The 230686-nt window shown below is 57.0% G+C and carries 183 protein-coding genes, 1 tRNA gene, 4 pseudogenes and 1 riboswitch (1 of these 189 cut by a window edge); of the genes and pseudogenes, 119 read left to right on the forward strand and 69 right to left on the reverse strand.

Going from position 1 to position 230686, the window contains the following annotated elements; translation table 11 throughout:
* Window positions 1-475: 475 nt before the first annotated feature.
* From KB892_RS06375 to nuoN, 14 genes are all read left to right on the forward strand, one after another.
* Window positions 476-1402 (forward strand): LysR family transcriptional regulator, encoded by a 927-nt coding sequence (locus KB892_RS06375; RefSeq protein ID WP_002913183.1) that lies wholly within the window; start codon window positions 476-478, stop codon window positions 1400-1402.
* Window positions 1403-2053: 651 nt separating this feature from the next.
* Window positions 2054-2500 carry an NADH-quinone oxidoreductase subunit NuoA gene (nuoA, locus tag KB892_RS06380; protein WP_002913181.1) on the forward strand — a complete coding sequence of 149 codons (447 nt, stop codon included), beginning with the start codon at window positions 2054-2056 and terminating at the stop codon, window positions 2498-2500.
* A gap of 15 nt (window positions 2501-2515) precedes the next feature.
* The gene (nuoB, locus tag KB892_RS06385; protein ID WP_002913178.1) at window positions 2516-3190 is read left to right on the forward strand and encodes an NADH-quinone oxidoreductase subunit NuoB; all 675 of its coding nucleotides are present in this window, start codon (window positions 2516-2518) and stop codon (window positions 3188-3190) included.
* A gap of 86 nt (window positions 3191-3276) precedes the next feature.
* The gene (gene nuoC / locus KB892_RS06390; RefSeq protein ID WP_002913162.1) at window positions 3277-5085 is read left to right on the forward strand and encodes an NADH-quinone oxidoreductase subunit C/D; all 1809 of its coding nucleotides are present in this window, start codon (window positions 3277-3279) and stop codon (window positions 5083-5085) included.
* Window positions 5086-5087: 2 nt separating this feature from the next.
* A complete protein-coding gene (gene nuoE / locus KB892_RS06395; RefSeq protein ID WP_002913160.1) occupies window positions 5088-5588 on the forward strand; it encodes an NADH-quinone oxidoreductase subunit NuoE in 501 nt (166 codons plus the stop codon).
* Window positions 5585-6922 (forward strand): NADH-quinone oxidoreductase subunit NuoF, encoded by a 1338-nt coding sequence (gene nuoF, locus KB892_RS06400; RefSeq protein WP_002913158.1) that lies wholly within the window; start codon window positions 5585-5587, stop codon window positions 6920-6922. Before nuoE ends, nuoF begins: the two co-directional genes overlap by 4 nt.
* Before the next feature lie 32 nt (window positions 6923-6954).
* Complete coding sequence (nuoG, locus tag KB892_RS06405) at window positions 6955-9681, forward strand: NADH-quinone oxidoreductase subunit NuoG (RefSeq protein WP_004149179.1); 2727 nt, start codon at window positions 6955-6957, stop codon at window positions 9679-9681.
* Window positions 9678-10655 (forward strand): NADH-quinone oxidoreductase subunit NuoH, encoded by a 978-nt coding sequence (gene nuoH, locus KB892_RS06410; protein ID WP_002913156.1) that lies wholly within the window; start codon window positions 9678-9680, stop codon window positions 10653-10655. The genes nuoG and nuoH overlap by 4 nt, the downstream gene beginning before the upstream one ends.
* 14 nt (window positions 10656-10669) lie before the next feature.
* A complete protein-coding gene (gene nuoI / locus KB892_RS06415; protein WP_002913152.1) occupies window positions 10670-11212 on the forward strand; it encodes an NADH-quinone oxidoreductase subunit NuoI in 543 nt (180 codons plus the stop codon).
* Window positions 11213-11223: 11 nt separating this feature from the next.
* Window positions 11224-11778 (forward strand): NADH-quinone oxidoreductase subunit J, encoded by a 555-nt coding sequence (nuoJ, locus tag KB892_RS06420; protein WP_002913150.1) that lies wholly within the window; start codon window positions 11224-11226, stop codon window positions 11776-11778.
* A complete protein-coding gene (gene nuoK / locus KB892_RS06425; protein ID WP_002913148.1) occupies window positions 11775-12077 on the forward strand; it encodes an NADH-quinone oxidoreductase subunit NuoK in 303 nt (100 codons plus the stop codon). The genes nuoJ and nuoK overlap by 4 nt, the downstream gene beginning before the upstream one ends.
* Window positions 12074-13915: an NADH-quinone oxidoreductase subunit L gene (nuoL, locus tag KB892_RS06430; protein ID WP_004151106.1), complete on the forward strand. Its 1842-nt coding sequence runs from the start codon at window positions 12074-12076 to the stop codon at window positions 13913-13915. The genes nuoK and nuoL overlap by 4 nt, the downstream gene beginning before the upstream one ends.
* Before the next feature lie 169 nt (window positions 13916-14084).
* Window positions 14085-15614, forward strand: coding sequence for an NADH-quinone oxidoreductase subunit M (gene nuoM / locus KB892_RS06435; protein WP_002913146.1), 1530 nt, complete (start codon window positions 14085-14087; stop codon window positions 15612-15614).
* Between the two features lie 6 nt (window positions 15615-15620).
* Complete coding sequence (gene nuoN / locus KB892_RS06440) at window positions 15621-17078, forward strand: NADH-quinone oxidoreductase subunit NuoN (RefSeq protein WP_004151107.1); 1458 nt, start codon at window positions 15621-15623, stop codon at window positions 17076-17078.
* Window positions 17079-17132: 54 nt separating this feature from the next.
* Here nuoN and rnz read toward each other — a convergent pair whose 3' ends face one another.
* A complete protein-coding gene (gene rnz, locus KB892_RS06445) occupies window positions 17133-18053 on the reverse strand; it encodes a ribonuclease Z (RefSeq protein WP_002913144.1) in 921 nt (306 codons plus the stop codon).
* Between the two features lie 57 nt (window positions 18054-18110).
* Here rnz and KB892_RS06450 point away from each other — a divergent pair, with 57 nt between their 5' ends.
* The 7 genes from KB892_RS06450 (at window position 18111) to menE (ending at window position 25715) form a co-directional block, all read left to right on the forward strand.
* Complete coding sequence (locus KB892_RS06450; RefSeq protein ID WP_002913143.1) at window positions 18111-18572, forward strand: GNAT family N-acetyltransferase; 462 nt, start codon at window positions 18111-18113, stop codon at window positions 18570-18572.
* 135 nt (window positions 18573-18707) lie between these two features.
* Window positions 18708-19997 carry an isochorismate synthase MenF gene (menF, locus tag KB892_RS06455; protein WP_004151108.1) on the forward strand — a complete coding sequence of 430 codons (1290 nt, stop codon included), beginning with the start codon at window positions 18708-18710 and terminating at the stop codon, window positions 19995-19997.
* Between the two features lie 82 nt (window positions 19998-20079).
* Window positions 20080-21750: a 2-succinyl-5-enolpyruvyl-6-hydroxy-3-cyclohexene-1-carboxylic-acid synthase gene (gene menD, locus KB892_RS06460; protein WP_002913103.1), complete on the forward strand. Its 1671-nt coding sequence runs from the start codon at window positions 20080-20082 to the stop codon at window positions 21748-21750.
* On the forward strand, window positions 21747-22505 hold the full coding sequence (gene menH, locus KB892_RS06465; RefSeq protein WP_062955005.1) for a 2-succinyl-6-hydroxy-2,4-cyclohexadiene-1-carboxylate synthase: 759 nt from the start codon (window positions 21747-21749) through the stop codon (window positions 22503-22505). Before menD ends, menH begins: the two co-directional genes overlap by 4 nt.
* 14 nt (window positions 22506-22519) lie before the next feature.
* Window positions 22520-23377: a 1,4-dihydroxy-2-naphthoyl-CoA synthase gene (menB, locus tag KB892_RS06470; RefSeq protein WP_002913098.1), complete on the forward strand. Its 858-nt coding sequence runs from the start codon at window positions 22520-22522 to the stop codon at window positions 23375-23377.
* Window positions 23377-24342 (forward strand): o-succinylbenzoate synthase, encoded by a 966-nt coding sequence (gene menC / locus KB892_RS06475; RefSeq protein ID WP_004151109.1) that lies wholly within the window; start codon window positions 23377-23379, stop codon window positions 24340-24342. Before menB ends, menC begins: the two co-directional genes overlap by 1 nt.
* Window positions 24339-25715, forward strand: coding sequence for an o-succinylbenzoate--CoA ligase (menE, locus tag KB892_RS06480; protein ID WP_002913076.1), 1377 nt, complete (start codon window positions 24339-24341; stop codon window positions 25713-25715). Before menC ends, menE begins: the two co-directional genes overlap by 4 nt.
* A gap of 55 nt (window positions 25716-25770) precedes the next feature.
* Here the strand turns inward: menE and nudI are convergent, their stop codons facing one another.
* On the reverse strand, window positions 25771-26193 hold the full coding sequence (gene nudI / locus KB892_RS06485) for a nucleoside triphosphatase NudI (RefSeq protein WP_211778023.1): 423 nt from the start codon (window positions 26191-26193) through the stop codon (window positions 25771-25773).
* Between the two features lie 137 nt (window positions 26194-26330).
* On the opposite strand from nudI, the gene KB892_RS06490 reads away from it, so the two are divergent.
* The 7 genes from KB892_RS06490 (at window position 26331) to yfaU (ending at window position 33756) form a co-directional block, all read left to right on the forward strand.
* On the forward strand, window positions 26331-27284 hold the full coding sequence (locus KB892_RS06490) for an Rpn family recombination-promoting nuclease/putative transposase (RefSeq protein ID WP_002913072.1): 954 nt from the start codon (window positions 26331-26333) through the stop codon (window positions 27282-27284).
* 274 nt (window positions 27285-27558) lie between these two features.
* Entirely contained in the window at window positions 27559-28101 is a 543-nt protein-coding gene (locus tag KB892_RS06495; RefSeq protein WP_002913070.1) for a YfaZ family outer membrane protein, read from the forward strand.
* A gap of 102 nt (window positions 28102-28203) precedes the next feature.
* Entirely contained in the window at window positions 28204-29400 is a 1197-nt protein-coding gene (locus KB892_RS06500) for a nicotinamide mononucleotide deamidase-related protein YfaY (protein ID WP_004151110.1), read from the forward strand.
* Window positions 29401-29604: 204 nt separating this feature from the next.
* Window positions 29605-30390, forward strand: a complete 786-nt coding sequence (locus KB892_RS06505; RefSeq protein ID WP_002913046.1) for an IclR family transcriptional regulator — start codon at window positions 29605-29607, stop codon at window positions 30388-30390.
* A gap of 10 nt (window positions 30391-30400) precedes the next feature.
* Window positions 30401-31606, forward strand: a complete 1206-nt coding sequence (gene rhmD, locus KB892_RS06510; RefSeq protein ID WP_004175029.1) for an L-rhamnonate dehydratase — start codon at window positions 30401-30403, stop codon at window positions 31604-31606.
* 42 nt (window positions 31607-31648) lie between these two features.
* Entirely contained in the window at window positions 31649-32938 is a 1290-nt protein-coding gene (locus KB892_RS06515) for an MFS transporter (protein WP_002913045.1), read from the forward strand.
* Between the two features lie 14 nt (window positions 32939-32952).
* A complete protein-coding gene (gene yfaU, locus KB892_RS06520) occupies window positions 32953-33756 on the forward strand; it encodes a 2-keto-3-deoxy-L-rhamnonate aldolase (RefSeq protein WP_002913043.1) in 804 nt (267 codons plus the stop codon).
* A 21-nt stretch (window positions 33757-33777) separates the two neighbouring features.
* Here yfaU and glpC read toward each other — a convergent pair whose 3' ends face one another.
* The 3 genes from glpC to glpA are packed head-to-tail and all read right to left on the reverse strand — an operon-like array spanning window position 33778 to window position 37824.
* Window positions 33778-34956 carry an anaerobic glycerol-3-phosphate dehydrogenase subunit GlpC gene (glpC, locus tag KB892_RS06525; protein WP_002913041.1) on the reverse strand — a complete coding sequence of 393 codons (1179 nt, stop codon included), beginning with the start codon at window positions 34954-34956 and terminating at the stop codon, window positions 33778-33780.
* A complete protein-coding gene (glpB, locus tag KB892_RS06530; RefSeq protein WP_004151111.1) occupies window positions 34953-36212 on the reverse strand; it encodes a glycerol-3-phosphate dehydrogenase subunit GlpB in 1260 nt (419 codons plus the stop codon). Before glpB ends, glpC begins: the two co-directional genes overlap by 4 nt.
* The gene (gene glpA / locus KB892_RS06535) at window positions 36202-37824 is read right to left on the reverse strand and encodes an anaerobic glycerol-3-phosphate dehydrogenase subunit A (protein ID WP_002913020.1); all 1623 of its coding nucleotides are present in this window, start codon (window positions 37822-37824) and stop codon (window positions 36202-36204) included. The genes glpB and glpA overlap by 11 nt, the downstream gene beginning before the upstream one ends.
* Before the next feature lie 271 nt (window positions 37825-38095).
* Between glpA and glpT the strand changes: the two genes are divergently transcribed.
* Together glpT and glpQ are read left to right on the forward strand one after the other, a co-directional pair.
* The gene (glpT, locus tag KB892_RS06540) at window positions 38096-39442 is read left to right on the forward strand and encodes a glycerol-3-phosphate transporter (protein WP_002913019.1); all 1347 of its coding nucleotides are present in this window, start codon (window positions 38096-38098) and stop codon (window positions 39440-39442) included.
* A gap of 9 nt (window positions 39443-39451) precedes the next feature.
* Window positions 39452-40522, forward strand: coding sequence for a glycerophosphodiester phosphodiesterase (glpQ, locus tag KB892_RS06545; RefSeq protein WP_004214637.1), 1071 nt, complete (start codon window positions 39452-39454; stop codon window positions 40520-40522).
* A gap of 463 nt (window positions 40523-40985) precedes the next feature.
* On the opposite strand, the gene yfaE is transcribed toward glpQ, so the two are convergent.
* The 4 genes from yfaE to ubiG form a co-directional block, all read right to left on the reverse strand.
* A complete protein-coding gene (gene yfaE, locus KB892_RS06550; RefSeq protein WP_002913017.1) occupies window positions 40986-41240 on the reverse strand; it encodes a class I ribonucleotide reductase maintenance protein YfaE in 255 nt (84 codons plus the stop codon).
* Window positions 41240-42370 (reverse strand): class Ia ribonucleoside-diphosphate reductase subunit beta, encoded by a 1131-nt coding sequence (nrdB, locus tag KB892_RS06555; RefSeq protein WP_004140835.1) that lies wholly within the window; start codon window positions 42368-42370, stop codon window positions 41240-41242. Before nrdB ends, yfaE begins: the two co-directional genes overlap by 1 nt.
* Before the next feature lie 101 nt (window positions 42371-42471).
* Window positions 42472-44757, reverse strand: coding sequence for a class 1a ribonucleoside-diphosphate reductase subunit alpha (gene nrdA / locus KB892_RS06560; RefSeq protein ID WP_062955004.1), 2286 nt, complete (start codon window positions 44755-44757; stop codon window positions 42472-42474).
* Window positions 44758-45101: 344 nt separating this feature from the next.
* Entirely contained in the window at window positions 45102-45830 is a 729-nt protein-coding gene (gene ubiG / locus KB892_RS06565; RefSeq protein ID WP_002913014.1) for a bifunctional 2-polyprenyl-6-hydroxyphenol methylase/3-demethylubiquinol 3-O-methyltransferase UbiG, read from the reverse strand.
* A 146-nt stretch (window positions 45831-45976) separates the two neighbouring features.
* Here ubiG and gyrA point away from each other — a divergent pair, with 146 nt between their 5' ends.
* Together gyrA and rcsC are read left to right on the forward strand one after the other, a co-directional pair.
* Window positions 45977-48610, forward strand: a complete 2634-nt coding sequence (gene gyrA, locus KB892_RS06570) for a DNA topoisomerase (ATP-hydrolyzing) subunit A (RefSeq protein ID WP_022644761.1) — start codon at window positions 45977-45979, stop codon at window positions 48608-48610.
* Between the two features lie 131 nt (window positions 48611-48741).
* Window positions 48742-51582 (forward strand): two-component system sensor histidine kinase RcsC, encoded by a 2841-nt coding sequence (gene rcsC, locus KB892_RS06575; RefSeq protein ID WP_002913009.1) that lies wholly within the window; start codon window positions 48742-48744, stop codon window positions 51580-51582.
* A gap of 45 nt (window positions 51583-51627) precedes the next feature.
* On the opposite strand, the gene rcsB is transcribed toward rcsC, so the two are convergent.
* Both rcsB and rcsD read right to left on the reverse strand, forming a co-directional pair.
* Window positions 51628-52278, reverse strand: coding sequence for a response regulator transcription factor RcsB (gene rcsB / locus KB892_RS06580; protein WP_002913007.1), 651 nt, complete (start codon window positions 52276-52278; stop codon window positions 51628-51630).
* A gap of 15 nt (window positions 52279-52293) precedes the next feature.
* Window positions 52294-54951 carry a phosphotransferase RcsD gene (rcsD, locus tag KB892_RS06585; RefSeq protein ID WP_002913006.1) on the reverse strand — a complete coding sequence of 886 codons (2658 nt, stop codon included), beginning with the start codon at window positions 54949-54951 and terminating at the stop codon, window positions 52294-52296.
* A gap of 771 nt (window positions 54952-55722) precedes the next feature.
* Between rcsD and ompK36 the strand changes: the two genes are divergently transcribed.
* The 6 genes from ompK36 (at window position 55723) to mgtE (ending at window position 63099) form a co-directional block, all read left to right on the forward strand.
* Window positions 55723-56847: a porin OmpK36 gene (gene ompK36, locus KB892_RS06590; RefSeq protein ID WP_062955002.1), complete on the forward strand. Its 1125-nt coding sequence runs from the start codon at window positions 55723-55725 to the stop codon at window positions 56845-56847.
* Between the two features lie 103 nt (window positions 56848-56950).
* Window positions 56951-58003: an FAD:protein FMN transferase ApbE gene (apbE, locus tag KB892_RS06595; protein WP_062954994.1), complete on the forward strand. Its 1053-nt coding sequence runs from the start codon at window positions 56951-56953 to the stop codon at window positions 58001-58003.
* Window positions 58004-58076: 73 nt separating this feature from the next.
* Window positions 58077-59141 carry a bifunctional DNA-binding transcriptional regulator/O6-methylguanine-DNA methyltransferase Ada gene (gene ada, locus KB892_RS06600; protein WP_062954992.1) on the forward strand — a complete coding sequence of 355 codons (1065 nt, stop codon included), beginning with the start codon at window positions 58077-58079 and terminating at the stop codon, window positions 59139-59141.
* A complete protein-coding gene (gene alkB / locus KB892_RS06605) occupies window positions 59141-59794 on the forward strand; it encodes a DNA oxidative demethylase AlkB (protein WP_004140817.1) in 654 nt (217 codons plus the stop codon). The genes ada and alkB overlap by 1 nt, the downstream gene beginning before the upstream one ends.
* A 74-nt stretch (window positions 59795-59868) precedes the next feature.
* Complete coding sequence (locus KB892_RS06610; RefSeq protein WP_004175044.1) at window positions 59869-61512, forward strand: multidrug ABC transporter permease/ATP-binding protein; 1644 nt, start codon at window positions 59869-59871, stop codon at window positions 61510-61512.
* 150 nt (window positions 61513-61662) lie between these two features.
* On the forward strand, window positions 61663-63099 hold the full coding sequence (mgtE, locus tag KB892_RS06615) for a magnesium transporter (RefSeq protein ID WP_002912996.1): 1437 nt from the start codon (window positions 61663-61665) through the stop codon (window positions 63097-63099).
* Here mgtE and KB892_RS06620 read toward each other — a convergent pair.
* A complete protein-coding gene (locus KB892_RS06620) occupies window positions 63062-64222 on the reverse strand; it encodes a SulP family inorganic anion transporter (RefSeq protein ID WP_072159513.1) in 1161 nt (386 codons plus the stop codon). The genes mgtE and KB892_RS06620 overlap by 38 nt on opposite strands.
* A 359-nt stretch (window positions 64223-64581) precedes the next feature.
* Here KB892_RS06620 and mqo point away from each other — a divergent pair, with 359 nt between their 5' ends.
* Window positions 64582-66216, forward strand: coding sequence for a malate dehydrogenase (quinone) (gene mqo / locus KB892_RS06625; RefSeq protein WP_002912994.1), 1635 nt, complete (start codon window positions 64582-64584; stop codon window positions 66214-66216).
* A gap of 65 nt (window positions 66217-66281) precedes the next feature.
* On the opposite strand, the gene eco is transcribed toward mqo, so the two are convergent.
* The 5 genes from eco to KB892_RS06650 all read right to left on the reverse strand — a co-directional run bounded on the left by eco (window position 66282) and on the right by KB892_RS06650 (window position 70401).
* Entirely contained in the window at window positions 66282-66773 is a 492-nt protein-coding gene (gene eco / locus KB892_RS06630) for a serine protease inhibitor ecotin (RefSeq protein WP_004175048.1), read from the reverse strand.
* A 174-nt stretch (window positions 66774-66947) separates the two neighbouring features.
* Window positions 66948-68057, reverse strand: a complete 1110-nt coding sequence (locus KB892_RS06635) for an AI-2E family transporter (RefSeq protein WP_002912992.1) — start codon at window positions 68055-68057, stop codon at window positions 66948-66950.
* A 184-nt stretch (window positions 68058-68241) separates the two neighbouring features.
* Window positions 68242-68318: transfer RNA gene (locus KB892_RS06640), tRNA-Pro, on the reverse strand.
* 76 nt (window positions 68319-68394) lie between these two features.
* The gene (yejM, locus tag KB892_RS06645) at window positions 68395-70155 is read right to left on the reverse strand and encodes an LPS biosynthesis-modulating metalloenzyme YejM (protein ID WP_002912990.1); all 1761 of its coding nucleotides are present in this window, start codon (window positions 70153-70155) and stop codon (window positions 68395-68397) included.
* Between the two features lie 18 nt (window positions 70156-70173).
* Complete coding sequence (locus KB892_RS06650) at window positions 70174-70401, reverse strand: YejL family protein (RefSeq protein WP_004195346.1); 228 nt, start codon at window positions 70399-70401, stop codon at window positions 70174-70176.
* A gap of 186 nt (window positions 70402-70587) precedes the next feature.
* Here KB892_RS06650 and yejK point away from each other — a divergent pair, with 186 nt between their 5' ends.
* Complete coding sequence (gene yejK / locus KB892_RS06655; protein WP_004144267.1) at window positions 70588-71595, forward strand: nucleoid-associated protein YejK; 1008 nt, start codon at window positions 70588-70590, stop codon at window positions 71593-71595.
* 19 nt (window positions 71596-71614) lie between these two features.
* Here the strand turns inward: yejK and KB892_RS06660 are convergent, their stop codons facing one another.
* Window positions 71615-72376: a DeoR/GlpR family DNA-binding transcription regulator gene (locus KB892_RS06660; RefSeq protein WP_062954991.1), complete on the reverse strand. Its 762-nt coding sequence runs from the start codon at window positions 72374-72376 to the stop codon at window positions 71615-71617.
* An 82-nt stretch (window positions 72377-72458) separates the two neighbouring features.
* On the opposite strand from KB892_RS06660, the gene KB892_RS06665 reads away from it, so the two are divergent.
* Window positions 72459-73055, forward strand: a complete 597-nt coding sequence (locus KB892_RS06665; protein WP_004144265.1) for an NUDIX domain-containing protein — start codon at window positions 72459-72461, stop codon at window positions 73053-73055.
* Between the two features lie 18 nt (window positions 73056-73073).
* Here KB892_RS06665 and KB892_RS06670 read toward each other — a convergent pair whose 3' ends face one another.
* Window positions 73074-74360 carry a serine hydrolase domain-containing protein gene (locus tag KB892_RS06670; RefSeq protein WP_062954990.1) on the reverse strand — a complete coding sequence of 429 codons (1287 nt, stop codon included), beginning with the start codon at window positions 74358-74360 and terminating at the stop codon, window positions 73074-73076.
* 104 nt (window positions 74361-74464) lie between these two features.
* On the opposite strand from KB892_RS06670, the gene KB892_RS06675 reads away from it, so the two are divergent.
* Window positions 74465-75352 (forward strand): LysR family transcriptional regulator, encoded by an 888-nt coding sequence (locus tag KB892_RS06675; protein ID WP_002912983.1) that lies wholly within the window; start codon window positions 74465-74467, stop codon window positions 75350-75352.
* A gap of 58 nt (window positions 75353-75410) precedes the next feature.
* Here the strand turns inward: KB892_RS06675 and rplY are convergent, their stop codons facing one another.
* Together rplY and KB892_RS06685 are read right to left on the reverse strand one after the other, a co-directional pair.
* Window positions 75411-75695, reverse strand: coding sequence for a 50S ribosomal protein L25 (gene rplY, locus KB892_RS06680; RefSeq protein WP_004189006.1), 285 nt, complete (start codon window positions 75693-75695; stop codon window positions 75411-75413).
* 136 nt (window positions 75696-75831) lie between these two features.
* Complete coding sequence (locus KB892_RS06685) at window positions 75832-77589, reverse strand: DEAD/DEAH box helicase (protein WP_004144263.1); 1758 nt, start codon at window positions 77587-77589, stop codon at window positions 75832-75834.
* A 147-nt stretch (window positions 77590-77736) separates the two neighbouring features.
* On the opposite strand from KB892_RS06685, the gene rsuA reads away from it, so the two are divergent.
* The 3 genes from rsuA (at window position 77737) to KB892_RS06700 (ending at window position 80325) form a co-directional block, all read left to right on the forward strand.
* Window positions 77737-78456, forward strand: coding sequence for a 16S rRNA pseudouridine(516) synthase RsuA (gene rsuA / locus KB892_RS06690; RefSeq protein ID WP_002912977.1), 720 nt, complete (start codon window positions 77737-77739; stop codon window positions 78454-78456).
* The gene (locus KB892_RS06695) at window positions 78453-79649 is read left to right on the forward strand and encodes a Bcr/CflA family multidrug efflux MFS transporter (RefSeq protein WP_002912975.1); all 1197 of its coding nucleotides are present in this window, start codon (window positions 78453-78455) and stop codon (window positions 79647-79649) included. The genes rsuA and KB892_RS06695 overlap by 4 nt, the downstream gene beginning before the upstream one ends.
* A 331-nt stretch (window positions 79650-79980) precedes the next feature.
* Window positions 79981-80325, forward strand: coding sequence for a YejG family protein (locus KB892_RS06700; RefSeq protein WP_002912974.1), 345 nt, complete (start codon window positions 79981-79983; stop codon window positions 80323-80325).
* Between the two features lie 3 nt (window positions 80326-80328).
* On the opposite strand, the gene yejF is transcribed toward KB892_RS06700, so the two are convergent.
* From yejF to KB892_RS06745, 9 genes are all read right to left on the reverse strand, one after another.
* Window positions 80329-81918: a microcin C ABC transporter ATP-binding protein YejF gene (gene yejF / locus KB892_RS06705; protein ID WP_004175056.1), complete on the reverse strand. Its 1590-nt coding sequence runs from the start codon at window positions 81916-81918 to the stop codon at window positions 80329-80331.
* 1 nt (window position 81919) lies between these two features.
* Entirely contained in the window at window positions 81920-82945 is a 1026-nt protein-coding gene (locus KB892_RS06710; protein ID WP_004149131.1) for a microcin C ABC transporter permease, read from the reverse strand.
* Complete coding sequence (locus KB892_RS06715; protein ID WP_004200501.1) at window positions 82945-84039, reverse strand: microcin C ABC transporter permease YejB; 1095 nt, start codon at window positions 84037-84039, stop codon at window positions 82945-82947. The genes KB892_RS06710 and KB892_RS06715 overlap by 1 nt, the downstream gene beginning before the upstream one ends.
* Before the next feature lie 9 nt (window positions 84040-84048).
* A complete protein-coding gene (locus KB892_RS06720; RefSeq protein WP_009307406.1) occupies window positions 84049-85854 on the reverse strand; it encodes an extracellular solute-binding protein in 1806 nt (601 codons plus the stop codon).
* A 68-nt stretch (window positions 85855-85922) separates the two neighbouring features.
* Complete coding sequence (locus KB892_RS06725; RefSeq protein WP_002912968.1) at window positions 85923-87485, reverse strand: cyclic di-GMP phosphodiesterase; 1563 nt, start codon at window positions 87483-87485, stop codon at window positions 85923-85925.
* Between the two features lie 188 nt (window positions 87486-87673).
* Window positions 87674-88243 (reverse strand): bifunctional murein DD-endopeptidase/murein LD-carboxypeptidase, encoded by a 570-nt coding sequence (gene mepS / locus KB892_RS06730; protein ID WP_002912967.1) that lies wholly within the window; start codon window positions 88241-88243, stop codon window positions 87674-87676.
* A gap of 426 nt (window positions 88244-88669) precedes the next feature.
* The gene (locus KB892_RS06735; protein WP_002912965.1) at window positions 88670-89383 is read right to left on the reverse strand and encodes a phosphatase PAP2 family protein; all 714 of its coding nucleotides are present in this window, start codon (window positions 89381-89383) and stop codon (window positions 88670-88672) included.
* A gap of 37 nt (window positions 89384-89420) precedes the next feature.
* On the reverse strand, window positions 89421-90398 hold the full coding sequence (locus tag KB892_RS06740) for a CobW family GTP-binding protein (RefSeq protein WP_032411976.1): 978 nt from the start codon (window positions 90396-90398) through the stop codon (window positions 89421-89423).
* A 121-nt stretch (window positions 90399-90519) separates the two neighbouring features.
* On the reverse strand, window positions 90520-91986 hold the full coding sequence (locus KB892_RS06745) for a mannitol dehydrogenase family protein (RefSeq protein ID WP_032411974.1): 1467 nt from the start codon (window positions 91984-91986) through the stop codon (window positions 90520-90522).
* Between the two features lie 207 nt (window positions 91987-92193).
* Between KB892_RS06745 and uxuA the strand changes: the two genes are divergently transcribed.
* The gene (gene uxuA / locus KB892_RS06750) at window positions 92194-93384 is read left to right on the forward strand and encodes a mannonate dehydratase (RefSeq protein WP_002912952.1); all 1191 of its coding nucleotides are present in this window, start codon (window positions 92194-92196) and stop codon (window positions 93382-93384) included.
* Window positions 93385-93454: 70 nt separating this feature from the next.
* Here uxuA and yeiP read toward each other — a convergent pair whose 3' ends face one another.
* Window positions 93455-94027 carry an elongation factor P-like protein YeiP gene (gene yeiP, locus KB892_RS06755; RefSeq protein ID WP_002912951.1) on the reverse strand — a complete coding sequence of 191 codons (573 nt, stop codon included), beginning with the start codon at window positions 94025-94027 and terminating at the stop codon, window positions 93455-93457.
* Between the two features lie 147 nt (window positions 94028-94174).
* Here yeiP and KB892_RS06760 point away from each other — a divergent pair, with 147 nt between their 5' ends.
* Entirely contained in the window at window positions 94175-94429 is a 255-nt protein-coding gene (locus KB892_RS06760; RefSeq protein WP_004151121.1) for a YkgJ family cysteine cluster protein, read from the forward strand.
* Window positions 94430-94537: 108 nt separating this feature from the next.
* Here KB892_RS06760 and KB892_RS31420 read toward each other — a convergent pair whose 3' ends face one another.
* Window positions 94538-94672: a hypothetical protein gene (locus KB892_RS31420; RefSeq protein ID WP_002912949.1), complete on the reverse strand. Its 135-nt coding sequence runs from the start codon at window positions 94670-94672 to the stop codon at window positions 94538-94540.
* A gap of 288 nt (window positions 94673-94960) precedes the next feature.
* Between KB892_RS31420 and KB892_RS06765 the strand changes: the two genes are divergently transcribed.
* The gene (locus tag KB892_RS06765; RefSeq protein WP_014343350.1) at window positions 94961-95647 is read left to right on the forward strand and encodes an LEM-3-like GIY-YIG domain-containing protein; all 687 of its coding nucleotides are present in this window, start codon (window positions 94961-94963) and stop codon (window positions 95645-95647) included.
* Between the two features lie 359 nt (window positions 95648-96006).
* Here the strand turns inward: KB892_RS06765 and setB are convergent, their stop codons facing one another.
* On the reverse strand, window positions 96007-97188 hold the full coding sequence (gene setB, locus KB892_RS06770) for a sugar efflux transporter SetB (RefSeq protein ID WP_004151122.1): 1182 nt from the start codon (window positions 97186-97188) through the stop codon (window positions 96007-96009).
* 336 nt (window positions 97189-97524) lie between these two features.
* Between setB and fruB the strand changes: the two genes are divergently transcribed.
* Genes fruB through fruA form a run of 3 tightly spaced genes read left to right on the forward strand, consistent with a single transcriptional unit; the run spans window position 97525 to window position 101305 of the window.
* Window positions 97525-98655 carry a fused PTS fructose transporter subunit IIA/HPr protein gene (fruB, locus tag KB892_RS06775; protein ID WP_002912947.1) on the forward strand — a complete coding sequence of 377 codons (1131 nt, stop codon included), beginning with the start codon at window positions 97525-97527 and terminating at the stop codon, window positions 98653-98655.
* Complete coding sequence (gene fruK / locus KB892_RS06780; RefSeq protein ID WP_002912941.1) at window positions 98656-99594, forward strand: 1-phosphofructokinase; 939 nt, start codon at window positions 98656-98658, stop codon at window positions 99592-99594.
* 16 nt (window positions 99595-99610) lie between these two features.
* Window positions 99611-101305, forward strand: coding sequence for a PTS fructose transporter subunit IIBC (gene fruA, locus KB892_RS06785; protein ID WP_002912939.1), 1695 nt, complete (start codon window positions 99611-99613; stop codon window positions 101303-101305).
* Window positions 101306-101356: 51 nt separating this feature from the next.
* Here fruA and nfo read toward each other — a convergent pair whose 3' ends face one another.
* Together nfo and KB892_RS06795 are read right to left on the reverse strand one after the other, a co-directional pair.
* Window positions 101357-102211 (reverse strand): deoxyribonuclease IV, encoded by an 855-nt coding sequence (gene nfo / locus KB892_RS06790; RefSeq protein WP_002912937.1) that lies wholly within the window; start codon window positions 102209-102211, stop codon window positions 101357-101359.
* 71 nt (window positions 102212-102282) lie between these two features.
* On the reverse strand, window positions 102283-103332 hold the full coding sequence (locus KB892_RS06795; RefSeq protein WP_002912935.1) for a YeiH family protein: 1050 nt from the start codon (window positions 103330-103332) through the stop codon (window positions 102283-102285).
* A gap of 265 nt (window positions 103333-103597) precedes the next feature.
* Between KB892_RS06795 and yieE the strand changes: the two genes are divergently transcribed.
* The 4 genes from yieE to cirA all read left to right on the forward strand — a co-directional run bounded on the left by yieE (window position 103598) and on the right by cirA (window position 110032).
* Window positions 103598-104464, forward strand: coding sequence for a DNA-binding transcriptional regulator YeiE (gene yieE, locus KB892_RS06800; RefSeq protein WP_002912932.1), 867 nt, complete (start codon window positions 103598-103600; stop codon window positions 104462-104464).
* Between the two features lie 178 nt (window positions 104465-104642).
* Entirely contained in the window at window positions 104643-106112 is a 1470-nt protein-coding gene (locus KB892_RS06805) for an amino acid permease (protein WP_002912929.1), read from the forward strand.
* Between the two features lie 139 nt (window positions 106113-106251).
* A protein-coding gene (locus tag KB892_RS06810) for an IS3-like element ISKpn1 family transposase (RefSeq protein ID WP_087794312.1) occupies window positions 106252-107615 on the forward strand; the annotation gives its coding sequence in 2 pieces (ribosomal slippage) (window positions 106252-106720 and window positions 106720-107615; 1365 coding nt in all).
* A 443-nt stretch (window positions 107616-108058) separates the two neighbouring features.
* Window positions 108059-110032 carry a catecholate siderophore receptor CirA gene (gene cirA, locus KB892_RS06815; protein WP_021463900.1) on the forward strand — a complete coding sequence of 658 codons (1974 nt, stop codon included), beginning with the start codon at window positions 108059-108061 and terminating at the stop codon, window positions 110030-110032.
* Window positions 110033-110102: 70 nt separating this feature from the next.
* On the opposite strand, the gene fghA is transcribed toward cirA, so the two are convergent.
* Window positions 110103-110936 (reverse strand): S-formylglutathione hydrolase, encoded by an 834-nt coding sequence (fghA, locus tag KB892_RS06820; protein ID WP_004151123.1) that lies wholly within the window; start codon window positions 110934-110936, stop codon window positions 110103-110105.
* A 360-nt stretch (window positions 110937-111296) separates the two neighbouring features.
* On the opposite strand from fghA, the gene folE reads away from it, so the two are divergent.
* The 6 genes from folE (at window position 111297) to mglC (ending at window position 118276) form a co-directional block, all read left to right on the forward strand.
* Window positions 111297-111965 (forward strand): GTP cyclohydrolase I FolE, encoded by a 669-nt coding sequence (gene folE / locus KB892_RS06825; protein WP_004184878.1) that lies wholly within the window; start codon window positions 111297-111299, stop codon window positions 111963-111965.
* A 15-nt stretch (window positions 111966-111980) separates the two neighbouring features.
* On the forward strand, window positions 111981-113138 hold the full coding sequence (gene yeiB, locus KB892_RS06830) for a DUF418 domain-containing protein YeiB (protein ID WP_004149106.1): 1158 nt from the start codon (window positions 111981-111983) through the stop codon (window positions 113136-113138).
* Between the two features lie 155 nt (window positions 113139-113293).
* Window positions 113294-114316, forward strand: a complete 1023-nt coding sequence (gene galS, locus KB892_RS06835; RefSeq protein ID WP_002912919.1) for an HTH-type transcriptional regulator GalS — start codon at window positions 113294-113296, stop codon at window positions 114314-114316.
* Between the two features lie 296 nt (window positions 114317-114612).
* Window positions 114613-115611, forward strand: a complete 999-nt coding sequence (mglB, locus tag KB892_RS06840) for a galactose/glucose ABC transporter substrate-binding protein MglB (RefSeq protein ID WP_002912878.1) — start codon at window positions 114613-114615, stop codon at window positions 115609-115611.
* A 118-nt stretch (window positions 115612-115729) separates the two neighbouring features.
* Window positions 115730-117250: a galactose/methyl galactoside ABC transporter ATP-binding protein MglA gene (gene mglA / locus KB892_RS06845; RefSeq protein WP_004175074.1), complete on the forward strand. Its 1521-nt coding sequence runs from the start codon at window positions 115730-115732 to the stop codon at window positions 117248-117250.
* Window positions 117251-117265: 15 nt separating this feature from the next.
* On the forward strand, window positions 117266-118276 hold the full coding sequence (gene mglC, locus KB892_RS06850; protein WP_002912871.1) for a galactose/methyl galactoside ABC transporter permease MglC: 1011 nt from the start codon (window positions 117266-117268) through the stop codon (window positions 118274-118276).
* A 70-nt stretch (window positions 118277-118346) separates the two neighbouring features.
* On the opposite strand, the gene sanA is transcribed toward mglC, so the two are convergent.
* The 4 genes from sanA to KB892_RS06870 all read right to left on the reverse strand — a co-directional run bounded on the left by sanA (window position 118347) and on the right by KB892_RS06870 (window position 121441).
* Window positions 118347-119063 (reverse strand): outer membrane permeability protein SanA, encoded by a 717-nt coding sequence (sanA, locus tag KB892_RS06855; RefSeq protein WP_004211527.1) that lies wholly within the window; start codon window positions 119061-119063, stop codon window positions 118347-118349.
* A 275-nt stretch (window positions 119064-119338) separates the two neighbouring features.
* On the reverse strand, window positions 119339-120223 hold the full coding sequence (gene cdd / locus KB892_RS06860; protein ID WP_002912869.1) for a cytidine deaminase: 885 nt from the start codon (window positions 120221-120223) through the stop codon (window positions 119339-119341).
* A gap of 127 nt (window positions 120224-120350) precedes the next feature.
* Window positions 120351-121046, reverse strand: coding sequence for a CidB/LrgB family autolysis modulator (locus tag KB892_RS06865; RefSeq protein ID WP_002912867.1), 696 nt, complete (start codon window positions 121044-121046; stop codon window positions 120351-120353).
* A complete protein-coding gene (locus KB892_RS06870; RefSeq protein WP_002912865.1) occupies window positions 121043-121441 on the reverse strand; it encodes a CidA/LrgA family protein in 399 nt (132 codons plus the stop codon). Before KB892_RS06870 ends, KB892_RS06865 begins: the two co-directional genes overlap by 4 nt.
* A 357-nt stretch (window positions 121442-121798) precedes the next feature.
* Here KB892_RS06870 and dusC point away from each other — a divergent pair, with 357 nt between their 5' ends.
* The 6 genes and pseudogenes from dusC (at window position 121799) to mdtQ (ending at window position 130567) form a co-directional block, all read left to right on the forward strand.
* A complete protein-coding gene (dusC, locus tag KB892_RS06875) occupies window positions 121799-122731 on the forward strand; it encodes a tRNA dihydrouridine(16) synthase DusC (RefSeq protein ID WP_002912862.1) in 933 nt (310 codons plus the stop codon).
* Window positions 122732-123087: 356 nt separating this feature from the next.
* Complete coding sequence (locus KB892_RS06880; protein ID WP_004175080.1) at window positions 123088-124452, forward strand: carbohydrate porin; 1365 nt, start codon at window positions 123088-123090, stop codon at window positions 124450-124452.
* A 155-nt stretch (window positions 124453-124607) separates the two neighbouring features.
* Complete coding sequence (bglG, locus tag KB892_RS06885; RefSeq protein ID WP_002912842.1) at window positions 124608-125441, forward strand: transcriptional antiterminator BglG; 834 nt, start codon at window positions 124608-124610, stop codon at window positions 125439-125441.
* Between the two features lie 30 nt (window positions 125442-125471).
* A pseudogene (bglF, locus tag KB892_RS06890) lies at window positions 125472-127446 on the forward strand (PTS beta-glucoside transporter subunit IIABC).
* 15 nt (window positions 127447-127461) lie between these two features.
* Window positions 127462-128856: a glycoside hydrolase family 1 protein gene (locus KB892_RS06895; RefSeq protein ID WP_004149097.1), complete on the forward strand. Its 1395-nt coding sequence runs from the start codon at window positions 127462-127464 to the stop codon at window positions 128854-128856.
* Window positions 128857-129127: 271 nt separating this feature from the next.
* Complete coding sequence (mdtQ, locus tag KB892_RS06900; RefSeq protein ID WP_004149095.1) at window positions 129128-130567, forward strand: multidrug resistance outer membrane protein MdtQ; 1440 nt, start codon at window positions 129128-129130, stop codon at window positions 130565-130567.
* Between the two features lie 33 nt (window positions 130568-130600).
* Here the strand turns inward: mdtQ and KB892_RS06905 are convergent, their stop codons facing one another.
* Window positions 130601-131170, reverse strand: coding sequence for a DedA family protein (locus KB892_RS06905; protein ID WP_002912833.1), 570 nt, complete (start codon window positions 131168-131170; stop codon window positions 130601-130603).
* 154 nt (window positions 131171-131324) lie between these two features.
* On the opposite strand from KB892_RS06905, the gene KB892_RS06910 reads away from it, so the two are divergent.
* The 3 genes from KB892_RS06910 to KB892_RS06920 all read left to right on the forward strand — a co-directional run bounded on the left by KB892_RS06910 (window position 131325) and on the right by KB892_RS06920 (window position 135263).
* Window positions 131325-131912, forward strand: coding sequence for a Yip1 family protein (locus KB892_RS06910; protein ID WP_004144230.1), 588 nt, complete (start codon window positions 131325-131327; stop codon window positions 131910-131912).
* 188 nt (window positions 131913-132100) lie between these two features.
* A complete protein-coding gene (pbpG, locus tag KB892_RS06915) occupies window positions 132101-133051 on the forward strand; it encodes a D-alanyl-D-alanine endopeptidase (protein WP_004180615.1) in 951 nt (316 codons plus the stop codon).
* An 848-nt stretch (window positions 133052-133899) separates the two neighbouring features.
* A protein-coding gene (locus tag KB892_RS06920; protein ID WP_085955203.1) for an IS3-like element ISKpn1 family transposase occupies window positions 133900-135263 on the forward strand; the annotation gives its coding sequence in 2 pieces (ribosomal slippage) (window positions 133900-134368 and window positions 134368-135263; 1365 coding nt in all).
* 164 nt (window positions 135264-135427) lie between these two features.
* On the opposite strand, the gene KB892_RS06925 is transcribed toward KB892_RS06920, so the two are convergent.
* Window positions 135428-135982 (reverse strand): GNAT family N-acetyltransferase, encoded by a 555-nt coding sequence (locus KB892_RS06925; RefSeq protein ID WP_002912829.1) that lies wholly within the window; start codon window positions 135980-135982, stop codon window positions 135428-135430.
* An 85-nt stretch (window positions 135983-136067) separates the two neighbouring features.
* Window positions 136068-137813, reverse strand: a complete 1746-nt coding sequence (dld, locus tag KB892_RS06930; protein ID WP_002912827.1) for a D-lactate dehydrogenase — start codon at window positions 137811-137813, stop codon at window positions 136068-136070.
* A 194-nt stretch (window positions 137814-138007) separates the two neighbouring features.
* On the opposite strand from dld, the gene bglX reads away from it, so the two are divergent.
* From bglX to KB892_RS06955, 5 genes are all read left to right on the forward strand, one after another.
* A complete protein-coding gene (bglX, locus tag KB892_RS06935) occupies window positions 138008-140305 on the forward strand; it encodes a beta-glucosidase BglX (RefSeq protein ID WP_002912825.1) in 2298 nt (765 codons plus the stop codon).
* Between the two features lie 136 nt (window positions 140306-140441).
* A complete protein-coding gene (locus KB892_RS06940) occupies window positions 140442-141359 on the forward strand; it encodes a glycine betaine ABC transporter substrate-binding protein OsmF (protein ID WP_004144225.1) in 918 nt (305 codons plus the stop codon).
* A gap of 7 nt (window positions 141360-141366) precedes the next feature.
* Window positions 141367-142524 carry an ABC transporter permease gene (locus KB892_RS06945; protein WP_004144224.1) on the forward strand — a complete coding sequence of 386 codons (1158 nt, stop codon included), beginning with the start codon at window positions 141367-141369 and terminating at the stop codon, window positions 142522-142524.
* Window positions 142517-143464 (forward strand): ABC transporter ATP-binding protein, encoded by a 948-nt coding sequence (locus KB892_RS06950; RefSeq protein WP_014907199.1) that lies wholly within the window; start codon window positions 142517-142519, stop codon window positions 143462-143464. The genes KB892_RS06945 and KB892_RS06950 overlap by 8 nt, the downstream gene beginning before the upstream one ends.
* Window positions 143448-144185 carry an ABC transporter permease gene (locus KB892_RS06955; protein ID WP_004180609.1) on the forward strand — a complete coding sequence of 246 codons (738 nt, stop codon included), beginning with the start codon at window positions 143448-143450 and terminating at the stop codon, window positions 144183-144185. The genes KB892_RS06950 and KB892_RS06955 overlap by 17 nt, the downstream gene beginning before the upstream one ends.
* Here KB892_RS06955 and KB892_RS06960 read toward each other — a convergent pair.
* Window positions 144160-144273 (reverse strand): protein YohO, encoded by a 114-nt coding sequence (locus KB892_RS06960; RefSeq protein WP_002912762.1) that lies wholly within the window; start codon window positions 144271-144273, stop codon window positions 144160-144162. The two genes, KB892_RS06955 and KB892_RS06960, sit on opposite strands and share 26 nt — an antisense overlap.
* A gap of 229 nt (window positions 144274-144502) precedes the next feature.
* Between KB892_RS06960 and KB892_RS06965 the strand changes: the two genes are divergently transcribed.
* From KB892_RS06965 to KB892_RS06975, 3 genes are read left to right on the forward strand one after another with little or no spacing between them, the layout of a single operon-like run.
* On the forward strand, window positions 144503-146191 hold the full coding sequence (locus tag KB892_RS06965) for a sensor histidine kinase (RefSeq protein WP_002912760.1): 1689 nt from the start codon (window positions 144503-144505) through the stop codon (window positions 146189-146191).
* Window positions 146185-146904 (forward strand): two-component system response regulator BtsR, encoded by a 720-nt coding sequence (gene btsR, locus KB892_RS06970; protein WP_004144215.1) that lies wholly within the window; start codon window positions 146185-146187, stop codon window positions 146902-146904. Before KB892_RS06965 ends, btsR begins: the two co-directional genes overlap by 7 nt.
* A gap of 47 nt (window positions 146905-146951) precedes the next feature.
* Window positions 146952-147422, forward strand: a complete 471-nt coding sequence (locus KB892_RS06975) for a YehS family protein (RefSeq protein WP_002912756.1) — start codon at window positions 146952-146954, stop codon at window positions 147420-147422.
* Between the two features lie 114 nt (window positions 147423-147536).
* Here KB892_RS06975 and metG read toward each other — a convergent pair whose 3' ends face one another.
* Complete coding sequence (metG, locus tag KB892_RS06980) at window positions 147537-149570, reverse strand: methionine--tRNA ligase (protein ID WP_002912753.1); 2034 nt, start codon at window positions 149568-149570, stop codon at window positions 147537-147539.
* Window positions 149571-149723: 153 nt separating this feature from the next.
* On the opposite strand from metG, the gene apbC reads away from it, so the two are divergent.
* A complete protein-coding gene (gene apbC, locus KB892_RS06985; RefSeq protein ID WP_032411958.1) occupies window positions 149724-150833 on the forward strand; it encodes an iron-sulfur cluster carrier protein ApbC in 1110 nt (369 codons plus the stop codon).
* Here the strand turns inward: apbC and KB892_RS06990 are convergent.
* Entirely contained in the window at window positions 150830-151291 is a 462-nt protein-coding gene (locus KB892_RS06990) for a GNAT family N-acetyltransferase (protein WP_004189070.1), read from the reverse strand. The two genes, apbC and KB892_RS06990, sit on opposite strands and share 4 nt — an antisense overlap.
* A complete protein-coding gene (locus KB892_RS06995) occupies window positions 151266-151583 on the reverse strand; it encodes an RcnB family protein (protein ID WP_002912749.1) in 318 nt (105 codons plus the stop codon). The genes KB892_RS06990 and KB892_RS06995 overlap by 26 nt, the downstream gene beginning before the upstream one ends.
* 183 nt (window positions 151584-151766) lie before the next feature.
* Between KB892_RS06995 and KB892_RS07000 the strand changes: the two genes are divergently transcribed.
* Complete coding sequence (locus tag KB892_RS07000; protein WP_004149074.1) at window positions 151767-152666, forward strand: LysR family transcriptional regulator; 900 nt, start codon at window positions 151767-151769, stop codon at window positions 152664-152666.
* On the opposite strand, the gene KB892_RS07005 is transcribed toward KB892_RS07000, so the two are convergent.
* Together KB892_RS07005 and KB892_RS07010 are read right to left on the reverse strand one after the other, a co-directional pair.
* Window positions 152656-153999, reverse strand: a complete 1344-nt coding sequence (locus KB892_RS07005; protein ID WP_002912743.1) for an NCS2 family permease — start codon at window positions 153997-153999, stop codon at window positions 152656-152658. The genes KB892_RS07000 and KB892_RS07005 overlap by 11 nt on opposite strands.
* A 2-nt stretch (window positions 154000-154001) precedes the next feature.
* Window positions 154002-155813 carry an adenine deaminase gene (locus KB892_RS07010; protein ID WP_021467963.1) on the reverse strand — a complete coding sequence of 604 codons (1812 nt, stop codon included), beginning with the start codon at window positions 155811-155813 and terminating at the stop codon, window positions 154002-154004.
* A gap of 120 nt (window positions 155814-155933) precedes the next feature.
* Between KB892_RS07010 and KB892_RS07015 the strand changes: the two genes are divergently transcribed.
* The gene (locus KB892_RS07015) at window positions 155934-156848 is read left to right on the forward strand and encodes a LysR family transcriptional regulator (RefSeq protein WP_004175111.1); all 915 of its coding nucleotides are present in this window, start codon (window positions 155934-155936) and stop codon (window positions 156846-156848) included.
* On the opposite strand, the gene KB892_RS07020 is transcribed toward KB892_RS07015, so the two are convergent.
* Window positions 156845-157267 carry a universal stress protein gene (locus KB892_RS07020; protein WP_004151130.1) on the reverse strand — a complete coding sequence of 141 codons (423 nt, stop codon included), beginning with the start codon at window positions 157265-157267 and terminating at the stop codon, window positions 156845-156847. The genes KB892_RS07015 and KB892_RS07020 overlap by 4 nt on opposite strands.
* Window positions 157268-157452: 185 nt before the next feature.
* A riboswitch (TPP riboswitch) is annotated at window positions 157453-157550 on the forward strand.
* Between the two features lie 34 nt (window positions 157551-157584).
* On the opposite strand from KB892_RS07020, the gene thiM reads away from it, so the two are divergent.
* From thiM to fbaB, 3 genes are all read left to right on the forward strand, one after another.
* The gene (thiM, locus tag KB892_RS07025; protein WP_004175113.1) at window positions 157585-158358 is read left to right on the forward strand and encodes a hydroxyethylthiazole kinase; all 774 of its coding nucleotides are present in this window, start codon (window positions 157585-157587) and stop codon (window positions 158356-158358) included.
* Window positions 158355-159155 carry a bifunctional hydroxymethylpyrimidine kinase/phosphomethylpyrimidine kinase gene (thiD, locus tag KB892_RS07030; RefSeq protein WP_048993340.1) on the forward strand — a complete coding sequence of 267 codons (801 nt, stop codon included), beginning with the start codon at window positions 158355-158357 and terminating at the stop codon, window positions 159153-159155. The genes thiM and thiD overlap by 4 nt, the downstream gene beginning before the upstream one ends.
* A 147-nt stretch (window positions 159156-159302) precedes the next feature.
* Window positions 159303-160355 (forward strand): class I fructose-bisphosphate aldolase, encoded by a 1053-nt coding sequence (fbaB, locus tag KB892_RS07035; protein WP_002912704.1) that lies wholly within the window; start codon window positions 159303-159305, stop codon window positions 160353-160355.
* A gap of 58 nt (window positions 160356-160413) precedes the next feature.
* On the opposite strand, the gene KB892_RS07040 is transcribed toward fbaB, so the two are convergent.
* From KB892_RS07040 to KB892_RS07050, 3 genes are all read right to left on the reverse strand, one after another.
* Entirely contained in the window at window positions 160414-161697 is a 1284-nt protein-coding gene (locus KB892_RS07040; RefSeq protein WP_004175116.1) for an RbtT/DalT/CsbX family MFS transporter, read from the reverse strand.
* A gap of 81 nt (window positions 161698-161778) precedes the next feature.
* Window positions 161779-163386 (reverse strand): FGGY-family carbohydrate kinase, encoded by a 1608-nt coding sequence (locus KB892_RS07045; protein WP_004189090.1) that lies wholly within the window; start codon window positions 163384-163386, stop codon window positions 161779-161781.
* Between the two features lie 26 nt (window positions 163387-163412).
* Complete coding sequence (locus tag KB892_RS07050; RefSeq protein WP_048280500.1) at window positions 163413-164162, reverse strand: SDR family oxidoreductase; 750 nt, start codon at window positions 164160-164162, stop codon at window positions 163413-163415.
* A gap of 254 nt (window positions 164163-164416) precedes the next feature.
* On the opposite strand from KB892_RS07050, the gene KB892_RS07055 reads away from it, so the two are divergent.
* Entirely contained in the window at window positions 164417-165418 is a 1002-nt protein-coding gene (locus KB892_RS07055; protein ID WP_004180590.1) for a LacI family DNA-binding transcriptional regulator, read from the forward strand.
* 22 nt (window positions 165419-165440) lie between these two features.
* On the opposite strand, the gene KB892_RS07060 is transcribed toward KB892_RS07055, so the two are convergent.
* Entirely contained in the window at window positions 165441-166382 is a 942-nt protein-coding gene (locus KB892_RS07060; protein WP_048280498.1) for a sugar-binding transcriptional regulator, read from the reverse strand.
* A 206-nt stretch (window positions 166383-166588) separates the two neighbouring features.
* Here KB892_RS07060 and dalD point away from each other — a divergent pair, with 206 nt between their 5' ends.
* The 10 genes from dalD (at window position 166589) to KB892_RS07110 (ending at window position 178237) form a co-directional block, all read left to right on the forward strand.
* Window positions 166589-167956 carry a D-arabinitol 4-dehydrogenase gene (gene dalD, locus KB892_RS07065; RefSeq protein ID WP_004184846.1) on the forward strand — a complete coding sequence of 456 codons (1368 nt, stop codon included), beginning with the start codon at window positions 166589-166591 and terminating at the stop codon, window positions 167954-167956.
* A 9-nt stretch (window positions 167957-167965) separates the two neighbouring features.
* Entirely contained in the window at window positions 167966-169429 is a 1464-nt protein-coding gene (xylB, locus tag KB892_RS07070) for a xylulokinase (RefSeq protein WP_004149064.1), read from the forward strand.
* 70 nt (window positions 169430-169499) lie between these two features.
* Entirely contained in the window at window positions 169500-170777 is a 1278-nt protein-coding gene (gene dalT / locus KB892_RS07075; RefSeq protein WP_002912654.1) for a D-arabinitol transporter, read from the forward strand.
* A 48-nt stretch (window positions 170778-170825) separates the two neighbouring features.
* Complete coding sequence (locus KB892_RS07080) at window positions 170826-171488, forward strand: HAD family hydrolase (RefSeq protein ID WP_040223982.1); 663 nt, start codon at window positions 170826-170828, stop codon at window positions 171486-171488.
* 297 nt (window positions 171489-171785) lie between these two features.
* Window positions 171786-172940: a mandelate racemase family protein gene (locus tag KB892_RS07085; protein ID WP_002912648.1), complete on the forward strand. Its 1155-nt coding sequence runs from the start codon at window positions 171786-171788 to the stop codon at window positions 172938-172940.
* 119 nt (window positions 172941-173059) lie between these two features.
* Entirely contained in the window at window positions 173060-174682 is a 1623-nt protein-coding gene (locus KB892_RS07090; RefSeq protein ID WP_004899473.1) for an ABC transporter substrate-binding protein, read from the forward strand.
* Window positions 174679-175716 (forward strand): ABC transporter permease, encoded by a 1038-nt coding sequence (locus KB892_RS07095; protein ID WP_048280496.1) that lies wholly within the window; start codon window positions 174679-174681, stop codon window positions 175714-175716. The genes KB892_RS07090 and KB892_RS07095 overlap by 4 nt, the downstream gene beginning before the upstream one ends.
* On the forward strand, window positions 175713-176618 hold the full coding sequence (locus KB892_RS07100; protein WP_004200464.1) for an ABC transporter permease: 906 nt from the start codon (window positions 175713-175715) through the stop codon (window positions 176616-176618). Before KB892_RS07095 ends, KB892_RS07100 begins: the two co-directional genes overlap by 4 nt.
* Window positions 176590-177453, forward strand: a complete 864-nt coding sequence (locus tag KB892_RS07105) for an ABC transporter ATP-binding protein (protein ID WP_072353998.1) — start codon at window positions 176590-176592, stop codon at window positions 177451-177453. The genes KB892_RS07100 and KB892_RS07105 overlap by 29 nt, the downstream gene beginning before the upstream one ends.
* A gap of 10 nt (window positions 177454-177463) precedes the next feature.
* Window positions 177464-178237 (forward strand): ABC transporter ATP-binding protein, encoded by a 774-nt coding sequence (locus KB892_RS07110; protein WP_004180550.1) that lies wholly within the window; start codon window positions 177464-177466, stop codon window positions 178235-178237.
* Window positions 178238-178477: 240 nt separating this feature from the next.
* Here the strand turns inward: KB892_RS07110 and yegS are convergent, their stop codons facing one another.
* From yegS to KB892_RS07150, 8 genes and pseudogenes are all read right to left on the reverse strand, one after another.
* Window positions 178478-179374 carry a lipid kinase YegS gene (gene yegS / locus KB892_RS07115; protein ID WP_004151134.1) on the reverse strand — a complete coding sequence of 299 codons (897 nt, stop codon included), beginning with the start codon at window positions 179372-179374 and terminating at the stop codon, window positions 178478-178480.
* 242 nt (window positions 179375-179616) lie between these two features.
* Window positions 179617-180978 carry a prephenate-dependent tRNA uridine(34) hydroxylase TrhP gene (gene yegQ / locus KB892_RS07120; RefSeq protein WP_004144192.1) on the reverse strand — a complete coding sequence of 454 codons (1362 nt, stop codon included), beginning with the start codon at window positions 180976-180978 and terminating at the stop codon, window positions 179617-179619.
* A gap of 318 nt (window positions 180979-181296) precedes the next feature.
* On the reverse strand, window positions 181297-182019 hold the full coding sequence (gene baeR / locus KB892_RS07125; protein WP_004175198.1) for an envelope stress response regulator BaeR: 723 nt from the start codon (window positions 182017-182019) through the stop codon (window positions 181297-181299).
* Entirely contained in the window at window positions 182016-183494 is a 1479-nt protein-coding gene (baeS, locus tag KB892_RS07130; RefSeq protein WP_072353997.1) for an envelope stress sensor histidine kinase BaeS, read from the reverse strand. The genes baeR and baeS overlap by 4 nt, the downstream gene beginning before the upstream one ends.
* Window positions 183491-184906 (reverse strand): MFS transporter, encoded by a 1416-nt coding sequence (locus tag KB892_RS07135; protein WP_004151136.1) that lies wholly within the window; start codon window positions 184904-184906, stop codon window positions 183491-183493. Before KB892_RS07135 ends, baeS begins: the two co-directional genes overlap by 4 nt.
* A 1-nt stretch (window position 184907) precedes the next feature.
* Window positions 184908-187985: a multidrug efflux RND transporter permease subunit MdtC gene (gene mdtC, locus KB892_RS07140; RefSeq protein ID WP_072353996.1), complete on the reverse strand. Its 3078-nt coding sequence runs from the start codon at window positions 187983-187985 to the stop codon at window positions 184908-184910.
* Window positions 187986-191108 (reverse strand): MdtB/MuxB family multidrug efflux RND transporter permease subunit, encoded by a 3123-nt coding sequence (locus tag KB892_RS07145; RefSeq protein WP_004149055.1) that lies wholly within the window; start codon window positions 191106-191108, stop codon window positions 187986-187988. It lies immediately after the preceding gene.
* A pseudogene (locus KB892_RS07150) lies at window positions 191108-192346 on the reverse strand (MdtA/MuxA family multidrug efflux RND transporter periplasmic adaptor subunit). Before KB892_RS07150 ends, KB892_RS07145 begins: the two are co-directional and overlap by 1 nt.
* A 342-nt stretch (window positions 192347-192688) precedes the next feature.
* On the opposite strand from KB892_RS07150, the gene KB892_RS07155 reads away from it, so the two are divergent.
* On the forward strand, window positions 192689-193921 hold the full coding sequence (locus tag KB892_RS07155) for a dicarboxylate/amino acid:cation symporter (protein ID WP_168895374.1): 1233 nt from the start codon (window positions 192689-192691) through the stop codon (window positions 193919-193921).
* A gap of 272 nt (window positions 193922-194193) precedes the next feature.
* On the opposite strand, the gene KB892_RS07160 is transcribed toward KB892_RS07155, so the two are convergent.
* The 5 genes from KB892_RS07160 to yegD form a co-directional block, all read right to left on the reverse strand.
* The gene (locus KB892_RS07160) at window positions 194194-194805 is read right to left on the reverse strand and encodes a helix-turn-helix transcriptional regulator (protein WP_009483956.1); all 612 of its coding nucleotides are present in this window, start codon (window positions 194803-194805) and stop codon (window positions 194194-194196) included.
* A gap of 115 nt (window positions 194806-194920) precedes the next feature.
* Window positions 194921-195061, reverse strand: coding sequence for a small membrane protein (locus tag KB892_RS31425; protein WP_004180546.1), 141 nt, complete (start codon window positions 195059-195061; stop codon window positions 194921-194923).
* Between the two features lie 237 nt (window positions 195062-195298).
* Entirely contained in the window at window positions 195299-196000 is a 702-nt protein-coding gene (locus KB892_RS07170; RefSeq protein WP_072353995.1) for a response regulator transcription factor, read from the reverse strand.
* Window positions 196001-196014: 14 nt separating this feature from the next.
* Window positions 196015-197871 carry a sensor histidine kinase gene (locus KB892_RS07175; RefSeq protein WP_004175214.1) on the reverse strand — a complete coding sequence of 619 codons (1857 nt, stop codon included), beginning with the start codon at window positions 197869-197871 and terminating at the stop codon, window positions 196015-196017.
* A 289-nt stretch (window positions 197872-198160) separates the two neighbouring features.
* Window positions 198161-199513 carry a molecular chaperone gene (gene yegD / locus KB892_RS07180; protein WP_048290721.1) on the reverse strand — a complete coding sequence of 451 codons (1353 nt, stop codon included), beginning with the start codon at window positions 199511-199513 and terminating at the stop codon, window positions 198161-198163.
* 137 nt (window positions 199514-199650) lie between these two features.
* On the opposite strand from yegD, the gene alkA reads away from it, so the two are divergent.
* The 4 genes from alkA (at window position 199651) to asmA (ending at window position 203805) form a co-directional block, all read left to right on the forward strand.
* Entirely contained in the window at window positions 199651-200499 is an 849-nt protein-coding gene (gene alkA, locus KB892_RS07185; protein ID WP_004213673.1) for a DNA-3-methyladenine glycosylase 2, read from the forward strand.
* Window positions 200500-200613: 114 nt separating this feature from the next.
* Window positions 200614-201255 carry a uridine kinase gene (gene udk, locus KB892_RS07190; RefSeq protein WP_002912442.1) on the forward strand — a complete coding sequence of 214 codons (642 nt, stop codon included), beginning with the start codon at window positions 200614-200616 and terminating at the stop codon, window positions 201253-201255.
* 90 nt (window positions 201256-201345) lie between these two features.
* The gene (gene dcd, locus KB892_RS07195) at window positions 201346-201927 is read left to right on the forward strand and encodes a dCTP deaminase (protein ID WP_004151145.1); all 582 of its coding nucleotides are present in this window, start codon (window positions 201346-201348) and stop codon (window positions 201925-201927) included.
* A gap of 30 nt (window positions 201928-201957) precedes the next feature.
* Window positions 201958-203805 carry an outer membrane assembly protein AsmA gene (gene asmA / locus KB892_RS07200; RefSeq protein ID WP_040148438.1) on the forward strand — a complete coding sequence of 616 codons (1848 nt, stop codon included), beginning with the start codon at window positions 201958-201960 and terminating at the stop codon, window positions 203803-203805.
* A gap of 538 nt (window positions 203806-204343) precedes the next feature.
* On the opposite strand, the gene KB892_RS07205 is transcribed toward asmA, so the two are convergent.
* Window positions 204344-205927 carry a TerC family protein gene (locus KB892_RS07205; RefSeq protein ID WP_004151147.1) on the reverse strand — a complete coding sequence of 528 codons (1584 nt, stop codon included), beginning with the start codon at window positions 205925-205927 and terminating at the stop codon, window positions 204344-204346.
* Between the two features lie 759 nt (window positions 205928-206686).
* On the opposite strand from KB892_RS07205, the pseudogene galF reads away from it, so the two are divergent.
* A pseudogene (gene galF, locus KB892_RS07210) lies at window positions 206687-207660 on the forward strand (GalU regulator GalF).
* 315 nt (window positions 207661-207975) lie between these two features.
* A complete protein-coding gene (locus KB892_RS07215; RefSeq protein WP_072353993.1) occupies window positions 207976-208605 on the forward strand; it encodes a phosphatase PAP2 family protein in 630 nt (209 codons plus the stop codon).
* 540 nt (window positions 208606-209145) lie between these two features.
* On the opposite strand, the pseudogene KB892_RS31630 reads toward KB892_RS07215, so the two are convergent.
* Window positions 209146-209270, reverse strand: a pseudogene (locus tag KB892_RS31630) (hypothetical protein).
* 279 nt (window positions 209271-209549) lie between these two features.
* Here KB892_RS31630 and KB892_RS07220 point away from each other — a divergent pair.
* From KB892_RS07220 to rfbK, 17 genes are all read left to right on the forward strand, one after another.
* Window positions 209550-210983, forward strand: a complete 1434-nt coding sequence (locus KB892_RS07220; protein ID WP_039819880.1) for a capsule assembly Wzi family protein — start codon at window positions 209550-209552, stop codon at window positions 210981-210983.
* A gap of 142 nt (window positions 210984-211125) precedes the next feature.
* On the forward strand, window positions 211126-212262 hold the full coding sequence (locus tag KB892_RS07225; protein ID WP_038435507.1) for a polysaccharide export protein: 1137 nt from the start codon (window positions 211126-211128) through the stop codon (window positions 212260-212262).
* Entirely contained in the window at window positions 212263-212697 is a 435-nt protein-coding gene (locus tag KB892_RS07230) for an arsenate reductase/protein-tyrosine-phosphatase family protein (RefSeq protein ID WP_071557784.1), read from the forward strand. It begins immediately after the preceding gene.
* Between the two features lie 16 nt (window positions 212698-212713).
* On the forward strand, window positions 212714-214888 hold the full coding sequence (locus KB892_RS07235) for a polysaccharide biosynthesis tyrosine autokinase (protein ID WP_039819883.1): 2175 nt from the start codon (window positions 212714-212716) through the stop codon (window positions 214886-214888).
* 102 nt (window positions 214889-214990) lie between these two features.
* Window positions 214991-216514, forward strand: a complete 1524-nt coding sequence (locus KB892_RS07240; protein WP_072353992.1) for a lipopolysaccharide biosynthesis protein — start codon at window positions 214991-214993, stop codon at window positions 216512-216514.
* 4 nt (window positions 216515-216518) lie between these two features.
* Window positions 216519-217391: a polysaccharide pyruvyl transferase family protein gene (locus tag KB892_RS07245; RefSeq protein WP_107317138.1), complete on the forward strand. Its 873-nt coding sequence runs from the start codon at window positions 216519-216521 to the stop codon at window positions 217389-217391.
* 18 nt (window positions 217392-217409) lie between these two features.
* Entirely contained in the window at window positions 217410-218366 is a 957-nt protein-coding gene (locus KB892_RS07250) for a hypothetical protein (RefSeq protein WP_052285805.1), read from the forward strand.
* 55 nt (window positions 218367-218421) lie between these two features.
* Window positions 218422-219633 carry a hypothetical protein gene (locus KB892_RS07255; protein WP_211778024.1) on the forward strand — a complete coding sequence of 404 codons (1212 nt, stop codon included), beginning with the start codon at window positions 218422-218424 and terminating at the stop codon, window positions 219631-219633.
* Window positions 219634-219668: 35 nt separating this feature from the next.
* On the forward strand, window positions 219669-220634 hold the full coding sequence (locus KB892_RS07260) for a glycosyltransferase family 2 protein (protein ID WP_158208766.1): 966 nt from the start codon (window positions 219669-219671) through the stop codon (window positions 220632-220634).
* A 4-nt stretch (window positions 220635-220638) separates the two neighbouring features.
* Window positions 220639-221673, forward strand: a complete 1035-nt coding sequence (locus KB892_RS07265) for a glycosyltransferase family protein (protein WP_123677149.1) — start codon at window positions 220639-220641, stop codon at window positions 221671-221673.
* Between the two features lie 8 nt (window positions 221674-221681).
* Window positions 221682-222806: a glycosyltransferase family 4 protein gene (locus KB892_RS07270; RefSeq protein ID WP_071557782.1), complete on the forward strand. Its 1125-nt coding sequence runs from the start codon at window positions 221682-221684 to the stop codon at window positions 222804-222806.
* A gap of 27 nt (window positions 222807-222833) precedes the next feature.
* Complete coding sequence (locus KB892_RS07275) at window positions 222834-223844, forward strand: cellulase family glycosylhydrolase (RefSeq protein ID WP_123677148.1); 1011 nt, start codon at window positions 222834-222836, stop codon at window positions 223842-223844.
* Window positions 223845-223916: 72 nt separating this feature from the next.
* Window positions 223917-225071, forward strand: a complete 1155-nt coding sequence (locus KB892_RS07280) for a glycosyltransferase family 4 protein (RefSeq protein ID WP_039819503.1) — start codon at window positions 223917-223919, stop codon at window positions 225069-225071.
* 65 nt (window positions 225072-225136) lie between these two features.
* Window positions 225137-226534 (forward strand): undecaprenyl-phosphate glucose phosphotransferase, encoded by a 1398-nt coding sequence (wcaJ, locus tag KB892_RS07285; protein ID WP_039819504.1) that lies wholly within the window; start codon window positions 225137-225139, stop codon window positions 226532-226534.
* Window positions 226535-226839: 305 nt separating this feature from the next.
* Window positions 226840-228246, forward strand: a complete 1407-nt coding sequence (gene gndA / locus KB892_RS07290) for an NADP-dependent phosphogluconate dehydrogenase (RefSeq protein WP_000043543.1) — start codon at window positions 226840-226842, stop codon at window positions 228244-228246.
* A gap of 226 nt (window positions 228247-228472) precedes the next feature.
* Complete coding sequence (locus tag KB892_RS07295; RefSeq protein WP_004180506.1) at window positions 228473-229888, forward strand: mannose-1-phosphate guanylyltransferase/mannose-6-phosphate isomerase; 1416 nt, start codon at window positions 228473-228475, stop codon at window positions 229886-229888.
* A 21-nt stretch (window positions 229889-229909) separates the two neighbouring features.
* Window positions 229910-230686, forward strand: the 5' portion of a protein-coding gene (rfbK, locus tag KB892_RS07300) for an O9 family phosphomannomutase RfbK (RefSeq protein WP_039819506.1). 594 nt of this gene lie beyond the right edge of the window; only the first 777 of its 1371 coding nucleotides appear in the window; the start codon lies at window positions 229910-229912; its stop codon lies off the right edge, out of view.

Genomic DNA, 230686 nt, shown 5'->3' on the forward strand with positions numbered 1-230686 from the left:
GTTTGTTAATTAATATAAAATGTTGAAAAAAATTTAAAATTGTCTCAGTTAATCCTTATTAAGGCTTATAAAAAGGAGGGGGATAGGTTAGAATATCACCGTTAATATCCGTGTTAACCGCCAAGAACTGCGGTTGCATTGAGATTTAATATATTGTTATTACAGGATTTTATTGTTCCTTTTCTGCCGGAAAGTTACGCCAGAAGAGCGATTTTCTCAGCATCACTGACCGGGTTCCCGCGGCGACGTATGGCGCCTGGCTGGTCGTGGTAATAAATAATAATGAGAAATACGAACAATATATTACTCCGCAGTTCTGCGCATTTGCCCAGACGAGTACTTTGGCATGTAATAACGTTCGTCCAGTTGTTTATCCGCCGTTAGACGGTGAGCACGAGGCTCAGGGAATAGCCGGAAACCTGGCGTAAAGCATCAACAAGGCAGGTCAGCGTTAGCCACCTGTAAGTGAAGAAAGATGATTAATACAACTCGTCCCATACTCAACCTCGATCTCGATCTGCTGCGTACCTTTGTCGCGGTCGCTGATTTGAACACTTTTGCCGCCGCCGCCGCCGCAGTGTGTCGTACTCAGTCCGCGGTCAGTCAGCAAATGCAACGCCTGGAACAGCTGGTGGGCAAAGAGCTTTTCGCCCGCCACGGCCGCAATAAGCTGCTGACCGAGCAGGGGATCCAGCTGCTGGGCTATGCCCGCAAAATTCTCCGTTTTAACGATGAAGCCTGTATGTCGCTGATGTATGGCAGCCTGCAGGGGGCTCTGAGCATCGGCGCGTCAGAAGAAACGGCTGACACCATCCTGCCGTTTTTGTTAAACCGCATCGGCTGTTTCTATCCCAGAATGACGTTGGAGATCAAAGTTCACCCCCATGCCGCCATCATGGAGATGTTGGCCGAGGGGCTGGTCGATCTGGCGTTGACCACCCATCAGCCTCCCGGCTTTACCTCTTTTACCCTGAGAACATCACCTACTCTCTGGTATTGTGCAGCGGAATATGTGCTGGCGAAGGGGGAATCTATCCCCCTGATCCTGCTCGAAGAGCCAAGCCCATTCCGCCAGGATATTATCGCCGCGCTGGAAACTGCTCGCGTCAGTTGGCATCTGGCCCACGGAGCTTCCTCGCTATCGGGCGTGAAAGCGGCGGTGAAGGCCGGGCTGGGCGTGACGGCGCGCCCGGTCGAAATGATGAGCCCGGATCTACGCGTGGCTGGCATCAGTGAGGGGTTACCGGCGTTGCCGGACACCCGGTACGTCGTCAGCTGCAATCCGCGGACGGTGAGCGAACTGCCGCAGGCGATTTTTCAGTCTCTGAGTCAGGAGATCCATCCCTGGGAAACGGGCACAGCACTTACTCCGGAAGAGGGAGGGAATACCTTGGTTTTGTAAGGGTATTCTTGCTAACAAAGATCACAAAAACTGGTAACAGAATGTAAGTGCCCAAAAAGAGCCTCAGGAGTTGGTTTCCCGCCTGGCGGCTCTTTTTTTTGCACTCTTATTGATGTTTTGAATCTTTTTTGTATTTCTTTGCAGAAAAATCAGCGTATTGGCGTGACAAGGCGCTCAGCTTGTCGACTTTTCCCTGCACTTTCAACACTTCCTGCTAATGTTAAAAAACCGGATGGATTGTTGCCGATTTCCTGGGGTAATTAACAAAACCGTGTCGCAGATCAAGAAAATACCCCTCTTTGGGGGGAGGAATCGAGGCTAAATCCTGTCAAAATAGAAGGGATTTTTGATTTACGACGGAAACGGACACGATTCAACAACACTAAAACCGAACAGTATGCAAGGTTATTTCGCAGAAAAGGGCATTTAATGTTAATGAAAAGATTCCAATGTAAATTAATGTTATGAAAACTTTTGTTAAAGTTGACAAAAGGTTAAAGAAAGGGGTAAAAAGCCACGGCATCTGGGCTTCTCACATCGACCAGGGACGCTTTTTTGCACGGTTATTTTTTATTCCTCCCGTGAAACGCTGTGGCGTTCATCTGCCAGTAAGAGCAGAGGGTTTTGGCGCTACACTTTTTTGGTTAAGCAATGCGTATGTCAACATCCACTGAAGTCATCGCTCATCATTGGGCATTCGCTATATTTCTCATCATCGCTATCGGCCTGTGCTGCCTCATGCTCGTCGGCGGCTGGTACCTTGGCGGTCGCGCGCGCGCGCGTAGTAAAAACACGCCGTTTGAATCGGGGATCGACTCCGTCGGTTCGGCCCGCTTACGTCTTTCTGCGAAGTTTTATCTGGTTGCCATGTTCTTCGTTATCTTCGACGTGGAAGCCCTGTATCTCTACGCATGGTCGACCTCTATCCGCGAGAGCGGCTGGGTCGGCTTTGTGGAAGCCGCAATTTTCATTTTAGTGCTACTGGCTGGTCTGGTTTATCTCGTTCGCATCGGCGCACTGGACTGGACGCCCGCGCGTTCCCGTCGCACGCTGGTTAACCCGGAAACAGACAGTCCCACTAACCGTCATATGCAGTAAAAGCGAGGCAATAAGATGGATTATACGCTCACCCGCATAGATCCTAACGGTGAGAACGACCGTTACCCCCTGCAGAAACAGGAGATCGTTACCGATCCTCTGGAGCAGGAAGTCAATAAAAGCGTGTATATGGGGAAACTCGAACACGCGCTGCATGACATGGTGAACTGGGGCCGTAAGAACTCAATTTGGCCGTACAACTTCGGCCTTTCTTGCTGTTATGTGGAAATGGTGACGTCATTCACTGCGGTGCATGACGTTGCGCGTTTTGGGGCAGAAGTTCTGCGCGCCTCTCCGCGTCAGGCGGACCTGATGGTGGTCGCGGGAACCTGCTTTACCAAAATGGCGCCGGTTATTCAGCGTCTCTACGATCAGATGCTGGAGCCGAAGTGGGTGATCTCCATGGGCGCCTGCGCCAACTCAGGCGGGATGTACGACATCTATTCCGTCGTCCAGGGCGTGGATAAATTCATTCCGGTCGATGTGTACATCCCGGGCTGCCCGCCGCGTCCGGAGGCCTATATGCAGGCGCTGATGCTGCTGCAGGAGTCCATTGGTAAAGAACGTCGTCCGCTCTCATGGGTGGTTGGCGATCAGGGCGTTTATCGCGCCAATATGCAGTCGGAACGCGAGCGTAAACGCGGCGAACGTATTGCAGTGACCAATCTGCGGACGCCGGACGAGATTTAATTTGCGCCTGCGGGCGGGAGAACCACTTCGCAAATCAATCTACAACAGCGCGAAGTCTCGCCGGCAGTCACCACGGACCTTTTGCAATGGTGAACAATATGACCGATTTAACCGCGCATGACGCCGCACCAGCCTGGCAAACCCGCGATCACCTTGATGACCCGGTGATTGGCGAACTGCGCAACCGCTTTGGGCCGGATGCCTTTACCGTTCAGCCAACCCGTACCGGCGTACCGGTGGTATGGGTGAAGCGTGAACAGCTGCTGGAGGTGGGTGATTTCCTGAAGAAATTGCCGAAGCCTTACGTGATGCTGTTTGACCTGCACGGCATGGACGAACGTCTGCGCACGCACCGCGATGGCCTGCCCGCCGCGGATTTTTCCGTTTTCTATCACCTGATCTCCATCGATCGCAACCGCGACATCATGCTCAAGGTGGCGCTGTCGGAAAACGATCTGCATCTGCCGACCTTCACCAAACTGTTCCCCAACGCCAACTGGTATGAGCGTGAAACCTGGGAAATGTTTGGCATTACCTTCGATGGTCACCCGAACCTGCGTCGCATCATGATGCCGCCGACCTGGGAAGGTCACCCGCTGCGTAAAGATTATCCGGCGCGTGCCACCGAGTTCGACCCGTTTGAGCTGACCAAAGCCAAACAGGATCTGGAGATGGAGGCGCTGACCTTTAAACCGGAAGAGTGGGGCATGAAGCGCGGCACCGACAACGAGGACTTCATGTTCCTCAACCTCGGTCCGAACCACCCATCGGCGCATGGTGCGTTCCGCATTATTCTGCAACTGGACGGCGAAGAGATCGTCGACTGCGTACCGGATATCGGTTATCACCACCGCGGCGCCGAGAAGATGGGCGAGCGTCAGTCCTGGCACAGCTACATCCCGTATACCGACCGTATTGAATATCTCGGCGGCTGCGTCAACGAGATGCCGTACGTGCTGGCGGTGGAAAAACTGGCTGGGATCACCGTACCGGATCGCGTGAACGTGATCCGCGTGATGCTCTCCGAGCTGTTCCGCATCAACAGCCACCTGCTGTATATCTCGACCTTTATTCAGGACGTCGGCGCGATGACGCCGGTCTTCTTCGCCTTTACCGATCGGCAGAAAATTTACGATCTGGTGGAAGCGATTACCGGGTTCCGTATGCACCCGGCGTGGTTCCGCATCGGCGGCGTCGCGCACGATCTGCCGCGTGGCTGGGATCGCCTGCTGCGTGAGTTCCTCGAGTGGATGCCGAAGCGTCTGGACTCCTATGAGAAGGCCGCCCTGCGCAACACCATTCTGAAAGGCCGTTCCGTCGGCGTGGCAGCCTATACCGCCAAAGAGGCGCTGGAGTGGGGCACCACCGGCGCAGGCCTGCGCGCCACCGGTATCGACTTCGACGTGCGTAAATGGCGTCCTTACTCTGGCTATGAAAACTTCGACTTCGAAGTCCCGACCGGGGGGGGCGTCTCAGACTGCTACACCCGCGTGATGCTGAAAGTAGAAGAGCTGCGCCAGAGTCTGCGCATTCTTCAGCAGTGCCTCGATAACATGCCGGAAGGCCCGTTCAAAGCGGATCACCCGCTGACCACGCCGCCGCCGAAAGAGCGCACGCTGCAGCATATCGAAACCCTGATCACCCACTTCCTGCAGGTATCGTGGGGCCCGGTGATGCCGGCCAACGAATCTTTCCAGATGATTGAGGCGACCAAAGGGATCAACAGTTACTACCTGACCAGCGACGGCAGCACCATGAGCTACCGTACCCGCGTGCGTACGCCGAGCTTTGCGCACCTGCAGCAGATCCCGTCGGCGATCCGCGGCAGCCTGGTATCCGACCTGATCGTCTATCTGGGTAGTATCGATTTTGTTATGTCAGACGTGGACCGCTAATTATGCACGAGAATCAACAACCACAAACCGAGGCTTTTGAGCTGAGTGCGGCAGAGCGTGAGGCTATTGAGCACGAGAAGCACCACTACGAAGACCCGCGTGCGGCGTCCATCGAAGCGCTGAAAATCGTTCAGAAACAGCGCGGCTGGGTGCCGGATGGCGCGATCTACGCCATCGCCGATGTGCTGGGGATCCCGGCCAGCGACGTGGAAGGCGTGGCGACGTTCTACAGCCAGATTTTCCGCCAGCCGGTTGGCCGTCACGTGATCCGCTACTGCGACAGCGTGGTATGCCACATCACCGGCTATCAGGGTATTCAGGCCGCCATTGAGAAGAAACTGAATATCAAGCCGGGGCAGACCACCTTTGATGGCCGCTTTACCCTGCTGCCGACCTGCTGCCTGGGTAACTGCGACAAGGGACCGACCATGATGATTGATGAGGATACTCACAGCCATCTGACGCCGGAGGCAATTCCTGACCTGCTGGAGCAGTACAAATGAAAACCGTAATTCGTACTGCGGAAACGCATCCGCTCACCTGGCGCCTGCGCGACGACAAGCAGCCGGTGTGGCTGGACGAGTATCGCAGTAAAAATGGCTATGAAGGGGCGCGTAAAGCCCTGACCGGGATGGCCCCGGATGAGATTGTCACGGCGGTAAAAGACGCTGGCCTGAAAGGGCGCGGCGGCGCGGGCTTCTCCACTGGTCTGAAGTGGAGCCTGATGCCGAAAGACGAATCCATGAACATCCGTTACCTGCTGTGTAACGCCGATGAAATGGAGCCGGGCACCTATAAAGACCGCCTGCTGATGGAGCAGCTGCCGCACCTGCTGGTGGAAGGCATGCTGATCTCCGCGTTTGCGCTGAAAGCGTACCGCGGCTACATCTTCCTGCGCGGGGAATATATTGAAGCGGCCCAGCATCTGCGTCGCGCGATTGCTGAAGCCACCGAAGCGGGTCTGTTGGGGAAAAACATCCTCGGCACCGGGTTTGACTTCGAGCTGTTCGTGCACACCGGGGCAGGGCGCTATATCTGCGGCGAAGAGACGGCGCTGATCAACTCTCTGGAAGGCCGCCGCGCCAACCCGCGATCCAAGCCGCCGTTCCCGGCGAGCTCCGGCGTCTGGGGCAAGCCGACCTGCGTCAACAACGTAGAAACCCTGTGCAACGTGCCAGCGATCCTCGCCAACGGCGTCGAGTGGTACCAGAACATTTCCACCAGCAAAGATGCTGGCACCAAGCTGATGGGCTTCTCCGGCCGGGTGAAGAATCCGGGCGTCTGGGAGCTGCCGTTCGGCACCACTGCCCGCGAGATCCTCGAAGATTACGCCGGCGGTATGCGCGATGGCCTGAAGTTTAAAGCCTGGCAACCGGGCGGAGCAGGGACCGACTTCCTCACCGAAGCGCACCTCGATCTGCCGATGGAATTCGAAAGCATTGGTAAAGCGGGCAGCCGTCTGGGCACCTCGCTGGCGATGGCCGTTGACCACGAGATCAACATGGTCTCGCTGGTGCGTAACCTTGAAGAGTTCTTTGCCCGCGAGTCCTGCGGCTGGTGTACGCCGTGCCGCGATGGTCTGCCGTGGAGCGTGAAGATCCTGCGCGCCCTGGAGCGCGGCGAAGGCCAGCCTGGCGATATCGAAACCCTTGAGCAACTGTGTCGATTCCTGGGCCCGGGTAAAACCTTCTGCGCGCACGCGCCGGGCGCGGTCGAGCCGCTACAGAGCGCGATTAAATATTTCCGCGAAGAATTCGAGGCTGGCATTAAGCAGCAGTTCAGCAATACCCATGCAATCAACGGGATTCAGCCGAACCTGCTTAAGACGCGCTGGTAATCTAAAGGTTTTTTATTTTTGGAAGCACGCAAATGGCTACGATTCATGTAGACGGCAAAGAATACGAGGTCAACGGGGCGGACAACCTGCTAGAGGCTTGTCTCTCTCTTGGTCTTGATATTCCCTACTTTTGCTGGCACCCGGCGCTAGGGAGCGTCGGTGCTTGCCGCCAGTGTGCGGTGAAGCAATATCAGAACGCGGAAGACACGCGTGGTCGCCTGGTGATGTCCTGTATGACTCCGGCATCCGACGGCACCTTTATTTCTATCGACGACAGCGAAGCGAAGCAGTTCCGCGAAAGCGTGGTGGAGTGGTTGATGACTAACCACCCGCACGACTGCCCGGTCTGCGAAGAGGGCGGCAACTGCCACCTGCAGGATATGACGGTGATGACCGGTCATAGCTTCCGCCGCTATCGTTTCACCAAGCGTACCCACCGCAATCAGGATCTGGGGCCGTTTATTTCGCACGAAATGAACCGCTGCATCGCCTGCTACCGCTGCGTGCGCTACTACAAAGATTATGCCGACGGCACCGATCTGGGCGTCTATGGCGCGCACGACAACGTCTACTTCGGCCGCCCGGAAGATGGCACCCTGGAGAGCGAGTTCTCCGGCAACCTGGTGGAAGTCTGCCCGACCGGCGTTTTCACCGACAAAACCCACTCCGAGCGCTATAACCGTAAGTGGGACATGCAGTTTGCGCCGAGCATCTGCCAGCAGTGTTCCATCGGCTGTAACATCAGCCCGGGCGAACGCTATGGCGAGTTGCGTCGTATCGAAAACCGCTATAACGGCACCGTGAACCGCTACTTCCTCTGCGACCGCGGTCGTTTCGGCTATGGCTACGTGAACCTGAAAGACCGTCCGCGTCAGCCGGTGCAGCGCCGCGGCGACGATCTGATCACCCTTAACGCCGAGCAGGCGATGCAGGGGGCGGCGGATATCCTGCGCCAGTCGAAGAAAGTGATCGGCATCGGTTCCCCGCGCGCCAGCATTGAAAGCAACTTCGCGCTGCGCGAGCTGGTGGGCGCCGACAACTTCTATACCGGCATCGCCAAAGGCGAACAAGCGCGCCTGCAGATGATGCTGAAAGTGCTGCGCGAGGGCGGGATCCACACGCCAAGCCTGCGCGATATCGAATCCTACGATGCGGTACTGGTGCTGGGCGAAGACATTACCCAGACCGGCGCGCGCGTGGCCCTGGCGGTACGCCAGGCAGTGAAAGGGAAAGCACGCGAAATGGCGGCGGCGCAGAAAGTGGCCGACTGGCAGATCGCCGCGATCCTCAACATCGGCCAGCGCGCCAAGCACCCGCTATTCGTCACCAACGTCGATGACACCCGCCTGGATGACATCGCGGCGTGGACCTACCGTGCGCCGGTAGAAGATCAGGCGCGTCTCGGCTTTGCTATTGCCCATGCGCTGGACGACAGCGCGCCGGCGGTTGACGGCCTGAGCCAGGACCTGCAGGGTAAAGTCGACGTTATCGTTCAGGCGCTGGCCGGGGCGAAAAAACCGCTGATCATCTCCGGGACCAACGCCGGCAGCATGGAGATCATCCAGGCCGCCGCTAACGTGGCGAAAGCTCTGAAAGGCCGCGGCGCCGATGTCGGGGTGACCATGGTCGCCCGGGCGGTTAACAGCGTCGGACTGGGCATGATCGGCGGCGGCTCGCTTGAAGAGGCGCTGGACGAACTGGAAAGCGGCGCCGCAGACGCGGTTATCGTGCTGGAAAACGACCTTCACCGTCATGCTTCCGCCGCGCGCGTTGACGCTGCGCTGGCGAAAGCGCCGCTGGTGATGGTGGTGGATCATCAGCGCACCGCGATTATGGACAAAGCGCACCTGGTGCTCTCCGCGGCAAGCTTTGCGGAAAGCGACGGTACCGTGGTGAACAACGAAGGTCGCGCCCAGCGTTTCTTCCAGGTTTACGATCCGGCTTACTACGACGCGAAAACCGTAATGCTGGAAAGCTGGCGCTGGCTGCATTCGCTGCACAGCACCGTCAACAACCGTCAGGTTGACTGGACTCAGCTGGACCACGTCATTGATGCGGCGATTGCCGCGCTGCCGCAGCTGGCGGGCATTAAAGACGCCGCGCCGGATGCGACCTTCCGCATCCGCGGCCAGAAGCTGGCGCGTGAACCGCACCGCTACAGCGGCCGCACGGCGATGCGCGCTAACATCAGCGTGCACGAGCCGCGTCAGCCGCAGGATAAAGACACGATGTTCGCCTTCTCCATGGAAGGGAACAACCAGCCGTCCGCCCCGCGTTCGCAGATCCCGTTCGCTTGGGCGCCGGGCTGGAACTCCCCGCAGGCATGGAACAAGTTCCAGGATGAAGTGGGCGGGAAACTGCGCCACGGCGATCCGGGCGTTCGTCTGTTTGAAGCGTCCGCCAGCGGACTGGAGTACTTCACGGCGGTGCCGGCCAGCTTCCAGGCGGAAGAGGGCAAATGGCGAATTGCGCCGTACTACCATCTGTTCGGCAGCGATGAGCTGTCTCAGCGCGCGCCGGTGTTCCAGAGCCGGATGCCTGAGCCGTACATCAAGCTGAACCCGGCGGATGCCGCGAAGCTTGGCGTCAACCCAGGCGCAATGCTCTCCTTTAGCGTGGAAGGCCAGACCCTGCGTCTGCCGCTGGTTATCTCTGAAGGCCTGACCGCGGGACAGGTTGGCTTACCGATGGGCATGCCGGGCATTGCGCCGGTGCTGACCGGATCGCGTATTGATTCACTGCAGGAGGCGAAAGCATGAGCTGGTTAACGCCGGATCTTATCGACATTCTGTTAAGCATCCTGAAGGCCGTGGTCATTCTGCTGGTGGTTGTCACCTGCGGCGCGTTCATGAGCTTCGGCGAGCGTCGTCTGCTCGGCTTGTTCCAGAACCGCTACGGACCTAACCGCGTCGGCTGGGGCGGTTCGCTGCAGCTGGTCGCCGACATGATCAAGATGTTCTTTAAAGAGGACTGGATCCCGCGCTTCTCCGATCGCGTGATCTTTACTCTGGCGCCGGTTATCGCCTTTACCTCGCTGCTGCTGGCCTTCGCTATCGTGCCGGTTAGCCCGACGTGGGTGGTGGCCGACCTGAACATCGGCATCCTCTTCTTCCTGATGATGGCAGGCCTGGCGGTCTACGCGGTGCTGTTCGCCGGTTGGTCGAGCAATAACAAATACTCGCTGCTGGGGGCGATGCGTGCTTCCGCGCAGACCCTGAGCTACGAGGTATTTCTCGGTCTCTCCCTGATGGGCGTGGTGGCGCAGGCGGGGTCATTCAATATGACCGATATCGTCAACAACCAGGCGCATCTGTGGAACGTTATCCCGCAGTTCTTCGGCTTCGTGACTTTCGCCATCGCCGGCGTGGCGGTGTGTCACCGTCACCCGTTCGACCAGCCGGAAGCGGAGCAGGAACTGGCCGATGGTTACCACATTGAATATTCCGGCATGAAATTCGGTCTGTTCTTCGTCGGGGAATACATCGGTATCGTCACCGTTTCAGCGCTGATCGTCACGCTGTTCTTCGGCGGCTGGAATGGCCCGTGGTTACCTCCTTTCATCTGGTTCGCGCTGAAAACCGCGTTCTTCATGATGATGTTCATTTTGATCCGCGCATCATTACCGCGTCCGCGCTATGACCAGGTAATGTCCTTTGGCTGGAAGGTATGCCTGCCGTTAACGCTGGTCAACTTGTTGGTAACGGCGGCTGTCATTCTCTGGCAGGCGCAATAAGGGGTGAATTGAACATGACCTTAAAAGAATTATTGGTGGGGTTCGGCACCCAGGTCCGTAGTATCTGGATGATTGGCCTGCATGCCTTCGCCAAACGTGAAACCCGGATGTATCCGGAAGAGCCGGTCTACCTGCCGCCGCGCTATCGCGGCCGCATCGTGCTGACCCGCGATCCGGACGGTGCAGAGCGCTGCGTCGCCTGTAACCTGTGTGCGGTAGCCTGCCCGGTGGGCTGTATCTCGCTGCAGAAAGCAGAGACGGTAGACGGCCGCTGGTATCCGGAGTTCTTCCGCATCAACTTCTCACGCTGCATCTTCTGCGGCCTGTGCGAAGAAGCGTGCCCGACCACGGCGATCCAGTTGACCCCGGACTTCGAGCTGGGTGAATACAAGCGTCAGGATCTGGTGTACGAAAAAGAGGATCTGCTGATTTCCGGTCCGGGCAAATACCCGGAATATAACTTCTACCGGATGGCGGGTATGGCAATCGACGGCAAAGATAAGGGCGAAGCGGAAAATGAAGCTAAGCCAATCGACGTCAAGAGCCTGTTACCGTAAGGAGAGGGGCAATGGAATTCGCTTTTTATATCTGTGGCCTGATAGCCATCCTCGCAACCTTGCGGGTCGTCACCCACACCAATCCGGTGCATGCGCTGCTGTACCTGATTATTTCGCTGCTGGCGATTGCCGGGGTGTTTTTCTCGCTGGGCGCTTACTTCGCCGGTGCGCTGGAAATCATCGTTTACGCCGGGGCCATTATGGTGCTGTTCGTCTTCGTGGTGATGATGCTCAACCTGGGCGGCACCGAGATCGAACAGGAGCGCAAGTGGCTGCAGCCGGGGATCTGGATTGGCCCGGCCATCCTCTCCGCGGTGCTGCTGGTGGTTATCGTTTACGCCATCCTGGGCATTAACGACCAGGGTATCGACGGTGCGGCGATTAACGCCAAAGAAGTGGGCATTGCGCTGTTTGGGCCGTACGTCCTGGCGGTGGAGCTGGCCTCCATGCTGCTGCTGGCGGGCCTGGTGGTTGCCTTCCACATTGGCCGCGAAGAGCGCGCCGGCGAGGTGCTGAGCAACCGTCTGAACGACAGCGACAAACGAAAAACGGAGGAACACGCATGATCCCCTTAACACATGGACTGATCCTCGCGGCCATCCTGTTTGTGCTTGGTCTGACGGGGCTGGTGATCCGCCGCAATCTGCTGTTTATGTTGATTAGCCTGGAAATCATGATTAACGCCGCCGCGCTGGCCTTTGTGGTGGCGGGTAGCTACTGGGGTCAGGCAGATGGTCAGATAATGTATATCCTCGCCATCAGCCTCGCGGCTGCGGAAGCGAGTATCGGCCTGGCGCTGCTGCTGCAGCTCCATCGTCGCCGCCAGAACCTGAACATCGATTCAGTAAGTGAGTTGCGTGGATGAACATGCTTGCCTTAACCATTCTTTTGCCATTGATTGGCTTTGTGCTGCTGGCCTTCTCCCGCGGGCGCTGGTCGGAAAATCTTTCCGCCGCCGTTGGCATGGGCTCGGTAGGCCTGGCGGCGCTGGTCACCGCGTACGTTGGCGTCGACTTTTTCGCTAACGGCAAACAGGCGGTCAGCGTGCCGCTGTGGACCTGGATGTCGGTCGGTGATTTCAACATCGGCTTCAACCTGGTGTTGGACGGCCTGTCGCTGACCATGCTCTCCGTAGTTACCGGCGTCGGCTTCCTGATCCACATGTTCGCCTCCTGGTACATGCGCGGTGAAGAGGGATATTCCCGCTTCTTCGCCTATACCAACCTGTTTATCGCCAGCATGGTGGTTCTGGTACTGGCCGATAACCTGCTGCTGATGTACCTCGGTTGGGAAGGCGTGGGCCTCTGTTCTTACCTGCTGATCGGTTTCTACTACACCGATCCGAAGAACGGCGCCGCAGCGATGAAAGCGTTTGTGGTGACCCGCGTCGGCGACGTGTTCCTCGCCTTCGCGCTGTTCATTCTTTATAACGAACTGGGCACCCTGAACTTCCGCGAAATGGTGGAGCTGGCGCCGCAGCACTTCGCTAACGGCAGCACCACGCTGCAGTGGGCGACGCTGATGCTGCTTGGCGGCGCGGTCGGTAAATCCGCCCAGCTGCCGCTGCAAACGTGGCTTGCCGATGCGATGGCGGGTCCGACGCCGGTCTCTGCGCTGATCCACGCCGCGACCATGGTCACCGCGGGCGTCTATCTGATCGCCCGTACCCACGGCCTGTTCCTGATGACGCCGGAAGTGCTGCATCTGGTCGGTATCGTCGGGGCGGTCACCCTGGTGTTGGCGGGCTTCGCCGCGCTGGTGCAGACCGATATCAAACGCGTTCTCGCCTACTCTACCATGAGCCAGATTGGCTACATGTTCCTCGCGCTGGGCGTGCAGGCATGGGACGCGGCGATTTTCCACCTGATGACTCACGCGTTCTTTAAAGCGCTGCTGTTCCTGTCGTCTGGTTCGGTCATTCTGGCCTGCCATCACGAACAGAACATCTTCAAGATGGGCGGCCTGCGCAAATCGATTCCGCTGGTATACGTCTGCTTCCTGGTGGGGGGCGCGGCGCTGTCCGCACTGCCGCTTATCACCGCAGGCTTCTTCAGTAAGGATGAGATTCTGGCAGGCGCGATGGCCAATGGCCATATCAATCTGATGGTGGCAGGCCTGGTCGGCGCCTTTATGACCTCGCTGTACACCTTCCGGATGATTTTCATCGTATTCCACGGTAAAGAGCAAATTCACGCGCACGCAGGGAAGGGGATTACCCATCATCTGCCGTTGATTGTGCTGCTGGTACTATCCACCTTCGTTGGCGCGCTGATTGTGCCGCCGCTGGAAGGCGTACTGCCGCAGACCACTGAGCTCGCCCACGGTAGCGTGATGACGCTGGAGATTGCCTCCGGGATCATCGCCATTGCCGGGATTCTGATCGCTGCATGGCTGTGGCTGGGCAAACGCACGCTGGTGACCTCCATCGCCAACAGTGCGCCTGGCCGCTTCTTCGGTACCTGGTGGTTCCATGCCTGGGGCTTCGACTGGTTATACGACAAGGTGTTCGTAAAACCATTCCTCGGTATTGCCTGGCTGCTGAAACGCGATCCGCTGAACTCGTTGATGAATATCCCGGCGATCCTTTCCCGCTTCGCAGGCAAAGGCCTGCTGGTGAGCGAGAACGGTTATCTGCGCTGGTATGTGGCTTCAATGAGCATCGGCGCGGTGGTGGTGCTGGCGCTGCTGATGGTATTGCGTTGATTTGATCGCGCGGTTTTGCCCGGTGGCGCTTCGCTTACCGGGCCTACGAGACCGTAGGTCGGGTAAGCGAAGCGCCACCCGACACAACAAACCGCACTCAAACGTGAATGTAGTCGAATTCGTTGAAAATCGGTCCTGAACGGGACTTTAACAAGGAATAAAAATCGCCATGTTACTACCCTGGCTAATATTAATTCCCTTTATCGGCGGCTTCCTGTGCTGGCAGACCGAACGCTTTGGCGTGAAAGTGCCGCGCTGGATCGCGCTGATTACCATGGGACTGACGCTGGTGCTTGGCCTGCAGCTGTGGATGCAGGGCGGCTATTCTCTGACGCAATCCGCGGGTATTCCGCAATGGCAGTCGGAATTCGTGCTGCCGTGGATCCCACGCTTCGGCATTAGCATCCATCTGGCGATCGACGGCCTGTCGCTGCTGATGGTGGTGCTGACCGGTCTCCTCGGCGTGCTGGCGGTGCTCTGTTCGTGGCGTGAAATCGAAAAATACCAGGGCTTCTTCCACCTCAACCTGATGTGGATCCTGGGCGGCGTTATCGGCGTGTTCCTCGCCATCGACATGTTCCTGTTCTTCTTCTTCTGGGAAATGATGTTGGTGCCGATGTACTTCCTGATCGCGCTGTGGGGCCACAAAGCCTCGGACGGTAAAACGCGTATCACAGCGGCCACCAAGTTCTTCATCTATACCCAGGCGAGCGGTCTGGTGATGCTGATTGCCATTCTGGCGCTGGCCTTCGTCCACTTCAACGCCACCGGCGTGTGGACCTTCAACTATGAAGATCTGCTGAAAACCCCGATGTCTCACGGCGTGGAATACCTGCTGATGCTCGGCTTCTTCATCGCCTTCGCGGTGAAAATGCCGGTGGTGCCGCTGCACGGCTGGCTGCCGGACGCTCACTCCCAGGCGCCGACCGCCGGCTCTGTCGACCTCGCGGGGATCCTGCTGAAAACCGCCGCCTACGGCCTGCTGCGCTTTGCGCTGCCGCTGTTCCCGAATGCCTCCGCCGAGTTTGCGCCCATCGCCATGTGGCTGGGCGTGATCGGTATCTTCTACGGCGCGTGGATGGCCTTCGCCCAGACCGATATTAAACGCCTGATCGCCTACACCTCCGTGTCCCACATGGGCTTCGTGCTGATTGCTATCTACACCGGCAGCCAGCTGGCCTATCAGGGAGCGGTGATCCAGATGATTGCTCACGGTCTGTCCGCGGCGGGTCTGTTTATTCTCTGCGGCCAGCTGTACGAACGTCTGCATACCCGCGATATGCGCCAAATGGGCGGTCTGTGGAGCAAAATTAAATGGCTGCCGGCGATGTCGATGTTCTTCGCGGTCGCCACTCTGGGGATGCCGGGCACCGGTAACTTCGTCGGCGAATTTATGATCCTGTTCGGCAGCTATAAAGTGGTGCCGACGATCACCGTTATCTCCACCTTTGGTCTGGTATTCGCGTCCGTTTACTCGCTGTCGATGTTACATCGCGCTTACTTCGGTAAAGCGAAGAGCGAAGTGGCGGCGAAAGAGTTGCCGGGGATGTCCCTGCGTGAACTGTCTATCATCCTGCTGCTGGTGGTGCTGCTGGTGCTGTTGGGCTTCTTCCCGCAGCCGATCCTCGACACCTCGCATGCTGCGATGAGCAACATTCAGCAGTGGTTTGTTAATTCTGTTTCTACTACAAGGCCGTAATTCGCCATGACAATAACTCCACAACAACTGATCGCACTGCTACCGCTGCTGATCGTCGGCTTGACGGTGGTGGTTGTGATGCTCTCCATTGCGTGGCGACGCAATCATTTTCTCAATGCCACGCTGTCGGTTCTTGGACTTAACGCCGCGCTGGTCTCGCTCTGGTTCGTCGGCCAGAACGGGGCGATGGACGTCACGCCGCTGATCCGCGTTGACGGCTACGCCATGCTTTACACCGGTCTGGTGCTGCTGGCGAGCCTCGCGACCTGTACTTTCGCCTACCCGTGGCTTGAGGGTTACAAGGACAACAAAGAAGAGTTCTACCTGCTGGTGCTGATCGCCGCCCTGGGCGGCATTCTGCTGGCCGGTGCGAATCATCTGGCGGCGCTGTTCCTCGGTATTGAGCTGATTTCGCTGCCGCTGTTCGGCCTGGTTGGTTACGCCTTCCGCCAGAAGCGTTCGCTGGAAGCGAGCATCAAATACACCATCCTCTCCGCGGCAGCTTCGTCCTTCCTGCTGTTCGGTATGGCGCTGGTGTATGCGAACTCCGGCAATCTGTCCTTCCTCGCGCTGGGCAAAAGCCTGGCGGACAACATGCTGCACGAGCCGCTGCTGCTGGCGGGCCTCGGTCTGATGATCGTCGGTCTTGGCTTTAAACTGTCGCTGGTGCCGTTCCACCTGTGGACGCCGGACGTTTACCAGGGGGCGCCTGCGCCGGTCTCCACCTTCCTGGCGACCGCCAGCAAGATCGCTATCTTCGGCGTAGTGATGCGTCTGTTCCTGTACATGCCGGTGGGCAACAGCGAAGCGGTACGTGTGGTGCTGGGCCTGATCGCCTTCGCCTCTATCATCTTCGGTAACCTGATGGCGCTGAGCCAGACCAACATTAAGCGCCTGCTCGGTTACTCTTCCATCTCCCATCTCGGCTATCTGCTGGTGGCGCTGATTGCCCTGCAGAGCGGTGAAATGTCGATGGAAGCCGTTGGCGTCTACCTGGCCGGTTACCTGTTCAGCAGCCTCGGCGCGTTCGGCGTGGTCAGCCTGATGTCCAGCCCGTACCGCGGCCCGGATGCTGACTCGCTGTTCTCCTACCGCGGCCTGTTCTGGCACCGTCCGATCCTGTCGGCTGTGATGACGGTGATGATGCTCTCCCTGGCCGGTATCCCGATGACCCTCGGCTTTATCGGTAAGTTCTACGTGCTGGCCGTCGGTGTGCATGCGCATCTGTGGTGGCTGGTTGCCGCGGTGGTTGTCGGCTCGGCGATCGGTCTCTACTACTACCTGCGCGTGGCCGTCAGCCTGTATCTGAGCGCGCCGGAGCAGCTGAATCGCGATGCGCCGTCAAACTGGCAGTACAGCGCCGGCGGTATCGTGGTGCTGATCTCCGCGCTGCTGGTGCTGGTGCTCGGTATCTGGCCGCAGCCGCTGATTAGCATCGTGCAGCTGGCGACGCCGCTGATGTAAGTTGATTGACTCAATAAAAAACCGCCGGGATGGCGGTTTTTTTATGCCCGGATTTTACGCCATCTTGTAGACCATAAAGTCTTCCGCCAGCAGCGTGTTAGGGAAAATCTCCCGGCATTCCGCCAGCATACGCAGACAGCCTTCGGCATCGTAGCGCGAGCTAAAGTGGGTGGCGATCAGCGTACCGACCCCCGCTTCTTTGGCAAGCGCCGCGGTCTGCTGACTGGAAGAGTGGCCGCGGCTATTGGCTTTCTCCGCCATCGCCTGCTCAAGGGTGGTTTCGTGGACCATCACATCCGCCCCGCGAGCCATCTCCAGCGCCTGCGGGCAGGGGGCGGTATCGCCGAAGATGGCCAGCGTTTTACCCGGGGTCGCTGGCCCCAGATAGCGGCTGCCGTCGATGACCCGGCCATCTGCCAGCGTGACGCGCTGTCCGCGCTTGAGTTGATGGAACAGCGGCCCGGGAGGCACGCCATCGGCAATCAGCTGGGCGGCGTCGAGGGTGCCGGGCTTGTCATGCTGCGCAATGCGATACCCATAGCACTCCACCGGATGGCTGAGCGGATACGCGGTGACCCGATAGCCCTCTTCGTCGAACACCAGACCAGGGCCGACTTCGATGATGGTGAGCGGATAGTCGGTCCACGAACCGCTCAGGCGCAGCGCGGTCTCAACAAACTCTTTGAGTCCTTTTGGCCCGTAGAGGGTGAGGGGCAGGGAGTTTCCCTGCATCGAGCGGCTGCACAGCAGGCCGGGCAGGCCGAACAGGTGGTCGCCGTGCAGATGGGTAATAAAAATCTTATTCAGTTTGCCGGGATGGTAGGGCGTGTGAAGAAACTGATGCTGGGTCCCTTCGCCGCAGTCAAACAACCACATTTCGGCGCGGGTCGGCTGTTGCAAATTGAGTATTATCGACGTCATATTACGCGTGCGGGTCGGCACCCCGGCGGATGTCCCCAAAAAAGTTAATTCCATCGTCCAGTGTCCTCAGGGCGAGTCGCAAAGTATCAGTATATCAATAAGGAGCAGCAGATGATGACCTGGCAGGATCTCCACCATAGTGAACTCACCGTTCCCCAGCTGTATGCGCTGCTGAAATTGCGCAGTGAAGTCTTTGTCGTAGAGCAGCAGTGCGTCTATCAGGATGTCGACGGCGATGATTTGGTTGGTGAAAATCGCCATCTGCTCGGCTGGCGCGATGGCGAACTGGTGGCCTACGCGCGGATCCTCAAAAGCGAAGAGGAGTTTGCGCCGGTGGTGATTGGCCGGGTCATCGTCAGCCCCGCCGCCCGTGGTGCGAAGCTCGGCTATCAGCTGATGGAGCAGGCGCTGGCCAGCTGTCAGCAGCACTGGCCGCAAAAGGCGATTTACCTCGGGGCGCAGGCGCACCTGCAATCCTTTTACGCCCACTTCGGTTTTACGCCGGTGACCGAGGTCTATGATGAGGATGGCATCCCCCACATTGGCATGGCGCGAGAAAAGCGCACTGTCTGACTCCTCTGCACCCTCGTCCACACGCAGCTCTGACCCGGCGAGCGGGTAAGATAAAACCCGCTCCCTCATCATGGGTACTGCTATTCCGCCGTCGAACCCCTTATAATGTGGGGTTTTACTACCGTGGAGGTTTGCGTGCTGTCTGTTTCCACTGCGCTGGCCCGTTTGCAAGACGGCCTGGGCGAGTCTTTTCCAGACTTGCCCGGCACGCGAATTATCGATGTTGCTTTTCCGCTGAATGATGCCTTCGATCCGCTACTATGGTGCGGCCAGCAGGCGCAATGGCCGCAGTTTTACTGGCAGCAGCGCAATGGCGATGAGGAACTGGCGACGCTGGGGGCGGTAAAAACCTTTACCTCGCTCGACGCGGCGAACCGCTTTTTACGCCAGGTCGGCCGGCAGGATCTGCGTATCTGCGGCCTGAATGCGTTTGAACCGCAGCAGGGCAGCCTGGCGCTGCCGCGTCTGGAGTGGCGCCGGTGCGGCGGCAGGGCCGTGCTGCGGCTGGTGCTGCATAGTGATATCTCCCTGCGTGAGGATGCCGCGACGGCCCGCGCGTTTCTCGCCAGCCTGACAACCACTCAGGCGACTCCCGGCGCCATACCGCCGTTGCTGAGCGAGCGCCACTCATCCGACTATCCTCAATGGCAGGCAATGATTGCGCGGGCGACTAAGGCGATCAGCGCCGGTGAAATGGATAAAGTAGTGCTGGCGCGGGCAACCGACCTGCAGTTTGCCGCCCCGCTGGACGCCGTGAGCATCATGGCGGCTAGCCGGCGCAGCAATCTTAACTGTTTTCATTTCCTGATGGCGTTCAATGCCCGGCAGGCATTTTTCGGCTCCACGCCGGAACGGCTGTGGCGCCGGCGCGGCGCGCTGCTGCGCACCGAAGCGCTGGCGGGGACCGTCGCGAACCATCAGGAAGACGCGAAGGCGCAGCAACTGGCCGACTGGTTGATGAAAGACGACAAAAACCAGCGGGAAAACATGCTGGTGGTAGAGGATATCTGCCAGCGCCTGCAGAGTGAGGCCTCGACGCTGGACGTCCTGCCGCCGCAGGTGGTGAGGCTGCGTAAGGTGCAGCATCTCCGACGCTGCATCTGGACCGAGCTGGCGGCGCCTGACGACAGCCGCTGTCTGCTGCAGCTGCAGCCCACCGCCGCGGTGGCCGGCCTGCCGCGCCGGGCGGCGCTGGCGTTCATTCAGCGTCATGAACCGTTTTCCCGCGAATGGTACGCCGGGTCCGCCGGGTATCTGTCACTGGCGCAAAGCGAGTTTTGCGTGGCGCTGCGTTCGGCGAAAGTGAACCACGACACCCTGCGGCTGTATGCCGGGGCGGGGATCGTCAGCGGCTCTGATGCACAGCAGGAGTGGCAGGAGATAGACAACAAAGCGGCCGGGCTGCGCTCGCTGCTGTGTCCATAAAGCTTGAATGACGATGCATATCAAAACGACGTCACTTTGCCTTATCTATACTTAGCATCAATATTTGATACCGGACAATTTCATGTCAGTAAGCGCATTTAACCGACGCTGGGCGGCGGTGATCCTGGAAGCTTTAACGCGCCATGGCGTGCAGCATATCTGCATCGCGCCGGGCTCGCGCTCGACACCCTTAACCCTGGCGGCGGCGGAAAACCGCGCCTTTATCCATCATACCCATTTCGACGAACGCGGCCTCGGCCACCTGGCGCTCGGCCTGGCGAAGGCCAGCCGGCAGCCGGTGGCGGTGATAGTCACCTCCGGGACCGCCACCGCGAACCTCTATCCGGCGCTGATTGAGGCAGGGCTCACCGGTGAAAAGCTGATCCTGTTGACCGCCGACCGTCCGCCGGAGCTGATCGACTGCGGCGCGAACCAGGCTATCCGCCAGCCGGGGATGTTTGCCTCCCATCCTGCGCAGACGATTTCTTTGCCGCGTCCCTCGCAGGATATTCCTGCCCGCTGGCTGGTCTCAACCATCGACCAGGCGCTGGGCGCGCTGCACGCCGGCGGGGTGCATATTAACTGTCCGTTCGCTGAACCGCTGTATGGTGATATGGATGAGACCGGCGTGGAGTGGCAGCAGCAGCTCGGCAACTGGTGGCAGAGCGACAAACCCTGGCTGCGCCAGGCGCTGCAGTTAGAGAGCGAGAAGCAGCGCGACTGGTTCTTCTGGCGACAAAAACGCGGCGTCGTCGTGGCGGGCAGAATGAGCGCCGCGGAAGGGAAAAAGGTCGCTGAGTGGGCGCAGACCCTCGGCTGGCCGCTGATCGGCGATGTCCTGTCGCAGACCGGGCAGCCGCTGCCGTGCGCCGACCTGTGGCTGGGCAACGGCAAAGCGGTCAGCGAGCTGGCGCAGGCGCAGATCGTCGTGCAACTCGGCAGCAGCCTGACCGGCAAACGCGTGCTCCAGTGGCAGGCGACCTGCGAGCCGGATGAATACTGGCTGGTGGATAATCTGCCCGGTCGCCTCGACCCGGCGCAGCACCGCGGTCGCCGTCTGCTCTCAAGCGTTGAGCGCTGGCTCGAATTACATCCGGCGGAGAAACGCCAGCCGTGGGCGACGGTGATCCCACAGCTTGCCGGGCAGGCGTGGCAGGCTGCAGTCGCCAGCAACGAGCCTTTTGGCGAAGCGCAGCTGGCGCAGCGTATTCGGGGCTATCTGCCGGAGCAGGGCCAATTGTTTGTTGGCAACAGCCTGGTGGTGCGCCTGATCGACGCCCTGGCGCAGCTACCGGCCGGGTATCCGGTCTACAGCAACCGCGGCGCCAGCGGCATCGATGGCCTGATCGCCACTGCGGCCGGCGTGCAGCGCGCCAGCGCCCGACCGACGCTGGCCATCGTTGGCGATCTCTCCGCGCTCTACGATCTCAACTCGCTGGCCCTGCTGCGCCAGGCGTCGGCGCCGCTGGTGCTGATCGTGGTGAATAACAACGGCGGGCAGATTTTTTCTATGCTGCCGACGCCGCAGGACGAACGCCGTCAGTTCTATTTAATGCCGCAGGACGTGGATTTCAGCCACGCGGCGGCGATGTTCGGCCTGGCCTATCATCGCCCTGATGACTGGCCGTCGCTGGATGAGGCGCTGGCCGGCGCCTGGCGCAGGGCAGGGGCGACGGTGATTGAGCTGGCGGTCAATGAGACCGACGGCGCGCAGACCCTCCAGCAGCTGCTGGCGCAGGTAAGTCGCCTGTGATCCTCAGCGCTGCTGTCGACAACGGCCAGCCGGGCTATCCCTGGCTGGTGTTTCTGCACGGTTTTTCCGGCGACCGCAACGAGTGGCGGAAAGTGGGCGACGCCTTTCCCGCCTGGCCGCGGCTGTACCTCGATCTGCCGGGGCACGGCGGCTCCGCGGATATCGCGGTGCAGGACTTTGCCGGGGTCAATACTCTGCTGCAGTCTACGCTTAATAGTTACAACATACATAAGTATTGGCTGATCGGCTACTCGCTGGGCGGCCGGGTGGCAATGAACTTCGCCAGCCAGCCGCGCGCAGGCATGCGCGGGCTGATCGTTGAAGGCGGCCATCCGGGCCTGCAGGATGCAGAGGCGCGGCAGGCGCGGCGCAGCAATGACAGCGCCTGGGCGGAACGTTTTCGCCGCGAGCCGCTTGAGCAGGTCTTTGCCGACTGGTATCAGCAGCCGGTCTTCGCTTCGCTGAATGCCGCGCAGCGTGAGTCATTGGTCGCCTTACGCAGCCGGAACAACGGCGCGACGCTGGCGGCGATGCTGCAGGCAACCTCCCTTGCCGCGCAGGCCGATCTGCTCGCGTCTCTGCAGGCGCGCGATTTTCCTTTTCACTACCTGTGCGGCGAGCACGACGCGAAGTTTCGCGCCATCGCGCAGACGCTCGCGGCGGATCTCCATCTTATTCACCATGCCGGACACAACGCGCACCGGGACAACCCGGCGGCGGTGATTGCCTGTCTGGCGCAGATTCTGGCAAGTTAACTGAAGGACATTCTATGATCTCTCTTGATGAAGCAATGCTCTACGCCCCCGTTGAATGGCACGATTGCTCCGAAGGCTATACCGATATTCGCTATCACAAATCGACTGACGGGATTGCCAAAATCACCATTAATCGTCCGCAGGTGCGCAACGCCTTCCGCCCGCTGACCGTCAAAGAGATGATCCAGGCGCTGGCGGATGCCCGGTATGACGACAATATCGGCGTCATCGTGCTGACCGGTGAAGGTGAGAAAGCCTTCTGCGCCGGCGGCGACCAGAAAGTCCGCGGCGACTACGGCGGCTATCAGGACGACTCCGGCGTTCATCATCTTAACGTGCTCGACTTCCAGCGTCAGATCCGCACCTGCCCGAAACCGGTGGTGGCGATGGTGGCCGGCTACTCTATCGGCGGCGGTCACGTGCTGCATATGATGTGCGATCTGACTATCGCGGCGGAAAACGCCATCTTCGGCCAGACCGGGCCAAAAGTCGGCTCTTTCGACGGCGGCTGGGGCGCCTCCTATATGGCGCGGATCGTCGGGCAGAAAAAAGCGCGCGAAATCTGGTTCCTGTGCCGCCAGTATGACGCTCAGCAGGCGCTGGACATGGGGCTGGTGAATACCGTGGTACCGCTGGCGGATCTGGAAAAAGAGACCGTGCGCTGGTGTCGTGAAATGCTGCAGAACAGCCCGATGGCCTTGCGCTGCCTGAAAGCGGCGCTGAACGCCGACTGCGACGGCCAGGCTGGTCTGCAGGAGCTGGCGGGCAACGCCACCATGCTGTTCTATATGACGGAAGAGGGGCAGGAAGGCCGCAATGCCTTCAACCAGAAACGTCAGCCGGACTTCAGCAAATTTAAACGGAATCCATAATGCGCGTTTCGCAGGTTTACCGCTGGCAGATACCGATGGACGCGGGCGTGGTGCTGCGCGAGCGGCGGTTAAAAACCCGCGACGGGCTGTTCATCCGCCTGCAGGAGGGTGAACGCGAAGGCTGGGGCGAAATTTCTCCCCTGCCGGGATTCAGTGTCGAGACGCTGGAAGAGGCGCAAATGGCGCTGTTAGCGTGGGCACAGGCCTGGCGCGACGGCGCCGAGCCGCCGCTTCCCACGCAGCCCTCCGTCGCGTTTGGCATCAGCTGCGCGCAGGCGGAGCTTAGCGGCGGACTACCGCAGGCCGCGGATTATCGCGCGGCGCCGCTCTGCTCCGGCGATCCGGATGAGCTATTCGCCAGACTGGCGGCGATGCCCGGCGAGAAGGTCGCTAAGGTCAAAGTTGGCCTCTGGGAGGCGGTCCGCGACGGCATGGTGGTGAATCTGCTGCTGGAGGCGATCCCCGACCTGCAGCTGCGGCTCGATGCCAACCGCGCCTGGACGCCGCTCAAAGCGCAACAGTTCGCCAAATACGTTAATCCGGCGTACCGCCAGCGCATTGCTTTTCTTGAAGAACCTTGCAAAACGCGGGAGGATTCTCGGGCCTTTAGCCGCGAGACAGGGATCGCTATCGCCTGGGATGAAAGCCTGCGCGAGGCGGATTTCCGCTTTGTCGCCGAGCCGGGGGTACGTGCGGTGGTGATCAAACCGACGCTAACCGGCAGTTTGCAGAAGGTGCAGCAACAGGTCGCCGCGGCGCATGCGCTGGGGTTGAGCGTAGTGATCAGCTCGTCGATCGAGTCCAGTCTCGGCTTGACCCAGCTGGCGCGGATTGCCGCCTGGCTGACGCCGCAGACTATTCCTGGGTTGGATACGCTGTCGCTGATGGGCGCCCAGCTGGTACGGCCGTGGCCCGAAAGTGTGCTGCCGGTGCTCAACATTGATGCGCTGGAGCCGCTGCTGTGACCTTTAACGACTGGCCCTGGCGGCATTGGCGTCAGCGGCGCGGAGAGGCCCTCGCCTTACGTCTGAATAACCAGCCGCTGACCTGGCGGGAGCTATGCGCGCGGGTTGACGCGCTGGCGTCTGGTTTTGCCGCGCAGGGCGTAATGGAAGGGCAGGGCGTGGCGCTCCGGGCCTATAACCAGCCGGAAACTCTGCTGGCATGGCTGGCGCTGCTACAGTGCGGGGCGCGGGTGCTGCCGCTGAATCCGCAGCTGCCAGCGGTGTTGCTGCAGGAACTGCTGCCTGCGTTAACCGTACAGCATCAACTGGTGCTTAACGGTGATACGCTGCCGGGGAATTTACCGGCGTTAACTCTGCAGGCGGCAGAAGGCGCTTGTGCCGTTTGTTGGCATGGCGATCGGTTGGTGTCGATGACGTTGACCTCCGGTTCAACCGGCCTGCCGAAAGCGGCGGTACATAGCGCCAACGCCCATCTGGCCAGCGCGGCTGGCGTGCTGGCGCTGATGCCGTTTGCCGCAGGAGATGACTGGCTGCTGTCGCTGCCGTTGTTCCATGTCTCCGGTCAGGGGATCGTCTGGCGCTGGCTGCTGGCCGGCGCGCGACTCACGGTACGTGACAAACAGCCGCTGGCGCAGATGCTGCACGGCTGTACCCATGCTTCGCTGGTGCCGACTCAGCTATGGCGCCTGCTGAATGATGATGCTGCGGTTTCCCTCAAGGCGGTGCTGCTCGGCGGCGCGTCGATCCCGGTCGAATTGACTGAACGGGCGCGAAAGCAGGGCATACGCAGCTTCTGCGGCTATGGCCTCACCGAATTCGCCTCCACCGTGTGTGCCAAAGAGGCCGACGGCGCTGCGGATGTTGGCGAAGCGCTGCCGGGGCGAGAGGTGAAAATTGTCGCCGGCGAGATCTGGCTGCGGGCGTCGAGTATGGCCGCAGGCTACTGGCGGGATGGTCAATTGTTGTCATTAACCAACAATGAAGGCTGGTTTGCGACGCGCGATCGCGGAGCATTGCATAACGGTCGGCTGACGGTTGTTGGGCGACTGGATAACCTCTTTTTTAGCGGTGGAGAAGGTATTCAACCGGAAGAGGTCGAGCGTGTGATACTCGCCCATCCACAGGTACAGCAGGTGTTTATCGTGCCGCTGGATGATGCGGAATACGGCCAGCGCCCGGTAGCGGTGGTGGAATGCGATGACGGCTGCGAGTTGAGCGCGCTGGCGGCATGGAGCGCTGAGCGGTTAGCGCGTTTTCAGCAGCCGGTGCGTTGGCTGCGGTTGCCGGAAACGTTAAAAAACGGCGGGATTAAGATTTCGCGCCGGGCGCTGTGCGAGTGGGTCAGGCAGCAGACGCATGCGACCGTATCGTAGCCACCCGCATTATCCCGCGGCATAACGCCGGGTGGGTTGAACGCGGTATGCTGGACTAAAGTAGCCCTTTCAGGCTGAGAGTAACGCGGTTGGCGGCATTAAGATCGTAGTTTTTGAGATCTTCGGCTTTGACCCAGGCGTAATCGTCAAACTCCTCGTTGATCGTCACATCGCGATTGGCGCTCACGCAGTTGAAGATGAGATAGATCATGTAGATCGTTTCCTGATGCCCGTCGGGGTAGGTTTTGACGCGGGTATCGTCGCGAAAGCACCATGGCGCGATATGGGTAAGGATGAGTTTTTCGCCGAGCTCTTCGCGTATTTCCCGCCGCAGCGCCTCTTCAATACGTTCCCCTGGCTCCACGCCGCCGGATAAGGCCCATTGCCCGGGAAAACCCCCTCGGTCGGCGGCCATTTTGCAAAGCAGATAATGGCCTTTATTCTCGATCAGCGGGCAAACAATCGTCCTGTGGCGCATGGGTTTTCTCCTGCAGAGGGATGGGGCGGTATGCTGGTGAAATAGTTTGCGAGCCGCCTCGGTAAACTGCAAGCGAAATACAGTTCAGGTCTTGTTGAGTGCTACGTTAAGCGAAAATGATTGTATGGAGCACCGCCATGGAAAGGGCGACGAATTCCCCCCACGATGCTGTATTTAAACACCTGCTGTCGCATCGGGCGACGGCCAGGGATTTTCTGGACATTCACCTTCCCGCACCGCTGCGCGCGTTATGTAACCTGAACACGCTGCGGCTGGAGTCCGGGAGCTTTATCGACGACGAACTGCGGGCGAGTCATTCCGATATCCTTTACTCGCTGCAAACGCAGGCGGGGGAGGGCTATATCTATCTGTTGATAGAGCACCAAAGCTCGGCGGACCGCCATATGGCATTTCGCCTGATGCGCTATGCGATAGCCGCGATGCAGCGTCATCTGGATAAAGGGCATACGCAGCTGCCGCTGGTGATCCCGCTGCTGTTTTATCATGGTCGCGTTTCTCCCTGGCCTTACCCGATGTGCTGGCTGGCAGGCTTTGCCGATCCGGACATCGCGCGGCGGGTCTATGGTGAAGATTTTCCCTTAATTGATATCACTAGCACCCCGGACGATGAAATCATGCGCCACCGGCGCGTGGCGATGCTGGAGCTGCTGCAGAAGCATATTCGCCAGCGGGATTTGATGGACCTGCATGAGCAACTGGTCAGGCTCCTGGCGCTGGGATACACTAGCCGCAGGCAGCTTAAGACGCTGTTGCACTATTTATTACAGGCAGGAAACGCCGCCGATCCGGTTGCTTTTTTGCGCCATCTTGCGCAAAACGTTCCCCGGCGGCCGCATAAGGAGACGCTAATGAATATTGCCCAGTTTCTGGAACAACGCGGCCATCAGCAAGGATTAAAGCAAGGTCTTGAACAAGGTCTACAGCAAGGTATCGAACAAGGTATCGAGCAAGGTGAGCAGCAGACCGCGGAGCGTATCGCCCGGGCGATGCTTGCTAACGGACTCGACCTGTCGCTGGTGGCGAAACTGACCGGCCTCGCCCCGGAATGTCTGGCCCGGCTGCAGCATTAATTATTCCCTTATCCACCCGCGCCGCGCCGATCGTGCGGCGCCAGCTCTCTGTTTTCGTCAATGTGTCAGCGTTAATCATAATAAACATGAATATTACTGGCGTTGAATAGGCTGTTCGTGGTTCTGGCAACGCTCGATGCCGTAAAAATACGCAACTGGTTACACTCTTGTGAAAATTCATTTCGCCAGGTCATTGATTCCTGATGGGTGCGCAGTAGAATTTTCAGGTTTTTTCGGGACTTCTTTGATTTTAATTTTCTGGATAGAGTAAATAATGAAAAAAAGCATTTTTATGGCGCTGGCGGGCGTGATGATGGTTTCTTCGGCGGCCCATGCGATTAGCGTTACCGGTGAAGCCGGCGAGCATTACACCAACCTTGGCGTCGGCTTCGGCACCGAGTCCACCGGCCTGGCCGTTTCGGGTAACTGGCTGCACAGCGATAACGACGGCGACGCCGCGGGTTTAGGCCTGGGACTCAATATTCCGCTGGGGCCGTTCCTCGCGACCGTGGGTGGTAAAGGTATTTACACCAATCCGAAACAGGGCGATGAAGGTTATGCGGCCGCGGTCGGCGGCGGCCTGCAGTGGAAAATCGGCGACAGCTTCCGCCTGTACGGCGATTATTACTACTCTCCGGATTCGCTCTCCAGCGGCATTGATAGCTACCAGGAAGCCAACGTCGGCGCCAGCTGGACCATTATGCGTCCGCTTAGCATCCAGGCCGGCTACCGTTACCTGAACCTGGCGGGCAAAGATGGCAACCGCGATAACACCATCGCCGACGGCCCATACATCGGCGCCAGCGCCAGCTTCTAATCTCTTCCGGCGCGGCATCTTCTTGCTGCGCCAGATTTTCCTCCTCGTCAGCATCCCGCTTTGCGTTATAGTATTTCTCACCTGGCAGGCAAGGAGTGAGCAATGTTGAATGTGGAAATGCTGTCCACCGGCGATGAAGTGTTGCATGGTCAAATTATTGATACTAATGCGGCATGGCTGGCGGATTTCTTTTTTAATCAGGGTTTACCGTTAACGCGCCGCAATACCGTTGGCGACGATCTCGATGCGCTGGTGGCGATTCTGCGCGAACGCAGCGAACAGGCGGATGTGCTGATCGTCAACGGCGGCCTCGGCCCAACCAGCGACGACCTGAGCGCGCTGGCCGCCGCCACTGCGAAAGGCGAAGGGCTTATTTTGCATCCGGAGTGGCTGGAAACCATGACCCGCTTTTTTGCCGAGCGCGGCAGGCCGATGGCGGAAAGCAACCGTAAGCAGGCGGAAATCCCGGCCAGCGCCGAGATGATCAACAACCCGGTCGGTACGGCCTGTGGCTTTGCCATCCAGCTCAACCGCTGCCTGATGTTTTTCACTCCCGGGGTCCCCTCTGAATTTAAGGTGATGGTCGAGCAGGAAATTTTACCGCGCCTGCGCCAGCGCTTTACGCTGCCGGACCCGCCGGTATGCCTGCGTTTGACCACCTTTGGCCGCTCGGAGAGCGAGCTGGCGCAAAGTCTTAATCCGCTGACGCTGCCTCCGGGCGTGGTGATGGGTTACCGCTCGTCGATGCCGATCATTGAACTCAAGCTAACCGGACCGGCCAACCAGCGCGACGCCATGCTGGCCCTGTGGCCGGAGGTGCGTAAGGTGGCTGGCGACAGCCTGATTTTCGAAGGTACGGAAGGGTTACCCGCGCAAATCGCCCGCTGTCTGCAGGAGCGGCAGCTGAGCCTGACGCTCAGCGAGCAGTTTACCAGCGGCCTGCTGGCGCTCCAGCTGTCCCGCGCCGGCGCGCCGCTGCTGGCCAGCGAAGTCGTTCCGGCGCAGGAGGAGACGCTGGCGCAGGCGGCCCGCTGGGCGGCCGAGCGGCGCATAAACCATTTTGCCGGCCTGGCTCTGGCGGTGAGCGGTCAGGAAAACGATCATCTTAACGTGGCCCTGGCCACCCCGGACGGCACCTTCGCGCTGCGGGTGAAGTTTAGCGCCACCCGCCACAGCCTGGCGGTACGCCAGGAAGTCTGCGCTATGATGGCGTTAAACATGCTGCGTCGCTGGCTGAATGGTCAACCGCTGGCCAGCGAACATGGCTGGATTAACGTGGTGGATTCCCTCTCGCTGTAAGTCATTCCCCCCGGCGCACCGTATCCTCGGGGCGCCGGTCGTCCAACCTGTTGTACTCCTCTGAAAAAATTCTGTGCGTTAAGTCGCAATTTTCTGCTGCGAACGGTCCAGTATACGGGAAAACGATTGCCCCGCGATGTCGCTCACACTTTACCGCCCGGACAATCGCAACACTGATTCCAGTATTCAGGATTGGAGTCCAGTATGTTGGAATCAACGAAAGTCCCGGCGCTGACCCGCGCGATTGAGATCCTCAATTTAATTGGCCGCATCGGCCCCTGCAGCGCGGCGACGATAATAGCGGAGCTGGGGATCCCGAAAAGCACGGTGTATCTGCTGCTGGGCGAGCTGAAAAAGCAGCGCTTCATCAGTATGGATAATCAGGATAACTACTGCCTGTGGACCAAGCTGGTGGAGCTGGCCGGGCAGGCGCTGAGCAAAATGGACCTGCGCGAGCTGGCGCGGCCGCGCCTCACCCGGCTGATGGATGAGTGCGGCCTGCTTTGTCACTTGGGCATTATCGATCAGGGTAACGCCTACTACATTCTGAAAATTGAGTCTCCCGCCACCATCAGCGTGCGCTCGCATGAGGGTAAGAGCCTGTCTCTTTACCGCTCCGGGATCGGCAAATGTTTGCTGGCCTGGCAGCCCGCCAGCGTTCAGGCGTCGATTATCGAAGACCTACAGTGGGAGCGGGCCACGCCAACGACCATCACCGATGCTCAACAGCTGCGGGAGGAGCTGGGGCGGATCCGCGCCCGGGGCTGGAGCTTTGATAATGGCGAGGACTATCCGGATGTGCGCTGCGTGGCTGCCCCGGTATTTAACGCCAATAACGACCTGACCGCCGCCATCTCGGTGGTGGGTACCCGTCTGCAAATCAATGAAGACAATCGCGATTACCTGGCTGGTAAGGCGATTGCCTGCGCGAAAGATATTTCACGTCTGCTGGGGTGGAAAAGCCCCTTCGAACAACTCGCCTCATCATAAGGAGAACATCATGACCCTACCGAAAATTAAACACGTCCGCGCCTGGTTCATCGGCGGCGCCACAGCAGAGCAGGGCGCCGGCGGCGGCGATTACCATGACCAGGGGGCTAACCACTGGATTGACGATCATATCGCCACCCCGATGAGCAAATATAAACAGTATGAGCAGTCCCGGCAGTCGTTTGGCATCAACGTGCTGGGGACGCTGATTGTGGAAGTGGAAGCCGACAACGGACAGACCGGCTTTGCGGTGTCGACGGCCGGGGAGATGGGCTGCTTTATCGTCGAAAAACATCTCAACCGCTTTATCGAAGGCAAATGCGTCAGCGATATCAAACTGATCCATGACCAGATGCTTAACGCCACCCTTTACTACGCGGGATCCGGCGGCCTGGTGATGAATACCATCTCCTGTGTCGACCTGGCGCTGTGGGACCTGTTCGGGAAAGTGGTTGGCCTGCCGGTCTACAAACTGTTGGGTGGGGCGGTGCGCGACGAAATCCAGTTCTATGCCACCGGCGCACGTCCGGACCTGGCGCAGGAGATGGGCTTTATCGGCGGCAAAATGCCTACCCACTGGGGGCCGCACGATGGCGACGCCGGGATCCGCAAAGACGTCGCCATGGTGGCGGATATGCGCGAAAAATGCGGCCCGGATTTCTGGTTAATGCTGGACTGCTGGATGAGCCAGGACGTTAACTATGCCACCAAACTTGCCCATGCCTGCGCCCCTTATAACCTCAAGTGGATCGAAGAGTGCCTGCCGCCGCAGCAGTATGAAGGCTATCGCGAGCTGAAGCGCCAGGCGCCTGCCGGGATGATGGTGACCAGCGGCGAGCACCACGGCACGCTGCAGTCCTTCCGCACCCTGTCGGAAACCGGCATCGATATTATGCAGCCCGACGTCGGCTGGTGCGGCGGCTTAACCACCCTGGTGGAGATCGCGGCCATCGCCAAAGCGCGCGGGCAGCTGGTAGTGCCCCACGGCTCGTCGGTTTACTCACATCATGCGGTGATCACCTTCACCAACACGCCGTTCAGTGAGTTTCTGATGACCAGTCCGGACTGCGCCACGCTGCGCCCGCAGTTCGACCCGATCCTGCTCGGCGAGCCGGTGCCGGAGAGAGGGCGCATTCATAAATCGGTCCTGGATAAACCCGGCTTTGGCGTCGAGCTCAATCGCGACTGCAACCTGAAGCGTCCTTATCAACACTGATTGCGTCAGGCCGCCCGGCGGCCCGCGCCTGAGGATATTATGATGAGCAACACTCTGCTGGAGAGCGTGGTGAAGAAAAACCGCGCCCGCTTAATCCCCTTTATGCTGGCGCTGTACGTGCTGGCGTTTCTTGACCGTTCTAATATCGGTTTCGCCAAAGAGACCTACCAGCTGGATACCGGACTCAGCAATGAGGCCTACGCGCTGGGGGCCGGTATCTTCTTTGTGGTCTATGCCTTCCTCGGGGTGCCGGCCAATCTGCTGATGCGCAAATTTGGCGCCAGGCGATGGATCGGCTGCACCACGCTGCTGTGGGGCGTGCTGTCGGCGGCGATGGCGTGGGCGGATACGGAAGCGAAATTCCTGCTGGTACGTACCCTGCTGGGCGCGGCGGAGGCGGGCTTCTTTCCCGGAATGATCTACCTCACTTCACAGTGGTTTCCCCAGCAAAACCGCGCCAGCATTATGGGGCTGTTTTATATGGGCGCGCCGCTGGCCCTGACGCTGGGATCGCCTTTATCCGGTGCGCTGCTGGAGATGCATGGATTTATGGGCCATCCCGGCTGGTTCTGGATGTTTGTCATTGAAGGCCTGCTCGCCGTCGCCGCGGGAGCGTTCACCTTCTTCTGGCTGGACGATTCGCCGCAGCATGCCCGCTTCCTGAGCGCAGCGGAGAAACAGGCGCTGATAAGCGAGCTGGCGCGCGAGGAGGAGAAAAAGATTGCCTCGCGCCTGTCCGATGCGCTGCGTAACGGGCGGGTCTGGCAGCTGGCGCTGATTTATCTGACCATTCAGGTGGCGGTCTATGGTCTGATTTTCTTCCTGCCCACCCAGGTTGCTGCGCTGCTGGGCACCAAAGTCGGCTTCGTTGCCTCGGTGGTGACGGCCATCCCGTGGGTGGCGGCGCTGTTTGGCACCTGGCTTATCCCTCGCTACTCCGATCGCACCGGCGAGCGACGCAATATTGCCGCCCTGACGCTGCTGGCGGCGGCGGTCGGGATTGCAGTGTCCGGACTGGTGGCGCCGGTGCTGGCTATCATCGCGCTGTGCGTGGCGGCGGTCGGGGTGATCGCCGTGCAGCCGGTCTTCTGGACGATGCCGACGCAGCTGCTGTCCGGCACGGCGCTGGCCGCAGGGATTGGCTTTGTTAACCTGTTTGGCGCCATCGGTGGTTTTCTGGCGCCGATCGTGCGCGTGCAGGCCGAAACGTTGTTCGCCAGCAGCGCCGCCGGACTGTTAACCCTGGCCGGCGTCGCCATTGTCGGGGTGGTCATTATCTTTTCATTGAGCCTTACCCGCGCGGTACCCCAGCGCGGCAGCGTACAGCATTGAATAAAGGAATCGCTATGAACGCACTGTTATCTAACCCCTTCAAACGGGGATTATTACGCGGTGAGACGCAAATCGGCCTGTGGCTGAGCTCCACCTCATCCTACATGGCGGAGATCGCTGCGACGTCGGGATACGACTGGCTGCTGATCGACGGCGAGCATGCCCCGAACACCATTCAGGATCTTTATCATCAGCTGCAGGCGATTGCCCCCTATGCCAGCCAGCCGGTCATTCGCCCGGTCGAGGGCAACCGCAGCCTGATAAAACAGGTGCTGGATATTGGCGCCAGAACCTTGCTGGTGCCGATGGTCGATACCGCCGAGCAGGCTCGGGAGGTGGTCTCAGCGACCCGTTATCCCCCCATCGGGAGCCGCGGCGTTGGCGCCGGCGTGGCGAGAGCGGCGCGCTGGGGAAGGGTGGAGAATTATATGGCGGAGGCGAATGACGAACTCTGTCTGCTGATTCAGGTCGAGAGCCGAACCGCGCTGGAGAACCTGGACGCTATTCTCGAGGTGGACGGCATTGACGGGGTGTTCATCGGTCCGGCGGATCTCTCCGCCTCGCTGGGCTACCCGGACGATGCCGGTCACCCTGACGTGCAGCGGGTGATCGAGCAGAGCATCCGGCGCATTCGCGCGGCGGGGAAAGCGGCCGGATTTCTGGCGGTCGACCCGGCGATGGCGGAAAAATGTCTTGCCTGGGGGGCCAACTTTGTCGCCGTCGGGGTGGATACCATGCTGTATACCCAGGCGCTGGACCGCCGGCTGGCGATGTTTAAATCTGCCAGCGCCCAGCCGCAAGAGAAAACGAGCTATTGACGGCACAGGCTGGCGCTGGGCTCAGACGAGCGCCTGCGCCAGCACCGTCAGCGGATGCTCGCAGCGTTTGCTGGTGGACATCTCAATCTGCCATTTGCAGGTCTCGCAGTCGGTGACGACGAGGTCGGCCCCGCTCTCCTCAATCTGACGGAACAGCGGGGCGCCGATAGCCTGGGATACCGCGTAATTCTCAGTTTTAAACCCGTAGGTGCCTGCGATGCCGCAGCACTGTGAATCCAGCACCTCCAGCTGCAGGCCGGGGATCAGCCGCAGCAGCTCGAGGGTATACAGCGACCAGCCCATCTTTTCCATATGACACGGGGTGTGATAGACCACCTTCAGCGGCAGCGGGCGCAGCGGTAGCGTCCTGCCGGCAGCCAGCTGTTTCCAGATCCAGCGGGTGGCAAGCTCGACGCGATCGCGAAGATCGCTGTTATCGACATCGAGGAGATGGGGGTATTCATCACGTAGCGTAAAGGCGCAGGTCGAGGAGGTGGCAATGATCGGTAGCGTGTTTTCCCGCATCGCGGCGACGTTGCTCTGCGCCTGCTTACGCGCCTTGTCGAAAAAACCGTTGGCGATCAGCGGTACGCCGCAGCATTTTTCTTTTGATAACAACTGCACCCCGGTACCCAGCGCGTTGACGACGCGAATCAGATCTTTACCCAACTGTGGATGGTTATAGTTGACGTAGCAGCCATGAAAGAAAGCCACCTGTTCGCTGTACTGCTTCTGACGGGCGGCGAGCTGGCGGTAAGCGCGGCGGAAGGTGCCGAAACCATATTTCGGCAGCGTACGCCGGTGATCGATGTTGAGCGTCGCGTCGAGCAGACGGCGCACCGGTTTTAAGCCGGTGGCGGCGTTGACCAGGGGGGCAAAGGGGGTGGAAAGGGTACCCATCAGGTCGGTATGGCTGAGGATGGCGTCGCGCAGGGTCGGCTTTTGCTGGCCGTACTGTGCCCGGGCGCGTTGAATGATATCGCCAATTTTCACATCCGACGGGCAGGCGACCTCGCAGCGCTTGCAGTTAATGCAGTACTTCAGCGCCTCGTCGTACAGCGCGCCATCCTTCAGACGCAGGCGTTCGCCGTCCGGCCCCGCTTGTTTCGGGCCGGGATAGCGCGGATTGACCCGACTTACCGGGCAGGTGGTGGTACAGACCGTGCACTTAATGCAGCTTTCAAAACGGGTATCGTTCATGGCCGGCCTCCGGCAAGGGCGTGGATCTGTCTGGCGGCGTGCAGCGCGGTAACGGCGCAGACGCCGCCGCCACAGCCGAGCTGAATGGCATCGAACCCGCCGAGCAATGAGCCGATGGCGAACAGATTATGGAACGGCTGCCCGCCCAGCAGGGGGCGCAGCAGGGCATCGGTTTTCACGCCGAAGCGCTGCCACGGTTGTGAGGCGAAGAAATCGCGCTGGTACCAGCTTTCCCGTGGCAGAGTCTGGTGAAGGTCGAGGCCGAGGATCGGCTCGCGCACGCTATCGCGAGTGGCGACAAGACCGTTGCTGAAAAAGCTGCCGCTGGCCAGCACGGTAAAGCGCGGACGCAGCGCAATATCGCCGTGATTTCGCGTCCAGACCGCCTCGACGGCGTTCTGTCGATGGCTGATTTTCACCACCTCATCGCCTGCGAGCCAGGCGCCGCCCTCGCGAATGAACTGGCGTTGCAGCTGAGAATGCAAACGCATCCCGGGAACCGAGGGCGGCAGCGTCGGCAGCAGACGCAGCGGGCAGGGTAGACGCGCCTGCAGCCAGTGGTACAGGCGATCGTCGGCGAGGCCAAAACAGGCGGGCATGATCAGCAGGTCATACTGCTGCGCCAGCGGTAGCAGCGCTGCATGCAGGGCCGGCCACATATTCTCATCATCCAGGACGCGGGCGATATTGGCGGCGCGAAACTCGGTCGGGTTATCACGCAGCACATCCAGCAGCGGTAACTCGATTTCCACCGCCGCGGCGGTAACTCCGTGTTGACCGAGCGCGGCGGCGGCGAGATGCGGCTGAAAATCAGCAAAGCCGCTGATCCCCACCAGACAGGCGCCCTGCGACGGCAGGGGCTCGACAGGCACCTCAAGGGGCGACAGCCATGCCGGGCGCAACGTCCCCAGCGGCGTTACCCGCCGGTGCGGCCGGCGCGCATCGCCCTGCATCACCGCGCCGCAGGCGGCCAGCAGGGCTTCGGTCTGCGTAGCGTATTCGAGTACCGCCTCGGCGCCGAGCCGGGAATAAGGGTGTTCAGGAAGCTGTTCAGCGAGTTGCTGCAGACCTTGTGCGACGTCAGTGACGTGATCGCCGTTGGGCAGCGCCGAGAGCAGGTCTAACGACGCGGAGGAAAAATGCAGCGCGCTCTGCCCGCGGCTGATGATGACGCTGCGCAGGCCGTGCTGATTCAGGGCCAGCCCGCACAGCAGGCCGGCGAGCCCACCGCCGATAATCGCGCAATCAAACTTCATCCCGGTGCTCCTGTGGCAATCCGCACAGGCCGAGGTAGACCCAGCGGGTGAATTCGCTTTCGCGCAGCGCATCGCCCCAGGCGATGGGCTGCACGCCCTTCCAGCGTTCATTGAGAAATTCCGAGAGCTGGGTTAACGACTGCGCGGGCGTGGTGACGTTAAAGCGCTGCAGCAGGCCGGCAGCGCGGCAGGCGCAGAGTTCCCCCTGACAGGTCCCCATGCCAATCCGGGTGCGGCGGCGCAGGTCGAGCAGGGTGTTGACCGCCAGGTTTTCCACCGCGTATTTCACTTCACCGGCAGTGACGGCTTCACATTCGCAGACCAGGCTACGGTGCTGGCGGCTGTCGCCAAGCCAGGACGGGGTGCGATCGCCGTGACGGTAGACGGCCGAGCCGCGCAGCGGGGTGGGGAGGGAGATAATCTTTTGCAGGGTACTTTCCGTTGGCTCCTGTGAACCGGGCAGCGGGGCTTCGGCCGTGGTACAGGGGGTGGTGTTTCCCAGCTTACGACAGACGGCGTCGGTGGCCCACTCGGCCATCAGGCGATAGGTCATCAGCTTGCCGCCGGTGATGGTAATGAAGCCTTCCATACCGTCACGCTGGGCATGGTCGAGCAGGACGATGCCGCGGCTGACGCTGCGCCCGCTGGGATCGTTATCGCTGGCCACCAGCGGGCGGACGCCGGAGTAGGCGCGGAGGATCCGGGTGCGGCCCATGACCGGCGCCAGCTTTTCCCCTTCGCGGAGCAGGGTATCGACCTCCGCCGCTGTTACCCGGTTGTCGTCAATTTCGTCATAAGGAATATGCATTGAGGTAGTGCCGATCAGCGAGATGGTATCGCCGGGCACCAGAATATCGGCGTCGGCCGGCTTACGGCAGCGGTTGATCACCAGGTTGTTAATCCGATGATCGAGGATCAGCAGCGATCCCTTCGCCGGGAACATGGTGATGCGCAGGTCGGCATATTCCGCAATACGCTGCCCCCAGATCCCGGCGGCGTTAACCACCATCCCGGCGTACAGAGTGCGGGCCTGGTGAAGTTGGCGGTCGTATACCTGGACGCCGCAGACGCGATCGCCCCGGCGCAGCAGGCCTGTTACTTCGCAGCCGGTAAGGATCTGCGCGCCGTGTTCGCGGGCGTCGAGCATATTGGCCGCGGTGAGGCGAAACGGGTCGATGGTACCGTCCGGGACCTGCACCGCGCCCAGCAGCGTCGGGTTGACGGCGGGCTCCCGGCGCAGCGCTTCCTGCGGCGAGAGCGGCGTGGCCTCTATGCCAGCCTGCTGACAGGCGTCGATAAAGGTTTGCTGCCATGCCAGGTCATCTTCAGGCAGGGTGATAAACAGCCCATTGGTCGGTTCAATACAGTGGCGGGCGATGCGGCGCAGAATGCGGTTCTCACTGATGCATTCGCGGGCGGATTCGTTGTCGGTCACCGCGTAGCGGGCGCCGCTGTGCAGCAGTCCATGATTCCGGCCGGTCGCCCCGGTGGCGATATCATGGCGCTCAATGAGCAGCGTTCGTAATCCGCGCCGGGCGCAGTCGCGGGCGATACCGGCGCCGGTTGCTCCGCCGCCGATGATAATGACCTCGCTATCAAGACGTCCCGTCATCTTCAGCTCCTCTGCTTTCGTTTAACGCCATTTAGCCACAAATAGTAAGGTTATTGTTTGATTTCGAGCATATTCGCGCGTTATTTGAGCGTGTTATGTGATTTCGTGCTCACATTGGAACGTTTTGTCATATTTCTGTAACAAATTGTGCGATGTTTCACAGTATCAACTCTACGTATTGCCTACCATCGCGACCATATTTGAAGTTGGTGATTAATCTGGGATTTTGTCGTGACGTCAGTAGAAAACAGCAAGGGCCACGGAGGCTGATATGTTAAGTATTTTTAAACCCGCCGCGCATAAAGCGCGTTTGCCAGCAGCGGAGATTGACCCGCTATATCGCCGATTACGCTGGCAGATTTTTATTGGCATCTTTTTTGGTTATGCCGCCTACTATTTGGTTCGTAAGAACTTTGCCCTGGCGATGCCTTATCTTATCGAGCAGGGGTTCTCTCGTGGCGACCTCGGCTTCGCCCTTTCCGGTATCTCCATCGCCTATGGATTTTCGAAATTCATCATGGGATCGGTCTCTGACCGCTCGAATCCGCGCATTTTCCTGCCGGCTGGCTTGATCCTAGCCGCGCTGGTGATGCTGGTGATGGGCTTCGTGCCGTGGGCGACGTCCAGCATCATGATAATGTTCGTGCTGCTGTTCCTCTGCGGCTGGTTCCAGGGGATGGGCTGGCCGCCGTGCGGCCGGACCATGGTGCACTGGTGGTCGCAGAAAGAGCGCGGTGGGATTGTCTCGGTGTGGAACTGCGCGCATAACGTCGGCGGCGGCATTCCGCCGCTGCTGTTCCTGTTAGGGATGGCGTGGTTTAACGACTGGCACGCGGCGCTGTATATGCCGGCATTCGGCGCCATTCTGCTGGCGATTTTCGCCTTTGCGATGATGCGCGACACCCCGCAGTCCTGCGGTCTGCCGCCGATTGAAGAATATAAAAACGACTACCCGGACGATTACAGCGAAAAGCACGAAGAAGAGCTGACGGCGAAGCAGATCTTTATGCAATACATTCTGCCGAACAAGCTGCTGTGGTACATCGCTATCGCTAACGTCTTCGTTTATCTGCTGCGCTACGGCATTCTCGACTGGTCGCCGACCTACCTGAAAGAAGTTAAACACTTCGCGCTGGATAAATCCTCCTGGGCCTATTTCCTGTACGAGTACGCGGGGATCCCGGGCACGCTGCTGTGCGGCTGGATGTCGGACAAAGTGTTTAAAGGCAACCGCGGCGCCACCGGCGTGTTCTTTATGACCCTGGTGACCATCGCCACTGTCGTTTACTGGCTGAACCCGCCGGGTAATCCGGGCGTCGATATGGCCTGTATGATCATCATTGGCTTCCTGATCTACGGCCCGGTGATGCTGATTGGTCTGCATGCCCTCGAGCTGGCGCCGAAAAAAGCCGCCGGGACCGCCGCGGGCTTCACCGGCCTGTTCGGCTATCTTGGCGGTTCCGTGGCCGCGAGCGCTATCGTCGGCTACACCGTCGATTTCTTCGGCTGGGACGGCGGCTTTATGGTGATGATCGGCGGCAGCGTGCTGGCGGTTATCCTGCTGGTTATCGTGATGCTCGGTGAACGTCGCCATCACCAACAGCTGAAACAAGCCTAAGGAGCGGCGATGAAAATGAAACTTACCGCGCTGATGAGCGGAATGATTCTGTCCAGTTCGGCGCTGTGCTTCAGCGCGACAGCGGCTGATAAAATGGTCATCGCCCACCGCGGCGCCAGCGGGTATCTGCCGGAACATACCCTGCCGGCGAAAGCGATGGCTTACGCTCAGGGGGCGGATTACCTTGAGCAAGACCTGGTGATGACCAAAGACGACCGGCTGGTGGTGTTACACGACCACTATCTCGATCGGGTGACTGACGTTGCGCAGCGTTTCCCGCAGCGGGCGCGTAAAGATGGCCGTTTCTACGCCATCGACTTTACCCTGGACGAGATTAAGTCGCTGAAGTTCACCGAAGGTTTTGAGCCGAAAAATGGTAAGAACGTGCAAACCTATCCCGGGCGATTCCCGATGGGCAAATCCGATTTCCGTATTCATACCTTTGAAGAGGAGATTGAGTTTGTCCAGGGGCTGAATCATTCCACCGGCAAAAACATCGGTATCTACCCGGAAATCAAAGCGCCGTGGTTCCACCACCAGGAAGGCAAAGATATTGCCGCCAGCACATTGAAGGTGCTGAAGGAATATGGCTATACCAGCAAGCAGGATAAGGTTTATCTGCAGTGCTTTGACGCCAACGAGCTCAAACGCATTAAAAATGAGCTGGAGCCGAAGATGGGGATGGATCTCAATCTGGTGCAGCTCATCGCCTATACCGACTGGAATGAAACCCAGCAGAAACAGGCCGATGGTAAGTGGGTGAACTACAGCTATGACTGGATGTTCAAGCCAGGGGCGATGGCGCAGATTGCGCAGTACGCGGACGGCATCGGCCCGGATTACCATATGCTGGTAGCGGAAGGCTCGAAGCCGGGGGCGGTGAAGCTGACGGCGATGGTGAAAGAGGCGCATGCCAGCCATCTGCAGGTGCATCCGTACACCGTGCGCGCGGATCAGTTGCCGGAGTACGCGACTAACGTTAATCAGCTCTATGACGTACTGTATAACCAGGCGGGCGTCGACGGCTTATTTACCGATTTCCCGGATAAAGCGGTGCAGTTCCTGGACGCGAAACGCTAAAAAGCCGGGTGGCGGCTACGCCTTACCCGGCGTACGAACTGCGGTTTTGTTGACACTGTTCTCGGCGTGCAACGATTTCGACCCGGGAATAACGTTTGTTCTATGTTATTTCCTGGAAGATTGCGCTCCCGATATTTCTTCTGCGTTATGCCTTTCATAGCGCAGGGAGCGCACAGGGGGAGGCCAGTCGCCGCCTCCCCCTGTACCCCCGGGCTCCGGCCAGCAAAATCGCCGCTGCGCGGTCCCTTCGACTTATCCCTGCAGGCTTCGGGTCGGGCCGAGGTAGCGTCCATGCAAAACACGGCCCTCAGCCCGCATCCATGCGGGCTGCCCCGGCCTTCCGGGAACGTCTCAGCGATTTTGAGGCCGTCAACACCGGCAGTTTCAGCAGCCCAGGGCGGCAGTGCGTAAACGGCCGGTCCTGGAACAGTAGGTCAGGTAAGCGTAGCGCCACCTGACAAGACTACATCTCGATCTCAATATCGCCTTTCGCCCGGCAGCAGCAGGGCAAAATTTCTCCTGGCTGGATAAAGGCCAGCGGCTCGGTCAGCCAGTCAACCTGGCCGGAGACCAGGCGCGTGCGGCAGGAGCCGCAGTAGCCTTCGCGGCACTGATATTCGACGTCGATATTATGCGACTCCAGCGCCGCCAGCAGGGAAGGGTGTTCATCCTGACACTCAAGGCGAGTGTCAGAGATTTTCAGGAAGATCCGCTTCATTACAGCTGGAAGTTACTCAGATCGTCGGCATCGACTTCAGAATCGATCTGGCCGACGAGATAAGAACTGACTTCCACTTCCTGCGGCGCCACCTGAACGTTGTCGGAGACCAGCCAGGTGTTGATCCATGGGATCGGGTTGGAGCGGGTCTGGAACGGCAGATCGAGGCCCACCGCCTGCATGCGGATATTGGTGATGTACTCGACGTACTGGCAGAGAATATCTTTATTCAGGCCGATCATCGAGCCGTCGCGGAACAGGTAGTCCGCCCACTCTTTCTCCTGCTGCGCCGCCAGCACGAACAGGTCATAGCACTCCTGCTTGCACTCTTCGGCGATTTCCGCCATTTCCGGATCGTCGCTGCCGGAGCGCAGCAGGTTCAGCATATGCTGGGTGCCGGTCAGGTGCAGCGCTTCATCGCGGGCGATCAGGCGGATAATTTTGGCGTTGCCTTCCATCAGTTTGCGTTCGGCAAAGGCGAAGGAGCAGGCGAAGCTGACGTAGAAGCGGATCGCTTCCAGGGCATTAACGCTCATCAGGCACAGATAGAGTTTCTTTTTCAGCTCGCGCAGATTCACGGTCACGGTTTTGCCGTTGACGGTGTGGGTGCCTTCGCCCAGCAGATGCCAGTAGCTGGTCATCTCGATCAGCGAATCGTAATAGTGAGAGATGCCTTCCGCACGTTTCTGGATCTGCTCGTTGGTGACGATGTCGTCGAACACGGTCGCCGGGTCGTTGACGATGTTGCGGATGATGTGAGTGTACGAACGCGAGTGAATGGTTTCGGAGAAGGCCCAGGTTTCTACCCAGGTCTCCAGCTCCGGGATGGAGATCAGCGGCAGCAACGCCACATTCGGGCTACGGCCCTGGATGGAGTCGAGCAGCGTCTGGTACTTCAGGTTGCTGATGAAAATATGTTTTTCGTGTTCCGGTAGCGCCTGGTAGTCGATGCGATCGCGGGAAACGTCAACCTCTTCCGGGCGCCAGAAGAAGGAGAGCTGCTTTTCAATCAGCTTTTCAAAGATGTCGTATTTTTGCTGATCGTAGCGGGCCACGTTAACCGGCTGGCCAAAAAACATAGGTTCCAGCAGCTGATCGTTTTTCGTCTGTGAAAAAGTGGTGTATGCCATTGAAGTAAGTCCTGTTGAACTGTATTGCCCGGCAGGAATGGGTTGGCCGGGCCTACACAAACGTAGGCCGGGTAAGCGTAGCGTTACCCGGCAAAAATACCTTAGATCTTACAAGCGCCGCTTTCGCAGCCGTCGTCCTGAATGGACGGGGCCAGGTCATCCTGAGCGTCTTCAGCGCCATCACGGGTATTGTGATAGTACAGCGTTTTGACGCCGAATTTATAGGCGTTGAGCAGGTCTTTGAGCAACTGCTGCATCGGCACTTTTCCGGACGGGAAGCGCGTCGGATCGTAGTTAGTGTTGGCAGAGATCGACTGGTCGATAAACTTCTGCATGATACCCACCAGCTGCAGATAACCGTCGTTGTTCGGCATCTCCCACAGCAGCTCGTAGGCGTTCTGCAGGTTTTCGTAATCCGGCACCACCTGGCGCAGGATACCGTCCTTGGACGCTTTGATACTCACGTGGCCGCGCGGCGGCTCAATGCCGTTGGTGGCGTTGGAGATCTGCGACGAGGTCTCGGACGGCATCAGCGCGGAGAGCGTGGAGTTGCGCAGGCCGTGGGTTTTAATGGATTCGCGCAATGCTTCCCAGTCGTAGTGCAGGGGTTCGCTGACGATGCCGTCCAGATCTTTCTTATAGGTATCGATCGGCAGGATGCCCTGCGCATAGGTGGTTTCGTTGAACCACGGGCAGGCGCCTTGCTCGATAGCCAGCTCGTTAGAGGCCTTCAGCAGATAGAACTGAATCGCTTCGAACGTTTTGTGCGTCAGGTTGTTGGCGCTGCCGTCGGAGTAGCGTTTGCCATGCTTCGCCAGATAGTAAGCGAAGTTGATCACGCCGATACCCAGCGTACGACGCCCCATCGCACCGCGTTTAGCCGCCGGGATGGGGTAATCCTGATAGTCGAGCAGCGCATCCAGAGCACGCACCGCCAGCACCGCCAGCTCTTCCAGCTCGTCGAGGCTGTCGATAGCCCCGAGGTTGAAGGCCGACAGGGTGCACAGCGCGATTTCGCCGTTTTCGTCGTTGACATCTTCCAGCGGTTTGGTCGGCAGAGCAATCTCCAGGCACAGGTTAGACTGACGCACCGGGGCGACTACCGGATCGAACGGGCTGTGGGTGTTGCAGTGGTCGACGTTCTGGATATAGATGCGGCCGGTAGAGGCGCGCTCCTGCATCATCAGCGAGAACAGCTCAACGGCTTTAATACGCTGCTTACGAATGCTATCGTCCTGCTCGTACTGGGTGTACAGGCGCTCAAACTCGTCCTGATCGGCGAAGAAGGCGTCATACAGGCCCGGGACGTCGGAAGGGCTGAACAGGGTAATATCGCCGCCCTTCAGCAGACGGGTGTACATCAGCTTGTTGATCTGTACCCCGTAGTCCATGTGACGAACGCGGTTGGCGTCGGTACCACGGTTGTTTTTCAGCACCAGCAGGCTTTCCACTTCCAGATGCCACATTGGGTAGAAGAGGGTTGCCGCGCCGCCGCGCACGCCGCCCTGCGAGCAGGATTTCACCGCGGTCTGGAAATGCTTGTAGAACGGAATGCAGCCGGTGTGGAAGGCTTCGCCGCCGCGGATCGGGCTGCCCAGCGCGCGAATGCGCCCGGCGTTGATGCCGATGCCGGCGCGCTGGGAAACGTATTTCACAATCGCGCTGGAGGTGGCGTTGATGGAATCCAGGCTGTCGCCGCACTCGATCAGCACGCAGGAGCTGAACTGACGGGTTGGGGTACGCACGCCGGACATGATCGGCGTCGGCAGCGAGATTTTAAAGGTGGACACCGCGTCGTAGAAACGCTTGATATAGTCCAGACGCGTTTCGCGCGGATAGTTCGAGAACAGGCAAGCGGCGACCAGAATATAGAGGAACTGCGCGCTCTCATAAATTTCGCCGGTGACGCGGTTTTGTACCAGATACTTGCCTTCCAGCTGTTTAACGGCTGCGTAGGAGAAGTTCATGTCGCGCCAGTGATCGAGGAAACCGTCCATCTGCTGGAACTCTTCTTCCGTGTAGTCTTCCAGCAGATGATGATCGTATTTACCTTTCTCAACCATCTTCACCACGTGATCGTAGAGCGCCGGCGGCTCAAACTGACCGAAGGCTTTTTTACGCAAATGGAAAATCGCCAGACGCGCGGCGAGGTACTGGTAATCCGGTGCGTCGCGGGAGATCAGATCCGCAGCGGCTTTAATAATGGTTTCGTGGATGTCCGCGGTTTTGATGCCGTCATAGAACTGGATATGGGAGCGCAGCTCTACCTGGGAAATCGAAACGTTATTCAGTCCTTCTGCCGCCCAATCCAGTACGCGATGGATTTTGTCGAGATTGATGCGCTCGGTGGTCCCGTCGCGCTTTGTCACCAGCAGACTCTGATTCATGTGGATTTTACCTGTCCGTGAAAGAAAATATCCCCCGTTTATCCACAGAAGGCCGTTGTGACTAACTCTGTGGATAAATACTATATGTAGGGGGTTGTCGATAAAAGAAACGCTATATGGTGAGTATTTTAGTAAGGAATCTTTTGAGTACAAGGGTTGATTTTGACGTTAAATTGAGGTTGCGGAAGGGTAATAATCCGCAAGTCCACGTCGCATAAGGCCTGGAGAAGAAGTCAATAAAACAGAAAAAAAAATGAAAATTTGATCGAGTGCTGATTTCTTCATCGGAAGAAATAATCACGCGGCTTGATGCCGCGCAATCATCATAAGCGGAGGTGCTGACCTCAGTCCTGTTTGGCGGTGGTATGCAACATATAGTTAACATCAACCCCCGGCGCTAACTTGAAGGTATTGGTCAGCGGATTGTAATGCAGACCGATGATATGCTGCTCTTTCAGAGTAGTCTGATCTACCCAGCCCAGCAGCTCGGCCGGCTTGATAAACTTCTTCACATCATGAGTGCCTTTGGGCACCATCTTCATGACATATTCCGCCCCGACTACCGCCATCAGCCAGGCCTTGCCGTTGCGGTTGATGGTGGAGAAGAAGACCTGTCCGCCGGGCTTCACTAACCGCGCGCAGGCGTGCACCACCGACTGCGGGTCGGGGACGTGCTCCAGCATCTCCATGCAGGTCACAACGTCATACTGCTGGGGATGCTTCGCGGCATGTTCCTCAACTGTTTCCTGAACATAGTCTACCTGAATACCGCTCTCCAGGGCGTGCAGCCTGGCGACCTGCAGCGGTTCGGCCCCCATGTCCAGCCCGGTGACCGTCGCGCCTTCGCGCGCCATGCTCTCGGCGAGGATGCCGCCGCCGCAGCCGACATCGAGGACTTTTTTACCGAACAGGCCGCCGGAGCGTTCGGCAATATAGCCCAGCCGCAGCGGGTTGATGCGGTGGAGCGGTTTGAACTCGCCCTCCAGATCCCACCAGCGCGAGGCGACGGCTTCGAATTTGGCGATTTCAGCATGATCGACGTTAGGGGCTACCGACGTTTTTTCGGCATTCATGGGCGCTTTTACTCCTTTTCTGTTCAGACCTGCGAGTATATCAGCAGCGCGCCATGAATAAACCGTATTGCTTTACCTCTATTAGCGCGGCTGTGTTATAATTTGCGACCTTTGAATCCGGGATACAGTAGAGGGATAGCGGTTAGATGAGCGACCTTGCGAGAGAAATTACACCGGTCAACATTGAGGAAGAGCTTAAGAACTCTTATCTGGATTATGCGATGTCGGTCATTGTTGGCCGTGCGCTGCCGGATGTCCGAGATGGCCTGAAGCCGGTACACCGTCGCGTACTTTACGCCATGAACGTATTGGGCAATGACTGGAACAAAGCCTATAAAAAATCAGCCCGTGTCGTTGGTGACGTAATCGGTAAATACCACCCGCACGGCGACATCGCGGTATACGGCACCATCGTGCGTATGGCGCAGCCGTTCTCGCTGCGTTACATGCTGGTGGACGGCCAGGGTAACTTTGGTTCCATCGACGGCGACTCCGCCGCGGCGATGCGTTATACCGAAATTCGTCTGGCGAAAATCGCTCATGAGCTGATGGCCGATCTTGAAAAAGAGACGGTCGATTTCGTCGACAACTATGACGGTACGGAGCGTATTCCGGACGTCATGCCGACCAAAATTCCTAACCTGCTGGTGAACGGCGCCTCCGGGATCGCCGTAGGGATGGCCACCAACATACCGCCACATAACCTGACGGAAGTGATTAACGGCTGTCTGGCGTATGTTGACGATGAAGACATCAGCATTGAAGGGCTGATGGCGCATATTCCTGGCCCTGATTTCCCGACCGCCGCCATTATCAATGGCCGTCGCGGCATCGAAGAGGCCTATCGCACCGGTCGCGGTAAAGTGTACATCCGCGCGCGCGCGGAAGTGGAAGTGGACGCGAAATCCGGCCGCGAAACCATCATCGTGCACGAAATTCCGTATCAGGTGAACAAAGCGCGCCTGATCGAGAAAATCGCCGAGCTGGTCAAAGAAAAACGCGTGGAAGGCATCAGCGCGCTGCGTGACGAGTCTGATAAAGACGGGATGCGCATCGTGATTGAAGTGAAGCGCGATGCGGTAGGGGAAGTGGTGCTTAACAACCTCTATTCCCAGACCCAGCTGCAGGTCTCCTTCGGCATCAACATGGTAGCTCTGCACCATGGTCAGCCGAAGATCATGAACCTGAAGGACATTATCGCCGCGTTTGTACGCCACCGCCGTGAAGTGGTGACCCGTCGTACGATTTTCGAACTGCGCAAAGCGCGCGACCGGGCGCATATCCTCGAAGCGCTGGCCGTTGCGCTGGCCAATATCGACCCGATTATCGAACTGATCCGTCGCGCGCCGACCCCGGCAGAAGCGAAAACGGCGCTGGTTGCCCAGGCGTGGGATCTCGGTAACGTCGCGGCGATGCTGGAGCGCGCCGGGGATGACGCCGCGCGTCCGGAATGGCTGGAGCCAGAGTTCGGCGTGCGCGACGGTAAATACTATCTGACCGAGCAGCAGGCTCAGGCGATTCTGGATCTGCGTCTGCAGAAACTGACCGGCCTTGAGCATGAAAAACTGCTCGACGAATATAAAGAGCTGCTGGAGCAGATCGCGGAGCTGCTGCACATTCTCGGCAGCGCCGACCGTCTGATGGAAGTGATTCGCGAAGAGCTGGAGCTGATCCGCGATCAGTTCGGCGACGAACGTCGTACCGAAATCACCGCCAACAGCGCTGATATTAACATCGAAGATCTGATCAACCAGGAAGATGTGGTGGTCACCCTGTCGCATCAGGGGTATGTGAAGTATCAGCCGCTGACCGACTACGAAGCACAGCGTCGTGGCGGTAAAGGCAAATCGGCAGCGCGCATTAAAGAAGAAGACTTTATCGACCGCCTGCTGGTGGCTAACACCCATGACACCATCCTCTGCTTCTCAAGCCGCGGCCGTCTGTACTGGATGAAGGTCTATCAGCTGCCGGAAGCCAGCCGCGGCGCGCGCGGTCGACCGATCGTCAACCTGCTGCCGCTGGAAGCCGATGAGCGCATCACCGCCATCCTGCCGGTCCGCGAGTACGAAGAGGGCGTCAACGTCTTTATGGCGACCGCCAGCGGTACCGTGAAGAAAACCGCGCTGACCGAGTTCAGCCGTCCGCGTTCCGCCGGTATCATCGCGGTCAACCTGAACGAAGGCGATGAGCTGATCGGCGTCGATCTGACCTCTGGTCAGGATGAAGTGATGCTGTTCTCCGCGGCCGGTAAGGTTGTACGCTTCAAGGAAGACGCCGTTCGCGCCATGGGCCGTACCGCCACCGGCGTACGCGGTATTAAGCTTGCGGAAAACGACAGCGTCGTCTCGCTGATTATTCCACGCGGCGAAGGCGCGATCCTGACGGTGACGCAAAACGGTTACGGTAAACGTACCGCGGCGGCGGAGTATCCGACCAAGTCGCGTGCCACCCAGGGCGTTATTTCGATCAAAGTCACCGAGCGTAACGGTTCCGTGGTCGGCGCCGTGCAGGTGGATGACTGCGATCAGATCATGATGATCACCGACGCCGGGACGCTGGTGCGTACCCGCGTTTCCGAAGTGAGCATCGTGGGCCGTAACACCCAGGGCGTGATCCTCATCCGCACCGCGGAAGATGAAAACGTGGTGGGTCTGCAGCGCGTGGCTGAGCCGGTGGATGATGAAGAGCTGGATGCCATCGATGGTAGCGCGGCGGAAGGCGATGACGATATCGCCCCGGAAGCGGATACCGATGACGACATCGCCGAAGACGAAGAATAATCGTCCGAGGTAAATGTTCTGGAAGGGCCGGGTATTTTCCCGGCCCTTTTTGCATTAACATTGCGGCAAAGCCGGTTTACCGCTACCTTAACCGCATTCTGTTGAGTCCCTGACGGCCGAGCATCGCCACATTGAAATATCTTGCCTCTTTTCATACAACCCTGAAGGTTTCACGTTATCTGTTCAGAGCGCTGGCGGTATTGCTGTGGCTGCTTATTGCGTTTGTCTCTGTGTTTTATATCGTCAACGCGCTGCACGAGCGGGAAGCCGAAATCCATCAGGAGCTTAATCTCAACGCCGATCAGGCCCAGCGCTATATCCAGCGTACCGCGGATGTAATGAAAGAGCTGAAGTATGTCGCCGGTAATCGCTTGTCGGCAGGGGACGCGGTAGCGCAAGGGCAAAACGGCGATATGGCGGTGCCCAACTTTGAACCCCTGTACCCCGATTCCGACTGCAGCGCGATGAGCGCCACCTGGCGTAATTCGCTGCAGTCGCTGGCATGGTTTATGCGCTACTGGCGGGATAATTTTACTGCCGCCTACGACCTTAACCGCATCTTTCTCATCGGCAGCGATAACCTCTGCATGGCCAACTTTGGCCTGCGGGACGTGCCGATTGAGCGCGATCAGGCGCTGAAAGTCCTGCATCAGCGCATAGAGCAATATCGCAACGCGCCGCAAAATGAGCGCGGCAACAACCTGTTCTGGATAAGCCAGGGCGTTCGCCCCGGGGTGGGCTATTTTTACGCCCTGACGCCGGTCTATATGGCCAATCGCCTGCAGGCGATGCTAGGCGTGGAGCAGACCATCCGCATGGAAAGCTTCTTTACGCCGGGCAGTTTGCCGATGAGCGTGACGATCTTTGACGATAACGGCCAGCCGCTGATTTCGCTGGCCGGTGCGGAAGGTAAAATCCAGAGCGAAGCGAAGTGGATGCAGGAGCGGATGTGGTTTGGCTACAGTTCGGGTTTCCGCGAGCTGGTGCTGAAAAAAAGCCTCTCGCCGTCCTCCCTGAGCATCGTCTATTCCGTCTCGGTAGATCAGGTGCTGGAGCGGATCCGTATGCTGATCATCAATGCTATCGTTCTTAATATCCTCAGCGGCGCGATGCTGTTCGCGCTGGCGCGGATGTATGAGCGGCGCATTTTTATCCCCGCGGAGAATGACGCCCAGCGCCTGGAAGAGCACGAGCAGTTCAACCGCAAAATTGTGGCTTCTGCCCCGGTAGGGATCTGTATTCTGCGCACTGCCGACGGGACCAATATTCTCAGTAATGAACTGGCGCACAACTACCTGAACATGCTGACCCACGAGGACCGCCAGCGGCTGACGCAGATCATCTGCGGCCAGCAGGTCAATTTTGTCGACGTGCTGACCAGCAACCATACCAACCTGCAGATTAGCTTTGTTCATTCACGCTATCGCAATGAAAACGTCGCCATTTGCGTGCTGGTGGACGTTTCCGCCCGCGTGAAAATGGAGGAGTCGCTGCAGGAGATGGCCCAGGCGGCGGAGCAGGCCAGCCAGTCGAAATCGATGTTCCTGGCGACCGTTAGCCATGAGCTGCGTACCCCGCTGTATGGCATCATCGGTAACCTCGATCTGCTGCAGACCAAAGCGTTGCCGAAAGGCGTCGATCGCCTTGTGACGGCGATGAACAACTCCTCCAGCCTGCTGCTGAAAATCATCAGCGATATTCTTGATTTCTCGAAAATCGAGTCCGAGCAGTTGAAGATCGAGCCGCGGGAGTTCTCTCCGCGCGAAGTCATGAACCATATCTCCGCTAACTATCTGCCGTTGGTGGTGCGCAAGCAGCTGGGCCTGTACTGCTTTATCGAGCCGGACGTTCCGGAACAAATGTCCGGCGACCCGATGCGCCTGCAGCAGGTGATCTCAAATCTGCTCAGCAATGCGATAAAGTTCACCGATACCGGCTGTATTGTCCTGCACGTCCAGTGCGCGGGGGATTATCTGCAGATTAGCGTTCGCGACACTGGAGAGGGGATCCCGGCGAAAGAGGTATTGCGCCTCTTCGATCCTTTCTTCCAGGTGGGGACCGGCGTGCAGCGCAATTTTCAGGGCACCGGCCTTGGCCTGGCGATCTGTGAAAAACTGATCAGCATGATGGATGGCGATATTGCTGTCGAAACCGAGCCGGGGATGGGTAGCCGCTTTACCATCCGTATTCCTCTGTATGGCGTGCAGAATACCTCACCGGTGAGCAGAGACGGTTTCGCTGGCAAGACCTGCTGGCTGGCGATTCATAACACTTCGCTGGCGATGTTCGTCACCTCGCTGCTCAGCTACCACGGCCTGACGGTCCGCCGCCATGCCGGTGAAACGCCGGACGCCGAGGATGTCTTACTCACTGACGATGAGGCGCTGAGCGGATGGCAGGGAAGGGCCATGGTCATCTTCTGTCGCCGTCATATCGGTATTCCGCAGGAGCGGTCCGCCGGCGAATGGCTGCACAGCGTGACGACTCCCCACGAACTGCTGCCGCTGCTGGGGCGTATTTTCCATGTTGCGCTCGCGAGTGCGGAAAATAGCCCGGCGCTGATGGCCCCGGAGGCGCAGGCCGGCAATAACGACGACATGATGATCCTCGTGGTCGACGATCACCCGATCAACCGCCGCCTGCTGGCGGATCAGCTGGGTTCGCTCGGCTACCAGTGCGTGACCGCGAACGACGGGATCGACGCGCTCAACGTCCTCAGCAAGCAGCACATCGATATCGTGCTCAGCGACGTCAACATGCCTAATATGGATGGTTATCGCCTGACGCAGCGCATTCGTCAGCTTGGCCTGACGCTGCCGGTGATTGGCGTAACGGCCAATGCCCTGGCGGAAGAGAAGCAGCGCTGTCTGGAATCGGGGATGGACAGTTGTCTGTCCAAGCCGGTCACCCTCGACGTACTGAAGCAAACGCTGACGGTATATGCGGCGCGGGTGCGTAAAGGGCGGGAATAATGGGGAGCTCCGTCTCGCCGGGGCGAGACGGAGAGGGCGAAGAGATTACTCTTTGTCCGTCGCGCTCAGCGAGACGGAAGAGAGGTAGTTCAGCAAGGCGATGTCGTTTTCGACGCCCAGCTTCATCATCGCCGATTTCTTCTGGCTGCTGATGGTTTTAATGCTGCGATTAAGCTTTTTGGCGATCTCGGTTACCAGGAAACCTTCGGCGAACAGGCGCAGTACTTCGCTCTCTTTCGGCGACAGGCGTTTATCGCCATAGCCGCTGGCGCTGATTTTTTCCAGCAGGCGAGAGACGCTTTCCGGGGTGAATTTCTTCCCTTTCTGCAGCGCGGCCAGCGCTTTTGGCAGGTCGGTCGGCGCCCCCTGCTTGAGGACGATCCCTTCGATATCCAGATCCAGCACCGCGCTGAGGATCGCCGGATTGTTGTTCATGGTCAGAACAATGATCGACAGATCCGGGAAGTGGCGCTTGATGTATTTAATCAGCGTGATCCCGTCGCCGTATTTGTCACCGGGCATGGACAGATCGGTGATCAGCACATGGGCGTCCAGCTTCGGAAGATTGTTGATAAGGGCCGTGGAGTCTTCAAACTCGCCAACGACGTTCACCCACTCAATTTGCTCAAGTGACTTACGAATACCGAACAGTACGATCGGATGGTCATCGGCAATAATTACGTTCATAGTGTTCATGTATAAGGCTACCTTCTACAGCAAGCTCTTGACGTAAGCGTCAATGTCGCTGATATATTTTTCTATGCCTTGCGCATCCTTTTCGCGAATCAGATGCTCAAGCGTTTCACATAACTGCTTGCCGGGTATCAGATTAAGCATAGCAAATGCCCCTTTGAGGCGGTGGGCGGTTTGCGCCAGAGCAGCAAAATCGCCCGCTTCGATTTCAGTATACAATCTCTGAACATCATCCGGTACCGTATCGGCAAACAGTGCGTAATAGCCGCTGGCATGGAGTTCGGCGTTACTCTCGTTTCCTGAGGTGACGGGCTGAACCGCCTCCTCCGCCAGCTGCTGCTCAATAAGCTGCAGGATAGCCTCCTGCATCGCCGTGCTAATATTAAAGTTGACCCGCAGTTGGCCCGGGCCGATCTTGCGTATCCCGACCTCATCATCGCTTAAAAGCAAGCCTGAAGCAGTAAGATTAGACGGATTATCCGTTAAATAAAGATCAAAGGCTTGACTGGTCGCCCGATCGTCCGGTGTGATGCAGGACGCTCCCCAGCTCTCCAGCTGGCGAGTGACAATCCGCCGCACTTCGCTGGAAGTCACATCCAGCAGGACGATAACGTCATCCAGCAAATGCTCTCCCGCCTCTGGCGCCTCTTCGCTGGCCGGCATTTTCAGATGCAGGGTATAGCGCGTCCCCAGCGACTCCCGGGCTTTAATGGTCAATTGCCCGCCCAGCTTGCGCGTCATGCGGTCGCATAGCCAGAAGGTAAGGGCGTTTGCTTTGCCGTACAGGTCGCTCTGGGTCTCGTTGAGATACGGGAAGTGCATATTGTCGATCTCGTTTGCCGAGACGCCGTTGCCGGTATCCAGAATGCGGAAGGTCAGGCGATCGCTGGCCGACTCATCCTGACAGACGTCGAGGGTGATCTTGCCGATAGGCGTGGTGGTCACTGAATATTGGATTAACAGCACCAGCGTGCGCCGCAGAGCTTCACGGTCGCCATAGCGCTGCTCGCCGGCCGGGAGCGCATTGTTGATGAGCAGCTGCAGACCCTTGCGTTTCATCGCCGGCAGCACTTCCGGCACGACGTCGTCAATAAGCTCCTGCACCGAGAACAACGTCTGGTTGGTTTTCCAGGCATCGCTTTCCAGCAGATTGGCGAGCTGAATGTCATCGATGAGTTTGACCAGCTCATCGGCATGCTGGGCCAGCGTCCGATTCTCTGTACTACTGAGCGCCGCCGCCTCTGCCGCCAGCGTCAGCGCGGGCTGCTTCAGGGCGCTGCCGATGTGCTGCATAAAGGCGGCCCGTCCCTGCTGGTTTTTCTCATACAAGCGCTGGGCCTGCTTGAGCTTTTTATTGACCAGCACTTCGCGGTCCTGATCACGGATGATCAGGATCTGGGTGCGCGGCGCTACCTGGCTGCGATACTGGCGGATTTCATACTGCTCATTATTGACGGTGGCCTGAATTACCCCCTGATGCTGGTCCGCCATATTGGTGATGTTCTGCAGATTCAGGTGCGGAAGCAGATGGTCGGCAATTGGATTGCTGATAACCGTTCGGTTGGCTTCCTGATCGTGAACGAGCAGCCCCAGCGGCAGCAGAGAAACAATCTCTTCGTTAATGGCGCGCAGCAGACGCAGTTCGCTGTTGGCGGCGGAGGGGAGCCCGGCGCCAGACGAATGGCTGCGTCCTTTATAGTGGCGAAAGGTGGTAAAACCAAACAGCGCCAGCGCCAGCAGACCAATGTTGAGCAGCAGCGGCAGAAGAATGTTCTGCATGGACTCCAGCAGCATGGTGCTCATTGGTACCGTCCACAGCAACTGCATACCGGTGGTGCTGATGTCGGTGGCGATGTCAATCTGCATGCCGTTAAAGGTGATCCCGATATGATCGGCGCTCTCTTTATCCGGCGTGGTGGCGAGATTTTGCGACGGGTCAGGCTCGATACGGAAGCTGTCGATGGTCATGCCGGGCGGGATCAGATCGTTAATCGGCAGGTCGAAGGCGACCACCGTGGCAAGGTGTCCGGGCTGGTTGAAGGTGGTGCGTAACGTAAAATAGTGCGCGTTCTGCCAGGCGAGATGGCGCAGCGGCGAGAACGTCTCGCGCTCATCAAGGGTATTAGCCTGCAGCAGCATTTCCGCGCGCCGCGACTCCACGACGCTGCTGATCGTTGACTCTTTGAAGCTCGAAGAGAGGTCCTTCAACGGCAGGGTGGAGACCAGGATCAGACTATTGTCCAGGCCGTTGAGATAGTACATCGACCACGGAATGGTCTCCGCGCCCCACAAAATATCGAGATAATCGGACATTTTCTGCGTCATTTCGAGGGTGGAGCTGTCATGGGAGCCAAAGATCAGGGCTTCGGTTTTACGCCGGGGTTTCTCCAGGTAGTAAACGTCCTGTTTTAAACGCGTCTCCTGCAGACCGCCGCTTGCGGTGTTGACTGAGGTGGCGGCGATATTGTCGTAGATCTGCCAGGTGGCATAGCGCCAGGCGTCAATGCGCTGGTGCAGAGCGTGGGAGACATCAACCACCTGATAGCTTTTCTCCTTCAGCCAGGCATTGACGGCGCTTTGGATCATCACCCCCATTGTCGCCAGCAGGACAATAACCATCAAAATGAAGAAGCGGCTGATGTTGCCGGGGATCAGGGAGAATTTTTTCGGGGTCATCTTGTGGCTGAACGACTCATCATTGTTTGTAAACAGGATGTAGCGCCAGAGTAACTGGCAACAAAGCAGATGCTGCTGGCAGTATAAAGGCTAATGGCGTAAATCCATACTACAGATTGGCGCCAGCGGTGCGATGCCGCCCAGAAATTATCTTAGAAACGAAGCGTAAATGAAACCGCGCCGGGAAGGTTAACCGGCGACGATATTGACGGAAACAAAAGGGAAGAATCGCACGAAATAACAAGACATTGGCAGAATATGCACCACTGATGGCCTAATTGATTGATTAATAGTCGTTAGGGAATCATTAGCCTTAGCACAGATAAATTAAAGTTGTGTAAAGAAGGGTAAAAAAAACCGGATGCGAGGCATCCGGTTGAAATAGGGGTAAACAGACATTCAGAACTGAATGACGGTAATAAATAAAGTTAATGATGATAGCGACTCTTATTTTAGCCACCAATGATCATTTTGTTTTACCATTCAGTGCTATAGATATCTTGTCGACTATCACTTTGATTATAAAAGGTTAAATATTTTTTTTGATGATTAGTGCGTATTTCCCTGACCATTTTGCGGTGAAAAAAGTTCCGCTAAATTTACAAATTGAAACATCTTGTGGGAACTTTGAAACATCTTAGAAGTTTTAGTATCATATTCTTGTTGGATTATTCTGCATTTTGCAGCACAATGAAATAGCCGACTGATTAGAAGGGTAATCAGTAAGCAGTGGCATAATAAAAGGCATATAACAAACAGAGGGTTAATAACATGAAAGTTAAAGTACTGTCCCTCCTGGTACCGGCTCTGCTGGTAGCAGGCGCAGCAAATGCGGCTGAAATTTATAACAAAGACGGCAACAAATTAGACCTGTACGGTAAAATTGACGGTCTGCACTACTTCTCTGACGACAAGAGCGTCGACGGCGACCAGACCTACATGCGTGTAGGCGTGAAAGGCGAAACCCAGATCAACGACCAGCTGACCGGTTACGGCCAGTGGGAATACAACGTTCAGGCGAACAACACTGAAAGCTCCAGCGATCAGGCATGGACTCGTCTGGCATTCGCAGGCCTGAAATTTGGCGACGCGGGCTCTTTCGACTACGGTCGTAACTACGGCGTAGTATACGACGTAACGTCCTGGACCGACGTTCTGCCGGAATTCGGCGGCGACGGCGACACCTACGGTTCTGACAACTTCCTGCAGTCCCGTGCTAACGGCGTTGCAACCTACCGTAACTCTGATTTCTTCGGTCTGGTTGACGGCCTGAACTTTGCTCTGCAGTATCAGGGTAAAAACGGCAGCGTCAGCGGCGAAGGTACTTCTCCGACCAACAACGGTCGTGGCGCTCTGAAACAGAACGGTGACGGCTTCGGTACCTCTCTGACCTATGACATCTATGATGGCATCAGCGCTGGTTTCGCGTACTCGCACTCCAAACGTAACGGCGATCAGAATCGTTTGGATAAAGGCCGTGGCGACAACGCTGAAACCTACACCGGTGGTCTGAAATACGACGCCAACAACATTTACCTGGCGACTCAGTACACCCAGACTTACAACGCAACTCGTTTCAGCGGCAACGGAGAATCTGATTCTATTAGCGGTTTTGCTAACAAAGCACAGAACTTCGAAGTGGTTGCTCAGTACCAGTTCGACTTCGGTCTGCGTCCGTCCGTAGCTTACCTGCAGTCTAAAGGTAAGGACATCGAAGGTTACGGCGACCAGGACCTGCTGAAATATGTTGACGTTGGCGCGACCTACTACTTCAACAAAAACATGTCCACCTATGTTGACTACAAAATCAACCTGCTGGACGAAAACGATTTCACTCGTCGCGCTGGTATCTCTACCGACGACGTGGTTGCACTGGGCCTGGTTTACCAGTTCTAAGTTGCAAGCTGCATAACAAAAAGGCGCCTCTGGCGCCTTTTTTTATGTCCGGTTTAACCTCGCTGGTATACTCTTGTCGCCCTGGTAAGAGGAGCCTCGATTAATGGATATGACTTTCTTTCGCGCCGCGCTTCTGGGCGCCTGCGTTCTGCTCTCTGGCTGCGATTCAGCTACCACTCCTGCGACCCCCACCGCGACGGCCACCGTGCTGGATGGCAAAACGATGGGCACCTTCTGGCGGGTCAGCGTCATTGGCGTGGATGAGGCAAAGGCCCAGGCGTTGCGCGCCAAGGTTCAGGCCCAGCTGGACGCCGACGATCGCCTGCTGTCGACCTGGAAAAACGACTCAGCGCTGATGCGCTTCAATCATGCCGCCACTACCGAACCCTGGCCGGTGAGCGAAGCGATGGCGGATATCGTCACCCTGTCGCTGCGGATTGGCGCCAAAACGCACGGCGCGATGGATATTACCGTAGGGCCGCTGGTCAACCTGTGGGGCTTTGGCCCGGATAAACAGCCGGTCACCACCCCGGATGCGCAGGCGATCGCCGCGGCGAAAGCGCGCACCGGCCTGCAGCATCTACAGGTTATCAATCAGAGCGGCAGGCAGTTCCTGCAAAAAGATATTCCCGATCTGTTTGTCGACCTCTCCACCGTGGGGGAAGGCTATGCCGCCGACCACCTCGCGCGGTTGATGGAGCAGGAGGGGATCTCCCGCTATCTGGTGTCGGTGGGCGGGGCGCTGGTCAGCCGCGGGATGAACGGCGAAGGCAAGCCCTGGCGGGTAGCGATCCAGAAACCGACCGACCGCGAAAACGCCGTTCAGGCGATTGTCGACATCAATGGTCACGGCATCAGCACCTCCGGCAGCTATCGCAACTACTATGAACTCGATGGCAAACGCATCTCGCACGTTATCGATCCGCAGACCGGGCAGCCGATAACCCATAAGCTGGTCTCCGTGACCGTCATTGCGCCAACGGCGCTGGAGGCGGACGGCTGGGATACCGGACTGATGGTGCTGGGGCCGGAAAAAGCGCAGCAGGTGGTGCGCGAGGAGGGGCTGGCGGTCTACATGATCGTTAAAGAAGGAGAGGGTTTTAAAACCTGGATGTCGCCGCAGTTCCGCACTTTCCTTGTCAGCGAGAAAAATTAAAAAGCAAGATTGCGGGTTTTTTACTGCGGGCTTTACCACAGACTGAGCGTACACTTACAGCTGGAGACCCGTCATGAAACCGATAGTTGCCGATACCGATGATCGCCGCTGGCAGGCGGTCTGCGAACGTGATACCCGGGCCGATGGTCAGTTCGTCTTTGCGGTACTGACCACCGGCATCTGCTGTCGTCCCTCCTGCCGCTCGCGGCGCGCGCGGCGGGAAAACGTACGCTTTTTTGCCGACGTCGCCGCCGCCGTGGCGGCGGGATTCCGCCCCTGCAAACGCTGCCAACCGGATAAAGACTACCCGCAGCAGCAAAGGGTCGACAAAGTGGCGCAGGCCTGTCGGCTGCTGGAGCAGGACGCGCCCCTGACCCTCGAGGCGCTGGCAGGCCAGCTGGCGATGAGCCCGTTTCATTTTCACCGTTTATTTAAATCCGTCACCGGCATGACCCCTAAAGCCTGGCAACAAGCGTGGCGGTCGCAGCGCCTGCGGGAAGCGCTGGAGCAGGGGATACCGGTGACCCGCGCCGCGCTGGCGGCTGGTTTTCCCGACAGCAGCAGCTATTATCGCCAGGCCGACGCAGCGTTAGGGATGACCGCCAGCCAGTTTCGCCGCGGCGGCGCCGCCACCGTGGTAACCTGGACCACGGGCGACTGCGCGCTGGGTCGTTGCCTGGTGGCGCAGAGCGAGCGCGGCGTCTGCGCGGTGCTGCCGGGTGATAACGATGCGGCATTGCTCGACGACCTGCGCCGGCGCTTTCCCAATGCCGAGCTGCGTGAAGGCGACCCCGATTTTTGTCAGCAGATGGCCGAGATTTTCGCCCACCTCGACGACAGCCGGCGGCCGGTATCGCTGCCGCTGGATCTGCAGGGCACCGCGTTTCAGCTGCAGGTCTGGCAGGCGCTGCGGCAGATCCCGGCGGGTGAGACCCGCAGCTACCGCCAGGTGGCAGAGCATATTGGCCAGCCGCGGGCGGTAAGAGCCGTGGCCGGCGCCTGCGCGGCGAATTCGCTGGCGGTGATTGTTCCCTGCCACCGGGTGGTGCGTGAAGATGGCGCCCTGTCCGGTTATCGCTGGGGAACGGCGCGAAAAGCGCAGCTGCTGGCGCGCGAGGCCCAATATGAGGAGGAGTAATGCTCGATCTGTTTAGCGATACCCCACCGTGGCAGGAGCCGCTGGCCCCCGGCGCGGTGGTGCTGCGGCGATTTGCCCGCGAACGCGCCCCGGCGCTGCTGCAGGCGATAGCCGACGTCGCCAGTCAGTCGCCGTTTCGCCAGATGGTCACGCCGGGCGGGTACACCATGTCGGTCGCCATGACCAACTGCGGCGCGCTGGGCTGGACTACCGATCGCCACGGCTATTTGTACGCCCCGGTCGACCCGGTAACCGATCAAACCTGGCCGCCGATGCCTGCCGTATTTCATGAACTGGCGCTGGCGGCGGCCGCCGCCGGCGGCTACCCGGAGTTTTCCCCCGACGCCTGTTTGATTAACCGCTATTGTCCTGGCGCAAAACTGTCGTTGCATCAGGATAAAGATGAACAGGATCTGCGGGCGCCGATTGTCTCGGTCTCGCTGGGCTTGCCGGCTATCTTTCAGTTTGGCGGCTTGCAACGCAGCGACCCGCTGCAGCGGCTGCTGCTGGAGCATGGCGATGTGGTGGTCTGGGGCGGCGAGTCGCGCCTGTTTTATCATGGCATTCAGCCGCTGAAAGCGGGGCATCATCCGGAAACGGGCGACTGTCGTTACAATCTCACCTTCCGACAGGCGGGCGGTCGCCAGTATTAAAATAAGAATTATTCTTGATGTCATCGGCGAGCCGTTTAAACTGCTGGCTGTTTTGCTTTTGCGGATAGCCTGTTATGGAACTTCTCTCTCTCGTCTGGCGCCAGTACCGCTGGCCGTTTCTGGGCGTTATTGCTCTCAGCCTGCTCAGCGCCGCGCTGGGTATCGGCTTAATCGCTTTCATTAACCTGCGTCTGATTACCTCTGTCGATACCTCGCTGCGGGTCCTGCCGGAGTTTCTTGGTCTGCTGGGGCTGCTGATGGCGGTGACCCTGGGTTCGCAGCTGGCGCTAACCACCCTCGGCCACCATTTTGTCTATCGTCTGCGCGGTGAGTTTGTTAAACGCATCCTCGATACCCAGATTGAACAAGTAGAGAAGATCGGCAGCGCGTCGCTGCTTGCCGGGCTGACCAGCGATATCCGCAATATCACCATCGCCTTTGTGCGCCTGCCGGAGCTGGTGCAGGGGATCATTCTCACCTTCGGCTCCGCGGCCTACCTCGCCTGGCTGTCAGGAAAAATGATGCTGGTGACGGCGCTGTGGATGGCGCTCACCATCTGGGGCGGCTTTGTGCTGGTCTCGCGGGTATACAAACATATGGCCAGCCTGCGCGAAACGGAAGATAAACTGTATCACGACTATCAGACGGTGCTGGAGGGGCGTAAAGAGCTGACCCTCAACCGCGAGCGCGCGGAGTATGTGTTTAACCAGCTCTACCTCCCGGACGCCCGGGAGTACCGGCACCATATCGTTCGCGCCGATACCTTCCACCTCAGCGCGGTCAACTGGTCGAATATTATGATGCTTGGCGCCATCGGGCTGGTATTCTGGATGGCCAACAGCCTCGGCTGGGCCGATACCGCCGTGGCGGCGACTTATTCCCTGACGCTGCTGTTTCTGCGCACGCCGCTGCTCTCCGCCGTCGGCGCGCTGCCCACGCTGCTCAGCGCCCAGGTGGCGTTTAACAAGCTGCGTCAGTTCTCCCTCGCCCCGTACCGGGCCGACTTTCCCCGGCCGCAGGCGCATCCTGACTGGCAGACGCTGGAGCTGCGCGATGTCACCTTCCATTATCCGGACCAGCGCTTTGCGGTAGGGCCGCTTAATCTGACGCTGAAGCGCGGCGAGCTGGTGTTTTTGATAGGCGGCAATGGCAGCGGCAAGTCAACGCTGGCGATGCTCCTGACCGGCCTGTACCAGCCAATATCCGGTCAGATCCTCGTCGACGGCCAGCCGCTGGCGGCGGAGAGGCCAGAGGAGTACCGCAAACTGTTTTCCGCAGTGTTTACCGACGTCTGGCTGTTTGACCGCCTGCTCGGGCCGCAGGGCGAGGAGGCCGATCCGGCGCTGGTGGCGACATGGCTGGAGCGTCTGCAAATGGCTCACAAGCTGCAGCTGGAGAACGGAAAAATCGCCGACCTGCGGCTGTCGAAAGGGCAGAAGAAGCGCGTGGCGCTCCTGCTGGCGCTGGCCGAGTCCCGGGACATCATTCTGCTGGATGAATGGGCGGCGGATCAGGATCCGCATTTCCGCCGCGAGTTCTACCAGGTCCTGCTGCCGCTGATGCAGCAGATGGGCAAAACCGTGTTCGCCATCAGCCATGACGATCACTACTTCCAGCACGCCGATCGTCTGCTGGAGATGCGCGCCGGCCAGCTCGCCGAACTTACCGGCGAAGAGCGGGAACAGGCTTCCCGCGATGCGGTGGCCCGTACGGCCTGACAATCGCCACGCGCCCGGGGAAAAGCCCGGGCGCCGCTGAAATTTTCAGCGTCTACATCGCTGACGGTTATTATTTCCCCCTCCTCGCGCTATGCTTAAGGCTTCCGGCCCGCAGGCCGGCTCACCATTCTCAAAAGGATTGCCCGATCGATGTCCGTTTTGCATAAAAAAAGCGCCCGCTTGCGTGACGAAGAGCGCGCCCGTCTGATTTGGCTCTTGAGCACCGATAAAGCGGTGACTTCCGCGCTGCTGGGCAAACTGACGCTGGCTGAACGATATGATGAAGGGACGCTGGCCGATGACCTGGCCGAAGTGGAAATGCTGGTCTCGCATCTGCCTCCGCCGGATCTCGCCGATGCGCTGGAAGCGCTTCCCTATGACGCCCGCACCGCGCTATGGTGCCTGGTGCCCGACGATAAACGCGGCGAAGTGCTGCTGGAGGCCTCAGAGAACGTCTGGGGCGACCTGATCGACAAGATGAGCGACCCCGAGCTGCTGCAGGCCATGCAGCCGCTGGATATCGATGAACAGGTTTACCTGCTGCAGCATCTGCCGCGCAACCTGACCGGACGGCTGCTGGCGACCCTGCCGGCCGAGAAGCGCGCCCGTATTCGCCAGATTATGCGCTACGCCGACAACAGCGTCGGGTCGATCATGGAGTTTGAGGTCATTACGGTGCGACCGGAGGCCACCCTGGCGGCGGTGCAGCGCTATCTGCGGCGTCTCGGAAAAATGCCGGAAAACACCGATAAGCTGTTCGTTACCACCCGTAACAAGCTGCTGCTCGGCGAGCTGGAGCTGCAGACCATTCTGCTCAATGATGCGCAGAAGCGGGTGGGGGAGGTGATGGAGGGCGACCCGGTCACCTTTCAGCCGCACGAAGAGGCGGAGAAGGTGGCGCGCACCTTCGAACGCGACGACTTACTCAGCGCCGCCGTCATTGATGCCGACGGCAAGCTGATCGGGCGCCTGACCATCGATGAGATCGTCGATGTGGTTTATGAAGAAACCGATAACGATCTGCGGCGGATGGGCGGTCTGAGCGATGAAGAGGATGTCTTCGCCCCGGTCAGCAAAGCGGTGAAAACCCGCTGGGCATGGCTGGCGGTCAATCTGTGTACGGCGTTTATTGCTTCCCGGGTCATCGACGGCTTCGAACACACCATTTCACAGCTGGTGGCGCTGGCCTCGCTGATGCCGATCGTCGCCGGCATCGGCGGCAACACCGGCAACCAGACGATCACCATGATCGTCCGGGCGATGGCGCTGCAGCAGATCCAGCCCGGCAGCTTTACCTTTCTGATCCTGCGTGAAATGGGCGTTGCGCTGATTAATGGCCTGGTGTGGGGCGGGATTATGGGGGCCATCACCTGGTGGCTGTATGACGATCCGCAGCTCGGCGGGGTGATGACGCTGGCCATGATGCTCAACCTGCTGATGGCGGCGATGATGGGCGTGATAATTCCGATGGTCATGGTGAAGCTGGGGCGTGACCCGGCGGTCGGCTCCAGCGTAATGATCACCGCCATCACCGACACCGGCGGCTTCTTTATTTTTCTGGGTCTGGCGACGCTGTTTCTGATGTAGCCTGCGCTTTTGCCCGCAGGCGGCGGGGGATGATCGCCATCGCGACAATCCCCGCCAGCACACCGATCGCCAGATTGCTGGTTCCCACCGTCGCGGCGACGGTCACCAGCATCACCAGCGTTTCCGGCCACGGATTACGCGCCAGCTCACCCGGGCGAATGCTGTGCCAGCTAAAGGTTTTCACCGCCACGATCACCATCACCCCGGCCAGAACCGCCATCGGGATCTTCGCCATCACCTGGCTGAGCGCTGTCACCAGCAGGAGCAGCACCAGGCCGGCGATTACCGTTGAGAGGCGGCTGCGTGCCCGGCCCATTTCCACGTTCACGATAGTCTGGCCGATCATCGCGCAGCCGGCGATGCCGCCATAGCAGCCGGCAAGGATATTGGCGATACCCAGCCCGGCGCTTTCCCGCGATTTGTTCGACGGGGTATGAGTGAGATCATCCACCAGCTTAGCCGTCAGCAAGGACTCCATCAGGCCGACAAAGGCGATGCTGAGGGCGCACGGCCAGATTATCTGCAGGGTGGTCAGGTTCAGGGGAACGGTCAGGGCGGTGAACCCCGGCAGGCCGCCGCTCATTGACCCTTCATCGCCGACGGTCGGCAGCTGCTGGCCGGTGGTCGCGGTATAGAGGGTGAGCGCGACGATGGCGATCAGCGGCGCCGGGATAGCCTTAATAACGCGCGGCGCCCACAGGACGATAAGCAGCGTCAGGACGAACAGGCCAACGATTAGCGGTTGTCGACTCCAGAAATGCGGCACCTGAGCAAAGAAAATCAGGATCCCAAGGGCGTTGACGAAGCCGGTCATCACCGCCGGGGGAATAAAGCGCATCAGGCGCGCCATGCCGCACAGACCAAACAAAATTTGAATAATACCCGCCAGAATGACAGCCGGTAAAATGTACCCCACGCCGTGCTGATGCACCATCGGGCCAATCACCAGCGCCACCGAGCCCGCGGCGGCGGTGACCATCGCCGGGCGTCCGCCGAAGACTGACATCGCCAGGCAGAGCACCACCGAAGCAATCAGGCTTACCTGCGGGTCAACGCCGGCAATGACTGAAAACGAAATCACTTCAGGGATGAGCGCCAGGGCGGTGAGCACGCCGGCCAGCACTTCGCGCGTCAGTAAAGACGGGGAGCGGAGGATGGGACGCAGGTTGCCGGAAGCGGCGGGGTCAGAAACTGGGGGCATAAAAAAAGTTCGCAGCTTATAAAAAAAGAGGGAGCGGTGTCAGGCCCTGCTTCCGTGCGGTCTGTCACAAAACCAGGGATGATAGCGCGGAATCTGTCAGCGCACCAGTACAAAAAGTGATTTGGTGTATACATTTATTAAACATTTTTATAACGGATCTCAAAACAGAACTTAAAATTTAAACAATATTTAAATTTTTGAGCTTCGGTGGTAACGTGAGGGGTGAGAATCGTATCACCTGCGCTAAATAAAAACAGCGAGTAAAGTAAGGCTCAAATCCGATGAATAAAAAGATGGCCGTACCACGCTCACAGGCGGTTGGTCCCAACAGCACTCGGACCAACACCCGCCATGAGCAAGAGACGGATGTATTGTTGATTGGCGGCGGCATTATGAGCGCCACACTGGGAACCTGGCTGCAGGAGCTTGAGCCAGACTGGTCTATTACCATGGTTGAGCAGATGTCCAGCGTGGCGGAAGAGAGCTCAAACGGGTGGAATAATGCGGGTACCGGCCACGCGGCGCTGATGGAGCTGAACTACACGCCGCAGACCGCCAACGGCATCAATATCGACAAAGCGGTCGACATCAACGAAGCCTTCCATATCTCGCGTCAGTTCTGGGCGCATCAGGTGACGCGCGGCGTCCTGAACAAACCAAAATCTTTCATTAACAGCGTGCCGCACATGAGCTTTGTGTGGGGCGAAGATAACGTCAACTTCCTGCGTGCGCGCTACGCGGCGCTGCAGCAAAGTGAACTGTTCCGCGGTATTCGCTATTCTGAAGACCATCAACAGATCAAAGCCTGGGCGCCGCTGGTGATGGAAGGCCGCGACCCGCTGCAAAAGGTCGCCGCCACTCGCTCAGAAGTGGGAACCGACGTCAACTATGGTGAAATTACCCGCCAGCTGATCGCCGGTCTGCAAAAGCATGATAATTTCTCCCTACAGCTGGGCACCGTGGTGCGTCGCTTCAAGCGCAACGCCGACAAGAGCTGGACGGTCACCCTGGCGGATGCCGACAATCGTCGTCAGAAGCGGGTCATTAAAGCTAAATTTATCTTTATCGGCGCCGGCGGCGCAGCGCTGACCCTGCTGCAGGAGACCGGCATTCCGCAGGCCAAAGAGTATGCGGGCTTCCCGGTCGGCGGCCAGTTCCTGGTCTGCGAAAATCCGGAGGTGGTGAACCACCATCTGGCGAAGGTCTACGGTCAGGCCGAAGTGGGCGCGCCGCCGATGTCGGTGCCGCACATCGATACCCGTATTATCGACGGTAAACGCGTGGTGCTGTTCGGACCATTCGCCACCTTCTCGACCCGTTTCCTGAAGAACGGGTCGCTGTGGGATCTGCTGGCCTCGACGAATACCTCAAATATTTTGCCAATGCTCAACGTCGGCCTGGACAACTTCGATCTGGTAAAATATCTGATTAGCCAGGTGATGCAGAAAGATAAAGATCGTCTGGCCGCGCTGTGCGAATATTATCCGGAAGCGCGGAAAGAGGACTGGCGGTTGTGGCAGGCCGGTCAGCGCGTGCAGATCATTAAGCGCGACGCGAAGAAGGGCGGGGTACTGCGCCTGGGCACCGAAGTGGTCAGCGATGATGAAGGCACCGTCGCGGCGCTTCTCGGCGCGTCGCCAGGGGCCTCTACCGCGGCGCCTATCATGCTGCAGCTAATGGAAAAAGTGTTTAAAGATAAAGTCAATTCGCCGGAATGGCAGGCCAAGCTGAAGGCGATCATCCCAACCTACGGTATTCGTCTTGACGGCAACCCGGCGGAGATCGAGAAAGCGCTGGCGTGGACCAGTGAAGTGCTGGAGCTGAAATATGAGCCAGCCGGGGCGGTGGATGAGGTACCGCAGGCGGAGCTGAAGCCGCTGAGCGGCGGCAAGCCGATGGCGGATATCGCGCTCTGATAAACGCTCTGACAAAAACGGCAGCCTGCGGGCTGCCGTTTTTTATGCCGTTTGCGCTGTTCGCCTTAGCGGACGACGGCGTTACCGATAGTCTCGTCGGCGCGCCAGATGCGATATTTCACATCGACATTGCTCGGCGTGTATACCACGATCGGCAGTTTGCTGTTGTAGCGCAGCATGGCGTCATCCCCGAGGCCGGCAGTGACAAATTTCTTCTCTTTTTTGCCGTCCGGGCAGGCCATCATGGTGGATACCGGGCCGCTCAGCTTCTCAAAGACATAGTAATCATAGCCCCAGCCTTCCAGGGTTTTACTTTCCAGTTCCCCGCCGAGACGATGATGGTTGCAGTCGACTTCCAGCGTCTGGCCGATCATCAGCTCAACCTTGAGCGCCGACTCATCCTGCTGCTGAGGCAGCTGAATAACCTGACGCTTCATGCCTTTTTCCGCTTTCGGGAACGGCGCGACTTTTTCCAGCGGCTGGTCTGCGGCCAATGCGCCAGCGGACATGCAGGCGGCGGTCAGCAGAGAAACGGCTAGCGTAGTGATTTTTTTCACGGTTGATCATCCTTTATTTTCGTTCCTGACAGAGATAGCCTATCATCACTCAGCTGAATGTTAAGATTTATTTACCATTTTTTGCAAAATGAATAGTGTTATCTACTGGTAAGACATCGGCCGCGCAGAGCGCAACAGAGGCGCTGGCGGGCCGCCAGCCCCCTGCCAGGAAAGCTATTCATTACGGCTATTTTTCGCTTCCTCAATAAACTCTTCATCGATTTCATCGGTATTGCCGGCATGTTCTCGTCCCGACAGCAGGTTCCAGCAGGCGATAAACAGGGCGGCGATCAGCGGCCCGATCACGAAGCCGTTGATACCGTAGATCTCCATGCCGCCCAGAGTGGCGATAAGGATCAGATAGTCCGGCATCCTGGTATCCTTGCCCACCAGCAGTGGACGCAGAATGTTATCCACCAGGCCAATCACAATCACAAAGAAGCCGACGATAAAGGCGCCCTGCCACAGCTGGCCGGTGGCGAAGAGGTAGATGGCCGCTGGCACCCAGATAATGGCCGAGCCCACCGCCGGGATAAGCGACAGAAACGCCATCAGCGCTCCCCAGAGAATGCTGCCGTCCAGACCGGCGATCCAGAAGGCAAAGCCACCCAGCGCCCCCTGCGCCAGCGCCACGGCGACAGTACCTTTTACCGTGGCGCGGGCCACAGCGGCGAATTTAGCGAACAAATGCTGCTTCACATAGCTTGATAACGGTAGAGACTCGAGGATCAACAGCACCAGATAAGGTCCATCCTTCAGCAGGAAAAACAGCAGATACAGCATGATGCCGAAGCTGACGGTGAAGCCAAAAGTCCCTTTGCCAATCAGAAACGCGCTGCCGGCCAGATACTGACCGCCTTTCAGAGCGGCATCAGAGAGCTGCTGCTGGATCTGCTGCGCGCTATCAAGGTTATGATCGGCGAGGAAGCTTCTGGCCCAGCCGGGGAGATGGGCGAACAGGCTGGCGACCACCGTCGGAAACTGGGTGTCGTTATGCTGCAGTTTGCTGTACACCAGGTTGAGCTCGTAGGCCAGCGAGGAGAGAATGATAGCCAGCGGCGTAAAAACGATAAGACAGATAATGACGATGGTCATCAGCGCCGCGAGGCCATTGCGCTCGCCGAGGCGGGTACGGATCTTGTTTTTGACCGGATTAAAAATCACCGCGAGGATCGCAGCCCAAAGGATGGCGGAATAATAGGGTGAGAGAACATCAAAAAAGGCCAGGGTTACAATGAAGACGATAAGGATGAAAAATCCCTTGGTAAGTCCATTAACTCTCATGTTATCCGCTCCTGCTTATGAGTCATACGGTCGAATAATAGATGCTACGACGTAATTTACCATCAGGATAGTCGTACATCTTCACGATACATTGAAGAAAGGGCACAAATTAAGCGAGCGGGCGGCAACAGGGGAAACAGGCATAAAAAAACCAGCCTTAAAAGGCTGGTTTCTGTGGAGTTTTTGGTCGGCACGAGAGGATTTGAACCTCCGACCCCCGACACCCCATGACGGTGCGCTACCAGGCTGCGCTACGTGCCGACGCGTGGGGAACAATATTACCCGTTCCCCAGGCGAATGCAAGCGGGTCACGCGCGATTGATTCATAATTAATCAATCAGTTAGCGATAAAGCGTTTTTCGTCAGTCAGGACCTGCAGCAACAGACTGAGCTGCGGTTTCTGATCTTTAATTTTCTCGCCGTCGCGGCTCCAGGTGGTATAGGTGCCGTTATGGTTGAGGACCACGGTGATGGTCGGGGTGGTGATGGCCAGCGTATCGCCGTTGGCCGCGGTGACCCAGTTACGACGCCGCGCGGCGCTGAACAGATCTTCTCCCTGCGAGTACTCATTGGCCGGCGTCGAAACGTGAAGCAGGCGCTGCATCAGCGTAGTCATCACATCTTTGTTATCGGTCAGGGTGGCAATCTCCTGCGCCGGCGTGCCCGGCCAGTGAATAACCAGCGGCACCTGCAGCTGCTCGCGCGACCAGTCGAACGCGTCGTGTTTCGCATTCAGCGGCTTGCCGTGGCCGCCGGTAATAATTACCACCGTATTATCGAGTTTGCCGGCTTCGCGCAGCGCAGTCAGCACCCGATCGATCTGGGCATCAACGTCGCCAGCCGCCTTGCTGTAGCGGCGGACAAAGCCCTGCTGCTGCGTGTCGTCGAGGGTGGTGCCATTGAGCGAGATCCACGAGAACCAGCGATTCTCATCCTGCGCGTAACGGTCCAGCCAGCCGATCCACTGATTGGCCGTTTGCTCGTCGCTCTGGGTCTTCGCGCTCGGCAGCGAGAAATCGGAGAGCAGAGCCTGGCGATACAGCGGGCTGCTAAACCCATCGGAGGAGAAGAGGCCCAGCTGGTAGCCCTGCTGGTTGAGGGCAGTGATCAGCGCGGCGGGAATACGCGCCGAGAGGACACCGTCCATATAGCCAGGCGAAATACCGTAGAACAAGCCAAACAGGCCGCTGTCGGCGGTATTGCCCGAGCTCATATGCTGGGTAAAGTTAACGTTTTCTTTGGCAAATGCCGCCAGCGCCGGCATGGTCTTTTCAAACCGCGAGTAGTTCAGGTTGTCGACGGTGATCAGCAGCACGTTGTAGCCCGCGCCGAGGTCACGGTAGCGCAGGTTGCTAAGCGGATACTGGACCGATACCGCCTCCGGCGCCCCTTGCTCCACCAGACGACGCTGATAATCCTGGGCGTCGAGCAGGCCATGTTTCTCAAGGAAACGACGGGCGGTCATCGGATAGGAGAGCGGCAGATTCGCCCGCTGCATAGTGATCGGGCGATAGAAATTGGCGTCCGCCCAGATATAGACCAGGTGGCTGCTGACGAACGACAAAAAGAAGAACCAGGCGACCGGGCGGGCGTAATGGCGGCGGCGCGTCAGGCTGCGCAGCTTTTGCCAGCTCCAGGTGGCGAAGAGCATTTCAATCAAAAAGATGACCGGGACGCTGATAAACATCAGCTGCCAGTCGCGCGCCATCTCATTCTGGTCAGGGTTGATGACCAGCTCCCAGACGACCGGGTTTAAGTGCAGATGGAAGCGGGTAAAAACCTCGCTGTCTATCAGCAGCAGCGTCATCCCGGCGGTGGCAAGGATCACCGACAGGAAGCGCATCAGGCGCTGCGAGACCACGATAAAGGTCAACGGAAAGAGGATCAGCACATAGCTGGTAAACACCAGAAAGCTGAAATGCCCGACGAGACTGACGTACGAAAACAGTCGTCCGGCAAGCGTCGTCGGCCAGTCGGCGACAAAAAGATAGCGGCTGCCGAGCACCATGGCCAACAACATGTTGAACAGGGCGAACCAGTGCCCCCAGCTAACCATCTGGGAGACTTTTTCTCGGTAGGGCTGACGTAGAGTCACCATATACTGTTGCTGTTATCCTTAATGCGCTGGATCGTCGTTAATCGAAGATTGCAAAGCCTGCGCGAAAGAACGGGCGATGGCCTGACGCTGCGCCGGCGCGACGCTACTGTTGATCAGGTTGGTCACCATATTGCCTAACACCATCAGTGAAAGGTCCACCGGGGCTTTGTGTGATTCCAGGACGTTCGTCAGCTCGCTGAGCAACTGTTCGACCTGTTGATCGCTATAGCGGGAAATTTGCGGCATAAACTCAAAATCTGTTTGTTCGTGAAAGGGCAACATATTACCGTAGCAGCAGCTTTTTTTCCGCATTTTTTCGCCGCGGCGCAAAAGCGCATCAATCGACGTTAACGACGTCGAAATGTGTGGCGCCAGTTGCGTCGGCCACCCGGCGGTGGTTGAATACCGCCCGGTCTAAAAGGAGAGTTTAACATGAGTCTGGATATCGACCAGATTGCCCTGCATCAGTTAATCAAACGTGATGAACAAAATCTGGAGCTGGTGCTGCGCGAGTCACTGTTGGAGCCGAACGCGACGGTCGTCGAGATGATGGCTGAACTGCACCGGGTCTATAGCGCCAAAAGCAAAGCCTATGGCTTGTTCAATGAAGAGAGCGAACTGGCCCAGGCGCTGCGCCTGCAGCGTCAGGGGGAAGAAGAGTTTCTGGCGTTTAGCCGCGCGGCGACCGGTCGCCTGCGCGATGAGCTGGCGAAATACCCGTTCGCCGAAGGAGGCATTGTCCTCTTCTGCCAGTATCGTTACCTTGCGGTCGAGTATCTGCTGGTGGCGGTACTCAATAACCTGAGCAGTATGCGCGTCAACGAAGAGCTGGATATCCGCTCGACCCATTATCTGGATATTAACCATGCCGATATCGTCGCGCGCATCGATCTCACCGAATGGGAAACCAACCCGGAGTCGACCCGCTATCTGACCTTCCTGAAAGGGCGGGTAGGGCGCAAAGTGGCCGATTTCTTTATGGATTTCCTCGGCGCCAGCGAAGGGCTTAACGCCAAAGCGCAGAACCGCGGCCTGCTGCAGGCGGTGGATGACTTCGCCGCCGATGCCCAGCTTGATAAATCCGAGCGACAGAACGTGCGCCAGCAGGTCTACGCCTACTGCAACGAACAGCTGCAGGCTGGGGAAGAGATTGAGCTGGAGTCGCTGTCCAAAGAGCTCGCCGGCGTCAGCGAAAAGAGCTTCCAGGAATTCACCGCTGAGCAGGGCTATGAGCTGGAAGAGAGCTTCCCGGCGGATCGCAGCACCTTACGTCAGCTGACCAAGTTTGCCGGCAGCGGCGGCGGATTGACCATTAACTTCGACGCCATGCTGCTGGGCGAACGCGTATTCTGGGATCCCGCCACTGATACCCTGACCATTAAGGGTACCCCGCCGAACCTGCGCGACCAGCTGCAGCGCCGGACGTCAGGCGGCAATTAAGCCCTGCGCCCCGTCGGCGCTACTGCTGAACGGGGACGATCTCCACGCCGCTCTGCACCAACTGTTGGCGCAGCGCGGCGTCGGGTTCTCCATCGACAATCAGCGTACTGGCGAGGCTCAGCTCGCCGATGGCAAAGGCCGACGCGGCGTTGAGCTTCTCCCGGGAGGCCATTACCACGGTTTCTGCCGCCCTGGCCGTCAGCGCGCGCTTGATGCCTGCCTCTTCGTAATCACCGGTGGTGAAACCCGCCCGCGGGTGGACGCCGGTCACCCCCATAAAGAACAGATCGGCGTTGATCCGCGCCATTCCCGCCAGCGTCTCGGCGCCGACGGCGACAACCGAATGTTTAAATACTCTGCCGCCGAGCAGGATCACCTCGATTCGCGGATGGTCCACCAGCGCCACGGCGATGCCAGGGCTGTGGGTGACCACCGTGCAGCTGAGGTCGGCGGGTAAAAAGCCGATCATCGCCGCGGTGGTGGTGCCGCCATCGACAATCACCACCTGTCCCGGCTGGATCATGGCGGCGGCGGCGCGGGCGACCGCCTGCTTGGAGTCGATCTGCACGCTTTTGCGCGTTTCAATTGGCGCAATGGCGGCGGAAACCGGCAATGCCCCGCCATGGACCCGCTGCAGTTTTCCCTCCGCCGCCAGCTCGCGCAGATCGCGGCGAATGGAGTCCTCGGAGACGTTAAACCGCTGGCTTAGCTCCCCGGACATCACCTGTTTTTCCTCGGTGAGGATCTGGAGGATCTGCTGTTTTCTCTGACTGGCGAGCATCGGTTTTCCTTCATCGAATGATCTTGTTTGTGCACGATTATGCATGTTATGGTGCCTGCTGTCACCTCAAAGGGGAAATAACATGCAAACACATGCACCGCACGTCCGCCACGTTCGCGAGACGCTGCTCTCGGATAACTGGTACACGTTGAAAAAATATACCTTCGAACTGCTGCGTCGGGACGGTCGCTGGCAGGAGCAGAGCCGCGAGGCTTATGACCGGGGCAACGGCGCAGTCATTTTACTCTACAACCGGGAAAAGCGGACGGTGGTCCTGACCCGTCAGTTCCGTTTTCCGGTATTTACTCATGGCCACGACGGATATCTCATTGAGGCGGCTGCCGGGCTGTTGGATAACGCCTCGCCGGAGGCGCGGATCGTTGCCGAAGCGGAAGAGGAGACCGGCTTTCGCGTGACCCGTGTCGAACCCGTCTTCACCGTCTTTATGAGCCCCGGCTCCGTCACCGAAAAACTCTACTTTTTTATCGCCGAATATCAGGCCGATGACCGTCGGGGCGACGGCGGCGGACTGGCGGCGGAAGGTGAGGACATTGAAGTACTGGAGTGGCCGCTGACGCGGGCGCTGCAGGCCATTCGCGATGGCGAGATCATGGATGCTAAAACCATTATCCTGCTGCAACACCTGGCGCTGAATGCCGACACGCTCCTCGCCGGCTGAGCGGCAAGGAGCGGGGAGTTAACGCAGCTCGCGGGCAATGGCGCTGTACATCAGCGCCGCTTCCAACGGCTGAGCGTTGAAGGAAGGTTCCGCCTGCGGCCAGGTCGACCACTGGACGATCACCAGGTGTTCCGCGCGGTTCACCATGATCACCTGGCCGTAGATCCCCAGCGCCCACAGCGACCCTTTAAGCCCTTCCTGCGGCGTCGGCTGGACGTTTTGCGCATTCGCCGGAATTGCGTTATTCCACCACTGATAGCCGTAAATACCCTCCGGATGCGCTGCCGAGACCGAGTTTAGCGCCTTGGTCCAGCTGGCGGCTTGATCGAACCAGCCAGTCGGCACCAGCTGTTTGCCATTGCTTAACCGACCGTCACGGGCGACGAATTCACCAAAGCGGCCCCAGTCTTCAAGGGTGGCGTTAAAGCCGTGGGCGCCGACGTCGTGCTTCCCTTGCTGATAAGCATGCCACACGCCGTCGTGGGCCATCCCGGCCGGCTGCCATAGAGCCTGTTCAAGCCAGGCGGCCAGCGACATGCCGGTGGCGCGCTCCAGAATATCCCCAAGCAGCCAGGCGCCGCCGGAAGAGTAGGACCACTGCTCGCCCGCCGGGTGTTGACGCGCCAGGCCGGTGACGATCTTACGCACGCAGGCATAGACGCCGGGGTGCGCTTCACACTGGGTCAGGCGGGCGAAATGCGACTGCGGGTCGGTGTAGTCTTCATTCCATTCCACCCCGCTGGTGTGTTGAATCAACTGCTTCAGCGTTACGCCGTCCCAGGCGGTGCCTTTCAGTTCGGGTTCATAAACGGTAATCAGGTCATCAAGGGAGTGGATTTTACCCTGTTGAATGGCGATACCGACCAGCGTCGAGACCACCGATTTGCCTACCGAGCGCGAGGTCCACAGGGTGGTGTCGGTATTACCTTCGGCGAGATATTTCCAGGCGACTTTACCATCTTTCAGCACCAGCATACCGCTGACGTTCTCGCGCTTCAGGTAATCCTGCAAATTCCAGGTGTGGCCGTTGAGCGTATAGCGGGCATCGGTCAGTTGTTTTTCAGCGCGCTCCAGCGGCGTCGAGGCGCCGTGGCGGAAGACATCGCCGATATAGTTGCGATAGTCATTGCGAAAGCCAATCACGCGTGAAGTCTGATCCCAGCTGAGCATGTCTTTGGCCGCGGGTAGCGTTTGATCGTAAGGCGTTGGGCAGACATCCAGCGTCAGGCTGCCGCAGTGTTGCGCCATTGCCGCCGCCGGCAGCGCCGCCAATATTAACGCCAGGGCCAGTGGTTTTCTTATCATTGTCATTTCCTCGTTTGCCATAGATTCGCTGCGCAGTATATAAATCGGCGCGCGCCGGCTAAAATCAGCACATGGGGGATTTTCCCCCTTAAGGGAGAAAAAGGATGAAAACCCTACAGTACTCATTCGCACAGATTGAAGCCTTCGCGACGATTGCTGAGACCGGCAGCCTGTCGCAGGCGGCCATTCGTTTAGCTAAAGACCGGACCACGCTGCGCGATCTGCTGGACTATCTGGAAGATGCTCTGGGCTACCGGCTGTTCAGCCGTGAAGGACGTAGCCTGACGCTAACTGCCGAGGGTGAGCAGCTGTTTCGCCAGGCGCATCTGCTGTTGCGTCAGGCGCAGGCTTTCGAGTCTTTTGCGCAAACGCTGCCGCAAACCGCCGGGCAGGCGCTGCGTCTGGTGTACGATCCCTTCGTGCCGCGTGAATTTCTCTGTGCGCTGGCCGATAACCTGGCCCGACGGCAGATCCGCCTGAGCTGCTGGAGCGCCTCGCGTCGCGAAGCCGAGCAGGCGCTGAGCGATGGCGTGGCGGAGATGGCGATTTGTCAGGCTAACAACCGCACGCTGGGGAGCGAAATGGAGTGGCGGGCGCTCGGCACCGTGGATCTGCGTTTCTACGCGGCGGACAGCCTGTTCCACGACGCTCCGCGGCCGCTGACGCTATTGAATCTTTCGTTGACGCCGCAGTTAGTGATGCACCGGCGCAGTGACGATCAAATCGCCCGCCGGCTGCAGATTTCCGGCCATACGCTGTATATGAATGAGATTACCCTGTTGCGCCATGCGCTGGAGCAGGGGAGGGGCTGGGGGTTTTTACCGGACCATTTGCGGCCAGGCGAGTGGCAGGGAGTCAGTGAAATCGCGACGGAGGTCGGCAGTCAGGGGCTGAACGTCACTATGGTGATGCTCTGGCTGCCCGGAATGAATAAGCATCGGATGCTTAGCGACATCGTGCACGAGGCGCCGGAGCTTTGGCAGCGCAGATAACAAAACGCCCCGGAGCCTGAGACCCCGGGGCGCTTGCCATACAACTTGCTATCGGCGATTACGCGCGAACGAAGTCGATGTGAGTCAGTTTCGGCTTGAACGCGTGGCGCTGAACAGCCTGAACTTTGACTTTTTCTTCTTTGCCATCAACAACGACGGTCAGAACTTCGCTGTAAAACTCAGCTTTGTCCTGCATGTTCCATACTTTGTCGTGGTCCAGTTCGATAGCAACCGGAGCAGCTGCGCCACCGTAGATGATTGCCGGGAACTTGTTAGCTGCGCGCAGGCGGCGGCTCGCACCCTTACCCTGCTCTTTACGTACTTCTGCGTTGATAGTAAACATTGATGTCTCTCTATATATAAAGCCTGCTACAGGCGACCCAGCAACAGGCGGATTATCTGCTTTGCGAATGCAAAAGCGGGCGGCATTATAGCCGCCAAACGACACCCGGGCAATCAAAACCTCAGCTTTCCGGTAATTAACGCAGCTCGTTGGCGCGACGAAAACGCCCCTGATAATCGAACACTTTTTCCCGCACCTGCCAGTACTGCCCCTTCATGCGGGCGACGACAAAGTCCGGATGGCGCAGCAGCGCCTGCTGGGTCACGATATCCGCCGGCGTTATCCAGCGCAGCGGCACCCCGGGGGTGCGGGTATGCGGGCGAATAAACAGTTGTTCGAAGGCGGTGCGCTGGGCGGGGGTCTGCAGACGGAAGCGCTCACTGACATCCGCCCCGTCTTCATCGTAGTAGGTGATTTTCAGCCACGGGCCCTTCTCGTCGCCGCCGTGCTGCAGGGCCATGCCGCTGCAGCGCAGCACCAGCGCGTCCTTCAGTTTCAGCGCCGCCTTCAGCATATCGTCCGGGTCAACCAGTATAGTGTCGCACTCCCGGCAACGGCGGGCGGCGATGTCGTTTTCCGCATTACACTGCGGACAGTTTTTAAAGCGAAAGCGGAAGTCGCACTGTTCGCGGTGGCCGTCGTCATCTTCGAACCACCCCTGGCAGCGGCGGCCAAAGTGTTCAATCAAGGTGCCGTCGGCGGTGGTTTTGCCCCAGAAGGTATTGGCGAAGCCGCAGGCTGGGCAGAAGACCTGCACCGGCACGTTGTCGCTTTTGCCCTTCGGCGTCCCCACTTCCGGGGCATACAGGTCATGCGGATTGCCGGCGTAGTCGAGGATCAGACAGTCGGTTTTCCCCGGCGCCAGGCGCAGACCGCGGCCAACGATCTGTTGGTAAAGACTCACCGACTCGGTGGGGCGGAGGATGGCGATCAGGTCGACGTGCGGGGCGTCGAAGCCGGTGGTCAGCACCGCGACGTTCACCAGATAGCGATACGCCTGCGCTTTAAAGGCCTCGATGATGCGATCCCGCTCCGGCCCAGGCGTTTCGCCGGTGATCAGCGCCGCCTGGCCTACCGGCAGCAGGCCGGTCACTTCCCGGGCGTGTTCCACGGTGGCGGCAAAGATCATCACCCCTTTGCGGTTTTCGGCGAACTCCACGATCTGGCTGACAATATGCGGCGTGATACGCTGTTGTTTTTTCAGCTCATGGTTAAGATCGGCTTCGCTGAACAGGCCGTTGCTTTGCGCCTGCAGGCGACTGAAATCGTACTGCACCACCGGCATATCGAGGCGCTCCGGCGGCGTCAGATAGCCGTGTTTAATCATATAGCGCAGCGGTAGCTCATAGATGCAGTCGCGGAACAGGGCCTTTTCATCGCCGCGCACCATCCCATGATAATGGAACTGATAGATCCAGCCCTTGCCAAGGCGGAACGGCGTGGCCGTCAGGCCGAGCAGCCGGATCTGCGGATTGACCTGCCGCAGGTGACCGATGATCTGCTGATATTGGCTGTCGTCATCATCGCTGATGCGGTGGCATTCATCGACGATGAGTAGCGAAAATTCGCTGCGAAACTGGTCGAGATTGCGTGCCACCGACTGCACGCTGCCGAACACCACTTTGCCGTGGCTCTCTTTTCGCTGCAGACCGGCGGCGAAGATATCCGCCTCGAGGCCAAGGGCGCAGTATTTGGCATGGTTCTGCGCCACCAGCTCTTTGACATGGGCCAGCACCAGCACGCGGCCGCGCGCCAGCCTGGCAAGCTCGGCGATCACCAGACTTTTGCCCGCGCCGGTGGGCAGGACAATCGCCGCCGGCTCGGTATGGCGACGGAACCAGGCGAGGGTGGCATCGACGGCTTCTTGTTGGTAAGGACGTAATGTAAAAGTCATGAATTCACGGGGCTAATTAACTGGCGAATAGTATGCCATGAATCTTTTCCCTTGAGTGGTGTTAAGAGCCCGTTATACTAGCCGGTGAAATTCTTCTTTTTCGGGCGATTTGCCCGCTCCAGCACTATGACAGGCTAAAAAAATCTCATGCGACTTGATAAGTTTATCGCTCAGCAGCTCGGCGTCAGCCGGGCTATTGCCGGGCGTGAAATTCGCGGCAGCCGCGTTACCGTGGACGGCGACATTGTGAAAGATGCCTCTTTTAAGCTCCAGCCGGAGCACGAGGTGGAGTATGACGGAAATACGCTGACCCAGCAGAATGGCCCGCGTTACTTTATGCTCAACAAGCCGCAAGGGTACGTCTGTTCCACCGACGATCCCGATCATCCGACTATCCTTTATTTCCTCGACGAGCCGGTGGCGCATAAGCTGCACGCCGCCGGACGGCTGGATATCGACACCACCGGGCTGGTGCTGATGACCGATGACGGCCAGTGGTCGCATCGCATTACCTCGCCGCGCCACCACTGTGAAAAAACCTATCTGGTGGCGCTGGAAAGCCCGCTGGCGGAAGGGACCGCGGAGCTGTTCGCCAAAGGCGTCCAGCTGCATAACGAAAAAGATCTCACCAAACCGGCGTTGCTGGAAGTTATCACTCCGACCGAAGTGCGCCTCACCATCAGCGAAGGCCGCTACCATCAGGTGAAACGCATGTTCGCCGCCGTGGGCAACCACGTGGTTGGCCTGCATCGGGAACGCATCGGCGACATCCTGCTGGATGAATCGCTGGCGCCGGGTGAATATCGTCCGCTGACGGAAGCGGAAATCGCCAGCGTGGGCGCCCCGCAGCCACGGAGTAAAACGTGACGCTGAAGCAGAATTCTTCACTGGGGATTGTGTTTATCCTTGGCCTGCTGGCCATGCTGATGCCGCTGTCTATTGATATGTATCTTCCGGCCCTGCCGGTGATTGCCGCCCAGTATAACGTCCCGGACGGCAGCGCGCAGATGACGCTCAGCACCTATATCCTCGGCTTTGCGCTGGGTCAGCTGCTGTACGGCCCGATGGCGGACAGCCTTGGCCGCAAGCCGGTGATCCTCGGCGGGACGCTGGTCTTCGCGGCGGCGGCGGTAGCCTGCGCCCTGTCGCAAACCGTCGATATGCTGATTGTCATGCGTTTCTTCCACGGTCTGGCAGCCGCGGCGGCCAGCGTGGTGATTAACGCCCTGATGCGCGACATCTATCCGAAAGATGAGTTTTCGCGCATGATGTCGTTTGTCATGCTGGTCACGACCATTGCGCCGCTGGTGGCGCCGATGGTCGGCGGGGCGGTGTTGGTCTGGTTCAGCTGGCATGCCATCTTTTGGATCCTCGCCCTGGTGGCCCTGCTGGCCTCGCTGATGATCGGCCTGTTTATCCGCGAAACGCTGCCGGCTGAAAGGCGTCAGCCGTTCCATCTGCGCACCACGCTGGGTAACTTTGCCACGCTGTTCCGCCACAAGCGGGTACTGAGCTATATGCTGGCGAGCGGCTTTAGCTTCGCGGGCATGTTCTCTTTCCTTAGCGCCGGTCCCTTTGTCTACATCAATATAAACCACGTTGCGCCTCAGCACTTTGGCTACTATTTTGCGCTGAACATCGTTTTTCTGTTTCTGATGACCATGTTCAACAGCCGGTTTGTGCGGCGGGTAGGGGCGTTGCGTATGTTCCGCGCCGGGCTGTGGATCCAGTTTGCCATGGCGGTGTGGATGGTGGTCTGCGCGCTGCTGGATGTCGGCTTCTGGTCACTGGTGATCGGCGTAGCGGCCTTTGTCGGCTGCGTATCCATGGTGTCGTCTAACGCCATGGCGGTGATCCTCGATGAGTTTCCGCATATGGCGGGCACTGCTTCGTCGCTGGCGGGGACTTTCCGTTTCGGTATCGGGGCGATTATCGGCGCGCTGCTGTCGATGGCGACGTTTACCACCGCCTGGCCGATGCTGATCTCTATTGCCTTCTGCGCAACCTGCTCTATTTTCTTCTCGCTTTACGCATCCCGGCGGCGAAAAATCGCACGCTAGGTCACATTTTCAGGGGCGAAATCGCCCCTTTCTTGATGCATGTCAACCGCAATGGGCTTCAGGGTTCTGCGATTTGTTTCCTTTATGTAAAATCAATTAGTGTAAAAAGTCGCATTGTTGCGATAAAAAAGTTGTTTTGGATCACAGAAACGGGTACATATAGCGCCAATCGGCTCGCCGGGTATAAAAAATAAAGCGCTGGATTATAAGCGCTTAACCCTGGTCCGCCGCCGCTGTAAACGTTTTCTGCCTCAAGGCAGGACTATTTGTCAACAGTGTGTTAATATTGATGTAAATTTATTGTGAAGCCTTTTGCTTCCGGGGAAACCAAGTGAATACACAACAACTCTCTATCGTACACCGTCTGCCGCAGAGCTATCGCTGGCTGGCCGGTTTTGCGGGTTCCAGAGTTGAACCGATTCCGCAAAACGGCGCGCAGAACGAGAACAGTCTCGTTGCCCTTAAATTGCTGAGCCCGGACGGTGAGAAAGCCTGGCCGGTGATGCATAAGCTCAGTCAGGCGTTAAGCGACATCGAAGTCGACTGTTCCGTGCTGGAGTGCGAAGGTGAACCCTGCCTGTTCGTTAACCTGCAGGATGAGTTTGCCGCCACCTGTCGTCTGAAAAACTTTGGCGTGGCCATCGCCGAGCCCTTCTCCGGCAATAACCCTTTCTGACCGTCAGCTTAGCGCCAGCAGCTGGCGGGTATACTCATGCCGGGGTGCGCTGAAGACGGACTTGCACTCGCCCTGTTCGACCACCTCTCCCTGACGCAGCACCATCACCTGGTGACATAGCGCCCGCACCACGCCTAAATCATGGCTGATAAAAATATAGGCCAGCTGATGCTTTCGCTGTAAGGCTTTCAGCAGGTTCAGGATCTGCGCCTGAACGGTTTTGTCCAGCGATGAGGTCGGTTCATCGAGGACGATCAGCTGCGGTTTGACGATCAACGCTCTGGCGATGGCGATACGCTGTCGCTGGCCACCGGAGAACGCCGCCGGATAGCGCTGGCGGCTGGACGGGTCGAGGCCGACCTCCTGCATGGCAAGGATCACCGCCTGTTCGCGTTCGGCCGCCGTCAGCGTCGGCTGGTGGACGCGCAAGCCTTCCTCAATGATCTGCTGCGCCGTGAGGCGCGGATTGAGCGACGAGTTCGGATCCTGAAAAACCACCTGCATCTGTCGGCGCAGCGGTAGCAGCTGTCGGCGGTTACGCCCCTGAATCGGCTGGCCGGCGAAGGTTATCTTGCCCCCGGACGGGATCAGGCGCAGCAGGGCCAGGCCGGTGGTGCTTTTACCGGAACCCGATTCCCCCACCAGGCCCAGCGTCTCGCCGGCGCGCAGCTGAAAGCTGAGGCTGTTGACCACCCGATGATGATCGACCACCCGACGCAGGATCCCTTTGCGAACGGGAAACGCCACCTTTAAATCGTCCGCCTGCAGCAGCACCGGGGCATCGGCGGCCAGCGGCACCGGCTCCCCGTCCGGCTCGCTATCCAGCAGGCGTTGGGTGTAGGGATGCGCTGGCGCGCTGAACAGCGCCCGACAGTCATTGTGTTCCACGCAGCGGCCGTTCTGCATTACCGCCACCCGGTCAGCCAGCTGGCGGACGATGCTCAGGTTATGAGTGATAAACAGCAGCCCCATGTTCAGCTCCTGCTTCAGCTCGCGCAGCAGTTGCAGAATTTGCGCCTGCACCGATACGTCCAGGGCGGTAGTCGGCTCGTCAGCGATCAGCAGCTCCGGGCGAGTCAGCAACGCCATGGCGATCATCACCCGCTGGCGCTCGCCGCCGGAGAGCTGATGCGGATAGTCCGCCAGCCGCCGCGGCGCCTGACGGATCCCGACGCGCTCCAGGCAGTCGAGGATCTCCCCGCGCGCCGCCTGTTTGCGCATTCCCCGGTGTAATGACAGCACTTCGTAGAGCTGTTTTTCCAGGGTATGCAGGGGGTTGAGCGATACCATCGGCTCCTGAAAGATCATCGCGATCCGGTTGCCGCGCACGCCGCGCAGGGTCGCCTCATCCGCATGCAGCAGCGACTGGCCATGAAAACGGATGTCACCGCTGGGGTAGCTGGCCGGCGGGGTAGGGAGCAGCCGCAGCACCGACAGGGCGGAGATGCTCTTACCGGAGCCGGATTCGCCCACCAGGGCCAGCGTTTCGCCGACCGCCACCTCGAGCGACAGATTATGCACCACGGTCTGCGTCTCGCCCTGCTGGCGAAAGGCAATAGAGAGATTGTCGATAGCTAATAGCGGGTGGGTCATATTACACCGCCTTACTCGGGTCAAAGGCGTCGCGAACCGCTTCACCGATAAAAATCAGTAGCGTCAGCAGCACGGCGACGGAGAGAAACGCGGCAATGCCCAGCCAGGGCGCCTGCAGGTTGTTTTTGCCCTGCAGCAGCAGCTCGCCGAGGGAGGGCGAGCCGAGCGGCAGGCCGAAGCCGAGAAAATCCAGCGACGTCAGGGTGGTAATGGAGCTGCACAGGATAAAGGGCAGGAAGGTGAGGGTCGCCACCATCGCGTTGGGCAACATATGCCGCAGGATGATCTGCCGGTCGCTAACCCCTAACGCCTGCGCCGCCCGAACATAGTCGTAGTTGCGGGTGCGGAGAAATTCCGCGCGCACCACGCCCACCAGCGTCATCCAGCCAAAGAGAACGGTGATTGCCAGCAGCCACCAGAAGCCCGGCTGCACGACGCTGGAGAGCAGGATGATCAGGAACAGCGTTGGCATGCCGGACCAGACTTCGATAAAGCGCTGTCCCCACAGGTCGATTTTACCGCCGTAGTAACCCTGTATCGCCCCGGCCAGCACCCCCAGCACGCTGGAGAACAGCGTCAGCAGCAGACCGAAGAGCACCGAGATGCGTGTCCCATAGAGGATCCGCGCCAGCACATCGCCGCCGTTGGCGTCGGTGCCGAGCCAGTTGCTGGCCGAGGGCGGCGATGGAAAGGGAACCGTGCTGGCAAAATTAATTGTCGTCGCGCCGAAGCGCACTGGCGGCCATAGCGCCCAGCCGTGAGTCGCCAGCTGGTGCTGCAGCCAGGGATCCTGATAGTCGGCGGCGGTGGCGAACGCGCCGCCGAAGGTTTGCTCAGTGTAGTTTTTTAACACCGGGACGTACAGCTGGCCCCGGTACTGCACCAGCAGCGGGCGGTCGTTGGCCAGCAGCTCGGCGCCCAGGCTGCATAGGAAGAGAATTAAAAACAGCCACAGCGACCAGTAGCCGCGACGGTTGTGGCGAAAGCGCGCCCAGCGGGCCTGATTAACGGGACTGAAGAAAGACATTAGCGGCCCTCAAAATCAATGCGCGGGTCGACCAGCGTATAGCTGATATCGCTGACGATATTCAGCAGCAGGCCAATCAGAGTGAAAATATAGAGCGTGCCAAACATCACCGGATAGTCGCGGGAGACCGTCGCTTCATAGCCCAGCAGACCCAGGCCGTTTAGCGAGAACATCACTTCGATCAGCAACGAGCCGGTAAAGAACATACTGATAAAGGTGGCCGGGAAGCCGGCGATCACCAGCAGCATGGCGTTACGGAACACGTGTCCCCAGAGGATCTGTTTCTCACCAACGCCTTTGGCGCGGGCGGTGACCACATACTGTTTGCGGATCTCGTCGAGGAAGCTGTTTTTGGTCAGCATAGTCAGCGCGGCAAAGCCGCCAATTACCGTCGCCAGCACCGGCAGGGTGATGTGCCACAGGTAGTCGAGGATCTTCTGATACCAGGGGAGGGTGTCGAAATTTGGCGAGACCAGACCGCGCAGCGGGAAGAGGTCGAAATAGCTGCCGCCGGCAAAAATCACGATCAGCAGGATGGCGAACAGAAAGGCAGGGATCGCATAGCCAATGATAATCAGTGTACTGCTCCAGATATCAAAGCGGCTGCCGTTGCTGACCGCTTTGCGGATGCCCAGCGGAATGGAGACCAGATAGATAATCAGCGTGCTCCACAGCCCGAGGCTCACCGAGACCGGCAGGCTGTCTTTAATCAGCTGCAGCACGGAGGCGCTGCGAAACAGGCTGTCGCCGAAATCAAAGCGCAGATAATCGCCCAGCATCTTCAGATAGCGTTCGTGCAGCGGTTTATCGAAGCCGTAGCGGTGGGTGATCTCGGCGATGACTTCCGGGTCGAGGCCGCGCCCGCCGCGATAGTGACCCTCGCTGATATTGCCTGCGCCGGTGCGGGCATGGCTGGCGCCCATTCCGCCGTCGCCAGCCCCCGGCATCCCGCCGCGCTGATTAAACTCGATGGCGGCGATGGCCTGATCGACCGGGCCGCCAGGCGCGATCTGGACAATAAAAAAGTTAATGGTGATAATGGCCCACAGGGTGGGGATGACTAACAGCAAACGGCGGATCAGGTAGCTGCCCATGGGATGTCCTTAGCGTCTGTCCGCGGGGAGGGTGGCCGCTTTGTTCACGTCGTACCACCAGGTATCGAGGCCGGACGAATAGATGGGGCGGGTCGCGGGGAAAGAGAACTTATTCCACCACGCGGTGCGGTCCTGCGCCATATACCACATCGGCAACATGTAGTTATTCCAGGTCAGCACACGATCCAGCGCCCGACCGAGAGGGATCAGTTTCTGCTTATTGCCCTGCCACTGCAGGATCTGCGCAATCAGCTTATCCACTACCGGGCTTTGCACCCCCGGCGCGTTGTAGCTGGAGTGAATATAGTCGGACGCCCAGGAGATTTGCAGGTCGGTCCCCGGCCAGGGCATGGCGCGCCACAGGCTTGGCATCATGTCGTAATCCCGGCTGCGGCGGCGGTTGCTGTACTGCGAATTATCAACCTGACGAATATCCATGACGATCCCCAGACGCTGCAGGTTGTGCTGAAACGGCAGCACCCAGCGGTCATTGCCCCCGGCCGGCAGCAGTAGCTCAAAGCGCAGCGGCTTGCCGGTGGCGGCGTTGACCCGGCGCTGGTTCTTCACCGTCCAGCCCGCCGCATTGAGCAGGGCGTCGGCTTTGAGTAAGTTGGCGCGGTCGAAGCCATCGCCGCGGGAGACCGGCGGCTGGTAAACCTGGCTGAAGAGCTCCGGGGGCAGTTCTTTTTTCATCGGCGTCAGCAGGGCCAGCTCGGCTGCGTCGGGCAGGCTGCGGGCGGCATATTCGGTGTTCTGGAAATAGCTGTTGGCGCGCTGATAGGCGCTGTAAAACAGCGCCTTGTTCATCCATTCGAAATCGAACGCCAGGGTAATGGCCTGCCGCACCCGGCGATCGGCAAAAATCGGGCGCTGAATATTGAACGCCAGCCACTGGGTATCCTGCGCCGAGGTATTGGTATGCTCATCTTTAATGATGTAGCCGCGGCTGAAGTTGCGACCGACGTAGCGGGTAGCCCAGTTTTTGGCGACGGTCTCTTCCCGGCGATCGACGGCTCCCGCTTTAAAGGCTTCGAAAGCGACATTGTCGTCGAGATAATAGTCATAGCGCAGCGTATCGAAATTCCAGCGACCGCGGTTGACCGGCAGGTCGGCCGCCCAGTAGTCGGCGACGCGGGAATAGGTAATATATTGCCCCATTCGCCAGGCGCTGATGCGGTATGGCCCGCTGGCCAGCGGCGGCTTCGACAGCGGGTCGCTGAGTTTGTGCTGGCGCCAGAACGCCTCGGGCATAACCGGCAGGCTCAGCAGACTCAGCATGTTCTCTTTGCCGGGCTGGCCGAGGTCAATACGCACGGTCAACGGCGCGATGGCCTTCACGGTGGTGCCTTTATAAAACAGGCGAAACTGCGGCACCCCTTCGGTCATAAACTTGTTGAAGGTAAACGCCACATCGCGGGCGGTGATCGGCGTACCGTCATGGAAGCGGGCGCGCGGGTTGAGCGCGATCTCCATCCAGGAATAGTCCTCGGCATAGCGCGCCCGCTCGGCAATCAGCGGGTAGTAGCTGCCGGGCTCATCATCCGAGGTGGTGAACAGGGTATCGTAGAGCGCCTCCGTGCGTACCGCGGGGTTGCCACGCAGCGCATAACGGTTGAAGTTATCAAAGGTGCCGATCGCCGCCAGGGTGAGGGTGCCGCCTTTCGGCGCCCTGGGATTGACGTAATCAAAATGACTGAAACCGGCGGCGTATTTCGGTTCGCCGATAATCGCGAAGGCTACGCTTTCCTGAATGGTTTGCGCCTTAGCGTCCAGGCTAAACAGAGCCAGCAGAATCAGAAAGAGGCGCGCATACATAGGCGGCAGAATACCTTGTCATGGCCGGCCCCCATGGCCGACATCCGTTCCCGCATCATAAGTGAGACTTAGCGCGTTGTGAAATAGTTCGCGGGTTCATCGTGCGCAGCCACCAGCCCGGCCAGCGACAGCGGTCGGCTGATCCAGTACCCCTGCAGGAAATGAACGCCCTGGCCGCGAAGCCACTCCGCCTGTTCCTGGGTCTCCACCCCTTCGGCGACGGTCATTAATTTCAGCCGGCGGCTGAGGGTCAGTACCGCATCCAGCACCGGCGAGGTTACTGTTTCAGTACCAATCGCCTGCACAAAACCGCGATCGATCTTCAGATAATCGAAGTTATAGCGTTCGAGATAGATCAGCGCGCTATGCCCGGTGCCGAAATCATCAATCGCGATTTCGAATCCCTGGCGGTGGAGCCAGGCGAAGTTAGCCATCGATTTTTCTTTATCAATCATCGCCCGCTCGGTTACCTCCAGCACCACGTGAAAGTGGTCGGCTGGCAGTGCGGCGGCGAAGCGCAGCATATCGTCGCGGAAGCTGTCGGCCTGCAGATGGGCAGGGGAAATATTCAGCCCCAGCTTCACGCCGCGCGGCAGAATACGCTTCAACACCGCAGCGTCGCTGGCGATCAGCGCGAGCAGGTGATGGGTTAGCGGCACGATCATCTGCTGGGTTTCGGCCAGGTTAATAAAAACGTCGGGCGGAATTTCACCAACCACCGGATGGCGCCAGCGCATTAGGACCTCCACGCCGCTGATACGTAGAGTCTGAGCATTAACCACCGGCTGATAAACGATGTAGAACTGGTTATTTTTGATCCCCAGCAGAATGGATTTTCGCGGATCCGATTTGATCGTCAGCACGTAATAGCAGAGCAGCCCCGCCAGCAGGCCGCAGACGACCCCGAGCAGCAGAGCAAACTGCGTATTTTCCGCCAGCCAGCTGTTGGCATACAGATAGACCTTCAGCGGTAAGCCCTCGATCTGTGCCTGGCGGATCGGCGCGTTATGCAGCGTTTGCGGATCCACCAGCCGATTACTGAAGGTGGAGATAGCGGTGTGATCGATGGCCAGCGCAATGCCGCTGAAATCGTTTTGCCGCGCGGAATAGAGGATATACGGTGTGAGATTAGCGTTAATCGACACGAAAATGCCGCTGTTTTGATCGCCGGGTTTACCTACCCACAGCGCCAGCGCCGCGCTCTTCGGCATCATCGGCGTGCCTGGTAAAATCGCCATAGCAACGGGTTTGCTGATATCGATGGCCGGGATCAGCTGGCTGAGGGGCGTATTCATGGCTCCCGTAGCCGATGAGCAAAAGGCGATGCCGTTTTTGACCAGCAGGAAAGCGCGGACGTTGGGGCTGAACGCGGCGTGGGAGGTAAGCCCGGAGTCAATATTCTCGCAGGGCTGGTCCACCAGCGGCTGCAGGCCGTCAATGGTCTGGCGCAGGTCGTGAAAATAGCTTTTCAGATAGGTATTAACATTGTTGATAATGGCGTCGAAACGCTCGGCCCGGTTATGGTAGATCACCATAAACTGAATGCTCCCGGCCAACAGCGCGACGATGATCCCCACGCTCAGGCTGGTTAACCAGGTTTTACGCTGGGGCGAAAAGTAGCGAGTAAGCATAGCCAGATTCTTTCCGTATTATTGAAGCGCATCAACGGAGTGTCGGTCGTCGTTTTTCTCATTCCCACTTAAAAGACATAGCTTATTTTGCGACGTTGAGAACCAGGTGGCAAAAAAAAACACTGCCTGGGGCAGTGTTTTTTATCCCGCAGCCAGCCAAGGGATAACCGGCGGCGGTGGAGGACAGTTTACGAGCGGCTCAGGACTCGACGCGCTTCATTGTAGCGCTTTTTCCAGTACGGCTCATCCATGCTGGAGATAGTCACCCCGCTGCTGGTGGAGGCGTGAACAAACTGGTTGTTGCCGAGGTAGATCCCGACATGGCGGCCGGTAGAGCCGGCGCGAAACAGAACCAGATCGCCTGTACGCAGTTGGGCACGGGAAATCGATTTTCCGGTTTCCTGCTGTTCAGAAGTTGAACGCGGCAGTTCCAGACCAAATTGTTCGCGGAAGGTGCGCTGCACAAACGCTGAGCAGTCGATACCCTTGCGGGTGCTGCCGCCGAGGCGGTAACGCACGCCTTTCCAGCTGGCATACTGATCCATTAAACGGGACTTTACGTCCAGGTTACGGACCATCGTTTCAAATTCATCCTGAGAGGCTTGCAGTGATGATAAATCGCCACTACCCACAGCATGCGTCTCAGAATGCATATTCCTGGCGGTACTTGTTGAACTACACGCGGAAAGCAGAACCGCTACTGCAATCGCGGGGGCTACCCGCAAGATATATCTCAAAATCGGCTGAGATTTGACCATGCTGTTTATTTTCCCTTGTTGTCCTTAACGACAATGTCGTTATAAAAAATGCCAAACGTGTTAGAGCCTAAATACCCATCCGCAATGAGACAATTCCTTAAGCTTAAATTTGTGCAGTCACGCACAATTTTATTCATGCCCTGAATTAATGCTGCGGAAAAGGCAAAACGAGAACGAGATTACCCTATCAAACGCCGCATGGCGAGCGGTTTTGCGCGATTTCTTATAAGTATTTTGGTGACAAAAAGTGAATCATCGGGAAAGGCCAAAATTACGGCAATATCGGGCAAAAAACAGACAATTCCTTCATTTGTCACGGGATTAATGTGACAAGAAGATGAACGTCATGTTGAAAAAAAGGGAAAATGTAAAAAGGGACCCAAAAGGTCCCCTTATAGTTAATGACTTTGGCGGCTGCCGGAGACATTATTTGGCCGATATTCTGCTGGGTAAGTAGCGATCGAAAAAGGCGATCAATTTATCGCTCAGCGGGGTCATCAATACCCAGGGCGCGCCGATCAGCACGGCGGTCAGGGAGCCGACGGCAATATCGCTAAACCAGTGGGCGCCAATCATTACCCGCGGGAAAGCAAAGACCACAAAGATAATCAGCGCGACGCCCAGCGCGCGACGGCCAAAATAGCGCCACATAAAGCTCGCGAAGATCAGCAGCATCATCCCATGATCGCCAGGGAAGCTGTCCTTCGACGCATCCTTAGTGGGGAAGTTAACGACGTCGCTGACGCGGGTAATATCGCTAAAAAACAGCGACGGGCTGGCGCGCTGTACCGGCATCAGGTGTTGTGCGAGCTGGTTGATGATCACCGCCGCCAGCAGCATCACCAGGCCCATGATGGCGATCTGACGACGGCCTGCAGTCGGCGCCTTTAGCCAATAGCTCAGCATCAGGCAGCCCATCGCCAGCAGCGAACAGGCGTCGAAGGCGCGATTGTTGATGATCGCCAGCAGCCAGGCATAAGCATGGCTGACGCTGACGCCATGGTTAAAGAAATGGAAGATCGCGGAGTCGACCGGCAACCACGCGCCATGGTTGGCTGGCAGATACCAGGAGCAAAATAGCGCTACACCCGCGATGTTAAGCAGCAGGATTAAAGGAATTCGGTTTTTCATCATAGCCATTGCGATTTTGTGACAGTCGGCGGCAACCTTAGCCGCCTTAACTTAAACGAAGCCTCAACAACGAGGTCTGGAGTGCGTTCCAGTCGGCTTCATTCGCGGAAATAAGCTCGATCCGACTATCGGGCGGAGCGACGCTGAGGGTCTCGATATGGAGATCCTCCCCCTGACGGTTGATTCGTACCGCCCCCTCGGCAATGCGCATCACGCCTTTAACGCGCCCCACTGGCGCCAGCCTGGCCCATTCGAGCAGGCCGATGGTGTCAAAAACCGTCTCCGCGTCGAAGATCCAGCCGCAGCCCTGATAGCCCTGGCCATTGTTGAGATGTCGGCGCCAGCGCTGGTGTTCCGCCAGGCTGAGCGCGGCGAGGCCGGAAGAGGGGGGATGGCGGTGGGCGTGCTCCGCGCTCGCCGGCAGCGGGGCGGTGTTCCGTCGTGGCTCATCGAGCAGGGCCAGATCGATATTGCCCTGGATTGCCGACACCTTGCGACGCTCGCCGCCCCAGCGCTGCCACCAGTCGGCCAGCGCCCGGGCGCTTTCGGCGGTTTCCCGATCACTTTTATTAGCCACAATGATGTCCGCCGCGGCCAGCTGATCGCGGAAGTTGTCGTTGCTGACGGCTCTTTCATCCAGCAGCTGGCGGGGATCGAGGATGCACAGCGTGGCGCGCAGATCGATCCAGGGCTCATACACCGCCGCGGTGAGGATATCGAGGATCTGCTTTGGGTGGCCCAAACCGGTGGGTTCGATCAGCAGGCGATCGGGTTTGCCCTGGCGCAGCAGGGTGTTCAGCCCAACCTGCATCGGCAGGCCATTGACGCAGCACATGCAGCCGCCGGGGATCTCTTTGAGCAGGGCGCCGCTATCGGCCAGCAGCGCGCCGTCTATCCCGACTTCGCCAAACTCGTTAACCAGTACGGCCCATTTTTCATCCGCAGGCTTCTGCGCCAGCAGATGAAGAATCGAGGTCGTCTTACCGCTGCCGAGAAAGCCGGTGATCAAATTGGTTCTGGTCACTCTTTTTCTCCAGGATAAATGTAATGTTGTAACAGTTACGCCTATCCTGACGAAAAAAGGGGGAAAAGAGAAGTCCTGAGGCGGACAGAAGAGAATTCTGTCCGCATAAGCGCAAATATTGTTAAGAATTCAGCGCGTGGGCGACGGCCTCGCGGGCGCCGTGCGTCGCCAGCTGTTGCCAGGCGGCGCGGATCCCGGCGACAAACTGGGCGTTGTGCGGCAGGTCGCGGCCAAATATTTCCTCCAGCCCCAGCAGGGCGTCGACGCGCTGCTGCTCATCGCTCTGGGCCACCCGCTGCCGGATCTTGTCGACCAGCGGATCGCGCACGTCGATCGTCTGACCGGCGTCGTCCGTGCCGCTGACGTAGCGCATCCAGCCGGCCACGCCGAGAGCCAGCAGCGGCCAACGGCTGTCGCGCGCCAGATGTACGCGGATGCCATCGAGCATGCGCTGGGGCAGCTTCTGGCTACCGTCCATGGCGATTTGCCAGGTGCGGTGTTTGAGCGCCGGATTGCTGAAGCGGGCGATGAGACTGTCGGCATAGGCCAGCAGATCAACGCCGGTAATGGTCAGCGTCGGAGCCTGTTCGTCAAGCATCAGCTGGCGGGCGGCGCGGCGGAAGACGTCATCCCGCATGCAGTCGCTAATGTGCGCATGCCCTGCCAGATAGCCAAGCCAGGCGAGGAAAGAGTGGCTGCCGTTGAGCATCCGCAGCTTCATTTGCTCCCAGGGCAACACGTCATCGGTCATCTGCACGCCCGCCGTCTCCCAGGCGGGTCGCCCGGCGACGAAGTGATCTTCGACCACCCACTGAATGAAGGGTTCGCAACTGATGGCGCAGGGATCGTCGATCCCCAGCACGGCGGCGATTTCCGCCAGCGACTCCGGTGTGGCCGCAGGAACAATACGATCCACCATGGTGCCCGGGAAGCTGACGTTGTCGGCGATCCAGTCCGCCAGCGCCGGGCTGCGTTTTTCCGCCATGCCGAGGACGGCATTTTTTACCACGTGACCGTTGTCGGGGATATTATCGCAGGAGAGCACGGTAAAGGGCGGAAGGCCTCGTTCCCGGCGGCGGGCTAGCGCTTCAACTAAAATACCGGGAGCTGACTGCGGCAGCGTCGGATTCTCCAGATCGTGAATAATGCGCGGATGCGTCGGATCCAGTTTCCCGGTCGCCGGATCGATGCAGTAGCCTTTTTCCGTAATGGTCAGCGAGACAATCGCTACCTGCGGCTCGCAAAATTTTTCGATAATCGCCGCCAGCGAATCGAGCCTGGCGTTCAGACATTCGTGCACCGCGCCGATCACAATGGGCTGGTTGCCGTCGGCGCCTTTTTCCAGCACGGTAAACAGATGGTCCTGTTCGCGAAGTTGGCTCATCAGCGTGTCGCCGCTGAACAGACTGATTTCACAGATCCCCCAGTCGCCGCCGACGTTATTCAGCACGCGATCGGTGAGCAGCGCCTGGTGCGCGCGGTGAAACGCGCCAAAGCCGAAATGGACAATACGCGAGCGGAGTTGGCTGCGATCGTATTGAGGGTATTGCACGTTCTTCGGTAGCGTAGCGGTTGCAATTGTTGTCATTCTTCCCACACCTGTTTAACTGCTTATTAACAATGCCAGTCTAAAGTTATATGACAGGAAGTTAAATTGGTAAGCCGAAATTATCCGCTGACTGTGAGCTGGATCAATCAATAGGCCAGCACTGTTTGCAGCCAGGTGAGAAACATGTATGGTAGTCGTCATGAGTGTCGCCATTATTGGTATAACAACTTTTGTGAGGACATAGCGATGGAGCAAACCTGGCGGTGGTATGGGCCGAACGATCCGGTATCGCTTGATGATGTACGGCAGGCGGGGGCGACCGGCGTCGTCACTGCGCTGCACCATATTGCAAACGGTCAGGTATGGCCGGTCGACGAGATTAAAGCGCGTCAGGCGCTGTTAGCGGCAAAAGGGTTGACCTGGTCGGTCGTCGAAAGCATTCCCGTCCACGAGGATATTAAAACCCACAGCGGGCAGTATGCGACCTGGATTGCCAACTATCAGCAGAGCATCCGCAACCTCGCGGCCTGCGGCATCGATACCGTGTGCTACAACTTTATGCCGATCCTCGACTGGACGCGCACCGATCTGGAATATGAGCTGCCGGACGGCTCCCGGGCGCTGCGTTTCGATCAGATCGCTTTCGCCGCCTTTGAGCTGCATATCCTTAAACGCCCGGGAGCGGAAGCGGATTACAGTGAAGAAGAGCAGCGTCAGGCTGAGGTCTATTTCAAGGCGATGAGCGAAGCAGATATCGATAAACTGACCCGCAATATCATCGCCGGCCTGCCGGGAGCGGAAGAGGGCTACACCCTTGACCAGTTCCGCGCGCGTCTGGCGGAGTATGACCACATTGATAAAGCGCAGCTGCGTGAAAATATGGCCTATTTCCTGCGCGCCATCGTGCCGGTATGCGAAGAGGTAGGGATCCGCTTGGCTGTGCATCCGGACGATCCGCCGCGGCCGATCCTTGGCCTGCCGCGTATCGTGTCGACCATCGAAGATATGCAGTGGCTGAAGGAGACGGTGGACAGCATTAATAATGGCTTCACCATGTGTACCGGATCGTATGGCGTTCGCGCCGATAACGATCTGGTGAAGATGGTGGAGACCTTTGGCGATCGCATCCATTTTACCCATCTGCGCTCTACCTGCCGTGAAGCAAACCCGAAAACCTTCCACGAGGCGGCGCACCTTAGCGGCGACGTCAATATGGTGGCGGTGGTGGATGCTATCCTGCGTGAAGAGCAGCGGCGTAAACAGGCCGGCGATCTGCGCCCGATCCCATTTCGTCCGGATCATGGTCATCAGATGCTCGACGATCTGCGCAAGAAAACCAACCCAGGCTATTCGGCGATTGGCCGTCTCAAGGGGATGGCGGAAGTGCGCGGCGTCGAGCTGGCGCTGAAAATGACCAAATACCCTGAACTGCTGTAATCGCGGCAATGGGGATAATAAAAAGGACAGCCAGCGCTGTCCTTTTTTACTGTCGGGGCGTTACCGATGATTAATCCGCGCGGCCCATATAGCGGCACTCTTCGATATGAATGCGGATTTTCTCACCGGTGGTCAGGTATTCCGGCACCTGAATCACCAGGCCGGTGCTCATGGTGGCTGGCTTGGTGCGGGAGCTGGCGGACGCACCTTTAATACCCGGCGCGGTTTCGATAATTTCCAGGTCAACGGTCTGCGGCAGCTCCAGCGCCAGCAGCTGGCCGTCCCAGGTCAGCACCTGCATGTCCGGCATCCCACCTTCCGGAATAAACTGCAGCTCTTCTTCAATCTGCTCTTTGGTAAAGGTGTAAGGGGTATAGTCTTCTTTATCCATGAACACGTATTCGTTGCCATCGACGTAGGAGAAGTCGACGAAACGGCGGGTCAGGGTGACGGTATCGACGATATCGTCGCCTTTGAAGCGCTCTTCTACTTTCAGGCCGGTGCGCACATCGGAGAAGCGCATTTTATACAGTGTCGCAGCACCGCGGGCGCTGGGTGACTGAATATCAATATTTTTCACAATCAGCAGCTTGCCGTTGTAATTCAGCACCATACCTTTTTTAATTTCATTCGCTCTTGGCATTGCAGTAATCCTGTCACTTAACGAGTCAAAAATATCGCGTAAAACTACTCGCGCCCGGGCGTTCAGGCAAGCGGATTTCGCGAGTTTTGCTATCTTCTGGCAAAACGTTTAGGCTGTGGCGCAAAATGAGCGTTTGGGAGTCGGGTTGTGGAATGTCGTACTGATTGTGGCGCATGTTGCATCGCCCCCTCTATATCATCGCCGATCCCCGGCATGCCGCAGGGCAAGCCGGCTAATGTCAGGTGTGTTCAATTATCTAATGACAACCTATGTAACATTTTCGGTTCGGAACTGCGACCAAAAGTGTGCGGCAATCTTCAACCTTCGCCAGATATGTGTTCGACGGATCGTGACGCCGCTATAACTTACCTGCTTCACTTGGAGTCCAGCACGGCACCATAGGTATTTGTAGAACATTGCTTATAAGTATATAACCTATGGTGGTGTTTATTTTGTTTTATATCAACAGGATAGGTGGCTCCTCTGAGAGGATAGCTATCACGCAGCCATTTAATCTACCAACACGTCTTCCAGGTTTTGTTGTTGAAATCTATCAGTGGCATCGACATTGAGGTCTGGCTTCAACTGCTCAATATCAAATTGAACACGAAAGCCTGTTTTCTCTGCAATATAGTCACTAAACATATTTGTACCATCAATATCCCATCCTCTGCAGACTCGCGCTCGGGAGGAAGGGGGATAAATATCGACTTGATGAGGATAATGTTATCTGAGCGTGACAGCAGTAGGCAGTGTGAATTTTTGTATTGCTTACAAATTGTCAATCTACAGCTGAAAGTATAACGTATACACCAGTAATCAAGTGATAGGTGTTGTGATATGGATATTAATGAGTTCCCTCCGGGAGTTATCGAACATCTCGGTTGGTATGTATATCGACTGATTGATCCACGAGATGGAAGCACTTTTTACGTGGGTAAGGGAAAAGGCAATCGCGTTTTTGCTCACATGCGCGGCGAAGTGGCAGCCGCTGATGATGATGAACTGCTCAGTAATAAACTCAAGCAACTTCGTGAGATTAGATTAGCTGGTCTGGAGGTCATCCATGTAATCCATCGGCATGGTATTGCCGATGAAAAGACTGCTTATGAGGTGGAGGCTGCTCTAATCGATGCCTACCCAGGTTTGACCAATATCATGAACGGTGCTGGCAGTAACGAGTATGGCGCTGCACATATTAAAGAATTAATTGCAACGTACCAGCCTGAGACAGTGGAGTTTAAGCACAAAGCGCTGATGATATCTGTTAACAGAAGTTCAAAGGATGTTGATCTCTATGACGCAGTACGCTTCAGTTGGCGTGTAAGCCTCGAACGTGCAAGCAAAGCTGAAGTTATCCTGGCTACAGTAAAAGGAATTGTCAGAGGGGTATATGTTGCTGATGAGTGGTTAAAATCTACCCGTGACAACTTTCCTGAAATGCGCCAATGGGATGAAGATGATGAGTTTGAAGCTACTCAAAGTTCACGCTTTGGTTTTCGAGGTCGCGCGGCATCTCCTGAAATTACACAGCTCTATCTTGGTAAGAAGATCCCTGATGACCTCAGAAAGAAAGGGTCAATGTCTCCTGTGAAGTATTCACCAAATTTTGATTCCTGAACGCTAATATTTCAGTATAACTGCTTAAAGGGCGATCCGGCGTTGAATATGGGTCGCCTCCAAAACATCGAATAACTTATTGTATTTTAAATACATTTGTTTTATCTCCCGGCATTTTTTTGAGCCCCGGACCAAATAATGGTGCTGTCGATATTACTCTGGTGTCATATTGTTCAGTTATTAATGCGGAAATCAAAAATTATATTAAGATCAATAAGTTAATTATAAAGGGCAACTGCACTATAGCACTGACGACACGGATGCCTGCGCATGGCTGAAACATCTGCAGGCCGAGCTGGCTGCATTGACTCTATCATGATCATTAATCTGCATTGCCCGGCTCTGGCCGGGCAATGTGCTTACACGTCTCTTATCCGCCACAGGCAGGCCTGAGTGACAACGCCCATCGCCAGCGCAATCCAGAACACCGCGTGATAGCTCCAGATCTCCGCCACTACCCCCGCCAGTGAGCCGGCAATGATCCAGCCGACGCGGGTAGTATTGGTATAGAGGGTGGTGGCCGCGCCCGCCTGCCCCGGCATCAGGTCCTGGAAATAGAGCATGCCGATCCCGGCGAGGATCCCGATATAGATGGCGTTCAGCACCTGCATCGCCAGCAGCAGCGCTGGCGTATGCACCGTCAGCATGCCGACGTAAAACAGCACCCCGGCCACTGCAGAAAGACGCATCAGAAAGCGTTTGCCGAAACGCCGGGCGTAGTAACCGGCAATCAGCATGGTCGGAATTTCCAGTCCGGCGGCGGTGCCCATCATCAGCCCCGCCAGCTTCTCCGGCAGATGCAGCTCGTTAATGATAAACAGCGGCATGTTAATGATGTACAGGCTGTTAGTACCCCACATCAGGGTGCAGATGCTGAACAGCAGCAGCGCATCGCGGCGATGCGTGCGCGGAGCTTCCAGCCGGCCGGTCGCTACCGGCTTTGCTTTGCGCATGCTGGGCAAGAATAGCCAGACCATGATCCCGCAGACGATAAACGCCGCCGCGGCGCTGAGATACATCGCGGTAAAACCAAACCCCATCGCCAGGGCGTAGGCCAGCGGGGGACCAATCACCCATGCCAGGGAGACCTGGGCACGTAAAATGGAGCTGAACATCACCGCTTCGCGGCCGGTCCTGTCGGCATGCTCCCGCGCGAGGGCAAACATCTGCGGGTTGGCGGTCGATCCAAAGCTGCTGAGAAAAACGCCGATGAACAGCAAAATGAAATAGTTGCGGTTCCAGGCAAAGAGTACGCAGGCCAGCACCCCCAGCAGGCAGCAGACGACAATCAGCTGCTTGCGATCGCCCTGACGGTCGGAGCGGCCGGCGAGGAACTGACTGACCAGAATACCAATAACCGCGCTGCCGGTAAAAAAGAAACCGACCATCGCCGGGCGGACGTGCACTTCGTTGGTCAGAAACAGGCTCAGGGTCGGGGTTTGCAGCGCCCCGGCAATGCCCGTCAGAAAGGCGACGATTAAGAAGGCGGAAGAGGTGACATCGAACCCGCGTCGGGGGAGAGCGGCGCTACGGTTTTCCATGGGTTTGGTTTTCTGTAGTTTCAGGAGACGGCGCGGAGTTTACGCCTGCTGGCTAAAAATAAACAGTAGTATGGCACGAATAATTAAAAAGGCGTTTCAAAATATAGGGTTCAGCAAAAAGCTGACGTTCGAGGCGGTCGATAGCTAAGGCTTCAGCAAAAGTGTGCAGTACCTCTAAGTTCTGCGATCAAGTCGCTGACGTACCTTGCGCGTTGAGCAAGAAAGGTACAAAATTCTTGAAACGTTTCAGCGTCATTCGGCAATCCGTTCCCCGTCAGATGGCGCCTTTTTTCTCAAGTTAGCTGAAACGATTCAATTCAGCAGGAGAGGAGAACCATGTTCCAGTTATCTGTGCAGGATATTCATCCCGGCCAGCAGGCCGGTAATAAAGAAGAGGCCATCCGGCAGGTCGCCGCCGCGCTGGTCAGCGCCGGCAACGTGGCCGATGGCTACGTGAACGGCATGCTGGCGCGCGAGCAGCAGACCTCGACCTTCCTCGGCAACGGGATCGCGATCCCGCACGGCACGACGGATACGCGTGACCAGGTGCTGAAGACCGGCGTTCAGGTGTTTCAGTTCCCGCAGGGCGTCACCTGGGGTGAAGGGCAGACCGCCTATGTGGCGATCGGGATTGCCGCCAGCTCAGATGAACACCTCGGCCTGCTGCGTCAGCTGACCCACGTGCTGAGCGATGACGCGGTCGCCGCGCAGCTGCAGTCCGCCACCACCGCGGAAGAGCTGCGCGCGCTGCTGATGGGAGAGAAGCAGAGCGAAGCGCTGAAACTGGATAACGAGACCCTCAGTCTCGACGTCGCGGCCAGCGATCTGCTGACCTTGCAGGCGCTGAACGCGGCGCGTCTGAAAGAAGTTGGCGCTGTCGATGCCGCCTTCGTTAGCCACGTCATTAACGATACGCCGCTGAACCTCGGTCAGGGCGTCTGGCTGAACGACAGTGCGGAAGGCAATTTGCGCAGCGCCGTGGCGGTCAGCCGCGCGGCTAACGCCTTTACCCGCGACGAGCAGCCGGTTTCCCTGCTGGTCACGGTAGCGATGGCCGACGAGCAGCCGACCGCAGTGCTGAACCGTCTGAGCAAGCTGCTGCTGGACAAGAAAGCTGAACATTTGCTGAAAGCCGACGCCGCCACCGTGCTGGCGCTGCTGACCAGCGACGACGCCATTGCCGAAGATGTGCTGAGCGCCGAATTCGTGGTGCGCAATGAACACGGCCTGCATGCCCGTCCGGGCACCATGCTGGTCAACACCATTAAACAATTTTCCAGCGACATCACCGTCACCAATCTCGACGGTTCCGGCAAGCCGGCTAACGGTCGCAGCCTGATGAAGGTTGTGGCGCTGGGTGTGAAAAAAGGTCACCGTCTGCGTTTTACCGCGCAGGGTGAGGATGCGCAACAAGCGCTGGATGCGATTGGCGAAGCGATCGCCGCAGGCCTTGGGGAGGGCGCATAAATGAGCAGACGTGTAGCAACGATTACGTTAAACCCGGCATACGACCTGGTGGGATTCACCCCGGAGATTGAACGCGGCGAAGTGAACCTGGTGCGCACCACCGGCCTGCACGCTGCCGGGAAAGGCATTAATGTGGCGAAAGTGCTGAAAGATCTGGGCATTGACGTCACCGTCGGCGGTTTCCTGGGTAAAGACAACCAGGACGGCTTTCAGCAGCTGTTCAGTGAGCTGGGGATCGCCAACCGTTTCCAGGTGGTGCAGGGCCGGACCCGTATCAACGTTAAGCTGACGGAAAAAGATGGCGAAGTGACCGATTTCAACTTCTCCGGCTTTGAAGTCACCCCGGGCGACTGGGAACGCTTCGTCAACGACTCCCTGAGCTGGCTCGGGCAGTTCGATATGGTCTGCGTCAGCGGCAGCCTGCCGTCCGGCGTTAGCCCGGAAGCCTTCACCGACTGGATGACCCGTCTGCGCAGTCAGTGCCCATGCATCATTTTCGACAGCAGCCGCGAAGCGTTGGTTGCCGGACTAAAAGCGGCGCCGTGGCTGGTGAAACCGAACCGTCGCGAACTGGAAATCTGGGCTGGCCGCAAGCTGCCGGAGATGAAAGATGTTATCGACGCCGCCCATGCGCTGCGCGAGCAGGGTATCGCCCACGTGGTGATCTCCCTGGGCGAAGAGGGCGCGCTGTGGGTCAACGCCTCTGGGGAGTGGATTGCTAAACCACCTTCAGTGGAAGTAGTCAGCACCGTTGGCGCCGGCGATTCGATGGTCGGCGGCCTGATTTACGGCCTGCTGATGCGTGAATCCAGCGAGCATACCCTGCGCCTGGCGACCGCCGTCGCTGCCCTGGCCGTCAGCCAGAGCAATGTAGGAATTACCGACCGTACCCAGTTGGCCGCGATGATGGCGCGCGTCGACTTACAACCCTTTAATTGACAGCAGGAGAGGCATAATGAAAACGCTGCTGATTATTGATGCCGGACTCGGACAGGCGCGCGCCTACATGGCGAAAACCCTGCTGGGTGCCGCGGCGCCGAAAGCGCACCTTGAGCTGATTGATAACCCGAATGACGCCGAACTGGCCATCGTGCTGGGAACCGCGCTGCCGGCCGATAGCGCGCTGAATGGTAAAAACGTTTACCTGGGCGATATTAACCGTGCTGTCGCCCATCCGGAGCTGTTCCTGGGAGAAGCGAAAGACCACGCTAAGCCCTACGTTGCGCCAGCGGCGGTAGCCGTTCCGGCCGCCGCTCAGGGGCAGAAACGCATTGTCGCGGTCACCGCCTGTCCGACCGGCGTCGCCCACACCTTTATGGCGGCAGAAGCCATCGAAACCGAAGCCAAAAAACGCGGCTGGTGGGTGAAGGTGGAGACCCGCGGCTCCGTTGGGGCGGGCAATGCCATCACCCCGGAAGAGGTGGCCGAGGCGGATCTGGTGATCGTCGCTGCCGATATCGAGGTGGACCTGGCGAAATTCGCCGGCAAGCCGATGTACCGCACCACCACCGGTCTGGCGCTGAAGAAAACCGCCCAGGAGCTGGATAAAGCGGTGGCGGAAGCCAAACCGTACCAGCCATCCGGCAAACCTCAGGCGGCTGCTGAAGGGAAAAAAGAGTCGGCGGGCGCCTATCGCCACCTGCTGACCGGCGTCTCCTATATGCTGCCGATGGTAGTGGCCGGGGGCCTGTGTATCGCGCTCTCCTTTGCCTTCGGGATCAAAGCGTTTGAAGTGAAAGACACCCTGGCGGCGGCGCTGATGCAGATCGGCGGCGGCTCGGCCTTCGCGCTGATGGTGCCGGTACTGGCAGGCTTTATCGCCTTCTCCATTGCCGACCGTCCGGGTCTGACCCCGGGCCTTATCGGCGGTATGCTGGCGGTTAGCGGCGGCTCCGGCTTTATCGGCGGGATCATCGCTGGTTTCCTTGCCGGTTATGTGGCGAAAGCCATCAGCACGAAGCTGAAACTGCCGCAGAGTATGGAAGCCCTGAAGCCAATCCTGATCATTCCGCTGGTCTCCAGTCTGATCGTGGGTTTGGCAATGATCTATCTGATCGGTAAACCGGTAGCCGGTATCCTCGCCTGGCTGACCCATTGGCTGCAAACCATGGGCACCGCCAACGCGGTTCTGCTGGGCGCGATCCTCGGCGCGATGATGTGTACCGATATGGGCGGGCCGGTAAACAAAGCGGCCTATGCCTTTGGCGTTGGCCTGCTGAGTACCCAGACTTATGCGCCGATGGCGGCGATCATGGCGGCCGGTATGGTGCCACCGCTGGCGATGGGTATCGCGACGCTGGTAGCGCGCAATAAGTTCGACAAAGGGCAGCGGGAAGGGGGCAAAGCCGCGCTGGTTCTTGGCCTGTGCTTTATCTCGGAAGGGGCGATTCCTTTTGCCGCCCGTGACCCGATGCGCGTTCTGCCGTGCTGTATCGTCGGCGGCGCGGTAACCGGCGCTATCTCCATGGCGGTCGGCGCGAAACTGATGGCGCCGCACGGCGGGCTGTTTGTTCTGCTGATCCCGGGGGCGATTACGCCGGTGCTGGGCTACCTGCTGGCGATTGTTGCCGGAACGCTGGTGGCGGGCCTTGCCTACGCCGTGCTGAAACGCCCTGAGGCGCAAACAGCGGAAGTTGAAAAAGCGGCATAATCCTACCGCAATAAAAAAGGGCCGACTGTTCGGCCCTTTTTTTGTCTCTATTTACGCCACTTCGGCAATCTGCTGCGCCCGCAGCCAGGCAATCTCTTCCGCCCAGATATCCGGGTTGATGGTTTCAAGAATCAGCGGAATACCGTCGAAGCGGCTGTCCTGCATGATCCAGCTGAAGCAATCGTGGCCGATGTTGCCTTCCCCCAGGCTGTGGTGACGGTCGACCCGGCTGCCGAAGGCGCTCTTGGCATCGTTGAGATGCATGCCGCGCAGATACTGAAAACCGACGATGCGTTCGAAGGCGGCGAAGGTTTTTTCGCAGGCTTCGGCGCTGCGCAGGTCGTAGCCGGCGGCGAAAGCATGGCAGGTATCAATGCAGACGCCGACGCGGGATTTATCTTCCACGCCGTCGATGATGGCCGCGAGGTGCTCGAACTTAAAGCCGAGGTTGCTGCCCTGGCCAGCGGTGTTTTCGATCACCGCAGTAACGCCTTCGGTCTTCGCCAGCGCGATATTGATCGATTCGGCGATGCGCGCCAGGCACTCCTCCTCCGGGATCTGCTGCAGATGGCTGCCGGGGTGGAAGTTGAGCAGCGTCAGCCCCAGCTGCTGGCAGCGGGTCATTTCATCAATGAAGGCATCACGGGATTTTTCCAGCGCTTCTTCCACCGGGTGGCCAAGGTTAATCAGGTAGCTGTCGTGCGGCAGGATCTGCCCCGGGCCAAAGTGATACTTTTCACAGGCGGCTTTGAATTCGGCGATGGTCTCGTCGCTGAGCGGCGCGGCGCGCCACTGGCGCTGGTTCTTGGTGAAGAGGGCGAAGGCGGTTGCTTCGATTTCGGCGGCGCGAATGGCGGCATTGGCCAGTCCACCTGAGGCGCTCACGTGCGCTCCTACGTATTTCATAAAAAAACTCCAGTTAAAGCCGCTGGGGGGTGGGTAATGATAGCGGCTTAACTGGAGAAAGATGTAGTGCTTTATGCCATCAGGCTGTGGATAGCGACGTTAATGACCCCGCCGCCGACAATCAACCAGACGAACAGCATCAGCGCCATCAGCAGCGGTTTCGCCCCGGCTTTTTTCAGCGCGCTGACGTGGGTGGTGACCCCGAGGGCGGCCATTGCCATCGCCAGCAGGACGGTATCCAGCGTCACCAGCATATCCACCACGGCTTTCGGCAGCAGATGGAAGGAGTTAAACACCGCCACCAGGATGAACATAATGGCGAACCACGGAATGGTGATTTTGCTTTTCTCGCCGTTGCCTGCCGGGGTCAGCTGTTTAACACGCGCCGCCAGGAACAGCAGGAACGGAGCCAGCATCATGACGCGCAGCATTTTGGCGATAACCGCCGCGTTCTCCGCGTCCGGGCTGACCGCATGGCCGGCGGCAACAACCTGCGCCACTTCATGCATGGTGGAGCCCATATAGATCCCGTAGGTCTCCGGGGTAAACCAGTGCGCCAGCAGCGGGTACATCGCCGGGTAGAGGAAGATGGCGATGGTACCGAAGATAACCACTGTGGCGACGGCAACCGTCACTTTACTGGCTTCGGCTTTGACCACCGGCTCGGTGGCGAGCACGGCCGCCGCGCCGCAGATGCTGCTGCCGGCGCCGATCAGCCAGCTGGTGTGTTTATCGAGACCAAACACTTTCTGGCCAAGGAAGCAGGCGATAAAAAAGGTACTGGAGAGCGTCAGAACGTCAATCAAAATACCGCTCACGCCGACGTCGGCAATCTGGGCGAACGTCAGGCGAAAGCCGTAGAGGATGATCCCCAGGCGCAGCAGATGCTGCTTGGCGAAGATCACCCCGCCGTCGCAGGGCTGCCAGATTTTCGGGTAGACCGTGTTGCCGACGACCATCCCGAACAGGATAGCGAGGGTCAGGGCGCTAAAGCCTGCGCCGGCGATGGCCGGGAAACTACCGGCCCACAGGGCGGCGCCGGTCAGAGCGGCAGTCAGCGCCAGGCCTGGGACAAAATGCCACAGGGAACGATGTTTGGTGGGTAAAGTGAGTGCTGTCATAACCTTCTCCTTTGTCTGCCTAAAGGTTACGCCGCGCGGGATTAAATATAAAATTGATTATATGTTTATAATCAATCGTAATAAGTGGTTAATGGCCGCTTCGCCGGTTACAACGGGGCGAGAGCGGGTTAGGCAGAAGCGGGGCGGTCTCGCCGGCAAGACGATGATTTTGTGATATAAGCGGATTTTCCTTCCGTCAGCCGCCTCGATTTGTGTCACCATAGTAAGGAAGGTTATTCAGGTTGGATTACTAAACGGGTGGGTTATGCATATTACGCTGCGGCAGCTGGAAGTGTTCGCCGAAGTCCACAAGAGTGGGTCGACCACTCAGGCGTCACAGATGCTGGCGCTTTCGCAATCCGCGGTCAGCGCCGCGCTGACCGATCTGGAAGGGCAGCTCGGCGTGCAGCTGTTTGACCGCGTCGGTAAACGACTGGTGGTGAATGAGCATGGACGGCTGCTGTACCCGCGTGCGCTGGCGCTGCTGGAGCGGGCCCTGGAGATCGAGCAGCTGTTTCGCGGCGATAACGGGGCGATCCGAGTCTACGCCAGCAGCACCATCGGCAACTATATTATGCCGGAGATTATTGCCCGCTATCGTCATGACTTCCCGGATCTGCCGGTCGAGCTGAGCGTCGGCAACAGCCTGGACGTCATCAACGCCGTCGCCGACCTGCGGGTGGATTTCGGCCTGATTGAGGGGCCGTGCCATGCCGCCGATATTATTGCCGAGCCGTGGCTGGAGGATGAACTGGTGGTGTTTGCCGCGCCCAACTCACCGCTGCTGGCGGGGGAGGTGACCCTGCAGCAACTGGCTGAGGCGCCGTGGATCCTGCGCGAGCATGGCTCCGGCACCCGGGAGATTGTCGATTACGTTCTGCTGTCGCATCTGCCGGCGTTTCATCTGGGCATGGAGCTGGGTAATTCAGAGGCGATCAAGCACGCGGTCAGGCATGGCCTGGGCATCAGCTGTCTATCGCGGCGGGTGATTGCCGAACAGCTTGCCTCGGGCACGCTGGCGGAGCTGAAAGTGCCATTGCCCCGGCTGACGCGCACGCTGTGGCGGATCCATCACCGGCAGAAGCATATTTCTAAAGCATTACAACGTTTTCTGCACTATTGCCAGGTGTAGCAGCCCGGTTTTATCGCCTGATTACGGGGGGAATTCGCTGGCAATTCCGCAGGTTAGTGCTTTACTAATAATTTGCGGGCGATCATGAAGCTCTCTTATAACTTTGCATTTGTACCGGATGGAACCCCGATCGTCTGCTACAATCGCGCCTCATTTTTTGGATGGATAGCATTATCACATGGTTTCGGAAACTAAAACCACAGAAGCGCCCACGCTACGTCGTGAACTGAAGGCGCGCCACTTGACCATGATCGCCATCGGCGGTTCCATCGGTACGGGTCTTTTTGTTGCCTCTGGCGCAACCATTTCGCAAGCAGGTCCCGGCGGGGCGCTGCTGTCTTATATTCTGATCGGTTTGATGGTCTATTTCCTGATGACCAGCCTCGGCGAGCTGGCGGCGTTTATGCCGGTATCCGGTTCCTTCGCCACCTACGGGCAGAATTATGTTGAAGAAGGCTTCGGCTTCGCGCTGGGCTGGAACTACTGGTACAACTGGGCGGTGACGATCGCCGTTGACCTCGTGGCCTCACAGCTGGTGATGAGCTACTGGTTCCCCGACACTCCGGGCTGGATCTGGAGCGCCTTATTCCTCGGCATCATGTTCCTGCTGAACTGGATCTCGGTGCGCGGCTTTGGCGAGGCGGAATACTGGTTCTCGCTGATAAAGGTAGCCACCGTCATTATCTTTATCATCGTCGGCGTGATGATGATTGTCGGCATCTTCAAAGGGGCGCAGCCAGCCGGCTGGAGCAACTGGGGGATCGCGGATGCGCCGTTCGCCGGCGGTTTCTCGGCGATGATTGGCGTGGCGATGATTGTCGGCTTCTCGTTCCAGGGCACCGAGCTTATCGGCATCGCTGCCGGTGAATCTGAAAATCCGGAGAAGAACATTCCGCGCGCGGTGCGCCAGGTCTTCTGGCGTATCCTGCTGTTTTACGTCTTCGCGATCCTGATTATCAGCCTGATCATTCCGTATACCGATCCGAGTCTGCTGCGCAACGATGTGAAGGATATCTCCGTCAGCCCGTTCACCCTGGTGTTCCAGCATGCTGGTTTGCTGTCGGCGGCGGCAATCATGAACGCCGTTATCCTGACTGCCGTGCTGTCGGCGGGTAACTCCGGGATGTACGCCTCCACGCGTATGCTGTACACCCTGGCCTGCGACGGTAAAGCGCCGCGTATTTTCTCGAAGCTGTCGCGTGGCGGCGTGCCGCGTAACGCGCTGTACGCGACCACCGTGATCGCGGCGCTGTGCTTCCTGACTTCCATGTTTGGCAACCAGACGGTGTACCTGTGGCTGCTGAACACCTCCGGGATGACGGGCTTTATCGCCTGGCTGGGTATTGCGATCAGCCACTATCGTTTCCGTCGCGGCTACGTCCTGCAGGGTAACGATATTAATAATCTGCCGTATCGTTCCGGGTTCTTCCCGCTGGGGCCGATCTTCGCCTTCGTGCTGTGCTTGATCATTACTCTCGGACAGAACTACGAAGCGTTCCTCAAGGACACCATTGACTGGGGCGGCGTGGCGGCGACCTACATTGGTATTCCGCTGTTCCTCGTTATCTGGTTTGGTTACAAGCTGGCGAAAGGCACCCGCTTTGTTCGCTACAGCGAAATGACCTTCCCGGACCGCTTTAAGCGTTAATCTTCGCGATTGTGCGATAAAAGCCCTCTGTGAAGAGGGCTTTATATTGCTGGCAAAGTGCAATCTTCAGGGATTGCCCGGCTGCGCTGCTGGACTGCACCCCAAAAGTTGGACACCCAACTGAGTAAGGTGCAATTTTATGGCTAAACCAAAGTATTCCCCTGAAACAAAACTGGCTGTGGTTAATCATTATTTGTCCGGTAAAGACGGAGAACAGAGTACAGCCGACCTTTTTGGTATTGAAAGAACATCTGTCCGTCGCTGGGTCAGGGCATGGCAGTTCCACGGTGCAGAAGGCCTGACTGCAAAAAATAATCATTATTCCGATGAATTTAAACTCGTGGTCGTCCGGGCGGTTATCAGTGACCGCCTGACGATGCGTGAAGCGGCTGCCCGGTTTAATCTCTCCGCAGAAATACTTGTCCGGCGCTGGCTCGACGTGTACAACGATGCCGGAGCGGAAGGTCTTTTAAACATGCAATGCGGACGGCCCGGACAAATGACAAAGCCAAAAAATATCCCACCACTGACAGATAAAGAGCTGGAAAAACTCTCCCCCGAAGAGCTCAGGGCCGAACTGCGTTATCTGCGGGCAGAGAATGCCTATCTAAAAAAGTTGAAAGCCTTGGTTCAGAGCGAAAAAAATGGCAAAAAGCCCTGATAATCAGTGAACTAAGGCATGAACACGCTCTGCGGGACCTTCTGCGGGCGGCCGGTATGTCCCGTAGCACGTGGTATTACAATATGAATGCACTGAAGCAAGGGGACAGGTATGCGGGTCTTAAAGAGAACATCAGGAAGATATACCACTATCACAAAGGTCGTTATGGCTACCGCAGGATCACGCTCGCACTGAGAAAACAGGGGCTGCGGATAAACCATAAAACAGTGCAGCGGCTGATGGCAGAACTGTCACTCCGGTCTATGATAAGGGCGAAAAAATATCGTGCCTGGAAAGGGAGAACGGGCGAGGCCGCGCCCAATATCCTGAGCCGGAACTTCGGTGCGTCAAAAGCCAACGAAAAATGGGTAACAGATGTGACAGAGTTCCCGGTACAGGGAAAAAAGCTTTACCTGTCGTCAGTTCTCGATCTGTTTAACCGGGAGGTTATCGCCTACAGCCTGTCGGAAAGGCCGGTGATGGAGATGGTGAATACGATGCTGGACGGTGCGTTCCCGAAGCTCAGACCGGGAGATGCTCCGCTGCTGCACTCGGATCAGGGCTGGCATTACAGGATGAGGAGCTATCAGGAACGTTTAAAGGCGCATGGGATGACGCAGAGTATGTCGCGTAAAGGAAACTGCCTGGATAATGCAGTGATGGAAAACTTCTTCGGGACCCTGAAATCGGAGTGTTTTTATCTGAGGGAGTTCAGGAGTGTCAGTGCGCTAAGAAAAGCCGTAGAGGACTATATCCATTACTACAACAACGAGCGGATAAGCCTGAAATTAAAAGGCCTGAGTCCGGTAGAGTACCGAACCCAGGCTCTGAGAGCCGCTTAATATGAACCATCCAACTTTATGGGGTCAGTCCATGCGCTTGCGCGGGCCTACAGATAACCGCGTAACTGATTGATATTGCGATGTTTCGTAGGCCTGGTAAGGCGGAAGCCGCCACCCGGCAGACATGTGAGCACAATAACGAAGACAGATTTGTCATCACCCGCAAGCCCTCTGAACAGAGGGCTTTTTTTATGTTTGTGCGGTTACAGCTTGTCACAATTCTTCATAATTATATTGATAATCGTAATCATTATCTTTATCATTTTCGCCCATTACGGATGAAGCCACTCCCCGTCTCTGCCGCTTGTACAGACTGACACCGGGCGACCAGCCACATCGACGAGAAAACAGCGCGAGCATGCCGCCGACAGAGCGGCAAGCCGCCAGCGCGTGTGAGCAGCACCTTGTTGTTTGTTTGGTTGTACACCTCATGGAGATTTGGAATGTTCAGGTTAAACCCTTTTATCCGGGCGGGATTGTCTGCGTCCGTCGTATCGTTGGCGTTTCCGGCTCTGGCCGATGTGAATGAAGAAACGCTGGTGGTGACCGCCTCGGCCACTGAACAGAATGTCAAAGACGCGCCGGCGAGCATCAGCGTCATCACCCAACAGGATTTACAACGCAAGCCTGTTCAGAACCTGAAAGACGTGCTGCGCGATGTGCCTGGGGTCCAGCTCACCAACGAAGGGGATAACCGCAAGGGCGTTAGCATCCGCGGTCTGAGCAGCAGCTATACCCTGATCCTGGTCGACGGCAAGCGCGTTAACTCGCGGAACGCCGTCTTCCGCCACAATGACTTCGACCTTAACTGGATCCCGGTGGATGCTATTGAGCGTATCGAAGTGGTGCGCGGCCCGATGTCCTCCCTTTACGGCTCCGATGCGCTCGGTGGGGTGGTCAACATTATTACCAAAAAAATCGGCCAGAAATGGACCGGGACGCTGAGTGCTGATACCACTATTCAGGAGCACCGCGATCGCGGGGATACCTATAACGGCCAGTTCTTCACCAGCGGCCCGCTGATCGACGGCGTACTTGGAATGAAGGCCTACGGCAGCCTGGCAAAACGCGCCAAGGACGATCCGCAGTCATCCAGTAATGCCACCGGCGAGACGCCGCGCATCGAGGGCTTCACCAGCCGCGATGGCAATGTTGAATTCGCCTGGACGCCGAACGAAAACCACGATTTTACCGCAGGCTACGGCTTTGACCGTCAGGATCGCGATTCCGATTCCCTTGACCGCAACCGCCTTGAGCGGGAGAACTACTCTCTGAGCCATAACGGCCGCTGGGATATCGGCAATAGCGAGCTCAAGTTCTACGGCGAAAAGGTGGATAACAAAAATCCAGGGCAGAGCGGGACTATTACCTCGGAAAGCAATGCCATCGACGGCAAGTATGTCCTGCCGCTGGGCATGATTAACCAGCTGGTGACCTTCGGCGGCGAATGGCGCCACGACAAACTGAAAGATCCGGTCAACCTGAGCAGCGGCGGCCAGTCAACGTCGGCCAGCCAGTACGCCCTGTTTATCGAAGACGAATGGCGCATCATCGAGCCGCTGGCGCTGACCACCGGCATTCGTATGGACGACCATCAGACCTATGGCGATCACTGGAGCCCGCGCGCCTATCTGGTGTATAACGCCACCGATACCGTCACCGTCAAAGGCGGCTGGGCGACGGCGTTTAAAGCCCCGTCGCTGCTGCAGCTTAACCCCGACTGGACCACCAACTCCTGCCGCGGCTCGTGCAGCATCGTCGGTAACCCGGATCTGAAACCGGAAACCAGCGAAAGCTTCGAGCTCGGTCTCTACTACCGCGGGGAAGAGGGCTGGCTTGAAAATGTCGAAGGCAGCATCACCACCTTCCAGAATAATGTCGACGACATGATCGATGTTCTGCGCACCTCCAGCGCCAGCGAAGCGCCGGGCTACCCGAACTTTGTCGGCTGGAAAACCGTCAACGGCAAGCGCGTGCCGATCTTCCGCTATTTCAACGTCAACAAAGCCCGCATCAAAGGGGTGGAGACGGAGGTGAAGATCCCGTTTGGCGATGAGTGGAAGCTGACGGTGAACTACACCTACAACGATGGTCGCGATCTGAGCAATGGCGGCAACAAACCGCTGCAGACGCTGCCGTTCCATACCGCCAACGGCACGCTCGACTGGAAACCGCTGGACGATTGGTCCTTCTACGTGACGGCCAACTATACCGGCCAGCAGCGCGCGGTGAGCGCCACCGGCAAAACGCCGGGCGGCTACACCCTGTTTGACGTTGGCGCGGCATGGCAGGTGACCAAAAACGTGAAACTGCGCTCCGGGGTGCAGAACGTGGGTGATAAAGATCTGAGCCGGGACGACTACAGCTATACCGAAGAAGGCCGTCGCTACTTTATGGCGGTGGATTATCGCTTCTGATTGCCGGCGCTAAAACGCGTCCTGTAGGCCTGAACATGCGCCGCGAAGCAGCTTCGCGGCGCATTGGCGTTTAGCCAAAGAGATGCTGCGCATGGAAGCGCAGATGGTCTTCAATAAACGAGGCAATGAAGTAATAGCTGTGGTCGTAACCGGGCTGGATGCGCAGCGTTAACGGCCAGGCCTTCTGCCGCGCGACCTCCGCCAGTACCGCCGGCTGCAGCTGTCCGGCAAGGAATGGATCGTTGTCGCCCTGATCGATAAGCGTCGGCACGGCGTCCTCCGGCCGGCTGGCCTGCATCAGCGCGCAGCTGTCCCAGGAGTGCCATGCCGATTCATCCGCGCCGAGATAGGCGGTAAACGCTTTCTTGCCCCACGGGACCTGGGAGGGATTGACGATCGGCGCGAAGGCGGAGACGCTGGCGTAGCGGCCGGGATTTTTGAGCGCCATAATGAGCGCGCCGTGGCCGCCCATCGAGTGGCCGCTGACGGCGCAGCGTTCGCCGACGCTAAACTCGCTACGAATAAGCGCGGGCAGTTCGTCACGCAGGTAATCGTACATTCGGTAGTGCGCCGCCCAGGGCGCCTCGGTGGCGTTCAGGTAGAAGCCGGCGCCTTGTCCGAGATCGTAACCGTCGTCGTTGGCCGCCTCGTCACCGCGCGGGCTGGTATCCGGCATCACCAGCGCGATGCCCAGCTCGGCGGCAATGCGCTGGGCGCCCGCCTTGGTGGTAAAGTTCTCATCGTTACAGGTCAGCCCCGACAGCCAGTACAGCACCGGCGGCGGCGTTTCGCGCTCAGGCGGTAAAAAAATGCTGAACGTCATGGCGCAGTTCAGGACAGGGGAGTGATGACGCCAGCGTTGTTGCTGGCCGTCAAAACAGCGATGCTCTTCAAGCAGTTCCATGCAAGGCTCCTCGGAAGGGATGTGCGCGTAAACGTTCATAATACAGATATTTCATTAGCCGGTGAGCAACTTTCACTTTCTCCTTTTGAGAACTTACTGCATCATTAATGCAACTTATAGCCAACATGCCGGTGTAGCGACGGCGCTTATGAATGCGTACAGCGGTTGGAACATTCCGGATACGGCGATAAGGATTTGGCGTCGCGCCTGAGGCATGGCTTCGCTCCCTAATAAAAGGCAGCGCCAATTTCAATAATTATCGTTACGGCTACTGGATTCTGTGCGCCACCTCACGCACAATGAATACAAACTTTGCCCCCAGAAAAAGCAAAGAGCGCCACACCTGCAGGAGAAACATAAATGTCATCACTGAGTAAAGAAGCCGTCCTCGTTCATGAAGCGCTGGTCGCTCGTGGGCTGGAGACGCCGATGCGTGCGCCAGTACAAGAAATTGATAACGAAACACGCAAGCGTTTGATTACCGGTCATATGACCGAGATTATGCAACTGCTGAATCTGGATCTGAGTGATGACAGTCTGATGGAGACCCCGCATCGCATCGCCAAAATGTATGTCGATGAGATCTTCTCCGGGCTGGATTATTCTCGCTTCCCGAAAATCACCGTCATTGAAAACAAAATGAAGGTCGATGAAATGGTCACCGTGCGCGATATCACCCTGACCAGCACCTGCGAACACCATTTCGTTACCATCGATGGTAAAGCGACGGTAGCCTATATCCCGAAAGATTCGGTGATCGGCCTGTCGAAAATCAACCGCATCGTGCAGTTCTTCGCCCAACGTCCGCAGGTCCAGGAGCGTCTGACGCAGCAGATCCTGATCGCGCTGCAGACGCTGCTCGGCACCAACAACGTGGCGGTATCCATTGACGCGGTGCATTATTGCGTGAAGGCGCGCGGCATTCGCGACGCGACCAGCGCCACCACCACCACCTCTCTCGGCGGCCTGTTTAAATCCAGCCAGAATACCCGCCAGGAATTCCTGCGCGCAGTACGTCACCACGACTAAAACGGAGCAGGGTGCATGGAGAGAAATGTCACGCTGGACTTTGTCCGCGGCGTCGCCATCCTCGGTATCCTGCTTCTCAATATCAGCGCCTTCGGCTTGCCGAAGGCCGCTTATCTCAATCCCGCCTGGTCAGGAAGCGCGTCCCTTAGCGATGCCTGGACCTGGGCGCTCCTCGACCTGCTGGCGCAGGTGAAGTTTCTCACCCTGTTCGCGCTGCTGTTTGGCGCCGGTCTTCAGCTATTGCTTCCGCGAGGGAAGCGCTGGATCCAGTCGCGGCTGACGCTGCTGGCGCTGCTCGGTTTCATTCACGGTCTTTTTTTCTGGGATGGCGATATTCTGCTGGCCTATGCCCTGGTGGGGCTGGTGAGCTGGCGCATGGTGCGTGAGGCGCACCATGTCAAATCGCTGTTCAACACCGGGGTGGTGCTCTACCTCACCGGCATTGCGGTGCTGGTCCTGTTGGGGATGATCTCCGGGACCGCGGCGAATCGCTCGTGGGCGCCGGACGCGGCGAACCTGCAGTATGAGCAGTACTGGAAGCTGCACGGTGGCATGGAGGCGGTCAGCAACCGGGCGGATATGCTATCTGACAATCTGCTGGCGCTGGGCGCGCAGTATGGCTGGCAGCTGGCGGGGATGATGCTGATGGGCGCGGCGCTGATGCGCAGCGGCTGGCTGAAGGGACAGTTTAGCCTGCGTCACTACCGGCGTACCGGCGCGCTGCTGGTGGCGGCCGGCATGGCGGTCAATCTGCCGGCAATATTCGCCCAGTGGTATCTGGCATGGGACTATCGCTGGTGCGCGTTTTTACTGCAGGCGCCGCGCGAACTTAGCGCCCCGCTGCAGGCTATCGGCTATGCCGCGCTGGCCTGGGGCTACTGGCCGCAACTCTGCCGTTTCCGCCTGGTGGGCGCTATCGCCTGCGTCGGACGCATGGCGCTGACCAACTACCTGCTGCAGACCCTGATCTGCACCACCCTGTTTTATCATCTTGGGCTGTTTATGCGCTTCGATCGTCTGCAGCTGCTGGCCTTTGTCCCCCCCATCTGGGCCGTTAACCTCCTTGTCTCATCGCTCTGGCTGCGCCGCTTCCGCCAGGGGCCGGTGGAATGGCTGTGGCGTCAGTTAACCCTGCGTGCGTCAGGCACATCATTGAAAGACACATCCAGATAACGATCTCGATCACAATCATTAACAAAACGGATGTAAACGTTTCCAGTCGTGTGACCTCACTCACGCAGCGGACCGCGGGTCGCTGCCAGAATAGCCTCCTTGCTAAGCACAGGAGGTGAATGTGACGTGCTGTAATTCTCTTAAGGTCGCTGAGTATGATCACCATTCGTGATGTCGCCCGCCAGGCGGGCGTTTCCGTGGCCACCGTGTCGCGGGTGCTGAATAACAGCGCGCTGGTGAGTCCGGATACGCGCGACGTGGTGATGAAAGCGGTGACCCAACTGGGCTACCGGCCCAACGCCAACGCCCAGGCGCTGGCCACCCAGGTCAGCGATACCATCGGCGTAGTGGTGATGGACGTCTCCGATGCCTTCTTCGGCGCGCTGGTGAAAGCAGTGGATACCGTTGCTCAGCAGCATCAGAAATATGTGCTGATCGGCAACAGCTATCACGAGGCGGAAAAAGAGCGTCACGCCATCGAGGTGCTGATCCGTCAGCGCTGCTCGGCGCTGATCGTCCATTCGAAAGCGCTGAGCGATGATGAACTGAGCGACTTTATGCAACATATCCCGGGGATGGTGCTGATCAACCGTATCGTGCCGGGGTATGCCCATCGCTGCGTCGGACTCGACAACGTCAGCGGCGCGCTGATGGCCACCCGTATGCTGCTCAATCATGGTCACCAGCGCATCGGCTATCTCTCCTCAAACCACGGCATTGAAGATGACGATATGCGCCGGGAAGGGTGGAGCAAAGCGCTGCAGGAGCAAGGCATCATCGCCCCGGACAGCTGGATCGGTTCCGGCTCCCCGGATATGCAGGGCGGTGAAGCGGCGATGGTCGAACTGCTGGGGCGCAATCTCGGCCTCACCGCGGTGTTTGCCTATAACGACAGCATGGCGGCCGGCGCGCTGACGACGCTGAAGGACAACGGCATTGTCGTGCCGCAGCATCTGTCGCTGATTGGCTTTGATGATATTCCTATTTCCCGTTACACCGATCCTCAGCTCACCACCGTGCGCTATCCGGTAATGTCGATGGCAAAGCTGGCCACCGAGCTGGCGCTGCTGGGGGCGGCCGGCAAGCTGGATCGCGAGGCGACGCACTGCTTTATGCCGACGCTGGTGCGCCGTCATTCCGTTGCCCAGCGGCAAACTGTGGGGCCGATCACTAACTGACGCGATCGCGGGATGTAACCGCTTTCAATTTGTGAGTAAATTCACAGTATATTAACATTCGCCTGATTATGATGGCAGCGTTTACCAGTCTGAACCACGAGGTGATGGATATTCCTCACTTTATTTAGTAGGAACAAGGCGTTAAACGAGTTTTACAGTCGTATTTTTCTGGAGCGTTACCCGACACGGAAGACCGAATTTTCGTCGTGAAATGCGTTGTGCGGTAACACTAATGCAACAAATCCCGCCTGCATTTTCTCACAATAATGACCCTGCATAATAAAACCGGAGATTCCATGAATAAGAAGGTGTTTACCCTGTCTGCTGTAATGGCTGGTCTGTTATTTGGTGCCGCCGCACACGCAGCAGATACCCGTATCGGCGTGACGATTTATAAATATGACGACAACTTTATGTCGGTAGTGCGTAAGGCGATTGAAAAAGATGGCAAATCCGCGCCAGACGTCCAGCTGTTGATGAATGATTCGCAGAACGACCAGTCGAAACAAAACGATCAGATTGACGTGCTGCTGGCGAAAGGCGTGAAGGCGCTGGCGATTAACCTGGTTGACCCGGCCGCCGCAGGTACGGTGATTGAAAAGGCGCGCGGGCAGAATATTCCGGTGGTGTTCTTCAACAAAGAGCCTTCCCGCAAAGCGCTGGATAGTTATGACAAGGCTTATTACGTCGGTACCGACTCGAAAGAGTCCGGGATTATTCAGGGCGATCTGATCGCCAAGCACTGGAAAGCCAACCCGAACTGGGATCTGAATAAAGACGGTCAGATCCAGTACGTTCTGCTGAAAGGCGAGCCGGGCCATCCGGATGCGGAAGCGCGTACCACTTACGTTATTAAAGAGCTGAATGATAAAGGTCTGAAGACCCAGCAGCTGCAGCTGGATACCGCGATGTGGGATACCGCCCAGGCGAAAGACAAAATGGACGCCTGGCTCTCCGGCCCGAATGCCAACAAGATTGAAGTGGTGATCGCTAACAACGACGCCATGGCGATGGGCGCGGTTGAAGCGCTGAAAGCGCACAACAAGAGCAGCATTCCGGTGTTCGGCGTTGATGCCCTGCCGGAAGCCCTGGCGCTGGTGAAATCCGGCGCGATGGCCGGTACTGTGCTGAACGATGCCAACAACCAGGCGAAAGCGACCTTCGAGCTGGCGAAAAACCTTGCCGACGGGAAAGACGCCGCGGCAGGCACCAACTGGAAAATTGACAACAAGATTGTTCGCGTCCCCTACGTGGGCGTCGATAAAGACAACCTGAGCCAGTTTACCGGCAAATAATCGTGATGTGAGTTGCGGGCGTGGGTTATCCACGCCCGATTATTCCTGATACAGAACCAGACTCCTGCTGGCGCTAGTGCGCCGGACGGGGCTTGCATGAACGCAGCCAGGTATAACTATGGTCAGCAATAATAGCGAACGGTCAGGCGAATATTTGTTGGAGATGAGCAACATCAACAAATCGTTTCCTGGCGTCAAGGCTCTTGATAATGTCAACCTGAAGGTTCGTCCGCACTCCATTCATGCGTTAATGGGTGAGAACGGCGCCGGTAAATCGACATTATTAAAATGCCTTTTTGGGATCTATCAAAAAGATTCCGGTAGCATTCTTTTTCAGGGAAAAGAGATCGATTTCCATTCGGCGAAAGAAGCCCTGGAAAACGGTATTTCGATGGTGCATCAGGAATTAAACCTGGTATTACAGCGTTCGGTCATGGATAACATGTGGCTCGGGCGCTATCCAACTAAAGGCATGTTTGTCGATCAGGACAAAATGTACCGGGATACCAAGGCCATTTTTGATGAGCTGGATATTGATATCGATCCGCGCGCCCGCGTCGGTACCTTATCGGTATCTCAGATGCAGATGATTGAGATCGCGAAGGCGTTTTCCTATGACGCCAAAATCGTCATCATGGATGAGCCGACGTCATCGCTGACGGAAAAAGAGGTCAACCATCTGTTTAAGATCATCCGTAAGCTGAAAGATCGCGGCTGCGGTATCGTCTATATCTCGCATAAAATGGAAGAAATTTTCCAGTTGTGCGATGAAATAACCATCCTGCGCGACGGCCAGTGGATCGCCACCCAGCCGCTGGAAGGGCTGGATATGGATAAGATCATCGCCATGATGGTCGGGCGTTCGCTTAACCAGCGTTTTCCGGATCGCGAAAACACTCCGGGCGAAGTGATCCTCCAGGTGCGCAATCTCACCTCGCTGCGCCAGCCCTCCATTCGCGATGTCTCCTTTGACCTGCATAAGGGCGAAATTCTCGGTATCGCCGGCCTGGTGGGCGCTAAACGCACCGACATCGTGGAGACCCTGTTCGGCATCCGTGAGAAGGCCAGCGGCACCATCACGCTGCACGGCAAGAAGATCAACAACCACAGCGCCAACGAGGCGATTAACCACGGTTTTGCGCTGGTGACCGAGGAGCGGCGCTCTACCGGGATTTACGCCTATCTGGATATCGGATTTAACTCGCTGATCTCCAATATTAAGAAATATAAAAACAGCATCGGCTTGCTGGATAACTCGCGAATGAAGAGCGATACCCAATGGGTTATTGACTCGATGCGCGTCAAAACCCCCGGTCAGCATACGCAGATTGGCTCGCTTTCCGGTGGTAACCAGCAAAAGGTCATTATAGGCCGCTGGCTGCTGACCCAGCCGGAGATCCTGATGCTGGATGAGCCAACGCGCGGTATCGACGTCGGCGCCAAGTTTGAAATCTATCAGCTGATTGCCGAACTGGCTAAAAAAGACAAAGGGATCATTATTATTTCTTCCGAAATGCCGGAACTGCTGGGGATTACCGACCGCATTCTGGTGATGAGCAACGGCCTGGTCGCGGGCATTGTTGAGACTAAAACCACTACGCAAAACGAAATACTGCGTCTTGCGTCATTGCACCTTTAAGATCAGGGGCTTCACATGAGTGCGTTAAATAAAAAGAGTTTTCTCACTTACCTGAAAGAGGGTGGGATATATGTTGTCCTTCTGGTCCTGCTGGCCATTATTATTTTCCAGGATCCGACATTTTTAAGTCTGCTCAACCTGAGTAATATTCTGACTCAGTCCTCGGTGCGTATTATTATTGCCCTCGGCGTGGCCGGACTTATCGTCACGCAGGGGACCGACCTCTCCGCCGGCCGTCAGGTGGGTCTGGCGGCGGTGATTGCCGCCACCATGCTGCAGGCGGTGGATAATGCCAATAAAGTATTCCCGGATATGGCGACCATGCCGATCCCGCTGGTGATCCTGCTGGTGTGCGCCATCGGGGCGGTCATCGGCCTGATTAACGGGATCGTCATTGCCTACCTGAACGTGACGCCGTTTATTACCACTCTCGGCACCATGATTATCGTCTACGGCATTAACTCGCTGTACTACGACTTCGTGGGCGCGTCGCCGATCTCCGGCTTCGACAGCCACTTCTCCCATTTCGCGCAGGGGTTTGTGGCGCTGGGCTCCTTCCGCCTGTCCTACATTACCTTCTACGCGCTGATTGCCGTCTTCTTTGTCTGGATCCTGTGGAACAAGACGCGCTTTGGCAAAAACATTTTCGCTATCGGCGGTAACCCGGAAGCGGCGAAGGTCTCCGGGGTTAACGTAGCGTTAAACCTGCTGATGATCTATGCCCTCTCCGGCGTGTTCTACGCCTTCGGCGGCCTGCTGGAAGCCGGACGTATCGGTTCGGCGACCAATAACCTCGGCTTTATGTATGAACTGGACGCCATCGCCGCCTGTGTGGTGGGCGGCGTATCGTTCAGCGGCGGGGTAGGGACGGTGTTTGGCGTGGTGACCGGGGTGATTATCTTCACCGTCATCAACTACGGCCTGACCTATATCGGCGTCAACCCTTACTGGCAGTACATTATTAAGGGGGCGATTATTATCTTCGCCGTGGCGCTGGACTCCCTGAAATACGCCCGTAAGAAATAAGATTGAACGCATCAAAAACCCGCGCCTGGCGCGGGTTTTTTTATATCTGAAACGAATGCGTTGATGGAGGCTACTTTCCTTTCTGCAACTCCAGCAGCTGCTCCGGGGTGACGGCCGGGTAGGACTGGGCGTCATCCGGCACGTCATGCTGCTGCGCCGGAATCGGGATGAGAGGGCCGAGAAAGCGCGGTTCCCGTTTGAAGATATAGAGGTCCGCCAGCGCGCCAAAGCGGGCGCCGAACTCGCGCAGCCGCACGCTCCACATATCCTTCGGCGACGGCACCGCGTAGCATTGGGCCTGGATCCCCATATGCAGGGCGATAAACAGCGCCCGTTCGCAGTGGAAGCGCTGGGTGATGATAATGAAGTCGTTGGTGTCGAACACTTTCCGGGTACGGACGATCGAGTCGAGGGTACGGAAACCGGCATAGTCCAGTACGATATCCGCGGGATCGACGCCGCCTTTAATCAGGTCCCGACGCATGGTCATCGGTTCATTGTAGCTTTGCAGAGCATTATCGCCGCTCAGCAGGAGATAGTTGACCTTGCCGCTGTTGTAGGCGTTCAGCGCACCCTGGATGCGGTAACGGTAATACTGATTGATGACGCCGGTGCGGTAATATTTGGCGGTGCCCAGCACCACACCGACCTGACGGTAGGGCAGGTCCTGCAGTTCATCATAGATATAGGGCGCGGTTTTCCAGCTCATCCAGCGGTCAAGGCCCAGCACGGTCAACAGCAGCAGGCCGAGCAGGACTAACAGGCTGTAGAACGCACGCTTTAACATGAACTTGGCTCAATAATAGACAACGGAGTCTTCAGGCTACTTTACCCGCCGGGTAAGCGCAAGAAACCCGCGTTTGATTGCGGGGATTTTCAGCAATATAGACAGATCGCCGAATGCAGGCCGGGTAAGGCGTGAGCCGACACCCGGCATAGGGATCTTCAGGTCGCCATGGCGCGAACCGTAGGTCGGGTAAGCGTAGCGCCACCCGACACCTAACGGTATAAAAAGTCGGCCGGATAAGCCGAAGACGCCGTCCGGCAATCTGCTCAGGCTGATCAACCTAACAGGACGCGCTCAATATTGTGGCAGCCCAGCGCCTTCAGGGTGGCGACGGTGGCATCCCACTGGATCAGCGCCGCGTCGGCTTTCTCCGCCAGGATTGCCCGCTGGATAGCGGGATAATCATAGCCGTTGAGGCTCAGGAGATTCAGCGCCCCCTGCAGCGGCGGCAGCGTCGGGTTGAACGCTGCGTTTTCCGCATAGCTACCGCTGAAAATGGTACCGTCTTTCAGCTCCAGCGCCACGCCGGAAGGCGAGTGGCTGTAGGGCGCATGGCAGCGGTTGGCGGCCTGAATAGCTGCCTGGGTTAGGGCATCGCCGCTGACCGGGAAGCCATGGTCCTGTTCATCCATCAGCAGGGTTTTGATCTCCAGGTCTTTCGGGCCAAAGGCGTCCGGCAGATAGTGCTCCAGGGCATGCGCTTCGCGACCCGGCAGATGAATGCGCAGCGCCAGCCCGCTGTTCAGTTCGTTCATAAACTGACGGCAATGACCGCACGGCGTGTAGTTCACCGTGATAGCGCGCAGGGAGGTCTCGCCGCGCAGCCAGGCGTGGCTGATGGCGCTCTGTTCCGCGTGAACGGTCTGCTGCATGGTAGCGCCGAGAAACTCCATATTGCCGCCAAAGTACCAGCGGCCGCTGACGCCGCGGGCGATAGCCCCGACGTTAAAATGAGAAAGGTCGGGGCGCGCGCAGGCAGCGGCAAGCGGCAGTAGCGCAAAAGCCAGCGCGTCTTCGTCCAGACCTGTCGCATGCTGCAGCGTCGCCACCTGATCGGCTTCGAGCAGCGCCGGGAAATGCGGGTCGGCGAGCATCGGGGCGATGGCCGCCTGCAGATCTGCTGCCAGAGTCGTCAAAGCAGCTTGAAAACGTGAGTGCATAGCGTTGCCTCATAACAGTGTAATGGGAAGCCAGTGTACGGGCGGCCAGCGGTTCCATATGTGATGAATATCTCATTCTTTATGCAACTCTGATTTGTTGCATTAAAAAATGTGTTTTAAATCACTATTAACCTACCACTGCGAGGATCAGCGGAAATAAGAACGGCGCCATCAACGAGGTGATGATCCCGCATAGCACCAGCGCCAGTGAGCTAAACGCGCCTTCCTGATAGTCCAGCTCGGCGCAGCGGGCGGTGCCGAGGGCGTGCGAGGCGGTGCCCATTGACAGGCCGCGCGACGCTTTGGTGCGAATGCGCATCAGGTTAAGCAACGTATGCCCAAATACCGCGCCGAGGATGCCGACAAAAATTACGCACACGGCGCTGATGGCCGGAATGCCGCCGATGCTGCCGCTAACCGCCATAGCAATCGGCGTAGTGACTGACTTAGGCAGAATAGAGGCGGCGATTTGCGGCGTGGCGCCCATCAGCAGAGCGACGGTGGTGCCGGTGATCATCGCCACGCAGCTGCCGATAAAGCAGATGGTAATGATAGATTTCCAGCGGGCGCGGATCTGGTGCAGCTGTTCATACAGCGGGAACGCAAGGGCCACTACCGCCGGCTGCAGCAGATCGTTCAGGACTTTGCTGCCGGCAAAATAACGCTCATAGGAGATCCCGGTCAGCAGAAGAAATGGAATAATCACCACCATCGCCACCAGCAGCGGGTTGAGCAGCGGGAACTTAAAGCGGGCCGCCAGTTTGCGGGCGAGAAAAAAGACGATCAGGGTTAGCGGTAGCGACCACCAGATTTCATGCATCATTCTTCTTTTCCTTTTTGGCCAATCACTTTACGTTCGCCATGCACCAAATGGGAGCTCCAGCTCACCACTACAAACACCACCAGCGTACTGATGGCGCAGGAGATAACGACAGGCCCCAGCTGGGCGCGCAGCAGATCCCAGTACTGCATCACCCCAACGCCGATCGGCACGAACAGCAGCGCCATATAGCGGATCAGGATATTGCAGCCGGGGTTGACCCATTGCGGCGGCATAATTTGCAGCGCCAGCAGCACGAAGAGGATCAGCATGCCGATGATGCTGCCGGGGATAGTGATAGGCAGCAGCCCGGCGATAAAAATTCCGGCGTACAGGCAGGCGTAAATCAGGACGAAAGCCCGCAGGTACTGCCAGATAATAGTCAGCGATTTACTCATGGTAATAACCCTTGATGAAGTGCATTCATCATACAATTAATCCCTAAAATGTGCTACCGATCACATCATGAATTCTATGCATAGCGCTGATAGCTTACGGGAACCATAGTCTCACCCGTCAGGGCCCGACACCTTGCGGCTCAGGCGGGATCGCTCCCCACGCTACCTTGCTGGATGAGGCGCGGCAAATAAAGGCGAATGGGACGCCACAGACCCCTGTAAAGCATAGAGATTATCTCGCCGCTTTGCCGCATCGAGCGTGCGGGGAACGGCGTGCGTCTGGTCCGACGCATTGAGCGCTTTCAACCAGCGCCCGGAGGCGCTACCATAGCGCCTCTTTTTTTTTCGGGTAACGATATGCGTGTTCTACTGGCGCCGATGGAAGGCGTGCTCGATTCGCTGGTGCGCGAGCTGCTGACCGAGGTTAACGATTACGATCTCTGCATCACCGAATTTCTGCGCGTGGTGGATCAACTGCTGCCGGTAAAATCGTTCTACAGGCTATGCCCGGAACTGCATCACCAGAGCCGCACGCCGTCCGGAACCCGCGTACGCGTCCAGCTGCTGGGACAATATCCCGAGTGGCTGGCGGAAAATGCCGCCCGCGCGGTGGCGCTGGGTTCATGGGGGGTGGATTTAAACTGCGGCTGTCCGTCGAAGCTGGTAAACGGCAGCGGCGGCGGGGCAACGCTGCTGAAAGATCCAGAGTTGATCTATCGCGGCGCGAAAGCCATGCGAGAGGCGGTTCCCGAGCATCTGCCGGTGACGGTGAAAGTTCGTCTTGGCTGGGACAGCGGTGAACGGCGCTTTGAAATCGCCGACGCGGTGCAGCAGGCGGGGGCCAGCGAACTGGTGGTTCACGGCCGTACCAAAGAAGATGGCTACAAAGCCGAACGCATCAACTGGCAGGCGATCGGCGAGATCCGCCAGCGCCTGACTATCCCGGTGGTCGCCAACGGTGAAATCTGGGACTGGCAAAGCGCCCAGGATTGTATGGCTGTCACCGGCTGCGATTCGGTGATGATTGGCCGCGGGGCGCTCAATGTGCCGAACCTCAGCCGGGTGATCAAATACAACGAACCGCGCATGCCGTGGCCGCAGGTGGTCCAGCTGTTGCAAAAATATACCCGCCTGGAAAAGCAGGGTGATACCGGCCTGTATCATGTGGCAAGAATTAAGCAGTGGTTAGGCTATTTACGCAAGGAATATACCGAGGCGCTGACCCTGTTTAATGAAATTCGCGCCCTGCAAACGTCTGCTGAAATAGCGGCGGCGATCGGCCGCTATTAACCGCCATACTGTTATTCGCTTCACATATTATTACTTGCATGCCTGTTGATGATAGGCATGGGTTGAATAAAGTGATAATGTGCGGTCAATCAATTCAGGATTGCTACTGAACTCAGGCAAAACCTAAGCACTTTCGTCATTCGTGGCGCAAAGTGCTTAGGTTTTTTTTTGGTAAAAATTCAGGGTGGATAAAATGATGATGTAAAACAATGAGATGTGAATAACGATTTCTCTGGCATTGTCGCGGTTTTATTACCGACGGACGCTTTTTGCCATTCATTTTTAAAAAAAGAAAACGGGTAAATAAATAGCCTGGGGATCCCCTTTGTTTTTATTCAGTCACGGTGGATATCACAATGCATAACAAAAAAATAAATCAGCTTTTGATCGGCGCTATGCTGGCGGCCATGGCGCCTGCCGTGAGCGCCGCGGACATCCCGGCGTGGAACGGCAGCGCGCTGGGGTTTGAAGCCGGGCAGCAAGGGCTGCTGGGCGATATGCTAGGCATTCGTCCGATCCTTGAAGAAAACGGCTTTCATTATAATCTCGGCTATCTTAACGAGATGGCCTACAACGCCGGCGGCGGTTATGACCATGATAAACACCTGGCCTATATTGACCAGGTGGCGCTGACCTTTACCCAGGATCTGGAGCGCTGGACCGGCATACCGGATGCGCGTCTCGAAGGCAACATCGTCAACCGCAACCACGATGATAATCTCACCACGAAACGGCTGCAGGATCCGCGGGTGAGTTTCAACGATCTATCGCAGGAGAGCTGGGGCGGCGGGTCGATTACCCGCCTTGGCTGGCTCACCTTTGCCCGCAGCTTTGACGACCGCCGCCTGACCTGGCGCATCGGCATGATGAACAAGGTGCAAACCTTCGACCAGATCATTCCCTGCGATTTTCAGCTGCTGACCCAGTGCGGTGGGAAATCGGCCAACTCGCTGACCTGGAATAACTGGAACATTCACACCTGGGGCACCACCCTGGAGTACAAGCTGACGCCGACGGTCACCCTGAAAGGCGGGGTGATGGAGCAAAACCCGCAGGCTACCGCGCGCAGCCACGCGTGGAGCTGGTCGACGAAGGGTAGCAAAGGCATCTTACTGCCGATGGAGATCGAAACCCGTCCGCTGATTAATGGCCTGCCGGGAGCCTATAACCTTGGCGTGGTCTGGACTAACGCGCCGCAGAGCGACCTCTACAGCGGTAAATCCGGCGGCGCCGGGGCGACCGATCCGCAAGGTTACGCCGAGCACGATAGCACCTGGTTTATGTACGCCGGCCTGAACCAGCAGATCACCCGCCACGCCGACGACCCGCTGCGGGGGATGAGCGTCTCACTGAGCGGCAGCCTCAGCGACCAGCGCAGCAACTATATCCACTCCGCCGTCGCCGCCTCCATGCGCTACCGCGGTCTGTTTGACGCCCGCCCGGAGGACTGGATTGGCTTCGGCCTGACGTGGATCGACATGAGCAGCCACTACGCACGTAATCAGCGCTATATGAATCAGATAAGCGGCGCCACCGACTATAACGATCCGGCTTACCAGCCGGTGGCCGGTCATTCGCTGAACGGTGAGCTCTATTATCGCTTCCGCCCGGTCTCCTGGCTGGAGCTGCAGCCGGGCCTGCAGTACTGGCACCGTCCGGGCGGCGTCGCGCAGACCCAGGATGCGTGGGTAGTGGAGTGGAAAACCGTCGTGACCTTCTGATAGTCGCGATCTTAATCACGTTTTTTCACTTGTCAGGTTGAGCGCGCAGCAGAAGTTGTTACAGTGCGGGTGTTGGATTGCAACTGCTGCGGCAGGCAAAACCTGATCACCTGGCGTTTCGTCGGGGGTCAGGTTTTTTTGTTTCTGGGGTCTATATGCAAATCGCCAAAGTACTCAATAACAATGTGGTGGTGGTTCTCGACGAGCACCGGCGCGAACAGGTGGTGATGGGGCGAGGGCTGGCCTTTCAGAAACGCCCGGGCGACGTGCTGGACGACAGTAAAATTGAAAAAGTTTTCGCCTTACAAAGCGATGAGCTGGTCGGCCGCTTAGGCGAGCTGCTCAGTCAGATACCGTTAGAAGTGATGACCACCTGCGATCGCATTATCGACCTGGCACGCGGACGGCTGGGCAAGTTACAGGAAAGTTTGTACATCACATTAACGGATCACTGTCATTTTGCTATCGAGCGGCAGAAAAAGGGCATCGCACTGCGTAACGTGCTGCTGTGGGAGATTAAGCGGCTGTATCCGAAGGAGTTCGCGCTGGGCCAGGAGGCAAGGGCCATCATTGCCAAAAGGCTCGGCGTGGAGCTGGCGGAGGACGAAGCCGGATTTATCGCCCTGCATCTGGTGACGGCGCAGCTCAACAGCGAAATGCCGGAGGTCATGCACGTGACCCGGGTGATGCAGGAGATCCTGCAGCTGGTGAAGTATCAGCTGCAGCTTAACTACGATGAAGAGTCGCTGAGCTATCAGCGTTTCGTCACCCACCTGAAGTTTTTCGCCCAGCGGATGCTGACGCGCACGGTGGTGGAAGATGACGACGTCTCGCTGCACAGCGCGGTGAAAGATAACTACGCCAAAGCGTGGAAGTGTGCGGAAACGGTGGCGACGCATCTGCAAAAGCAGTATCAGCGGTCGCTGACCACCGAAGAAATTATGTTTCTTGCCATTCATATCGAACGGGTAAGAAAAGAGGGGCGTTAATTCTCCCCAACAAAACTGGATTGTTACTGCATGATGCAGGCAAAACCTGAGCGCGACGCCCACCGGCGTGGTTCTCGGGTTTTTTTATTTTTTACTACTCAGTCGCCGGTTGTCTGCGGGCAGCGGCAGTAAGGAAAAGAGCATGGAATATAAAGCACTCGCGCAGGATATTCTCAACCGCGTCGGCGGCAAAGAGAACATTGTGAGTCTGGTTCACTGTGCGACACGTCTGCGTTTTAAACTGAAGGATAACGGCAAAGCCGATGCCGAAGGGCTGAAGGCCAATCCGGGCGTGATTATGGTGGTGGAGAGCGGCGGCCAGTTTCAGGTGGTGATTGGCAACCACGTTCACGACGTCTGGCTGGCGGTGCGCCAGGAGGCGGGGTTAAGCGATGACAGCGAACCGGTTGCCGAGGAAAAAGCGGCCAAAGGATCGGTGTTAAGCCAGCTTATCGACATCATCTCCGGCATTTTTACACCGTTTATCGGCGTGATGGCGGCAACCGGTCTGCTGAAAGGCCTGCTGGCGCTGGCGGTGACCTGCGGCTGGCTTACGCCGGAGCAGGGGACTTATAAAATCTGGTTTGCCGCCAGCGACGCGCTGTTCTTTTTCTTCCCGCTGTTTCTTGGCTATACCGCCGGGAAGAAGTTTGGCGGCAACCCGTTTATCTCGATGGTGATTGGCGGGGCGTTAACCCACCCGCTGATGATTCAGGCCTTTGAGGCCAGCCAGGCGCCGGGCGCGGCGGTGGAGCACTTTCTCGGCATTCCGGTGACCTTTATCAACTACAGCTCATCAGTGATCCCGATTATTCTCGCCTCATGGGTCTCCTGCTGGCTGGAGCGCAAGAGCAATGCGCTGTTGCCGTCATCGATGAAAAACTTCTTCAGCCCGGCGATCTGCCTGGCGGTGGTGGTCCCGCTCACCTTCCTGGTGATTGGCCCGGTCGCCACCTGGCTGAGCCATCTGCTGGCCAACGGCTACCAGTTCATTTATGCATTTGCCCCATGGCTGGCGGGCGCGGTACTGGGCGCCATGTGGCAGGTGTGCGTTATTTTCGGCCTGCACTGGGGGCTGGTGCCGTTGATGATCAACAACATGACGGTACTTGGTCACGACTCCATGCTGCCGATTATTCTTCCGGCGGTGATTGCCCAGGTGGGGGCGGTTCTGGGGATTTTGCTGGCCACCCGCGATGCGCGTCAGCGGATGCTGGCCGGTTCCGCCTTCTCTGCGGGGCTGTTTGGCATCACCGAGCCGGCTATCTATGGTCTGACCCTGCCGCTGCGTCGTCCGTTTATCTTCGGCTGTATCGCCGGCGCCATCGGCGGGGCGATCACCGCCTTCAGTAATAGTCATGCTTACTCGTTCGGCGTGCCGAATATCTTTTTCCCGGCGCAGATGATCCCGCCCGGCGGGATTGACGCCAGCGTCTGGGGCGGGCTTATCGGCACCGGCGTGGCTTTCGTGCTCGCCTGCGTGCTGACCTTCTTCGCCGGCCTGCCGCGCGCCAGCGCTGCACCGGGCGCCGTGACGGTAGCCCCGGCCTCGGCAAACGATATTCTGGCGCCGATGAGCGGCAGCGTTATCGCCCTCGAGCAGGTGCCGGATAGCACCTTCGCCAGCGGCCTGCTGGGTAAAGGGGTCGCCATTATCCCGGCGGTGGGCCAAGTGATTGCCCCGTTCCCGGGCGAAGTGGCCTCCCTGTTTCAGACTAAACACGCCATCGGCCTGCAAAGCGACAGCGGCATTGAGCTGCTGATCCACGTCGGCATCGACACGGTCAAACTCGACGGCGTGCCCTTTACCGCGCATGTGAAAGAGGGCGACAGGGTACAGGCCGGCGATCTGCTGATTGAGTTTGATCGCCAGGCGATTCTGGACGCCGGCTACGACCTGGCGACCCCGATCATTATCAGCAACAGCGACGACTACCGGGAGATTGATACGGTGGCGTCCAGCACCGTCGAAGCCGGTCAGCCGCTGTTGTCAGTCAGCCATTAATCACAGGAGAAAAAGATGAAAACATTCCCGACGGATTTTTTATGGGGCGGCGCGACCGCGGCCAATCAGGTGGAAGGTGCTTATCTGGAAGATGGCAAAGGCTTATCCACCTCCGATGTGCAGCCGCACGGCGTTTTCGGCGAAGTGGTCGAGCGCGTACCAGGCGACAGCGGCATAAAAGATGTGGCGATCGATTTTTACCATCGCTATCCGGAAGATATCGCCCTGTTTGCCGAGATGGGCTTTAACTGCCTGCGAGTCTCTATCGCCTGGACCCGCATCTACCCCAACGGCGACGACGCCGAGCCGAACGAAGCCGGCCTCGCGTTCTACGACAAGCTGTTCGACGAGATGGCGAAGCACAACATCACCCCGCTGGTGACGCTGTCGCATTATGAAATGCCATGGGCGCTGGTAAAAAACTACGGCGGCTGGGGCAGCCGGGAGGTGATTGGCTTCTTTGAGCGCTACGCCCGGACGGTGTTCAGCCGCTATAAAAATAAGGTCAAACTGTGGCTGACCTTTAACGAAATCAATATGTCGCTACATGCCCCGATGACCGGCGTCGGCCTGCCGGCCGGCAGCAGCAAAGGCGAGGTGTATCAGGCGATTCACCACCAGCTGGTGGCCAGCGCGCTGGCGGTCAAAGCCTGTCATGAGCTGGTGCCTGAGGGCAAAATCGGCAATATGCTGCTCGGCGGGCTGATGTATCCCCTGAGCTGCAAACCGGAGGATGTGTTTGAGACGCTGCAGGAGAACCGCAGCTGGCAGTTCTTCGGCGACGTACAGGCGCGCGGCGCGTACCCGGGCTATATGCAGCGCTATTTCCGTGACAACGGCATCACGCTCACCATCACCGACGCCGATCGTGAAGCGCTAAAAACCACCGTCGACTTTATCTCCTTCAGCTACTACATGACCGGCTGCGTCACCGCCGACGAGGCGCTGAACCAGCAGGCGCGCGGCAATATTCTCAGCATGGTGCCGAACCCGCACCTGGCGAGCTCGGAGTGGGGCTGGCAGATAGACCCGCTGGGCCTGCGCACGCTGCTGAACGTGCTGTGGGATCGCTACCAGAAGCCGCTGTTTATCGTGGAAAACGGTCTGGGCGCCAAAGATAAGGTGGAAGCCGACGGCAGCATTAACGATGACTACCGCATCAGTTACCTGAACGACCACCTGGTGCAGGCGCGGGAAGCCATTGACGATGGCGTTGAGCTGATGGGCTTTACCAGCTGGGGACCGATTGACCTGGTGAGCGCCTCAAAGGCGGAGCTGTCGAAGCGCTACGGCTTTATCTATGTCGACCGCCATGATGACGGTACCGGCACCCTGGCGCGCAGTAAGAAGAAGAGCTTTGGCTGGTATAAAGAGGTGATTGCCAGCCGCGGCGCCAGCCTGAAAGCCTAAAGGATGCCCGCCCGGCCATCGCCGGGCGGGGGGTTAGCCCGGTTTACGCGCGCGCAGTAAAAAGGTCATCGGAGGTTCTTTCTCTTCATCCAGAGCGGGCAGGGTGGAAAAGAGGTGCGGCTCGTTAAAAGATGCCGGCTTATATTCATCCCTTGAATTGATAAGGTTGTTTATTTTTAGCAAACTAATAATTTAGTCACACGCTTTACTAAACGCGTTTAATTCAATTAACTTATGATAACCAACCTGATTAAGTTATCTGACCTGTCCAATGAAATTGATATTAAATAAAAGCGTGCTGGCGGCATTGCCCCTGGCCATCGCGCTGGCTGGCTGCGCGCCATCTCATGAGGTTGCTAATCCGCCGCAGCAGCAAATTCCGGCCTCCCATGTTTCCATGGATCTCCCTGCCGCCGTGAAAAATGGCTGGCCGCAGACTGACTGGTGGAAAGATTACCATGACCCACAGCTTAATAATCTGATTCAGCGAGCGTTGGCCAACGCGCCGGATATGCAGATTGCCGAACAGCGCATCAGGCTTGCCGAAGCGCAGGCGCGAATGTCGCAGGCGAATCTTGGCCCGGAGATGGATTTCTCCGCCGATATTGAACGCCAGCGCATGTCGGCCGAAGGCCTGATGGGACCGTTTGCTACCGACACCGACGGCAATACCGGCCCGTGGTACACCAACGGTACCTTTGGCCTGACCGCCGGTTGGGATCTCGATCTGTGGGGAAAAAACCGTGCGCTGGTGAAAGCGCGTATCGGCGAGCTGAAAGCCCAGGTTGCTGAACAGGCCCAGACCCGTGAGCTGCTCTCCGGCAGCGTGGCGCGTCTGTACTGGCAGTGGCAGACGGAAGCGGCGATCAAAGCGGTGCTGCAGCAGGTGAAAAACGAGCAAAATAATATTGTGACGGTCGACAAGGCCCTGTATCAGCGCGGGATCACTAACTCCGCCGAAGGGGCGGAGAACGATATTAACGTCAGCAAAACCGACCAGCAGCTGGCGGACGTGACGGGCACGATGAAAGAGATTGAAGCGCGGCTGATGGCCCTGACCAACAGCCAGAGCCAGTCGCTAAACCTCAAACCCGCAAGCCTGCCAACGGTCAGCGCGCAGCTGCCAGATACCCTCGGCTATGAGCTGCTGGCGCGCCGCCCGGATCTGCAGGTCGCCCACTGGTATATTGAGGCGTCCCTGAGCGAAGTGGACGCGGCGAAAGCGGCGTTTTATCCGGACATCAATCTGATGGCGTTCCTGCAGCAGGATGCCCTGCACTTAAGCGATCTTTTCCGCCATTCGGCGCAGCAGATGGGCGTTACTGCCGGGTTGACGCTGCCGATCTTTGACAGCGGCCGCCTTAACGCCAACCTGGATATCGCCAGCGCGCAGAATAGCCTGTCGATCGCCCAGTACAACAAAGCGGTGGTGGATGCCGTTAACCAGGTGGCGAAAACCGCCAGCCAGGTCGAAACATTAATGGCCAAAAGCCAGCAGCAGCAGCAGGTTGAAAAAGACGCTCAGCGGGTAGTAGATCTGGCGCAGGCCCGAATGGCGGCAGGGATCTTACCTGGCTCCAGAGTCAGTATGGCGAAGCTCCCGGCGCTGCAGGAACGGATCACCGCATTGCGCCTGCACGGCCAGTGGATTGACGCCAGCATTCAACTGACCTCGGCCCTCGGCGGCGGCTACCACCAGACGGTGAAGTAACCGCCAACCACGGTGCGCCCGCGGGCGCGCCGCTTAGTCTTTCTTCTTACTCTCGCGCCGCCTGAGCCACCAGTGGGCGGCCACCACCACCACCACCGCGAGGATCAGCCAGATCCAGTGCTTCAGATGGGCGTCCAGATGATGCAGCCACGGGCCAACCACCTCGCCGCCGAGATAGCCAATGGTGGTAAACAGCAGGGCCCACACCAGCGCTCCGACAATATTCAGCGGCAGGAAAATGCGCGGCGGCAGGCGGCTGGCGCCGATCAGCAGGGGGCCGATTACCCGGAAGCCATACATAAAGCGGGTGCCGATGACAAACAGCCACGGCCGGTGCTGGATCATACGCTGCGCTTTACGGATCCGCGCTTTCTGACTGGCGAAACGGCGCAGGATGCGTCCCCCGAAGCGGCGACCGACCAGATAGAGCAGCTGATCGCCAATCATCCCGCCGAGGGCGACGGCGATCACCACCAGGGGAAATTTCAGTAGCCCCTGATGCGCCGCGACGCCGCCCAGCAGGGTAATGGTCTCACCTTCCGCCATGCTGCCGACGATCAGCGCCGCGTAGCCATACTGGGAAATCAGGTGATTGATATCCATAAAAAGCTTTTCTCCTTACCTCATCACCTCTTAATCATACACCCTGCTGACCAAAACGCGGCGACGCAGAATTTTCTGTGCTGTACATAAAATAATCTACAGGGTGAATTATACTTGGATCAGTGCAGTACGAAGCCGTGACAAGGGGGACGCTATGAACCATGTCTGGGGGCTCTTCGCTCATCCCAACCGGGAAATGAGCGTGATTAAGAGCGAGAATGAAACCATTTCTCATCACTATACGCATCATGTGCTGCTGATGGCGGCGGTTCCGGTAGTCTGCGCCTTTATCGGCACCACGCAGCTGGGCTGGAACTTCGGCGATGGCACCGTGATTAAACTGTCGATGCTGACCGGACTGGCGCTGGCGGTGCTGTTTTACGCCGTGATGCTCGCCGGGGTGGCGATCATGGGGCGGGTCATCTGGTGGATGGCGAGGCAGTATCCGCAGCAGCCTTCCCTGAAACGCTGCATGGTGTTTGCCGGCTACGTCGCCACCCCGCTGTTTCTGAGCGGGATTGTGGCGCTCTATCCGCTGGTCTGGCTGTGCGCGCTGGTCGGTACTATTGCGCTGTTCTATACCGGGTATCTGCTGTATCTCGGCATTCCGACCTTCCTGAGCATTAATCGGGAAGAGGGGTTAAGCTTTGCCAGCTCGACGCTAGCTATTGGGGTACTGGTGCTGGAAGTGCTGCTGGCCATCACCGTGGTGCTCTGGGGGTATGGCTACCGACTCTTCTGATCGGGCGGCACGGGTAAATATGCATTGCCGGCAAATATGTATTTTATGTCGGCAATGCAGCATTTCTTCACGATTCTTATTAGGCACAGGGCCTTACGGCGCGGTATGATGGCGTTTGCCAGCGAAGTTGCCCACTTAACCTCGCGGCGTACGTTCCATAACGTGCAAAAATACTTTTCAGAATGCCCATGATGCCGAAATTTCGAGTCTCTTTGCTCAGCCTGACCTTGCTGCTGGCTGTGCCTTTTGCGCCCCAGGCGTTAGCAAAAACCCCGACGGCGGTGACCGCCTCGCAGCCGGAAATTGCCTCCGGCAGCGCCATGATCGTCGATCTGGCCACGAAAAAAATCATTTATGCCAGCCAGCCTGATCTGGTGCGCCCGATGGCGTCGATCACCAAAGTGATGACCGCCATGGTGGTGCTCGATGCCCATCTGCCGCTGGATGAGATGCTGACGGTGGATATCAGCCATACGCCGGAAATGAAGGGGATCTACTCCCGCGTGCGCCTCAACAGCCAGATTAGTCGCCGCGATATGTTGCTGCTGGCGCTGATGTCTTCCGAGAACCGCGCGGCCGCCAGCCTGGCGCATCACTATCCGGGCGGCTACGACGCTTTTATTCGCGCGATGAACGCCAAAGCCCAGGCGCTGGGCATGACCCATACCCGCTACGTGGAGCCCACCGGCCTGTCGGTGCATAACGTCTCCACCGCCCGCGATCTGACCAAACTGCTGATCGCCAGCGAGCAGTATCCGCTGATCGGCCAGCTGAGCACCACCAAAGAAGAGACCGCCACCTTCGCCCATCCGGCCTACAGCCTGCCGTTCCGCAACACCAACCATCTGGTGTATCGCGATAACTGGAACATTCAGCTGACCAAAACCGGTTTCACCAACGCTGCCGGCCACTGCCTGATTATGCGCACGGTGATTAACCAACGTCCGGTGGCGCTGGTGGTGATGGATGCCTTCGGCAAATATACCCACTTCGCTGACGCCAGCCGCTTGCGGACCTGGATTGAAACCGGGAAGGTAATGCCGGTACCCGCCTCGGCGCTGAGCTATAAAAAGCAGCGCGAAGCGCAGATGGCGGAGGCGATGCTGAAAGGCGGCGCGCAGACCGCGCAGAACGATTAATCTGCATGTCTCACGGATGGCGGCGCATTGCGCCTTATCCGGGCTACGTGATTTGGCACCGGGTTTGCCCCCTTCGCAGGCCCGGCAAGCGCAGCGCCGCCGGGCAATATAGCCGACACCGTGCCGCGTGTGTGCCGGATGGCGTCTCGCGCCTTATCCGGCCTACGTGATTTGGCGCCGGGTTTGCCCCTTTCGTAGGCCCGGCAAGCGCAGCGCCGCCGGGCAATCAGGCCGAGTGCCGGTGTTTGTGGCGGATGGCGGCTCGCGCCTTATCCGGCCTACGTGATTTGGCGCCGGGTTCATCCCCTTCGTAGGCCCGGCAAGCGCAGCGCCGCCGGGCAATCAGGCCGAGTGCCGGTGTTTGTGCCGGATGGCGGCTCGCGCCTTATCCGGCCTACATGATTTGGCGCCGGGTTCATCCCCTTCGCAGGCCCGGCAAGCGCAGCGCCGCCGGGCAATATACCCGACACCGTGCCGCGTGTGTGGCGGATGGCGGCTCGCGCCTTATCCGGCCTACGTGATTTGGCGGCGGGTTCGCCCCCTTCGTAGGCCCGGCAAGCGCAGCGCCGCCGGACAATATACCCGACACCGTGCCGCGTGAGTGCCGGATGGCGGCTCGCGCCTTATCCGGCCTACGTGATTTGGCGCCGGGTTCATCCCCTTCGCAGGCCCGGCAAGCGCAGCGCCGCCGGGCAATCAGGCCGAGTGCCGGTGTTTGTGGCGGATGGTGGCTCGCGCTTTATCCGGGCTACGTGATTTGGCACCGGGTTCGCCCCTTTCGTAGGCCCGGCAAGCGCAGTGGACTGCACCCCAAAAGTTGGACACCCAACTGAGTAAGGTGCAATTTTATGGCTAAACCAAAGTATTCCCCTGAAACAAAACTGGCTGTGGTTAATCATTATTTGTCCGGTAAAGACGGAGAACAGAGTACAGCCGACCTTTTTGGTATTGAAAGAACATCTGTCCGTCGCTGGGTCAGGGCATGGCAGTTCCACGGTGCAGAAGGCCTGACTGCAAAAAATAATCATTATTCCGATGAATTTAAACTCGTGGTCGTCCGGGCGGTTATCAGTGACCGCCTGACGATGCGTGAAGCGGCTGCCCGGTTTAATCTCTCCGCAGAAATACTTGTCCGGCGCTGGCTCGACGTGTACAACGATGCCGGAGCGGAAGGTCTTTTAAACATGCAATGCGGACGGCCCGGACAAATGACAAAGCCAAAAAATATCCCACCACTGACAGATAAAGAGCTGGAAAAACTCTCCCCCGAAGAGCTCAGGGCCGAACTGCGTTATCTGCGGGCAGAGAATGCCTATCTAAAAAAGTTGAAAGCCTTGGTTCAGAGCGAAAAAAATGGCAAAAAGCCCTGATAATCAGTGAACTAAGGCATGAACACGCTCTGCGGGACCTTCTGCGGGCGGCCGGTATGTCCCGTAGCACGTGGTATTACAATATGAATGCACTGAAGCAAGGGGACAGGTATGCGGGTCTTAAAGAGAACATCAGGAAGATATACCACTATCACAAAGGTCGTTATGGCTACCGCAGGATCACGCTCGCACTGAGAAAACAGGGGCTGCGGATAAACCATAAAACAGTGCAGCGGCTGATGGCAGAACTGTCACTCCGGTCTGTGATAAGGGCGAAAAAATATCGTGCCTGGAAAGGGAGAACGGGCGAGGCCGCGCCCAATATCCTGAGCCGGAACTTCGGTGCGTCAAAAGCCAACGAAAAATGGGTAACAGATGTGACAGAGTTCCCGGTACAGGGAAAAAAGCTTTACCTGTCGTCAGTTCTCGATCTGTTTAACCGGGAGGTTATCGCCTACAGCCTGTCGGAAAGGCCGGTGATGGAGATGGTGAATACGATGCTGGACGGTGCGTTCCCGAAGCTCAGACCGGGAGATGCTCCGCTGCTGCACTCGGATCAGGGCTGGCATTACAGGATGAGGAGCTATCAGGAACGTTTAAAGGCGCATGGGATGACGCAGAGTATGTCGCGTAAAGGAAACTGCCTGGATAATGCAGTGATGGAAAACTTCTTCGGGACCCTGAAATCGGAGTGTTTTTATCTGAGGGAGTTCAGGAGTGTCAGTGCGCTAAGAAAAGCCGTAGAGGACTATATCCATTACTACAACAACGAGCGGATAAGCCTGAAATTAAAAGGCCTGAGTCCGGTAGAGTACCGAACCCAGGCTCTGAGAGCCGCTTAATATGAACCATCCAACTTTATGGGGTCAGTCCAGCAGCGCCGCCGGGCAATCAGGCCGAGTGCCGGTGTTTGTGCAGGATGGCGGCTGACGCCTCTACGGAACCGCGCTGAACGGTAGCCCGGTTAAGGCGTTTACGCCGCGAGCCGGGGATTTGGCGCCGGATATCACTCCGGCAGCGTCCAGTCGCCGTCACCCAGCGCGCGCTGCATAATCAACGTATCCCGCCAGTCGCCCATCTTGTAGCCGACGCTGCGCAGCTGACCCGCCACGGTAAAGCCGAACTTTTTATGGATCGCCAGCGAGCCGGCATTGTTATGGCCATCGCCGATGATCGCCAGCATCTGCCGCCACGGGCCTTTCTCGCACTCAGCGATTAGCCTGGACAGCAGCGCGCTGCCGATGCCGCGTCCGCCCATTCCGGATTCCACGTATATCGATTCCTCGAGGGTGTAGCGATAGGCCGGACGCGGGCGATAGAAGGTGGCATAGCAGTAGCCGACGATAGCCCCGCGCCACAGTGCTACCAGCCACGGCAGCCCGTTGTCGCGCACGGTCTGGATCCGTTTACGCATTTCGTCAACGGTGGGGGGGATCTCTTCGAAGGAGGCGCGGCCATTAAGCACGTGCCAGACATACAGCGCGGCGATGGCGTGCGCATCGTCGGGCAGCGCTTCGCGAATTTCTAAATCACTGTCGAGTAACGGGGCCTCTGCGGGCATGGCGGCGCTCCTGAATCTGCCGGAGAAACATTCTCCGGCGTGCAGCGTAATACAGAAGCGCCAGGCTGAATAGTCCTGCCGTCGATTATTGCGGATCCGCCGGAGAGGCTGGCGTCGGGGCCGCTTCACCCCAGTATTTCTGCTTGCTGGTTTTACCAATCCCCGGGTTCATGCTGTTGGTCGGATCGTTCTGGCGATAGAACTGCTGCAGGCTCTCCGGGGCCTCATACAGATGACCCACGTTATGCTCCGCCGGGTACTGGGCGCCGCGCGCTTTCAGTAACTCCAGCATTTTTTCCTTCAGCGCGTGGGCGTCGACCCCTTTCCTGACGATATAATCCTGATGGAACACATGGCACATAAAGTGGCCATAGTAGAGCTTATGCACCAGCTGGCTGTCGATTTCGGGCGGCAGATGTTCGAACCACTCGGTATCGTTACGCCGCAGGGCGATATCCAGCGCCAGAATATCTTCGACTTCGTCGGCATGCACCGCCTGATAGCGGATTGCCGCGCCGGCGGCGGCAAAGCGATGGAGGAACGCCTTGCTGCCTTCCTCCGGCGTACAGGCGAAGAAATCCCCCTCGGCCTGCTGAAAGTACTCCGTCAACCAACGCTGCGCTTCTTCGATGCCGTCGCCAGCCATCTTCAGCAGCAGATGATGTTCATATTTATCACGCCAGGTTTTCATCCGCTCCGGTAAATGCGCCGGAAAGACGTGGCCGAGTTTCTGCATAAAGCGGTCGGTAAAGTGCGGCTTAAACAGCGAGACTTTCTCCAGCATCGCGTCGGTGCGCCCCTTCATGGTGAAGAAGAACGGCATTTTGTCGGTGCCGAGCTTGTCGATCATCAGGAAGGTGTCTTTGCCATACTTCTCGGCGATATCGTAAATATCGCGGTGCATATATTCCCCCGCCACCGGCAGATGCTGGAACTCGGCGAGGATATGGCGGCGGATCTCGGTCAATACCTGCGGCTGGTTGGTGCCAATGTAAAACACCTGCTGGCGCTTTTCCGCCGGGAAAGTATCGAGACGCACGGCGAAAACCGCCAGCTTGCCGGCGCAGCCGGAGGATTCGAACAGGCGGTCCGGGTCGGCGTTATAGCGCGCCGGGGTGTCGGCATCGACATCGCGCACGCGGGTGACATAGTCGTGATCGTGGGCGTGGCGGCCGTCGTGCAGGACATCGCTATCGCTAATCCGTTCGTCATCGAGGCGGCTGAGGATCTGCTCCGGCGTGCTGCCGAGATCGATGCCCAGATGATTGACCAGCTTCAGCTTGCCGTCGGCGTCAATCTGCGCGAACAGCGACATCTCAGTGTAGGCCGGCCCGCGCTGCACCAGCGAGCCGCCGGAGTTGTTGCAGATCCCGCCGATGACCGATGCGCCGATGCATGACGAACCGATCACCGAGTGCGGTTCGCGTCCCAACGGTTTGAGCGCTTTTTCCAGCGAATAGAGGGTGGTGCCGGGCCAGGCCAGCACCTGCTCGCCTTTGTCCAGCAGATGCAGTTTGTCCAGGCGCAGGGTGCTGATAATCACGATCTCGCGATCGTAATCATTGCCGTTGGGGGTCGAACCTTCGGTCAGGCCGGTGTTGGCCGCCTGCATCAGAATAATTTTATCGGCGTCTACGCAGGCGTTGAGCACGCGCCAGAGCTCCAGCAGGGTACCGGGAAAGACAACCGCCAGCGCCTCGCCCTGACCGGAGCGGAAGCCTTTGCGGTAGCGCTGGGTTTTTGCCGGGTCGGTCAGCAGATGCGAAGGGCCAACCAGGCGCGCCAGGTCAGCCAGAAACGTTTTATGGGTGTCAGTGGGTGCAGATGACATGTTCCACTCCTTGTGGTGGTGCGCGAAATATCGAGGATAAGCATAGCGCTTTGTATGACAATTTGATGCATGAATGTTTCGCAAAAATCAGAGAAGAACCTTAGCATTCTGCGGGCGCGTTGTTTATATATATGGCAAACTGCGGTTTTTATTATGTTTTACCGAGTCCCCGTCTGAGATAAAGCGAGATAACAATGAAATGGCTCTGCACTGTAGGCGTCGCCGTGAGTCTGGCGCTGCAACCCGCGCTGGCGGATGAACTGTTTGGTAACCACCCCCTGACCCCGCAGGCGCGGGATGCCTTTGTCACCGACCTGCTGAAAAAAATGACGGTGGACGAGAAAATCGGCCAGCTGCGTCTGATAAGCGTTGGCCCGGATAACCCGAAAGAGGCGATCCGTGAAATGATCAAGAACGGTCAGGTGGGGGCGATTTTTAACACCGTTACCCGCCCGGATATCCGTGTAATGCAGGATCAGGTGATGCAGCTTAGCCGCCTGAAGATCCCGCTGTTCTTTGCCTACGATGTGCTGCACGGTCAGCGCACCGTGTTTCCGATAAGCCTCGGCCTGGCCTCGTCGTTTAACCTTGATGCGGTGAAGACCGTGGGCCGCGTGTCAGCTTATGAAGCCGCCGATGACGGCTTGAACATGACCTGGGCGCCGATGGTCGACGTCTCCCGCGACCCGCGCTGGGGACGCGCTTCCGAAGGGTTCGGGGAAGACACCTATCTGACCACGATGATGGGCCAGGCGATGGTGGAGTCGATGCAGGGCAAGAGCCCGGCGGACCGCTATTCGGTGATGACCAGCGTCAAGCATTTCGCCGCCTACGGCGCGGTAGAGGGCGGGAAAGAGTACAATACGGTCGACATGAGCCCGCAGCGCCTGTTCAACGACTATATGCCGCCGTACAAAGCCGGACTTGATGCCGGCAGCGGCGCGGTGATGGTGGCCCTGAACTCGCTGAACGGCACCCCGGCGACCTCTGATTCCTGGCTGCTGAAAGACGTCCTGCGCGACCAGTGGGGCTTTAAAGGCATCACCGTTTCCGACCACGGCGCCATCAAAGAGTTGATTAAGCACGGCGTGGCCTCCGACCCGGAAGACGCGGTGCGCGTAGCGCTGAAGTCCGGCATCAACATGAGCATGAGCGACGAGTATTACAGTAAGTACCTGCCGGGGCTGGTGAAGTCCGGCAAGGTGACCATGGCCGAGCTGGATGATGCCACCCGACACGTGCTCAACGTCAAATATGATATGGGACTGTTCAACGATCCCTACAGCCACCTGGGACCGAAAGATTCTGACCCGCAGGACACCAATGCGGAAAGTCGTCTGCATCGTAAAGAGGCGCGCGAAGTGGCTCGCGAGAGCCTGGTGCTGCTGAAGAACCGTCTTGATACGCTGCCGCTGAAAAAATCCGGCACTATCGCGGTGGTGGGCGCGCTGGCGGACAGCAAGCGCGACATGATGGGCAGCTGGTCCGCGGCCGGGGTGGCCGACCAGTCGGTGACCGTCCTGACCGGCATCAAAGAAGCGCTGGGCGATAACGGCAAAGTGATTTACGCCAAAGGGGCGAACGTTACCGATGACAAAGGCATTGTCGATTTCCTCAATTTGTATGAGAACGCGGTGCAGGTTGACCCACGCTCGCCGCAGGAAATGATCGACGAAGCGGTCGCGGCGGCGAAGCAATCCGATGTGGTGGTCGCCGTGGTGGGCGAGGCGCAGGGCATGGCGCATGAGGCCTCCAGCCGGACCGATATCACCCTGCCGCAGAGCCAGCGCAATCTGATTGCCGCTCTTAAAGCCACCGGCAAACCGCTGGTGCTGGTGCTGATGAACGGGCGTCCGCTGGCGCTGGTGAAAGAGGATCAGCAAGCCGATGCGCTGCTGGAGACCTGGTTTGCTGGCACCGAAGGCGGCCACGCCATCGCCGACGTGCTGTTTGGCGACTACAACCCGTCGGGCAAGCTGCCGATGTCTTTCCCGCGCTCGGTGGGGCAGATCCCAACCTACTACAGCCACCTGAATACCGGCCGGCCGTATAATCCGGAGAAGCCGAACAAGTACACCTCGCGTTACTTCGATGAAGCCAATGGCCCGCTGTATCCGTTTGGTTACGGCCTGAGCTACACCACCTTTAGCGTCTCCGATGTCAACATGTCGTCGGCCACCATGCCGCGCGATGGCAGCGTGACCGCCAGCGTGCAGGTGACCAACACCGGCAATCGCGAAGGGGCGACGGTGATCCAGCTCTACCTGCAGGACGTCACCGCCTCCATGAGCCGGCCGGTGAAAATGCTGCGCGGCTTTAAAAAGGTCACCCTCAAACCGGGCGAAACGCAAACCGTTAGCTTCCCAATCGACGTCGACGCGCTGAAGTTCTGGAATCAGCAAATGAAATACGTTGCTGAGCCGGGCAAATTCAATGTCTTTATCGGCGTGGACTCCGCCCGCGTGAAGCAGAGCGAATTTGAGCTGCTGTAAGGCATCGCTCTTAAGTCCAACGTCACGCTTTAAAGGCCGATTAATCGGCCTTTTCTTTTTCGCATCGCTGGCAAATGGGCTACGCTTTTCTCTTAAGCTTCTGTAAGCGAAGCGCAAAAGAACTGAGGGAAGCGGGATGAAGATGGCAATGAAATGGTCCGGCGCGCTGGCGCTGGCCGCCCTGATAAGTTTACCGCTGCAGGCGGCGGAGCCGGTGAAGGTCGGCTCGAAAATTGATACCGAAGGCGCGCTGCTGGGCAATATGATCCAGCAGGTGCTGGAAAGCCACGGCGTAAAAACGATTAATAAAATCCAGCTCGGCACCACGCCGGTGGTGCGCGGGGCGATTGTCGCCGGCGAGCTGGATATCTACCCGGAATATACCGGCAATGGCGCCTTCTTCTTCAAAGATGAAAACGACCCGGCGTGGAAGAATGCCCAACAGGGCTATGAGAAGGTGAAGCGCCTCGATCAGGAGAAACATCAGCTGGTATGGCTCACCCCGGCGCCGGCCAACAACACCTGGACTATCGCCGTGCGCCAGGACCTGGCGGAGAAAAATAAGCTGACCTCGCTGGCCGACCTCAGTCGCTACCTGAAGCAGGGCGGCGAATTTAAGCTGGCGGCTTCGGCGGAATTTATTGAGCGCCCGGACGCGCTGCCGGCGTTTGAAAAAGCGTATGGCTTCAACCTCAACCAGAACCAGCTGCTGTCGCTGGCCGGGGGCGATACGGCGGTGACCATCAAAGCGGCGGCGCAACAGACCTCCGGCGTTAACGCGGCGATGGCCTACGGCACCGATGGCCCGGTGGCGGCCCTGGGGTTACAGACGCTGAGCGACCCGCAGGGCGTGCAGCCGATATATGCCCCGACGCCGGTGGTGCGCGAGGCGGTGCTCAAGGCCTACCCGCAGATCGCCGACTGGCTGCAGCCGGTCTTCGCCAGCCTCGATGAAAAAACGCTGCAGCAGCTGAACGCCCGCATTGCGGTGGAGGGCCAGGATGCGAAGCGCGTGGCGGCAGATTATCTGCAGCAGAAAGGCCTGCTGAAGTAAGCCACCGGTGACCATTCGCTGTACTCATCGCGTCGGCCTGCTGCTGACAGGTCTGCTGCTGGTTACGCTGGCGCTGCCGTTTATTACTTACGCGCCGAATCGCTTACTCTCCGGCGAAGGGCGCGGGCTGTGGCAGGTAATGCCCTGGCTCGCCGGCGTTCAGCTGGCGGCGGCCCTTGCCGGGATGCTGCTTTGCTGGCTGCCGGGCAGGGCCGCGCCGCTTCTTCACCTGCTGCTGGCCGAACTGCTCTTCCCGCTGCTTATCTGGGGCAGCGGCCAGGCGGCGCTTGAGCTCTCCCGCCACGGCTCGCCGCTGGCGCGCACCTCGCCCGGCAGCGGCCTGTGGTTGTCGCTGGCGCTTTGTCTGCTGCTGGCCAGCGAGGCCATCCGTCATCTTACCGTCCGGCCGCTCTGGCGCTGGCTGCTCAATGCGCAAGTCTGGCTGTTGCCCATCATCCTGCTCGCTATCGGGGCGCTCGATCAGCTCTCCTTGCTGAAGGAGTATGCCAACCGTCAGGAGGTATTTGATGACGCCCTGCGCCAGCATCTGCTTCTGCTGTTCGGCACCCTGCTGCCGGGCCTGCTGATTGGCCTGCCGCTGGGGGTATGGCTGTGGCGGCGTCCGCGCTGGCAGGCGCCAGCTTTCACCGCGCTCAATGTGATCCAGACTATTCCGTCGGTAGCGCTTTTTGGCCTGCTGATTGCGCCGCTTGCCGGTCTGGCGCGTTATTTCCCGACGCTGGGCGAGCTGGGCGTCTCCGGGACCGGCGTGGCGCCAGCCCTGATCGCTCTCACTCTCTATGCGCTACTGCCGCTGGTGCGCGGGGTGGTGACCGGCCTGCAGCAGGTACCGCAGGATGCCCTGGAAAGCGCGACGGCAATGGGCATGAGCGCCGGGCAGCGCTTTCGTCAGGTGCAGCTTCCGCTGGCGATGCCGGTACTGCTGCGCAGCCTGCGGGTGGTCAGCGTGCAAACCGTCGGCATGGCGGTAGTGGCCGCGCTGATCGGCGCCGGCGGCTTTGGCGCGCTGGTTTTTCAGGGGCTGCTGAGCAGTGCGCTGGATCTGGTGCTGCTGGGCGTGGTGCCGACCATTGCCCTGGCGGTGGTGGTGGATGCCCTGTTCGCCCTGTGGGGCGCCTGGCTAAAAGGAGAGGCCAATGATTGAATTTCAAGGGGTCAGCAAAGTGTTTGCCGGCCACCCGGCGGTGAAGGACCTGACCCTGGAGCTGCGCGAAGGCGCTTTCTCGGTGCTGGTGGGGACTTCCGGCTCGGGCAAGTCGACGACGCTGAAGATGATCAACCGTCTGCTGGAGCCGGACCGGGGCACTATTCGCTTTGCCGGCGAGGACATTCGCCAGCAGCCGGTCCTGACCCTGCGGCGGCGGATGGGCTATGCCATCCAGTCCATCGGCCTGTTTCCCCACTGGACGGTGGCGCAGAATATCGCCACCGTGCCGCAGCTGCAAAGATGGCCGCAGGCAAGGATCGCCGACCGGATCGACGAGCTGATGGCGCTGCTGGGGCTGGAGGCGACGCTGCGCGACCGTTACCCGCATCAGCTCTCCGGCGGCCAGCAGCAGCGGGTGGGGGTGGCGCGGGCGCTGGCGGCAGATCCGGAGGTGCTGTTGATGGATGAGCCCTTCGGCGCCCTCGACCCGGTGACCCGCGAGGCGCTGCAGCAGGAGATGCTGCGCATCCACCGTCTGCTGGGACGGACGATTGTGCTGGTGACCCATGATATTGACGAAGCGCTGCGTCTGGCGGACCACCTGGTGCTGATGGACGGGGGCGAGGTGGTCCAGCAGGGGGCGCCGCTGGAGATGCTCCTGCGACCGAAAAATAGCTTTGTACAGACCTTTTTTGGTCGTAGCGAGCTGGGCGTGCGCCTGCTGTCGCTGCGCGAGGTGGGGGACTATTTGCGTCCCGACGAACGGCTGGCGGGCGAGGGGCTGACCGTCACCATGACCCTGCGGGAAGCGCTGTCGCAGTTTGTCGCCCGGCGCTGCGAGACGCTGCCGGTGGTCGATGCCGAAGGCAGGCCCTGCGGTACGCTGCATTTTGCCGATCTGCTGCGTCAGGAGATGAGCCATGAAGGCGCTTCGTGAGCCGCTGTGGTGGCTTATCGCGCTGTTTATCGGCCTGCTGGCAGGGCTGCCCTACAGCGCGCCGCTGTTCAGTCGGCTGTTCCCGGAGCTGCCGCGGCCGGTCTACCAGCAGGAGAGCTTCTGGGCGCTCACTCTCGATCACGGCTGGCTGGTGGTGGCGTCCAGCCTCGCGGCAACGGCAATCGGGCTGGGGGCTGGGGTGGCGGTCACCCGGCCCGCCGGCGGCGCGTTTCGTCCGCTGGTGGAGACCATCGCCGCTATCGGGCAGACCTTTCCGCCGGTGGCGGTGCTGGCGATGGCGGTGCCGGTGCTGGGCTTTGGCTGGCTGCCGGCGCTGATAGCCCTCGCGTTGTATGGCATACTGCCGGTGCTGCAGGGGACGCTGGCCGGGCTGGGTTCGATACCGCCGGGGGTGTCAGGTGTGGCTGAAGGGATGGGAATGACCGGCTGGCAGCGTCTGTATAAGGTGGAGCTACCGCTGGCGGCCCCGGTGATCCTGGCGGGGATCCGCACCTCGGTCATCGTCAATATTGGTACCGCGACCATTGCCTCGACGGTTGGGGCCAGTACGCTCGGGACGCCGATCATCATCGGCCTGAGCGGCTTTAATACCGCCTATATTGTTCAGGGGGCGCTGCTGGTGGCCCTGGCGGCGATTATCGTCGACCGCGCGTTTGAGCGTCTGACCCGCTGGATCAGCCGACACCGCCACGCACAATAAAGGAATAGCCGGCCAGCATTACGCCGCTGATCCCGCCGATGGCCATAAGTAAGAAGAGAGTGACGACCGCGATTTTCGCTGGCTTCATAATAGGCTCCTGATGTTAACAGGGGGATTATACGGTGAAGCGCAGGTGTTAATGAAACATTAATTGCGGTTTAGCGCGCCGCGCCGGGCTTTTTGCCGCGTTTGCTGCGCAACGCGCCGCAAAAAAGTGTGATCCTGGCCGTAATTTTTCATTTTTATGCAGGGCTTCAAAGAAAGTTTTCGCCAGGCAGGGTATGGTACGCGCTTTCAGGCATGTGTGGTTTGCGGGTATGTACGAGTTTGATCTGGTGTTGCTGCTGCTTCAGCAGATGTGCGTATTTTTGGTCATCGCGTGGTTGATGAGCAAAACCCGACTGTTTATCCCCCTGATGCAAGTCACCGTTCGCCTGCCGCACAAGCTGCTGTGCTACGTCACCTTCTCCATTTTCTGCATTATGGGGACCTATTTCGGTCTGCATATCGAAGACTCCATCGCCAACACCCGCGCCATCGGCGCCGTGATGGGCGGCCTGCTCGGCGGGCCGGTGGTCGGCGGGCTGGTAGGGCTCACCGGCGGCCTGCACCGCTACTCGCTGGGGGGAATGACCGCCTTAAGCTGCATGGTCTCCACCATCGTTGAGGGGCTGCTGGGCGGTCTGGTGCACAGCGTGCTGGTCAAACGCGGCCGGCCGGACAAAGTCTTTAGCCCGCTGACCGCCGGGGCGATCACCTTCGTGGCCGAGCTGGTGCAGATGATGATCATTCTGCTGATTGCCCGCCCGTTCCAGGACGCCCTGCATCTGGTGCAGAGCATTGCCGCGCCGATGATGGTCACCAATACCGTCGGAGCGGCGCTGTTTATGCGCATTCTGCTGGATAAACGGGCGATGTTTGAGAAGTACACCTCCGCCTTTTCCGCCACGGCGCTGAAGGTGGCGGCGTCCACCGAGGGGATCCTGCGTCAGGGATTCAACGAAGAGAATAGCATGAAGGTGGCCCAGGTGCTGATCCAGGAGCTGGACATCGGCGCGGTGGCGATCACCGATCGCGACAAGCTGCTGGCGTTTACCGGCATCGGCGACGACCACCATCTGCCGGGCAAGCCTATTTCCTCCTCGTATACGCAACGGGCGATTGAGACCGGGGAGGTGGTCTACGCCGACGGCAACGAGGTGCCTTACCGCTGCTCGATTCATCCGCACTGTAAGCTGGGGTCGACGCTGGTGATCCCCCTGCGCGGCGAGAACCAACGGGTGATAGGCACCATTAAACTGTATGAGGCGAAAAATCGCCTGTTCAGTTCGATCAACCGCACCCTCGGGGAGGGGATTGCCCAGCTGCTGTCGGCGCAGATCCTCGCCGGACAGTACGAGCGGCAGAAGGCGCTGCTGACGCAATCCGAAATCAAGCTCCTGCACGCCCAGGTCAACCCGCACTTCCTGTTTAACGCGCTTAACACGCTGAAGGCGGTGATCCGCCGCGACAGCGATCAGGCCGGCCAGCTGGTGCAGTATCTATCGACCTTCTTTCGCAAGAACCTGAAACGGCCGACGGAAATTGTCACTCTTGCCGATGAGATCGAGCATGTTAACGCCTATCTGCAGATTGAGAAGGCTCGCTTTCAGGCTAACCTGCAGATCCAGATGGCGGTGCCGGAAGGGCTGGCGCATCACCAGCTGCCGGCCTTTACCCTGCAGCCGATCGTGGAGAACGCCATTAAGCATGGTACATCGCAACATCTTGGCGTCGGCGAAATTACCATCCGCGCCAGCCAGGACGATCGCTGGCTGCAGCTGGATATCGAAGATAACGCCGGGCTGTACCGGGCCAACCCCCAGGCCAGCGGGCTGGGGATGAATCTGGTGGACAGGCGGCTGCGGGCGCGTTTTGGCGCCGACTGCGGCATCAGCGTCACCTGCGAGCCGGAGCGCTTTACCCGTGTCACCCTACGTCTGCCCCTGGAGGAGAATGCATGCTGAGAGTATTGATCGTCGATGATGAGCCGCTGGCGCGGGAAAACCTGCGCATTTTGCTGGAGACACAGCGCGATATCGAGATCGTCGGCGAGTGCGGCAACGCGGTGGAGGCCATTGGCGCGGTGCATAAGCTGCGTCCCGACGTGCTGTTTCTCGACATCCAGATGCCGCGCATCAGCGGTCTGGAGATGGTCGGGATGCTCGACCCGGAGCACCGCCCCTATATCGTGTTTCTCACCGCCTTTGATGAATACGCGGTGAAAGCCTTTGAGGAGCATGCCTTTGACTATCTGCTGAAGCCGATTGAAGCTGCCCGGCTGGAGAAAACCCTCGCCCGCCTGCGCCAGGAGCGTAATCTGCAGGATGTGTCGCTGCTGGATGATGCTCAGCAGACGCTGAAATACATTCCCTGTACCGGCCACAGTCGTATCTGGCTGCTGCAGATGGAGGATGTGGCCTTCGTCAGCAGCCGGATGAGCGGCATCTACGTGACCGACCGCGAGGGAAAAGAGGGCTTTACCGAACTGACCCTGCGCACCCTTGAGAGCCGCACGCCGTTGCTGCGCTGCCATCGCCAGTATCTGGTGAATATGGCGCACCTGAAGGAGATTCGCCTGGAGGAGAATGGTCAGGCGGAGCTGCTGATGCGCGCCGGGCAAACGGTGCCGGTGAGCCGACGCTATTTAAAAAGCCTGAAAGAGGCGATTGGCCTGTAAAGCTGGTACACTGCGCCCCATTGCATCATCGACAGTAAAAGGCCCTCATGCTCAGTAATGATATTCTTCGTAGCCTGCGCTACACCCTGAAAGTCAATAATAACGATATGGTGCGCATTCTCGCGCTCTCCGCTATGGAATCCACCGCCGCCAGCTTCGACACCTGGACGACGAAAGAGGATGAAGAGGGCTTTGTTCGCTGCCCGGACATTATCCTGTCGGGTTTCCTGAACGGCCTTATCTATGACAAGCGCGGCAAAGATGATTCGGCCCCGGAGCTGGCGCTGGAGCGTCGGGTGAATAACAACACGGTGCTGAAAAAGCTGCGGATCGCCTTCTCGCTGAAAACGGACGATATCCAGGCGATTATGAGCGAGCAGAAATACCGGGTGTCGGTGCCGGAGATCACCGCCATGATGCGCTCGCCTGACCACAAAAACTACCGCGAGTGCGGCGACCAGTTTCTGCGCAATTTCCTGCGCGGACTGACCCAGCGGGTGCATAACCCGAAGGCATGATTTTTTGCCGGGTGGCGGCTTCGCCTGACCCGGCCTACAACGACTGCCCCCGGGCGCGTGCTAGCATAGCGCCGCCGGGCAAAAAAAAGCCGGAGATACTCTCCGGCTTTTTTGTTATTTCACCTGCTGACCCGGCTTGGCGCCGTCGTCAGGGCTTAACAGGAAGATATCCTTCCCGCCAGGGCCGGCGGCCATCACCATGCCCTCGGAGATGCCGAAGCGCATTTTGCGCGGCGCCAGGTTGGCGACCATCACCGTCAGGCGGCCAATCAGCGGCTGCGGATCCGGGTAAGCGGAGCGGATGCCGGAGAAGACATTGCGTTTTTCGCCGCCGAGATCCAGCGTCAGGCGCAGCAGCTTGTCGGAGCCCTCGACGAATTCCGCGTTTTCAATCAGCGCCACGCGCAGATCGACTTTGGCGAAATCGTCAAAGGTGATGGTCTCCTGAATCGGATCGTCCGCCAGCGGACCGGTGACCGGCGCCGCGGTGGCTTTCACCTCTTCTTTAGAGGCTTCCACCAGGGCTTCCACCTGTTTCATCTCGATGCGGTTGTACAGCGCCTTGAACGGATTCACCTTATGCGCCAGCAGCGGCTGCTGAATGGCGTCCCAGCTCAGTTCGCTGTTGAGGAACGCTTCCGCACGCGCGGCCAGCTGCGGCAGGACCGGCTTCAGCCAGGTCATCAGCACGCGGAACATATTCAGGCCCATGGTGCAGATGGCCTGCAGGTCGGCGTCGCGGCCTTCCTGTTTCGCCACCACCCACGGCGCCTGCTCGTCGACATAGCGGTTAGCCACGTCGGCGAGGGCCATGATTTCGCGGATGGCTTTACCGAACTCGCGGCTGTCCCATGCTTCGCCGATGCTTTCCGCCGCGTCGGTGAAGGTTTTATACAGCGCCGGGTCGGCCAGCTCCGCGGCCAGCACGCCGTCGAAACGCTTGCTGATAAAGCCGGCGTTGCGCGAGGCGAGGTTAACCACCTTGTTGACGATGTCGGCGTTCACGCGCTGCACGAAATCTTCCAGGTTCAGGTCGATGTCATCGATGCGTGAAGAGAGCTTGGCGGTGTAGTAGTAGCGCAGGCTGTCGGCATCGAAATGATTTAACCAGGTGCTGGCCTTGATAAAGGTGCCGCGCGACTTGGACATCTTGGCGCCGTTAACCGTCACGTAGCCGTGTACGAACAGGTTAGTCGGCTTACGGAAGTTGCTGCCTTCCAGCATCGCCGGCCAGAACAGGCTGTGGAAGTAGACAATGTCTTTGCCGATAAAGTGATACAGCTCGGCCGTGGAGTCTTTCTTCCAGTATTCGTCGAAGCTGGTGGTGTCGCCGCGCTTGTCGCACAGGTTCTTGAAGGAGCCCATGTAGCCGATCGGCGCGTCCAGCCAGACGTAGAAATATTTGCCCGGCGCGTTGGGAATTTCGAAGCCGAAGTACGGCGCATCGCGGGAGATGTCCCACTGCTGCAGGCCGGATTCGAACCACTCCTGCATCTTGTTCGCGACCTGCTCCTGCAGGGCGCCGCTGCGGGTCCACGCCTGCAGCATTTCGCTGAACGACGGCAGGTCGAAGAAAAAGTGCTCGGAGTCACGCATCACCGGCGTGGCGCCGGAAACCACCGATTTCGGGTCGATAAGTTCGGTGGGGCTGTAGGTCGCGCCGCACACTTCGCAGTTATCGCCATACTGGTCCGGAGATTTGCACTTCGGACAGGTGCCTTTCACAAAACGGTCCGGCAGGAACATGCCTTTTTCCGGATCGTAGAGCTGAGAGATGGTGCGGTTTTTAATAAAACCGTTCTCTTTCAGGCGGGTGTAGATAAGCTCCGACAGCTCGCGGTTCTCGTCGCTGTGCGTCGAGTGATAGTTATCATAGCTGATGTCGAAGCCGGCGAAATCGGTCTGATGCTCCTGACTCATTTCGCCAATCATCTGCTCCGGTGTGATACCGAGCTGCTGCGCTTTGAGCATGATCGGCGTGCCGTGGGCGTCGTCGGCGCAGATGAAGTTGACCTCGTGGCCGCGCATTCGCTGGTAACGGACCCAGACATCAGCCTGGATGTGCTCCAGCATGTGGCCGAGGTGGATGGAGCCGTTGGCGTACGGTAGGGCGCACGTTACCAGAATTTTCTTCGCGACTTGAGTCATAGTGAGCATTACATCTTCTGTTGTAAAAAGGGCTTCTGATATTACCAAAAGGGCTGTGGGTGCGCCATAAATGGCTGCCCATATATGGATAATCGTTACCTGTGATAAACTCTGTGATTACTGAAAGCATCTCAAAACAACAAAGGAGTCGGGATGAATTCGCAATCCCAGGCCAAATCCCCTGAGCGCCTACGTGCGATGGTCGCCGGGACGCTGGCCAATTTCCAGCACCCAACCCTGAAGCATAATCTCACCGCCCTTAAGGCGCTGCACCATGTCGCCTGGCTGGACGATACCGTCCATATTGAACTGCAAATGCCGTTCGTCTGGAGCAGCGCCTTCGAAGCGCTGAAAGAGCAGTGCAGCGCCGAACTGCTGCGCATCACCGGCGCGAAGGCCATCGACTGGAAGCTGACCCACAGCATCGCAACCCTCAAGCGGGTGAAAAACCAGCCCGGGGTCAACGGCGTGAAAAACATTATCGCCATCAGCTCCGGCAAAGGCGGCGTCGGTAAATCTTCTACTGCCGTAAACCTGGCGCTGGCCCTGGCGGCGGAAGGGGCGAAGGTGGGCATTCTGGATGCCGATATCTATGGTCCGTCGATTCCGACCATGCTGGGTGCGGAAGACAGCCGCCCGACCTCGCCGGACGGCACTCATATGGCGCCGATCATGAAATATGGTCTGGCAACCAACTCCATCGGTTACCTGGTGACCGACGACAACGCCATGGTCTGGCGTGGGCCGATGGCCAGCAAGGCGCTGATGCAGATGCTGCAGGAGACGCTGTGGCCGGACCTCGACTACCTGGTGCTGGATATGCCGCCGGGCACCGGCGACATCCAGCTGACCCTGGCGCAGAACATCCCGGTGACCGGCGCGGTGGTGGTCACCACGCCGCAGGACATCGCGCTGATCGACGCCAAAAAAGGCATCGTGATGTTCGAGAAAGTGGAAGTGCCGGTGCTGGGGATCGTGGAAAACATGAGCATGCATATCTGCAGCAACTGCGGGCACCACGAGCCTATCTTCGGCACCGGCGGCGCGCAAAAACTGGCCGAGAAATACCACACCCAGCTGCTGGGCCAGCTGCCGCTGCATATTACGCTGCGGGAAGATCTGGATAACGGCACGCCGACGGTGGTGGCGCGTTCGGACAGCGAATTTACCGACATCTACCGCCAGCTGGCGGGCCGGGTGGCGGCCCAGATGTACTGGCAGGGAGAAGTGATCCCGGGTGAGATTGCCTTCCGCGCCGTTTAAGGCCGCGGCGAGCGCATTAGCCAGTATCTGCCCTCGGGCGACGCGCCCTGTGCTTCGATGGTCCAGCCATGACGCTGGTAGAAGCGCAGGGCGTTTTTATTTTCCATCAGGCACTTCAGCGTTCCGCTGGCGGTAAAGGTCCGTTCGACCTGCGCCAGCAGCGCGCTGCCGATATGTTTGCCCTGCCAGTCGGGGTCGACAAACAGATGGTGAAGGAAATTATCGGCGGTCCATACGGCGGCAAAGCCCACCGGCTGGCCGTCACATTCCGCGACCCACAGCTGTTCATCCGCGGTGGCGGCATCGAAATCCTCCAGCCGCCACGCCGCGGCGGGAAGCCAGGTCCACGATAAACTGCGCGCCCGCAGGAAGATCTGGCGCAGCGCCGGAGAGTCCGCTGGCTCGCCGGGGCGGACGTGGAGATTGCGCGGATCAGCGATGATAGAAGATCTCGCCATCGTACACTTTGAGGATTTTGCCTTCGGTATCGGTGATCAGCACGTAGTTACCGCCCATATAGGTCCAGTGGCTGCCGGCGTCCGGCGCAGGCAGGTTACGCTGCTGCCACTGTTTAATGTTGTATTCCGGGGTGAGATACATCGCCGGAACGGTGTCGCCGATGTGAAACTGGGTGAAATCGGCGGTGAACTCTTTCAGCGCATACTGATCGATCCCCGCGGCAGTAGCCGTCCAGCTGGCGCCAGCGGTGGCAAGAAGTACGCCCAGAAGCATCATTTTTGTTTTACGCATAGTTTCCTCAATATTACCTGGACTCAAAATAGCAGCCTCGTATCATTCCTGATGCGTTGCTGAAATGGCAAGCACTGGATTTTTAAAAAGTGTAAGCAAAACGCGGCGCAAGTCTTGTGCCGCTTGCGTTGCAGCGACGGTGATGCGTATTTTGGGAGCAATCTGAAGCAGGGGAGAATCGGCATGTTCAGGCTGGAAGATCTGACCTTATTTGTCCGCGCCGCGGCGCTGGGCAGTTTTAGCGACGCGGCGCGCGAGGCCGGGCAGCAGCCGGCGCAGGTCAGCGCGGCGATTAAGCGTCTGGAGACGATCCTCAATATTCGCCTGTTTGCCCGTTCGACCCGCAGCCTGCGCCTGACGCCGGAGGGGGAGACCTGGCTGCCCTACGCCACCCAGATGCTCGATACTCTCGAGGCCGGTCTGCAGAAGATCCAAACCCCGGACGATGAAGTTCGCGGCATGTTGCAAATTGCCGTGCCGTCGGACCTCGGGCGTAATCTGCTCCTGACCCTGTTCCGCGATTTCCGCCAACGCCACCCGGCGCTGCGCCTGCGGCTGCTCTTTTCCGATCAGCTGACCGACGTGTTTAAAGATCCGGTGGACGTTGCGTTTCGCTATGGCAATAACGACGATGCCTCGTTTATCTCGCTGCCGGTGGCGCCGGAAAATCGTCGGGTGCTGGTGGCCTCGCCTGAGTGGATCGCCCGCCATGGCGAACCGCAGACCCTCGAGGAACTCAGCCAGCACAATGCGTTGATCTACATTTTGCGCGGCCGTCCGTTCGACCGCTGGTCGCTGAGCCTCGACGGCGTGGTTCAGCAGCAGAAGGTTTCCGGCACGGTGATGAGCGACGACGCCGAGGTGATCCGTCGGCTGGCGATCGCCGGGGAGGGCATTGCCTATAAATCGATGCTCGACGTCAGCGACGATCTGCGGGCGGGGCGCCTGCGGCGCCTGCTGCCGCGTTATCAGGGGGATGTAGTGCCGTTGAATCTGATTTGTCCGCACCGCAAACAACTCTCTGCCGCGGTGCGTTTGTTATATGAAGAGGTGAAATCACATTGTGAAGGGCTTAATGCCTGACTAAGGTCGCGAAGTAATACACCAGCGGGACGGCCAATACCCACAGGCCAATCGGGATCTCCCGCCACTTACCGGCGATAGCCTTGATCACAATGTAAAACAGCAGCCCGCCGGCAATCCCGGTGCCAAAGCTGTTGGCGATAAGGGTGATCATCACCATCATCAGCACCGGCAGCCCGTCGGTGAAGTTGGCAAGATCCACTTTGCGCAGGCCGCTGAACATGTTCAGGCCAATCAGGATCAGCGCCGGGGCGGTGGCTTCTTTCGGGATCATCAACGCCACCGGCGTGAACAGCAGCATCAGCAGGAACATTACCGCCGCCGACAGGGCGGTGAGGCCGGTTTTGCCGCCCGCTTCCGCTGCCGCCGAAGATTCAATCAGCGCCGTAGCCGCCGGAATGCCCACCCACGGGCCGAGCGCGGCGGCAATCGAATCGACCATGAACGGGCGATTAATCTGCGGCATGTTGCCTTCTTCATCCAGCAGACCCGCCTCGCCGCCCACCGCCAGCGTTGTCCCCATGGTGGAGAAAAACTCAGATGCGAAAAAGACGAACAGGAACGGCAGGAAGGCGATGTTTAGCGCCCCCAGCAGGTCAACCTGTCCCAGCACCGGCGCCAGCGAGTGGGGGGCATCGATAAAATGCGTCGGCAGTTTAGTCACGCCGAACGGGATACCCACCAGGGTAGCGCACAGAATGGCCCACAAAATGGCGCCCGGAACCTTACGCGCCTGCAGGGCTATCGCCAGGAACAGGCCGCACAGCGCCACCAGCGCGCCGGGGGCGAGAAAGTCGCCGAGCATCAGGGCGTTGGTTTTCGCATTGGCCAGCACCAGCCCGGCATTGCGAAAACCGAGGACGGCGACAAACAGGCCGATGGAGGCCGTCAATCCCAGCTTGATCGACTGCGGCACCGAGCGGGTGACCACTTCGCGCAGGCCAAAGCGGGTCAGCAGGAAGAAGAGGATCCCCGACCAGCAGGCAATTCCGAGGCCAGTCTGCCAGCCAATCCCTTCGCTACCGGCCAGCGTCACCCCCACCAGCACCGAGCCGCCAATGCCCGGGCCGACGATAAACGGCAGGTTGGCATAAAACGCCATCAGCAGCGAGCCGACGACGAAGACCAGAATGGTGCCGGTGGTGGCGGCGCCTTTATCCATCCCGCCGATCGCCAGCAGCCCCGGGATGACCACCAGTAAATAGGCGGCGGCGAGGAAACCGGTGATCCCGGCCAGGCATTCGGTGCGTAGCGTGCCGCCGCGCGAGCGCAGCGCAAAGCGGCGCTCCAGCCAGTTAGCGCGGGCGGAAGAGTGAAGTGTGTTATCGGCCATGCTCAGGCTCCCTGAGGATTATTGTTGTGATCGGTTGGCTCCGGGATCTCCCGGCAGGCTATCAACGGGTCGACTATCTGGCGGCTGCCGCCGTCGGTCAGACCCAAATCGGTTAAATGCGGCCCGGCGTTACAGGCAAGGCAGGTGCCTTCAATGGCCTTGAACACCCGGTACGGCGGCTCCCAGTCGGCGACTTGGCTGCTCAGATCGCGCAGCTCGCGGAACTGACGCGCCAGTTCCGCGGCCGGGAGATCCGACAGCATGCCGGCAATCGGCATCGCCACATGGGCGAGGATCTCGCCCTGTTGCGCCAGCGCCATCCCGCCGCCAGAGGCGATAAGCTGGTTGGCCGCCAGCGCCATATCATTAGCGTCGCGCCCGAGCACCACCAGATTATGCGAGTCGTGGGAGTAGCTGGTGGCGATGGCGCCGCGCAGCTCACCCCAGCCTTCAAGCAGGGCGATTTGCGGCGTCGCCTGATGGCGGCCGTGGCGGTGCTTGACCCAGATCAGACTGAAGCCGGCGGGCAGCTGGACTATCCCGTCACGAACCTGCACTTCCACTTCGCCCCACTGGGTGAAGCGCGCGCCGCGGATATGGCGCAGGCGGGCGATGCCGTGACGAATGCCCTGGACGCGCAGAATAAAGTCATCGGCGCGGAGGGGGGCGATCTGCAAAGTATCGCGCGGCGGCGTGACGCCCGCGGCGGGCGCGATCGGTGTCAGCAGGTTGCCCGCGCGGGCCAGCAGCTTACCGCCTATGTAGACTTCGCGGGCCACCAGTTTCTCCAGGGAATCAAACACCACCAGATCGGCGCGCCGCCCGGCGGCAATCAGCCCGAGATCGTGGCGCTGCAGGCGAATAGCGGCGTTGAGGGTGGCGAATCGCAGCGCATCGACCGCCGGTAAACCGTGCTCGATCAGCAGGTTAAGCAGGGCGATGATGCCGCCTTTCTCCAGCAGCATATCCGGCGGCACGTCATCGGTGCAGACGGTGATCTGCGAGGAGAGGTGCGGCAGCGTTTTTAACGCCGCGACGATATCTGGCAGCAGATAGGGGTGCGAGCCGCGGATCTCGATCGTCAGCCCGGCGCGCAGTTTTTCCAGCGCGTCGTCCGCCGAGGTAAGTTCGTGATCGGAGGTGACGCCGGCGGCGAGGTAGGCCTGCAGGTCAGCGCCGCTCAGGCCGCGGGCGTGGCCTTCAATCAGTTTGCCGCTGTTGAGACCGGCCTGGACAATCTCCTGCATCCGCTCGCTACCGTGCAGCACGCCGTGCATATCCATCACCTCCGCCACGCCGCGCACTTCCGGCCAGCCGAGCATGGTCTCCATCTCCGCGCCGGCAAAATCGGCGCCGGACATTTCGAGACCCGGCGTGGAGGGAACGCTGGACGGCGCGGCGACCATCACCTGCAGCGGCAGATGGCGGCTGGCGTCCACCGCATAGCGCACGCCAGCGACGCCGAGGACGTTGGCCAGCTCATGCGGATCCCAGAACACCGCGGTGGTGCCCTGGGTGAGGACGATTTCCGCATAGCGCTCCGGTGGCAGGTGCGAGCTTTCGAGGTGCACGTGGGTGTCCATCAGGCCGGGGGACAGGTAGCCACCGGCCAGGGAACGCACTTCATGGGCGTCTTCGCGACTGCCGCGCGGATGGACGCTGGCGATCATCTCGCCGACGATACCGACGTCAGCGGGGCGAATTTCGCCCGTGGCCATATCGACGATCTGCGCATCGATCAGCAGCAGATCAAACGGGGATTCACCGCGCGCGGCCTGCACGGCGCGACGGCGGACTTGAGCATTGCTGGACATAACCACTCCGGCACAAGGATAATGCGGATACTCTAGGGGCACAGCAAACGTTTGCCCAGATGAATAAATTTATCACCCGATAAGCTCGGGTTATTGTGCAGGACCACCGTAGCGAACCCGATGATGAACGAACCCTGGCAGCGGCTGCCCGCGCTCTCTCTTAAACAGCTTCAGTATTTCGTCACCCTGGCCCAGCTGCGCCATTTTACCGATACCGCCAGTCGGCTGGCGATTAGCCAGCCGGCGCTGAGCAGCGCCCTGCGGCAGATTGAAACGGTACTCGGCGGTAAGCTGGTCAACCGTACCGCTGCGACGGTCACTCTGACTGAACTGGGGGCGGCGATTTTACCCCACGCCCAGCGGATCCTCAGCGTGGCGCAGGCGGCCTTTTCCGATATGCAGCAGATTGTCGAGGCGGGCGGCGACGGGACGGTGCGTATCGGTCTGGTGCCGTCGGTCAGTTCGCTGCTGTTTCCGCTACTGCCGCAGACCCTGGCTGAGGCCTTTCCGCGTCTGCGCATTGAATTTCACGATCAGACCAACGATGCGCTTATCCAGGCGCTGCAGCGCGGCGAGATTGATTTCGGCATCGGGGCGATCGACAGCTCACTGCCCGCAGAACTGCTGGTCTATCCGCTGCGCGAAGATCCCTTCGTGGCGGTGCTGCACCGCGACGATCCGCTGGCCGCGCAGGCGCATCTGCCGTGGAAACAGCTGGTGGGGCGGGATATTGCTGTGTTCTCGAAGGGCAATATCCAGCGGCTGGTGGCGGCATTAGTGGAGAGCCATCGCCTGACGCTGACCACCCGCTACCAGGTGGACTATATCGAAACCCTGTATGGTCTGGTGCGCTCGCGCTTAGCGGTGGCGATTCTGCCGGCGCTGTACACCACCCATCTGCAGGACCCGGCGCTCAGGGTCGCCCACCTGCAGCAGCCGGCGCTCGCCCGCACAGTGGCCCTGATGCGCGGCCCGCAGGCGCTGCCCCCGCTTATTGAAGACTGTTTTTCCCTGCTGCAGGCCGCCTTGCGCTAGGGCAGGTGCTTGATCAGTACGTCCAGGTTTAAGTGGTTGATGTACTCCAGCGAGTGTGAGGAGAGGACGCCCAGCAGCCGGTTATGGTGCCCGGCAATAATTAAATCGATCTGCCGCTGCCGAACGCAGGTTTCCACGTCTTCAAACCGGCGGGTGGTCACCAGCGAGAGGGTATCCACCGGCAGGGAGACGGTGCAGGCCAGCTCGTTGAGCAGGGCTTTGGCCTGGATCACCTCCTGCGAGACCCGATCGTCGCGCAGGCTGTCGGAAACATAGTTCAGCGCCCGGTAATCGGTGCTGATGTGGGCGATGGTGATGCGCATGCCGTTCTCTTCTGCCATTCTGGCGGCATGCTGGAGCAGCGGGACGCCGTCCTGACTGCTGTTAATCAGTACCAGCGCATGGTGATAAACGGCCATGGCGTATATCCTCGGTAGGCTAAATAGCGCATGATGTCATTATTTTCTGCCCGCCAGCAGCGGAATGCAATCCCGTCCGGTTGCCTGATGAGCATGATGGCCGCGAAGGTGTCGTATCCAGGGCTAAAGGCTTGTTGTATGAACCGGTGAGTTGCGGTAAATTCCACAACGCTTAACAATTTCACTATTTTGACTCGGGGTGCCCTTCTTCGTTGAAGGCTGAGAAATACCCGTACCACCTGATCTGGATAATGCCAGCGTAGGGAAGTCAGAGACCGCAGGGTCATTGCTTCTACCTCGTCTGGCGGGAGCAAACTATGCCTGAGCTGTTGAATCCCGCGCCTGTCGCGCACCTGCGCCATCTGCTGCGCGCCCATTCCCCCCTTGTGCACTGCATGACTAATGACGTGGTGCAGACCTTTACCGCCAACGTTCTGCTGGCCGTCGGCGCCTCGCCGGCGATGGTGATCGATCCCCGCGAAGCGGCGCAGTTTGCCGCTATCGCCGATGCGCTGTTAATTAACGTCGGTACCCTGACCGAAGATCGCGCCGTGGCGATGCGCGCCGCGGTGGAGCACGCCCGTCAGGCCGGCAAGCCCTGGACGCTGGATCCGGTGGCGGTCGGCGCCCTGACCGTGCGCACGGCCTTTTGTCACGAGCTGCTGGCCTTCCAGCCGGCGGCCATTCGCGGCAATGCCTCTGAAATTCTGGCGCTGGCCGGGATGAGCGCCGGCGGGCGCGGGGTGGATACCACCGATACGGCCGCCGCGGCGCTGCCGGCGGCCCAGGCGCTGGCTCGTCGGCTGGCTACCGTGGTGGCGGTCACTGGCGAGGTGGATTACGTCACCGACGGCGAGCGGGTGCTCAGCGTGGCGGGGGGCAATCCGCTGATGACCCGGGTGGTGGGCACCGGCTGCGCGCTGTCGGCGGTGGTGGCGGCGAGCGCGGCGCTGCCGGGAGACCGGCTGGAAAACGTGGCCGCCGCCTGCGGGCTGATGAAGCAGGCCGGGGAGATCGCCGCCCGTCAGGGAGGCCCAGGCAGCTTTATTCCGGCGTTTCTCGACGCGCTGTATCAGGAGGTGCAGGGATGAAACGCATCAACGCCCTGACCATCGCCGGCACCGATCCCAGCGGCGGGGCCGGTATCCAGGCCGATCTGAAAACCTTCTCCGCGCTGGGGGCCTATGGCTGCTCGGCGATCACCGCCCTGGTGGCGCAGAATACCCGCGGCGTACAGTCGGTCTATCGCATCGAACCGGATTTTGTGGCCGCGCAGCTCGACTCGGTGTTCAGCGATGTGCGTATCGATACCACCAAAATCGGCATGCTGGCGGAGACCGATATTGTGGAAGCCGTGGCCGAGCGGCTGGCGCGCTACCGGGTGGCCAACGTGGTGCTGGATACGGTCATGCTGGCGAAAAGCGGCGATCCGCTGCTGTCGGCTTCGGCGGTAGAGACCCTGCGTCAACGATTGTTGCCGCAGGTGTCATTGATCACCCCGAACCTGCCGGAAGCGGCCGCGCTACTCGATGCCCCCCATGCGCGTAACGAACGGGAAATGCTGGAGCAGGGGCGGGCGCTGCTGGCGCTGGGCTGCGGCGCGGTATTGATGAAGGGCGGCCATCTCGACGATGCCGAAAGCCCGGACTGGCTCTTCACACGCGAAGGGGAACAGCGGTTCACCGCGCCGCGAGTGCAGACCAAAAATACCCACGGCACCGGCTGTACGCTCTCCGCCGCGCTGGCGGCGCTGCGCCCGCGTCACGCGGACTGGGCAGCCACCGTTATCGAGGCGAAGGCCTGGCTGTCGGCGGCTCTGGCGCACGCCGACTCTCTGGAGGTAGGCCACGGTATCGGGCCGGTGCACCATTTCCACGCCTGGTGGTAAATGGCAGCGCAACGGGACAGCAGAATCTCCTGAAAAAATGGCCCCCCGGCTGGAAAATAGGCTAAGTCGGTACCAGGCTTAACCTGCCCAAAAAAATTGGGTTGGGATAATGCATGCCGGCTTCGGCCGGCCTTACGGGAGATTGCTATGACTGATATTACGCAGTTGCTGGGCAAAGATGCCGAGAGCCTGTTGCAGCACCGTTGTATAACCATTCCGTCCGACCAGCTGTATCTGCCTGGCGCAGATTATGTTGATCGGGTGATGGTGGATAACAACCGACCACCGGCGGTGCTACGCAATATGCAGACCCTGTACAATACCGGACGCCTGGGGGGAACCGGCTACCTTTCCATTCTGCCGGTTGACCAGGGCGTGGAGCACTCGGCGGGCGCCTCCTTTGCCGCCAACCCGCTGTACTTTGATCCGAAAAATATCGTCGAGCTGGCGATCGAAGCCGGCTGTAACTGCGTGGCGTCGACCTACGGCGTGCTGGCCTCGGTGTCGCGCCGCTACGCGCATCGCATCCCTTTCCTGGTGAAGCTCAACCATAACGAAACGCTGAGCTACCCCACCGAATACGACCAGACCCTCTACGCCAGCGTTGAGCAGGCGTTTAATATGGGGGCGGTGGCCGTGGGAGCGACGATCTATTTCGGCTCAGAACAATCGCGTCGTCAGATAGAAGAGATTTCCGCCGCCTTTGAGCGGGCCCATGAGCTGGGCCTGGTCACCGTGCTGTGGGCCTATCTGCGCAATTCGGCGTTCAAGAAAGACGGCGTCGACTATCATGTTTCCGCTGACCTGACCGGTCAGGCCAACCACCTGGCGGCCACCATCGGCGCCGATATCGTTAAGCAAAAGATGGCGGAGAATAACGGCGGCTACAAAGCGGTTAACTTCGGCTATACCGACGATCGGGTATACAGCAAACTGACCAGCGATAACCCCATCGATCTGGTGCGCTACCAGCTGGCCAACTGCTATATGGGCCGCGCCGGGCTGATCAACTCCGGCGGCGCGGCGGGCGGGGAGACCGACCTTGCCGACGCGGTGCGCACGGCGGTGATCAATAAACGCGCCGGCGGCATGGGGCTGATCCTGGGCCGCAAAGCGTTTAAGAAATCGATGGCCGACGGCGTGAAGCTGATCAATGCCGTGCAGGATGTTTATCTGGATGGCAAAGTGACTATCGCATAAGGCAAAAATCCGGGCGGCACCGCCCGGATTGCTCTTTGTTTGTACCAGATGCGGTTTATTAAGACTCTGCCGCGTTGGCGGTAAACGGTTTCGCATGCTGATCGCTGGTAAAGCCAGGCTGTTCAACGCGGATTAACGGGCACAGGAAGAAGGCCAGAATATATAAGGCGGTATAGGCTATTACCACGCCGATAGTGCTGAAATAGGGCAGCAGTACCACGGCAATCGCCGGCGCCAGAAAGTTCGACAGCCCGGCTGACAGGTTATAGACCGAAATCGCCGCGCCTTTATGGTTCGGCTCCAGCGCCGGGAACACCGCCGCCATCGGCACAAACGCGGCGACAAAAATCCCCAGGGCAATAGCCGGTACCAGCGCCATGGCAAAATTATGGCCGAAGTGCTGGGGCAGGTAATAGAACGCCAGGCTGGAAAGCGCCATCCCGATGCAGCCGAACCAGCGGATAACTTTCATCCAGCCCATTTTCTCCGCCACAATCCCCCAGAAAACGTTCGAAAAGATCGTGGTGAAGAAGAATGCCGCCCATACCTGCAGCCATTCCGAGGTGGTAAATCCCAGCTCATCAACAAACATCATCGGCATGATCACCGCAAAACCAAACAGCGACAGGGTGTTGATAATGCGCACAATGCTCGAGAACAGAATGCTGCGGTTGGTATAGAGTAGCGTCGCCGCGCGCCCCAGTTCGGCGAATTTTTCACGAGTGGTCAGGTTCTGCATATGGCGCGGCGTTTCGGTATGACGCATCGACACCAGCGCAATAATGCCGCCGGTGGCGCAAAAGAGCAGCGCCAGCCACAGGGTGCCCATTTCGCCAATGTGGGGAATGGTAAAGCTCGGAATATAGCTGCCGAACACGCCGATACCCACCGAGTAGACCGCCCAGAACCAGCCCAGCGCGGAGCTGGAACTGTCGCTGCGGACGTTGTGGATAATGGCGACGATAAAGGAGTAGAGGAACAGCGGGTAGGCCAGGCCGCGGATGCCATAAAACAGCAGGATCAGCGCATAGTTGGCGCGACCGAGGCCGAAGACGAGGAACAGTACGTGGAACACACACCACAGCACGAAGCCAATCAGCATGGCCTTGCGTGGGGTAATGATTTCCGCCACCACGCCGGAGACCCACGCCGACAGGGCGGCAGCCAGACCGTAGAGAGTAAAGGCAAAGGAAGCCTGCGCCGGGGTGAATCCGAGTGCTTTGATGTAGTGCGACAGAAAAGCCAGCTCAAAGCCGTCGCCGGTCATAAACACGGCGATGGCGACATATCCCCAGATGAGGTTGAGCGGTAGACCGTACCACTGTTTGTTATTAACGGACATGTTGACCTCGATTTCAGAGTGCAGATGAGTGTCTCCGCTGCACAGCAGCGGAGCATTATTGTTATAAAATAAGGAGGTATGTTATTCGCGAATCAGCCTGCCGGCCTGTTGTAGCGCCTTATAGGCCGCATACCTGCGCTGATGAAGCGGGCTAAACGCAGTCTCGCTGTGATAGGTGGCATCCACCTGAGTAAACTGCTTCATGGCCTCCGGCAGCGAAGCCGCGACTCTGCCCGCCACCGCGCCGAGGATGGCGGAACCTAACAGCACCGGCTCGCGGCTGGCGGTGCTCACGACGCTAACGCCGCAGGCGTCGGCCAACAGCTGACGCACCAGCGGATGCTGCCCGGCGCCGCCGCTGATGACGATATTTTCACTCTCAATTCCGCAGGCGCGCTGGGCGTCAATGATCTGTCGCAGACCATAGCCAATCCCGCATAAGCCGGCAACGTACAGCGCGGTCAGGTTATCCAGGTCCCGCTCCATCCCCAGCCCGGCAATCAGCGCTTTCGCGTGGGGATCGGCAAGCGGCGCGCGATTACCGAGAAACTCCGGAACGACGTGCAGACCGGCGGCCAGCGTTACCGCTTCAGAAGGCGAAGCAACTTGCGTCAGAACGCGATCCGCCAGCCAGACTGGTAGAGGGACGCCTGCGGCTTTCGCTTGCTCGCGCGCTTCTGCCGCCGCCGGATGGAAGCTCAGCAGCTGGTCGATAGCCGCGCCGGCGGCGCTTTGCCCGCCTTCACTTAGCCAGTAGCCCGGCACCATCGCCGAATAGTAAGGGCCCCAGACGCCCGGGACGAATACCGCTTCCTGAGTGGTGGTCATGGTGCAGGAAGAAGTACCGAAGACATAGGCCATATTGTTGACCGCGCCGTTAAGCACGCCGACGGTACCGATGCCGCCCGCGTGGGCGTCAATCATCCCCACCGCCACCGGCGTGCCGATCGGCAGGCCCATCTCCTCTGCCGCCGTGGCGCAAAGGCCCTCGCCGCAGGGGGTGCCTGGATCGACAATCCGCTGGCCGATGCGGACAAAATCTTCATCCGCCAGCTCTGCGAGGCCAATCTGGCGGAAGTAACCGGCATCCCAGCGTTGTTCATGCGCCAGGTAGGTCCATTTACAGGTCACCGTGCAGACCGAGCGGGCTTCATCGCCGGTTGAGCGCCAGGTGAGGTAATCGGCGAGGTCGAAGAAGTGGCGCGCCTGCTGATAGATGTGCGGGCGATTCTCCTTCAGCCACAAAATTTTCGGCGTTTGCATCTCCGGCGAGATTTTGCCGCCAACGTACCGCAGTACCGGGTGGCCCGTGGCATTGATCTTTTCCGCCTGCCCGGTGGCGCGATGATCCATCCAGACAATAATGTTGCGGTCCGCATCGTCCGAAGGCCCGACCGCCAGCGGCGCATCGTTATCGCCAATCACCACCAGCGAGCAGGTGGCATCGAAGCCGATCCCGGCGATCGACGACGGCGAAACGCCGGCGTTGGCCACCGCCGTTTTAATGCAGTAGCACACCGCCTGCCAGATCTCACGGCTCGACTGCTCGACCTTGTTTCCGGCGCTGCGAAACAGGGTTATTTCCCGGGTCGCGTGGGCGAGGAGCTCGCCCCGCAGATTGAATACCCCGGCGCGCACGCTGCCCGAACCGACATCCACGCCAATAATGTTTTGCGTATCGTTTTGCATCACATCCTCTCACAGGCTGGCCAGGGTCAGAGATCCACGCTGTTCGGCAGGATCACAATGTCGCGCACGGTGACGTTTTTCGAACGCGTCACCATAAACAGCACCGACTCCGCCACTTCAATCGGCTGCATCAGGCTGCCGTTGGCCAGCGCTTCGTCCATTTTGGCTTTTGGCCAGTCGTCCAGCAGAGCGGTAACCACCGGGCCCGGCAGTACGGCGCCGACGCGCACGCCATACTGCGCCACCTGGCGACGAGTGGTGTGCACAAATGCCTGTACCGCGAATTTCGACGCGGTATAGACAGGCTCCCAGATCACCGGCACCACGCCCGCGATCGAGCTGGTGAAGATAATATCCCCGGATTTTTGCGCGATCAGATGCGGCAGGACGCTGCGCACGCAGCGGAAGGCGGCGTTGATATTAAGGTGCAGCACGCGGTCCCAGACGTCCGGGTCGCCCTCGGCCACCGGCCCGCCGATATAGGCGCCGGCGTTGGCGTGGAAGATATCGAGACGCCCGGTAAGCTGCAAAATGCCCTGCAGTAGGTTATCGACCTGGTCCGCCTGCATCAGGTCGACCTGCAGGGCGAAGGCGTTTTCGCCAAGTTCGGCGACCAGTTTGTTGAGCTTTTCGCCTTCGCGGTCGATCAGTACCACTTTTGCGCCAGCTCCCAGCAGGGTCCTCGCGCACTCGAGGCCGATACCGGACGCCGCGCCGGTGATCGCGGCGACTTTATCGCTGAGGGAAGTATTCATAGAGGAGACAGAGTGGTTCATTTTATAATCCTTTGCCGTGTCTGGTTAAAACTATCGAACGCGAGGGCATCACGTTCGAGGTGATAGACTAAAACTGGTAACATATTGAATATCAGCATCTTAATTCAGGCTTGCTGGCATGTTGAGGCGGTATGCGCGCGTACTTCCTGGCGTGAAAAGGATGCTCAATCGATGAAGCTATGTTGCTCTCGCTTCATCGATTGAGCAAGTGGGGAAATTAACAGCGACATGATTTTGTGACGCAAGTTGGAAAAATGAAGAAGATAACGATTTACGACCTGGCGGAACTTTCCGGCGTTTCGGCGAGCGCGGTGAGCGCTATCCTCAACGGTAACTGGAAAAAGCGCCGCATCAGCGCCAAGCTTGCGGAAAAGGTGACGCGGATTGCCGAGGAGCAGGGCTATGCGATTAACCGTCAGGCCAGCATGCTGCGCAGTAAAAAATCACACGTCATCGGTATGATTATCCCCAAATATGATAACCGCTACTTCGGTTCCATCGCCGAACGCTTTGAGGAGATGGCCCGCGAGCGCGGCCTGCTGCCGATTATCACCTGTACGCGCCGGCGTCCGGAACTGGAGATCGAAGCGGTAAAGGCGATGCTCTCCTGGCAGGTTGACTGGGTGGTCGCGACCGGGGCGACCAATCCGGATAAAATTTCCGCGCTATGCCAGCAGGCGGGCGTGCCAACGGTCAATCTCGACCTGCCGGGCTCTCTCTCGCCGTCGGTGATTTCGGATAACTACGGCGGCGCGAAAGCGCTGACTCATAAGATCCTGGCTAATAGCGCCCGCCGCCGCGGAGAGCTGGCGCCGCTGACCTTTATCGGCGGGCGCAGCAGCGACCATAACACCAGCGAGCGTTTACGCGGCTTCCACGATGCGCATCGCGAGCTGGGGCTTAGCGTGCCGCAGGCGAATATTCTGGCTCCCGGCTATTCGAAAGGACACGTTGAGGACTGCCTGCAGGAGCGGTTTGGCAGCGCGAAGACGTTGTTGCAGGGGATATTTGTTAACTCGACGATATCCCTGGAAGGGGTTGTGCGCTGGCTGTCGCAGGTGGGTCTGACCGGCAGCGAGCAGCCGCCGATGGGCTGCTTCGACTGGGATCCTTTTGTCTACCTGCTGGGGCACGATATCGACATGGTGCAGCAGGACGTGCCGGCGATGCTGGACGCTGTTTTTTCGATTATTGACGCCGGCGAAGCCAGCCAGCAGCGGATTGAAATTCCCCCGCGACTGATGAGCAGCAGCTGAGTCGCTGTCTGGCTGTTAAACGTTACCGCGTCAGCAGCCAGCGGGCGGTATGCTCATCGGTCACCAGGCCATTGATCCAGCTGCCTTTAAGGGCGGCCAGGATCGCCGGTCGTTTATGTTCTCCACAGGCAGCGGCAATCCGCGGGCAGTGGCTCTGGCGGATATCATAGCTGGTGATCATGCGGTTGATCTCGCTGTCTACCACGTCGCCTTGCGCATCAATAAACCGCCCGAGGATTTCCCCGATGCCGCCGCGGGCGGTCAGCTCATCCATCTGCGCCTGATTGATAAAGCCGTCTTTAAAGATCGGACTTTGCGTGCCCAGCGGACCAATGCCGACAAAAATCACGTCCGCCTCTTGGGCGACGCCGGAGACGCTGCGGAATAAGCGGTTGGTGCACCACATCTCATGCTCCTCCGCGCTCTGGGCGTAGCGCGGCGCCGGCCACTGATAGTACTTGGCCTTAATTTTGCGGGTCAGCAGCAGGGGCACGTCATCGTAATAATTGCACTGCCCGTCGGCGTTCATGGCGCTGATCAGCGCCACGCAGCGGGTATTCAGGCTGTCAAAATCGATGCGCTGCAGCGCTTTTTTCAGGGTCAGGCCCGAGCCCAGACCGATAATTTTCTCTTTATCATCCTGCAGATAGCGAGCCATCAGCTGATAGCAGCCAAATGACACACTGTCGAGGGTGCTTTCTTCGCTAAAGGCGGGGACCACATTGCACTCGATCAAGCGGTATTTTTCCTGCAGCAACTGCGCATAATCGAGGCAGTTCGCTACCGGATGGTGCAGATTAATTGACACAATCCCTTCTTCTTTCGCGGCGGCGATCAGCCGTTGCACCACCGGTCTGGAGGTGCCCAGCTGGCTGGCAATCTCGCTCTGATTCTGGCCGGCGATGTAGTACATCCATGCGGCACGCACCTTCTGATCCAACCGGATATCGTCTTCTTTACTCATGGTTTCCCGCCCTAAGTTGCTGGCCAGGGCACGCAATTGGCCCGGCGAATACCCGCATTCTCGCCGTGGTTGGCATAACTGGCAAGCTTTTGCTCTTTTCTGGTCATTTGTAATTTAATTGGGTAATTGCTCTTTTGTGATCTATGGCTCTTATTTAGGTCAAATGATCAATTACAGTGGCGCCATCAACTCAAGGAGAGCAGAACATGAACAATCAATTCACATGGCTTCATATCGGTCTGGGTTCTTTTCATCGCGCGCATCAGGCGTGGTATCTGCATCGTCTGATTGCTTCCGGGGATAATCGCTGGCGCATCGCGGCGGGGAATATTCGCAACGACGCCGAGCAGGTGGTCCAGGCGCTGGCGGCGCAGGGAGGACGTTACGTCCTCGAGACCGTCAGCCCGGAAGGGGAGCGCGAATATGAAGAGATCACCTCAATCCAGAAACTGCTACCGTGGCAGGCCGGGCTACAGCCGCTGATTAACGAAGGGGCAAACCCGCAGACCAAAGTTATCGCCTTTACCGTGACGGAAGGAGGGTACTACCTGAACACTCGCCATCGGCTGGAAACCAGCAACCCCGATCTGCAGGCCGACCTGCAAGGCGAGTGCAAAACCATTTACGGCACCCTCGCGCGGATCCTGGAAAAGCGCATGGCCGACAACGCCGGGCCGCTGACCCTGCTCAACTGCGATAACGTGCGCCATAACGGCGAGCGTTTCCACGACGGTATGGTCGAGTTCCTGCAGCTCACCGGCAAACAGGCGGTGATTGACTGGATGGCGGCCAATACCACCTGTCCGAACACCATGGTGGACCGCATCACCCCGCGTCCGGCGGCCGATCTGCCGGCCCGCATCAAAGCGCAAACCGGAATTGATGACAAAGCGCCGGTGATGGGGGAGACCTTTATCCAGTGGGTAGTGGAGAACAACTTCCGCGATGTCCGCCCGAATCTGGAGGCAGTCGGCGTGGAGATGGTGGAGTCGGTCATCCCGTATGAAGAGGCGAAAATCCGTATTCTGAACGCGTCGCACAGCTGCATTGCCTGGGCGGGAACCTTAATCGGCCAGCAGTATATTCATGAAAGCACGCTGACCGATGTTATCTACGCCATTGCCGACCGCTACGTTACGGAGGACGTTATTCCGTGTCTCGGCGATAACGGCATTGATCTGCCGACCTACCGGGATGTGGTGCTTAAGCGCTTTACCAACCCCTATATCCAGGACACCAACCAGCGCGTCGCCGCCGACGGCTTCTCGAAAATTCCGGCGATGATCGCGCCAACCTTGCAGGAGTGCTACCAGCGCGGCGTCCGCCCGGAAGCGACCGCCATGCTGCCGGCGCTGTTCTTCGTCTTTATGGAGCAGTGGCACAAGGGAACTCTGCCGTATCAGTACCAGGACGGCATCCTGGATGCGCAGGCGGTGCATGAGATGTTCGAGGCTCAGGATCCGGTGGCTGTCTACGCGCGCGATAAAGCCCTGTTTGGTGATCTCGCCAACAACGCGGATTTCCTGGCGCTGATGCGCGAGAAAGTCGCCGCCGTTTACACGCTGATTAACTAAGAGGTGGCTATGTATCTGGGTATCGATCTCGGCACATCGGAAGTCAAAGCGCTGGTCATTGATGAGAACCATGAGGTTATCGCCAGCCATAGCGCGCCGCTGAGTATTCAGCGGCCTCATCCGCACTGGTCAGAACAAGCGCCGGAGCTATGGTGGGAGGCGACGGAGTACCTGATGGCCACGCTACGGGAAAAATGCGCCCAGCATTGGCCGGCCATTAAGGCGATTGGCCTCTCCGGGCAGATGCACGGCGCGGTGTTGCTGGATGCAGAGGGGCAGGCGATCCGTCCGGCCATTCTGTGGAACGACACCCGCTGCGCCGCAGAGTGCGCCGAGCTGGAGGCGATGGCGCCGGAGCTGCATCAGGTGGCGGGCAACCTGGCGATGCCGGGCTTTACCGCGCCGAAGCTGTTGTGGGTGCGCCGTCATGAGCCGCAGCACTTTCAGCGCACCGCCACGGTGCTGCTGCCCAAGGATTATCTGCGCTACCGGATGACCGGGAAGAAAGTCTCCGATATGTCGGACGCCGCCGGGACGCTGTGGCTGGACGTGGCGAAGCGCGACTGGTCCGACGCTCTGCTGGACAAGTGCGGCCTGTCGCGTAGCCAAATGCCGACGCTGGTCGAAGGCTGCGAGATTTCCGCCACCCTTGACCCGCAGGTGGCTGCCCGCTGGGGGCTGAACGCCTCGGTGGTGGTGGCCGGGGGCGGGGGGGATAACGCGGTCAGCGCCATTGGCGTCGGCGCGGTCTCGCCGGGGGATGCGTTTATTTCGCTCGGCACCTCCGGGGTGCTGTTTGTGGTGACCGATGCCTATCGTCCGGCGCCGCAGTCGGCGGTACATGCGTTTTGTCACGTGCTGCCGAACCTGTGGCACCAGATGAGCGTCATGCTGAGCGCCGCCAGCTGTTTGCAGTGGTTCTGCCGCCTGACCGGCACCACGGAGGTGGCGCTGCTGGCGGAGATTGCCGAGCTAAGCGAGGAGGATAAAGCCAACGCGCCGTTCTTCCTGCCCTATCTCTCCGGGGAACGAACCCCGCATAACGATCCTGACGCCCGCGGCATCTTCTGGGGCATGACCCACGCCAGCCTGCGCGCGCAGCTCGGCTACGCGGTGCTGGAGGGGGTGAGCTTTGGGATCAACGACGGCCTGCAGGCATTGAAAGAGAGCGGGACACCGATCGCGCAGTGCTCGCTGGTGGGCGGGGGCGCCCGCAGCCCGTTCTGGGCCCAGCTGCTGGCCGATATTCTCGCTATGCCGGTGGTGACCCACAAAGGCGGAGAGACCGGAGGCGCACTGGGCGCGGCGCGGCTGGCCTGCCTGGCGGCGGGCAAACCCATTGCCGCGGTGTGTGAAAAACCGGAAGTCTGGCAGACCTGGCGTGCGGATCCCATTCGCCACCACACCCTGATGCAACGCTACGCGCAGTTTAAGGCCCTGTATTTAAACGATCTGCACTATCGACAGCACTGATTTTCATCATAACCGCCGCTTCGTTGTACGTCGCGGAGCGGCCACCCTGTACCCTGAAAACGAGGTCATTATGTCTATCAATAATAAACAGTGGCTCGGTTTACCCCTGAACCTGCTCTGGGGATACATCGCCATTGCCGTATTTATGACCGGCGACGGTTTTGAATTAGCCTTTCTGTCGCACTATATCAAAGCGCTCGGCTTCTCTCCGGCGGAGGCCTCCTTTGCCTTTACCCTCTACGGCCTGGCCGCTGCGCTGTCGGCGTGGATTTCCGGCGTGGTGGCGGAAATTATCACCCCGCTGAAAACGATGATGATTGGCTTCGTGCTGTGGTGCGTATTCCACGTGCTGTTCCTCGTTTTCGGCCTCGGTCACGCCAACTATGCGCTGATCCTGCTTTTCTACGGCATCCGCGGCTTCGCCTATCCGCTGTTCCTCTACTCGTTTATCGTGGCGATTGTCCATAACGTCAAAAGCGACAACGCCAGCTCGGCCATCGGCTGGTTCTGGGCGGTGTATTCCATCGGCATCGGGGTCTTCGGCAGCTATATTCCGAGCTTTACCATTCCGCACATTGGCGAAATGGGCACCCTGTGGCTGGCGCTGGCCTTCTGCCTTACCGGGGGCGTGATTGCCCTGGTTTCCCTGCGCCATATTCAAACGCCGCAGCATATGCAGAATCTCACCACCCGTGAGAAGTTTTCCGAGCTGGGACGCGCCGCGACGCTGCTCTATACCAACCGCAATATTCTGCTGTCGAGCATGGTGAGGATTATCAATACCCTCTCGCTGTTCGGTTTTGCGGTGATTATGCCGATGATGTTTGTCGATGAGCTGGGCTTCAGCACTTCAGAATGGCTCCAGGTATGGGCAGTCTTCTTCTTCACCACCATTTTCTCTAACGTGCTGTGGGGGATCCTCGGGGAAAAACTGGGCTGGATGAAGGTGGTGCGCTGGTTCGGCTGCATCGGGATGGCGCTCTCCAGCCTGGCGTTTTACTACATTCCTCAGCACTTTGGCCATAGCTTTGCGATGGCGCTGATCCCCGCCATCGCCCTCGGGATCTTTGTCGCCGCCTTCGTGCCGCTGGCGGCCGTGTTCCCGGCGCTGGAGCCGAAGCATAAAGGCGCGGCCATTTCGGTCTATAACCTGTCGGCGGGGATGTCGAACTTTCTCGCGCCGGCGATTGCCGTGGTGCTGCTGCCGTTCTTCAGCACCATCGGGGTGGTGATCGCCTATACCGCATTGTACGTGGTGGCCTTTTTCCTCTGCGCCTTTATCCGCGTGGAGCAGCCGGGGTTCTCCCACAAGGAAGCAACCGCCCGCGAGCAGGTTGAATTCTCGTAGGTACTGCGGCTGGCATGCGCTTCATGCCAGCCTTAATGAGGTGAACGAATGAGTATGCAGGCGGTTATTTTTGACATGGATGGCGTGATTATTGATTCCGAGGCGCTGTGGCGTCAGGCGCAGATTGACGCCCTCGCGCAGTGGGGGGCAACGGCGAGCGTTGCTGAATGTGAAACCCTGACCAAGGGCAAGCGCCTCGACGACATTGCCGGCACCTGGTGCCGCTATTTTCAGCTTGATCTCGCTCCGCAGCGGCTTGAAGACGCGATATTGCAGCGTATTACCGGCCTGATCGCCACCGAAGCCGAGCCGATGCACGGCGTGCATGAGGCGTTACGCTATTTTCGTGAGGCGGGCTATCAAATTGCGCTCGCCACGTCATCATCCCGCCAGGTTATTGCCGCTGTGCTGAACAAGCTCTCGCTCTGGCACTTTTTCGACGTGGTTTGCAGCGCAGATGATGAAGAACGTGGAAAGCCACATCCGGCGGTTTATCTGACGACGCTGCGCAAGCTCAATCTCAACGCCAGCCAGTGTCTGGTGATTGAGGATAGCTTTACCGGCTTTTGCGCGGCCCAGTCGGCGGGGATTGCCACGATAGTGATTGCAGAAGATAGCCAGCACGCGCGTTTTCAGGCCGCCGCTGGCCGCTATCAAACCTTACCTGAACTGCTGGAAGCGCTTAGCGCGGAGCCAGCGGCGGCGGTTTAAGTCAGCCATTTGTGGGCGCAGACATTCCCGGGATGTAGCTGGTCGGTTAATCTTTTCTCTGCGCTCACGCCCTTTTTTCTCCTGGTCGATCTGCCTCACATTTCGCTCATCTTTTGTGAAAACAGTCACGTCTTGTTGTGCCAATGCCCAAATTTATGGCCTTGCTTAGCGGTGTTTGTCCGAGGCACTACTACGAAGTTGTGCTTAGATTATATATTGAAACGTATTTTCAATAATGTGAAACCGCTTTGCCGATCTGCTTATGTCGATCGGATTTGGCCGTGATAAGGACCGAGCATGAAAATTGAATCTGTGAATGTCACCGTTTTCCAATATCCCACTCGTCGGGTTTCCGACAGCGCCGGGCACTCCCATCCGGGGGTTGAAAGCATGGCCAAAATGGCGATGCTGACCATCACCGCTGATGATGGAGCGCAGGGCTTTTCGTTTGCTCCTCCGGAAGTCGTGCGCCCGTTCGTGGTGAATACTTTTTTTCGCAAAGTGCTGGTGGGACAGGACCCGTTTAACCGTGAGCGTATCTGGCAGGATCTTAACCACTGGCAGCGCGGCAGCGCACATCAGCTAACGGAGCGCGCGCTGTCGTTTGTTGAACAGGCGCTGTGGGACCTGATCGGCCGCAGCCTTAAGATGCCGGTTTATAAGCTGCTCGGCGGCTATCGCGACACTGTCCCGGCTTACGGTAGCACCATGTGCGGCGACGATCTGCCGGGCGGCCTGTCGACCCCGGAAGAGTATGCCGCTTTTGCTGAGAAGCTGGTCGCCCGCGGCTACAAGGCCATCAAACTGCACACCTGGATGCCGCCAATCTCTTTTGCGCCCAATCCCAAAATGGACATTAAAGCCTGCGCGGCGGTGCGCGAAGCCGTAGGGCCGGATATTGACCTGATGATTGATGGCTATCACTGGTACAGCCGCGCCGAGGCGCTGTGGATCGGCAAAGAGCTGGAAAAACTCAATTTCGCCTGGTTTGAAGAGCCGATGGAGGAGGATTCGATGTCTTCCTATGCGTGGCTGGCGGAAAACCTGTCGATTCCCATCGTCGGGCCGGAGAGCTTCGGCGGCAAGCACCACATGCGCGCCGAATGGGTGAAAGCCGGGGCCTGCGACATTCTGCGCGCCGGCGCTAACGGCGTGGGGGGGATTACACCGACCATGAAGGTGGCGGCGCTGGCGGAATCTTTCGGCATGGATTGCGAAGTCCACGGCAACGGAGCGGCAAGCCTGGCGGTGGTGGGCGCGATCCGCAACTGCCGCTGGTACGAGCGCGGCCTGCTGCATCCGTTCCTCGACTACGATGAACCGGCGGCCTATCTCAACAGCATTGTCGACCCGATGGATGACCAGGGATTTGTGCATTTGTCACAACGTCCGGGTCTCGGTGAAGACATTAATTTTGCGTATATCGAAGCCAATACCGTTAGCCACGACTAATTAAAAAAAATAAATACCCGATGGCGCTACGCTTATCGAGCCTGCGGCCCGGTAGACCGGATAAGCCGAAAATGCCGCCATCCGGCAACATGTACCCTACAGTACAGGCAAACAGAGATATGAAAAAAACCTCCTTACTGGGAGCGTGTATTCTCGCGCTCGCCATGTCGATGGGGAGCGGGGAGGCGGTGGCGAAAACGCCGCCCGACCAGCTGATCATCGGCATGAATATGAATAACCTGCTCACCCTTGACCCGGCGGCGATGACCGGTAACGAAGTGGTGGGGATCGTGGTCAACCTCTACGACTCGCTGGTGGAGCTTGACCCTGAGCAGCTCACCACCGTCAGGCCCGCGCTGGCGAAATCCTGGGATATCAGCCCCGACGGCAAAACCCTGACCTTTCATCTGCGCGATGACGTTAAGTTTCACTCCGGCAACCCGCTGACCGCCGCCGACGTCGTGTGGTCAATGCGGCGCATCCTGCACCTCAACCTGGCCCAGGCCTCAGTATGGAAATCCTATGGCTTCAGTAAGAAAAATATCGACAGCCAGGTCAGCGCGCCGGACCGCTTCACGGTGCAAATCGTATTACCCAAAGATAACGATCCGCAGCTGGTGATTTACTCGCTGGCGGCGCTGGGCAACCTCGGAGTGCTGGACAGTAAAACGGTGCAAAGCCATCAGCAGGATAACGACTGGGGTAACCGCTGGCTAACCACCCATGAAGCCGGTTCCGGGCCGTTTATCCTCGAAACCTGGCAGGCGAAAGATGTGCTGCGCATGAAGCGCAACCCTGACTACTGGCGCGGCGAGGCGAAAATGAGCCGCGTGGTACTGCGTCATTTCCAGGAGTCGCAAACTCTGCGCCTGATGATCGAAAAAGGCGACCTTGATATTGCCAACAATATGGCGGTTTCCGATATCAACGCCCTGCGCAGCGATCCGCAGCTGACCGTCGATGCGGTGCAGCGCGGCACCATGTACTACGTGGCGATGAGCATGAAAGAGGCGCACTTCGCCAATCCGAAAGTGCGCGAGGCGGTGCGCTTTCTGATTGATTACCAGGGTATCAATAAAGCGCTGATGCCGGGCTATGGCGTGCTGCACCAGCGGCCTATCAAAGCGGGAATGCCGTCCACGCTACCCGATCCCGGCTACAGGCTGGATGTGGCGCGGGCGAAAAAGCTGCTGGCGGAAGCGGGATATCCCAACGGCTTTGATACCACGCTGCGGGTACTCTCCGATCAGCCATTTCTTAACATCGCTATCGCCGTGCAGTCGACGCTGATGCAGGCGGGGATTAACGCCAAAATCATCACCGGCACTGGTAACCAGATCTACGGCGCAATGCGCGAGCGTAAATTTGACCTGCTGGTAGGTCGCGGCGGCAGCGGGATGGAGCCGCATCCGCACTCCAGCCTGCGCGCGCTGGTCTATAACCCGGATAACAGCGATAAGGCGCGCCTGACCAACTTCCAGGGCTGGCGTACCGGTTTTTACGACCCGCAACTGAATACGATGATTGACCAGGCCCTGCTGGAACGCGATCCGCAAAAACAGGTGGCTGACTACCAGGCCATCCAGACACGCTACGACCAGCTGGTTCCGGCTTTAATTCCGCTTTCGCAGATGGTTGATTCGGTCGTCGTGCGCAACGAGGTACGGGAGTATCAGCCGCACCCCTCCGCCACCACTTTTCTGCGTGACGTCTATAAAGTCCGCGAAGGAGAGAAAGGATGAGTACCGCAATCCTTGCGCCCGGCTCACGCGGCCGGCGCTTATCAAAACGGCTACTGCAGGTGGTGATTACACTGTTCGGCCTGCTGCTGCTGACCTTTACCATTGGCCGCGTCATGCCCATCGACCCGGTGCTGGCGATTGTCGGCCCGGATGCTGACCAGAGTACCTATCAGCAGGTTTACCAGCAGCTGGGGTTTGATAAATCGCTGACCACCCAGTTTGGCATCTATTTCGTCAACCTGTTGCACGGCGATCTGGGCAACGCGCTGCTGACCGGGAAACCGGTGGTGGACGATATTATCCGCGTCTTCCCGGCCACCATGGACCTGGCAACGATGGCGATTATTGTCGGCGCGGGTCTTGGTATTCCGCTGGGCGTGTTGGCGGCGGCGCGGCGCAATAGCGTCTCCGATTATGTGGTACGCATTATCAGCCTGGCGGGCTACTCGACGCCGATCTTCTGGGTCGGGATGATGGGGCTGCTGGTGTTCTATGCCTGGCTTGGCTGGGTAGGCGGCGCCGGGAGGGTAGACCTCGGGCTGGATGGTATGGTGCCGCGCCGCACCGGGCTGATGACCGTTGATGCGCTGCTGGCCGGCAACGGCCAGGTGTTCTGGAACGCCATTAATCATCTGATTCTTCCCGCCTCGCTGCTGGGTTTTCACTCGCTGGCTTATATCAGCCGTATGACCCGCAGCTTTATGTTAGCCCAGCTGTCGCAGGAGTTCATTATTACCGCCCGGGTGAAAGGGCTGACCGAGCGCCAGGTTATCTGGAACCATGCGTTTCGTAACATCCTCGTGCAACTGCTGACGGTGGTGGCGCTGGCCTACGGCGCGCTGCTGGAAGGCGCGGTGCTGATTGAAACCGTCTTCTCATGGCCGGGGTTTGGCTCCTACCTTACCGGAAGCTTGCTGCTGGGCGATATGAATGCGGTGATGGGCTGCGTGCTGCTGGTGGGGGTGATCTTCGTGATGCTCAACCTGCTCTCCGACATGCTGTATCAATTCTTTGACCCGAGGACAAAATCATGACCGTTTCTCTGGATTCGCCGCTTTCGGGTGGTGCGGGCGAAGGCCGTCAGCGGCTGCAACGCGCGGCGGCGCGGGCCGTCGGGTTTATCGGCAAAATGGCGCGCAATCCGCTCACGGCCATCGGCGGAGGAATTATCTTTATGCTGCTGGTGGTGGCGATTTTCGCGCCGCTGATTGCGCCTTATAACCCGCTGGTACAGGACCTGAATAGTGCGCTGGTCGCGCCGAATGCGCAGCACTGGTTCGGCACCGATGAGTTTGGCCGGGATATCTTTAGTCGCCTGGTGTATGGCTCCCGCATCACGCTCTATATCGTGCTGCTGGTCTCAGTGACCGTCGGTCCGCTCGGACTGCTGCTGGGCGTCAGTGCCGGTTATTTCGGCGGTAAAGTCGATATGGTGCTGATGCGCGTCACCGATATTTTCATCTCCTTCCCGAGTCTGGTCCTGGCGCTGGCGTTTGTCGCCGCTTTAGGACCGGGGCTGGAGCACGTGGTTATCGCCATCACGCTGACCGCCTGGCCGCCGATTGCCCGTCTGGCGCGCGCCGAAACGCTCTCTCTGCGCCAGGCTGATTTTATCTCCGCCGTGCGTCTGCAGGGCGCTTCATCGGCCCGCGTCCTCTGGCGCCATATCGTGCCGCTGTGTCTGCCCTCGGTCATTATCCGTATCACCATGAATATGGCCGGGATCATTCTGACCGCGGCCGGCCTAGGCTTTCTCGGCCTCGGCGCGCAGCCGCCAGAGCCGGAGTGGGGAGCGATGATCTCCAGCGGGCGCACTTATATGATGGAGTGCTGGTGGGTCGTAACCATTCCGGGGCTGGCGATTCTGATCAATAGCTTAGCGTTCAACTTCTTAGGAGATGGCCTACGTGACATCCTCGATCCCCGTAGTGAATAATGCTCCGCTGCTCGACGTGCGCGATTTGTGCGTCGACTTTGTTAACGGTAGCGCGGTGGCCCACGCCGTGCGCGGCGTCTCCTTCCAGCTGGGGCATGAGAAGCTGGCTATTGTCGGCGAGTCCGGTTCGGGTAAGTCCACCGTTGGGCGCGCGCTGCTGCAGCTGCATCCGAAAAAGGCCCGCGTCAGCGCCAGCCGGATGCAGTTTGCCGACCTCGATCTGCAGCATCTTAGCGAAGCGCAGATGCGCGGCGTACGCGGCAAACGTATCTCGATGATTATGCAGGATCCGAAATATTCGCTGAATCCGGTGGTCTGCGTGGGTAAGCAAATCGCCGAGGCCTGGCTTACTCATCATCCCGGGCGCAAAGATGAGGCGAAAGCCAGGGCGCTGGAGATGCTGGAGGTGGTGCGTATTCGCCAGCCGGAGCGCGTTTATCAGCTTTATCCGCATGAAATATCCGGCGGACAGGGACAGCGCATCATGATCGCCATGATGCTGATTACCGACCCGGAGCTGATCATTGCCGATGAGCCCACCTCCGCGCTGGACGTGTCGGTGCGCCTGCAGGTGCTGGGCCTGCTGGATGACCTGGTTCAGTCGCGCGGGCTGGGGCTGATTTTTATCAGCCACGATATCAACCTGGTGCGCAGCTTCTGCGACCGGGTGCTGGTGATGTACGCCGGACGGGTAGTGGAGTCCATCGCCGCTAAAGATCTCGATAACGCCCGTCACCCCTACACTCAGGGATTGATTAACTCGCTGCCGGATATGCAGCATCGTCGCCCGATACTGCCGGTGCTGCAGCGTCAGGCCAGCTGGTTAACGGATTAAGGAGCGGATAATGATTGAAGTTCAACATCTCAACCTCGCGTTTGGCGAGGGGGAGAAGCGTAACCAGGTGCTGTATGACGTCAGTTTCCACGTTAAGCCCGGCGAGATCTACGGTCTGGTAGGAGAGTCCGGTTCCGGTAAAACGACGGTGCTCAAGTGCCTGGCGGGGCTGTTTACCCACTGGCAGGGGGAACTGACCATCGATGCTCAGCCCTTAGGGCATGAAATTAGCCGCGAGCGCTGCCGTCAGGTGCAGATGGTATTTCAGGACCCCTACGGATCGCTGCATCCCCGTCACACCATTGGCGATATCCTCGAAGAGCCGCTGCAGATCCATCGTATCAACGACCGCGACCGGCGGATCAATGTGCTGCTGGATAAAGTTGGCCTCAACCGCGCCTTTCGCGAGCGCTATCCGCATCAGCTCTCCGGCGGGCAGCGGCAGCGCGTGGCGATAGCCAGAGCGCTGATTCTTGAGCCTCAGGTGCTGCTGCTGGATGAGCCGACGTCGGCGCTGGATGTGTCGGTGCAGGCTGAGATCCTTAACCTGCTGGCGGAACTGCAGCGGGAGGCTAAGCTCACTTACCTGATGGTCACCCACGATCTTGGGGTTATTGCCCACTTATGCCAGAAAGTGGCGGTGATGCAGTACGGGAAGATCCTCGAAACCCTGACGGTCGATGCGCTGGTCAGCGGCCAGGCGCAGACGGCCTATACGCAGATGCTGGTTAACGCCAGTCGGCAATATACGCGCGAAATGGCGCGCGAGGTGGCGGAATACTAAGCTTTATGCCGCATTGTCTCACGGCAGATGCGCCCATTTTAATGGGTAACTATTTGATGTTATAGGTTTTTTGTGGTTGTGGGTATCGTCTATTAATGTAAGCGCGGTGCTTGGATCGATATCCTGCCCAGGTTTTTCCTGCAGCCGCAGGTGCCGTTTTACCTTAACATTCAGAGGCTCAATCAACGAACCCGGCTGCTGTATACCAGCCGGGCACCGTCTTTGCTTTGCGAAGCCTGATCAGCGTAGCAGCGGGCAGTCGGGCGGCAGCCGGCAGCGCAGGGCCGCCGGTAACAGCTCCATACGGAAGGTTTTTCCGCTGAGCGGCTCGCCGTCGAGGTTAAAGGTCATCTCATGGGGCGCGGTTATTTCAAACCACGAGGAGACACCGTCAACAATATTCGGCGAGTTTTCCGGATTCGCCAGGGTGCTGAACAGGGCAGGGATCAGCTCTTCGCCGGTGAAAATGCGCAGATGCAGCAGACCATCGTTAATCAACGCCTCCGGGCACAGCTGCTGGCCGCCGCCGGCCTGGCGGCCATTGCCGATGCCGATGACCAGCGCATCGCCCTGCCAGTGAAAGTTCTCCCCGCGGATCTCGCAGCGGTCCGGCTTCAGGGTATCCATGCGCATCAGACCGTGGATTAAATAAGAGACACCGCCGAGCGCGGCCTTGAGTTTTTCCGGCGTTTCGGTGGTGATCCGGGTGCCGAACCCGCCGGTCGCCATATTAATAAAGCCGGTTTTATCATTCACCCGGGCGATATCTATCGGCACATCGCGGCCGACGATCGCCAGCTTGAGGGCGCTGGCCAGATCCTGCGGGATACCGACGCTGGTGGCAAAGTCGTTAGCCGTGCCCAGCGGTAAAATCCCCAGCGCCATCTTGCCGCCGCGCTCCACCAGCGCGGTCGCCACTTCATTAATGGTGCCATCGCCACCGCCGGCGATCACCGTTTCAACGTTCAGCTGCAGGGCTTCATCGATAAACCGAGCGGCATCGCCCTTTTCCCAGGTCACGCGGACGTGAATATCAATCCCTTCATCGCGTAACAGGTTAACCGCTTCGCGTAGCTGCGGTTCATTGGCACCTTTGCCGTTAAGGATCAGTAAGCTGGCAGGAAACGTAGACATCATCAAGGGAACCTTTATTGCTCAATGTTGCATAAAGTGTACCGCATGACGAAAGCGAAGACCGGAGGAGAGGCAAAAAAATAAGCCCGCGTAAGGGAGATTACGCAGGCTAAGGAGGTGGTTCCTGGTACAACTAGCATTTATGGGTTATGTTTTTCAGCGAAATGGATGATACCTGTTTCGATCGAAACGGTATGTGATCCGATTCTAATATCCTTACATCGTGAAAAAATAACGCAAATTAACTAGTTACCGTGCGGATTTCTGGTTGTTTGACCAGTAAAGTTGCGCATCAGCAGGGCATACTGCAGGGGCAGGTCGTCCGGCACAGGCAACCAGACGGTATAGCCATCGCCCGGGGCCACCGGCATGGTTTCGCCTTTGCCATTCTCCATATGCTCAAGGGTGAAGTTGACGTTACCCTGCGGGGTCATCAGCTCAAGGCTGTCGCCGACGCTGAACTTATTTTTGACCGCCACGGCCGCCAGCGGGCCGTTACGCTCTCCGGTGAATTCGCCGACAAACTGCTGGCGCTCGGAGACGGAGTAGCCGTACTCGTAGTTCTGATAATCGTCATGGGTATGGCGGCGCAGGAAGCCTTCGGTGTACCCGCGGTGGGCCAGCCCCTCCAGGGTCTCCAGCAGGCTGGTATCGAACGGTTTGCCGGCGGCGGCATCGTCGATCGCCTTGCGGTAAACCTGAGCGGTGCGCGCGCAGTAGTAGAAGGATTTGGTGCGGCCTTCGATCTTCAGCGAGTGAACGCCCATCTGGGTCAGACGCTCAACGTGGGCGATAGCCCGCAGATCTTTCGAGTTCATGATGTAGGTGCCGTGTTCGTCCTCAAAGGCGGTCATGTATTCGCCCGGACGTTTGGCTTCCTCAATCATAAAGACTTTATCGGTCGGCGCGCCGATGCCGAGGGTAGGCTCCACGGTCTGCACCGGGATCGGCTCATATTTGTGGACGATGTTGCCGACGTCGTCCTCTTTGCCTTCCGCCACGTTGTATTCCCAGCGGCAGGCGTTGGTGCAGGTCCCCTGGTTCGGGTCGCGCTTGTTGATATACCCGGAGAGCAGGCAGCGGCCGGAGTAGGCCATGCACAGCGCGCCGTGGACGAAAATCTCAATCTCCATCTCCGGCACCTGGCGGCGAATCTCTTCGATTTCATCCAGCGACAGTTCACGCGACAGGATCACGCGGGTGAGCCCCATCTGCTGCCAGAATTTGACCGTCGCCCAGTTGACGGCGTTGGCCTGCACTGAAAGATGGATCGGCATCTCCGGGAAGTGTTCCCGCACCAGCATGATTAAACCCGGATCGGACATGATCAGCGCGTCCGGACCCATCTCCACCACCGGCTTCAGATCGCGAATAAACGTTTTCAGCTTGGCGTTATGCGGGGCGATGTTGACCACCACATAGAATTTTTTACCCAGCGCGTGGGCTTCATTGATGCCGAGCTGCAGATTTTCGTGATTGAATTCGTTGTTACGCACGCGCAGCGAGTAGCGCGGCTGGCCGGCATAAACGGCATCGGCGCCATAGGCGAAAGCGTAACGCATATTCTTCAGCGTTCCCGCCGGGGAGAGGAGTTCTGGTTTAAACATGGTGTTCTCGTTCTGATGACAGGTCAGATTCGCCGCACCTGGTGCGGCGAGTTGGGGAGTGTCCCCACATTAAGGGCGGGCATTGTAGCGCCGCGGCGAAGGGGAGTAAATATCAGATAGGTATCTTTCAGTATGGCTAATTTGTTTGCCATTTTGAACCTGGGCAGTGCTCACACTGACAGCGTTAATAACGCCTGGTGGGATAGGCTCTAGGGAGTTCCCCGGGTTGCGGCGTAAACGCCTTACCCGGGCTACGGATTGCAGATGGCGGTGAACGTGTAGCCCGGCGAAGCGCAGCGCGAGCCGGGAAAAGGCTAACTACGCCAGCCGGCAGGCGTCCGCTTCCCAGCGGTAGCCAACGCCATACACCGCGCGGATAAACGACTGCTCGGCGTCCAGCGCCTCCAGCTTGCGCCGCAGGTTCTTGATGTGGCTGTCGATGGTGCGATCGGTGACTACCCGATAATCGTCATACAGATGGTTGAGTAGCTGTTCGCGGGAGAACACTTTGCCCGGCTCCTGGGAGAGGGTTTTCAGCAGCCGGAACTCGGCGGGAGTGAGGTCCAGCAGCTTGTCGCGCCAGGAGGCCTGAAAACGACCTTCGTCGACAATCAGCGGGCTCTGGGCGTCCAGCGCCTGCAGATCGCGCTGCGGTTTGCAGCGGCGGAGGATGGTTTTTACCCGGGCGACCACTTCCCGCGGGCTGTAGGGCTTGCAGATATAGTCGTCGGCGCCTATTTCCAGCCCCAGCAAACGGTCGATCTCTTCGATTTTCGCCGTCACCATCACCACCGGAACATCGGAGAAGCGGCGAATTTCCCGGCACAGCGTCAGACCGTCGGTACCGGGCAGCATCAGATCCAGCAGGATCAGGTGCGGCGGCGTCTGCCGGACGTAGGGCAGGACCTTGTCGCCGTGGTTAATCAACGCAGGCGCATAGCCGGCGGCCTGCAGATAATCAATCAGCAGCTGGCCGAGCTTCGGTTCATCTTCCACGATAAGGATGCGTGGGGTGTTTTCATCTACAGGCAATTCAGTCATACGTCTCTCGGTAAATCATGTTCCAGAGGTAACTCAACTTTAATGCTAACCCCGCCAAAAGGCGAATGGTCGGCATGCAGGGTGCCGCCGTGGGCCGCTACGATATTGAGGCAAATCGCCAGCCCGAGGCCGGATCCGCCGCTGGCGCGGTTGCGCGATCCTTCCGCCCGGTAAAAGCGTTCGCACAGGCGGGCCAGCTGCTCATCGCTGACGCCGGGGGCGCTGTCGGCGAAGTCAATTACCAGCATCCGGCCGCTGCGGCGGGCGGTGATGTGCAGGCTGCCGCCGCTGTCGGTATAGCGCAGGCTGTTCTCCAGCAGATTGTTGAAGAGCTGCATCAGGCGGTCGCGGTCGCCGAAGATCATCGCCTGCTCCGGGAGCGACACCTGAATGCTTAGCTGCCGGCTGGCGAAGCGCTCGCGAAAAGCGCCCGCCGCCACTTCCAGCAGGGTGATGATATCCAGTGAGGTTTTCTGGTAGGCCAGCGCCCCCTCGTCGGACATCGACAGCTGATGGAGGTCGTCCACCAGCTTGGTGAGAGTAGCCACCTCGGCCTGCAGAGAAGGAATCGACTCGGGGGTAAAGCGCCGGACCCCGTCCTGAATCGCCTCCAGCTCGCCGCGCAGCACCGCCAGCGGGGTACGCAGCTCATGGGAGATATCGGCCATCAGATCGCGACGCATCTGCTGGTTGCGCTCCAGGGTGCTGGCGAGCTGGTTAAAATCCTGCGCCAGGCGGCCGAGCTCATCGCCGCCGGTCACCGTCACGCGGGTGGAAAAGTCGCCTGCCGCCAGCTTATGGGTGCCTTCCACCAGCCGCTTCACCGGCGCCAGCAGACCGCGGGCCAACGGGAAAGTGGCCAGCGCGGCAAGCAGGGTGGCAAGGGCGACAATCAGCCAGCTGGTGCGCTTTTGCTGCCGGTCGAAGTTAATGTCGGTATTGCGCGTCAGCCGCTCTACCGGCGAGGCGATCACTTTGCCCACCTCCGCGCCGTTGACCACGATGCTGCGCTGGGTACCATCCTCCGGGACGCGCTCTCGCGGCCCCACCAGCACGCGCCCCGACTGATCCACCACCCAGAACATGGTGCGCCAGCCGTGGGGCGGCATTTCCGGCCTCGGGCGCGGGCCGTCAGGGGGGCCATCCGGCGGCGGCCCGTCCGGGGCGGCGTCCGGCTTCATGGCGTGCCCCGGCGGCGAGCGGTCGTCATTATCCCGTTCGAAGGTGCGCAGCAGCTGGAAGATAAAGCGGTCATTGTTGCGCAGAAACGCCCAGCTGCCATGCTGGGCATACTGCTCGCTCAGCGCGTCGCTGAGCATGGTTAAGCGCTGCTCATTGCCGCGCTTGATATAGTCGATAAACCCGCGTTCAAAACTGATACGCACCGCCCAGTGCATGCTGATCAGCAGCACGATGCAGGTGGCGAATATAGCGAGGAAAAGCTTGCCGGTAATACCCGGGCGCCAAAATTTCACGATCCACTCCTGTTGCGTCGACGGAGGACGGTATTGCTGCCGACGTCATCCGGTACCCGGGAAAAGATGAGCGCCGGCAGGGCGATGATCGCCGCCATGCTCAGATAGGTGTAGAGAAAGACCTGATGGGTGCTGGCGGCGTCGAGACTCATATGCTGCTGGCCATACAGCCCCAGCAGCAGCCCGGCGATGGTCACGCCGATACTCATCGACAGCTGCATCACCATCGACAGCAGGCTGTTGCCGCTGCTGGCCAGATCGTCCGGGAGATCTTTCAGCGTCAGGGTATTCATTGAGGAGAAGCGGCTGGCGTTGATCATCCCCTGCAGAAACAGGACCAGCGGCAGCGCGTAATACCAGCCGGCCAGGGCGCTAAACATAAACAGCAGGCTGACCGCCGCCAGGCCCAGGGTGCTGGCGACCAGCACCCGACGGTAGCCAAAGCGGTTGACCACCTGGACCACGATCCGCTTCATGCCCATGCTGCCGAGCACCATCGGGATCATCATCAGCCCGGCGTGAAAGGGGGAGAAGCCGAGGCCGATCTGCAGAAACACCGGGGTCATAAACGGCAGCATGCCGCTGCCGATGCGTCCCGCGAAGCTGCCGCCGAGGCCGAGAGAGAAGGTGCGGTTGCGAAACAGGTTAAGGCTAAACAGCGCCCGGGCGTTGCCGCGGGCGTGCCACAGGTAGAGCAGCAGGGCGCAGAGGCCGACGGCCACCAGCCCCGCCAGCCAGGCAGGGGAAATGCCGAGCCCTTTCTGGCCGTCGAGCGCCAGGGTCAGGGTCGCCATTCCGGCGGCCAGCAGCAGAAAGCCGGAGAGATCGAAGCGCCGGGTCTGCATGGTGTAGTTGGGCATCAGACAGAGGGTGGCAATCGCGCCGACGATCCCCACCGGGATATTGATGAGGAAGATCCAGTGCCAGGAGGCGTACTCCACCAGCACCCCGCCCAGCGCCGGGCCGAGCAGCGGACCGACCTGGCCCGGCAGGGTGACGAAGGTCATCGCCGCCATATACTGATCGCGCGGGACGATCTTCATCACCGTCAGGCGGCCGACCGGCACCATCATCGCGCCGCCGACCCCCTGCAGCACCCGCGCCATCACCAGCTGGTCGAGGGTGCTGGCCTGGGCGCAAAACAGCGATCCGGCGGTAAACAGCACGATGGCGGTGAAGAAGATATTGCGCACCCCGACCCGGTCGGCCAGCCAGCCGCTGGCCGGCAGCATCACCGCCACCGTTAACACATAGGAGACGATAATCATATGCATATGCAACGGACTCTCCCCGAGGCTTTTGGCCATCGAGGGGAGGGCGGTGTTAACGATGGTGGTGTCCAGCGACTGCATAAAGAAGCCGAACGCCACTATCCATAGCTGCCAGCGCACGCTGGCCGGGAGGTCTGTCATGTTATTCGCTTACCGGTTGAGAGGAGTGACGCGAAAAACGCAGCCGCAGACGGTCAAAGAAAAGATAGACCACCGGCGTGGTGTAGAGCGTTAACAGCTGGCTCATCACCAGACCGCCGACGATGGTGATCCCCAGAGGCTGGCGCAGCTCAGAGCCATCGCCCCCGGAGAGCACCAGCGGGAGGGCGCCGAACAGCGCGGCGAGGGTGGTCATCATAATCGGCCGGAAACGCAGCAGGCAGGCCTGGAAAATCGCCTCTTCCGGCGTCAGGTTGCCGTTGCGCTGCGCTTCCAGGGCAAAATCAACCATCATGATGGCGTTTTTCTTAACGATGCCAATTAATAACATAATCCCAATCAGGGCGATTAGGCTGAACGGGGCATCGAAGATCTCCAGCGCCAGCAGAGCGCCCACCCCGGCGGAGGGCAGCGTCGAGAGGATGGTCAACGGATGCACATAGCTCTCATATAGCACCCCCAGCACGATATAGACCGTGGCGATAGCCGCGAGGATCAGGATCACCTGCGCGTTCATGGTCTGCTGGAACACCTGAGCGGTACCGGCAAAGGAGCCGCGCACGCTCGACGGCACCCCGAGCTGGGTCATCGCGCGGTCAATGGCCTCGCTGGCTTCCGACAGCGAGCGGCCGGTGGGCAGGTTAAAGGAGATAGTGGATGCCGCCGACAGCCCCTGGTGGTTCACCGACAGCGGGGCATTGGCCGGCTGCCATTTGGCGAAGTAGGCCAGCGGGATCGGCTTGCCGTCGCTGTTAATGACGAACATCTTATCCAGGGCGCTGACGTCCTGGGTGTAGGCCGGATCCACCTCCATCACCACCTTATACTGGTTGAGCGGCTGGTAGATGGTAGAGATCTGCCGCTGGCCAAAGGCGTTGTTCAGCAGGTTGTTGGCGTCCTGGACGCTGATGCCGAGGCGCGACATGGTATCCCGGTCATAGACCAGGTCCATTTCGGCGCCATTGTCCTGCTGATCCGAGTTGACGTCCGCCAGCTCCGGCAGCGCCGCCAGCGCTTTGCGGATCTTCGGCTCCCACTCGCGCAGCGCCGACAGGTCGTCGGACAGCAGGGTGTACTGATAGCTGGCGTTCGACTGCCGGCCGCCGACGCGGATATCCTGCACCGCCATCAGGAACAGGTTGGCCCCGGGCTCGTTGGCCAGCTTTTTGCGCAGCCGGTCGATCACCTGCTGCGCCGTCTCGTGGCGCTGGTCGCGCGGCTTGAGGGTGATAAACATCATCCCGCTGTTGACCCGCGAGCCGCCGGTAAAGCCGGTGACGTTATCCACCGCCGGATCTTCGCGAATGATCTTCATAAAGTCCTGCAGCTTGCCGCGCATCGCCTGGAAGGAGATGCTCTGGTCGGCCTGAATGCCGCCCATCAGCACCCCGGTGTCCTGTTCCGGGAAGAAGGTTTTTGGGATCGAAATGTAGAGCCAGACGTTGAGGGCGATGGTGCCCAGCACCACCAGGCCGGTCAGCCGGCTATGCTTCAGCACCCATTTTAACGATTTACCATAGCCGCCCTGCACGGCCACCAGCAGGCGGCCAAAGCCGCGGTTGCGCGTCGGCTGGTGGGGCTTGCCGCTTTTCAGCAGCCAGCCGCACATCATCGGCGTCAGGGTGAGGGAGACCGCCAGCGAGATGCCGATCGCCACCGACAGGGTGACGGCGAACTCGCGCAGCAGGCGGCCGGGCAGGCCGCCCATCAGCAGCAGCGGCAGGAACACTGCCACCAGCGACAGACTCATCGACAGCACGGTAAAGCCGACCTCACGGCTCCCCTGCAGCGCCGCCTGCAGAGGTTTCATCCCCGCCTCAAGATGGCGGGAGATATTCTCCAGCACCACGATAGCGTCATCCACCACGAAGCCGGTGGCGATGGTCAGGGCCATCAGCGACAGGTTATTGAGGCTGAAGCCGCACAAATACATCGCGGCGAAGGTGCCGATTAAGGATACCGGGACGGCGACGGCCGGGATCAGTGTGGCGCGCCCCGAGCGCAGGAACAGGAACACCACGAGGATCACCAGCGCCACCGAAATCACCAGCGTCTGCTCCACCTCCTCCAGCGAGGCGCGGATGGTCGGCGAGCGGTCCTGGGCGATCTGCAGGTCGATAGCCGCCGGAATGGTCTGCTGCAGCTCCGGCAGGCGGGCGCGGATGCTGTCCACCGTCTGGATAATATTGGCTTCCGGCAGTTTGCGGATCATCAGCAGGATCGCCGGTTTGGCGTTGGTCATCCCGGCGTTGCGTACGTCCTGCACCGAATCCGAGACGGTGGCGACATCTCCCAGCCGCACCGCGGCGCCATTTTGATAGTGGACGATCAGCGGCTGATAGTCGGCGGCGGTCTTCAGCTCATCGTTGGTCTGCACCTGCCAGCGGTGCGCGCTGTCCTCCAGCGCCCCCTGCGGTTTGCGCACGTTGGCGTCGCTGATGGCGGTGCGCACCGCGTCCAGCGACACGCCCTGGTTGAACAGCGCCTGCGGGTTGAGGTCGACGCGCACCGCCGGCAGGGAGCTGCCGCCGACGTCGACATCGCCCACGCCGTCGATCTGCGCGATGGTCTGCGCCAGCTGGGTGGAGGCGAAATCATACAGCTCACCCTGGGAGTAGGTGTCCGAGGTCAGCGTCAGGATCATGATCGGCGCATCTGACGGATTGGCTTTGCGATAGGTCGGCCGGCTGGGCATTCCGCTCGGCAGCAGGCTTTGCGCGGCGTTGATCGCCGCTTGAACGTCGCGCGCCGCGCCGTTGATATCGCGGTCGAAGTTAAACTCAAGAATGATGCGCGTACTGCCCAGCGAGCTGGAGGAGGTCATCTCATTGACCCCGGCAATCCGCCCCAGGGAGCGCTCCAGCGGGGTGGCCACCGACGAGGCCATGGTCTCCGGCGAGGCTCCCGGCAGCGAGGCGCTAACCATGATCACCGGGAAGTCCACCTGCGGCAGCGGGGCCACCGGCAGCAGCCGGAAGCCGAGAATGCCGCACAGGGTGATGGCCAGCGAGATGAGGATCGTCGCCACCGGGCGGTAAATGAAGAGGGCGAAAAACTTCACTTACGCCTCCTCTTCCTGACGCGGGAAGCGGCGCTTCAGGTGCAGCGACAGGCGGTCGAACAGCAGATAGATCACCGGGGTGGTGAACAGGGTCAGCACCTGGCTGAGCATCAGACCGCCGACCATGCCGATCCCCAGCGGACGCCGCAGCTCGGCGCCGACGCCGGTGCTCAGCATCAGCGGCAGGGCGCCGAGCAGGGCGGCGAGGGTAGTCATCAGGATCGGCCGAAAACGCAGCAGACAGGCCTGGTAGATCGCCTCCCGCGGCGGCATGCCCTGCTCGCGCTCAGCGGCCAGCGCGAAGTCGATCATCATGATGGCGTTCTTCTTCACGATGCCGATCAGCAGAATGATTCCGATGATGGCGATCACGTCCAGCTCGCTGCCCGCCAGCCACAGCGCCAGCAGCGCCCCGACCCCGGCGGTGGGCAGGGTGGAGAGAATCGTGATCGGATGGATAAAGCTCTCGTACAGCACCCCCAGCACGATATACATCGCCACCACCGCGGCGACCACCAGCCAGACGGTGCTGCCGAGCGCCGACTGGAAGGCCAGCGAGCTGCCCTGGAACTGGGTGCGAATATCGGTCGGGAAATCCAGCGACTGTTCGGCGGCGAGGATCGCCTCCACCGCTTCGCCCAGCGAGTAGTTGTCCGGGACGTTAAACGAGATGGTGGTCACCGGGAACTGATCGAGGTGGTTCACCGACAGCGGGGTAAAGCGCTGCTCCACCGTGGCGATGGCGGTCAACGGCACGATGCCGCCGTCGCTGCTGGTGAGACGGATATTCTCCAGCGCCGCCAGGCCCGGCGTCGCCTCGGTATCCTGCTCGAGCACCACGCGATACTGATTCGCCTGAGTGTAAATAGTGGAGATCAGCCGCTGGCCGAAGGCGTTGTACAGCGCGTTATCGACATCGGCCATTGAGATGCCGAGGCGGCTGGCGCTGTCGCGATCCACTTTGATATAGGCGGCCAGGCCTTTGTCCTGCCAGTCGCTGCTGACGTCGGCCAGCTGCGGCTGGGCCTGCAGACGGCTGAGCAGCGGCGGTACCCAGGTGCTCAGCGCCTCGAGGGAGTTTGCCTGCAGGGTGAACTGGTACTGGGTGCGGCTCACCGTAGTGTCGATGGTCAGGTCCTGGGTCGGCTGCAGGTAGAGCGCCACGCCGGGGACGCCGTCCACCGCCTGCTGCAGGCGGCTTATCACCGTCTGGACGCGGTCGTCGCGTTCGTCCAGCGGCTTGAGGTTGATCTGCAGACGGGCGCTGTTCAGCGCCGGGTTGGTGCCGTCGACGCCGACGAAGGAGGTCAGACTCTCCACCGCCGGATCCTTAAGGATAATACTGGCCACCTGCCGCTGGCGCTCGGCCATGCTGGCGAAGGAGACCGACTGCGGCGCCTGGAGGGTACCCTGGATAATGCCGTTATCCTGGATCGGGAAAAAGCCTTTCGGGATGAAGACCCACAGGATAATCGACAGCGCCAGGGTGCTCAGGGCGACGCCGAGCGTCAGCCACGGATGGTTCAGCACCCGGCTCAGCCAGCGGCCATAGACGGCGATCACCCGTTCGAAGAAACGCTCGCTGGCTCGCGAGAATCGGTTCTGCTTACGCAGCGATTCGTGGCTTAGCATACGGGCGCACATCATCGGCGTCAGGGTCAGGGAGACCACCGCCGAGATAAGAATAGCGACGGCAAGGGTGACGGCGAATTCGCGGAACAGGCGGCCGACGATATCGCCCATAAACAGCAGCGGGATCAACACCGCGATCAGCGAGAAGGTGAGGGAGATGATGGTGAAGCCGATCTCCCCCGCGCCCTTCAGCGCGGCGGCCAGCGGCTTCTCGCCTTTTTCGATATAGCGCGAGATGTTCTCGATCACCACGATGGCGTCATCCACCACGAAGCCGGTGGCGATGGTCAGGGCCATCAGCGTCAGGTTATTGATCGAAAAGTCGAGGAACACCATCACCGCGAAAGTGCCCACCAGCGACAGCGGCACCGCGACGCCGGGAATAATGGTCGCCGGCACGTTGCGCAGAAACAGGTAGATGATCATCACCACCAGGGCGATGGCCAGCATCAGCTCAAACTGGGTGTCGCGCACCGAGGCGCGGATGTTGGTGGTCCGGTCGGAGAGGACCTGCACCTTCACCGATTTCGGCAGGCTCTCGGTGAGCTGCGGCAGCATCTGGCGAATGCTGTCGGCGGTGTCGATGATGTTGGCCCCCGGCTGGCGCTGGACGTTCATCACGATGGCCCGCTGCTGGTTGGCCCATGCCCCGAGCCAGCTGTTTTCGGCCCCTTGTTCGACGCTGGCGACATCGCCGAGCCGGATCGGCGCCCCGTTCTGATAAGCGATAATCAGCCGGCGATAATCCTCAGCGGACTGCATCTGATCGTTAGCGGAAAGCGTCACCGCGCGGGCCGGGCCGTCGAGGCTGCCTTTCGCGGAGTTAACGTTGGCGCTGGTGATAGCGGTGCGCACGGTTTCGCTGGTCAGGCCGAGGGCGGCGATGGCCTGGGCGTTAAGCTTCACCCGCACCGCCGGGCGCTGGCCGCCGGCGAGGGTCACCAGACCGACGCCGGAAACCTGGGAGATCTTCTGCGCCACCCGGGTCTCCACCATGTCCTCAACCTGGGTCATCGGGATGGCGGAGGAGGTGACGGCGAGGGTCATGATCGGCGGATCCGCCGGGTTCACCTTGCTGTAGACCGGCGGGTTGGGCAGATCGCTCGGCAGCAGGTTGGTGGCGGCGTTAATGGCCGCCTGAACTTCCTGCTCGGCGACGTCCAGCGGCAGGGTCAGCTGGAACTGCAGCGTGACTACCGAGGCGCCGCCGGAGCTTTGCGACGACATCTGCTTAAGGCCGGACATCTGGCCGAACTGGCGCTCCAGCGGGGCGGTGATGGCGGAGGTCACCACGTCCGGGCTGGCGCCCGGATAGAGGGTGACTACCTGAATGGTCGGGTAATCGACCTCCGGCAGGGCGGAGACCGGCAGAAAGCGGTAGCCGATGATCCCGGCCAGCAGGATAGCCACCATCAGCAGAGTGGTGGCCACCGGACGCATAATAAACAGCCGGGACGGGCCGCCGGTGCGGCCTGGAGGTAATACCTGCATCAGGAACGCGCTCCGTGTTTACCGCTCTGGCGCGGGGCGGGCTGCGCCTGCTCGCCGCTGCTGGCGGTGACAACTTCTACCTTCGCCCCCTCGGTCAGGCGGTCAATCCCGTCGGTGACCACGCGATCTCAGGCGGAAAGCCCGGCGCTGATGACTACTTTCTGGCTGTCCTGGATGCCGGGCGTCACGCTGTGTTTGCTGACCTTATTCTCATCGTTCAGCACCCATACGAAATGCCCTTCGTTGCCCATCTGCAGCGCGGCGGCAGGGATCACCACCGCGTTCTGCTGGGTGTCCACCAGCAGGCGGGCGTTAACGAACTGATTGGGGAACAGCGCGTCGTCCAGATTGCTAAAGCGCGCCTTCAGCTTGATGGTCCCGGTGGTCGCATCGATCTGGTTGTCGAGGCTCAGCAGCTCGCCGACGCTGATTTTCTGCTTATTGGTGCGATCCCAGGCTTCGACGCTAAGTGCTTTGCCCGCTTTCTGCGCCTGCACCACCGTGGCGATGCTGCTTTCCGGCAGGGTAAAGACCACGTCGATCGGGTGCGTCTGGGTAAGGACCACGATCCCGGTGGTATCCCCGCTGGAGATCTGGTTGCCGATATCGACCTGCTTTAAGCCGACGCGGCCGTCAATTGGCGCGGTAATGCGGGTCCAGTCGAGCTGCAGCTGGGCGCTGGCGACGGCCGCTTCATCAGCTTTCACCGTGCCGGCGGATTCCACCACCAGCGACTGCTGAGTGTCGAGCTCCTGGCGGGAGACGAGGTTGGTCTTCACCAGCTGCTGGTAACGAGCGAGATCGCGGCGGGCGTTGGCGAGGGTGGCCTGATCTTTCGCCAGCTGACCCTGCGCCTGGGCGAGAGCGACTTTAAACTGGCTGGGGTCGATCTGCGCCAGCAGGTCGCCGGCTTTGACCTGCTGACCCTCCTGGAAGTGAAGGCTCAGCAGTTGGCCGTCGACCCGGCTGCGGACGGTGACGGTGTTGGCCGCCGTCACCGTACCCAGCCCGGTGAGATAGCGCGGGACCGCTTCTTCGGTGGCGGTGGCCGCCTGCACCGGCGCCAGCGCGGCGCCAAAGCGGCCATGGCGTGCGCCGCCCGGCCCCTGCGGGCCCTGCCCGGCGGCGGGAGCCCCGCTGCCGCTCGTCCCGCGATCGTGCCAGAACCAGTAGGCGGCCCCGGCGATAATCACTACCGCCAGCGCGGCGCCCCAACGACGTATGTTACTGCCTTTCATTAGTTTACGGTCTCATCCTGAAGCGTTTCGCTGAATGATACTAGTTTAGTGAGGGAAGGGGCCGTAAAAATGGAGGAATTATGAAAAGAAGGTTGAGAAATGTCTGGATAACCGCCGCGACGCCGGGCGCTCCCGCGGCCGATATCCGGGGTGATATCAACTTTTAGTTTAAAAAAGCAAAAAATAGTTGTATCCGCGGGGGCTTTAATTAGATTTATGCGGTGAATAAATCAGTGCATTCTCATAATAATAAAATATGCACTTAAAAATCAACGTGTTAAATAATCAGGGGTCATTGCTGTGGCAAACGCAAACAAACTCACGCTCTTCATCGTCATTTTTATGCTGATGGGGATCCTCTCCGGCGCGGCTATCCATGCCTACGCGACGCCAACCACCGTCTCCGCCTGGGCGGACAATATTACGCTGCTCACCGATCTGTTTCTGCGGTTGATCAAAATGGTCATCGCGCCGTTGGTGTTCAGCACCCTGACGGTCGGCATTATGCGCCTCGGCGAGACGGCGACCATCGGCCGGGTAGGCGGCAAGGCGATGGTCTGGTTCATCACCTCCTCGGTATTATCCATTCTCGTCGGGCTGGTGATCGTCACCTTCCAGCACCCGGGCGCCGGGTTAAACCTGACGGTGCCGAAAGAGGCGGTGGATACCGGCCTGGCGGTCAGCGGCATGAGCCTGAAAGGATTCCTGTCGCACACTATCCCCACCAGCATCACCGAGGCGATGGCCAACAACGAGATCCTGCAGATCGTGGTGTTCTCGATGTTCTTCGGCATCGCCGGCGCGTCGCTGGGGGAGAAGTTTAATGCTCCGCTGGTGGCGGCCCTTAACGTGGTGTCGCACATTATGCTGAAGGTGACGGGCTATGTGATGTACGTTGCGCCGCTGGCCATCTTCGCCGCCATCTCGTCGGTGATTGCCTCCCAGGGGCTGGGGATCCTGCTCAACTATGCTTCGTTCATCGGCGGCTACTACCTGGCGGTGCTGTTGACCAGCGCGGTGCTGATTGCCGTCGGCTATATGGTGCTGAAAAAAGAGGTTTTCCGCCTGCTGAACATGCTGAAAGATCCGGTGCTGGTGGCCTTTACCACCAGCAGCTCGGAAGCGGCCTATCCGAAGACCCTCGAGCGACTGGTGAAGTTTGGCTGCTCGCGCAATATCGTCTCGTTCGTCCTGCCGATTGGCTACTCGTTCAACCTCGTTGGCTCGATGGTCTACTGCTCCTTCGCCGCGATGTTTATCGCCCAGGCCTATAACGTGCCGCTGAGCTTTAGCGAGATTACGGTCATGATGCTGACCCTGATGCTGGCCTCGAAAGGTATCGCCGGGGTGCCGCGTTCGGCGCTGGTGGTGCTGGCGGCGACGATCCCCAGCTTCAATATACCGGTCGCCGGGATCCTGCTGCTGATGGGTATCGACCATTTCCTCGACATGGGGCGCTCTGCCATCAACGTGCTGGGTAATGGCATCGCCACCGCGATGCTGTCGAAAAATGAAGGGTTGCTGACCGACGAGGAAGCGCAGCCGGACTGGGAAGTGGAGAAAGCGGAAGCCTGATCCTGCCGCGCCCTTTCACTGAGGGCGCTATTCCACACGGAAAAAGACCCCTGACAGGCACGTCAGGGGCAATGTGACGAAGTATCAGTTTTCCTCGTGTAGCGTGTTTTTTATTATATAAAGACGGGCGGTAACGTCTTTATACCGAGGAAGCGTCAGAGTTTAACGTTATGTCCGCCAGCGCTGGATATTTTTTAGCATCCTGCGGCTATTTTCGGATTTCCGACAATATAGCCAGGTCAATATCTTATTTTTTTTGTGCTGCTGTTTGCCTACCAGCGCTCACGTAAAAGATTCATAAACTGGAAAAATTCATGATTATTATTCAGGCTGTATTTTTCCATGATCTTATTCTTATGATAGGCGGCGGTGCGGGGACTCACACGCTGCAGGGCGGCGATTTTACTCATATCCAGCCCTTCGAGAATACCGTGCACTACGGCGGTCTGCGATCGCGATAACACGCGATGCGGACAGCTGGCGCAGCTGAGTTCCCGGCCTGCGGCGTCGGTAGCCGTGGGGGTCATACAATGCTGGAGCTCGCTTTTAATGATCGTCAGCAATTGCGGAATACTGGCCGTTTTTAGCGAAACAAAAATGACCCCTTTCAGGCAGTTAATCATGAACTCATCTTCCGGCAGCTGGTCATAGCTATGGAGGATAATCAGCGAGCTTCCTCTTTTTCTGTTCTTAATCAGGGTATTACACAGGTATATTTCCCCGGGGATCACTTCGCAGATAATGATATCTTCAGCTGACAGATCGGTGTTACGCCAGGAAAAACGCGCCCGCAGATCGCCCCGGGTGAGGTCATTGACCATGGCTACCAGCGATTCACGGACAAAGGCGTTGCGGGTGTTGATGGTGACATTAATGTTTCTCATGGCGTTATTTCCTTACGCAAAACATAACGCCATGCTGTGACAAATCCTCCGGGCGTATGCGGTGTGTTGAAGATATAAAAGTACCTACAATAATTTTTTATTATTTTAAAGTGAATTATTTACGACGCATCGAACGCTTATCGTTAAAAGTCAATTTCTGCCGCCTCCTGTCTTTCAGATAGGAAATAAAACTGTATACAGAGATGCTGAAGAAAAAAATGCATAGCAATAAAACTAACCACGTTTGCATGGCCATCGTTTTTACCCTGATTGTGTTGCATGGTGTCAGAATTTGCCGCGAACGGCTAATACGTTTTGTTATATGCTTTTCTGTCCCGTGAAAATCTTACGCCATCATCCTGATGTGCTAGTACTATAAGAAAGTTCTTAAGGTCATCGTCAGTCTCATTCCTCTCATTTCTCTCAGAAAATGAGAAAAATTAACACTTACGAGTTTTTTATATCCCGCGCGGCCGCCGACGCGCCCCGTCGTTCAGGAAATAAAGGCCAGTCCCTTACCAAAGATTGCGCGAACGGGCAGGTGGATCCCCTGCTGGCGTGCCTTGTGACGCAGGCGGCTAACCACCACGTCGATCCGGTGCAGGTCAGGCTCGCTTTCATGGGAAAACAGGCAGGCATGGAGATCCAGTTTGCTGCACACTTCGTTGCGATTGCGCATCAGGAGCTCCACCAGGCGATATTCCTGCTGGGTTAATTCCAGCGTCCGGGCGTCGGGTGAAATCAGTTTATCCTCTTGCAGACGCCAGCTGCCGGGGGAGACGGCCGGCGGCGTGCCGATCGCCTCCGCAGGCGGAGCCGTCGGACGGTCCTGGCGCAGGCGCGCGCCGAGGGCGGTGAGGGTCTCGGCAAGATGGGCGAAGTTTACCGGTTTGATCAGATAGGCATCGGCTCCAAGGCTCAGCGCCTGCAGTTTATCCTGCTGCTGGCCGCGGGCGCTGACCACCACCAGACCGTAGTGCCCCAGCTCATGCAGATAGTTCAGTACGCTGAAGCCATCCTCGCCGGGCAGGCCGATATCAACCAGCACGATATCCACCGGATGGCTGTGCAGTTGCCGCCAGAAGGCTTCGGCGCTACGCGTCCCCCACACCTCGAAGCCGCGATAGCCCAGCCAGGCCAGCAGTTCATCCAGCAGATCGGCGTTATCTTCAATTATCGCCAGCCGTAAAGCCATACGTCGTTCTCCTCTTAAGCAACCGTGGGGAGGGTGAGAATAAAGGTGCAGCCGTCCGGGCCATGCTCGGCCAGCCACAGTTTGCCATCATGAGCCTGCACTATCTGACGCGCAACATACAGTCCGAGACCGGTGCCGCCTGGCACCGGCGATGTGTGCTCGCCGCGGCGGTAGCGCTCAAAGATCAGTTCCGCCTGTCCGGCGGGGAGTCCCGGGCCGTGGTCGCGAATGCGTAGCTCCGTTTGCCCGGCATCGGAATGAATATCGATGGCGATTTCACCGGGGGGCGAATACTTGACGGCGTTATCCAGCAGATTAGCGATGGCGATGCACAGCAGGCCGGCATCGGCCTGCAGCTGCGGGCTTTCCACCGCGCCGTGCTGGCGGATGTTCAGGTAGTGATCATGGGAGATGGCCACCACCGAGGCGGCCATGTTGATCACCGTCAGCAGGGCGGTCTGCTGGCGCTCGACGTGCAGATCGTGGGAGGCGAGCCGGGCGTCGGCAAGGCAGTTATCGGTGAGCTGCACCAGGCGGGTGGCGGCGCGGCCGATGCGATCGAAGCGCGCCTCCTGGCTGGTCGAGGCCGCCGAGAGGCGAAGATTCTCCAGCGCCGCCTGGATCACCGCCAGCGGGGTGCGGAATTCGTGCGCCACCATGCCCATAAACTGCCGCTGGTGGAAGCTGGCTTCACGCTCAATCTGCAGTTCGCGCGCCAGGCGCTGCTTCTGCTCCAGCTGGCGGTTTTCAGCACGCACCCGCAGGATGGCAATGATCAGCACCGTAATGATGTGGACGATCAGCGCGTACTGCCAGAGGGAATAGATCGCCATATGGAACGGGATAATCCCATGGATCGACAACTGCACCAGCACCGCGGCGACGACATAGAACGGCGGCAGCAGACCCAGCAGCAGGGTGGTACGGTCGATAGCTTTTTTGCGCCACAGCCACCAGGAGGTGAACAGCAGCACCGGGGTGATAATGATGAATACTACCCCTTCAATCTGCATCGCGAAGCCGTAAAACCCGAGCGGAATACTGACCTGCAGTACCAGGTTGAGTATCACGGCGGCGATCAGCAGCTGATGAAGTCGCGGCATATTCTTCTTCAGATCAAAAATCTCGCTGTGCAGCCAGAGGGCGGTGGCATAGCTGAACAGGGAGAGGCTGCTGATCATGAAGTCCTGGAACGGCAGCGCCGCGTGGCCGAAAAACCACTCCGGGAAGCCGTGCAGGGCGGCCACCAGCGGATAATTGAGCGAGAAAAGACAGATGCCCCACAGCAGACGCCGGCGCAGGGCCAGCGCCAGCCACAGCGCCACGCCGCTGGCGACGGCGGCCAGGCCGAAATAGAAGCTCCAGAACGCGGTGTCGGCGGTCGCCCGCTGTACAAATTCCTGCGGCGAAGAGAGCGAGGCCAGCAGGATCAGAGTGCTGGTGCTCTGCAGGCGAAAGACCACCTCATAGCCGGCGGCGGTCGGCGGCGGGGGGAGGATCAGCACGCTTTCGCGGTAGTGCAGGTCGCTCTCGCGGGCGCCGTCGCGGTCGCCAAAGGTGCGCTGTGCCCAGGGGGCATCGCTGCCCAGAGGCCGGTAGTAAATAGTCAGATGGTCGACAAAAGAGGGGCCTAGCTGCAGCCAGCGCGGCTCCCCGGCAAACCACGTTCCCGGCAGTTCGCTGCGCAGCCACCAGGTTTTTCGCGAATAACCAAAGGAGGGGATCTGCCGGGTGGTGGCGAGCTGGTCTGTGGGCAGGGCGGCGAAGCGATCGATGGTCATCTGGCCGCTGGCGTCCGCGTACCACTGGACCGGAATATCAATGCCCACCTGGCGCGTCGCCGCCTGCGCCTGTGGGGCGACCAGCAGCAAGAATAATCCACAGCTGAGCAGCCAGCCTGCCAGGAACTGCGGCCGGCAACGCCGGACCGCCGCGAAGATCGCAGACACCCTTTTCAATCACGCCCCCTTGCGGCATGCAAAGATTACTGACCGCAGACGTCTGGCTACGGTATGGATAATACGCCCCCGGAAGCGGGGGAGAGTGGACAGGCCTGTCCGGACGAACAGGCCATTTTGCGTGGGAGACCAGGAATATTCCAGCGTAATCTGCAGCGCCAGGATCAGGACAGACCTGCTGCGCGGCAGCGGTGGGCTGGGGTTAGCGGAAAACCACCTGCGCCCAGCGGGCCAGCCCGGCGGTTACCGAGCCAAAATCATCGCCGCCGGCCAGCGGAATCCCCGGCAACTGGGCGGTCAGCGCCTTTTTGATCAGCGGCGAGCGGGCGCTGCCGCCGGTAAGATAGATCACGTCCGGGGTGGTCTGGCTGCTGTCGAGCGCGAGCTGCACCTGTTCCATAATGCGGGTCAACGGTTGATCCAGCGCGGCTTCCAGACCCTGCTGGGCGATGGCGGTGGCCAGCTCGTCCTGAATAAACGGCAGCGCGGTTTCGACGCTGGCGGCGCTGGAGAGGGCGATTTTGCTCTCTTCGGCGCTGCGCACCAGACGATAGCTGAGACGCTGGCGCCAGACCTTCAGCAGCAGAGCCACCTTGTCGGCATCCCGGGCGCTGCGCAGCAGATCGTTAAGCAGACGGCCGTTGGCGGTGCTGTAGAAATCGCTCTGCGCCGGCACGTCGTTGATGGCCACCGCGTTCCACCACGGAAGGATCGGCAGCGCGGTGCCTTTCTCCGTTTCGCCACCCATGCCGAGAAGGGGCATCAGGCATTTGAAGGCCAGGGCAATGTCGAGATCGTTACCGCCGATGCGGCAGCCGCTGTGGCCGAGCAGGCTCTGCTGGCGGTCGGCGCGCTCCCGCCACTGCGGGCCCATCAGCAGCAGGGAGCAGTCGGTGGTCCCGCCGCCGATATCGACGACCAGCACCCGCTTTTCTTCACGGAGGGTCGCTTCGAAATCGAGCCCGGCGGCCACCGGTTCAAACTGAAAGACCACATCGCGGAAACCGGCGCGGTGGGCGGCCCGCTCAAGGATCCCCTGCGCCTGGGCGTTCGCCTCATCGCCGCCGAGGCCCTGGAAGTTAATCGGTCGGCCAATCACCGCCTGGTCGATCTGCTCGGGCAGCTGGCTTTCGGCCTGCAGCTTGATATGCAGCATCATGGCGCAGACCAGGTCTTCAAACAGGGCCACCTGCTGCGGCTTCAGCCCGCTGGCGCCGAGGAAGGATTTGGGCGATTTAACGAAGTAGACCTCTTGCGGATCTTCAACATACTGCTGCAGCGAGGCGAGACCGAACTGCACGCTGTTGCGCAGCACCTCGATGTCTTCGTCGCGGTTGGCGGCGATGGCCCGACGCAGCAGCGCCTGGTTTTCGTCGCTGTGGGTGGGGACATCATGATGGCGATAGAGCCACTCGCTGACCGCTTCGCGCGTCGGCGCGCAGAGCATGGAGGGCAGCAGGGCGCTGCCGTTTTCCAGCGTTAACAGCTGGGGGGTATTTTCCCGCATCACGGCCACCGAACAGTTGGCGGTGCCGTAGTCAAAACCAATAAACATCGTCTGCAAAATCCCCATGCCGGTGAAGAAGGGGGGCGACTTTAGCGGATCGTCGCCATGCCGACAACCGGAATTTAAAAGCAAGGCGCTGATGGTCAAGGGCGACTATCATTGAAACGCTATATAAAGGAGAGCTTATGGTGCTGTTACCCTGGACCCCGCCCTATGACTGGGCGTGGATGGTTGGTTTTCTGCAGGCGCGCGCGGTTGCCGGCGTCGAGCGTTTTCACGATGGGGGCTACAGCCGCAGCTTTGGCGTGGAAGGCCACCGCGGGCTGATTCATCTGGCGCCGGACGAAGAGGCGCAGGGCCTGCGGGTGACCCTTTCCCCGGGGCTGCAGCCGGTAGCGGAGATCTGCTATGCGCGAATTGGCCAGCTGTTTGATTTAGCCTGCGACCCGCGACAGGTCGCTCGCACGCTGGGCGACCTGGCGCAGGCGCGGCCGGGGCTGCGCCTGCCGGGGGCGCTGGATGCCTTCGAGCAGGCGGTGCGCGCGGTGCTGGGCCAGCTGGTGAGCGTGGCGATGGCCGCCCGGCTCACCGCCAAAGTGGCGGCTGGCTGGGGCGAACCGCTGGCGGAGGCGCCTGGATACGTCTTGTTCCCGACGCCAGAGGCCCTGTCCCGGGCCGATCCGCAGGCGCTTAAGGCGCTGGGGATGCCGCTGCGCCGCGCGGAGGCGCTGATCCACCTCGCCCGGGCGGCGCTCAGCGGCGAGCTGCCCCTGACGGCGCCGGCGGATATCGACGCCGGGCTGCGTCAACTGCAGACCCTGCCCGGGATTGGCCGCTGGACGGCAAACTACTTTGCCCTGCGCGGCTGGCAGGCGAAAGATATCTTTTTGCCGGATGATTACCTGATTAAACAGCGCTTTCCGGGAATGACCCCGGCCGCCATCGCCCGATATGCCCGCCGCTGGCAGCCGATGCGATCCTACGCGCTGTTGCATATCTGGTATACCGATGACTGGGCGCCGGCGGCGGAATAGCCGCCCGGGGCGCATACCACTGGTATCGGGACGCTGAAATCCCTATAATTGCCGCGTTTGGCGGTCCGCCGCCACCCTCCATCTCTATCCAGGTTAATCAGGTCGCAAAAATTTATGACTGATATGTCCCATCAGTGCGTCATTGTAGGTATCGCCGGCGCATCGGCTTCTGGCAAAAGTCTTATCGCCAGTACTCTCTATCGCGAATTGCGTGAACAAGTTGGCGACGAACATATTGGCGTCATTCCGGAAGACAGCTATTACAAAGATCAAAGCCATCTGTCGATGGAAGAGCGCGTCAAAACCAACTATGACCACCCGAGCTCAATGGACCACAGTCTGTTGTTCCAGCATTTGCAGATGCTGAAAAGCGGCCAGCCGATTGAACTGCCGGTCTATAGCTACGTCGAGCATACCCGCACGCCGAACACCATTCACGTCGAGCCGAAGAAGGTGATTATCCTTGAAGGGATCCTGCTGCTGACCGACGCGCGCCTGCGTAACGAGCTCAACTTCTCTATTTTCGTCGACACCCCGCTCGATATTTGCCTGATGCGCCGTATTAAGCGCGACGTTAACGAGCGCGGCCGCTCCATGGATTCGGTGATGGCCCAGTATCAGAAAACCGTGCGCCCGATGTTCCTGCAGTTTATTGAACCGTCGAAGCAGTATGCCGACATCATCGTGCCGCGCGGCGGCAAAAACCGCATCGCTATTGATATTCTGAAGGCCAAAATCAGTCAGTTCTTTGAATAACCTGGCCGAATTGTGTAACGTGCAAAGAGTAGCCCTGTTGCCCTCTCCGCCGCGAAGCGTGCGGGAAGCAGCCTTATAAGGAGAAAGCCCATGCGTCTGTGTGACCGAGATATCGAAGCCTGGTTGGATGAAGGGCGACTCGCCATCAATCCGCGTCCGCCCGTTGAGCGTATTAATGGCGCGACGGTTGATGTACGGCTGGGTAATAAATTTCGCACCTTCCGTGGCCACACGGCGCCGTTTATCGATTTAAGCGGCCCGAAGGCCGAGGTCAGCGCCGCGCTGGACCGGGTGATGAGCGAAGAGATCGTCCTGCCGGAAGGGGAAGCCTTTTTCCTGCATCCGGGCGAACTGGCGCTGGCGGTGACCTACGAGTCTGTCACCCTGCCTGCCGACCTGGTAGGCTGGCTGGACGGACGCTCCTCGCTGGCGCGCCTGGGGCTGATGGTGCACGTTACCGCGCACCGTATCGATCCAGGCTGGTCCGGCTGCATCGTGCTTGAGTTTTACAACTCCGGTAAGCTGCCGCTGGCGCTGCGCCCGGGGATGCCCATCGGCGCGCTGAGCTTTGAACCGTTATCGGGCCCGGCGGCCCGGCCGTATAACCGCCGTGAAGACGCCAAATATCGCGACCAGCAGGGCGCGGTGGCGAGCAGAATCGACAAGGATTGATAACGTCAACGGGGTGTTGCTGAGGGTGCCATGAGACGAATACTGACAACGCTGATGATCCTGCTGGCGGTCATTGTCGCCGGGCTTACCTCGTTGGTATTGCTGGTCAATCCCAACGATTTTCGCGCCTATATGGTGCATGAGGTGGCAGAGCGCAGCGGTTATCAGCTTGACCTTGATGGCCCGCTGCGCTGGCACGTCTGGCCGCAGCTCAGCATTCTCAGCGGACGGATGACGCTGACCGCCCGAGGCGCCGAAGAGCCGGTGATCCGCGCCGACAATATGCGCCTCGACGTGGCGCTGCTGCCGCTGCTCTCGCATCAGCTGCAGGTTAAGCAGGTGATGCTCAAGGGCGCGGTGATCCAGCTGACCCCGAAAACCGAGGCGGTTCGCGACAGCTCAGCGCCGGTGGTGCCGCATGACAACACCCTGCCGCTGGCCCCGGAGGATCGCGGATGGTCCTACGATGTGCGTCAGCTGCAGGTGGCCGACAGCGTGCTCTTCTTCCAGCACGAGAACGGCGAGCAGGTGACCGTGCGCGATATCCGTCTGCAGATGGAGCAGGATGAGAATCACCGGGCCACCGTGGATTTCTCCGGCCGGGTGAACCGCGACCAGCGCGACCTGGCGCTGAACTTCTCCGCCACCGTGCAGGGCGGCGATTATCCGCACTCCTTAAAAGCCGACTTTACCCAGCTTAGCTGGCAGCTGCGCGGCGCCGAGCTCCCACCGGACGGCATTAATGGTCAGGGGAGTCTGCAGGCCAGCTGGCAGGAAGATGACAAGACCCTGCGTTTTGACAACCTGAATCTGATGGCTAACCGCAGCACCGTTACCGGCAGCGGCAGCGTGGTGCTGGGGGATCGCCCGGACTGGTCGCTGGATTTGCACGCCACCACTCTCGATCTCGATAGTCTGCTGGCGCAAAGGTCGCCGGCGACGGACAGTAGCGCCAGTCAGCAGGGCCAGAGTCAGACACGGCCGCTGCGCCCGGTGATCGCCGACAGCGATGAGCGCGAAGATTACCAGAGCCTGCGCGGCTTCAACGGCCGAATGGCCCTGAGCGCCGACCAGCTGCAGTGGCGCGGTCTGAACTTCACCCAGGTGCAGAGCGAAATCAGCAACCAGCAGGGGCTGCTGACGGTCAGCAAAATGCAGGGCAATCTTGACGGCGGGCAGCTCTCTCTCCCTGGCACCCTTGATGCCCGCGGCGACACGCCGCTGGCGACGTTCCAGCCGGCGCTGCGGAATGTTGAGATCGGTTCGCTGATCAAAGCCTTTAACTATTCCTTAAACCTGACCGGCAAGCTGTCGCTGAGCGGCGAATTTTCCGGAACGCGCATTGACGCTGATGATTTCCGTCGCCACTGGCAGGGACAGGCTCAGCTCCAGATGGCCGATACCCGCACCGAAGGGCTGAACTTCCAGCAGCTGGTGCAGCAGGCCGTGGAGCGCAGCACCAACGTGCGGGCGCAGGAAAATTACGACAATGCCACCCGCCTGGATTCCGTGAGCAGCCGGCTGACGCTGGATAACGGGCTGGTGACGCTGAACCGCCTGCAGGGGCAGTCCGACGTGATGGCGATGACCGGCGAAGGACAGCTCGATCTGCAGAAAGAGAACTGCGATATGCGCTTCAACGTGCGCGTGCTCGGCGGCTGGAAAGGAGAGGGCAAGCTTATCGACCGCCTGAAACAGACCGCTATCCCGCTGCGCATCTACGGCGAGTGGCAGTCGCTGAGCTACAGTCTGCAGGTCGATCAGATCCTGCGCAAACAGCTGCAGGATGAAGCGAAGCAGCGCCTCAACGACTGGGTTGAGCGTAATAAAGGCAGCAAAGACGGCAACGATGCCAAAAAGCTGCTCGATAAGCTGTAATTCCCACCCCCGCGGCCCGGAAGTTTCCGGGCTGTGTTTATCGTCAAAGCGTAATGTCACAATGATGCCGGGTGGCGGCTGCGCCTGACCCGGCCCGGGATGTGCGCAATATCATCCGTTTGCGTCGCCACTTAATGTAGGCCTGATAAGCGCAGCGCCATCAGGCAGTGTGGCAGCTACGCCTGACCCGGCCTGGATTATACGGTGGGTGTCATCCCCCGATTAGTTCGCCATCCCGTAGGCCTGATAAGCGCAGCGCCATCAGGCAGTGTGGCAGCTAAGCCTGACCCGGCCTGGATTATACGGTGGGTGTCATACCCCGATTAGTTCGCCATCCCGTAGGCCTGGTAAGCGCAGCGCCATCAGGCAGTGTGGCAGCTACGCCTGACCCGGTCTGGATTATACGGTGGGTGTCATCCCCCGATTAGTTCGCCATCCCGTAGGCCTGATAAGCGAAGCGCCATCAGGCATTAAACAGGATACCTGGCTATCAATTTTACTACCCTGGATACCCCGAGCCGTTATTTATGCCTGAGAATTACACCTCATAATCCAGCTCATCCTGCTTTACCGGCGGGACGATCTGCACCTTCTGCACCCGATGGCTGTCGACCTGCAGCGTGCGCAGCGTATAACCGTCAATCTCAATGGTCTCCCCCACCTGCGGCACATGCTGCAAATACTCCATCAACAGACCGGCAACGGTGTGATACTCACGTTTATCATCCAGCGGCAGCGGAACGTACTGCACCAGGTCCTCCAACGGCATATGGCCATTGACCGTCCATGAACCGTCCTGATGATGCTGAATATCGTGCCGGGCATCGATCTCCTCCACCTCATTGGGCAGATTGCCGGCGATGGTCTCCATCACGTCGCTGAGGGTCACAATCCCCTCGACGGAGCCAAACTCATCGACCACAAAGGCAAAATGGGTGCGGGCCTGGCGGAACTGCTCGAGCGCCGAGAGGAGCGGCAGGCCCTCCGGGAAGACCAGCGGTTGACGCACCAGCGCCTGCAGATCCAGCGGCTCCTGACGCAGGGACTGCTGGAGCAGGTCAATAACATGCACCACCCCCAGCAGATCTTCATTATCTTTCCCGCCGGTGACCACCAGACGGGTATGCTGATTTTTCTCCACCAGGCTGCGGATCTCTTCCTCCGGCGCGCTGAGGTTGATGCGCTCGATATCATGGCGCGACGTCATAATACTGCTGACGCTGCGCTGATTAAGGTTCAGCACCCGCTCAATCATCAGTCTTTCCTGCGGATTAAACAGTGGATGTTGATCCTGATCGGCGACCAGCGACGCCGTGTCAGCATCCAGTTCAGCTTTTTCTTTCTGCCCGCTCAGCAGATTCATCACCGCTTCGGTAGTGCGCTGACGCAGCGTCATATTGGCGGAGAGGAAGCGACGGCGGTTAAACTGCGCCAGCTGGTTAAGCGCTTCAATCATGACCGAGAAGCCAATGGCCGCATATAAATAGCCTTTCGGAATGATAAAGCTGAAGCCTTCAGCAATCAGGCTGAAGCCGATCATCAGCAGGAAGCTCAGACAGAGGATCACGATGGTCGGGTGGCTGTTAACGAAGCGCGTCAGCGCCTTGCTGGCCATCAGCATCAGGCTGATGGCGATAACCACGGCGGCCATCATCACCGCCAGGTGATCAACCATGCCGACGGCGGTGATCACCGAGTCGAGTGAGAAGATGGCGTCGAGCACCACGATCTGCGCCACGACGGCCCAGAATTTCGCCCCTTTGCGCTGGGTGGGGTTATCGCTGTCTTTCCCCTCCAGCCGCTCATTAAGCTCGACGGTCGCTTTAAACAGCAGAAACAGGCCGCCAAACAGCATAATTAAATCGCGAGCGCTAAAGCTGAAGTCGTGAAAAACAATCAGCGGTTTGGTCAGGGTGACCAGCCAGGAGATAGAGGCCAGCAGCAGAAGACGCATGACCATCGCCAGCATCAGGCCAGTGATCCGCGCGCGGTCGCGCTGGGCGGGAGGGAGTTTCTCGGCGAGGATAGCGATAAAGACCAGGTTATCGATACCCAACACCAGTTCGATAACCACCAGCGTGACGAGACCTGCCCAGATTGACGGATCGGCAATCCATTCCATATGTATTAAAACCTGTACGACTGCGGTATGTGTTACCACGATCATGGATAAGATGAGTCTAAAATGCAATAACGACGCGGATATCGCCCTGCCGTGGATGGATATATTTCCAGTGGATTAAGCGAACCGATAAGAATTATGTTCCGGAAAAGAACAGTGAAAAAATAACACCATGGCGGCGACCATGGAATTAGCTTGCCGATATCAGAACTTTTTCCGCTGCGTTTCAGCGATGGCGGCAAAAGGGCTTCCCCCCGCGGTTCGTCACGGTGAGCGCGGATGCGCAGAGCAGAAGCGAAGCGCGAAGCCCGCTCATAAAACCGGCATAATTCATATTATGAAGTGAGTGCAGAATAGGGCGGATCGCGGTTCACCGCCGCGGATTCAGGCTAATATGTCGTCATATCCGGCTGTTTATGCTGAAATATATTGCCTGGCGAAATTTATTATCTATATCTATTCTTTCCGGGCATACGCGCGGCGCGGCGGGTCAGGCGGCCAACAGACCCCGATAGACGGGCCTCTCAGCCACATCGCGCGTCGCAAAGGAACGAGCCGCTGAATAACCTGAACGAAAATAAGATTATTCTCACTTCTAACTGTTGGTAAAAGGGAGTTGTGTGTATTCTTTTACGTGACAGTGAATTTAAGAATTTGGCGGGCAGATGCCCGGGCAGTATCCGTGTATTATCAGTTCCAATGGATTTGTGACATGTATAATTTTGCAAAACCGCGTGTTTTGCAACCAAACAGGTGAAGATGAATATGGCGAATTTGAAAGCGGTTATTCCGGTCGCAGGACTAGGCATGCATATGCTGCCGGCCACAAAGGCAATTCCAAAGGAGATGCTGCCGATCGTTGATAAGCCAATGATTCAGTACATCGTTGACGAAATCGTCGCCGCCGGGATCAAAGAGATTGTTCTGGTGACGCACTCCTCGAAGAATGCAGTGGAAAACCACTTCGACACCTCCTACGAGCTGGAAGCCCTGCTGGAACAGCGCGTGAAGCGCCAGCTGCTGGCGGAAGTGCAGGCCATTTGCCCGCCGGGCGTGACCATCATGAACGTGCGTCAGGCGCAGCCGCTGGGCCTGGGCCACTCCATCCTCTGCGCCCGCCCGGTAGTCGGCGACAACCCGTTTGTGGTGGTCCTGCCGGATATCATCCTTGACGGCGGCACCGCTGACCCGCTGCGCTATAACCTCGCCGCTATGATCGCCCGCTTTAACGAGACCGGCCGCAGCCAGGTGCTGGCGAAACGCATGCCGGGCGATCTCTCCGAATACTCCGTCATCCAGACCAAAGAGCCGATGGTGGCTGAAGGCCAGGTGGCGCGTATCGTCGAGTTTATTGAAAAACCGGACGAACCGCAGACCCTGGACTCCGATCTGATGGCGGTGGGGCGCTACGTGCTGTCAGCGGATATCTGGGCCGAACTGGAACGTACCGAGCCGGGCGCATGGGGCCGTATCCAGCTGACCGACGCCATTGCCGAACTGGCGAAGAAGCAGTCCGTCGACGCGATGCTGATGACCGGCGAAAGCTACGACTGCGGTAAGAAAATGGGCTACATGCAGGCCTTCGTTACCTACGGAATGCGTAACCTGAAAGAAGGCGCCAAATTCCGCGAAAGCATTAAAAAACTGCTGGCCTGAGTGCCAGCCTGAAACCGAGCGGCAAGGCTGAAGCATTCGTCCTGCCGCTCATAACGTTATGCAGAAATTATTCATAACGTGAATGTTATAACGATTGTAAAGAAACGTATGGCTTCGGAGACTTCTGGTAGTTTGTCTCTGGCCTCTGTGGTGCAATGGTCGGAGTAGCGGCAATAATGCTTTATGAATAGTCACTTAGTGCGACAATTCCTAAAGCGAAGGGAAAGCGGTCAACGACAGCCAAAAATAAAACTTGACTGCGATCATGTTTCCGCTTTAAACATCTCACTTGCATGCATAAAAATGTGAAATGAATTGGCATGCGAGCTGGTACAGACATTACGGATAATCCCTGAGCACGGCAGTGGACATCATCGAAGGATCACAGGTATATGAACTGGCAACTCATCTCATTTTTTGGCGATAGCACCGTTTTGCTGCCCAGCGCAGCGGCGCTGTTTATTGTCCTGATGCTGCGTAAAACGTCGCGGTTGCTGGCGTGGCAGTGGAGTTTGCTGTTCGGCATCACCGGCGCTATCGTCTGCGCCTCCAAACTGGCCTTTATGGGCTGGGGTCTGGGTATTCGCAAGCTGGATTACACCGGCTTCAGCGGCTACTCCGCGCTCTCCGCGGCCTTCTGGCCTATCTTTCTGTGGCTGCTCAGCGCTCGTTTTTCCGCGGGTTGGCAAAAAGCAGCCGTCGCCACCGGCTATATTCTGGCCGCCGTGGTGGGCTATTCGCGGCTGGTCATCCATGCGCATTCCGTCTCGGAAGTGATTGCTGGCCTGCTGCTGGGCGCTGCTGGCAGCGCTTTGTTCCTGCTGCTGCAAAAACGCACTTCTGACTGCGATTATAAGACAGTACCCTGGGGTGGAATTGCATGCTTGGTAATGGTCCCACTGATACTGTTGCATAGCGGCAGTAAAGCGCCGACACAGACCCTGCTGGGGCAAATCGCCACCGCAATTGGGCCGCTGGATAAACCTTTTACCAGAGAGGACCTGCATAAGCAGGCCTGGTAATCGCCATTTGTTTTACAGGGGAAATTAAGTTTTCGCCGGTTAATTAGACAAATCAGAAAATAATCTACTATATACCCGGTAATTGATAATTCATATTTATGAAATAATGAAGTGCTACTACATTGTTAATGCATATTGCCTGGATATAGCCGTGATCAGACGTTTCTTAAATGCGCTGAGAAAGGACCTGGAGCACGTCTGCTGAATATTCCGTTACCAGGAAACTATTAGAAATTGTAGTTGACTTAGAGGCCATCATCTGATTTTTGAATGACGCGACCTTAACATAAAAGATCTTGTTTTACAGATGGTTAGCTTCTTACTTGATAGGTTGGCAACAACGGGACACTGTCTGGCCGTTTAACTTAGTGAATAATCTTAAGTGTTGACCGCTTATTTTTTCCAATAGAAGGGCAGGCGCTATTAATTGGCAGATATTCGGTAACAAGACTCCCAATTGTGACCGAAATCCCGTAAACTTAACGCCGCAAAAATAATGGCCTGACCATTTATCACCCGCAGGCCGATTAAATACGCCGTTCAGGTAGTCAGTGCGCTGGTAGCTGTTAAGCCAGGGGCGGTAGCGTCGCTGAAATCGCCTTCTGCACCACAAAACGTCTTCTTTGAACGACTATAAAAATCGACGTACTCTGGGTGATCAACACCATGGGATATCCCAGATATCCGCATAAATGGAGTCAGGAGCGGCTGTTTAAATCGCCTGTATACCAACTTTCCCGTCTCATCGATAGCCTGTACGGTAAAATTCGCCTACATTGTGAGCTGGGTGAATGTTATAAAGGTGACAAGCAGCTTAGGGTAACTGTACTTGCCTCGCCGGTGTTGCACAGTGAAGTCAGCTGGTGCCGCGAGCGCTTTCTATCTTGCTATTCCCCTCATTCTCATTGAGATACGACAGCGGGGCTGAAAATGGATCTTGTACAATGATAAAAATTGCGCGCATTGCCGTGACGCTGGGCTTGCTTTCCACACTGGGAGCTCAGGCTTACGCGGCCGGGTTAGTAGTAAATGATAACGATCTGCGTAACGACCTTGCCTGGCTTTCCGATCGCGGGGTCATCCATCTGAGCCTGTCGACCTGGCCGCTAAGCCAGGAAGAGATTACCCGGGCGCTAAAAAAGGCCAAACCTTCTTATTCTTCTGAGCAAGTGGTTCTGGCACGTATCAACCAGAGACTGTCTGCTTTAAAAGCCGATTTCCGGGTTACCGGCTACACTTCAACCGACCAGCCGGGCACCCCGCAAGGGTTTGGCCAGACGCAGCCGGCAGATAACTCATTAGGCTTGGCGTTCAATAACAGCGGTGAGTGGTGGGATGTCCACCTCCAGGGTAACGTCGAAGGGGGAGAGCGGATCAGCAACGGATCGCGCTTTAATGCCAACGGCGCCTATGGCGCGGTGAAATTCTGGAACCAGTGGCTCTCCTTTGGCCAGGTACCGCAGTGGTGGGGACCTGGGTATGAAGGTAGCTTGATCCGCGGGGATGCGATGCGTCCAATGACCGGCTTCCTAATGCAGCGAGCCGAGCAGGCGGCGCCAGAGACCTGGTGGTTACGCTGGGTGGGGCCATGGCAGTATCAGATCTCGGCCAGCCAGATGAATCAATATACCGCGGTACCCCATGCCAAAATTATCGGCGGTCGTTTTACTTTCTCTCCTTTCCAGTCTTTAGAATTAGGCGCATCGCGTATTATGCAGTGGGGTGGGGAAGGCCGACCGCAATCATTTAGCAGTTTCTGGGATGGCTTTACCGGGAAAGACAATACTGGGACAGCCAACGAACCCGGAAATCAGCTGGCTGGTTTTGATTTTAAATTTAAACTCGAGCCAACACTTGGCTGGCCAGTGAGCTTCTACGGGCAAATGATCGGTGAGGATGAGTCCGGCTACCTACCATCAGCGAATATGTTTCTAGGTGGAGTGGAAGGCCACCACGGTTGGGGTAAGGATGCGGTAAACTGGTACATTGAAGCTCATGATACGCGCAGCAATATGAGTCGAACCAATTACAGCTATAACCATCATATCTATAAGGATGGCTATTACCAACAAGGGTATCCGCTTGGTGATGCGATGGGGGGGGATGGTCAGCTCATCGCAGGGAAAGTTGAGCTTATTACAGAGGATAACCAACGCTGGAGTACGCGTCTGGTATATGCCAAAGTTAACCCGGAGAATCAATTGATCAACAAAGCTTTCCCACATGCTGATACCTTGAAAGGTGTACAGCTGGGCTGGAGCGGGGATGTTTATCAGTCGGTCCGACTGAACACTTCTTTGTGGTACACCAATGCAAACCACAGCGACAGCGATGACGTTGGGGCCAGCGCAGGGATAGAGATACCGTTTAGTTTATAAGGCTGAATGCTGAAAACAGGGGAGAGGGTGGTAGTGCTGGAGGATGCAGTCAGCTCTTTTCTCTCCAAAGCCGGCAAGGAAGCAATGGCTATGACAGCTGCTCAGGAATTGGCAAATTTTGATTTACTGATGATGTGACATTATGAAGAAAAAACTTGTTAGATTTTCGGCATTAGCGTTGGCAATTGGGTTTTTATCGGGTTGTACAATTATTCCAGGTCAGGGACTAAATAGTCTACGTAAGAACGTGGTTGAACTCCCGGATAGCGACTACGATCTAGATAAGCTAGTCAATGTTTACCCTATGACTCCAGGGCTTATCGATCAGCTTCGTCCAGAGACCGTTCTTGCTCGTCCCAACCCACAGCTGGATAATTTACTTCGTAGTTATGAATACCGTATTGGGGTGGGTGACGTGCTGATGGTTACCGTATGGGACCATCCGGAACTCACAACGCCTGCAGGTCAATATCGTAGCGCTAGTGACACCGGTAACTGGGTGAACTCCGACGGCACCATTTTCTACCCATATATCGGTAAGGTGCAGGTGGCGGGGAAAACACTGAGCCAGGTACGCCAAGATATAGCAAGCCGTTTGACCACTTATATTGAAAGTCCTCAGGTGGATGTAAGCGTTGCGGCGTTTCGATCCCAGAAAGTTTATGTTACAGGTGAAGTTGCAAAATCAGGACAACAACCGATAACAAATATTCCTTTAACAGTTATGGATGCAATCAATGCTGCTGGCGGTCTTGCTCCTGATGCGGACTGGCGAAATGTTGTATTAACTCATAACGGTAAAGATACTAAAGTTTCTTTGTATGCATTAATGCAAAAAGGTGATTTGACTGAGAACCATTTGCTGTTCCCTGGAGATATTCTATTTGTTCCCCGAAATGATGATCTGAAAGTGTTTGTCATGGGCGAAGTGGGTAAACAAAGCACCATGAAAATGGATCGGAGTGGAATGACTTTAGCGGAAGCATTAGGTAACGCCGAAGGCATGTCTCAAGCATTCAGCGACGCCACAGGGGTATTTGTCATTCGCCAACTAAAAGGTGATAAGCAGGGTAAAATAGCAAATGTTTATCAACTTAATGCGCAAGATGCTTCTGCTATGGTTCTTGGCACTGAGTTTCAGTTACAACCATATGATATTGTGTATGTGACAACTGCACCTTTGGTTCGTTGGAATCGCGTAATTTCGCAACTTGTACCAACTATTTCTGGTGTACACGATATGACTGAAACCGCAAAATTCATTAAGGATTGGCCATAAATGTTTGATTCAATTCTTGTCGTCTGTACAGGGAACATATGTCGCTCTCCCATTGGTGAAAGATACTTGCGAAAATATCTACCGACAAAAAAAATAGACTCGGCCGGAACTGGAGCATTAGTGGATCGTTCCGCAGATCCGAGTGCTGAAAAAATAAGTTTGCAAAACGATCTCTCGCTAGCGGGTCATAAAGCTAGACAATTTACATCTGAATTAGCGAGAAAATATGAGTTGATATTAGTCATGGATAAAACTCATATTGAAGAAATTGGAAAGTTAGCTCCTGAAGCTAGAGGTAAAACAATGCTTTTTGGTCATTGGATGAATCATCGGGAGATTCCTGATCCGTATCGTAAAAGTGACGAAGCATTCGCATCTGTATATCAATTAATCAAACTAGCTGGCGATAGCTGGATTGAAAAATTAAGCTCATAAGATCAGGAACAATTTCATGTCATCGGGAAATAAACAAACCAATACAAAAGAAGCAGATGAAATAGATTTAGGCCGTATCATCGGTGAGTTAATTGATCATCGTAAGCTAATTATTTCAATAACTGCATTATTTACGTTATTAGCCTTAGTCTATGCTATTTTTTCAACCCCAATTTATCAAGCTGACGCGTTGGTCCAAGTAGAGCAAAAACAAGCGAACGCCATATTAAGTAATTTGAGTCAAATGTTACCTGATAGTCAGCCACAATCCGCTCCGGAGATTGCGCTGTTACAATCACGAATGATTTTAGGTAAAACTGTCGATGACTTGAATTTACAAATTCGTGTGCAAGAGAATTATTTTCCTCTATTTGGACGAGGTTGGGCAAGAATCTCTGGTAAAAAAGAGTCAGAAGTTAAAATTTCCAATCTCTACATACCGAAAAAGGACGGTGATACTCCTCAGGTTAACTTGATAGTTCAGGATGAAAAAAATTATATAATTGAAACGGATGACTTCAAGTTTAAAGGTGTTGTTGGAGAATTAGTTGAGGAGAAAGGCATTTCGATCAAAGTTGACAGTATATCTGCTCAACCCGGCACTTCTTTTACAGTATCCTATGTTAGCAAACTGAAAGCAATTTCGGATATCCAAGAACAATTAACAGTTTCTGATCAAGGAAAAGACACGGGGATATTAATATTATCTTTAATAGGTGATAATCCAAAACTAATTGAGGATATTATTGATAGTATTAGTAATAATTATCTAGCTCAGAACATATCTAGACAAGCTGCGCAAGATGAAAAAAGTTTAGAGTTTCTGAGCGCTCAATTACCTAAAGTTAGAAATGAATTGGATAATGCAGAAGATAAATTAAATCTTTACAGACGCCAAAATGATTCAGTTGATCTATCCTTAGAAGCTAAATCAGTATTGGATCAAATTGTAAATGTTGATAATCAATTAAATGAATTGACATTTAGAGAGTCAGAAATATCACAACTTTACACAAAAGAGCATCCTACATATAAGGCATTGATGGAAAAAAGGAAAACATTACAGGATGAGAAAGGAAAACTAAATAAGCGTGTGGCTGCTATGCCAGAAACGCAACAGGAAATACTCCGTTTAAGTCGCGATGTCGAGTCTGGCCGAGCTGTATACATGCAGTTGTTGAACAGACAGCAAGAATTAAACATTGCCAAATCCAGTGCCATTGGAAATGTGAGAATTATCGACAATGCCGTTACTCAGCCAAAGCCAATAAAACCTAAAAAAGCCATTATTGTGCTTCTTGGGATAATAGGTGGTGGGGTTGTGTCAATTGGACTGGTCTTTTTACAAATCTTCCTTAGAAGAGGGATTGAGTCACCAGAGCAACTAGAAGAAATCGGGATTAATGTCTATGCTAGTATTCCTGTAGCAGAAGCCTTTTCTAAACAAGCAATGCAGGCAGCAAAAACTATTAGTGTTAAAAAGAAAGCTAATAGTGAATATTCTGCTGGATTTTTAGCTGTAGAGAACCCTGCAGATCTTGCAATAGAAGCTATAAGGGGATTAAGAACAAGCCTTCATTTTGCAATGTTAGAATCACGCAACAAAATCCTTATGATATCTGGTGCTAGCCCGAACGCAGGTAAGACTTTTGTTAGTACTAATTTAGCTGCAGTAATCGCGCAAACTGGGAAGAAAGTACTCTTCGTCGATGCGGATCTACGCAAAGGGTATACGCATAAATTATTTAATGTATCAAACGACAATGGGTTGTCAGGAATACTTTCAGGTACAGTAACCGTCGATAAGGCTGTTAAACGATTGAAAGAGCCTGGTTTTGATTTTATATCACGAGGTATAGTACCTCCAAATCCAGCTGAATTATTGATGAACTCGAAGTTCAATGAACTTTTAGATTGGGCTAATCACAATTACGACTTAATCATTATTGATACGCCGCCTATTCTAGCAGTAACTGATGCAGCAATAATTGGCAATTATGCGGGGACAACAATGCTAATTGCAAGATTTGAATTAAATACTGCGAAAGAGATTGAAGTTAGTTATAAACGTTTTGAACAAAGCGGCGTGAAAGTTAAAGGATGTATTTTAAATGGAGTAGTTAAAAAAGCAAGTAGTTACTATAGTTACGGGTACAATCATTACGGTTATAGCTATACAGATAAAAAATAATCAAAAGGGGGCATATCAACATTGAAAGATATGCCTTACCTGATTTTTTCTTAATAGGTAAAAACCATATAAATGTTATAACTATTAACCGCGGACACAAAGATGAGTGGTAAAAAAGTCGCGAAAAATGCTTTCATGCTTTATATACGCATGAGCATAATGCTGCTAGTAAATTTGTATATGTCGAGAGTTGTATTAAATACTTTAGGTGTTACAGATTTTGGCATATATAATGTTACTGGTGGTGTTGTATTGATGTTTTCTTTTATCAGCAACACTATGGCTAGCGCATCTCAAAGATTTTATTCATATGAGATAGGTAAAGGTAATAGTGAAAAACTAAAAGGACTATTTTCAGCAACGTTTATTATATATCTATCCTTCGCAATCATCATCTTTATACTAGCAGAGACAATTGGCTATTGGTTTGTCAGTAATCATTTAAATATTCCTGCTGAACGATATGATGCAGCGAAATTTGTATATCATGCGTCAATCTTCACATTTATTTTTACGATCATTAGAGTGCCATTTACATCTTTTATTATTGCTAAGGAAAGAATGAGCTTTTTTGCCTGGAGTAGTATCATTGAGGCGTTGCTTAAACTTTGTTTGGCTTTTACAATTGTATATATTTCATTTGATAAACTGGAACTTTATGCATTATTAATGCTATTTGTTTCTGTGGTAATAACTTTTTGGTACTATATTTTTTGCAAGTTAGCATTTATAGAAACTAAGTTAATGCTTGTGAAAGAAAAAAAAATATTCTCAGAATTAACTAGCTACGCTGGCTGGAATTCCTTCACTTCAATTGCAAATATAATGGTAGACCAAGGAATTAATATAACATTGAATATATTTTTTGGTCCTGTGGTTAACGCTGCAAGAAGTATTTCTTATCAGATAAAGGCTCAAGTTACCACGTTTGTTGGCAACGTTCAGATGGCCGCAAACCCTCATATAATTAAGTTATATGCTGAGGGTAAATATAATGAAATGGAAAATATTGTACTGCTAAGTTCACGTGTTACGTACTATTTTATGTTTGTGGTTGCACTTCCATTTCTGCTTGAGACAGATATTATATTGAAGTGGTGGTTAATTAATATTCCTCCTCATACGGTATTATTTTGTCAGTTAGTAATTGTAAATATTTTGATTGAAACTATTTCTGGCACAGTAACTTCTGCCATCCAAGCAACAGGTAAAATAAGAAAATATCAAACGATTGTTGGTTGCATCCTGCTGACATCTGTCCCTCTTGCATACATGTTATTAAGTTTTGGGTTATCACCTGAAATTACAGTTATTCTTACTTGTATCCTTTCATTAATTTGTGTAGCAGTCAGATTATTGATCTACCGAGAATTATTAAAAACAAGAATAACTATTTACTTCAAAAAAGTAATTTTTAGTTGTATGAGTGTATCTATAATTGCATCAGTTATTCCAATATTAGCTAAAAATTATTTGTTAGAAGGGCAGGGTGTAGTCTCGTTTATATTTATATCCATGCTTTGTTTAATTTGTACGATAACAACAATTATTATAATTGGTATAACAAACGAAGAGCGAGCTTTTTTATTTAATAAATTTTTAAAAATTCTTAAAAAGAAAGGTTAATACAATGAAAGAAGTTAAAGTACATTGGTGTAATATTGAAAACTTTGGTGATGCACTTAATCCTTATCTGATATCAAAAATATCGGGGCTACCTGTAAAATATAGAAACTATAAGACACCATCATACTATAAAGAATTAAGGTCATTGGCAAAATGTATTTTAACTTTCAAAAAATACGATTTTAATCGGATGTTACCCTATAATAGGCGTGAGAGTGTTGTATTAGGAATAGGCTCTTTACTTGATCGTTCACGTAGTAACTTTTCTGTTTGGGGTAGCGGCTATATGAACAATTTTGAGAGGGCCGAAGGTGGTACATTGCATGCGGTGAGAGGTAGATTTTCGGCAGAAAAGCTTATGAAAGAAGGATTCCCATACTGTTCTGTTTGGGGTGATCCGGGCTTACTTTTACCAAGGGTGTATTGCCCTAAAAAGAATAAACATTATAAGGTGGGTATTATACCTCATCTTAAAGACTATGATTATTTTAAAAATAAATATAGAAGCAATAAAAATATAAAAGTTATAGATCTGAAAACTAAAGATATAGAGTTTGTTGTCGATGAGATAATTTCTTGTGAATATATCCTATCAACTTCTCTGCATGGAGTCATTGTGGCCCAAGCATATGATATACCAACATTGTGGATTAAACATAATGATATAAATACTGATGGTATAAAATTCTATGATTATTTTGATTCTGTGGGCATTAAACCATATGATGGTTTTGAGGACTATGAATCTTTAATAAATGATTATGAATCGGCATTTGTAAAACATGCCAACATTAGTAAGATCACGACAGATCTTAAAAAAATGCAAGATAACTTATTATCGGTTGCTCCTTTCCCAGTGCTCGATAAATTTAAATGATACTTAAAGGTTAAAACCATGGTGATTTTTAGAATTATCAGAAAATTAATAGTCTATGGGACTGGGCGAAAAGAGGGGACGAAATTATATGATGGTTATGTGCAACTAAATGGCCAAGAGGCAAATGATTATATTTCAAAGATCATTGCAAGCCAAAAACCAGTTATGGTAGCTAAATTTGGCACTATTGAATTGAATGCACTAGTATCTCATTTATGTAATAAACAAGAATCCTACAGTTTAAAAGATTATGTTGATTACTTTCGAGGTGAAAAACCAACTCTGTGGTGGAAGATAAAAATCGATTCATTATGCAGTAATGCCGGCTTCTTCCCTAATGATAGCTCATTATTAGAAAATTTTTATCAAGTTTATCATCAGGCAATTAAAAATATCGACGTGCTTGGCAGTTATATTTATAATGAAAAGTATTTTGCCCAAGATTTAGTAAATTCAGTTAAAGTTGACTTAGATGGTTACTACGCCCCTTTTTTATATAATCGACCATGGACCAAAAAATTAGAAGGGCGTAAAGTTTTAGTTATCCATCCATTCATTGATGAAATAAAAAGACAATATGCGAATCGGGAAAAAATATGGTCAGACACAGATGTATTACCTAACTTCGAACTACTGACATACAAACCAATAGTTTCGATGCTAGATAAGAAAACTGAATTTAAAAATTGGTTCGAAGCGTTAGAAAAAATGCAAAGCGATATCAAAAAAATTGATTTCGATGTTGCAATAATTGGCTGTGGCGCTTACGGTTTGCCTTTAGCATCATTTGTTAAGAATTTAGGTAAGCAATCTATTCATCTAGCAGGATGGACCCAAGTTCTATTTGGAATTAAAGGAAAGCGGTGGGATGATTTGCCACAAATTAGTAAGTTTTATAATGACCATTGGATACGGCCAGGACAAAATACAAAAGTTGAGGGTTTTACAAAAATTGAAAATGGATGCTATTGGTAATGTCGAAATTTTAAAGCATAATAATAAATAATAAAATTACTTAAAGAGATTTGTGATGAAAATAAACAAAAACAATTTCGGGATCTATATGCTATATGTATATCCCGTGATTTTTTATCAATTCTATCATTATATTAGCATTAATGTGACAATTGCAAAATTATTGTTTTTTGCAATGATTTCGGGATTGATCGTTTATTTGATGCCAAGTCTCTTTAAAATAAAGAGAAAATCTAAATATGAAATCCCATTTCGTCTTTTACTTTTAATTATCGTATTTTCCATGTTCAGTTCCTTACTATTTTGGGGGCAGGATATAATATTATCTTTTAGGGCTACGGCACCATATTTAGGTCTAATATATTTTTTCCTTTTAATGAAAGTAAGGCCAGAAAAAGAACAATTAGAGAGAATTGCATTTCTTTTTTGCTGTATTTATATTGTTTTATGGTGTTATGGTATGATAAAAGCACCACAAGTGATATTCAGTTCCGACCCTGATGCAGGTATTGATGATAGTCGTGGTATATTTAGGCTATCATTGGAAGGTAAGGGTTTTTTAGTCCTTGGCTTTTTTATTGCTGTGACTAAATATGTTTATGAAAGATATGTAAAATGGCTTGTGTGTTTCGTGTTTTTATTTGCAATAATTATATTGCAAGTGGCACGCCAAATGATTCTGTTTAGCTTTTTGATTTCTGCTGTATATTTATTAAGAAAAACAAAATGGCTTTGGATGATAGTTGCTCTGGCTACTCTCGTTATTATAGTAAATGGGATTAATATTAACATTAACGATGATGGTTTGGTCAGTAGGCTAATCTACATCAGTACCAAACAGTTGCAAGAACACAATACAGGTAACGAGAATGTCAGGCTTTTAGAATATCAATATTTTTTAACTTCCTATTCTAAAAATATATTTACTGATATTTTTGGTAATGGCGTTCCACATGTAGAATCCCTATATGGTCATAAAGAAGTAAACATTAAGGAACAGTTTGCTTATTTCTTGAGTGATGTTGGATATGCTGAAGTCTTCATTCGATTTGGGTTTATTGGGTTATTTTTATATATACTAATGTTCCTGCGCGCGGCTAAACAATCTGTCTCCTCAGATATTGTCTATGCAAAAATGTTTATCATTTATATTGCATGCGTGTCTGTAACTTCTTCTTGGATATTCAAAGACATAATTCCAATATGTATTTCTTTTTATCTCTTAGAAATGGATAATCTTAGTAGGCTTAATAAGCTTAAAAAATAATATTCTTAAAATATCAATTAATAATGGGTAATAGAATGAGTGACATTAAATTCTCGATAGGCATACCAGCTTACAAGGCTAAATATTTATATAATTGTATAGAGAGTATACTTAATCAAACATATACAAATTTCGAGCTGATCATTGTAAATGATGCTTCTCCAGAAGATTTAGACACTATTGTAAGTAGATTTAATGACGAACGTATAATTTATTCAACAAATGAAAAGAATTATGGAGCCGAAGAAGTTATAGGAAACTGGAATAAGTGTCTTTCATTTGCAACTGGTGAATATTTTATTCTCATGGGTGATGATGATACCTTGGACAAGCATTACCTCGAAGAGTTTTATAAAACGATCCAAGAGTATCCAGAGTCTAACGTATTCCATTGTAGATCAAACATAATTGATGAAAATTCGGCTATCATATCATTAACTCAAAGTTGGCCACAACGTGAATCTTTGTTAGATAACATGTGGCATAGATTAAATGGCTTTCGTCAACAGTTTATTTCTGATTTTGTATATAAACGTAATTTCCTCATTGAAAATAATGGTTTTTTTTATAATAAGTTAGCGTGGGCCTCAGATGATATTACTGCATATCAAGCAATGCGCGATAATGGGATCATTCACATTAATAAGGCTTTATTAAACTATAGACGAAGTCCAATAACTATTTCATCTTCTGGTTCTGTTGAGTTGAAGCTACAAGCAATTATATATGAATATGATTGGTATAATAAGTTTTTATCGCAATGCTGTAATCTTCAAGAACAAGATGAATTAATAAAACAAATAATTTTAAAAGATTTAAATAAACTAAAAAGGAAAAAAAATATTCATACTTTAGCCTATAGTGGTTTCTTTAATGGGAAAAGCTATTTTTATAATTTTTTATATTGGTTGGCGAAGCGCAAGAAATATAATATTTCATTGAAAGACTATTTCTTTATTAACATTCTCGCTTTAAAGAAAGCAAAAGCAAAGGATAAGTGACATAATGAATATATATTTTTATCCGCCACCACGAAATAATGAAAGAAAAGTAGTTAACAATCCTTATTGTCAGGAATTTATCAATTCCCTAAGTGCTGATTTTAATATCAATAAAAAATCTAAATTTTCTGTAGATATTTTAGATTTATTTTTTTCATCATTTAAAAATGATGTTGTAATTTTGAATTGGATAGAGAATGTTGCGATTAAAAGATTTGCTATAATACAATTTTTTATCGCTGTTTGTATTTTTATCATTCTGAGAGTAAGGAATGTAAAAGTTATATGGATAATGCATAATATTTTCCCGCATAAAGGAAGAAATATACTAGTTAAGTTGATGTTAAACCTATTATATAATCAAAGTGATATAATTATCACTCATTCTAGACAGGCCGAGGTTTTTTTAAGAGATAATAAAGCTATTAAAGGCGAAATTATATTTTCACATCATCCCATTAATGACTCGTTGATAAATAATAACAAATCAGAATCCCGCAGAATTAATAAAGAAAGTAAAAAGTATGATGCAATTATTTGGGGAACTATAGAACCTTATAAAGGAATACTTGAATTTCTAATGTTCTATAGTTCTACAAAAAGAATAAATATCGATAAAATGCTAATAATTGGCAGGTGTAAAAACGAAAGTTATTTTCAGGAACTTTTGAAGTACTGCCCGAATAATATTGAAATACACAATAGGAAAGTCGATTTTTCAGAATTATCTGTGCTAATTGAAGACAGTAAGTGCGTGCTTTTTCCTTACAAGTCAGGTTCTATTTCAAGTTCTGGTGCATTAATGGATACCATTGCTTTAGGTGGAGTTGCTATTGGACCTGATGTTGGGGCATTCAAAGATCTGGAAAAAGAAGGGGTATGCAAGACTTTTTCTGATTATTCTGAAATTTCCAGCCTAATAGAAAATATAGAAGATATAAAACCTGATAATTTGTCTAACTTTATCAAAAATAATACATGGAAAAATTTTGGTGATCATATTTCTATGCGTATTAAAAGAATATGCACTAATAAATAGGAACTATCATGAAGAAAACAATATTTGTTGACCATACATCTCGTATTGGGGGGGCTCAACTTTCTTTATTTGATATAGCTCTTTACTTGAAAGAAAACTCCTCAGTTTTACTCTTCGGAGATGGTGAGTTTTACAAAATGCTTCAAGACAAAAATGTGGATGTAAAACTATATGATTTAGAAAAAATATTATATCCATTAAAAAGAGATGTTAGTATATTAAAGGTTTGCAAGTCTGCTTTTTCATTGGCTTTAAGATTATTTACCATCAGAAAACTATTGAAGCAGTATGACATCGTATATACAAATTCTTTTAAATCGTATGTAATATCTTCTTTAAGTCTTCTGGGTATCAAAAGAAAGGTCATCCTTCACTTGCGAGACGCACTGACAAAAGATAATTTTTCGCCAATAGTTATAAAAACTGTTATTAATTTTACAAAAATATTCCATACAAATGTCATTGCAAATTCTTCTTATACCAAAGAGTGCTTTGTATCGTCTGGGGGTAATAGTAAACAATGTACAGTTATATTAAATGCGGTTAACAGCAATGAATTTTTAGATATTAGTGAAATTGATTTCCATGGTGAGTATTTAAATATATTATCTTTAGGTCGCATATCTCCTTGGAAAGGTCAGCATATTGTAATCGAAGCAATTAAAGATCTCGAATTCGTAAAACTCAGAATTGTTGGTTCTGCAAATTTCGGAGAGGATGACTATTTTAATTATTTAAAAAAACTGGTATCAGATTATAATTTGCAACATAGAGTAGAGTTTTGTCCTTTCTCTTTAGATATTAAAGACCATCTTTCATGGTGTAGTGTATTTATACATTCTTCAACTTCTCCAGAACCATTTGGACGAGTTGTCGTTGAGGGGATGCTTGCCGGTCGTGTTGTTATCGCGACTGATTCTGGTGGTGTACCTGAAATAATCAATAATGAATCTTATGGCATATTAGTTCCGCCAGGAGATATAACAAGGCTTAATAAAGCAATCAATGACATTTATCTTGATAAAGATAAATATAAAATTGTTGCCAATAAAGGGAAAGAGAAGGCGATTAAAGACTTTTCATTACCTGTTTTGTATACCAATATTACAAGCTATCTCAATAATCTTAAATAATCTATCTGCTATGCAGATGAGGCTTATATGTCAAAATGGTTTGTATGTATTTGCTGTGTGTGTTATTTCTCCGTAAGTTATGCGCAAGAATTTAACCTTGGAATTGCGGCTCATTTATTGTCAAACAATCCTTCTTCTTTAAACCCAAATACAGCCAATACCAAAATAAAAGCGGCAGGTATTAGGTATGTAAGAATGGATGCTTTATGGCGCGATGTTGAAATCAATAAAGGCCAATTAGCAATCCCGAAAAAATGGGATGAAGTAATAAATGAGCAAAAAAAATTAGGTTTAGAGCCTATTTTAATACTAGCTTATGGCAATAAGAATTATCAAAATGGAGATAAACCGACAGATAAAGACAGCATTGATGCTTATGTCAGATATGCATCATATGTGGTGAATCATTTTAAAGGACGCGTTAAATATTATCAAATATGGAATGAATGGAATGGTACAGCCGGAGCAACTTCAGTAGGTAGCGTTCGCGATTATAAGATATTAGTTAAAGCTGCGTATCCGGTCATAAAAAAAATAAATCCTGCGTCTGTTATCATTACGGGTGAGTTTTCTAATGGTGCCTTTAATAAAGAGTTGGGGCTTACTTCTGAGGATTTCTTGAGAGTCTTTTTGTCTCAGGATATGGTCAACTATACTGATGTAATCGGTATTCATCCTTATGTTGTATATAGGACCCCACCATATAATGGCTACTGGGCCTATTTGTCACAAATAAAATATGCATCTAGTCTTGTTAAACAGAGTAGAGGATTCTCTAATAAACCTCTTTTTATTACAGAAATAGGCTGGAGCACAGCAAGCTCTAATAAAGGTGTTAGTGAAAAATCACAAAGCCAATTTATTACTAATGCTATTTGTGATGCAAAGAAAATTGGTATTTCTGCCGTCATTATTTATCAGATACGGGATGGGCTACCAAATAATTCACATCCTACAGAACCGGGGTTTGGTATTTATAAGTATAATTGGGATGAAAAACCAATTATAAGTTCCCTTAAAAGTAAAGGTTGCTGGTAAACGTAGGTTTAATACTGTCTTTCTATGATATAGAACCTTTTAACAAAATTTTATGATGTGTTAGGATTTGTTATGTCACAAAAACCGAATGTTGGAATTGTTGCAGATTGGCTGGTAACTTATGCAGGTGCTGAACGTGTAATAAAAGAATTTCTGGATATTTTTCCAGAATCAGAACTATACTCTATTGTCGATTTTTTGCAACCTGAAGCTCGGAATGAATTACATGGAAAACACGCAGTAACATCATTCATTCAAAATTTACCAAAATCCAAAAACAATTATCAAAAGTATTTGCCATTAATGCCTTTAGCGATTGAGCAATTGGATGTTTCTTCACATGATATTATTCTCTCTAGTAGTCATGCTGTTGCTAAAGGTATTTTAACCGGTCCAGATCAATTACACATAAGTTATGTCCATTCACCAATACGTTATGCATGGGACTTACAACACCAATATCTACGGGAAGCTGGCTTTAATAAAGGAATTAAAGCTTCTATTGTAAAATACTTATTGCATAAAATTAGGCTTTGGGATTATCGAACGGCAAATGGAGTTGATCATTTCATTGCAAACTCCCAGTTTATATCTAGGCGTATCAAAAAAGTATATAATCGTGAGTCCACGGTCATCTACCCTCCTGTAGACGTAGAACGATTTACTCTTAATGATAAAAAAGAAGATTATTACTTTACTGCATCAAGAATGGTACCATATAAGCGTATAGACTTGATTGTTGAAGCGTTTTCTAAAATGCCTGAAAAAAAACTGATTGTTATAGGTGATGGCAGTGAAATAGGTAAGGTAAAGTCTAAAGCTTCAAAAAACGTTGAAATCTTGGGATATCAACCAAATCATATTATGTTAGAGCATATGCAAAATGCAAAAGCTTTCGTCTTTGCAGCGGAAGAAGATTTCGGTATAACCCCCGTTGAAGCTCAGGCTTGCGGGACCCCTGTTATTGCATTTGGAAAAGGAGGTTCACTGGAAACAATCCGTCCTTTAGGAGTAGACAATCCAACAGGTTTATTTTTCAGTGAACAAACCATTGAATCAATTATTAGTCAAGTAAATGCTTTCGAACGAAATGTTGAAATTTTCGAACCTGAAAACTGTCGTTTGAATTCTCTTAGATTTTCATCATTACGATTTAAAAACGAAATGGATAATTTCATTAATGACAAGTGGTTAAAATTTCAGGAATCTAAAAAAATCACTTATTAAAAGCTTTGGGGTTAAAAGATATATATGCTTAAACAATACCCTGCCATGGTTATGGTGAGATTTCTATGAAAACTTTCACGCATCGTGCTCGTGCAAATGCTAATGCATCTTTAATATCAATGGTTCAAAGATTTTCAGATATATCTATTGTTTTCCTTGGCTTATATTTAGTGTGTGTTTTCAGTGGGGTTGACTTCGGATATAAAGATCTTGTAATTGCTTTGTCGGTAATAGTGATTTTCCAAATGATAGGTGGTATTACTGACTTCTATCGTTCTTGGCGTGGTGTTAAAATTTCAACTGAATTAATTCTTATCCTTAAAAATTGGTCTCTTAGTTTTTTATTAACACTGGGTATAGTATCACTTACGCCATCTTTCGATATTCCATTTCATGTGTTAATAATTTGGTTTGTTTTTGTTACGGTGGGGTTTGTTTTTTGCCGCTCTGGAATTCGATTATGTGCAGGATTTCTAAGAAAATTAGGCTATAACAACCGTATTGTTGCTGTTGTTGGGGCAACTCCTGTAGGTATCAACTTACTTAAAGGGTTTATGGAGGAGCCTTGGTTAGGTTTTGTAGTTAAGGGAATATATGATGATAATGCGCAAATAGATTTAGATGGTGTTCCTTATGGTGGAAATTTGGATGCGCTAATTCATGAAGCAAAAGATGGTAGAATTGATAGAGTTTATATCGCTTTAAACATGAAGGACGAAGCGATAATTAAAAATGTTATTTCTCAATTAACTAATACTACTTGTTCTGTTTTATTAATACCGGATATATTCACATTCAATATTCTGCAGTCACGTACTGAGGAAATTAACGGAGTTCCTGTCGTTCCTCTTTTCGATACGCCTTTGAATGGCATTAATATGGTTTTTAAGCGACTTGAGGATATAATTGTTGCATCGATTATTCTTTTTATTATTTCGCCGATTCTGATTGTCATCGCATGTGCCGTTAAGTTTACCTCACCTGGGCCAGTTATATTTAGACAAATACGATATGGTATGGATGGTAAACCTATTAAAGTTTGGAAATTTAGAAGCATGTCGGTTATGGAAAATGACAGCAGTGTTAAACAAGCAACTAAGAATGATACCAGGGTAACGAAAGTAGGTAGATTTTTAAGAAGTACTTCCTTGGACGAATTACCTCAATTTTTTAATGTTCTTTTTGGCCAAATGTCTGTTGTTGGACCTAGACCTCATGCCGTTGCTCATAACGAACAATATAGATCTTTAATTCAAGGATATATGCTGAGGCATAAAGTTAAACCTGGTATTACTGGTCTTGCACAAATTAATGGATGGAGAGGTGAAACGGATACGCTTGAAAAAATGGAGAAAAGAATTGAGTACGATCTGCTATATATCCGTGGGTGGAGTATTTGGTTGGATTTAAAAATAATTTTTCTAACTGTTTTTAAAGGGTTTATTAATAAGTCTGCATATTGAATTGTACGAATTATGATACTTAATCTTTTTTGTTGAGGTTAAAATCTATCAAAATATCCCTTTTTCAGAGACTTGTTGGTAAATCTGATTCTTCAGTTAGTAATGTGTTCAGAATGTGCATGCTTTATTTTTATTTATAAAGCGCTTATTAATTGTTTTTTATAGTGTTTTTAACCTTGTATAAGCCCAGTTCAGTTCTGATTTTTCAATGTCCTTTCTCTATTATATTTGTCATCTTTGCGCTACCATAGTGATCACTTAAACTGCGAGTATGTCGCAGTGACCACACCTGACAGGAGTATGTAATGTCCAAGCAACAGATCGGGGTTGTCGGTATGGCAGTGATGGGGCGTAACCTTGCGCTGAACATCGAAAGCCGTGGTTATACCGTCTCCGTTTTCAACCGCTCCCGTGAAAAGACCGAAGAAGTTATTGCCGAAAATCCAGGCAAGAAGCTGGTTCCTTACTATACAGTACAAGAGTTCGTTGAATCCCTCGAAACACCACGCCGTATCCTGTTGATGGTGAAGGCCGGGGCTGGCACCGATAGCGCCATCGATTCCCTTAAGCCTTACCTTGATAAAGGCGACATCATCATTGATGGCGGCAATACCTTCTTCCAGGACACCATCCGTCGTAACCGTGAGCTGTCTGCCGAAGGTTTTAACTTTATCGGTACCGGTGTTTCCGGTGGTGAAGAGGGCGCTCTGAAAGGGCCTTCTATCATGCCTGGTGGTCAGAAAGAAGCCTATGAGTTAGTTGCTCCGATTCTGAAGCAGATTGCTGCGGTTGCTGAAGACGGTGAGCCATGTGTGACCTATATCGGTGCTGACGGTGCTGGCCATTATGTGAAGATGGTTCATAACGGCATCGAGTATGGTGACATGCAGCTGATTGCTGAAGCCTATGCGCTGTTGAAAGGCGGTCTGGCACTTTCCAACGAAGAGCTGGCGCAAACCTTCACCGAATGGAACGAAGGTGAACTTAGCAGCTACCTGATCGATATTACCAAAGATATCTTCACCAAGAAGGATGAAGAAGGTAAGTACCTCGTTGATGTCATTCTTGATGAAGCTGCAAACAAAGGTACCGGCAAGTGGACCAGCCAAAGCTCACTGGATCTCGGCGAACCTCTGTCTCTGATCACCGAGTCCGTATTTGCTCGTTACATCTCTTCGCTTAAAGACCAGCGTGTAGCTGCTTCGAAAGTGCTGAGTGGTCCGCAGGCCCAGCCGGCCGGTGATAAAGCTGAATTTATCGAAAAAGTGCGTCGCGCGTTGTACCTCGGTAAAATCGTCTCCTATGCTCAGGGCTTCTCCCAGCTGCGTGCTGCTTCTGATGAATACAACTGGGATCTTAACTACGGCGAGATCGCTAAGATTTTCCGCGCTGGCTGCATTATTCGTGCGCAGTTCCTGCAGAAGATCACCGATGCTTATGCGCAAAACGCTGGCATTGCTAACCTCCTGCTGGCGCCGTACTTCAAACAGATCGCTGATGACTATCAGCAAGCGCTGCGTGATGTCGTGGCTTATGCCGTGCAGAATGGTATTCCGGTACCGACGTTCTCTGCCGCAATTGCCTACTACGACAGCTACCGTTCCGCAGTTCTGCCAGCTAACCTGATTCAGGCGCAGCGTGATTACTTTGGTGCGCACACCTATAAGCGTACTGATAAAGAAGGTGTATTCCACACAGAATGGTTGGAATAAATTTCTTCACACAGTCAGGCCATTTGGCCTGACTGTTTTTAATTTTATATTTAATGTTGCAACCTGACCTTAAGCATTTCCTTTCTAAAAATATTTCTAATATCTAATTTTTAACCTTTTTAAGAATTTGCCATATTTATTATCTTGTACGCCTATATTAATCTGCTTCTGGCCTCAGTAAATTACTGGGTGTTAAATAACAGGGTTTTAATTAAAGGAAATTAATATGTTACTTCCTGTGATAATGGCTGGCGGTACCGGCAGTCGTCTCTGGCCGATGTCTCGCGAGCTTTACCCGAAACAGTTCCTCCGTCTGTTCGGGCAGAACTCCATGCTGCAGGAAACCATCACCCGACTCTCGGGCCTTGAAATCCATGAACCGATGGTCATCTGTAACGAAGAGCACCGCTTCCTGGTGGCCGAACAGCTGCGCCAGCTTAACAAGCTGTCCAACAACATTATTCTTGAGCCGGTCGGGCGCAACACCGCCCCGGCCATCGCCCTGGCGGCCCTTCAGGCCACCCGTCACGGCGATGACCCGCTGATGCTGGTCCTCGCCGCCGACCATATCATCAATAACCAGCCGGTCTTCCACGACGCCATCCGCGTCGCCGAGCAGTATGCCGATGAAGGCCATCTGGTCACCTTCGGTATCGTGCCGAACGCCCCGGAAACCGGCTACGGCTACATCCAGCGCGGTGTGGCCCTCACCGACAGCGCCCATACTCCGTACCAGGTGGCCCGTTTCGTGGAGAAGCCGGACCGCGAGCGCGCTGAGGCCTACCTCGCCTCCGGGGAGTACTACTGGAACAGCGGCATGTTTATGTTCCGCGCCAAAAAATACCTCTCCGAGCTGGCCAAATTCCGCCCGGATATCCTCGAAGCCTGCCAGGCCGCGGTCAATGCCGCCGATAACGGCAGCGACTTCATCAGCATCCCGCATGACATTTTCTGCGAGTGCCCGGACGAGTCCGTGGACTACGCGGTGATGGAGAAAACCGCCGACGCGGTGGTGGTCGGTCTCGATGCCGACTGGAGCGACGTCGGCTCCTGGTCCGCCCTGTGGGAGGTCAGCCCGAAAGATGAGCAGGGTAACGTCCTCAGCGGCGACGCGTGGGTGCACAACAGCGAAAACTGCTACATCAACAGCGACGAGAAGCTGGTGGCGGCCATCGGCGTGGAGAATCTGGTGATTGTCAGCACCAAGGACGCCGTGCTGGTGATGAACCGCGAGCGTTCCCAGGACGTGAAGAAGGCGGTCGAGTTCCTCAAGCAGAACCAGCGCAGCGAGTACAAGCGCCACCGCGAGATTTACCGTCCCTGGGGCCGCTGCGACGTGGTGGTCCAGACCCCGCGCTTCAACGTCAACCGCATCACCGTGAAACCGGGCGGCGCCTTCTCGATGCAGATGCACCACCACCGCGCCGAGCACTGGGTCATTCTCGCCGGCACCGGCCAGGTGACGGTCAACGGCAAGCAGTTCCTGCTGACCGAGAACCAGTCCACTTTTATTCCGATTGGCGCCGAGCACAGCCTGGAAAACCCGGGCCGCATTCCGCTGGAAGTGCTGGAGATCCAGTCGGGGTCGTACCTCGGCGAGGACGACATTATTCGTATTAAAGACCAGTATGGTCGTTGCTAATTTTTCGGGACAAAACGCAGAATGACACAGTTAACATGCTTTAAGGCTTATGACATCCGTGGTGAACTGGGCGAGGAGCTGAACGAGGACATCGCCTACCGTATCGGCCGCGCCTACGGCGAATTTCTGAAACCCGGGAAGATAGTGGTGGGGGGCGATGTGCGCCTCACCAGCGAGTCGCTGAAGCTGGCGCTGGCCCGCGGGCTGATGGACGCCGGCACCGACGTGCTGGATATCGGCCTGAGCGGCACGGAAGAGATTTACTTCGCCACTTTCCACCTCGGGGTGGACGGCGGTATCGAGGTGACGGCGAGCCATAACCCGATGAACTACAACGGCATGAAGCTGGTGCGCGAGAACGCGAAGCCCATCAGCGGCGACACCGGCCTGCGGGATATCCAGCGCCTGGCGGAGGAGAACCAGTTCCCGCCGGTGGACCCGGCGCGTCGCGGGACCCTGCGCCAGATATCGGTGCTGAAGGAGTACGTCGACCACCTGATGGGCTACGTGGACCTGGCGAACTTCACCCGTCCGCTGAAGCTGGTGGTGAACTCCGGCAACGGGGCGGCGGGGCACGTGATTGATGAAGTGGAGAAACGCTTCGCGGCGGCCGGGGCGCCGGTGACCTTTATCAAGGTGCATCACCAGCCGGACGGCCATTTCCCGAACGGTATCCCGAACCCGCTGCTGCCGGAGTGCCGCCAGGACACCGCCGACGCGGTGCGTGCGCACCAGGCGGACATGGGGATCGCCTTTGACGGCGACTTCGACCGCTGCTTCCTGTTCGATGACGAGGCG

The organism is Klebsiella sp. P1927 (assembly GCF_018204675.1).
Classification (GTDB): Bacteria; Pseudomonadota; Gammaproteobacteria; order Enterobacterales; family Enterobacteriaceae; genus Klebsiella; species Klebsiella pneumoniae.

Bases quoted from the DNA above. Each gene is read 5' to 3' on its own strand.
- KB892_RS06375 (WP_002913183.1), top strand. From the start codon at position 476: ATGATTAATACAACTCGTCCCATACTCAACCTCGATCTCGATCTGCTG.
- nuoA (WP_002913181.1), top strand. From the start codon at position 2,054: ATGCGTATGTCAACATCCACTGAAGTCATCGCTCATCATTGGGCATTC.
- nuoB (WP_002913178.1), top strand. From the start codon at position 2,516: ATGGATTATACGCTCACCCGCATAGATCCTAACGGTGAGAACGACCGT.
- nuoC (WP_002913162.1), top strand. From the start codon at position 3,277: ATGGTGAACAATATGACCGATTTAACCGCGCATGACGCCGCACCAGCC.
- nuoE (WP_002913160.1), top strand. From the start codon at position 5,088: ATGCACGAGAATCAACAACCACAAACCGAGGCTTTTGAGCTGAGTGCG.
- nuoF (WP_002913158.1), top strand. From the start codon at position 5,585: ATGAAAACCGTAATTCGTACTGCGGAAACGCATCCGCTCACCTGGCGC.
- nuoG (WP_004149179.1), top strand. From the start codon at position 6,955: ATGGCTACGATTCATGTAGACGGCAAAGAATACGAGGTCAACGGGGCG.
- nuoH (WP_002913156.1), top strand. From the start codon at position 9,678: ATGAGCTGGTTAACGCCGGATCTTATCGACATTCTGTTAAGCATCCTG.
- nuoI (WP_002913152.1), top strand. From the start codon at position 10,670: ATGACCTTAAAAGAATTATTGGTGGGGTTCGGCACCCAGGTCCGTAGT.
- nuoJ (WP_002913150.1), top strand. From the start codon at position 11,224: ATGGAATTCGCTTTTTATATCTGTGGCCTGATAGCCATCCTCGCAACC.
- nuoK (WP_002913148.1), top strand. From the start codon at position 11,775: ATGATCCCCTTAACACATGGACTGATCCTCGCGGCCATCCTGTTTGTG.
- nuoL (WP_004151106.1), top strand. From the start codon at position 12,074: ATGAACATGCTTGCCTTAACCATTCTTTTGCCATTGATTGGCTTTGTG.
- nuoM (WP_002913146.1), top strand. From the start codon at position 14,085: ATGTTACTACCCTGGCTAATATTAATTCCCTTTATCGGCGGCTTCCTG.
- nuoN (WP_004151107.1), top strand. From the start codon at position 15,621: ATGACAATAACTCCACAACAACTGATCGCACTGCTACCGCTGCTGATC.
- rnz (WP_002913144.1), bottom strand. From the start codon at position 18,053: ATGGAATTAACTTTTTTGGGGACATCCGCCGGGGTGCCGACCCGCACG.
- KB892_RS06450 (WP_002913143.1), top strand. From the start codon at position 18,111: ATGATGACCTGGCAGGATCTCCACCATAGTGAACTCACCGTTCCCCAG.
- menD (WP_002913103.1), top strand. From the start codon at position 20,080: ATGTCAGTAAGCGCATTTAACCGACGCTGGGCGGCGGTGATCCTGGAA.
- menB (WP_002913098.1), top strand. From the start codon at position 22,520: ATGATCTCTCTTGATGAAGCAATGCTCTACGCCCCCGTTGAATGGCAC.
- menC (WP_004151109.1), top strand. From the start codon at position 23,377: ATGCGCGTTTCGCAGGTTTACCGCTGGCAGATACCGATGGACGCGGGC.
- nudI (WP_211778023.1), bottom strand. From the start codon at position 26,193: ATGCGCCACAGGACGATTGTTTGCCCGCTGATCGAGAATAAAGGCCAT.
- KB892_RS06490 (WP_002913072.1), top strand. From the start codon at position 26,331: ATGGAAAGGGCGACGAATTCCCCCCACGATGCTGTATTTAAACACCTG.
- KB892_RS06495 (WP_002913070.1), top strand. From the start codon at position 27,559: ATGAAAAAAAGCATTTTTATGGCGCTGGCGGGCGTGATGATGGTTTCT.
- KB892_RS06500 (WP_004151110.1), top strand. From the start codon at position 28,204: ATGTTGAATGTGGAAATGCTGTCCACCGGCGATGAAGTGTTGCATGGT.
- KB892_RS06505 (WP_002913046.1), top strand. From the start codon at position 29,605: ATGTTGGAATCAACGAAAGTCCCGGCGCTGACCCGCGCGATTGAGATC.
- rhmD (WP_004175029.1), top strand. From the start codon at position 30,401: ATGACCCTACCGAAAATTAAACACGTCCGCGCCTGGTTCATCGGCGGC.
- KB892_RS06515 (WP_002913045.1), top strand. From the start codon at position 31,649: ATGAGCAACACTCTGCTGGAGAGCGTGGTGAAGAAAAACCGCGCCCGC.
- yfaU (WP_002913043.1), top strand. From the start codon at position 32,953: ATGAACGCACTGTTATCTAACCCCTTCAAACGGGGATTATTACGCGGT.
- glpC (WP_002913041.1), bottom strand. From the start codon at position 34,956: ATGAACGATACCCGTTTTGAAAGCTGCATTAAGTGCACGGTCTGTACC.
- glpB (WP_004151111.1), bottom strand. From the start codon at position 36,212: ATGAAGTTTGATTGCGCGATTATCGGCGGTGGGCTCGCCGGCCTGCTG.
- glpA (WP_002913020.1), bottom strand. From the start codon at position 37,824: ATGACGGGACGTCTTGATAGCGAGGTCATTATCATCGGCGGCGGAGCA.
- glpT (WP_002913019.1), top strand. From the start codon at position 38,096: ATGTTAAGTATTTTTAAACCCGCCGCGCATAAAGCGCGTTTGCCAGCA.
- glpQ (WP_004214637.1), top strand. From the start codon at position 39,452: ATGAAAATGAAACTTACCGCGCTGATGAGCGGAATGATTCTGTCCAGT.
- yfaE (WP_002913017.1), bottom strand. From the start codon at position 41,240: ATGAAGCGGATCTTCCTGAAAATCTCTGACACTCGCCTTGAGTGTCAG.
- nrdB (WP_004140835.1), bottom strand. From the start codon at position 42,370: ATGGCATACACCACTTTTTCACAGACGAAAAACGATCAGCTGCTGGAA.
- nrdA (WP_062955004.1), bottom strand. From the start codon at position 44,757: ATGAATCAGAGTCTGCTGGTGACAAAGCGCGACGGGACCACCGAGCGC.
- ubiG (WP_002913014.1), bottom strand. From the start codon at position 45,830: ATGAATGCCGAAAAAACGTCGGTAGCCCCTAACGTCGATCATGCTGAA.
- gyrA (WP_022644761.1), top strand. From the start codon at position 45,977: ATGAGCGACCTTGCGAGAGAAATTACACCGGTCAACATTGAGGAAGAG.
- rcsB (WP_002913007.1), bottom strand. From the start codon at position 52,278: ATGAACACTATGAACGTAATTATTGCCGATGACCATCCGATCGTACTG.
- rcsD (WP_002913006.1), bottom strand. From the start codon at position 54,951: ATGACCCCGAAAAAATTCTCCCTGATCCCCGGCAACATCAGCCGCTTC.
- ompK36 (WP_062955002.1), top strand. From the start codon at position 55,723: ATGAAAGTTAAAGTACTGTCCCTCCTGGTACCGGCTCTGCTGGTAGCA.
- apbE (WP_062954994.1), top strand. From the start codon at position 56,951: ATGGATATGACTTTCTTTCGCGCCGCGCTTCTGGGCGCCTGCGTTCTG.
- ada (WP_062954992.1), top strand. From the start codon at position 58,077: ATGAAACCGATAGTTGCCGATACCGATGATCGCCGCTGGCAGGCGGTC.
- alkB (WP_004140817.1), top strand. From the start codon at position 59,141: ATGCTCGATCTGTTTAGCGATACCCCACCGTGGCAGGAGCCGCTGGCC.
- KB892_RS06610 (WP_004175044.1), top strand. From the start codon at position 59,869: ATGGAACTTCTCTCTCTCGTCTGGCGCCAGTACCGCTGGCCGTTTCTG.
- mgtE (WP_002912996.1), top strand. From the start codon at position 61,663: ATGTCCGTTTTGCATAAAAAAAGCGCCCGCTTGCGTGACGAAGAGCGC.
- mqo (WP_002912994.1), top strand. From the start codon at position 64,582: ATGAATAAAAAGATGGCCGTACCACGCTCACAGGCGGTTGGTCCCAAC.
- KB892_RS06635 (WP_002912992.1), bottom strand. From the start codon at position 68,057: ATGAGAGTTAATGGACTTACCAAGGGATTTTTCATCCTTATCGTCTTC.
- yejM (WP_002912990.1), bottom strand. From the start codon at position 70,155: ATGGTGACTCTACGTCAGCCCTACCGAGAAAAAGTCTCCCAGATGGTT.
- KB892_RS06650 (WP_004195346.1), bottom strand. From the start codon at position 70,401: ATGCCGCAAATTTCCCGCTATAGCGATCAACAGGTCGAACAGTTGCTC.
- yejK (WP_004144267.1), top strand. From the start codon at position 70,588: ATGAGTCTGGATATCGACCAGATTGCCCTGCATCAGTTAATCAAACGT.
- KB892_RS06660 (WP_062954991.1), bottom strand. From the start codon at position 72,376: ATGCTCGCCAGTCAGAGAAAACAGCAGATCCTCCAGATCCTCACCGAG.
- KB892_RS06665 (WP_004144265.1), top strand. From the start codon at position 72,459: ATGCAAACACATGCACCGCACGTCCGCCACGTTCGCGAGACGCTGCTC.
- KB892_RS06670 (WP_062954990.1), bottom strand. From the start codon at position 74,360: ATGATAAGAAAACCACTGGCCCTGGCGTTAATATTGGCGGCGCTGCCG.
- KB892_RS06675 (WP_002912983.1), top strand. From the start codon at position 74,465: ATGAAAACCCTACAGTACTCATTCGCACAGATTGAAGCCTTCGCGACG.
- rplY (WP_004189006.1), bottom strand. From the start codon at position 75,695: ATGTTTACTATCAACGCAGAAGTACGTAAAGAGCAGGGTAAGGGTGCG.
- KB892_RS06685 (WP_004144263.1), bottom strand. From the start codon at position 77,589: ATGACTTTTACATTACGTCCTTACCAACAAGAAGCCGTCGATGCCACC.
- rsuA (WP_002912977.1), top strand. From the start codon at position 77,737: ATGCGACTTGATAAGTTTATCGCTCAGCAGCTCGGCGTCAGCCGGGCT.
- yejF (WP_004175056.1), bottom strand. From the start codon at position 81,918: ATGACCCACCCGCTATTAGCTATCGACAATCTCTCTATTGCCTTTCGC.
- KB892_RS06710 (WP_004149131.1), bottom strand. From the start codon at position 82,945: ATGTCTTTCTTCAGTCCCGTTAATCAGGCCCGCTGGGCGCGCTTTCGC.
- KB892_RS06715 (WP_004200501.1), bottom strand. From the start codon at position 84,039: ATGGGCAGCTACCTGATCCGCCGTTTGCTGTTAGTCATCCCCACCCTG.
- KB892_RS06720 (WP_009307406.1), bottom strand. From the start codon at position 85,854: ATGTATGCGCGCCTCTTTCTGATTCTGCTGGCTCTGTTTAGCCTGGAC.
- KB892_RS06725 (WP_002912968.1), bottom strand. From the start codon at position 87,485: ATGCTTACTCGCTACTTTTCGCCCCAGCGTAAAACCTGGTTAACCAGC.
- mepS (WP_002912967.1), bottom strand. From the start codon at position 88,243: ATGGTCAAATCTCAGCCGATTTTGAGATATATCTTGCGGGTAGCCCCC.
- KB892_RS06735 (WP_002912965.1), bottom strand. From the start codon at position 89,383: ATGGCTATGATGAAAAACCGAATTCCTTTAATCCTGCTGCTTAACATC.
- KB892_RS06745 (WP_032411974.1), bottom strand. From the start codon at position 91,986: ATGACAACAATTGCAACCGCTACGCTACCGAAGAACGTGCAATACCCT.
- uxuA (WP_002912952.1), top strand. From the start codon at position 92,194: ATGGAGCAAACCTGGCGGTGGTATGGGCCGAACGATCCGGTATCGCTT.
- yeiP (WP_002912951.1), bottom strand. From the start codon at position 94,027: ATGCCAAGAGCGAATGAAATTAAAAAAGGTATGGTGCTGAATTACAAC.
- KB892_RS31420 (WP_002912949.1), bottom strand. From the start codon at position 94,672: ATGTTTAGTGACTATATTGCAGAGAAAACAGGCTTTCGTGTTCAATTT.
- setB (WP_004151122.1), bottom strand. From the start codon at position 97,188: ATGGAAAACCGTAGCGCCGCTCTCCCCCGACGCGGGTTCGATGTCACC.
- fruB (WP_002912947.1), top strand. From the start codon at position 97,525: ATGTTCCAGTTATCTGTGCAGGATATTCATCCCGGCCAGCAGGCCGGT.
- fruK (WP_002912941.1), top strand. From the start codon at position 98,656: ATGAGCAGACGTGTAGCAACGATTACGTTAAACCCGGCATACGACCTG.
- fruA (WP_002912939.1), top strand. From the start codon at position 99,611: ATGAAAACGCTGCTGATTATTGATGCCGGACTCGGACAGGCGCGCGCC.
- nfo (WP_002912937.1), bottom strand. From the start codon at position 102,211: ATGAAATACGTAGGAGCGCACGTGAGCGCCTCAGGTGGACTGGCCAAT.
- KB892_RS06795 (WP_002912935.1), bottom strand. From the start codon at position 103,332: ATGACAGCACTCACTTTACCCACCAAACATCGTTCCCTGTGGCATTTT.
- yieE (WP_002912932.1), top strand. From the start codon at position 103,598: ATGCATATTACGCTGCGGCAGCTGGAAGTGTTCGCCGAAGTCCACAAG.
- KB892_RS06805 (WP_002912929.1), top strand. From the start codon at position 104,643: ATGGTTTCGGAAACTAAAACCACAGAAGCGCCCACGCTACGTCGTGAA.
- cirA (WP_021463900.1), top strand. From the start codon at position 108,059: ATGTTCAGGTTAAACCCTTTTATCCGGGCGGGATTGTCTGCGTCCGTC.
- fghA (WP_004151123.1), bottom strand. From the start codon at position 110,936: ATGGAACTGCTTGAAGAGCATCGCTGTTTTGACGGCCAGCAACAACGC.
- folE (WP_004184878.1), top strand. From the start codon at position 111,297: ATGTCATCACTGAGTAAAGAAGCCGTCCTCGTTCATGAAGCGCTGGTC.
- yeiB (WP_004149106.1), top strand. From the start codon at position 111,981: ATGGAGAGAAATGTCACGCTGGACTTTGTCCGCGGCGTCGCCATCCTC.
- galS (WP_002912919.1), top strand. From the start codon at position 113,294: ATGATCACCATTCGTGATGTCGCCCGCCAGGCGGGCGTTTCCGTGGCC.
- mglB (WP_002912878.1), top strand. From the start codon at position 114,613: ATGAATAAGAAGGTGTTTACCCTGTCTGCTGTAATGGCTGGTCTGTTA.
- mglA (WP_004175074.1), top strand. From the start codon at position 115,730: ATGGTCAGCAATAATAGCGAACGGTCAGGCGAATATTTGTTGGAGATG.
- mglC (WP_002912871.1), top strand. From the start codon at position 117,266: ATGAGTGCGTTAAATAAAAAGAGTTTTCTCACTTACCTGAAAGAGGGT.
- sanA (WP_004211527.1), bottom strand. From the start codon at position 119,063: ATGTTAAAGCGTGCGTTCTACAGCCTGTTAGTCCTGCTCGGCCTGCTG.
- cdd (WP_002912869.1), bottom strand. From the start codon at position 120,223: ATGCACTCACGTTTTCAAGCTGCTTTGACGACTCTGGCAGCAGATCTG.
- KB892_RS06865 (WP_002912867.1), bottom strand. From the start codon at position 121,046: ATGATGCATGAAATCTGGTGGTCGCTACCGCTAACCCTGATCGTCTTT.
- KB892_RS06870 (WP_002912865.1), bottom strand. From the start codon at position 121,441: ATGAGTAAATCGCTGACTATTATCTGGCAGTACCTGCGGGCTTTCGTC.
- dusC (WP_002912862.1), top strand. From the start codon at position 121,799: ATGCGTGTTCTACTGGCGCCGATGGAAGGCGTGCTCGATTCGCTGGTG.
- KB892_RS06880 (WP_004175080.1), top strand. From the start codon at position 123,088: ATGCATAACAAAAAAATAAATCAGCTTTTGATCGGCGCTATGCTGGCG.
- bglG (WP_002912842.1), top strand. From the start codon at position 124,608: ATGCAAATCGCCAAAGTACTCAATAACAATGTGGTGGTGGTTCTCGAC.
- KB892_RS06895 (WP_004149097.1), top strand. From the start codon at position 127,462: ATGAAAACATTCCCGACGGATTTTTTATGGGGCGGCGCGACCGCGGCC.
- mdtQ (WP_004149095.1), top strand. From the start codon at position 129,128: ATGAAATTGATATTAAATAAAAGCGTGCTGGCGGCATTGCCCCTGGCC.
- KB892_RS06905 (WP_002912833.1), bottom strand. From the start codon at position 131,170: ATGGATATCAATCACCTGATTTCCCAGTATGGCTACGCGGCGCTGATC.
- KB892_RS06910 (WP_004144230.1), top strand. From the start codon at position 131,325: ATGAACCATGTCTGGGGGCTCTTCGCTCATCCCAACCGGGAAATGAGC.
- pbpG (WP_004180615.1), top strand. From the start codon at position 132,101: ATGATGCCGAAATTTCGAGTCTCTTTGCTCAGCCTGACCTTGCTGCTG.
- KB892_RS06925 (WP_002912829.1), bottom strand. From the start codon at position 135,982: ATGCCCGCAGAGGCCCCGTTACTCGACAGTGATTTAGAAATTCGCGAA.
- dld (WP_002912827.1), bottom strand. From the start codon at position 137,813: ATGTCATCTGCACCCACTGACACCCATAAAACGTTTCTGGCTGACCTG.
- bglX (WP_002912825.1), top strand. From the start codon at position 138,008: ATGAAATGGCTCTGCACTGTAGGCGTCGCCGTGAGTCTGGCGCTGCAA.
- KB892_RS06940 (WP_004144225.1), top strand. From the start codon at position 140,442: ATGAAGATGGCAATGAAATGGTCCGGCGCGCTGGCGCTGGCCGCCCTG.
- KB892_RS06950 (WP_014907199.1), top strand. From the start codon at position 142,517: ATGATTGAATTTCAAGGGGTCAGCAAAGTGTTTGCCGGCCACCCGGCG.
- KB892_RS06955 (WP_004180609.1), top strand. From the start codon at position 143,448: ATGAAGGCGCTTCGTGAGCCGCTGTGGTGGCTTATCGCGCTGTTTATC.
- KB892_RS06960 (WP_002912762.1), bottom strand. From the start codon at position 144,273: ATGAAGCCAGCGAAAATCGCGGTCGTCACTCTCTTCTTACTTATGGCC.
- KB892_RS06965 (WP_002912760.1), top strand. From the start codon at position 144,503: ATGTACGAGTTTGATCTGGTGTTGCTGCTGCTTCAGCAGATGTGCGTA.
- btsR (WP_004144215.1), top strand. From the start codon at position 146,185: ATGCTGAGAGTATTGATCGTCGATGATGAGCCGCTGGCGCGGGAAAAC.
- KB892_RS06975 (WP_002912756.1), top strand. From the start codon at position 146,952: ATGCTCAGTAATGATATTCTTCGTAGCCTGCGCTACACCCTGAAAGTC.
- metG (WP_002912753.1), bottom strand. From the start codon at position 149,570: ATGACTCAAGTCGCGAAGAAAATTCTGGTAACGTGCGCCCTACCGTAC.
- apbC (WP_032411958.1), top strand. From the start codon at position 149,724: ATGAATTCGCAATCCCAGGCCAAATCCCCTGAGCGCCTACGTGCGATG.
- KB892_RS06990 (WP_004189070.1), bottom strand. From the start codon at position 151,291: ATGGCGAGATCTTCTATCATCGCTGATCCGCGCAATCTCCACGTCCGC.
- KB892_RS06995 (WP_002912749.1), bottom strand. From the start codon at position 151,583: ATGCGTAAAACAAAAATGATGCTTCTGGGCGTACTTCTTGCCACCGCT.
- KB892_RS07000 (WP_004149074.1), top strand. From the start codon at position 151,767: ATGTTCAGGCTGGAAGATCTGACCTTATTTGTCCGCGCCGCGGCGCTG.
- KB892_RS07005 (WP_002912743.1), bottom strand. From the start codon at position 153,999: ATGGCCGATAACACACTTCACTCTTCCGCCCGCGCTAACTGGCTGGAG.
- KB892_RS07010 (WP_021467963.1), bottom strand. From the start codon at position 155,813: ATGTCCAGCAATGCTCAAGTCCGCCGTCGCGCCGTGCAGGCCGCGCGC.
- KB892_RS07015 (WP_004175111.1), top strand. From the start codon at position 155,934: ATGATGAACGAACCCTGGCAGCGGCTGCCCGCGCTCTCTCTTAAACAG.
- KB892_RS07020 (WP_004151130.1), bottom strand. From the start codon at position 157,267: ATGGCCGTTTATCACCATGCGCTGGTACTGATTAACAGCAGTCAGGAC.
- thiM (WP_004175113.1), top strand. From the start codon at position 157,585: ATGCCTGAGCTGTTGAATCCCGCGCCTGTCGCGCACCTGCGCCATCTG.
- thiD (WP_048993340.1), top strand. From the start codon at position 158,355: ATGAAACGCATCAACGCCCTGACCATCGCCGGCACCGATCCCAGCGGC.
- fbaB (WP_002912704.1), top strand. From the start codon at position 159,303: ATGACTGATATTACGCAGTTGCTGGGCAAAGATGCCGAGAGCCTGTTG.
- KB892_RS07040 (WP_004175116.1), bottom strand. From the start codon at position 161,697: ATGTCCGTTAATAACAAACAGTGGTACGGTCTACCGCTCAACCTCATC.
- KB892_RS07045 (WP_004189090.1), bottom strand. From the start codon at position 163,386: ATGCAAAACGATACGCAAAACATTATTGGCGTGGATGTCGGTTCGGGC.
- KB892_RS07050 (WP_048280500.1), bottom strand. From the start codon at position 164,162: ATGAACCACTCTGTCTCCTCTATGAATACTTCCCTCAGCGATAAAGTC.
- KB892_RS07055 (WP_004180590.1), top strand. From the start codon at position 164,417: ATGAAGAAGATAACGATTTACGACCTGGCGGAACTTTCCGGCGTTTCG.
- KB892_RS07060 (WP_048280498.1), bottom strand. From the start codon at position 166,382: ATGAGTAAAGAAGACGATATCCGGTTGGATCAGAAGGTGCGTGCCGCA.
- dalD (WP_004184846.1), top strand. From the start codon at position 166,589: ATGAACAATCAATTCACATGGCTTCATATCGGTCTGGGTTCTTTTCAT.
- xylB (WP_004149064.1), top strand. From the start codon at position 167,966: ATGTATCTGGGTATCGATCTCGGCACATCGGAAGTCAAAGCGCTGGTC.
- dalT (WP_002912654.1), top strand. From the start codon at position 169,500: ATGTCTATCAATAATAAACAGTGGCTCGGTTTACCCCTGAACCTGCTC.
- KB892_RS07080 (WP_040223982.1), top strand. From the start codon at position 170,826: ATGAGTATGCAGGCGGTTATTTTTGACATGGATGGCGTGATTATTGAT.
- KB892_RS07085 (WP_002912648.1), top strand. From the start codon at position 171,786: ATGAAAATTGAATCTGTGAATGTCACCGTTTTCCAATATCCCACTCGT.
- KB892_RS07090 (WP_004899473.1), top strand. From the start codon at position 173,060: ATGAAAAAAACCTCCTTACTGGGAGCGTGTATTCTCGCGCTCGCCATG.
- KB892_RS07095 (WP_048280496.1), top strand. From the start codon at position 174,679: ATGAGTACCGCAATCCTTGCGCCCGGCTCACGCGGCCGGCGCTTATCA.
- KB892_RS07100 (WP_004200464.1), top strand. From the start codon at position 175,713: ATGACCGTTTCTCTGGATTCGCCGCTTTCGGGTGGTGCGGGCGAAGGC.
- KB892_RS07110 (WP_004180550.1), top strand. From the start codon at position 177,464: ATGATTGAAGTTCAACATCTCAACCTCGCGTTTGGCGAGGGGGAGAAG.
- yegS (WP_004151134.1), bottom strand. From the start codon at position 179,374: ATGATGTCTACGTTTCCTGCCAGCTTACTGATCCTTAACGGCAAAGGT.
- yegQ (WP_004144192.1), bottom strand. From the start codon at position 180,978: ATGTTTAAACCAGAACTCCTCTCCCCGGCGGGAACGCTGAAGAATATG.
- baeR (WP_004175198.1), bottom strand. From the start codon at position 182,019: ATGACTGAATTGCCTGTAGATGAAAACACCCCACGCATCCTTATCGTG.
- KB892_RS07135 (WP_004151136.1), bottom strand. From the start codon at position 184,906: ATGACAGACCTCCCGGCCAGCGTGCGCTGGCAGCTATGGATAGTGGCG.
- KB892_RS07145 (WP_004149055.1), bottom strand. From the start codon at position 191,108: ATGCAGGTATTACCTCCAGGCCGCACCGGCGGCCCGTCCCGGCTGTTT.
- KB892_RS07155 (WP_168895374.1), top strand. From the start codon at position 192,689: ATGCTGATGGGGATCCTCTCCGGCGCGGCTATCCATGCCTACGCGACG.
- KB892_RS07160 (WP_009483956.1), bottom strand. From the start codon at position 194,805: ATGAGAAACATTAATGTCACCATCAACACCCGCAACGCCTTTGTCCGT.
- KB892_RS31425 (WP_004180546.1), bottom strand. From the start codon at position 195,061: ATGGCCATGCAAACGTGGTTAGTTTTATTGCTATGCATTTTTTTCTTC.
- KB892_RS07170 (WP_072353995.1), bottom strand. From the start codon at position 196,000: ATGGCTTTACGGCTGGCGATAATTGAAGATAACGCCGATCTGCTGGAT.
- yegD (WP_048290721.1), bottom strand. From the start codon at position 199,513: ATGTTTATTGGTTTTGACTACGGCACCGCCAACTGTTCGGTGGCCGTG.
- alkA (WP_004213673.1), top strand. From the start codon at position 199,651: ATGGTGCTGTTACCCTGGACCCCGCCCTATGACTGGGCGTGGATGGTT.
- udk (WP_002912442.1), top strand. From the start codon at position 200,614: ATGACTGATATGTCCCATCAGTGCGTCATTGTAGGTATCGCCGGCGCA.
- dcd (WP_004151145.1), top strand. From the start codon at position 201,346: ATGCGTCTGTGTGACCGAGATATCGAAGCCTGGTTGGATGAAGGGCGA.
- asmA (WP_040148438.1), top strand. From the start codon at position 201,958: ATGAGACGAATACTGACAACGCTGATGATCCTGCTGGCGGTCATTGTC.
- KB892_RS07205 (WP_004151147.1), bottom strand. From the start codon at position 205,927: ATGGAATGGATTGCCGATCCGTCAATCTGGGCAGGTCTCGTCACGCTG.
- KB892_RS07215 (WP_072353993.1), top strand. From the start codon at position 207,976: ATGAACTGGCAACTCATCTCATTTTTTGGCGATAGCACCGTTTTGCTG.
- KB892_RS07220 (WP_039819880.1), top strand. From the start codon at position 209,550: ATGATAAAAATTGCGCGCATTGCCGTGACGCTGGGCTTGCTTTCCACA.
- KB892_RS07225 (WP_038435507.1), top strand. From the start codon at position 211,126: ATGAAGAAAAAACTTGTTAGATTTTCGGCATTAGCGTTGGCAATTGGG.
- KB892_RS07230 (WP_071557784.1), top strand. From the start codon at position 212,263: ATGTTTGATTCAATTCTTGTCGTCTGTACAGGGAACATATGTCGCTCT.
- KB892_RS07235 (WP_039819883.1), top strand. From the start codon at position 212,714: ATGTCATCGGGAAATAAACAAACCAATACAAAAGAAGCAGATGAAATA.
- KB892_RS07240 (WP_072353992.1), top strand. From the start codon at position 214,991: ATGAGTGGTAAAAAAGTCGCGAAAAATGCTTTCATGCTTTATATACGC.
- KB892_RS07245 (WP_107317138.1), top strand. From the start codon at position 216,519: ATGAAAGAAGTTAAAGTACATTGGTGTAATATTGAAAACTTTGGTGAT.
- KB892_RS07250 (WP_052285805.1), top strand. From the start codon at position 217,410: ATGGTGATTTTTAGAATTATCAGAAAATTAATAGTCTATGGGACTGGG.
- KB892_RS07255 (WP_211778024.1), top strand. From the start codon at position 218,422: ATGAAAATAAACAAAAACAATTTCGGGATCTATATGCTATATGTATAT.
- KB892_RS07260 (WP_158208766.1), top strand. From the start codon at position 219,669: ATGAGTGACATTAAATTCTCGATAGGCATACCAGCTTACAAGGCTAAA.
- KB892_RS07265 (WP_123677149.1), top strand. From the start codon at position 220,639: ATGAATATATATTTTTATCCGCCACCACGAAATAATGAAAGAAAAGTA.
- KB892_RS07270 (WP_071557782.1), top strand. From the start codon at position 221,682: ATGAAGAAAACAATATTTGTTGACCATACATCTCGTATTGGGGGGGCT.
- KB892_RS07275 (WP_123677148.1), top strand. From the start codon at position 222,834: ATGTCAAAATGGTTTGTATGTATTTGCTGTGTGTGTTATTTCTCCGTA.
- KB892_RS07280 (WP_039819503.1), top strand. From the start codon at position 223,917: ATGTCACAAAAACCGAATGTTGGAATTGTTGCAGATTGGCTGGTAACT.
- wcaJ (WP_039819504.1), top strand. From the start codon at position 225,137: ATGAAAACTTTCACGCATCGTGCTCGTGCAAATGCTAATGCATCTTTA.
- gndA (WP_000043543.1), top strand. From the start codon at position 226,840: ATGTCCAAGCAACAGATCGGGGTTGTCGGTATGGCAGTGATGGGGCGT.
- KB892_RS07295 (WP_004180506.1), top strand. From the start codon at position 228,473: ATGTTACTTCCTGTGATAATGGCTGGCGGTACCGGCAGTCGTCTCTGG.